This is a genomic window from Pseudomonas sp. NPDC087342 (assembly GCF_044744265.1).
GTDB lineage: Bacteria > Pseudomonadota > Gammaproteobacteria > Pseudomonadales > Pseudomonadaceae > Aquipseudomonas > Aquipseudomonas nunensis.
Window position 1 is genome coordinate 1 of record NZ_JBIUXZ010000004.1, and the last position, 189,236, is coordinate 189,236.

168 protein-coding genes, 1 tRNA gene and 3 pseudogenes are annotated in these 189,236 nt (G+C 58.8%); 94 read left to right on the forward strand and 78 right to left on the reverse strand.

Annotated elements, in window-relative coordinates; translation table 11 throughout:
- Positions 1-366, forward strand: a pseudogene (locus tag ACIOYV_RS12390) (cell division protein FtsZ); the annotation flags it as partial.
- A 112-nt stretch (positions 367-478) separates the two neighbouring features.
- Positions 479-1,390, forward strand: a complete 912-nt coding sequence (lpxC, locus tag ACIOYV_RS12395) for a UDP-3-O-acyl-N-acetylglucosamine deacetylase (protein ID WP_054045542.1) — start codon at positions 479-481, stop codon at positions 1,388-1,390.
- Positions 1,391-1,563: 173 nt separating this feature from the next.
- Here the strand turns inward: lpxC and ACIOYV_RS12400 are convergent, their stop codons facing one another.
- The 7 genes from ACIOYV_RS12400 to ACIOYV_RS12430 form a co-directional block, all read right to left on the reverse strand.
- A complete protein-coding gene (locus ACIOYV_RS12400) occupies positions 1,564-3,060 on the reverse strand; it encodes a sensor domain-containing diguanylate cyclase (RefSeq protein WP_401324032.1) in 1,497 nt (498 codons plus the stop codon).
- A gap of 147 nt (positions 3,061-3,207) precedes the next feature.
- Positions 3,208-4,476 carry an OprD family porin gene (locus ACIOYV_RS12405; RefSeq protein ID WP_401324396.1) on the reverse strand — a complete coding sequence of 423 codons (1,269 nt, stop codon included), beginning with the start codon at positions 4,474-4,476 and terminating at the stop codon, positions 3,208-3,210.
- A 244-nt stretch (positions 4,477-4,720) separates the two neighbouring features.
- A complete protein-coding gene (locus ACIOYV_RS12410) occupies positions 4,721-4,945 on the reverse strand; it encodes a hypothetical protein (protein ID WP_054045535.1) in 225 nt (74 codons plus the stop codon).
- A gap of 277 nt (positions 4,946-5,222) precedes the next feature.
- On the reverse strand, positions 5,223-6,587 hold the full coding sequence (locus ACIOYV_RS12415; protein WP_163912073.1) for a heavy metal sensor histidine kinase: 1,365 nt from the start codon (positions 6,585-6,587) through the stop codon (positions 5,223-5,225).
- Entirely contained in the window at positions 6,577-7,254 is a 678-nt protein-coding gene (locus ACIOYV_RS12420; protein ID WP_054045531.1) for a heavy metal response regulator transcription factor, read from the reverse strand. The genes ACIOYV_RS12415 and ACIOYV_RS12420 overlap by 11 nt, the downstream gene beginning before the upstream one ends.
- Positions 7,255-7,263: 9 nt before the next feature.
- A complete protein-coding gene (locus ACIOYV_RS12425) occupies positions 7,264-10,362 on the reverse strand; it encodes a multidrug efflux RND transporter permease subunit (RefSeq protein ID WP_054045529.1) in 3,099 nt (1,032 codons plus the stop codon).
- On the reverse strand, positions 10,359-11,519 hold the full coding sequence (locus ACIOYV_RS12430; RefSeq protein WP_054613563.1) for an efflux RND transporter periplasmic adaptor subunit: 1,161 nt from the start codon (positions 11,517-11,519) through the stop codon (positions 10,359-10,361). Before ACIOYV_RS12430 ends, ACIOYV_RS12425 begins: the two co-directional genes overlap by 4 nt.
- A 370-nt stretch (positions 11,520-11,889) precedes the next feature.
- Between ACIOYV_RS12430 and ACIOYV_RS12435 the strand changes: the two genes are divergently transcribed.
- Positions 11,890-12,147, forward strand: coding sequence for a hypothetical protein (locus ACIOYV_RS12435; RefSeq protein ID WP_007905458.1), 258 nt, complete (start codon positions 11,890-11,892; stop codon positions 12,145-12,147).
- A 225-nt stretch (positions 12,148-12,372) separates the two neighbouring features.
- A pseudogene (locus ACIOYV_RS12440) lies at positions 12,373-12,741 on the forward strand (RidA family protein); the annotation flags it as partial.
- A 124-nt stretch (positions 12,742-12,865) separates the two neighbouring features.
- Here ACIOYV_RS12440 and ACIOYV_RS12445 read toward each other — a convergent pair.
- The 5 genes from ACIOYV_RS12445 to norR all read right to left on the reverse strand — a co-directional run bounded on the left by ACIOYV_RS12445 (position 12,866) and on the right by norR (position 17,345).
- On the reverse strand, positions 12,866-13,615 hold the full coding sequence (locus ACIOYV_RS12445) for a YkgJ family cysteine cluster protein (protein WP_401324036.1): 750 nt from the start codon (positions 13,613-13,615) through the stop codon (positions 12,866-12,868).
- An 83-nt stretch (positions 13,616-13,698) separates the two neighbouring features.
- Entirely contained in the window at positions 13,699-14,025 is a 327-nt protein-coding gene (locus ACIOYV_RS12450; protein WP_401324038.1) for a hypothetical protein, read from the reverse strand.
- Between the two features lie 111 nt (positions 14,026-14,136).
- Positions 14,137-14,595, reverse strand: a complete 459-nt coding sequence (locus ACIOYV_RS12455) for a GNAT family N-acetyltransferase (protein ID WP_401324397.1) — start codon at positions 14,593-14,595, stop codon at positions 14,137-14,139.
- Between the two features lie 26 nt (positions 14,596-14,621).
- Positions 14,622-15,524: a chemotaxis protein CheV gene (locus ACIOYV_RS12460; protein ID WP_054045519.1), complete on the reverse strand. Its 903-nt coding sequence runs from the start codon at positions 15,522-15,524 to the stop codon at positions 14,622-14,624.
- 270 nt (positions 15,525-15,794) lie between these two features.
- On the reverse strand, positions 15,795-17,345 hold the full coding sequence (gene norR, locus ACIOYV_RS12465; protein WP_401324040.1) for a nitric oxide reductase transcriptional regulator NorR: 1,551 nt from the start codon (positions 17,343-17,345) through the stop codon (positions 15,795-15,797).
- Between the two features lie 148 nt (positions 17,346-17,493).
- On the opposite strand from norR, the gene hmpA reads away from it, so the two are divergent.
- From hmpA to cyoE, 7 genes are all read left to right on the forward strand, one after another.
- Positions 17,494-18,675 (forward strand): NO-inducible flavohemoprotein, encoded by a 1,182-nt coding sequence (gene hmpA / locus ACIOYV_RS12470; RefSeq protein WP_265040827.1) that lies wholly within the window; start codon positions 17,494-17,496, stop codon positions 18,673-18,675.
- Between the two features lie 275 nt (positions 18,676-18,950).
- Positions 18,951-19,460 (forward strand): disulfide bond formation protein B, encoded by a 510-nt coding sequence (locus ACIOYV_RS12475; RefSeq protein WP_401324042.1) that lies wholly within the window; start codon positions 18,951-18,953, stop codon positions 19,458-19,460.
- Positions 19,461-20,261: 801 nt separating this feature from the next.
- Complete coding sequence (gene cyoA, locus ACIOYV_RS12480) at positions 20,262-21,206, forward strand: ubiquinol oxidase subunit II (protein WP_054613569.1); 945 nt, start codon at positions 20,262-20,264, stop codon at positions 21,204-21,206.
- Positions 21,207-21,209: 3 nt separating this feature from the next.
- Complete coding sequence (gene cyoB, locus ACIOYV_RS12485; RefSeq protein WP_290023567.1) at positions 21,210-23,240, forward strand: cytochrome o ubiquinol oxidase subunit I; 2,031 nt, start codon at positions 21,210-21,212, stop codon at positions 23,238-23,240.
- 3 nt (positions 23,241-23,243) lie between these two features.
- The gene (locus ACIOYV_RS12490) at positions 23,244-23,870 is read left to right on the forward strand and encodes a cytochrome o ubiquinol oxidase subunit III (RefSeq protein ID WP_163912099.1); all 627 of its coding nucleotides are present in this window, start codon (positions 23,244-23,246) and stop codon (positions 23,868-23,870) included.
- Positions 23,870-24,205 (forward strand): cytochrome o ubiquinol oxidase subunit IV, encoded by a 336-nt coding sequence (cyoD, locus tag ACIOYV_RS12495; RefSeq protein WP_054045505.1) that lies wholly within the window; start codon positions 23,870-23,872, stop codon positions 24,203-24,205. The genes ACIOYV_RS12490 and cyoD overlap by 1 nt, the downstream gene beginning before the upstream one ends.
- 11 nt (positions 24,206-24,216) lie before the next feature.
- Positions 24,217-25,104, forward strand: coding sequence for a heme o synthase (gene cyoE / locus ACIOYV_RS12500; protein ID WP_401324045.1), 888 nt, complete (start codon positions 24,217-24,219; stop codon positions 25,102-25,104).
- A 206-nt stretch (positions 25,105-25,310) separates the two neighbouring features.
- On the opposite strand, the gene ACIOYV_RS12505 is transcribed toward cyoE, so the two are convergent.
- On the reverse strand, positions 25,311-26,720 hold the full coding sequence (locus tag ACIOYV_RS12505) for a PLP-dependent aminotransferase family protein (RefSeq protein WP_401324047.1): 1,410 nt from the start codon (positions 26,718-26,720) through the stop codon (positions 25,311-25,313).
- A gap of 122 nt (positions 26,721-26,842) precedes the next feature.
- On the opposite strand from ACIOYV_RS12505, the gene ACIOYV_RS12510 reads away from it, so the two are divergent.
- Entirely contained in the window at positions 26,843-27,328 is a 486-nt protein-coding gene (locus ACIOYV_RS12510) for a RidA family protein (RefSeq protein WP_401324048.1), read from the forward strand.
- A gap of 148 nt (positions 27,329-27,476) precedes the next feature.
- The gene (locus ACIOYV_RS12515; protein WP_401324050.1) at positions 27,477-27,971 is read left to right on the forward strand and encodes a RidA family protein; all 495 of its coding nucleotides are present in this window, start codon (positions 27,477-27,479) and stop codon (positions 27,969-27,971) included.
- Positions 27,972-28,049: 78 nt separating this feature from the next.
- Here ACIOYV_RS12515 and ACIOYV_RS12520 read toward each other — a convergent pair whose 3' ends face one another.
- The 4 genes from ACIOYV_RS12520 to ACIOYV_RS12535 form a co-directional block, all read right to left on the reverse strand.
- Entirely contained in the window at positions 28,050-28,754 is a 705-nt protein-coding gene (locus ACIOYV_RS12520; RefSeq protein ID WP_265040821.1) for a hypothetical protein, read from the reverse strand.
- Positions 28,755-28,870: 116 nt separating this feature from the next.
- Positions 28,871-29,410: a DUF6622 family protein gene (locus tag ACIOYV_RS12525; RefSeq protein WP_401324052.1), complete on the reverse strand. Its 540-nt coding sequence runs from the start codon at positions 29,408-29,410 to the stop codon at positions 28,871-28,873.
- A gap of 54 nt (positions 29,411-29,464) precedes the next feature.
- Complete coding sequence (locus tag ACIOYV_RS12530) at positions 29,465-30,979, reverse strand: ATP-binding protein (RefSeq protein WP_401324054.1); 1,515 nt, start codon at positions 30,977-30,979, stop codon at positions 29,465-29,467.
- On the reverse strand, positions 30,976-31,692 hold the full coding sequence (locus ACIOYV_RS12535) for a response regulator transcription factor (RefSeq protein WP_054045482.1): 717 nt from the start codon (positions 31,690-31,692) through the stop codon (positions 30,976-30,978). The genes ACIOYV_RS12530 and ACIOYV_RS12535 overlap by 4 nt, the downstream gene beginning before the upstream one ends.
- Before the next feature lie 151 nt (positions 31,693-31,843).
- Between ACIOYV_RS12535 and msrB the strand changes: the two genes are divergently transcribed.
- Genes msrB through msrA form a run of 3 tightly spaced genes read left to right on the forward strand, consistent with a single transcriptional unit; the run spans position 31,844 to position 34,908 of the window.
- Entirely contained in the window at positions 31,844-32,362 is a 519-nt protein-coding gene (gene msrB, locus ACIOYV_RS12540; protein ID WP_401324056.1) for a peptide-methionine (R)-S-oxide reductase MsrB, read from the forward strand.
- A gap of 43 nt (positions 32,363-32,405) precedes the next feature.
- Positions 32,406-34,169, forward strand: coding sequence for a cytochrome c biogenesis protein DipZ (locus tag ACIOYV_RS12545; protein WP_401324058.1), 1,764 nt, complete (start codon positions 32,406-32,408; stop codon positions 34,167-34,169).
- Positions 34,170-34,200: 31 nt separating this feature from the next.
- Positions 34,201-34,908: a peptide-methionine (S)-S-oxide reductase MsrA gene (msrA, locus tag ACIOYV_RS12550; RefSeq protein ID WP_401324060.1), complete on the forward strand. Its 708-nt coding sequence runs from the start codon at positions 34,201-34,203 to the stop codon at positions 34,906-34,908.
- 139 nt (positions 34,909-35,047) lie between these two features.
- On the opposite strand, the gene ACIOYV_RS12555 is transcribed toward msrA, so the two are convergent.
- The 3 genes from ACIOYV_RS12555 to ACIOYV_RS12565 form a co-directional block, all read right to left on the reverse strand.
- The gene (locus ACIOYV_RS12555) at positions 35,048-35,452 is read right to left on the reverse strand and encodes a GNAT family N-acetyltransferase (RefSeq protein ID WP_401324062.1); all 405 of its coding nucleotides are present in this window, start codon (positions 35,450-35,452) and stop codon (positions 35,048-35,050) included.
- A complete protein-coding gene (locus tag ACIOYV_RS12560; protein WP_401324064.1) occupies positions 35,449-36,462 on the reverse strand; it encodes a diguanylate cyclase domain-containing protein in 1,014 nt (337 codons plus the stop codon). The genes ACIOYV_RS12555 and ACIOYV_RS12560 overlap by 4 nt, the downstream gene beginning before the upstream one ends.
- Positions 36,463-36,537: 75 nt before the next feature.
- A complete protein-coding gene (locus ACIOYV_RS12565) occupies positions 36,538-37,443 on the reverse strand; it encodes a LysR family transcriptional regulator (RefSeq protein WP_401324066.1) in 906 nt (301 codons plus the stop codon).
- A gap of 102 nt (positions 37,444-37,545) precedes the next feature.
- Between ACIOYV_RS12565 and ACIOYV_RS12570 the strand changes: the two genes are divergently transcribed.
- Positions 37,546-38,721, forward strand: a complete 1,176-nt coding sequence (locus ACIOYV_RS12570; protein ID WP_401324068.1) for an aspartate aminotransferase family protein — start codon at positions 37,546-37,548, stop codon at positions 38,719-38,721.
- Positions 38,722-38,729: 8 nt separating this feature from the next.
- Here the strand turns inward: ACIOYV_RS12570 and ACIOYV_RS12575 are convergent, their stop codons facing one another.
- From ACIOYV_RS12575 to ACIOYV_RS12610, 8 genes are all read right to left on the reverse strand, one after another.
- A complete protein-coding gene (locus ACIOYV_RS12575) occupies positions 38,730-38,984 on the reverse strand; it encodes a Txe/YoeB family addiction module toxin (protein WP_401324070.1) in 255 nt (84 codons plus the stop codon).
- A complete protein-coding gene (locus tag ACIOYV_RS12580; RefSeq protein WP_054613586.1) occupies positions 38,981-39,235 on the reverse strand; it encodes a type II toxin-antitoxin system prevent-host-death family antitoxin in 255 nt (84 codons plus the stop codon). Before ACIOYV_RS12580 ends, ACIOYV_RS12575 begins: the two co-directional genes overlap by 4 nt.
- Before the next feature lie 198 nt (positions 39,236-39,433).
- Complete coding sequence (locus tag ACIOYV_RS12585; protein ID WP_265040806.1) at positions 39,434-40,018, reverse strand: DedA family protein; 585 nt, start codon at positions 40,016-40,018, stop codon at positions 39,434-39,436.
- Positions 40,003-40,434 (reverse strand): VOC family protein, encoded by a 432-nt coding sequence (locus ACIOYV_RS12590; protein ID WP_163912149.1) that lies wholly within the window; start codon positions 40,432-40,434, stop codon positions 40,003-40,005. Before ACIOYV_RS12590 ends, ACIOYV_RS12585 begins: the two co-directional genes overlap by 16 nt.
- A gap of 13 nt (positions 40,435-40,447) precedes the next feature.
- Entirely contained in the window at positions 40,448-40,963 is a 516-nt protein-coding gene (locus ACIOYV_RS12595; protein ID WP_401324073.1) for an adenylate kinase, read from the reverse strand.
- A 128-nt stretch (positions 40,964-41,091) separates the two neighbouring features.
- Positions 41,092-42,993, reverse strand: coding sequence for an alkaline phosphatase D family protein (locus tag ACIOYV_RS12600; RefSeq protein WP_401324075.1), 1,902 nt, complete (start codon positions 42,991-42,993; stop codon positions 41,092-41,094).
- 60 nt (positions 42,994-43,053) lie between these two features.
- Positions 43,054-43,305: a hypothetical protein gene (locus ACIOYV_RS12605; RefSeq protein WP_401324076.1), complete on the reverse strand. Its 252-nt coding sequence runs from the start codon at positions 43,303-43,305 to the stop codon at positions 43,054-43,056.
- On the reverse strand, positions 43,295-44,086 hold the full coding sequence (locus tag ACIOYV_RS12610; RefSeq protein ID WP_401324078.1) for a VacJ family lipoprotein: 792 nt from the start codon (positions 44,084-44,086) through the stop codon (positions 43,295-43,297). Before ACIOYV_RS12610 ends, ACIOYV_RS12605 begins: the two co-directional genes overlap by 11 nt.
- Before the next feature lie 166 nt (positions 44,087-44,252).
- On the opposite strand from ACIOYV_RS12610, the gene ACIOYV_RS12615 reads away from it, so the two are divergent.
- Positions 44,253-44,963 (forward strand): response regulator, encoded by a 711-nt coding sequence (locus ACIOYV_RS12615; RefSeq protein ID WP_163912163.1) that lies wholly within the window; start codon positions 44,253-44,255, stop codon positions 44,961-44,963.
- Entirely contained in the window at positions 44,960-46,303 is a 1,344-nt protein-coding gene (locus ACIOYV_RS12620) for an ATP-binding protein (RefSeq protein ID WP_401324080.1), read from the forward strand. The genes ACIOYV_RS12615 and ACIOYV_RS12620 overlap by 4 nt, the downstream gene beginning before the upstream one ends.
- Positions 46,304-46,325: 22 nt before the next feature.
- Here the strand turns inward: ACIOYV_RS12620 and ACIOYV_RS12625 are convergent, their stop codons facing one another.
- Positions 46,326-46,502, reverse strand: coding sequence for a hypothetical protein (locus ACIOYV_RS12625; protein ID WP_156339444.1), 177 nt, complete (start codon positions 46,500-46,502; stop codon positions 46,326-46,328).
- Between the two features lie 251 nt (positions 46,503-46,753).
- Between ACIOYV_RS12625 and ACIOYV_RS12630 the strand changes: the two genes are divergently transcribed.
- The 13 genes from ACIOYV_RS12630 to ACIOYV_RS12690 all read left to right on the forward strand — a co-directional run bounded on the left by ACIOYV_RS12630 (position 46,754) and on the right by ACIOYV_RS12690 (position 58,248).
- On the forward strand, positions 46,754-47,752 hold the full coding sequence (locus ACIOYV_RS12630; RefSeq protein WP_401324082.1) for an ATP-grasp domain-containing protein: 999 nt from the start codon (positions 46,754-46,756) through the stop codon (positions 47,750-47,752).
- A 79-nt stretch (positions 47,753-47,831) separates the two neighbouring features.
- Positions 47,832-48,971 (forward strand): trypsin-like peptidase domain-containing protein, encoded by a 1,140-nt coding sequence (locus tag ACIOYV_RS12635; protein WP_401324084.1) that lies wholly within the window; start codon positions 47,832-47,834, stop codon positions 48,969-48,971.
- 70 nt (positions 48,972-49,041) lie between these two features.
- Positions 49,042-50,178: a phosphoribosyltransferase domain-containing protein gene (locus ACIOYV_RS12640; RefSeq protein WP_401324086.1), complete on the forward strand. Its 1,137-nt coding sequence runs from the start codon at positions 49,042-49,044 to the stop codon at positions 50,176-50,178.
- A complete protein-coding gene (locus ACIOYV_RS12645; RefSeq protein WP_401324087.1) occupies positions 50,168-50,926 on the forward strand; it encodes a trehalose phosphatase in 759 nt (252 codons plus the stop codon). Before ACIOYV_RS12640 ends, ACIOYV_RS12645 begins: the two co-directional genes overlap by 11 nt.
- Positions 50,919-52,013, forward strand: a complete 1,095-nt coding sequence (locus ACIOYV_RS12650) for a cysteine protease StiP family protein (RefSeq protein ID WP_401324089.1) — start codon at positions 50,919-50,921, stop codon at positions 52,011-52,013. The genes ACIOYV_RS12645 and ACIOYV_RS12650 overlap by 8 nt, the downstream gene beginning before the upstream one ends.
- Positions 52,013-52,963 (forward strand): HpcH/HpaI aldolase/citrate lyase family protein, encoded by a 951-nt coding sequence (locus ACIOYV_RS12655; RefSeq protein WP_401324091.1) that lies wholly within the window; start codon positions 52,013-52,015, stop codon positions 52,961-52,963. Before ACIOYV_RS12650 ends, ACIOYV_RS12655 begins: the two co-directional genes overlap by 1 nt.
- Positions 52,960-53,739 (forward strand): HAD-IB family hydrolase, encoded by a 780-nt coding sequence (locus tag ACIOYV_RS12660; RefSeq protein ID WP_083471268.1) that lies wholly within the window; start codon positions 52,960-52,962, stop codon positions 53,737-53,739. Before ACIOYV_RS12655 ends, ACIOYV_RS12660 begins: the two co-directional genes overlap by 4 nt.
- On the forward strand, positions 53,720-54,307 hold the full coding sequence (locus ACIOYV_RS12665) for a TerD family protein (RefSeq protein ID WP_163912183.1): 588 nt from the start codon (positions 53,720-53,722) through the stop codon (positions 54,305-54,307). Before ACIOYV_RS12660 ends, ACIOYV_RS12665 begins: the two co-directional genes overlap by 20 nt.
- Positions 54,304-55,482 (forward strand): TerD family protein, encoded by a 1,179-nt coding sequence (locus tag ACIOYV_RS12670; RefSeq protein ID WP_290023543.1) that lies wholly within the window; start codon positions 54,304-54,306, stop codon positions 55,480-55,482. Before ACIOYV_RS12665 ends, ACIOYV_RS12670 begins: the two co-directional genes overlap by 4 nt.
- Before the next feature lie 48 nt (positions 55,483-55,530).
- Positions 55,531-55,980, forward strand: coding sequence for a tellurite resistance TerB family protein (locus ACIOYV_RS12675; protein ID WP_054045432.1), 450 nt, complete (start codon positions 55,531-55,533; stop codon positions 55,978-55,980).
- A gap of 12 nt (positions 55,981-55,992) precedes the next feature.
- Positions 55,993-57,027 (forward strand): TerC/Alx family metal homeostasis membrane protein, encoded by a 1,035-nt coding sequence (locus ACIOYV_RS12680; protein ID WP_163912187.1) that lies wholly within the window; start codon positions 55,993-55,995, stop codon positions 57,025-57,027.
- A gap of 33 nt (positions 57,028-57,060) precedes the next feature.
- Entirely contained in the window at positions 57,061-57,636 is a 576-nt protein-coding gene (locus tag ACIOYV_RS12685) for a TerD family protein (protein ID WP_054045429.1), read from the forward strand.
- Positions 57,637-57,669: 33 nt separating this feature from the next.
- Complete coding sequence (locus tag ACIOYV_RS12690; RefSeq protein ID WP_054045427.1) at positions 57,670-58,248, forward strand: TerD family protein; 579 nt, start codon at positions 57,670-57,672, stop codon at positions 58,246-58,248.
- A 69-nt stretch (positions 58,249-58,317) separates the two neighbouring features.
- On the opposite strand, the gene ACIOYV_RS12695 is transcribed toward ACIOYV_RS12690, so the two are convergent.
- A complete protein-coding gene (locus ACIOYV_RS12695) occupies positions 58,318-59,586 on the reverse strand; it encodes a VWA domain-containing protein (RefSeq protein WP_401324094.1) in 1,269 nt (422 codons plus the stop codon).
- Positions 59,587-59,775: 189 nt separating this feature from the next.
- Between ACIOYV_RS12695 and ACIOYV_RS12700 the strand changes: the two genes are divergently transcribed.
- Entirely contained in the window at positions 59,776-60,522 is a 747-nt protein-coding gene (locus ACIOYV_RS12700; RefSeq protein WP_401324096.1) for a type IV pilus biogenesis/stability protein PilW, read from the forward strand.
- A gap of 56 nt (positions 60,523-60,578) precedes the next feature.
- Here the strand turns inward: ACIOYV_RS12700 and ACIOYV_RS12705 are convergent, their stop codons facing one another.
- Genes ACIOYV_RS12705 through ACIOYV_RS12720 form a run of 4 tightly spaced genes read right to left on the reverse strand, consistent with a single transcriptional unit; the run spans position 60,579 to position 65,684 of the window.
- On the reverse strand, positions 60,579-60,800 hold the full coding sequence (locus tag ACIOYV_RS12705) for a formate dehydrogenase subunit delta (protein ID WP_054045421.1): 222 nt from the start codon (positions 60,798-60,800) through the stop codon (positions 60,579-60,581).
- Positions 60,797-63,679, reverse strand: coding sequence for a formate dehydrogenase subunit alpha (gene fdhF / locus ACIOYV_RS12710; RefSeq protein ID WP_401324098.1), 2,883 nt, complete (start codon positions 63,677-63,679; stop codon positions 60,797-60,799). The genes ACIOYV_RS12705 and fdhF overlap by 4 nt, the downstream gene beginning before the upstream one ends.
- On the reverse strand, positions 63,676-65,208 hold the full coding sequence (locus ACIOYV_RS12715; RefSeq protein WP_401324100.1) for a formate dehydrogenase beta subunit: 1,533 nt from the start codon (positions 65,206-65,208) through the stop codon (positions 63,676-63,678). Before ACIOYV_RS12715 ends, fdhF begins: the two co-directional genes overlap by 4 nt.
- Complete coding sequence (locus ACIOYV_RS12720) at positions 65,205-65,684, reverse strand: formate dehydrogenase subunit gamma (protein WP_401324102.1); 480 nt, start codon at positions 65,682-65,684, stop codon at positions 65,205-65,207. The genes ACIOYV_RS12715 and ACIOYV_RS12720 overlap by 4 nt, the downstream gene beginning before the upstream one ends.
- 377 nt (positions 65,685-66,061) lie before the next feature.
- Between ACIOYV_RS12720 and ACIOYV_RS12725 the strand changes: the two genes are divergently transcribed.
- From ACIOYV_RS12725 to ACIOYV_RS12735, 3 genes are all read left to right on the forward strand, one after another.
- Positions 66,062-66,514, forward strand: a complete 453-nt coding sequence (locus ACIOYV_RS12725; RefSeq protein WP_401324104.1) for a hypothetical protein — start codon at positions 66,062-66,064, stop codon at positions 66,512-66,514.
- 98 nt (positions 66,515-66,612) lie between these two features.
- Complete coding sequence (locus tag ACIOYV_RS12730) at positions 66,613-67,365, forward strand: hypothetical protein (protein WP_401324106.1); 753 nt, start codon at positions 66,613-66,615, stop codon at positions 67,363-67,365.
- A 35-nt stretch (positions 67,366-67,400) separates the two neighbouring features.
- Positions 67,401-67,769, forward strand: a complete 369-nt coding sequence (locus ACIOYV_RS12735; protein WP_163912214.1) for a PH domain-containing protein — start codon at positions 67,401-67,403, stop codon at positions 67,767-67,769.
- A gap of 150 nt (positions 67,770-67,919) precedes the next feature.
- Here ACIOYV_RS12735 and ACIOYV_RS12740 read toward each other — a convergent pair whose 3' ends face one another.
- Positions 67,920-68,231: a DUF3077 domain-containing protein gene (locus ACIOYV_RS12740; protein WP_401324108.1), complete on the reverse strand. Its 312-nt coding sequence runs from the start codon at positions 68,229-68,231 to the stop codon at positions 67,920-67,922.
- Between the two features lie 506 nt (positions 68,232-68,737).
- Between ACIOYV_RS12740 and ACIOYV_RS12745 the strand changes: the two genes are divergently transcribed.
- From ACIOYV_RS12745 to ACIOYV_RS12755, 3 genes are read left to right on the forward strand one after another with little or no spacing between them, the layout of a single operon-like run.
- Entirely contained in the window at positions 68,738-69,283 is a 546-nt protein-coding gene (locus tag ACIOYV_RS12745) for a PAAR domain-containing protein (protein WP_401324109.1), read from the forward strand.
- A gap of 10 nt (positions 69,284-69,293) precedes the next feature.
- Positions 69,294-70,076 carry a hypothetical protein gene (locus ACIOYV_RS12750; RefSeq protein ID WP_401324111.1) on the forward strand — a complete coding sequence of 261 codons (783 nt, stop codon included), beginning with the start codon at positions 69,294-69,296 and terminating at the stop codon, positions 70,074-70,076.
- Complete coding sequence (locus ACIOYV_RS12755) at positions 70,061-70,423, forward strand: hypothetical protein (RefSeq protein ID WP_401324113.1); 363 nt, start codon at positions 70,061-70,063, stop codon at positions 70,421-70,423. Before ACIOYV_RS12750 ends, ACIOYV_RS12755 begins: the two co-directional genes overlap by 16 nt.
- Before the next feature lie 92 nt (positions 70,424-70,515).
- Here ACIOYV_RS12755 and ACIOYV_RS12760 read toward each other — a convergent pair whose 3' ends face one another.
- The 4 genes from ACIOYV_RS12760 to ACIOYV_RS12775 all read right to left on the reverse strand — a co-directional run bounded on the left by ACIOYV_RS12760 (position 70,516) and on the right by ACIOYV_RS12775 (position 77,165).
- Positions 70,516-71,067, reverse strand: coding sequence for a hypothetical protein (locus tag ACIOYV_RS12760; RefSeq protein ID WP_401324115.1), 552 nt, complete (start codon positions 71,065-71,067; stop codon positions 70,516-70,518).
- A 6-nt stretch (positions 71,068-71,073) separates the two neighbouring features.
- On the reverse strand, positions 71,074-71,403 hold the full coding sequence (locus ACIOYV_RS12765; RefSeq protein WP_401324117.1) for a hypothetical protein: 330 nt from the start codon (positions 71,401-71,403) through the stop codon (positions 71,074-71,076).
- Positions 71,404-71,788: 385 nt separating this feature from the next.
- Positions 71,789-73,132 carry a protein kinase gene (locus tag ACIOYV_RS12770; protein ID WP_401324118.1) on the reverse strand — a complete coding sequence of 448 codons (1,344 nt, stop codon included), beginning with the start codon at positions 73,130-73,132 and terminating at the stop codon, positions 71,789-71,791.
- 910 nt (positions 73,133-74,042) lie between these two features.
- Positions 74,043-77,165 carry a hypothetical protein gene (locus ACIOYV_RS12775; RefSeq protein ID WP_401324120.1) on the reverse strand — a complete coding sequence of 1,041 codons (3,123 nt, stop codon included), beginning with the start codon at positions 77,163-77,165 and terminating at the stop codon, positions 74,043-74,045.
- Between the two features lie 173 nt (positions 77,166-77,338).
- Here ACIOYV_RS12775 and ACIOYV_RS12780 point away from each other — a divergent pair, with 173 nt between their 5' ends.
- Entirely contained in the window at positions 77,339-78,427 is a 1,089-nt protein-coding gene (locus tag ACIOYV_RS12780) for a DUF262 domain-containing protein (RefSeq protein ID WP_401324122.1), read from the forward strand.
- Positions 78,427-79,212 (forward strand): HEPN domain-containing protein, encoded by a 786-nt coding sequence (locus tag ACIOYV_RS12785; protein ID WP_401324124.1) that lies wholly within the window; start codon positions 78,427-78,429, stop codon positions 79,210-79,212. Before ACIOYV_RS12780 ends, ACIOYV_RS12785 begins: the two co-directional genes overlap by 1 nt.
- A 272-nt stretch (positions 79,213-79,484) precedes the next feature.
- Here the strand turns inward: ACIOYV_RS12785 and ACIOYV_RS12790 are convergent, their stop codons facing one another.
- The 11 genes from ACIOYV_RS12790 to ACIOYV_RS12840 all read right to left on the reverse strand — a co-directional run bounded on the left by ACIOYV_RS12790 (position 79,485) and on the right by ACIOYV_RS12840 (position 89,011).
- Positions 79,485-79,850, reverse strand: a complete 366-nt coding sequence (locus tag ACIOYV_RS12790) for a histone-like nucleoid-structuring protein, MvaT/MvaU family (protein ID WP_401324126.1) — start codon at positions 79,848-79,850, stop codon at positions 79,485-79,487.
- A 218-nt stretch (positions 79,851-80,068) separates the two neighbouring features.
- Entirely contained in the window at positions 80,069-81,013 is a 945-nt protein-coding gene (locus ACIOYV_RS12795; RefSeq protein WP_401324128.1) for a chromosome segregation protein SMC, read from the reverse strand.
- Between the two features lie 93 nt (positions 81,014-81,106).
- Positions 81,107-84,013 carry a DUF927 domain-containing protein gene (locus ACIOYV_RS12800; protein WP_401324129.1) on the reverse strand — a complete coding sequence of 969 codons (2,907 nt, stop codon included), beginning with the start codon at positions 84,011-84,013 and terminating at the stop codon, positions 81,107-81,109.
- Complete coding sequence (locus ACIOYV_RS12805) at positions 84,010-84,282, reverse strand: DUF3077 domain-containing protein (protein ID WP_401324131.1); 273 nt, start codon at positions 84,280-84,282, stop codon at positions 84,010-84,012. The genes ACIOYV_RS12800 and ACIOYV_RS12805 overlap by 4 nt, the downstream gene beginning before the upstream one ends.
- Positions 84,279-84,563 carry a hypothetical protein gene (locus tag ACIOYV_RS12810; RefSeq protein ID WP_401324133.1) on the reverse strand — a complete coding sequence of 95 codons (285 nt, stop codon included), beginning with the start codon at positions 84,561-84,563 and terminating at the stop codon, positions 84,279-84,281. Before ACIOYV_RS12810 ends, ACIOYV_RS12805 begins: the two co-directional genes overlap by 4 nt.
- A gap of 528 nt (positions 84,564-85,091) precedes the next feature.
- On the reverse strand, positions 85,092-85,397 hold the full coding sequence (locus ACIOYV_RS12815) for a hypothetical protein (RefSeq protein ID WP_401324135.1): 306 nt from the start codon (positions 85,395-85,397) through the stop codon (positions 85,092-85,094).
- Entirely contained in the window at positions 85,394-86,002 is a 609-nt protein-coding gene (locus tag ACIOYV_RS12820) for a hypothetical protein (RefSeq protein WP_401324137.1), read from the reverse strand. Before ACIOYV_RS12820 ends, ACIOYV_RS12815 begins: the two co-directional genes overlap by 4 nt.
- A complete protein-coding gene (locus tag ACIOYV_RS12825) occupies positions 85,999-86,253 on the reverse strand; it encodes a helix-turn-helix transcriptional regulator (RefSeq protein WP_401324139.1) in 255 nt (84 codons plus the stop codon). Before ACIOYV_RS12825 ends, ACIOYV_RS12820 begins: the two co-directional genes overlap by 4 nt.
- Before the next feature lie 82 nt (positions 86,254-86,335).
- Positions 86,336-87,274, reverse strand: a complete 939-nt coding sequence (locus tag ACIOYV_RS12830; protein WP_401324140.1) for a hypothetical protein — start codon at positions 87,272-87,274, stop codon at positions 86,336-86,338.
- A 246-nt stretch (positions 87,275-87,520) separates the two neighbouring features.
- Entirely contained in the window at positions 87,521-88,762 is a 1,242-nt protein-coding gene (locus tag ACIOYV_RS12835; protein ID WP_401324142.1) for a tyrosine-type recombinase/integrase, read from the reverse strand.
- 164 nt (positions 88,763-88,926) lie between these two features.
- A tRNA-Leu gene (locus tag ACIOYV_RS12840) sits at positions 88,927-89,011 on the reverse strand.
- A 107-nt stretch (positions 89,012-89,118) separates the two neighbouring features.
- On the opposite strand from ACIOYV_RS12840, the gene queA reads away from it, so the two are divergent.
- The 6 genes from queA to ACIOYV_RS12870 all read left to right on the forward strand — a co-directional run bounded on the left by queA (position 89,119) and on the right by ACIOYV_RS12870 (position 95,212).
- Entirely contained in the window at positions 89,119-90,183 is a 1,065-nt protein-coding gene (gene queA / locus ACIOYV_RS12845; RefSeq protein WP_054045401.1) for a tRNA preQ1(34) S-adenosylmethionine ribosyltransferase-isomerase QueA, read from the forward strand.
- 5 nt (positions 90,184-90,188) lie between these two features.
- Positions 90,189-91,304, forward strand: coding sequence for a tRNA guanosine(34) transglycosylase Tgt (gene tgt / locus ACIOYV_RS12850; RefSeq protein WP_161807656.1), 1,116 nt, complete (start codon positions 90,189-90,191; stop codon positions 91,302-91,304).
- A gap of 43 nt (positions 91,305-91,347) precedes the next feature.
- Complete coding sequence (yajC, locus tag ACIOYV_RS12855; RefSeq protein WP_003185175.1) at positions 91,348-91,686, forward strand: preprotein translocase subunit YajC; 339 nt, start codon at positions 91,348-91,350, stop codon at positions 91,684-91,686.
- A gap of 63 nt (positions 91,687-91,749) precedes the next feature.
- Positions 91,750-93,618 carry a protein translocase subunit SecD gene (secD, locus tag ACIOYV_RS12860; protein WP_054045397.1) on the forward strand — a complete coding sequence of 623 codons (1,869 nt, stop codon included), beginning with the start codon at positions 91,750-91,752 and terminating at the stop codon, positions 93,616-93,618.
- Between the two features lie 9 nt (positions 93,619-93,627).
- Positions 93,628-94,542 carry a protein translocase subunit SecF gene (gene secF, locus ACIOYV_RS12865; protein WP_054613613.1) on the forward strand — a complete coding sequence of 305 codons (915 nt, stop codon included), beginning with the start codon at positions 93,628-93,630 and terminating at the stop codon, positions 94,540-94,542.
- Between the two features lie 121 nt (positions 94,543-94,663).
- Entirely contained in the window at positions 94,664-95,212 is a 549-nt protein-coding gene (locus ACIOYV_RS12870) for a glycine zipper 2TM domain-containing protein (RefSeq protein ID WP_163912239.1), read from the forward strand.
- A gap of 251 nt (positions 95,213-95,463) precedes the next feature.
- Here ACIOYV_RS12870 and suhB read toward each other — a convergent pair.
- Positions 95,464-96,150 (reverse strand): annotated as a pseudogene (gene suhB / locus ACIOYV_RS12875) (inositol-phosphate phosphatase); the annotation flags it as partial.
- A gap of 170 nt (positions 96,151-96,320) precedes the next feature.
- Here suhB and trmJ point away from each other — a divergent pair.
- From trmJ to ACIOYV_RS12980, 21 genes are all read left to right on the forward strand, one after another.
- The gene (gene trmJ, locus ACIOYV_RS12880) at positions 96,321-97,091 is read left to right on the forward strand and encodes a tRNA (cytosine(32)/uridine(32)-2'-O)-methyltransferase TrmJ (protein WP_054613614.1); all 771 of its coding nucleotides are present in this window, start codon (positions 96,321-96,323) and stop codon (positions 97,089-97,091) included.
- A gap of 2 nt (positions 97,092-97,093) precedes the next feature.
- A complete protein-coding gene (gene cysE, locus ACIOYV_RS12885) occupies positions 97,094-97,870 on the forward strand; it encodes a serine O-acetyltransferase (protein WP_007903579.1) in 777 nt (258 codons plus the stop codon).
- Positions 97,871-98,109: 239 nt separating this feature from the next.
- The gene (gene iscR, locus ACIOYV_RS12890; protein WP_054045389.1) at positions 98,110-98,601 is read left to right on the forward strand and encodes a Fe-S cluster assembly transcriptional regulator IscR; all 492 of its coding nucleotides are present in this window, start codon (positions 98,110-98,112) and stop codon (positions 98,599-98,601) included.
- Between the two features lie 50 nt (positions 98,602-98,651).
- Positions 98,652-99,866: an IscS subfamily cysteine desulfurase gene (locus ACIOYV_RS12895; protein ID WP_054045387.1), complete on the forward strand. Its 1,215-nt coding sequence runs from the start codon at positions 98,652-98,654 to the stop codon at positions 99,864-99,866.
- An 84-nt stretch (positions 99,867-99,950) separates the two neighbouring features.
- Positions 99,951-100,337 carry a Fe-S cluster assembly scaffold IscU gene (gene iscU, locus ACIOYV_RS12900; protein ID WP_003443374.1) on the forward strand — a complete coding sequence of 129 codons (387 nt, stop codon included), beginning with the start codon at positions 99,951-99,953 and terminating at the stop codon, positions 100,335-100,337.
- A gap of 34 nt (positions 100,338-100,371) precedes the next feature.
- A complete protein-coding gene (gene iscA / locus ACIOYV_RS12905; RefSeq protein ID WP_054045385.1) occupies positions 100,372-100,695 on the forward strand; it encodes an iron-sulfur cluster assembly protein IscA in 324 nt (107 codons plus the stop codon).
- 8 nt (positions 100,696-100,703) lie between these two features.
- Positions 100,704-101,225 carry a co-chaperone HscB gene (gene hscB, locus ACIOYV_RS12910; protein WP_290023670.1) on the forward strand — a complete coding sequence of 174 codons (522 nt, stop codon included), beginning with the start codon at positions 100,704-100,706 and terminating at the stop codon, positions 101,223-101,225.
- 51 nt (positions 101,226-101,276) lie between these two features.
- A complete protein-coding gene (hscA, locus tag ACIOYV_RS12915; RefSeq protein WP_401324146.1) occupies positions 101,277-103,142 on the forward strand; it encodes a Fe-S protein assembly chaperone HscA in 1,866 nt (621 codons plus the stop codon).
- Positions 103,142-103,483 (forward strand): ISC system 2Fe-2S type ferredoxin, encoded by a 342-nt coding sequence (gene fdx, locus ACIOYV_RS12920; protein ID WP_054045379.1) that lies wholly within the window; start codon positions 103,142-103,144, stop codon positions 103,481-103,483. Before hscA ends, fdx begins: the two co-directional genes overlap by 1 nt.
- 16 nt (positions 103,484-103,499) lie before the next feature.
- Positions 103,500-103,700, forward strand: coding sequence for a Fe-S cluster assembly protein IscX (gene iscX / locus ACIOYV_RS12925; RefSeq protein ID WP_017340315.1), 201 nt, complete (start codon positions 103,500-103,502; stop codon positions 103,698-103,700).
- A gap of 92 nt (positions 103,701-103,792) precedes the next feature.
- Positions 103,793-104,218, forward strand: a complete 426-nt coding sequence (gene ndk, locus ACIOYV_RS12930) for a nucleoside-diphosphate kinase (protein WP_007916882.1) — start codon at positions 103,793-103,795, stop codon at positions 104,216-104,218.
- Positions 104,219-104,246: 28 nt separating this feature from the next.
- Entirely contained in the window at positions 104,247-105,389 is a 1,143-nt protein-coding gene (gene rlmN, locus ACIOYV_RS12935; protein WP_054045377.1) for a 23S rRNA (adenine(2503)-C(2))-methyltransferase RlmN, read from the forward strand.
- A 17-nt stretch (positions 105,390-105,406) separates the two neighbouring features.
- The gene (pilW, locus tag ACIOYV_RS12940) at positions 105,407-106,165 is read left to right on the forward strand and encodes a type IV pilus biogenesis/stability protein PilW (RefSeq protein ID WP_054045376.1); all 759 of its coding nucleotides are present in this window, start codon (positions 105,407-105,409) and stop codon (positions 106,163-106,165) included.
- A complete protein-coding gene (locus tag ACIOYV_RS12945; protein WP_401324148.1) occupies positions 106,165-107,196 on the forward strand; it encodes a RodZ domain-containing protein in 1,032 nt (343 codons plus the stop codon). The genes pilW and ACIOYV_RS12945 overlap by 1 nt, the downstream gene beginning before the upstream one ends.
- 3 nt (positions 107,197-107,199) lie before the next feature.
- Positions 107,200-108,309, forward strand: a complete 1,110-nt coding sequence (ispG, locus tag ACIOYV_RS12950; RefSeq protein WP_401324149.1) for a flavodoxin-dependent (E)-4-hydroxy-3-methylbut-2-enyl-diphosphate synthase — start codon at positions 107,200-107,202, stop codon at positions 108,307-108,309.
- Positions 108,310-108,332: 23 nt separating this feature from the next.
- A complete protein-coding gene (hisS, locus tag ACIOYV_RS12955) occupies positions 108,333-109,622 on the forward strand; it encodes a histidine--tRNA ligase (RefSeq protein ID WP_163912252.1) in 1,290 nt (429 codons plus the stop codon).
- Between the two features lie 40 nt (positions 109,623-109,662).
- Positions 109,663-110,304 carry a tetratricopeptide repeat protein gene (locus ACIOYV_RS12960; RefSeq protein ID WP_163912255.1) on the forward strand — a complete coding sequence of 214 codons (642 nt, stop codon included), beginning with the start codon at positions 109,663-109,665 and terminating at the stop codon, positions 110,302-110,304.
- Complete coding sequence (bamB, locus tag ACIOYV_RS12965; RefSeq protein ID WP_054045367.1) at positions 110,297-111,448, forward strand: outer membrane protein assembly factor BamB; 1,152 nt, start codon at positions 110,297-110,299, stop codon at positions 111,446-111,448. The genes ACIOYV_RS12960 and bamB overlap by 8 nt, the downstream gene beginning before the upstream one ends.
- A gap of 139 nt (positions 111,449-111,587) precedes the next feature.
- Positions 111,588-113,057, forward strand: coding sequence for a ribosome biogenesis GTPase Der (gene der / locus ACIOYV_RS12970; RefSeq protein WP_401324152.1), 1,470 nt, complete (start codon positions 111,588-111,590; stop codon positions 113,055-113,057).
- A gap of 231 nt (positions 113,058-113,288) precedes the next feature.
- Complete coding sequence (locus ACIOYV_RS12975; RefSeq protein ID WP_401324153.1) at positions 113,289-114,437, forward strand: pyridoxal phosphate-dependent aminotransferase; 1,149 nt, start codon at positions 113,289-113,291, stop codon at positions 114,435-114,437.
- Complete coding sequence (locus ACIOYV_RS12980) at positions 114,425-115,216, forward strand: amidohydrolase (RefSeq protein WP_401324155.1); 792 nt, start codon at positions 114,425-114,427, stop codon at positions 115,214-115,216. The genes ACIOYV_RS12975 and ACIOYV_RS12980 overlap by 13 nt, the downstream gene beginning before the upstream one ends.
- 204 nt (positions 115,217-115,420) lie before the next feature.
- On the opposite strand, the gene leuA is transcribed toward ACIOYV_RS12980, so the two are convergent.
- From leuA to ACIOYV_RS13000, 4 genes are all read right to left on the reverse strand, one after another.
- A complete protein-coding gene (leuA, locus tag ACIOYV_RS12985; protein WP_054045357.1) occupies positions 115,421-117,103 on the reverse strand; it encodes a 2-isopropylmalate synthase in 1,683 nt (560 codons plus the stop codon).
- Between the two features lie 473 nt (positions 117,104-117,576).
- Positions 117,577-118,398: a peptidoglycan DD-metalloendopeptidase family protein gene (locus ACIOYV_RS12990; protein WP_401324157.1), complete on the reverse strand. Its 822-nt coding sequence runs from the start codon at positions 118,396-118,398 to the stop codon at positions 117,577-117,579.
- A 3-nt stretch (positions 118,399-118,401) separates the two neighbouring features.
- A complete protein-coding gene (xseA, locus tag ACIOYV_RS12995; RefSeq protein ID WP_054613623.1) occupies positions 118,402-119,781 on the reverse strand; it encodes an exodeoxyribonuclease VII large subunit in 1,380 nt (459 codons plus the stop codon).
- A gap of 158 nt (positions 119,782-119,939) precedes the next feature.
- Positions 119,940-120,890 (reverse strand): LysR family transcriptional regulator, encoded by a 951-nt coding sequence (locus ACIOYV_RS13000; protein ID WP_401324159.1) that lies wholly within the window; start codon positions 120,888-120,890, stop codon positions 119,940-119,942.
- A 101-nt stretch (positions 120,891-120,991) separates the two neighbouring features.
- Between ACIOYV_RS13000 and ACIOYV_RS13005 the strand changes: the two genes are divergently transcribed.
- The 4 genes from ACIOYV_RS13005 (at position 120,992) to guaA (ending at position 125,847) form a co-directional block, all read left to right on the forward strand.
- Entirely contained in the window at positions 120,992-121,759 is a 768-nt protein-coding gene (locus ACIOYV_RS13005) for a sulfite exporter TauE/SafE family protein (RefSeq protein WP_401324161.1), read from the forward strand.
- Positions 121,760-121,945: 186 nt separating this feature from the next.
- Positions 121,946-122,494 (forward strand): hypothetical protein, encoded by a 549-nt coding sequence (locus tag ACIOYV_RS13010; RefSeq protein WP_054613626.1) that lies wholly within the window; start codon positions 121,946-121,948, stop codon positions 122,492-122,494.
- 222 nt (positions 122,495-122,716) lie between these two features.
- Positions 122,717-124,186: an IMP dehydrogenase gene (gene guaB / locus ACIOYV_RS13015; protein ID WP_054045343.1), complete on the forward strand. Its 1,470-nt coding sequence runs from the start codon at positions 122,717-122,719 to the stop codon at positions 124,184-124,186.
- A gap of 83 nt (positions 124,187-124,269) precedes the next feature.
- Positions 124,270-125,847: a glutamine-hydrolyzing GMP synthase gene (guaA, locus tag ACIOYV_RS13020; protein WP_054045341.1), complete on the forward strand. Its 1,578-nt coding sequence runs from the start codon at positions 124,270-124,272 to the stop codon at positions 125,845-125,847.
- A gap of 72 nt (positions 125,848-125,919) precedes the next feature.
- Here the strand turns inward: guaA and treR are convergent, their stop codons facing one another.
- Positions 125,920-126,624, reverse strand: coding sequence for a trehalose operon repressor (gene treR / locus ACIOYV_RS13025; RefSeq protein ID WP_163912275.1), 705 nt, complete (start codon positions 126,622-126,624; stop codon positions 125,920-125,922).
- Between the two features lie 237 nt (positions 126,625-126,861).
- Here treR and treP point away from each other — a divergent pair, with 237 nt between their 5' ends.
- The 7 genes from treP (at position 126,862) to tadA (ending at position 136,419) form a co-directional block, all read left to right on the forward strand.
- Positions 126,862-128,304: a PTS system trehalose-specific EIIBC component gene (gene treP, locus ACIOYV_RS13030; RefSeq protein WP_401324164.1), complete on the forward strand. Its 1,443-nt coding sequence runs from the start codon at positions 126,862-126,864 to the stop codon at positions 128,302-128,304.
- Positions 128,305-128,423: 119 nt separating this feature from the next.
- Entirely contained in the window at positions 128,424-130,073 is a 1,650-nt protein-coding gene (gene treC, locus ACIOYV_RS13035) for an alpha,alpha-phosphotrehalase (RefSeq protein WP_401324166.1), read from the forward strand.
- A 94-nt stretch (positions 130,074-130,167) separates the two neighbouring features.
- A complete protein-coding gene (locus ACIOYV_RS13040) occupies positions 130,168-131,391 on the forward strand; it encodes a maltoporin (protein ID WP_401324168.1) in 1,224 nt (407 codons plus the stop codon).
- Between the two features lie 62 nt (positions 131,392-131,453).
- The gene (gene ptsP, locus ACIOYV_RS13045) at positions 131,454-133,982 is read left to right on the forward strand and encodes a phosphoenolpyruvate--protein phosphotransferase (RefSeq protein WP_401324170.1); all 2,529 of its coding nucleotides are present in this window, start codon (positions 131,454-131,456) and stop codon (positions 133,980-133,982) included.
- 2 nt (positions 133,983-133,984) lie between these two features.
- Entirely contained in the window at positions 133,985-134,275 is a 291-nt protein-coding gene (locus ACIOYV_RS13050; protein WP_401324172.1) for a PTS glucose transporter subunit IIB, read from the forward strand.
- Positions 134,276-134,545: 270 nt separating this feature from the next.
- Entirely contained in the window at positions 134,546-135,922 is a 1,377-nt protein-coding gene (locus tag ACIOYV_RS13055) for a multicopper oxidase family protein (RefSeq protein ID WP_401324173.1), read from the forward strand.
- The gene (gene tadA / locus ACIOYV_RS13060) at positions 135,922-136,419 is read left to right on the forward strand and encodes a tRNA adenosine(34) deaminase TadA (RefSeq protein ID WP_401324175.1); all 498 of its coding nucleotides are present in this window, start codon (positions 135,922-135,924) and stop codon (positions 136,417-136,419) included. Before ACIOYV_RS13055 ends, tadA begins: the two co-directional genes overlap by 1 nt.
- A 147-nt stretch (positions 136,420-136,566) precedes the next feature.
- Here tadA and cmoB read toward each other — a convergent pair whose 3' ends face one another.
- The 8 genes from cmoB to ACIOYV_RS13100 form a co-directional block, all read right to left on the reverse strand.
- Positions 136,567-137,523, reverse strand: coding sequence for a tRNA 5-methoxyuridine(34)/uridine 5-oxyacetic acid(34) synthase CmoB (gene cmoB, locus ACIOYV_RS13065; RefSeq protein ID WP_401324177.1), 957 nt, complete (start codon positions 137,521-137,523; stop codon positions 136,567-136,569).
- Positions 137,520-138,299 carry a carboxy-S-adenosyl-L-methionine synthase CmoA gene (gene cmoA, locus ACIOYV_RS13070; RefSeq protein ID WP_401324179.1) on the reverse strand — a complete coding sequence of 260 codons (780 nt, stop codon included), beginning with the start codon at positions 138,297-138,299 and terminating at the stop codon, positions 137,520-137,522. The genes cmoB and cmoA overlap by 4 nt, the downstream gene beginning before the upstream one ends.
- 193 nt (positions 138,300-138,492) lie before the next feature.
- Complete coding sequence (locus tag ACIOYV_RS13075; RefSeq protein WP_401324181.1) at positions 138,493-139,128, reverse strand: lysoplasmalogenase; 636 nt, start codon at positions 139,126-139,128, stop codon at positions 138,493-138,495.
- A gap of 2 nt (positions 139,129-139,130) precedes the next feature.
- Entirely contained in the window at positions 139,131-139,523 is a 393-nt protein-coding gene (locus tag ACIOYV_RS13080; RefSeq protein ID WP_401324183.1) for a protease inhibitor I42 family protein, read from the reverse strand.
- A 221-nt stretch (positions 139,524-139,744) separates the two neighbouring features.
- Positions 139,745-142,162 carry an endopeptidase La gene (gene lon / locus ACIOYV_RS13085; protein WP_163912308.1) on the reverse strand — a complete coding sequence of 806 codons (2,418 nt, stop codon included), beginning with the start codon at positions 142,160-142,162 and terminating at the stop codon, positions 139,745-139,747.
- Between the two features lie 291 nt (positions 142,163-142,453).
- Entirely contained in the window at positions 142,454-144,865 is a 2,412-nt protein-coding gene (locus ACIOYV_RS13090) for a glucose/quinate/shikimate family membrane-bound PQQ-dependent dehydrogenase (protein WP_054045315.1), read from the reverse strand.
- A gap of 206 nt (positions 144,866-145,071) precedes the next feature.
- Positions 145,072-146,454 carry a carbohydrate porin gene (locus ACIOYV_RS13095; protein ID WP_401324185.1) on the reverse strand — a complete coding sequence of 461 codons (1,383 nt, stop codon included), beginning with the start codon at positions 146,452-146,454 and terminating at the stop codon, positions 145,072-145,074.
- A gap of 310 nt (positions 146,455-146,764) precedes the next feature.
- Positions 146,765-147,964: a benzoate/H(+) symporter BenE family transporter gene (locus tag ACIOYV_RS13100; protein ID WP_401324187.1), complete on the reverse strand. Its 1,200-nt coding sequence runs from the start codon at positions 147,962-147,964 to the stop codon at positions 146,765-146,767.
- A gap of 310 nt (positions 147,965-148,274) precedes the next feature.
- Here ACIOYV_RS13100 and ACIOYV_RS13105 point away from each other — a divergent pair, with 310 nt between their 5' ends.
- The 3 genes from ACIOYV_RS13105 (at position 148,275) to ACIOYV_RS13115 (ending at position 150,752) form a co-directional block, all read left to right on the forward strand.
- Positions 148,275-149,663, forward strand: coding sequence for a PLP-dependent aminotransferase family protein (locus ACIOYV_RS13105; protein WP_401324189.1), 1,389 nt, complete (start codon positions 148,275-148,277; stop codon positions 149,661-149,663).
- 211 nt (positions 149,664-149,874) lie between these two features.
- Entirely contained in the window at positions 149,875-150,105 is a 231-nt protein-coding gene (locus tag ACIOYV_RS13110) for a VF530 family DNA-binding protein (RefSeq protein ID WP_007944895.1), read from the forward strand.
- A 2-nt stretch (positions 150,106-150,107) separates the two neighbouring features.
- On the forward strand, positions 150,108-150,752 hold the full coding sequence (locus ACIOYV_RS13115) for a Pr6Pr family membrane protein (RefSeq protein WP_401324190.1): 645 nt from the start codon (positions 150,108-150,110) through the stop codon (positions 150,750-150,752).
- Between the two features lie 124 nt (positions 150,753-150,876).
- Here the strand turns inward: ACIOYV_RS13115 and ACIOYV_RS13120 are convergent, their stop codons facing one another.
- Both ACIOYV_RS13120 and ACIOYV_RS13125 read right to left on the reverse strand, forming a co-directional pair.
- Positions 150,877-151,665: a siderophore-interacting protein gene (locus ACIOYV_RS13120; protein ID WP_401324192.1), complete on the reverse strand. Its 789-nt coding sequence runs from the start codon at positions 151,663-151,665 to the stop codon at positions 150,877-150,879.
- Positions 151,662-152,234 carry a PadR family transcriptional regulator gene (locus tag ACIOYV_RS13125; protein ID WP_401324194.1) on the reverse strand — a complete coding sequence of 191 codons (573 nt, stop codon included), beginning with the start codon at positions 152,232-152,234 and terminating at the stop codon, positions 151,662-151,664. Before ACIOYV_RS13125 ends, ACIOYV_RS13120 begins: the two co-directional genes overlap by 4 nt.
- 511 nt (positions 152,235-152,745) lie before the next feature.
- Between ACIOYV_RS13125 and ACIOYV_RS13130 the strand changes: the two genes are divergently transcribed.
- From ACIOYV_RS13130 to ACIOYV_RS13150, 5 genes are all read left to right on the forward strand, one after another.
- A complete protein-coding gene (locus ACIOYV_RS13130; RefSeq protein WP_401324196.1) occupies positions 152,746-153,231 on the forward strand; it encodes a CS1 type fimbrial major subunit in 486 nt (161 codons plus the stop codon).
- Between the two features lie 84 nt (positions 153,232-153,315).
- A complete protein-coding gene (locus ACIOYV_RS13135; protein ID WP_401324198.1) occupies positions 153,316-155,838 on the forward strand; it encodes a CS1-pili formation C-terminal domain-containing protein in 2,523 nt (840 codons plus the stop codon).
- Between the two features lie 5 nt (positions 155,839-155,843).
- Entirely contained in the window at positions 155,844-157,055 is a 1,212-nt protein-coding gene (locus tag ACIOYV_RS13140) for a hypothetical protein (RefSeq protein ID WP_401324200.1), read from the forward strand.
- Positions 157,056-157,091: 36 nt separating this feature from the next.
- Positions 157,092-157,835, forward strand: a complete 744-nt coding sequence (locus ACIOYV_RS13145) for a molecular chaperone (RefSeq protein ID WP_401324202.1) — start codon at positions 157,092-157,094, stop codon at positions 157,833-157,835.
- 34 nt (positions 157,836-157,869) lie between these two features.
- On the forward strand, positions 157,870-158,370 hold the full coding sequence (locus tag ACIOYV_RS13150; protein WP_401324203.1) for a CS1 type fimbrial major subunit: 501 nt from the start codon (positions 157,870-157,872) through the stop codon (positions 158,368-158,370).
- 123 nt (positions 158,371-158,493) lie between these two features.
- Here ACIOYV_RS13150 and ACIOYV_RS13155 read toward each other — a convergent pair whose 3' ends face one another.
- The 3 genes from ACIOYV_RS13155 to ACIOYV_RS13165 form a co-directional block, all read right to left on the reverse strand.
- Entirely contained in the window at positions 158,494-163,161 is a 4,668-nt protein-coding gene (locus ACIOYV_RS13155) for an NEL-type E3 ubiquitin ligase domain-containing protein (RefSeq protein ID WP_401324205.1), read from the reverse strand.
- A gap of 196 nt (positions 163,162-163,357) precedes the next feature.
- Positions 163,358-166,468, reverse strand: a complete 3,111-nt coding sequence (locus ACIOYV_RS13160; RefSeq protein WP_401324207.1) for a transglycosylase domain-containing protein — start codon at positions 166,466-166,468, stop codon at positions 163,358-163,360.
- 340 nt (positions 166,469-166,808) lie between these two features.
- Positions 166,809-167,267, reverse strand: coding sequence for an REP-associated tyrosine transposase (locus ACIOYV_RS13165; RefSeq protein WP_401324209.1), 459 nt, complete (start codon positions 167,265-167,267; stop codon positions 166,809-166,811).
- A gap of 519 nt (positions 167,268-167,786) precedes the next feature.
- On the opposite strand from ACIOYV_RS13165, the gene ACIOYV_RS13170 reads away from it, so the two are divergent.
- Complete coding sequence (locus ACIOYV_RS13170; protein WP_401324211.1) at positions 167,787-169,208, forward strand: amino acid permease; 1,422 nt, start codon at positions 167,787-167,789, stop codon at positions 169,206-169,208.
- Positions 169,209-169,430: 222 nt separating this feature from the next.
- Here ACIOYV_RS13170 and ACIOYV_RS13175 read toward each other — a convergent pair whose 3' ends face one another.
- On the reverse strand, positions 169,431-170,555 hold the full coding sequence (locus ACIOYV_RS13175) for an OpgC family protein (protein WP_401324212.1): 1,125 nt from the start codon (positions 170,553-170,555) through the stop codon (positions 169,431-169,433).
- A 222-nt stretch (positions 170,556-170,777) separates the two neighbouring features.
- Here ACIOYV_RS13175 and ACIOYV_RS13180 point away from each other — a divergent pair, with 222 nt between their 5' ends.
- Positions 170,778-172,283 carry a glucosyltransferase domain-containing protein gene (locus tag ACIOYV_RS13180; protein WP_401324214.1) on the forward strand — a complete coding sequence of 502 codons (1,506 nt, stop codon included), beginning with the start codon at positions 170,778-170,780 and terminating at the stop codon, positions 172,281-172,283.
- A 107-nt stretch (positions 172,284-172,390) separates the two neighbouring features.
- Positions 172,391-172,765, forward strand: coding sequence for a GtrA family protein (locus tag ACIOYV_RS13185; RefSeq protein WP_163912350.1), 375 nt, complete (start codon positions 172,391-172,393; stop codon positions 172,763-172,765).
- Positions 172,766-172,817: 52 nt separating this feature from the next.
- Here the strand turns inward: ACIOYV_RS13185 and ACIOYV_RS13190 are convergent, their stop codons facing one another.
- Positions 172,818-174,437 (reverse strand): FMN-binding glutamate synthase family protein, encoded by a 1,620-nt coding sequence (locus ACIOYV_RS13190; RefSeq protein ID WP_401324216.1) that lies wholly within the window; start codon positions 174,435-174,437, stop codon positions 172,818-172,820.
- A gap of 152 nt (positions 174,438-174,589) precedes the next feature.
- Positions 174,590-175,390: a response regulator transcription factor gene (locus ACIOYV_RS13195; protein WP_401324218.1), complete on the reverse strand. Its 801-nt coding sequence runs from the start codon at positions 175,388-175,390 to the stop codon at positions 174,590-174,592.
- A gap of 127 nt (positions 175,391-175,517) precedes the next feature.
- On the opposite strand from ACIOYV_RS13195, the gene ACIOYV_RS13200 reads away from it, so the two are divergent.
- From ACIOYV_RS13200 to ACIOYV_RS13210, 3 genes are all read left to right on the forward strand, one after another.
- Positions 175,518-176,339 carry a carbon-nitrogen hydrolase family protein gene (locus tag ACIOYV_RS13200; RefSeq protein WP_401324220.1) on the forward strand — a complete coding sequence of 274 codons (822 nt, stop codon included), beginning with the start codon at positions 175,518-175,520 and terminating at the stop codon, positions 176,337-176,339.
- Between the two features lie 210 nt (positions 176,340-176,549).
- Positions 176,550-177,875, forward strand: a complete 1,326-nt coding sequence (locus ACIOYV_RS13205; RefSeq protein ID WP_401324222.1) for an APC family permease — start codon at positions 176,550-176,552, stop codon at positions 177,873-177,875.
- A gap of 197 nt (positions 177,876-178,072) precedes the next feature.
- Positions 178,073-178,345, forward strand: coding sequence for a type B 50S ribosomal protein L31 (locus ACIOYV_RS13210; RefSeq protein ID WP_401324224.1), 273 nt, complete (start codon positions 178,073-178,075; stop codon positions 178,343-178,345).
- Between the two features lie 106 nt (positions 178,346-178,451).
- Here ACIOYV_RS13210 and ACIOYV_RS13215 read toward each other — a convergent pair whose 3' ends face one another.
- The 6 genes from ACIOYV_RS13215 to ACIOYV_RS13240 all read right to left on the reverse strand — a co-directional run bounded on the left by ACIOYV_RS13215 (position 178,452) and on the right by ACIOYV_RS13240 (position 187,498).
- Positions 178,452-178,922 carry a DUF4234 domain-containing protein gene (locus ACIOYV_RS13215; RefSeq protein ID WP_401324226.1) on the reverse strand — a complete coding sequence of 157 codons (471 nt, stop codon included), beginning with the start codon at positions 178,920-178,922 and terminating at the stop codon, positions 178,452-178,454.
- 183 nt (positions 178,923-179,105) lie between these two features.
- On the reverse strand, positions 179,106-180,512 hold the full coding sequence (locus ACIOYV_RS13220; RefSeq protein WP_401324227.1) for an ATP-binding protein: 1,407 nt from the start codon (positions 180,510-180,512) through the stop codon (positions 179,106-179,108).
- The gene (locus ACIOYV_RS13225; RefSeq protein WP_401324229.1) at positions 180,509-182,320 is read right to left on the reverse strand and encodes a DAHL domain-containing protein; all 1,812 of its coding nucleotides are present in this window, start codon (positions 182,318-182,320) and stop codon (positions 180,509-180,511) included. The genes ACIOYV_RS13220 and ACIOYV_RS13225 overlap by 4 nt, the downstream gene beginning before the upstream one ends.
- Positions 182,317-183,276: a cytochrome-c peroxidase gene (locus ACIOYV_RS13230; protein ID WP_401324230.1), complete on the reverse strand. Its 960-nt coding sequence runs from the start codon at positions 183,274-183,276 to the stop codon at positions 182,317-182,319. Before ACIOYV_RS13230 ends, ACIOYV_RS13225 begins: the two co-directional genes overlap by 4 nt.
- Positions 183,277-183,320: 44 nt before the next feature.
- Positions 183,321-185,195 carry a bifunctional diguanylate cyclase/phosphodiesterase gene (locus tag ACIOYV_RS13235; protein WP_265040677.1) on the reverse strand — a complete coding sequence of 625 codons (1,875 nt, stop codon included), beginning with the start codon at positions 185,193-185,195 and terminating at the stop codon, positions 183,321-183,323.
- The gene (locus ACIOYV_RS13240) at positions 185,192-187,498 is read right to left on the reverse strand and encodes an EAL domain-containing protein (protein WP_401324232.1); all 2,307 of its coding nucleotides are present in this window, start codon (positions 187,496-187,498) and stop codon (positions 185,192-185,194) included. Before ACIOYV_RS13240 ends, ACIOYV_RS13235 begins: the two co-directional genes overlap by 4 nt.
- Before the next feature lie 258 nt (positions 187,499-187,756).
- On the opposite strand from ACIOYV_RS13240, the gene ACIOYV_RS13245 reads away from it, so the two are divergent.
- Complete coding sequence (locus ACIOYV_RS13245; RefSeq protein WP_401324234.1) at positions 187,757-189,118, forward strand: HD domain-containing phosphohydrolase; 1,362 nt, start codon at positions 187,757-187,759, stop codon at positions 189,116-189,118.
- Positions 189,119-189,236 lie beyond the last annotated feature (118 nt).

Genomic DNA, 189,236 nt, shown 5'->3' on the forward strand with positions numbered 1-189,236 from the left:
TCCGACGTGGGTAGCATCATCGAAGCCTTCGCTTCCGAGCACGCAATGGTCAAGGTCGGTACTGTTATCGATCCGGACATGCGCGACGAACTGCACGTGACCGTGGTTGCCACTGGTCTGGGCGCAAAAATCGAGAAGCCTGTGAAGGTTATCGACAACACCATGCACACGTCCGTGGCTTCGCAGCCGCAGCAACAAGCGCCTTCGCGTCAGGAAGCGCCTGCTGTGAACTACCGTGACCTGGACCGTCCGACCGTCATGCGCAACCAGGCTCAGGCCGGTGCTGCGACTGCCGCGAAGATGAATCCGCAAGACGATCTGGACTACCTGGACATCCCGGCATTCCTGCGTCGTCAGGCTGATTGATGGAATGTATCAGGGCTATGAAGGTGATTGGTGTTCAGCAAAGGTCTGGTCTGCTATTATCGCCAGCCTTTGTTGATACCAGTTCGCAATTTGCGCTGAAGCGGCCCAAGCCATGATTAAACAACGCACACTGAAAAATATTATCCGTGCCACAGGTGTAGGCCTGCACTCCGGGGAGAAGGTTTACCTGACCCTCAAGCCTGCACCTATCGACACCGGCATCGTGTTTGTTCGTGCCGATCTGGACCCTGTGGTGCAGATTCCTGCTCGCGCGGAAAACGTTGGCGAAACCACGATGTCGACCACGCTGGTCAACGGTGACGTCAAAGTGGATACGGTTGAGCACTTGCTCTCGGCCATGGCTGGCCTGGGCATCGATAACGCCTACGTCGAGCTCTCCGCGTCCGAAGTCCCGATCATGGATGGTAGCGCTGGACCTTTCGTATTCCTGATTCAATCGGCCGGCCTGGAAGAGCAGGACGCCGCCAAGAAGTTCATCCGGATCCTACGGGAAGTGACAGTGGAAGACGGCGACAAGCGCGCCACTTTCGTCCCTTTCGAAGGTTTCAAAGTGAGCTTCGAGATCGATTTCGATCACCCGGTTTTCCGTAACCGCACACAAAGTGCAAGCGTGGATTTTTCCAGTACTTCGTTCGTAAAAGAAGTCAGCCGCGCCCGTACCTTTGGTTTCATGAGTGATATCGAGTACCTGCGCAAGCACAACCTCGCACTCGGCGGCAGCGTTGAAAACGCTATTGTGGTCGACGCGGATGGTGTACTGAACGAAGACGGCCTTCGCTATGAAGACGAATTCGTGAAGCACAAGATCCTCGATGCAATTGGTGACCTCTACCTGCTGGGCAATAGCCTGATTGGTGAGTTCAAGGGCTTCAAGTCCGGACATGCATTGAACAACCAGCTGCTGCGCAAGTTGATTGAGCAGACAGATGCTTGGGAAGTCGTGACTTTCGAAGACGCCAGCACTGCACCGATCTCTTACATGCGTCCTGTTGCGGCCGTGTAAGCAAAAACCTCTCTAGTTTTTAAAGGCTGCCTTCGGGTGGCCTTTTTTTATGCCTCGGTTTCTTTGCCAGCCGTGGTGGCCCCTTCGCGGGCAAGCCTCGCTCCTACAGGGCAAACGCAAACCCGTAGGAGCGAGGCTTGCCCGCGAAGAGGCCAGTCGCCGCCACGCAAATCTCAACCAGCCGCAACCACCCGATTCCGCCCCCCTTCCTTGGCCTGATACAACGCCTTGTCCGCCACAAACAACAATTGCTCCAGGCTGATCTCGCTCGCAGTGGTCCAGGTACTGATCCCGATACTGACAGTCATCGGCAACGCTGCACCCGCCACCAACGGCAATTGCTCCACGGCCACACGGATGGTTTCGGCGATCTGCTGCGCCCCCGCGCCATCGGTTTCCGCCAGGATCACCGAAAACTCTTCTCCGCCGTAACGGGCAGCCAGGTCCGCCGGTCGTCGGACGTGGGCACTGATGACTTTGGCCAACGAGCGCAGCGCTTCGTCGCCGGCCTGATGGCCATGGCGATCGTTGAACGCTTTGAAATGGTCAGCATCGATCATCAACACCGATAACGGCATGCCGGAACGCTGTGCGCGAAACCATTCGTGGCGCAGGGCCTGATCCAGCATTCGGCGGTTGGCCAGCCCCGTCAACGCATCGGTAGCGGCCAGTTGTGTCAGCTCGTGCTCGGCGGTGTGACGCCGGCGCAATTCCCGGCGCAGCGACCACGTCAGCCACAGCAGGCTCACGCACAGGGCAAGCGTTGCCGAGCTGACCACCACCGCAGTGCGCTTCCAGGCTGCAAAGACTTCATCGCTGGACAGCGCAACGATGACGATCAACGGCAAATTTCCGACCTTGGAGAAGGTGTACAGGCGCTCGTCACGGTATCGATCGGAAATGCTGGTGAAGCTGCCGTTGCCTTCTTTGACGATGCGCTGGAAATTCGGGCGGTTACTGAAATCCTTGCCGATCAGTTCTTCGGCCAGGCGTGGTTGCTGGGCCAGGAGAATCCCGTTCTTGCTGATCAGATTGACCGTGCTGTCGCGGCCGATGCTCAAACCGTTGAACAACTGATCGAAGTAACTCAGACGCATGGCGGCTTCGGCGACCCCCAGAAACTCATCCTTGGAGCCGCTTACCCGTCGACTGAAGCTGATACGCCAATCCTGGTCGGGTGACCTGGCTCTGAAGGGAGGGCTGATGAACATGCCCGGGTCCGGGTTGTTTACGTGAGACTGGAAGTATTCGCGGTCGGCGTAGTTGCCTTGCCTGGGTTCCACCGAAGCCGAGTCGGCGATCACGTCGCCCTTGTTGTCGAGCAACAAAATGTTGCCCTTGTACGGCGCGGCAGTGGCGCGATCGAAATAGGCCAGATGGCGAATGGCTGGAGACACGCTTTTGAGATCGTCTCGCTGGTAGGCAGCGATCAAACCCAGCAGGGACAAATCATAGAGTTCGACATTGCGCAGCACGTCGGCGTCGATCAATTGCACGATGTTGCTGGCGGCGCGGGCGGCGGACAATTCAGCGTTGGCGCGCTCACGGATCAGCAGGAAGGTCACGATGCTGAGTATCGCAATCACCAACAACACACTGCCGAGAACAAGAAGTCGCTCCGATCGTGTCGAGCCGACCGGATCTAGAGATTTCATACTGCTCACACTCATGGTTCTGACTTCTGCAAATAAGGCGTTATGAAAGTTTTTTACAAGAGTTGGGCAGAGTCCCAGAAACCGGTCGCGTCCAGAGCGCTTGTATAAATGCCAGATAAAAAAAAGGCCAGCAAAACATGCTGGCCTATTGCTTAGTAAAGCTTAGAAGACATTCAGTGGGTAGTCGACGATCACGCGGTATTCATCGGTGTCCTGATCCAGCGCGCCGTAGCCATTGCCGCCACGGTTGGTCGCCCATTGCAGGCGCAGCGCCAAGTCCTTGGCCTTGCCGCCCTGGACCACATATTTCAAATCAATATCCCGTTCCCAGTGCTTGGCGTGTTTGCCGTCGGCGCTGTACCACGAGGCGTAGCCTTTGCTCTCTGGATCAACCTTGGTCAGGTCCGTTTCACCCCGGGAGTAGGAAACTGCCGATGTCAGGCCGGGCAGGCCGAGACCGACGAAATCGTAGGCGTACTTGAGTTTCCACGAGCGCTCGTTCGGGCCGTTGAAGTCCGAGTACTGCTGGGAGTTGTCGAGGTAAATGCTGTCGCCCTGGCTGATGTAGTCGAACGGCGTATTGCCGTTGACCCGTTGATACGCGGCGGTAACGCTGTGATTGCCCACGCCGACGGTGAAATGCAGGCTGTAGGTGTTGTTGTCGATGTTGCCCAGCAGCGCATCGCCGGTGTCTTGCGTGTGATAGAAGTGCAAGCCGGGGTTCAGGCTGACCAGATCATTCACTTGATAGGTGTAATCCAGGTCGTAGTAGTACTGGTTCCAGATGTCCTTGAGCTCAGACGCATACAGGCTGCTGGTCAGCCCCGGCAAACCGCTCCAGGCCACGCCGGCCCAGTTCAGGTGCTGGCTTTCGTCGCCGTCGGCGAGGCTGCCATAGGACGTGCCGATCCGGGTGTGGCCGCTCTGGTTGTAAGGCTTGGTGAAACTGGCCTGCCCACCTTCGATCAGGAAATCGTCGAAACTGTGGTTGGTCAGGCTGACGCCACGAAAGGTCTGGGGCAGCATGCGGCTCTCGCCACCGGCGATCACCGGGTTGGTGAGAAACAGGTCGCCGGCCTTCAGTTCAGTGTCAAAGGCGCGCATTTTCAGCGTGCCGCCGCCAGTGGAGAACGAGCCCGGCGCTTTGCCGTTGCCGTCGCTGATCGGCAGGATGCTCGAATTGTCGGTGCCGCCACCGCCGTCGAGTTTCAGCCCGAGCATGGCGTGGGCGTCAATGCCGAAACCGACGGTGCCTTGGGTGAAACCGGATTCGAATTTACCGAGAAAACCCTGGCCCCATTCGATGTTGTCATCGGTGTGCTGGTGCCGGTTGCGGTTCATGTAGTAGTTGCGGGCGTTGAGGTTGAGGCTCGACCCTTCGACAAAACCTTCGCGGCTGGTGTCGTCGGCGGCCTGTGCAGTGGCGGCCATCGTTGCAGCGATTGCAATGAATAACGGGCTGAGTTTCAGAGAAAAAGACACGTGCGGTACAGCTCCTTTTGGGTCATTAACGTCAGTTCATGGATCGACGTTTTTTACTTCTTGTTAAGGGAGACGAAGTCGGACGTGTTTTCTGCACAATAAAAAAAGCCGCTGATAGCAGCGGCTTTGAAGACAACTTTTCAAAGGGAAGAGCCGATGAAAAGTGTCGAGGGAAACGGAGCAATACGCGGGATCAGCTGTCTTTCTCAACCTGCTGGCGGGCTGCAGAAGTGGACGCTTGAGGGGTTTGCTCGGCATCGTGCGCTTTGGCAGTCATCTCTTCCTGGGCCTGTTCGAACGCTTTGGCCCGCGCAACATTGTGCGCGACAAAGGCTGGCGACTCTTCAGCCATGGCGACTGGGGACAGGAACAAGGCGGACAAAACGAAAGCGCTGGCAATACCCATAGTGTTGGACATCTTTAAAACCTTCTTGCTTGGCAAGTGCTGTTTGGTGCGCCAAGGTTAAGGTTCGAGGACGATGGGAAACAGAGCTGATTTCAGAAAGGACTATTGCGTGGGAGGCAATAGTAACCGGTGCGCCGCAAACCCGTAGCAGCTGGCGAAGCCTGCGTCCGGCTGCGCAGCAGTCGTTAAATCATGCGCCCGTTTCTTTCTGGTAGATCGCGTGTACAGGGTTTACGACTGCTGCGCAGCCGGACGCAGGCTTCGCCAGCTGCTACAGGGCCGCGTTGAGTCAGACGGGGAGGTGGATGCCGAACGTATTCATCCCATGATCACTGCGCACAAACACGTCGCCGCCATGCATCAGCGCAATCGCTTTCACAATTGCCAGCCCCAGCCCATGGTTATTCCCGCTGTTGCTGCGTGACGCATCCACCCTATAAAACCGTTCGAACAGCCGTGGCAAATGCTCGCTGGCAATCGGTGACCCAGGATTGGCCACACCAATACTCACTTGATGCTCCGCCACCTCGATCCGAACCTCGATCACCTGCCCAGGCTCGGTGTGTTGCACCGCATTGCTCAGCAGATTGATCAACGCCCGGCGCAGATGCGCGATTTCGATCCGCACCTGCGCATCACCGCTGACCTGCACCTGCACCTGCGCGTCTTCCAGAATGAAATCCAGATACTCCAACGTCGTGGCCACCTCATCGGCCAGCGACGTGGAGGTCAGTTTGGTCGCCTTGCTGCCCTGGTCGGCGCTGGCCAGGAACAACATGTCATTGATGATCGAGCGCAGCCGTTCCAGTTCTTCGAGGTTCGATTGCAGCACTTCGAAATAATGTTCCGCCGAACGGCCACGTGTGAGCGCCACTTGGGTCTGGCCAATCAGATTAGTCAGCGGCGAGCGCAGTTCATGGGCGACGTCGGCGTTGAACGATTCCAGCCGCGAATAAGCCTGTTCGACCCGCTCCAGTGTCGAGTTGAACGAGCTGACAAACTGATCAAGCTCCGGCGGCAACGGCGACAGGCGCAACCGCCCCGAACGCAACGGCGGCGCCAGGCGCTGGGCTTCCTGGGACAACTTGATCAACGGCTTGAGCCCGATCCGCGCCACCCAGTAACCGAGTGCCGAGGCCAGCAATACGCCGATGATCGCCAGGCTGATCAGGGCGATCAGCAAGTGATGCTGAGTCTGTAGAAACGTCTCGGTGTCGATGCCGATCATAAAGCGCAATGGCGGGCGCTGATCCTTGGCCGGGAACTGACTGACCAAGACTTTCAGCGGGTAGTCATGATCCGGCAGTTGCATATCCCGCCGGCCCAGCGGTCCTTCGGCGAAGGCGCGGATCTGCGGGGTGATGTTGCCGTATTCGTACTGCGGATCGCCGCTGATAATCCAGAAGCTGATGCGCTTGTCTTCTTCGCCGAGCAACTTGAGCTTGTTGTTGATCTTCACCCAATGCTCGGGTGTGCCGTAACGCCCGACCGTGGATTCGAGCACGCTGTAGCGCGCATCCAGCTCGGCTTCGGGCAACAGGCCCAGGCCTTTGTCGACCTGCTGGTACAAAGCCCAGCCGATCAACAGAAACACCAGCAGTGCCACCAGCGTGAACATCCCGCTTAGGCGCAGCGCAATCGAGTTACTGGACACCACGGCTCTCCAGCACATAACCCATGCCACGAATCGTGTGCAGCAGTTTCTCGTCGAACGGCCCGTCGAGCTTGGCCCGCAGACGTTTGATCGCGACTTCGACAACGTTGGCGTCGCTGTCGAAATTGATGTCCCAGACCATCTCGGCAATCGCGGTTTTGGAGAGGATTTCACCCTGGCGCCGGGCCAATACGCTGAGCAGCGAGAACTCCTTGGCGGTCAGGTCCAGGCGTGTGCCGGCGCGGGTGGCCTTGCGGCTGATCAAATCGATCCACAGGTCGGCGATGCTGACTTGCACCGGTTCATGGCCGCCGCTGCGTCGGGTCAACGCTTGCAGGCGTGCCACCAGTTCCAGGAAGGAAAAAGGTTTGCCGAGGTAATCGTCGGCGCCATCGCGCAGGCCCTTGATGCGGTCTTCGACACGCTCGCGGGCGGTGAGCATGATCACCGGGGTTTGTTTGCGTGCGCGCAAGGCTCGCAGCACGCCGAAGCCATCGAGGCCCGGCAACATGACGTCGAGGATGATCACCGCGTAGTCGCTTTCCAGCGCCAGGTGCAGGCCTTCGACGCCGTCCCGCGCCAGGTCCACGGTGTAACCCTGTTCCGTCAGGCCGCGGTGCAGATAGTCCGCGGTTTTTTCTTCATCTTCGATAATCAGAACGCGCATGACCCCGCCTCAGTCTGTGGTCGCCAGTGCCGGCAGTGGCTCTGGCGCTGGTTTGGGCCGATGGAAAAGCCGCTCAAGCCACAAGTATATGACCGGCGTAGTAAACAGCGTCAGCGCCTGACTCACCAGCAAGCCGCCGACTACCGCAATCCCCAATGGCTGGCGCAGTTCGGCGCCGGTGCCGTAGCCGAGCATCAGCGGCAAGGCGCCGAGCAGGGCGGCGAGGGTGGTCATGATGATCGGCCGGAACCGCGTGATACACGCCTGGAAAATCGCCTCTTCCGGTGGCAAGCCACCCTTGCGCTGGGCCTCGAGGGCGAAGTCGATCATCAGGATGCCGTTTTTCTTCACGATACCGATCAGCAGCACCAAACCGATCAACGCCATGATCGAAAAGTCCTGGCCCCAGATCCACAGCATGATCACCGCACCGAGACCGGCTGAGGGCAAGGTCGAAATAATGGTCAGCGGATGCACGAAGCTCTCATAGAGCACGCCGAGAATGATGTACACCGCCACCAGCGCCGCCAGAATCAGCCACGGTTGGCTGGCCAGCGAACTCTGGAACGCCTGGGCCGCGCCCTGGAAGTTGCCGCTGATCGCCGCTGGCATACCGATCTCGGCCTTGGCCTGGTTGAGCAGAATTACCGCATCACCCAACGCGACGCCGGGCGCCAGGTTGAACGACAGGTTGGCCGCCGGGAACATCCCGTCGTGGGCGATGGACAATGGGCCAATGGTCGGCGCATCGAACTTCGCCAGCGCCGACAACGGCACCATCTCCCCGCTCAACGGCGAGCGCAGGTAGAAATAATTCAGGCTTTCAGCCTTGCCGCGCTGCTTGGTGTCCAGTTCCAGAATCACGTTGTACTGGTTGATCTGGGTCTGGAATTCATTGATTTGCCGCTGGCCGAAGGCGTCGTACAGCGCCTCGTCGACATCACTGGCAGTCAGCCCAAAACGCGCCGCCGCGCTGCGGTCGATGCTGATGTGGGTGATGCTGCCGCCCAGTTGCAAGTCGTTGGAAATATCGCGGAACGCCGGGTTGGTGCGCAGTTTTTCCGTCAGACGCTGGGTCCAGGTGCTGAGTGTCGGGCCGTCGTTGCTCTTGAGTACGTATTGATACTGCGCACGGCTCGGGCCGGAGCTGAGGTTGATGTCCTGGCCGGCGCGCAGGTACAGCACGATGCCGGGGACTTTCATCAGTTGCGGGCGAATCCGGTCGATGAACTGGCTGGCCGAGACATCCCGGTCGCCGCGTTTTTTCAGGGCGATCCAGAACCGGCCGTTAGCGATGGTCTGGTTGCTGCCCGAGACGCCCACCGAGTGGGAAAACGCCTGTACCGCCGGATCCGCCGCGACGATTTCCGCCATCGCCAGGTGTTTTTTCACCATGTCACCGTAGGAAATATCTGCAGCCGCTTCGGTAGTGCCAAGGACGAAACCCGTGTCCTGGACCGGGAAGAAGCCTTTGGGGATGAAGATGTAACCGGCGATGGCCAGGCACAACGACAGGCAGAACACGCCAATCATGGTTTTCTGATGGGCGAGGGCGCGGCGCAGGTATTTTTCATAACCGGCCAGCAAGCGATCACCAAAGGTCTTTTTGCTGTGGGCGTGATGCACCGGCGCACGCATAAACAGCGCGGCCAGGGTCGGCGCGAGGGTCAGGGACACCACCACCGAAATCATGATGGTCGAGGTGGCGGTCAGGGCGAATTCTTTAAACAACCGCCCAACCACACCGCCCATGAACAGCAGCGGGATAAACGCGGCGACCAGCGAGAAACTGATCGAGACCACGGTGAAACCGATCTCGCCGGCGCCTTTGATCGCCGCCTCGCGCATGCCGTCGCCGGCCTCCAAATGGCGGTGAATGTTCTCCACCACCACGATCGCATCGTCCACCACAAACCCCACGGCCACCACGATCGCCACGAGGGTCAGGTTGTTCAGGCTGAAGCCCATGATGTACATCAGGGCGAAACTGGCGGTCAGCGACACGCCCAGTACGGCGGACACAATCATGGTCGCCGACCACTGGCGCAGGAACAGCGCCATCACCGCGACCACGAGCATGATCGCGATCAACAGGGTGATTTCCACTTCGTGCAAGGAGGCGCGAATGGTCTGGGTGCGGTCGATCAACACCTTGACCTGCACCGAGGCCGGCAGCATCGCTTCAAGGCCCGGCAGGGCGGCTTGAATACGATCCACCGTCTCGACGATGTTTGCTCCCGGTTGCCGGGAGATCACCAGGTTCACACCGGGTTGATCACCGGCCCACGCCTGGACGTAGGCATCTTCCGAACCGTTGACGACTTTGGCGACATCTTTCAGGTGAACCGGTGCACCGTCCTTGTAGGAAACGATGAGCTGGCTGTATTCGTCGGGATGGAACAATTGGTCGTTGGTGGACAGGGTCGAAATGCTCGACTCGCCGTACAACGCACCCTTGGCCAGGTTGAGGCTGGTCTGCTGGATCGCCAGGCGAATGTCGGCCAGGGTCAGGCCGATGGCGGCGAGTTTGTCGGCTGAGGCCTGAACGCGGATCGCCGGACGCTGCTGACCGGTGATGTTGATTTGGCCTACACCGTCGATCTGACTGATCTGACGCGAGAGCAGGGTTTCCACCAGGTCACTGAGTTCGGTGCCGGGCATTTGCGTCGAGCTGACACTCAGGATCAGCACCGGGCTGTCGGCCGGATTGACCTTCTTCCAGGTCGGCAGGGTCGGCATGTCCTTGGGCAGCTTGCCGGCGGCGGTGTTGATCGCGGCCTGGACTTCCTGCGCGGCGGTGTCGATGCTTTTATCGAGGGTGAATTGCAGGGTCAGCAGGCTCGAACCCAAGGCACTGCTCGAGGTCATTTGGGTCATGCCGGGGATGGCGCTGAATTGCACTTCCAGCGGCGTGGCCACCGACGACGCCATGGTGTCCGGGCTGGCGCCGGGCAGTTGCGCATTCACCTGAATGGTCGGGAATTCCGCTTCCGGCAACGGCGCGATCGGCAGGCGCGGGAAGGCGATTACACCCAGCAGCACCAGGGCAAAGGTCAGCAGGATGGTGGCGACCGGGTGGTCGATGCACCACGCGGAGGGGCCTCTCATTGTTTAGGCTCCGCTTGCACCACTTGCGGCGGCTCCGTCAGCACTTGCACGGTCGAGCCGGGTTTGAGTCGCGACTGGCCATCGCTGACCAGCACGTCGCCGGGTTTGACCCCGGTAATGATGTCCTGGCCGCTGCCTTGGTAAACCATCTGCACTTGCACGGTTTCCACTTTGTCGCCTTTCACCCGGTACACGAAATGTTGATCGAGGCCCCGTTGTACGACGGTCGGCGGCACCACCAGCGCATCTTTATCCAGTGCTGTCTGAATCTTTACCGTCACCAATAGGCCGGGCCAGAGCTTCTGGTTCGGGTTGTTGAATTCGGCTTTGGCGCGGATGGTCCCGGTGTTGGCGTTGATCTGGTTGTCGATCAGGGTCAGGTGACCTTCGCCCAGCAGGTTGCCGGTTTCGCCATCGGTGTCGGCGCCGATGTAGGCCTTCACCTGCGCGCGTTGCGGATCGCCGATCAAGCCTTGCAGGGTCGGCAGCATTTGCTGAGGCAGGGAAAATTCCACGGCGATCGGGTCGATCTGCGTCACGGTGAACAAGCCTTGGGCGTCAGTCATGCGCAGGAAGTTGCCTTCGTCCACCGTACGAATACCGACGCGTCCGGTGACCGGTGAGCGAATCTGCGTGTAGGAAAGCTGCACCTGGGCGGCGTCGATGGATGCCTGATTGCCTTGGGCGGTGGCCTTGAGCTGGTTGACCAGGGCTTGTTGCTGGTCGTAAGTCTGCTTGGACACGCCATCATCGACGCTCAGTAGTTTGTAGCGCTTGAGGTTGACCAGCGCCACTTGCAGTTGGGCCTGACTTTCGCCCAATTGCGCACGGGCCTGATCGAGGCTGGCGCGGATCGAGCGGTCATCGATGGTGGCGAGCAAGTCGCCGGTCTTGACCAGTTGACCTTCCTTGACCAGCAATTTGGTGAGGATGCCGTCGATTTGTGGACGCACCACCACGCTGTGCAGGGACAACACCGAACCGATGCCGCTGACAAAGCGCGGAACATCTTTTGCGGAAACCGCGACGACGCGCACCGGAATGGCCGTCGGGGCCGCCAGTTTCGCGGTGGCCGGCTTGGTGGCGTACCACACGCCCAGCGCTGCCAGGACAATCAGAGGGGCTGCGATCAACGCGGATTTTTTCTGAATTCGCATGCGAGTGGGGCGCCGGGCTAGAGGGACGGGAATAAGGTCAGATTTTATACCTCCCCTTATAGCCCTGTTACCCGGTCAGCAAGGTGACTGCTAACTGACGGGGCTGTCAGTTTGGGATCAGCGGTTATGCAGATACACCGCATTATCGTTCTTCGCGGGCAAGCCTCGCTCCTACACAGGTACAGCGTCGTCCTTGTGGGAGCGAGGCTTGCCCGCGAAGGCGTCAGTCCAGCCAGCACAAGACTGACAGACCGACTACTTGTCGCCTGAATCTCACCGCTTGCAGCTTGCCGCCCTCGACACGGGTATACTGCCGCCTTTCGCGGCCCATCCACCGGGCCCGACTCTTTGTGCATCACCCGGAGCTTTCATGACTTCCCCGACACAACCGCCGGTCGCCGACGCTTTGAGCGACGACCAGGCAGACCTGCCAGACAGCGTCGACTCCAGCGCAGACAGCGAAACCAAAGCCGCAATCCCGGCATTCAAGTTTCCGTTCAAACCGGGCGAACTGGCTGCCGCCAAGAATGCCAGCCAGCCTTGGTACAAAAACGGCGCCAAGAATGGCCACACCAAGACCCCTGGCGCAGCGCCACCGGGTACTCGTCGTTCGATGGGCAAACGCTGACCGTCAGCCAGTTTGAAAAAAGCCCTTCTGAAATCGAGACTGTTCCCACAAGGATGAGCGATTCGTCCTCTGGGAAAGTCAGTGGCCACTCGTCGAAGATTCATCTCCGTGAATTCCTCGACGAAGGCCATCGAAATGCCCCTGCTGAAAATCCTCTCTGTCCTGTCGCTGATGGTCCTGACCACCGGTTGTGTATCGTCTGCGGTCGAGCCACAAATCCGTCCTCCCAGCTATTTTCTCAATGACGAAGGCTTGCCATTTTCTGATGCCGTTCAGGTTGGCGAGACCATTTACCTGTCCGGCGTGCTCGGGCTGGGGGCGGATGGCGAGTTGGTGAAGGGCGGTATCGTCCCGCAAATGACGCAAACAATGGAGAACCTGCGCAGCGCATTGCAACGCAGCGGTTCGTCCCTGTCCCACGTGGCCAAATGCACGGTCATACTGGCTGATATCAAGGATTTCAGCGCAATGAATACGGTGTATCGGCGCTACTTTCCGGCGGATCGCTTGCCGGCGCGCACGACGTTTGTCGCCAAGGCGTTGGTGCTGGATGCACGGGTTGAAGTCGAATGCCAGGCGGTTGCTGCTCGCTGATTCGGAATCTGCGTTGTCTGTGCCGGCTTCTTCGCGAGCAAGCCCGCTCCCACAGGGGAATGCAATTTAATGCGGGAGCGAGCCTGCTCGCGAAGGGGCCATCACAGACAACGCATCCCTCGGATCAAGCCGCCCGTAACGAAATAAACGCATAGTTCAGCGCGGCTTCAGTCGCCACTTCAGCCCCGGCCGCCAGGACTTGCCCGGCAATGTCCTCGCCCGAGACATGAAACAGCCATTCACCGTCCGGTGCTTCCAATGGCTGCGCCACCACTTGATCGATCACCGAAGCAAAGGCGCCCATCTCCGGCAGATAAGCGGTAAAGCCGTCACCCTTCAGCGCGGTGGTTCGAATTCCCAAGAGCCCGCAAATCGCATCCTTGGCCTGAACCTCATCGCGATCCGCCTGGCGCGAGCGCTGGATCAGCGTGACCAGTTCCTGATCAACCAACTCGCCGCCCACAATCAGGTCCGGCCCTTGTTCCCACGACTCGGGCGGGCATTCTTTTACCGCCGGGTTGAGGGGGATGTGCGGATTGATTTCCATCGGGTAGATGCGGCACACCAGCGGCCGGCGTTCGTAGATGCGACAGAGGTTGTCTTCGTCAAGATTCCGGCAGGGGCCGACATTGTAGGCGGCGAAAGTGATCGCCACGTAGGCCTCGGTCGCGCCGCTACGAACCATCACCGACCGGCGTTCGGCGTGTTCCCGTTGCAACAGAGGCAAGCCCAGGCCATTGCCCAGGAAGCCTTCCACCAGCACGATCACCTGACCGCCATCGTTCGCCCACATGCGGGCTTCCGTCAGGGTCAGGGGTACGTGGTGGTCGTTGCAGCATTTGCCGCAACCTACGCAGGAAAACGTCGTGTTCATTGATTGACCGGTCGCATGTGAGGGCGTGAAAGGGCGACAGAAAGCCACCGCACAGGTCAGCGTCGAAGCAAGTTATGCGCCACTCACGGCTTTTTGGCGGTGGGGCGGATGGAGTCCCATTCAGTGACGTAGGCGGTTTTGCTCTTCTTGTTGTAGAGGCAAAGCTCGGTACCTTGCTGGCCCTTCATGTGTTTTTGCGGGTATTGGCCTTGCAGCAGGAGGGCGGTGTAGCCGACGCGGTCGTCGAATTGTGCGGCGTTGCCGACGGGCTTGGCGTCTTTCAAGCCGCTGGCTTTGGTGCAACTGGTGAGGACGGCTTTGTCGTAAGCGGCCCAGGCGTCGGGGCTGGAGGCGTGGGCCTGGGTGGCGAGGGCGGTGAGGCTGAGGAAGAGCAGGGTGGTGGCTTTCATGGAAATGGGCATCCTTGGTGTGTTGGCCAAGGTTGGAGTATGCCTGATGGTTGTGGGGTGTTTGTGTCGGCCTCTTCGCGGGCAAGCCTCGCTCCTACAGGGGACGCGCTGTCAGGCGGGAACCGGCTCCCGGCGTACCACCCGCATTCCGGCGCTTTCGTACAATCGCTGCGCCCGAAGGTTGTCTTCCAGCACCTTTAAATCGACGAACCCTTCGCGGCGCTGCTGAAACGCTTTGAAAGCATTCAGCAGTAAGGCGCGGCCGAGTCCGAGGCCTTGGGCGCGGGGATGCACCACCAGGTTCTTGATGTAGGCGCTGGTCCAGCACTGGCACACGCCGATAATTCCTTCGGCGTCGAGGGCGATGAAGCACAGGCTCGGATCATATTCAGGATCGGTTTCAAAGCGTCGCTGCCAGACGTCCAGCGCCGGCACGCGACCGCCGCCCTCGCGATAACCCAGTTCCATCAGCCGGTGAACGGTTTCGGCGAGTTCGGGGCGGTATTGGCGCAGTTCGATACCGGTTGGCCAGGTGATGGCCGGCACAGCCTCCGCGAGGTTGCGCCGCATCAGGAAGCAAAAGTCCTCGGCCAAACTCAGTGGCCCTGCTCGGCGACAGCCTTGGCGGCTTCGATCAGGCACTTGGTCAGTTCTGGCGAGGAGAACTTGGTCAGTACCCCGTTGGCGCCGGCCAAACGGGCTTTTTCGCTGTTCATCGCGCTGTCCAGCGAGGTATGCAGCAGCACGTAAAGGTGAGAAAAGTCCGGGGTTTCGCGCAGGGTGCGGGTGAAGGCGTAGCCGTCCATCTCCGACATTTCGATGTCCGAGACGATCAGGTTGATCTGCTGCGCGGTGCCTTGCAGGTCCAGCAGGCAGTCGATGGCTTCCTTGGCACTGCGCGCGGTGTGGCATTGCAGGCCGAGGTTGCGCAGGGTGTGCACCGATTGTTGCAGCGCGGTCTGACTGTCATCGACCACCAGGATTCGCGCGTTGCCCAGGACTTCGGCGTCTTCCATGCTCAATTCCGTCGGGGCCATTTCGATCTGCGCCGGGGCGATGCCGTGGATGACTTTTTCGATATCCAGCACTTGTACCAGCACACCGTCGACCGAGGTCACGCCGGTGATGTACGAACGCACACCGCCGGAGCCGAAGGGCGGCGGACGGATGTCGGTGGTCAGGCAGTGCACGATTTTGCTCACGGCCTGCACATGCAAGCCCTGTTTGGAGCGGCTGACGTCGGTCACGATCAGGCAGCCACCGTTGGGATCTTCCAGCGGTCGCTCGCCGATGGCGCGGCTCAGGTCGATCACCGACAACGACGTGCCGCGCAGGGTGGCGATGCCTTTGACGTGGGGATGCGACTCCGGCAGCTTGGTCAGCGGCGGGCAAGGGATGATTTCACTGACTTTCAGCAGGTTGATCGCCATCAGCTTGCCGCTGCGCAAGGTAAACAGAAGAAGCGAAAGTGAATCTGCGCGGGCTTTGGTGGAGGACATAAAAACCTTCTTTGGAGAAAGGTGATGGGCGAATAAAAAGTCGCCAAAAGCTATTGATGCCGGGTTATCGACTCGTTGGGGGCAGGCTTTAGGGATATTCCCGGTCCATTGGTCCAACACCGATTCTGTGGCGAGGGGGCTTGCCCCCGTTCGGCCGCGAAGCGGTCGTAAAACCAGCGATGACGTTCTCTCTGTAAAACGGGGAGCGCTTCGCACTCCAACGGGGGCAAGCCCCCTCGCCACAAGGTTTCACTCAACTCAAGAATGGGGTCACTTCATCCCCAATCGCTTGGCCATGCGCCCCAGATTCGCTCGATCCAAGCCTAGCTCACGGGCCGCGCTCGCCCAATTGTTGTGGTGGCGTTCCAGACAGGCGTTGATCAATTGCCGCTGATAATCCTCGGTCGCCGCCCGCAAGTCACCCGAGACTAAAGGCATAGGGCTGGCGGTCGGTTGCTCGGCAGGGAGTTCGACGCTGTCGTGGGGCAAATCCAGGTCCGCCGCGCTCAAGCTGAGAATCTTCGGCCGTTCCTTGCAGTTGCCCAGTGCCTTCAATGCGCTGCGGCCGATCAAGTGTTCCAGCTCTCGCACGTTCCCCGGCCATTGATAAGCCAATAGCGCCGCCTGGGCATCGCTGTTCAGGCGCAAGCTGTTGAGGCCCATGCGCGAGCGGTTCTGTTCGAGGAAGAAACCGCTGAGCAGCAACACATCCCGCCCGCGATCGCGCAGCGCAGACACCAGCAGCGGATACACGCTCAGCCGATGATAGAAGTCAGCGCGGTAACGACCGCTGCGCACTTCTTCAGCGAGGTCGCGGTTGGTGGCTGCGATCAGCCGCACGTCCACTTGATGTTCTTTATCCGAACCCAAGCGCTGCAACTGGCCGCTTTGCAGCACCCGCAGCAACTTGGCCTGCACGGTCAGGGACAGCTCACCGACTTCATCGAGAAACAGCGTGCCGCCATTCGCCAGTTCAAATTTGCCACGTCGGTCGCTCGTCGCCCCGGTGAACGCGCCGCGTACATGGCCGAACAACTCACTCTCGACCAGCGTGTCCGGCAGCGCGGCGCAGTTGAGGCTGATGATCGGCTTGTCGGCCCGGGGTGATGCGGCGTGAATTGCCTGCGCCACCAGTTCCTTGCCGACCCCGGTTTCCCCATTGATCAGCACGGTCAGGTCACTGCCGCCCACCAGGCTGATTTCTTCCACCAGGCGTTTGTGCGACTTGCTCTGGCCGATCATTTCGCGATTCTGCTGGCCGCTGGCCTGACGGTAAACCTCGGCGCGCTGGTGTTCGTCTTCGGCGCGATTGGCCAGCCGTTCGATGCGTTCGGCGGCGTTGACGGTCGCAGCGGCGAGGCTGGCGAAGGCTTGCAGGGCGTCGAGTTCGATCGGTTCGAAGCGCTCCGGGTCCAGCGCATCGAGGGTCAGCAGGCCCCACGGACGCTCATCAATAAACAGTGGGCAACCCATGCAGTCGTGGACTTCCAGATGCTCGTCGAGTCCATCAACCAAACCGTCGTAAGGGTCGGGCAACTCGCTGTCAGCGGCGAAACGGGTCGGGCCGGGGCTGCTGAGCAAGGCTTCGAAGCGCGGGTGTTCGCTGACCTTGAAGCGTCGGCCCAGGGTGTCGGTGCTCAAACCGTCCACCGCCAGCGGCACCAGCCATTCGCCATCGAGGCGCAGCAAGGCGGCGGCGTCGCAGGGCAGCAGGGCGCGCATGGCTTCGAGCAGGCGCCGATAGCGCTCGCCTTCGGGCAGTTCGCGGGACAGGTCCGAGACTAGGGGGAGCAAGGCAGTAAGCAGTGATTTTGCAGTCATAGTGACTCCATGTAGTCGGTGTGACTATAAAGCAGCCTGTGTCGATATGACTACGTTGAATTCAAGTCTTTGATTTTTAAGCTTTTAATTGTTGGCATGGAATCTGATAAGCCTTAGGTATTCAAATCGAAGCTCAGGAGTCGCCCTAATGCTTAGCGTTCAAGACCGTGCCATCGTCAAATCCACCGTGCCGTTGCTGGAAAGCGGTGGCGAAGCGCTGATCACCCACTTCTATCGCATGATGCTCTCCGAATACCCGGAAGTCCGCCCGCTGTTCAACCAGGCCCACCAGGCCAGCGGTGACCAACCCCGCGCCTTGGCCAACGGTGTATTGATGTATGCGCGGCACATCGATCAGCTCGACCAGTTGGGCGATCTGGTGGCCAAGATCATCAACAAACACGTGGCCCTGCAGATTCTGCCGGAGCACTACCCGATTGTCGGCACCTGCCTGTTGCGTGCGATTGCCGAAGTGCTGGGCGAAGAAATCGCTACCCCGGAAGTCATTGCAGCGTGGGGCGCGGCTTACGGTCAATTGGCTGACATCCTGATCGGTGCCGAAACCAGCATCTACGACCAGAAAGAACAGGCCCCGGGCGGCTGGCGCGGGGCGCGGGAGTTCATCGTCGCGGCCAAGGTCGAGGAAAGCGCGGAAATCACCTCGTTCTACTTCGAACCTGCCGACAAAGGCCCGATCCTCGCCGCCGAGCCTGGTCAGTACATCGGCATGAAACTGATCCTGGATGGCGAAGAAATCCGTCGCAACTATTCGTTGTCATCCCTCTCGGACAAAGGCCAATACCGTATCAGCGTGAAGCGCGAAATCGGTGGCCGCGCCTCCAACCACTTGCACGATCAACTGCATGTCGGCTCGAGCATCCAACTGTTCCCGCCATCGGGCGAGTTCACCCTGACCGCCAGCGACAAACCGTTGGTGCTGATCAGCGGCGGCGTCGGCATCACCCCGACCCTGGCGATGCTCGAAGCAGCGTTGGCAACCGAGCGCCCGGTGCACTTTATTCACTGTGCGCGTAACGGCAGCGTCCATGCGTTCCGTGACTGGATCGATGGTTTGGCTGAGCGTCATCCGCAGCTCAAGCGTTTCTATTGCTACGCCGAAGATGACGGCGTGAGCCCGGCGGCGGACAAGGTCGGGTTGTTGAGTCAGGAGCAGTTGGGTGAATGGTTGCCGCAGCAGCGCGATCTGGATGCTTATTTCCTGGGACCTAAAGGCTTTATGGCGGCGATCAAGCGGCATTTGAAAGCGCTGGGTGTGCCGGAGAAACAGAGTCGTTATGAGTTCTTTGGGCCGGCTTCGGCGCTTGAATAAACCTTAGAGACCGAGTCGCCTCTATCGCGAGCAAGCTCGCTCCCACAGGGGGCCAATGTGAACACTAATTCTGTGTTCAACCGAAATCCAATGTGGGAGCGAGCTTGCTCGCGATGGCCGCACCACGCTCCCAATTCTTGCAAATCACTTGAAAATTAATCCCTTCTTAACCGGCCTGTCGTCTATTCCCCGACATCTACCGGCGCGCGCCAGGCTCTCCAAGGCCCGGGCCAGCGTGTAGACTTCCGGCAATCGATATTTAGAAGGGAAACGCGATGAGTGACGAAACGATGCGGTTGGGCCGTGAGCGGCGTTATCTGGTGCTGCTGGGCATCATCTGTCTGGCACTGATCGGCGGCGCGCTGTACATGCAAGTGGTGCTGGAAGAGGCGCCGTGCCCGCTGTGCATCCTGCAGCGTTATGCGTTGTTGCTGATCGCCATCTTCGCCTTCATCGGTGCGGCCATGCGTACCCGTTGCAGCCTTACCGTGTTCGAGGTGCTGGTGGTGATCTGTGCACTGGGTGGCGTCGCAGTAGCCGGGCATCACGTCTATACGCAGTTCTATCCGGCGGTCAGCTGTGGCGTCGATGTGCTGCAACCGATAGTCGACGGCCTGCCGCTGGCGAAGATCTTCCCGCTGGGCTTCCAGGTCGATGGCTTCTGTGACACGCCGTATCCGCCGATCCTCGGCCTGTCGCTGGCACAGTGGGCGCTGGTGTCGTTTGTGCTGGTGGTGATCCTCGTGCCGCTGCTGGTTTCGCGTAACCGCAAGGCGCTGCGCTAACCCGCTGTACGTAACAAAAAACGCCCTGGTCCTCGTTTAGAGGGCCGGGGCGTTTTGCATTTCAGAGCTCAGGTAAACAGACCGTGATGTGCGACAGCCAAGGGTGCGCAACGTGTGCGACATGTTGTCACAGTCAGAGTGTCGCAGGGCATTTCAAAGAGCTGAATTGGTGCATAGCTATGCAACGAAATCACCTCGTTTGAGCCGCCACCCATTTGTTCATCTTCATGGTGTATCAGGCAGTTTTAACAGGCTCCGGCGAATCGCCAGACCCCTTGCTTATCGGGGCTTTGAAGGGGGTAGGGGAAGGCAAGGTGCCATGAAGGCTGTCTGAACTGCGGGTCTTAGCCCCACAAATTTTGGTGTTTTTGTTGAGAATTAATTTCGATACCATGCCGAACTTTTGCAAAATCCGTTAATGATTGTTGCCGGATCGGATAAAAATTATTTCGGGATGAGACATGGTTTATGGGCGGCGACGTATCTACAATCGCCCGCACTGAATTCCCGGCGCTGCTCTCGTCTGAGCAAAATAGGGTGTCGAGAGGCTTAGCGGCTTTATGCGACTCCCAGGTGTCGGTGCCTTTCCGACTATCCGCACCAAATGGAATTGGTCTGTAACAAGGCCTTTGACCACGAATTCGAATAAGAACTCACCGCTAGCCCAGGATTTGTCGAACAGCGTCTGACGCGCGACGGGCAGCCCTTATTCAATCCAAGAAAAATGCCAACCCTTGGCAGGGTGAAGTGTTGGCGATCAAAACCCAACTGCATTGCGCAAGCTGCTTTAGAGGTCGTGAGATGAGTAAAAACAGGTACCCCAGACTACTAGGCTTATTGCCGCTGCTCGGCACGTTGCTGCTGTCAGGCTGCAACATGACCTTGCTCGACCCCAAGGGCCAGGTCGGCCTGGATGAGCGAAACCTGATCATCACCGCAACGCTGCTGATGCTGTTGGTCGTTGTGCCGGTCATCGTCATGACGTTCCTGTTCGCCTGGAAATATCGCGCTACCAACCCGGACGCGGTGTACGCGCCTAAATGGTCGCACTCCACCAAGATTGAAATCGCGGTATGGGCTGTTCCGGTCCTGATCATCATTGCGCTGGGTTACGTGACCTACATTTCGACCCACGCACTGGACCCGTACAAGCCGCTGGAATCCGACGTCAAGCCGATCACCGTTGAAGTGGTCTCGATGGACTGGAAGTGGCTGTTCATCTACCCGGAACAAGGCATCGCCACCGTTAACAAACTGGTGTTCCCGGCCAACACGCCAATCAATTTCAAAATCACCTCCGACACCGTGATGAACTCGTTCTTCATCCCGGGCCTGGGTGGCCAGATCTACGCGATGGCGGGCATGGAAACCAAGCTGCACCTGATTGCCAACCAGAACGCTGAATTCGACGGTATCTCCGCCAACTACAGCGGCGCGGGTTTCACCGGCATGAAGTTCAAAGCTATCGCCACTTCCCAGGCGGATTTCGATGCCTGGGTCAGTGATGTCAAGAAGGCACCTAAACAGCTGGAAAAAGCTGAATACGAAGCCCTTTCCAAACCAAGCCAGAACAACCCAGTCGAGCTCTATTCCTCGTTCACGCCAAACCTGTTCCAGATCATCGTCGACAAGTACGAAGGCATGAAACCGGGCGCGCCAATGCATCACGAGAAAAAAGAGCACGAAATGGCCGCCATGGAAGGGATGGACATGAGTTCGCATTCAGCTGCCGGGGCAGAGGAGTAAACGATGTTTGGTAAATTAAGTTGGGAAGCGGTCCCGTTCCACGAACCGATCGTGATGATTACCATCGCCATGATCGCGCTCGGCGGTCTGGCGGTGTTCGCTGCAATCACCTACTTCAAGAAGTGGACCTACTTGTGGACCGAGTGGCTGACGTCGGTCGACCACAAGAAAATCGGCGTGATGTACATCATCGTCGCCATGGTCATGCTGCTGCGCGGCTTTGCCGATGCCATCATGATGCGTTCCCAGCTGGCCCTGGCCACCGAGGGTTCGCCTGGCTACCTGCCACCTGAACACTATGACCAGATCTTCACCGCCCACGGTGTGATCATGATCATCTTCATGGCGATGCCATTCTTCACCGGCCTGATGAACCTTGCAGTGCCGCTGCAGATCGGCGCGCGTGACGTTGCCTACCCGTTCCTGAACTCCCTGAGCTTCTGGCTGCTGGTGTCCGGCGTTGTGCTGGTAAACGTGTCCCTGGGTGTCGGCGAATTCGCCCGTACCGGTTGGGTTGCGTATCCACCGCTGTCGGAACTGGGCTACAGCCCGGGCGTTGGTGTGGACTACTACATCTGGGCCCTGCAGCTATCGGGTCTGGGGACAACGCTAACCGGGGTTAACTTCCTGGCGACCGTGCTGAAGATGCGTACTCCAGGCATGAAGATGATGGACATGCCGATCTTCACCTGGACCTGCACCTGGGCCAACGTCCTGATCGTGGCTTCGTTCCCGATCCTGACCGCTACCCTGGCACTGCTGACCCTTGACCGTTACATGGATTTCCACATTTTCACCAATGAACTTGGTGGCAATCCAATGATGTACGTCAACTTGTTCTGGGCCTGGGGTCACCCCGAGGTTTACATCCTGATTCTGCCGGCGTTCGGGGTCTTCTCCGAAGTCATCTCGACCTTCTCCGGCAAGCGTCTGTTCGGCCACCACTCGATGATCTACGCTTCCGGCGCGATCTCGATCCTGGGCTTCATGGTCTGGCTGCACCACTTCTTCACCATGGGTTCGGGTGCCAGCGTCAACGCCTTCTTCGGCCTGGCGACGATGCTGATCTCGATTCCGACGGGGGTGAAGCTATTCAACTGGCTGTTCACCATCTATCGCGGTCGTCTGCAGTTCACCAGCCAGGTTCTCTGGACCCTGGGCTTCATGGTGACCTTCGCCATCGGCGGCATGACCGGCGTACTGCTGGCCATCCCGGGTGCTGACTTCGTACTGCACAACAGCCTGTTCGTGATCGCTCACTTCCACAACGTGATCATCGGCGGCGCAGTATTTGGCTACATCGCTGGTTTCGCTTTCTTCTTCCCTAAAGCGTTCGGCTTCAAGCTGCACGAAGGTTGGGGCAAGGCAGCGTTCTGGTTCTGGATCTCGGGCTTCTTCGTCGCGTTCATGCCGCTCTATGCACTGGGCTTCATGGGCATGACCCGTCGTCTGAACGCCACCACCAACCCTGAGTGGGTGCCTTACCTGCACGTTGCAATGTTCGGCGCGATCATGATCGCCGTCGGTATTGCCTGCCAGTTGATCCAGCTGTACGTCAGTGTGCGTGACCGCAAGAAGCCAGAGAACATGTGCGAGCACGGCGATCCGTGGAATGCCCATACCCTGGAATGGTCGACCTCGTCGCCACCGCCGTTCTACAACTTCGCGGTACTGCCGAAAGCACCAGGCATCGACCCGTTCACTGAAGCCAAGGAAAACGGTACTGCGTACCAGACTCCGGCCAAGTACGAGCCGATCCACATGCCAAACAACACCGCGACCGGTCTGGTCATGGGTGCTCTGTTGACCGTGTTCGGTTTCGCGATGATCTGGCACATCTGGTGGATGGCCATCTTCGGCCTCGCCGGTACCGTGATCTACTTCGTTATCCATGCTGCCCGTGATGACCAGGGCTATATGGTGCCGGTCGACGTGATCGAGCGCATCGAAGCCGAGCAGCACAAGCGTCTGGTAGCGGCAGGGAAAATCCCGGCTGGCGCCACCCGTGTTGAAACCTCGTTGGAACAGGCTTAAACCATGTCGAACTTAGTGACCAATGCTGGACACACCCATGTCGATGAACATGGGCACGATGACCATCACCACGACTCGGGCGAGATGACCGTATTCGGTTTCTGGCTCTACCTGATGACCGACTGCATCTTGTTTGCGTCGATCTTCGCGGTGTACGCGGTACTGGTTAACAACGTAGCGGGTGGCCCGTCGGGCCACGACATCTTCGAGCTGCCATACGTGCTGGGCGAAACCGCCTGCCTGTTGCTCAGCTCGATCACCTACGGCTTCGCCATGCTGGCGTTGTTCAAGGGCAACAAGAAAGCAGTGTTGGGCTGGTTGGCCATCACCTTCCTGTTCGGCCTGGGCTTCATCGGCATGGAGATCAACGAGTTCCACATGCTGATCTCCGAAGGCTACGGTCCTAGCCGCAGCGGCTTCCTGTCCGGGTTCTTCACCCTGGTCGGCACCCACGGTCTGCACGTGACCAGCGGTCTGATCTGGATGGCGATCATGATGTATCAGGTCAACAAACATGGCCTGACGTCGACCAACAAGACCCGCCTGAGCTGCCTGAGCCTGTTCTGGCACTTCCTGGACGTGGTCTGGATCTGCGTATTCACCGTTGTTTACCTGATGGGGACTCTGTAATGGCTAACGCTCATTCCCACGACAGCCACGACGCCGGTCACGGCAGCGTAAAGTCCTACGCCATCGGCTTCATCCTGTCGGTGATCCTGACGATCATTCCGTTCGGCCTGGTGATGTACCCATCGCTGCCGAAAGTCTGGACGCTGTGGATCGTACTGGCCTTCGCAGTGATCCAGGTGCTCGTTCACCTGGTGTACTTCCTCCACCTGGACCGCTCCGCCGCCCAGCGTAACAACGTGATTGCGTTTGTGTTCGCTGCGATGGTGATCGTCCTGCTGGTTGGCTTGTCGCTGTGGATCATGTTCAGCATCCACACCGTCATGATGGCGCACTGAGGAAAGTCCGGATGTCCTTTAAGCACTTTATCCAAATCACCAAACCGGGGATCATTTTCGGTAACGTGCTTTCTGTGGCAGGCGGATTTTTCCTGGCCTCGAAAGGGCATGTCGATCTGGCCATCTTCCTGGCCGCCATGATCGGCACGTCCCTGGTGGTGGCTTCCGGTTGCGTGTTCAACAACTGCATCGACCGCGACATCGACCTGAAGATGGAACGCACCAAGAACCGGGTGCTGGTCCAGGGCTTGATCTCCCTGAAACTGGCCCTGGTCTACGCGACCGTCCTCGGTATCGCAGGCGTTGCACTGTTGTACAAGGTGGCGAATCCACTGGCTGCGCTGTTTGCGGTCATCGGTTTTGTGATCTACGTCGGCTTCTACAGCCTGTACCTCAAGCGCAAGTCGGTTCACGGCACGCTGGTGGGCAGTCTGTCGGGCGCCATGCCGCCGGTGATTGGTTACGTCGCCGTGACCAGCAGCTTCGACATGGCCGCGCTGACCCTGCTGGTGATGTTCAGCCTGTGGCAGATGCCGCATTCCTATGCCATCGCGATCTTCCGCTTCAACGATTACCTGGCCGCATCGATACCGGTGTTGCCAGTGAAGCGCGGGATCCAGGTCGCCAAGAAGCACATCCTGCTCTACATCCTGGCCTTCCTGGTCGCGACCCTGATGCTGACCTTCAGCGGCTACGCCGGCATGAGCTACCTCGCCGTCGCCGCGGCCATGGGCATGTACTGGTTGTACATGGCCTGGACCGGCTACAAGGCAGTGGATGACACGGTCTGGGCACGCAAGTTGTTCGTGTTCTCGATCTTCACCATTACCGCGTTGAGCGTGATGATGTCGCTGGACTTCAAAGTGCCGAGTGAGCTGTTGCTGACTTACGCGCCTTGAGGGCTAGATGTTGAATTGAAAAACCCCGCCTTCGAAAGAAGAGCGGGGTTTTTTATTGGTTTTTTTTAGTAGACCGAGTCAGCCCTTTCGCGAGCAGGCTCACTCCCACATTGGATCGGTGTTGCCACCAGTTTCATGCCCGACGCTGATCCCATGTGGGAGCGAGCCTGCTCGCGAAGGCCGCGACACGGTGTATCAGGAAAAACTCAGCGATCAAGCAACCGAAAAAACCGCTCACGAACCTGGGCGTTATCGCTGTGCGCCACGTTGAATCGCATGAACTGGCTGGCCTCAGGGGATTTGCTGAGCAGGGTTCCAGGCGCCAGCACGAGGTCGTTTTCCAGACCTTTGCGCGCCAGGGTTTCGGCGTGCAGGCCTTCGGGCAAACGCGTCCAGATAAACAGTCCTTCACCGGGCAGCGAGGATACGGAACAACCGGCCTCCACCAACCAACGCGCCACCCGGCTACTCGACTCATACAACCGATCCACCGTGCGCCGCGCATGTTTGGCGTAGCTGCCATTGCTGAGCATCGTGCAGGTAATCTGCTCGGCGAATTCCGAGGTTACGCCGCCGCAGGCCATTTTCAGAGTGATCAGGCGTGCCGCCAGTTGTGGCGACAGCACGGCATAGCTGACCCGGCTGTTGGCCGTCAGGGTCTTGGAGAACCCGGACAAGTAACTCACATTCTCCACGCCGCTTGCCGCCAGACGCGGTGTGCGGCGTTGCTGGAGGTCGCCATATAAATCGTCTTCGACGATGTGGAAACCGTAGCGCTGGCTCAGTTCCAACAGCCGATATACCTGCGCCGGGGAGAACGAGTGCCCGGTCGGGTTATGCAGCGTGCTGTTGGTCATGTACAGCACGGGTTTGTGGGCGATCAGCGCTTGCTCGAAGGCCTCCAGGTCCAGGCCTTCGCAGGAGCGGGGAACGGTGATGACCTTGGCGCCATGCAGCGCGAGGTTGGTGTGCATGTTGAAGTAGCACGGATCGTCGAGCAGCACCGTGTCGCCAGGCTTGATCAGCAGACGCATCAGCAGGTCGACGGCCTGCATGGTGTTCGCGGTGGTGATGATCTGCTCCACCGGCACGTCGATGCCGAACGTCGACAGTTTGACCCGCAACGCCTGACGCAATGGCAAGTAACCGCCCGTGACGCCGTATTCGCCCATGCGCAGAGCGGTGGCGCGCAGGGTGCCGCGCACGGCTTTGAGCAGTTCTTCGGCGGGCAGCCAGGAGGAGGGCAGGAATCCGCAGCCGGGGCGCAGGGCGCCGTTATCCAGCAATACGGCACGACGAACGATGCTGAGGGTGTCCTGCGGTTGCAGGTCCGGGCCGGGTTCCACCGGGATCGTGGTGCTGGAACGATGCACGTAATGCCCCGAACCCTGGCGCGAAACCACCAGGCCCTTGGCCCGCAAGTGGTCGAGGGCATCGACCAGCGTGGACTTGCCCACATTCAACAGCTCGGCGAGTTCGCGAATCGGCGGCAGTTTGGCACCGTGGGGCAGCCCACCCTGGCTGATGGCGATCGACAGTTGCTCGACGATCTGTTGCACCAGCGGCACGCCTGACTGGAACTCGATGGCGGCGATGACCGCACGTTGAGCCTGCATTTTACTGGTCTCCCTGGCAGTAAAGTTCGCTGGATTCTATACGAACTTGCTCTGCTCAAGGCAAGCGTCTATGCCTACCCTCGAGGGCGTGTTTCGCATGATTGATCTAGAAGGTGCAGTCAATGAACAAGCCAACCACCCGTGACGAACGCTTTATCGAGCTGGCCAAGGAGCACGGTTTCGACATCTACGACGAGAACACCGCCGGCGGGCATTACTCCCTGCTGGTCTGGCATGGCAATGAACTGTATGTCAGCGGCCTGGTGCCGCGCATGAACGGCAAAATCCAGTACCCCGGCCGCGTGGGCCTGGAACTCAACCTGGCGGATGCTCAAGCCGCCGCCAGCATCAGTGCCATTCGCGCACTGGCGTTGATCATGGACGCCGTGGGTTCACTGGATAAAATCAAATCGCTGATTCGTATCACCGTGTATGTCAAATCCACCTTTGATTTCGTTGATCTCAGCGAAGTGGCCAACGGCGCATCGGATGTCTTTACCCATGTGCTGGGCGACGCCGGTAAACACACCCGCACCACCGTCGGTGTTTATCAGTTGCCGAAAAATGCCCCGGTAGAAGTGGATATGATCGTGGCCCTGGAACCCTAGGTGTCGTAGTCATCACGTATTAAATGGCCCCGCCTTCGAAAGAAGCGCGGGGCTTTTTCATTCAAGGTCGTGGCGAAAGGCTACCTTGGGCTAATCTGTCAAAAATCAGGGTTGTTAATGGAACGTTACAGAGGTGGGGTGGGAGGAAATGACGGGCCACATGACTTGCGATGAACGCTTCATCGCCTTGGCAGCAGAACTGGATTACGACATCTACGGCGAGAGCACCATCGGTTGGCATTTCGAGCCGCTGGTCCGGCACGACAATGAACTGTATGTCAGTGGTCTGGTGCCGCGTAAGCACGGCAAAGTCCAGTATCCGGGCAGGGTTGGCCTTGAACTGACCCTGGCGGATGCTCAAGTCGCCGCCAGCATCAGTGCGATGCGTGGCCTGGCATTGATTGTCGACACCATTGGTTCGCTGGATAAAATCAAGACGCTGTTACGTATCACGGTGTATGTAAAGTCCACGGCGGACTTTGCTGACCTGAGCGAAGTGGCCAATGGTGCCTCCGATGTCTTCAGGCATGTATTGGGTGATGCCGGGAAACATGCGCGAACGACAATCGGCGTTTATCAACTACCGAAGAATGCGGCCGTCGAGATGGACATGATCGTGGCGTTACGTCCTCCGGCGCCGTAACGTTTTGTGGCCGGCAGCAAAAAGCCCCGCGCTGACTCTCAGAGCGGGGCTTTTGGTTTGCAGTACCGCTAGGTCATGTTACTGCGCGGCGATGCTGTAACCGTCAAATGCGGTTTGCTGTTGCAGCGCAGTGATGATGTTCTTGCGGTTGACCGCTTGTTCCGTCCCGGCATTGTCCAGGAAGGTTTCGCTTTCCAGTTCCGCTTCTTCACCTTCGCCGACAAAAGTGAAACCGAGGAATTCCAGGGCTTCACGGTCAACGTTCAGGCGCGAGCGAGGCGTGCGCAGCGGCAGGGTGACGTTCACGCCATCCTTGCTGATGGTGAACACTTCGACTTCTTTCTTCGCGCGAGCAACCTTGCTCTTGCCGCTGCTCGGGTTGCTGATGGCTTGATGCGTCTGGTTCAGCACCTTCAGCGCCAGGCCGTAGACGATTTCCTGAAACGCCGGGTCGTCCTTGAAGCTGGACAGGATGCGGCTGATCGGGAATTTGCTGCTCAGGTCTTCCAGGGCGGCAATGTCGGAGGCTTCGGCGTCCTTGAGTTGCTTGAGTTCACCCATCAGTTCATAGGCTTTATCGTCGTCGAAGCTGTCGTGAGCCTGGCGAATCGCGGCGCGCAGCTCGCGAATCTGATCGCTTTCCCGGGTGGACTGGAAAGCGTCCAGGACCATCTCGCTGATGGTCTTGGCCTGGGGCACGTGCTGTGAAAGATTGATGGAGTTTTCGTATTCCGCTTTGGACGACAAGGTGACTACGGATTCAGCGGTGTTGGAATCGGACATTGAAATTTCACTACTTCTTTTAACTTGAGTTGAGGCGAGAAAGCGCTTGGCCTTTTCAGGCCGCCTAATCTATTGGACCCGCGCAGAGTTGTCACGAATGAACAGGCAACGGGCGATCATTTTAGACCGAGGGCGTTCCGTTGGGGACCACCCTTGGAGGGTTGCGCCTGGAGGGCCAGCAGGGTGCGGTAATATTTAAATCCCCGGCCGCTGAAAAGCCCACTGAAAAACCCCAATGTTGACGCTTTTATCAATAGCATCTCCAGCGTTGCGGCGCGTTCCGGGTGAGCGTCGTTCTGATAGCCAAAGTAATAGTCCACGGCAAAAAGTATCAGATAGATGATCAGGGGCTTGATTGAACCCGGCAGGATCAAGCCGGTTTCCGGATCATCCAGCACCACGCCGTTTCGTGAAAAAACCACCTGCGCCATGAGAGCGCCCAGGATGGCAGCGACCAACCAGCATGCAATCAACAGGGCTGGCTCAAGCGTCAGTGTCGTCAGCGAATACAGCGACAAACAGATGAAAGCCAGAGTGGTAAGAAGGAATGAAAACTTGCCCTCGCGGGTTGGCGAAAGCGCTTTTATGCCGCTGTAACACAGCAGCACAAGGATTAAATAAGCCCACCACGGGGTGTTAAGCAGGATGTTTAACATTGCGCAGCGTCCTTGCCGAAATAGGTGACGGATAATACCGCCAGGGTTCGACAATTACCCTGGAGTATTGAGATTCATCGAGCGAAACACTCCTTTTTCTGCCGTTTGTTCGTCCACCGGCAACATGAAGCGAAAGGTTGCCCCGCGTCCCGGAACATCGATCAACTGGATGTCACGGCCATGCAATTGCAGAATCCGATGCACGATCCGCAGTCCCAGCCCGCCATCACGCCGTGCGCCGCCAATGTTGAATGGCCGCAGGAACAGCCCTTCGCGCAGTTCGGCGGCGATGCCGGGGCCGGTGTCGCTGATGGTGACTTCGACGAACGATCCTTGAGGTCGCAGGCTGAGTTCGATTTCTCCACCCTGAGGGGTATGGCGCAGGGCGTTGTCGAACAGGTTGGTCAGCACCCGTTCGATCAGCCCCAGGTCGGCGCAGGCTGCTGAAACGTTGGGCGCGAAGGTCGCCTTGAGCTCCACCTGGCGCGCTTCGGCGGTGAGTTCGAATTTCTGGAAGATGTCCTGCACCAGATCGGTCATGGAGAAGCGTTCCAGTATCGGCTGCACAAAACCATGCTCCAGTCGCACCAGTTCCAGCAGCGATTGCGCCAGGCCACCGACTTTGCGGCTTTGGTCCAGGGCGATGCCCAGGTAGCGGCGGCGGTCGGCGGGGGAGAGTGTGGCGTCCTTGAGCGACAGGGTCTCCAGGTAACCGTGCAGCGAGGCCAGGGGCGTGCGCAGGTCGTGGGAGATGTTCGCCACCAGTTCGCGGCGCTCCTGATCCTGGCGGGTCAGCGAGCGCCATTGTTCACTGAGGCGGGTCTGCATCTGCCGGAACGCGGCGTCGAGCACGGCAATCTCATCGTGGCTGGCGGCTTTTTCGACCGGTGCCGAGGTCGGCGGCGTGACCGGCACACCGTCGATGTCGAACTGGCTAACGGTTTCGGTCAGGCGTCGCAACGGCCGGGTGATCAAGGCAAAGGCTGTGAGGCCGGCGATCAGGCACAGCAGCGCCACCAGACCGATGGACAGCAGGGCCGTATTGAGCGCGGCGCTGGTGGCGCCGCGTTCGGCGTAGCGGTCATGTTCTTCGCTGAGCAGCACCACGTACAGATAGCCGGCCGGTTTGCCGTCGACCTGCAACGGCGCGGCACTGAACACCTTGCGGCCATCGACGCTGCGCGGGTCGTCCCCGAGAATCGGCAGGGCATCGCCCTTGAGCAGATGCTGGATCGGCAACAGATCGACTTGGTTGCGACGTATCCGTCCTTCCGGTGCGGCGCTGCCGACAATGCGGCCCTGGCTGTCGAGCAGATAGACCTCGACACTCGGGTTGACCAGCATCAGTTGGCTGAACAGATCGCGCACGGCATTCGGCATCAGACCCTTGGCGTCCATCAGCACAGTGTCGTGGGCGATGTGCTGGGCCAGATCCCGGGACAACCCTTGCACCACTTCCAGCTCATGCATCTGGTTGGCGCGCACCTGCATCCATGCCGAGGTGCCGCAGCACACCAGCAGCAACACGGCGAACACCAGGGACAGGCGCTGAGTCAGGGTCATTCTCATGGCTGGTCCTCGGATGCCGCGAATTTGTAACCGCGTCCCCACACGGTGAGGATGCGCACCGGTTGTGCCGGATCGGTTTCGATCTTGGCCCGCAGGCGATTGATGTGGGTGTTGACCGTGTGCTCGTAGCCTTCGTGGCTGTAGCCCCACACGGCGTTGAGCAGGTCCATGCGCGAAAAAACCTTGCCGGGTTGGCGGGCGAAGAAATACAGCAGGTCGAATTCCCGTGGCGTCAGGTCGAGGCGTCGGCCGTCGAGGGACACTTCGCGGGTGATCGGGTCGATGGACAGGCCGTCGAGGATCAGGCTGCCTGCGTCCATCTTCAGGTTGCGGGCCATGGCATCGACCCGTCGCAGCAATGCCTTGACCCGCGCCACCAGCTCCAGCATGGAAAACGGCTTGGCCAGGTAATCGTCGGCACCCAGCTCCAGACCCAGGATGCGGTGCAGTTCGCTGGAGCGTGCGCTGGTGATAATGATCGGGGTGTAGCGGGCCATGGCGCGGGCGCGCTTGCAGATTTCCAGTCCATCGACACCGGGCAACATCAGGTCGAGGATCAGCGCGTCCCAGCTTCCTTGCTGCAACAGGCGCATGCCTTCGTCCCCGTCGGCGCAATGCACGACCTCGAACTGCTCATCGCGTAGATGCAGGCAGATAAGGTCGGCGATATGCAGATCGTCCTCGACCACCAGGACGCGTTTGGTCTGTTCCATAAAGCTCAATCCTTTGCTGCGAATGGGCACATTGTGCGGGTTTTCCTCGGGTGGAGTTATCACGAATTGTTTAACTCCCCGTGAGGATTTGGCGATCAACCCAAGCCTAGGCTGTGTTCCATGACAGGCACCTGGAATTTTGGAGACGGCCATGTTTTCACGCAGACAATTTCTTCTAACGAGCGGCGGGCTGGGGGCTGCAGCCCTGGTGATCGGTGTATTGCCAAAATTTGCGGCGAGTTCTGCACTGATCAGCGAGGCCAGCGCGGCGGAGGTTTTCGAAGTGACCCACACCGACAGCGAATGGCACACCCTGCTCAGCGCCGAGCAGTACGAAATCCTGCGTGAGGAAGGCACCGAACGGGCCTACAGCAGCCCATTGAACAACGAACATCGGGCGGGCACGTTCGCCTGCGCCGGGTGTGATCTGGCGTTGTTTTCATCGGACACCAAGTTCGACAGTCGCACCGGTTGGCCGAGTTTCTGGGCGCCGCTGGACAAGGCGGTGGCCACACGTCAGGACCGCTCATTTGGCGTGTTGCGCGAAGAGGTTCACTGCCGACGTTGCGGCGGGCACCTGGGCCATGTCTTCGATGACGGACCGAAACCAACCGGCCTGCGCTACTGCATGAATGGCCTGGCGATGACTTTCAAACTCCAGACAGCTTGATCCGAAGGCACTTACTTTCTCTCACTTGTTGCAGGTCGACGCTATGTGGCTTCTGGTTCTCTCTTACCTCGGTGGTGTGCTGACGATTGTCAGCCCGTGCATCCTGCCGGTATTGCCGTTCGTCTTCGCGCGCACCGGGCAACCCTTCGTGAAAAGTGGCTTGCCGCTGTTGGTGGGGATGGCGATGACCTTCGCGCTCGTCGCCACGTTAGCGGCGGTGGGCGGCGGCTGGGTGGTGCAGCTCAACCAGTACGGTCGCTGGCTTGCATTGGTGTTCGTCGCACTGTTTGGCCTGACACTGTTGCTGCCAAAACTGGCTGACCGTTTGACCCGTCCGCTGGTCGCGGCGGGCAGTCGGTTGTCGGAAGTCGCGGGTGCCGATTCCCGGCCGCGTCCCGGTGCTTCGTTCCTGATCGGTGTTGCCACGGGCCTGCTCTGGGCGCCGTGCGCCGGGCCGATTCTGGGGCTGGTGCTGACCGGTGCGGCGCTGCAAGGGGCAAGTATCGGCACCACGTTGTTGCTGCTGGCGTACGCCGCCGGTGCCGCGACGTCTCTGGCCGTCGCGCTGTTGCTGGGCGGTAAGGTGTTCGCGGCGATGAAGCGCTCGATTGGTGCTGGCGAGTGGGTGCGCAAGGGGCTTGGCGCGATGATGCTGGCCGGTGTGGCAGCGATTGCGCTCGGGCTGGACACCGGGATTCTGGCACGGGTTTCGACGGCTTCCACCGGTGGTATCGAACAAGCGCTGGTAGGGCGACTGGCCGGTAAATCACCGAACAACAGCGAGCCGATTCCGGCTGCTGGCGGTGCAATCCAAGTCGCTGATAAAACCCCAGGCACATTGCCGGTTGAAGGCAATCTCCCACCGCTGGACGGCGCCGTGCAATGGCTCAACTCGCCGCCGCTGACCGCCGAGGCGTTGAAGGGCAAAGTCGTGTTGGTGGATTTCTGGACCTACTCCTGCATCAACTGCCTGCGCACCCTGCCGTATGTCAAAGCCTGGGCTGAAAAGTACCGCGATCAGGGACTGGTGGTGATCGGCGTGCATGCGCCGGAGTTTGCCTTCGAGCGCAATGTTGGCAACGTCACCAAAGCCATGAAAGACCTGGGCATCAACTACCCGGTAGCCATCGATAACGACTACAAAATCTGGCGCGCCTTCAATAACGAGTACTGGCCGGCGCACTACTTTGCCGACGCCCAGGGTCGCATTCGTTATCACCACTTTGGCGAAGGCGAATATGCCGAGTCGGAGCGGGTGATTCAACAATTGCTGAAGGAAGCCGGGGCCACCAAGGTCGCGGACGGCCTGATCAATGCCAGCGCCGAGGGTGTGCAACTCGCCCCGGATATGAGCGAAGTCCAGTCCCCGGAAACCTACGTTGGCTATCAGCGTGCGGAGAATTTCGTCCCTGAAAAAAGTTTAGTGACGGACAAAGTAGCGAGTTACACCCCACCGACCCAGCTGGCCCTGAATAACTGGAGCCTGGGCGGCCAATGGAATGTAGGGGCGGAGCGAGCCACGGCCAGCGCGCCGGCCAGCCGCATCGTCTACCGCTTCCATGCGCGTGATCTGCATCTGGTGCTGGGGCCTGGCGCTGACGGTAAACCGGTGCGTTTCAAAGTGCTGCTCGACGGCAAGGCACCGGCTGACGCCCACGGCACTGACGTCGCCCCCGATGGCAGCGGCAGCGTGACCGAACAACGTTTGTACCAGTTGGTGCGCCAGTCCGGCGATGTCACGGACCGCACCTTCAGCATCGAATTTCTCGACCCGGGCGTCTCGGCGTATGCCTTCACGTTTGGTTGATAGTGATCTCATTTTCCAAGGAGTCAGCCCCATGAAAAACCTATTCACCTGGCGCCGTACCTTTCTGGGCCTGGCGGCGGCCAGCGTTATCGGCCAATGCTCGGCATTCTCTTTGGGTGGCTCTGAAGACGCCGTGATCATCCCGCCACCGACCGTTGACGAAACCACCCAGGCCCACAGCGAAACCGCAGTCTTCGCGGGCGGTTGTTTCTGGGGCGTCCAGGGTGTGTTCCAGCATGTCAAAGGCGTGAAGAAAGCCGTGTCCGGTTATGCCGGTGGTGCGGCCAATACGGCTGAATACGAGAAGGTCAGCGAAGGCGATACCGGGCATGCCGAGTCCGTCGAAGTCACCTTCGACCCGACTCAAGTCACCTACGGCACTCTGCTGCAAATCTACTTCTCGGTGGCGCATAACCCTACAGAGCTGAATCGTCAGGGCCCGGACAGCGGCACCCAATATCGCTCGGCGATCTTCCCAGGAAATCAGGAACAGCAACGCGTCGCCCAGGCCTACATCGCCCAACTCGACGCCGCGCATTTGTTCAACAAACCCATCGTCACCAAACTGGAAAGCTACAACGGTTTCTACCCGGCCGAGGATTACCACCAGGACTTCCTCACCGAGCACCCGACGTACCCGTACATCGTGATCAACGACATGCCGAAATTGGCGCAGTTGAAGCAGTTGTACCCGGATCGGTATCAGGAGAAAGCGGTGTTGGTGAAGGCGGGGTTATAAGCCTCGGGCCAGTCACAAACCACTGTGGGAGCGGGCTTGCTCGCGAAGAGGCCGTGTCAGTCAACATCTATATCGACTGACACGCCGCCTTCGCGAGCAAGCCCGCTCCCACATTTGATCGGTGTTGTCTCGGTTTTGGTTACCTGCTCCGGCGACGCTCCATGGCAATGCTCGATACCTCAAAACCCAGGTCGGCGAAAAACTCCGTAGCGCCTTCCCGACCCGCGCGCAGCACCCAGGTGATGTCGGAATTTTCCCCCATCACATGCCCAACCAGTGCACGGCCTACACCTTCACGTCGATGTTGCCCACACACGACCACCATCGACAGATACCCATTGGACAGTCCGTCGGTAATGCCTCGGGCAAATCCGACGATCTGCGAGTCCTTCACTGCAATCGCGGTGCGCTGGGAGTTGGCGATCAACTGCGCAAAGTGCTCGGCTGAACCGGTCCGATGGCCCCAGCCGTTCTGCCCTAGAAACAGCCTCACGGATTCAACGTCCAAAGGCTGCACATCTCGGATATCCAGGACCGTGCTCATCCAGAAATCACATTCTTGCCCATCACTTTCGAGCGATACAGTGCCTGGTCAGCCCGCGCCAGCAGGCCGGTTTGCTGTTCCTCTTCAAAACGCTGCACCACGCCAAAACTCATGGTCACCTGAAAGTCTCCCACCGGCAGCAGGTTCGTCAGGTTGTGGCGGATTGTTTGCGCGATGCCCCGGGCATCGGTCAGCGGGGTATTGGGCAGGATCAGGATGAATTCGTCACCGCCCCAGCGCGACAGCAAGTCACCGTCGCGCGCACAGCTTTTCAGGCATTCGACCACCTGCACCAACGCGGCATCGCCCAATGCATGGCCGTAGTGATCGTTAATAATCTTGAAGTCGTCGATGTCCATCGCAATCAGCGACAGCGGTTGGCGGAAGCGCTGGGCGCGGTCGCATTCCTGGGGCAGGGTTTTTTCCAGGCGATAGCGATTGGCGACCGAGGTCAGGGCATCGGTTTCCGCGAGTTTGCGGTTTTCTTCTAGTTGGATTTGCAGTTGCTGATTGACCCGGGACAGCTCCCGGGTGCGTTCTTCGACAAGGGCTTCGAGGGAGTGATTACGCCGCTCCAGTTGTTCGAGCAGGCGTTTTTTGTCTTCGATGCTGCGGTGCGCCCCGACCATCCGCGCCACCGAACCATCGGTATTGCGCGCCAGGATGTAACCGCGATCTTCGATCCAGATGTAGGTGCCATCCTGTCGGCGGCAGCGATATTCGGCCTGATAGCCGGGTGCACGCTGATTCAGATAGTCATCGAACAACGCCATGACCCGCGAATAATCGTCGGGGTGCATCACGGTTTCCCAGGTCAGCACGTTGTTGTGCAGCGAGTGCGGCGTGTAGCCGAGCATCTCGTACCAGCCGGGGTTGCGGTAGACGAACCCGGTGTTGGCGTTCCAGTCCCAGATGCCGTCGCTGACCAGTTCCATAATGGTGTGCAGCATGTCTTCGTTGAAGTCCGACAGATTGAACTTCAACGGCTCGATATCCGTTGCGTCGCCCATCACCGCTCTCCTTGCCGCCCCTATATCGATGTGACTCGCCCGTCGAGCAGATTAGTCCATGGGGCATTGGCGCGGCTAGTGCTTGCCCCACATCTGCATGGCGAAGTCGACGAAGCTACGCAGTTTCGGCAAACGGTAGCGATCCTGGGTGTACACCAGGTTCATCGGCCGGCTCGGCAATTGGTAATCCTGCATCAACGCCACCAGTTTTCCGTCCTTGAGGTCTTGTTCGACCAGCGCGTCGGGCACCATGACGATGCCCATGCCGGTGCGCGCCGCTTGGTGCAGGCCGGCCGAGCTGTTGATCAGCATCGGACCGCTGACCGCGACCATCACTTCGCCTTCCGGACCGGTCAGGCGCCATTGTTTTTCCACCGAACGCCAGTCATCGCCTTCCGGGTAGGCGAAGGCCAGGCAGTCGTGGTGTTGCAGATCTTCAGGTTTTTGTGGGATGCCCCGGCGCGCCAGGTACGCTTTCGAGGCGCACATGGTCAGAGTGTAATCGATCAGTGGACGGGCAATCAGGTTGGACGGCTCGATAGCGCCCAGGCGAATCGCCGCATCGAAACCGTTTTCCAACAGGTCCGGACGCCCGTTGGTGAGCACGACGTCCAATTTCACCTGTGGACAACGCAAAGAGAACTCACTGAGTGCCGGCGCCAGCCGTTCTGTGCCGAAGGTCAACGGCGCGGTGATGCGCAGCGTGCCACTCGGTTCATCGAGGGCTTGTTCCGCCAGCCGTTCGGAATCGGCCACCAGCCCCAGAACTTCAAGGCAGCGCTGGTAATACGCGGTGCCAAATTCTGTCAGACGCTGGCGCCGGGTCGTACGGTTGAGCAAGCGTACGCCGAGCCTTTGCTCCAGCGCGCGCAAGTGATTGCCGACCATGGTCGTGGACATTTCGCACTGCAACGCGGCGGCGGTCATGCTGCCGGTTTCTACAACGCGGACGTAAACGGTCATTGCCTGAAACAAATCCATTATCAAGCCCAGCTTTTAAATGATTGAAGTATTGCGGCGTTTATCCAGCTCAGGTGGCTAACCATACTGCAAAAACACCGACAATTGATGGAGCTTGATGTCATGACCGCCGCCTGCCTGATGAGCACTTACCAACCCTTGGCCCTGAGTTTCAGCAAAGGCCTGGGCACGCGCCTGTGGGATCAGGCCGGTCGAGAATATCTGGATGCAGTGGCGGGCGTGGCGGTGACCAATGTCGGCCACTCTCACCCCAGGATTGTCGCCGCCATCAGCGAACAGGCCGGTTTGCTGCTGCACACATCGAACCTCTACAGCATCGACTGGCAACAACAACTGGCGCAGAAACTGACCCGGCTCTCAGGCATGGACCGGGCGTTTTTCAATAACTCCGGTGCCGAGGCCAACGAGACGGCATTGAAACTCGCACGGCTTTACGGCTGGCACAAAGGCATCGAGCAACCGCTGGTGGTGGTCATGGAGAACGCCTTTCACGGCCGCACCCTCGGCACCCTGTCCGCCAGCGACGGCCCGGCGGTACGCCTGGGTTTCAATGAGCTGCCGGGGGATTTCGTCAAAGTGCCGTTTGGCGACCTCAAGGCACTGGACAAAATCCAGCAGGCCCACGGTCCGCGTATCGTGGCGATCCTGATAGAACCGATCCAGGGCGAAAGTGGCGTGCAACTGGCGCCACCCGGTTACCTCAAGGCCCTGCGCGAACTGTGCAACCGGCGTTCGTGGCTGCTGATGCTCGACGAAATCCAGACCGGCATCGGCCGCACCGGCCAGTGGTTCGCGTTCCAGCACGAAGGCATCGTCCCGGACGTCATGACCCTGGCCAAAGGCCTGGGCAACGGCGTCCCCATCGGCGCCTGCCTGGCCCGGGGCCGCGCCGCCGAACTGTTCACCCCCGGCAGTCACGGCAGCACCTTCGGCGGCAATCCACTGGCCTGCCGGGTCGGCTGCACCGTGCTGGACATCATCGAAGAACAAGGCCTGCTGGAAAATGCCCGACTGCAAGGCGAACGCTTACTCGCCAGATTACGTGTCGAACTGGCCGACGATCCAAACGTCCTGGCAATTCGTGGCCAAGGCTTGATGATCGGCATCGAACTCGCCCAACCGATCCGCGACCTGACCCTGATCGCCGCCCGGGATCACGGCCTGCTGATCAACGTGACACGCGGCAAAACCATACGCCTGCTGCCACCGTTGACGATTGATGAGCGGGAAGTGGAGATGATTGTCAGAGGGGTTTGCCGGGCAGTTAGACCGATCTGAGAATATGTTCAGTAATGATATCTGCACATAACGATCTGTATCGCGCCATCTTCGATCGCATAGACCAAGCGATGCTCCGCTGTAATCCGGCGAGACCAGAAGCCGCTCAGATTGTATTTGAGCGGCTCAGGTTTTCCGGGGCCGCTGAAAGGCTCACGCTGGATCGCTTTGATCAAAAGGTTGATTCGTTTGAGCCCGGCTTTATCGTTTTGCTGGAACCATAAGTAGTCGTCCCAACCTTCAGCAGTGAACTCGATATTCATTCTTCGATAAGGCGCCTGGCCTTGGTTTTCCCTGCTCGCAGGTTGCCAATTGATTTGATCAAGCGTTCAGCATTGGCTGGGGATCGGAGCAAATATGCGGTCTCTTCGAGCGCGTTGTACTCTGCTAGTGACATCATCACCACCGGTTCGCCCTTCTGGCGAGTTACCAGCAAGGGCGCACGATCTTCATTGACCCGATCCATGGTTTCAGCCAAGTGTGCACGCGCAGTGGTGTAGTTGATGGTTTGCATGGTGTAGTCCTCGCTTAATGCAAAGAACGTACAGAAATGAGTACAGGATGACAAGGCGCTACCTACGAGTGGTCGTTGCGCAGATGAAGTATCTGCGCCTGCATTGAGTATCGCCGAAGGTTCGTCGAGACGTTTCCGTGACTCTTGTAATCCTGTTCCGATAATCATGTGGTGTATTTGTAGGCAATCTGAAGCGAATCACCCAACATGACGCGCCTTCTGTTTCCTCCGCCAATGCCGAACCAACGCAACCACCACCGCCAACACCAAGACCCCCAGCGCAATCGGCAGTCGATAAGGTTTCAAATTGCCCAACATTGTTTCCAGCGCCTCGCCAGCCCAATACCCGGCGCTGGCGAATACTGTGGCCCAAACCACCGCGCCCAAGGCATTCAGAAGCGAGAACCGCAGCGGCGACAATCCGCTGGCCCCGATCACCACCGGCCCCACCAGACGCATGCCGTACAGAAAACGCACGGCAAATACCGAGGTCGATGGATAACGCGCGATGAGTCCCGTCACTCGATCGATCGCCGCTTGTTGTCGATGCAGGCGTGGCAGTAGCCGTCCACCAAAATAACGGCCGCTCCAGAACAGCAACTGATCGCCCAACATCCCGCCGAGGCTGGCCCAGCCAATCACTGGCCACAGGTGCAACAAGTGTTGATGAGCCGCCATCCCGCCCAGAATCAGAATGGTTTCGCCCTCCAGCAAACAGCCGAAGAACACCGCCCAATAGCCGTATGTGCCGAGCAGGTAGTTGAGATCTATGTGTTCAAACACGGTCGCTCCCCAAGACTTTCCACCAACCGGACCAGATAGCCGTCCGGATCCTGTACCAGAAATTCCCGTTGACCGACTTCAACCGCGTCCGCGCGATACCAGACATCGGCGCAGGGGCGAAACAACGGCCACTGAACTTCGGCCAGCCGCAGGAGGAGGGGTTCAACTGAATCGACGGTAATCTGAAAGTTGATGCCACGACCCAGCGGTGCTTCCAACGGCCCAGTCAACCATTGGCCTTCGTCTGGATCGTATTGCTCTAGCATCAGTTGAACGCCATTTTGATCGAGGTAGGCAAAACCAACTTCGGGACGTTCATAGGCGATGTTGAAACCGATCAGCGACGTCCAGAAGTGCAGGCTTTTTTGAATGTCGGTGACCATTAATTCAGGGACTAACTTGCTCCGTGCAAACATGACGCTTCCTTGTTTAGCGGGGTGGTAACGCATTTATAAATGCCGTGATTTCAGCCCGGCTCGTCAGTTGCAATTTCGAACCGCTGTAAACTTGGAACAAACGCTGATGAGCCTTGAATCCGCTGGATCCTTCGCGACGTCGATAGCTGCCGGCCCATTCCAGTAACGCTATCAGCAATTCGTCGTTGGCATCGCGCCCGGCTTCTCGCTGATGAATTTGGGCGACGCAATCGTCGTCGCCCAGACTCAACCAGATCAATGTTGTCGCTTGCGGCAAGAGTTCGCTGATGATCCAGCCGTAAACCCCTTCGATCACCCAATGTTCTTCACTGGCGGCCACCCGCGCTATTTCCAGGGCTTCATTTCGAGGTCGGGCGATGCTGTGTTCATCCGAAATCCAGTGAATCCGGTCAAGATCAATCCACGGCACATGCCGCCGTTTGGCCAAGTGCCTGGCCAGCCAACTCTTGCCCGAACCGGAATTGCCGATGATCAGGGTTCGGGTGAGGTTCAAGGGCGTTGTGTTCATTGGTCATTACATTCGGTGAAGAGCAAATGTGGGAGCCCCCCACCACTGTAGGAGCGAGGCTTGCCCGCGAAGAGGCCCGCCCATTCAGTATGGATGTCGACTGACAAACCACTTTCGCAAATCAATGATTACTCCGGCGCAACCATTCGAGTACGCGGCGAGCCGTCAGCATTGTGCTGATAAATCTCGCGCGGCTGACCCTTGTCATTAAACAGCACCTGCCCGATCCCCGCCGAGTTCCACAACCGCTCGCCCGCTTCAGCATGTTCGGGAATGTGCGGGACGATGCGCATGCGGCGGCGTTTGGTCAGCCAGTTCAGCGGCGAACGCGGTGAGTAGAGCCAGCGGTTGAGGCGGTCAAACCATTCGAGCAAGGCCCGGGGGAATTCATTCTTGATGCCGCTGCTGGTGATCTGCCAGATGCGCGGGCCAGCCTTGCGATGTCGGATCAATACTTCGTAGACGAAGGAATAATGCACATCACCTGACAGCACCACGTAGTTACCGGGTGTGCGTGAGTGTCGGAAAATGTTCAGGATGACTTGCGCCGCGCCGCGATGGGCCATCCAGTTTTCGGCGTCCACCAGCAGTGGAAAACCGCACCAACTGAAGACCCGCTGCACCGTTTCGATCAACTTGACGCCGAAGATCGGCGCCGGTGAAACGATGATCGCCGACGGGTGATCCAGCAGTTCCTGTTGCAACTCGCTGAGGGCTTCCCAGTCCAGCAGGCCCGAGGGTTGCTTGAGGTTCATCTCGCTGCGCCAGCGTCGGGTGCGCGTATCGAGCACCACCAGGGCCGGGGTGGTCGGCAACACGTAATGCCAGTTCTGAAAGCTCAGCAGGTCATTGATCAAGTCGTCCTGGAGCGTGCTGTCGAGGTAGCGCTCGGTGGTACTCAATGTGCGGGTTTTCTCCAGCACACCGCCGAACGCATCCGGGTTATTGCCCCAGCCCTGGCACAACAGATAAGCGATCAGCGCATTGCCGATGATGCGCTTGGAGAACGGATGCCCGTAGGCCGTTTCCTCCCATTGCGCGGAAAGATTCCAGTCATCGGTAATATCGTGGTCGTCGAAAATCATCAGGCACGGCAAGTGCGCCATCGCCCGGCCCACACCGCCGAGGCCGGCCTTGAAGGCATCGATGCGGGTCTGTTCGAGGGCATAGCGCTCGCGTCTTTCGGGCGTCAGCGCCGGTGGCTTCGGATCGATCAGCGTCCAGGCAGTGGGCGACCAGACCAGTAGGTACATGGCCACGACTTCGGCGAAAGTCACCAGATGATTGTCGGCGCTGCTGCTGGTGAAAATCGGCTTACGGGCACCGCCGAAAAATCGCTCGCGCAGGGTTTCATTGCTCTCAAGCGCCGGTAACAAATCCGCACGATGGTAGTAACTGGCCGGGTGTTCGTAGAGCTTGGCACTGTCGCTGACCACCGCGCCTTCGAGGTGCTCCTCGAACAAACCGAGGCGCTGGATCAACGCATGGATTGCCCGCAGCATCGGTCCGGCGACATCGTCGGCGTAGACCTGATCGCCGCTCATCATCAACAGGGCCGGGCGCTCGATCGCTGCATGTTCCGCCGCCAACAAGCGATCGACACACAACAAACCGTCCGCCGCCGGGTGATGCGGTTTACGGCAGGAGCCGTGCAGCACTTGATCAATTTTTGAGCGCAGGACGAAGTTTGGAGTTTGGGCTTCTCCATAGAGCAGATGCGGCGCCCAGTCGGCAATGCCCGCGTCGTCGATCAGCAAGTCGTACTCGATCAACGTGTCCCAGGGCAGGGCAGTCTCCAGCGGCACGTCGATCAAGTGAATAAAGGCATGAGTGCCGACAGGGATGACCGTGCACTGGCCGTCATCCAGACGAATATCGCCGATACCTTGCAGACGAATCGTCAGCGACAACGCCCGGGATCCTACAAGCCACATCACCAGCCGCGTAGGCTCCAGACGCCGCAACAACGGCCCGACCAGCACGGGGGGCAGGGATTGGTGATCGTCAGGCAGTGGCAAAGGCATGGACATCCGGATTCAGGCTACAAAGATGCGCGGGATAATAGCGCAGCGGATGTCAATGAATTGCAATTAGGCATCCGACCTGATGACCCCTCGCTCACCATTCGCCACCAACCACCGAAACAAATCACTCACCGACACCGTATGACTGCGCTCCATCCAGCGCACCAGTGCCGGGCCGTAATGTTCGGTGTAGCGACTCAGCACCAACTCGCGACAGTCCGCCGACAAGCGCAGGGTAATCTCCCGGCAGTGCAGATTGGTCGAGTCGTTCTGCGTCACCCGCTGCTGCAGAATCAGACTTTTGCTTTCAGAATCCATCAGCTGGAGCTCCTGTGCATTGGGATTGGGTGGTCTGCGGCGAGCCTTGTTTGCCATCGGCCACGTAAGCCGCACGGTGCTCGGCCACCACGTTGCGCAACGCGCTGTAATAGTCCGGCAGTCGTTTCAGGCTGTCGGTCAGCGGCAACACTTCTGCGCGGCCATCGACGATGCCGCCGACAGTGTTGATGGTTTTCAGCGTGTCCACGGTGTCGCTGTTGCTGCCAAACGGGTCGACCACAAAACTCAGCACGCGCCCGGCGGCGTCGCGGCTGTTGGATGTGCCGAACAGCGGCAGTTCGACGATCGGGCCGTTGCCGATTCCCCACACGCCGAAGGTCTGGCCGAAGTCAGCGTCGTGACGCGGGATGCCGACCTTGCCGGAGACATCGATCAAACCCACCACGCCGACCGTGGTGTTGAGCACGAAGCGTCCCACGGTATTGACCGAACGTCGCGGGTTGCCTTGCAGCAGGTCATTGATAAACACCTTGGGCTCGCCGAAGTTGGCCACGAAGTTATGCACACCCGCCTGGAAAAAGTCCGGCAGGTAGCGATAGCCGCGCGCGACCGGCGCCAGGGCGTAGTCGTCGAGCACCCGGTTGAAGGCGAACACTCCGCGATTGAGCGGTTCCGCCGGGTCATACACCGAGTAGTTGATTTCGGCGCAGGTCACGCTGGCGGTGGACGGCGGCTGGCTGCTGCAACCCGCCAACCCGGCGGCCAGCACGGCAATCGAAGTATTGCGGGCCAGCCAGGGAGCACATTTGAAAGGCAACATGGATGCAAGTCTCGGGAGGAATTCGCCGAGATGCTGAGCCCCAAGCCTTGCGCAAAGATGTCTGGTTTATTGCCGCGGCGACGCTTTATTGCACGATTGAAATATATGACGGGCCGGCGTGAATGGTTTTAGATGGCGGTTCCATTCGGCCCTTAAGTGACCTGCGGTGAACAGCCTGTTAATTGTGGACGACGACCTTGAGGTCCTCGATCTGCTGAAAAAATTCTTCGTGCAACACGGTTACAGCGTCGAGGTCGCCACCGACGGCGCGTCGCTGTGGGCGGCCATCGAGCGCCAGGCGCCGGACCTGATCATTCTCGACGTGATGTTGCCGGGCGACAGCGGATTGATCCTGTGCCAGCAACTGCGGATTCGCTACGCCACGCCGGTGATCATGCTGACCGCCATGGGTGAACTCAGCGACCGAGTGGTCGGGCTCGAACTGGGCGCCGATGATTATTTGACCAAACCGTTCGACGCCCGCGAACTGCTGGCGAGAGTGCGCGCCGTGCTGCGTCGTGTGGACGAGCGCCGCCCGGTTTCCCAGGAACGGCCACGGCCGCTGATCGACTTCGCCGACTGGCACCTGGACGTCACACGCCGGGAACTGCGCTCGCCGGACAACGTGATGATCCCGCTGTCGGCCGGCGAGTTTGATTTGCTGCTGGTCTTCGTCGAACACCCGCAGCGCATTCTGACTCGCGAGCAATTGCTGGACTTGGCGCGAGGGCATAGCCATGAGGCGTTCGATCGCAGCATCGACGTTCAGGTCAGCCGCCTGCGACGCAAACTCGAATCCGATACCAAGCGCCCGGCGATGATTCGCACCGTGCGCAATGGCGGTTACCTGTTCACCCCCAGCGTGACGCGGCGATGAACTGGCTGAAGCGGATTCGCCGGGATACGGTGGCGCGCTGGATCGCTTTGACCATCATCCTCGCCATGCTGATTTCATTGGCGCTCAACGGATTGTTTATCCAGTTGGCCGGGGTGTGGGCGCGGCCGCCGCTGACTGAAATCGGCTTGCTGGAAAAAGCCGCGGCCGTCACCCGCGTGATTGAGGCCGCGCCAGCCCCACTGCGCAGCCAATTGGCTAAGGCCGTCAGCGATGAAGGTTTAACCATCAGCTGGCATCTTAAGCGGCAGGAAATGAATTTGCCGGCTGTGGAAGATCCCATTTCCGACACCGGCATGAGCATCCTGCAACCGCTGTTCAAATCCGTGGAACGGCGCATCGAAGCCTATGAGCCGTCCGACTGGACGGAGAATCCGGCGCAGGCGCATTACGCGCTGGTGATCGAGTTGCCGGACGCGTCGTGGCTGATGTTCTCCGCGCCCTCGCGCAGTTGGGGCCTCGACGAAATGCCGCGTTATTTGATTGTCGTGCTGCTGGCGCTGATCTCGACGGCCCTGGTCGCACTGATTGCCACTCGCCGCCTCGCCACCCCTTTGCAACGTTTCGCCGAGGGCGCCCGACGCTTTGGCACGGACTTCCGCGCACCGCCCATCGAACCGATCGGCCCGCAGGAAATTCGCCAGGCGATCCTCGCGTTCAATGCGATGCAGGCCCAGTTGCAACACTTCATCCGCGATCGCACACAAATGCTCGCCGCCATCTCCCACGACCTGCGTGCGCCCCTGACGCGGATGCGCTTGCGCGGTGAATTCATCGAAGACACCGAGCAACAGCAACGATTGTTTCGGGATGTGGATGAGATGCAGGCGATGATCAATTCAGCGCTGGAGTTCTTTCGCGACGATGCACGACTTGAGCCGGCGACTCAGTTTGACCTCGCGGAATTGCTGCAAACATTGCTGGATGATTATCGCGATCAGCAGATCGATATTGCGTTCAACGGACCGCTGCGGCTGGTGTATTTCGGACGGCCGCTGGGGCTTAAACGGGTGATGACCAACTTGCTGGACAACGCGATCAAGTACGCGAGTGAGCCGGCGATTGAGTTGATCGCCGATGATGGACAGGTGCGGATCAAGGTGTTGGATCGTGGGCCGGGTATTCCAGAGGCCAGTCTTGAGCAAGTGTTTGTGCCGTTCTATCGCATGGAAGGTTCGCGCAATAAAAGCACCGGCGGCGTTGGCCTGGGGTTATCGGCGGCGCGGGCGATTGTGTTGGAACATGGCGGGGAGTTGAAGCTGCGCAATAGAACCAAGGGTGGGTTGGCGGCGTTGGTGGTATTGCCGGTGCAGGTGGGGTAGGGCCTACACCGGCCCGGTGCATCTACTGCATCGGGACGACAGACAGCGTAATGGACAACACCACAAGTCCGACAATGAACCCGGAGACGGCCCCGGCAATGTTGCCGAAAATCATCCCCCACGTGCCACGATTGATCACCACCCAGCGCCACATGAATCCCCAGGCTGCCGCAAATATCACAAACCGTAGAAACTCCATCCGATCCCTTCCTTGCCCGCCGTTAACTTGAAACCGCGCCCGCCTGTTGGATGAGCGCTGAAGATGGACGGCACGATATCAAAATAGTCAGGCTGCGCCACTGTCCGGGCCGGCACAGACAAAACCAATCAGGGAATTAGGTAGCCTTTTGTTTCATGTCCGTTATCGTGACGGGAAATTTAACGGGCGTCGGGATCTCGTGACTCAACGTGAGTTTCAATCCCAGTCGATATTCATTCAGGAGCGTAAACGTGATCTGGTTTCTCGAAGGTCAATCCAGCCAGCGCGATATTCTTATCGGCGCGCGCGAAGCACTGCCGGCGAACGTCAGGATTTTTGCGTCCCATCGTCAGGACCGACCTGAAATCACCGCTCAGGCCGATGTCAGCTTTCAGGAACCCCTGGATAACGAGACGCGAATCGATTGGGTGATCGCCACCGCGCTTGAGCACGGGATCAAGGTGATTCTTGCCGGCCGTATCGGCAGTTATTACGAGGCAGCCCGTGAGCGCTTCGACGCCGCCGGTTTGCAGCTTGTGACGGGCGGGATGTCCATGGAGACCTTCGACAACGTGGACGACAAGAGTCGGTTCACCGCAGAGGCCGAGCGAGCGGGGCTGGCCTGCATTCCCGCCGTGACGGTCAGCAATGCCCGGGAACTGGCCGCCGCCTACGAGACTCTATCCAGCCAGGGTGAGGTTTGCATCAAGCCTGTCGTTGGCATCTACGGGCAAGGCTTCTGGCGGTTCAAGGCGGATGTCGACCCATTCCGCTGTTTTGAAAATCCGGACGCGCGGGAAGTCGATTTTGAAACCTACCTGAACATCTATAAGTCGGGCATGGAGCGGGCGCCGATGCTCGTCATGCCTTATTTGCCGGGTAGCGAGTGCTCCGTCGACATGGTTTGCGAAGCGGGTAAGCCAGTGGCGTTCGTCGGCAGGAGAAAGCAGGGGGTTCACCAGACATTCGAGCGCGAGTCCGCAGCCGTAGAACTTGCCCTCAAGGCCGCTGCACACTTCAAGTGCGACGGGCTGGTCAATGTCCAGACGCGAGACGACCAGGACGGTGTTCCCCATCTGTTGGAGATCAATCCGCGCTATTCCGGCGGAATCGGATACACGCGGGCGACCGGGGTGAACCTGGCCGGAATATTCGCCGCTCGTCGGCTGGGCCTGCCTGAACCTGCGGTTCAATGGGTGAACGACGTCCGAGTGAAGCCAATCACTGTTGCCGTTATAGCGCCTTCCTGATATTACAAAGCCACATAGACAGTGAATGATTGTAGCTGTCTTGGCATAATTGCCAGCATACCGATCAAGGAACGACAGGATGAAGGCGCTTACGCCTGGAGCGAACGCCGCTATATCGGGCGTAAAATGTGCTTGGACGCTGAATTGCAGCCACTCTTCCGCATTTGGGGAATACGCAGCCGTCGCGCTGCTGCCCGTCACTGAAAAGCGTCTACCGACAGGTGACCCGGCTCTGTTTCAAGTCACTCAACAGTGGATGGAATGGAGCGGCACGCCGTCGTCTATTGGCTGTTCCCTGGACTTGTCCCGTCTTCCTGGCGGCAGCGAACGTCTGCTGCTGGTCGTTTATACCTTCTCGGCGGCTGGCCCCGTCAGCGAACTCAAAGATTTGCGCCTGCAAGTCGACAATCAAGTCGAACTGTTCCTTGATCTGAACGGTAATGGCGAATCAGCGATTGTCATTGGCGAGTTCTACAGCCGCAATGACCAATGGAAATTCCGCGCGCTGGCTGAAGGATCAGCTTATGGACTGGCCGCGATGGGCCGTCGCATGGGCATCACGATTGATGATGCGCACCCTACGCGCCGTCCGTACTCGGGTGATTCACCGAGCAGTCGTACCTCGGCAACGGGAACCGGATTCGCCGTTTCACCCGGTCAAGTCATGACCTGCGCGCATGTGATCGAGGGCATGCAGGAGCTGCACATTTCCTCCTTTGCCGGACGCTACCGCGCCGAAGTGGTGGTGGTCGACGAACGCAACGATATGGCCTTGCTGCGCATTCAGGATTGCCCGCCGCTGTCGCCCGTCGTGTTCAAGGACGGCGCCGGTTGTGCACTGGGCGAGTCGGTGATTGCCCTGGGCTTTCCGATGGCAGGCCTGGCGGGTGGCGGCGTTCATGTGACACAGGGCGGGGTGTCCGGTCTGTTCGGGCTGCACAACGATTCAAGTTTGCTCCAATTCACCGCGGCCATTCAGCCAGGCTCCAGCGGTAGTCCATTGTTTGATAGCAGTGGGGCGGTCATCGGGATGGTGACGTCGTCGCTGCCGGACGCGCAAAACATGAACTTCGCGGTCAAGGCCGGGTTGTTGCTGGGCTTTCTGGATGCCTGTCATGTCTCGCCGCCCAAATCTCCAACCGGTCGAATTTTCTCGACCGCCGAAATGGCTCGTGAAGCCCAGTCGTCACTCTGGCGGATCGAAGCCCGAAATCCGTAGAGGCACCCTGCTTTAAAAAATAGTGAAGGGTTGTCAGTTCACTACCTCGCCTCTTTTAGGAATGTTGCAAATGGAATTCGCAGTAGAAAAAACCTCGACCACTCGACTCAGCGCGCAGCTCAAACGCGGGCTGATGGAAGTCGACGTCGATGAATCCTCCATCGAACCCAACTCATTGTTCGGGTTCGCCGAGCGCCGTAATCCTAAACGTGCGTTCCTTTTTGTGTCCCGCGTTCTGGGCCGACATATTCCTGTTCGCCCATCGATCATGCAGGTCAGCTACGAACACCTCGCGGCAAAGATTCCCGATGACCTGCCAGGCCCCGTACTCGTCATCGGTATGGCAGAGACCGCCGTAGGCCTGGGTGCCGGCGTGCACCGCGCTTACAGCAAGACCCGCCCGGACACCGTCTATATGGTCAGCACTCGCCATCCGGTCGGCACTGAGTTGTTCACTCGTTTTGAAGAAGAGCACAGTCACGCCAGCGCGCACCTGATTCACCAGCCCATCGATCCCGATGTCCGGGAAATGATGCTGAACGCACGTTCCCTGGTGCTGGTTGACGATGAAGCCTCCACCGGCAAAACGTTCATCAATTTGCATCGCGCCCTCGTGGATGCCGGGCTGAGCAAGGTAGAACGGGTCGTGACCTGTGTGCTCACTGACTGGTCCCGCGGCGCAGTGCGCAACGTTCTGGGCGAGACCGCCACTCAGGTGTCCCTGCTGCAGGGCGCTTATCGCTTCTCTGAAGATCAAGACGCGCCCTTGCCTGAAATGCCGGATGTAGGCGCGGTCGCCGTAGGTGAATGGCCGATTGATCCGCGTAATGACTGGGGACGTTTGGGCGTGCGTCATGTCGAAGACACATTGGCCCCGGATATTCAGGTCAAGCCGGGTGAGCGCGTGATGGTCGTGGGCACCAGTGAATTTGTATGGCGTCCATTCCTGCTGGCTGAACGTCTTGAGCGGGCCGGGGCTGACGTGCATTTCAGCTCGACCAGTCGCTCGCCGATTGCCTTGGGCCATGAGATCGGACACGCCTTGTCGTTCTCCGACAATTACGGTCTCGGTATCCCGAATTTTCTCTACAACGTGCGTCCGGGTCAGTTTGACCGGGTGTTGATCTGCACCGAAACGCCAGCGCAAGCGGTTCCCCGGTCGCTGATTGATGCATTGAACGCAGAGGTGATTGTCGATGAGCAATAAGCGTCCCCTGATACTCATCGATCTCGATGACACCCTGTTTCAGACCGCCCGCAAGATGCCGCAAGGCGCTGAACGGCACACTGCGACGCTGGACGTCGATGGTCAGCCCAATGGCTACATGAGCGCCGTGCAGAAAAGTTTTGTGGAATGGTTGCTGGCATCGGCAGACGTCGTGCCGGTCACGGCGCGTAGTGTCGAAGCCTACAGCCGCGTGCAATTGCCCTTCGTTGCGGGCGCCGTGTGTTCTCACGGTGGTGTGATCCTCCAGCCCGATGGCTCGCTGGATCGCGATTGGCATGGGCAGATGACCGACGCGCTGGCGGCGTATCAGAACCGCCTTCCGGCACTGAGTGCTGAAACCTTGGCCATCGGTGAGGAAATGGGTATTTCCCTGCGCGGATGGGTGGTGGAAGAGCAGGGCCTGTTGAATTACGTCGTGACCAAGCACAACGAGTCCGACGATTCGGTGCTGCAAAAGGTTCTGGCCGAGGTCCAGGCCCGTGGTCTGCTGGACGACATGCATATCCACGGTAACGGCAACAATCTGGCCTTCCTGCCGAACGGCTTGTCCAAGCGTCTGGCAGTTCAAGAATTGCTTCGTCGTGATCGCGCCGTCAATGGCGAACGTCCGGTGCTGGGGTTTGGTGACAGCGTTACCGACCTGGGCTTCATGAACGAATGCAACTTCTGGGCGACGCCTTCCAATAGCCAATTGGCCAAGGTTGTGGAGGCGATGATCAATGGTTAATGCCTTTGCCCACCTGAGCACTGTTGGCAGTGGCAGTTACGCGCCGGATGACGTGCACTTCCTTTTGCAGCCGGTCGACATCGAAGTGACGGATGTAGAAGAGAAAGAGCGCCTGATCCAGACGCGGCAGAAGCATTACTCCGAAATGATCAGCCTGGAATCGGCCCCGACCGAAGTCCACAAAGGGCTGTACCAGCGCGCCATGCTGCAGAATTCGGCCCGGATGGCCCGGGATGTCCAATCCCTGGCACTGGCGTTGGATAAGGCCTGTGACGGCCCTTCGATCGCGCTGGTTTCGTTTGTGCGCGCAGGGCTGCCCTTGGGCGTTTTGCTGCGCCGGGCGCTCCTGGATCTGGGGCGAGACGCTCATCATTACGGGATCAGCATCGTGCGTGACCGGGGCATCGACATGATTGCCCTGGAAGCGGTGATCGCCGCTCACGGCGCTGAAAACATTGTTTTCGTGGATGGCTGGACCGGCAAGGGCGCCATCTCTGGAGAGATCCAGCGCAGCCTCAAGGGCGACACGCGCTTTCCAGAACAGCCTCGCCTTGTGGTGCTCGCCGATCCTTGCGGCCGCGCCTGGCTGGCGGCCTCTGCCGAAGACTGGGTGATCCCGTCGGGCATCCTCGGGGCCACGGTTTCCGGCCTGGTCTCGCGTTCCATCTGGCCCGCCAACGGTGGCCTGCATGGCTGCGTGGTGTACGACCATTTGCATGAACATGACGTGACCCGAGATTTCATCGATCAGATCGAAGCCGTGCGTCAGGCACAGTCTGCGGTCGAGGCCGCTACCCCATGGACCGAGGCGCAACGCAGTGAACTGCAGGCTTCGGCGCTGGGTGTGATTGACGCGATTGCCGCGCAATTTGGCATTACCAATCTGAACCGAGTGAAACCCGGCATTGCCGAGGCAACGCGGGCCGTCCTGCGCCGTGTCCCGGATCACGTTCTGGTCCGCGATCGCAGCGATCCGGACGTGCAACTGCTGATGCACCTGACCGAACGAGCGAACGTGACGGTTGAAGAGGTGGGGGCAGCCCTGGGTCCTTATCGTGCCGTGACCGTCATCCGGAGTTTGAGCTGATGAAAACACTATCGCCCTACGCCCTCGGTGCAACGCTCTACATGCCGGCAACCCGCGAGGACATCCTCGACGTGGTCCTGCACAAAAAGTTGCCTGAACTGCGCTCGATGGTGGTGTGCCTTGAAGACGCGGTCGCGGACATTGATGTCGAGACAGCGTTGGCCAATCTGCACAAGTTACTGCTCTCGATTGAGCAACAGGGCGGCCGCTCGGTCGATGGCCCCATGCTGTTCGTGCGACCGCGTGACTCGCAGATGGCCGCCGTGCTCAACGAATGGCCGTTGATGGTGCACGTGGATGGTTTTGTGTTGCCGAAACTGAGCCTGTCCAATCTGCGCTCATGGGAGCTGGCGGTCACCAATCCCGACATCTTTCTGATGCCGACCCTGGAAACCCGGGAAGTCTTCAACCCTGTGGCGATGGTCGAGCTGGGTGAGGCGCTCAAGCAGACGCTGAACCATCGCATCATTGCGCTGCGGATCGGCGGGAATGACCTGCTGGGTTGCCTGGGCCTTCGCCGCAATCCGGCGACAACGCTTTACAGCACACCTATGGGGTACGTGATCCAGATGTTGGCCGGGGTCATGGGCTCGCAGGGGTTTGCCTTGACCGCCCCGGTGTTCGAGCGTTTGGCGACGCCGCATCTATTGCTGGAAGAACTGAGCCTCGACATTGCCCACGGTTTGGTGGGCAAAACGGCGATTCACCCAAGCCAGATCAGCAGTATTCAGGACAGTCTGCGCGTCAGCCTTGAAGATCTAAATTGTGCCAAATTGATGCTGAACGAGGTCGCGCCGGCCGTCTTCAATCACAATGACACGATGTGTGAACCAGCAACTCACTTCAAATGGGCCACCAACATTCTTGAACGTGCCAAATGGCATGGCGTCAGGCATGCGGAGCCGAGCCAAACCGATCAATCGATTCGTCTTGCGGAGGCGGGCCGATGACTCAGGAAATGCTCGAAATGGGCCCGGCCGGGGCCAAGGTACTGTCGGTTTTTGACTTCGACGGCACGTTGACCCGGCACGACAGCTTCGTCCCCTTTCTGAAATATGCGTTTGGCAAACTTGAGTTCGCCAAGCGCTTGCGCCTGCTCGCCGGGCCGGGAGTGCGTTACCTGACACGCCGCTTGTCTCGAGACGAACTCAAGGCACGGCTGATCGCCGCTTTCCTGACCGACGCCAAGGAAGAGTGGGTCCGGCACAAGGCCGCAGAATTCTGCGGCTTGCATTGGACTCGCCTGATGCGTCCTGCCGGGCTGGCCTCTGTGGCCGCCGAAAGACAGGCAGGCAGTGAGGTCACGCTGTGCTCGGCTTCGCCGGCGCTGGTCCTGAAACCGTTTGCCGATCGGCTCAACATCAAGCTGATCGCCACAGAACTGGAAGTCGTCGATGGGCGCCTCACGGGGCGCATATCGGGCGACAACTGCCGCTGTGAAGCAAAGGTGCGACGACTAGAAGCGGTCTATGGAGATTTGACGCAATACCGATTGCGCGCCTGGGGCGACACCCGCGGCGACCACGAACTTTTGGCCGCTGCGCAAGACGCGCACTGGCGACATTTCCACCCCGCATGGCGTCGAGGACGCCTTCGGGTCACCAAGACCTTGGCTCGAGACGCAGGCGTTGTGCCGACGGCGACTCATCCGGTTGAGGGCAGCAGCGAAAACCACGAGCAACCGACGATCAACAAGGAGCGTACCGATGGCCCTAACTCTGACTAAAAACCAAACAATTTCCCTGGAAAAAACTGCTGGCGGTGGTCTCACCGCTATCACGCTTGGCCTGGGCTGGGATCCGGAAAAAGCCGGGTTCATGGGGCGGTTGATGGGTAACGGTGGTGATGTCGACCTGGATGCTTCCTGCATTCTTTTCGATGCAGATCTAAAACCAGTGGACCTGGTGTGGTTCCGTCAACTGACTTCCCGCGATGGTTCGATCCAGCATTCGGGCGACAACCGCACTGGCGAAGGCGATGGCGACGACGAAACGATCCGGGTTGATCTGCAGCGTCTGCCGGCCACCGTCAAATCCCTGGTGTTTACCGTGAACAGCTTCACCGGCCAGACCTTCGAAAAGATTGCCAACGCCTATTGCCGCATCGTTAACGCGAGCAACAAGACTGAACTGGCGCGCTTCAATCTTTCCGAGAAGGGTCGTCACACCGGTGTCGTCATGGCCAGTCTGGTACGTGAAAACGGCGGCTGGGAATTCAAGGCGATCGGTCAGGTGACCAATGGCCGTACCGCTGATGACCTGGTCAATCTGGCTGTGCAGGCGGTGCGTGCATGACAACCCTGGTACCTGGCGGAAACGCGCCGGTAGCCACCGGCCAGGTACGGATCGATATCAGTTACTCGGCTATCCCGGGTGCAGATATCGACGTGTCTGCATTCGTCCTGGGGGCCGCGGGGAAAGTCCGCGGCGACACCGATATGTGCTTCTACGGCCAGACCAACGTGCTGGGCGGAACGGTGCAGATGACCGAGTCCTCGGCCGGTCGCGCGGTCTTCACCCTTGATTTGTCGCGCCTGGATGCGGCGGTCGAGAAGGTGGCGCTGACGGCGACGATTTACGAGAACAAAGCCAGTTTTGACCGCGTGTCTCAGCTTTCGCTGGCCGTCACTGGCGGCATCGAAGCGCAGATTCCCACAGGCGGAATGAAGGAAACAGCCCTGATCCTCGGCGAGTTTTATCGCCGCCAGGGTGAGTGGAAGTTCCGTTGTGTCGCTCAGGGTTTCGCCGGGGGCCTGGAACCGTTGGCCAAGTACTTCGGCGTTGAAATTGCCGCGCCGGCTCCGGCTCCGGTTGCTGCTCCTGCTCCTGTTGCGGCGCCTGCCGCGCCAGCACCGGCGGCTGTGAAGTCTTCGGTCAGCCTCAGCAAAATCACCCTCGACAAGACCCGCTCCTCCATCAGCCTGGAGAAAACGGCGGGAGGCTTCGGCGAGATCAAGGTCAACCTCAACTGGAACAAAGGCAAGTCCGGTGGCTTCTTCTCGCGAAACAACGCCATCGACCTCGACGTCGGTTGCCTGTTTGAGTTGCAGGACGGGTCCAAGGGCGTTGTTCAGGCGCTGGGCAATTGCTTCGGCGAGCTCAATCACGATCCCTACATTCAGTTGATGGGCGATGACCGTACCGGTGCCGTCAGCGATGGCGAATGGCTCCACATCAACGGTAAGCATTGGGGAGAAATCCGCCGTGTTCTGGTGTTTGCCTTCATCTATGAAGGTGCACCGAACTGGCGTGAGACCGATGGCGTCGTGACCATTTATGTCCCGGGCCAGCCACCTATCGAAGTTCGCCTGAATGAAGAGGGCGGTCGCCTTGGCATGTGTGCAATCGCTCTGCTGGAAAATGAGGGCGGCGGCGTCAAGGTGAGTCGACGCGTCGACTTCCACAAGGGGCATTCGTTCATGGACAAGGCTTACGGCTGGGGCATGCGCTGGGCGGCTGGCTCCAAGTAATTATTTGAATACGGCGGGCCGGTCCGGCCCGCCCTTGAGGTGAACAACATGTTGTCATGGTTGAAAACGAACGCGGCACTTGCTCGCGAAAAACTGACCACCGAAGTGGCCAAGTTCAAGAACAAAGAGTTCATGGAAGCGGTCGCCAATAGCTGTGCCATGGTCGCGGCGGCCGACGGTGAAGTCACCTCGGCAGAAAAAATGAAGATGACCGGGTTCATCAACAACTCGCCTGAGTTGAAGGTGTTCAACCTGACCGACGTCATCAAAGTCTTCAACGACGCGTGTGGCAAGTTCGAGTTTGACTTCCAGATCGGTCAAGCCGAAGCCCTGAAGAACATCAGCAAGATCAAGGGCAAGGACGGCGCAGGTCGCCTGCTCGTGCGCGTTGCGTGCGCCATCGGCGCGTCGGACGGAAATTTCGACGACAAGGAAAAAGCCGTTTGCCGCCTGATTTGCCTCGAGCTGGGTCTACCCCCAGCTGACTTTGAACTGTAAGGAAACAAAACTGTGGAAGTTACTCACCTGGGTTTCCCCCCGCTGACCATCGCTGTGTTTGTGGCGCTGGCGCTCGGCGCGATGATCCTCGACATGTTCACCCATCGCGGTGACCAGCCGATCAGCCTCGCCAAAGCGTCGGCCTGGTCGGTGTTCTGGATTCTCATCTCGTTCGGCTTTGCAGGGTTTCTGTACGTCGAACACGGTCCGGATGTCGCGACCCTGTTCATCACCGGCTATGCGCTGGAAAAAGTCCTGAGCGTGGACAACCTGTTCGTGTTCATGGCGATCTTCGCCTGGTTCAAAGTGCCGAATGGCTTGCGCCACCGTGTCCTGTACTGGGGCATCATCGGCGCGATCGTTTTCCGCCTGATCTTCGTGGCCATCGGTACCGGCTTGCTGGCGCTGGGGCCGTGGGTCGAAGTGGTCTTTGCCCTGATCGTGGCCTGGACGGCAGTCATGATGCTCAGAGGCGGCGGTGACGACGAAGAAGAAGAGGATTACTCCACGCACATGGCTTACCGCTTCGCGAAGAAGCTGTTCCCGGTGTGGCCGAAACTGCATGGTCATGACTTCTTCGTGCGCCGCAAGACGCTGGAAGCCGAACTGACCAAGCCGGAAAACAAGGGCATGTCGCTGGCGGCCAAGGGCGGTCTGTTCGCCACGCCGCTGTTCCTGTGCCTGGTGGTCATGGAAGTGTCCGATGTGTTGTTTGCCTTCGACTCCGTCCCGGCGGTCATCGCGGTCAGCCGCGAACCGCTGATCGTGTTCTCGGCGATGCTCTTCGCGATCCTCGGCCTGCGGACCATGTACTTCGTACTGGAAGCCCTCAAGCGCTACCTGGTTCACCTGGAAAAAGCCGTCATCGCGCTGCTGTTTTTCATCGCGGTGAAGCTTGGCCTGAATGCGACTGACCACCTGTTCCATCACGGTTACAACATCGACCCGAACACCAGTCTGCTCATCGTTGTTGTGGTGCTGGCCATCGGCATCTTCGCCAGTGTGATCTTCCCGGAAAAGGAAGTTGCCCCGGCTGATAACCAGTAATTCAAAACGCATTAACCACAAGGAGCTGTACTCATGGCATTGACTCTTCAAAAAGGCGGCAATCTGTCCCTATCGAAGACCGATCCTTCGCTGACCAAGATTCTGGTCGGTCTGGGTTGGGATCCTCGCGCAACTGACGGCACGGAGTTTGACCTGGACGCGAGCGCGTTCCTGCTGGGTGCCAACGGCAAAGTGCGTGGTGACGCCGACTTTATTTTCTACAACCAGCTCAAAAGCGCTGACGGTTCCATCGAGCACACTGGTGACAACCGCACCGGTGCTGGCGATGGCGACGACGAAGTGCTGAAAATCGATTTGAGCCGCGTTCCGGCCGATATCGACAAGATCGCGTTCACCGTCACCATCCACGACGCTGATGCACGCAAGCAAAACTTCGGTCAGGTCGGTGGTTCGTTCATTCGTGTAGTCAACGAAATCACCGGTGCCGAGATCGTTCGTTACGACCTGGCAGAAGACGCTTCAACTGAAACCGCGATGATCTTCGCCGAGCTGTATCGCAACAACGGCGAATGGAAATTCCGTGCCGTTGGTTCGGGTTATGCCGGCGGCCTGAAGGCACTGGCTAACTCGTACGGCATGAACTTCTAAAACCCCTCGGTCTACTGAATAAGGAATTTATCCATGGCTGTAAGTCTTTCCAAAGGCGGCAACGTATCCCTCTCCAAAGAAGCGCCAGGCCTGAGCGAAGTGCTCGTGGGTCTGGGCTGGGATCCTCGTGTTACCGACGGCACCGAGTTCGACCTCGATGCGTCGATTTTCATCGTTGGTGAAAACGGCAAAGTGCTCGACGACAACAGCTTCATTTTCTACAACAACAAAAAGTCCACTGACGGCTCCGTTGAACACATGGGCGACAACCGCTCCGGTGCCGGCGAAGGCGACGATGAACAAGTGACCGTCAAACTGACTTCCCTGGCTCCGCTGGTGAAGAAGTTGGTATTCGCCGTCACCATCCACGACTCCGATGCACGCAAACAAAACTTCGGCCAGGTTTCCAACGGCTACATCCGCGTTGTGAACAAGGCTGACGGCAAAGAACTGGCACGTTTCGACCTGAGCGAAGACGCTTCGACCGAAACCGCCATGATCTTTGGCGAGCTGTATCGCAGCGGTGAAGAGTTCAAGTTCAAGGCGATCGGCCAGGGTTTTGCTGGCGGCCTGAAGCCTCTGGCTGAATCCCACGGTGTCAGCATCGGCTAACCCTTACGGGTTAAAAAAGCCCCGCTTTCGAGCGGGGTTTTTTTTGCGTGTCGATTCATGACTCGACGATTAAAAGACAATCCCTTTAGCCTTCGCGTCCTTCAGCCATTGTGGGAATTCTTCCATCAGCTTGTCGTAAAGCTGCTCTTCACTGATGTCGTGCAAGTCATCCAGAGCGAAGAAACCACAGTTGTCGACGACTCGGCCGGTCATGGTGTCGAGTTTTTCCAGGATGCCGTAGTTGTGCCCGCCAATCCCGACGAACTGCCAGAAGATCGGCAGCTTGGCCGCTTCTATCATCAGTTTTTTGATCGCACCACTGGCTGACACACCTCCATCACTGATGAACAGGATGTAGATCGGGCTGGTGTCCCGGGACTGCTTGTAAAAGTCGATCACCTTCTTGATGGCTTTGGGTTCGTCGTTGTAACGAGCGCCGATCTTCCAGTCTTTCCAGCCATGGCTGTCGGTGTTGATGAAGTCTTTGTGGTTGGCCAGTGTCACGGCAGACAGTTGCAGTGTTTCGGCGCCAAAGGCCCAGCAATCGAGAGTGCCATCGTCGTCAAAGTGCAACGCCAGCGGCAGCAGCCGATTGACCACTTCCTGAACGCGACCGGTTTGGTATTGGTTGTTCATGGAACCGGACGCGTCCAGCACCAGGCCCACCCGCGCTTTAACGTCCGTCAGCTTGGCTTTTTCGAGGCTGACCTGGGCTTTCTTCGCCAGGCTGATCAGGTGAGGCGCAGCTTCGCCAATCTTCTTCTCAAGGGAAATTTTGCTTGTGACGGGGGCCGTTACCGGGGCAGGAGCGGGTGCCGGCGCCGGCTCATCAGCCACATCGCCGCCGAAATGTTTCACCAGCGCTTCCAGACCGGCGTTGAACCCTTGCAGATTGGACGCCAGGCGCCATTCGCCCGACTTGCGATATAGCTCGACGATCATGATTGCCTTTTCGTCGGCGAAGGTCGCTCCCGAAAACGCGCATTTCGCCAACACATCGCCAGACAGGCTCTTAATGCTGAAACTGCTGGCCTGGATATCGCGCATCGCACCGGTGCCGTCGATCGAGGTGGTGAAGACCAGGCGATCAATCGTGGTGGGGAGTTTTGAAAGGTCGAGGGTGAAATCACCGCCGTTCGACATGCTCACGCCATTGCACGGCGTCGTCGGCTGATTGAAAAACACCATGTAGCGATCATCGGACAGTTTGCCCTGGGCATCGATGCCGAAGCATACAAAGTCGAGCACATGGGGCGACTGGACGTTGATCGAGAGCGTAAGTTGCGAGCCCGGCATGAGGCTGGACAAGGGTAACCGTTGTCCTTGGCTGATTTGCATATTGCGTCCTTGTAATGGTTGCACCGTGGAACTGGCATTCATTGGAAGTGCAGGTGCGCGATTATGCGGGAGTAAGGGATCGATGGGGCGAAGTTTATGAGCTGGGCTTTGCCCTGATTGTCTGCCCTACGCGACCACGCTACCCTTCGCAACGCTCGGTATGTCGACTTATCAACAGGGAAAAATAATATGGACGTTAAGCACTCTCCTTCAGTGCGTCGCGTGATACAGCTTCAAGCGATCCTCTTGCTTCTCATCACACCGCTATTTGCTCATGCCGATGTTACGGAAGAAGAGGCGACTGCCAATTGCCTGAAGATCAGTGAGTATTCCGCCGAAGGCGGGAAGTATTACAAGCTCAAGCAATATGCCAAGGCCCGGGAACAGTACGAGCGGCAGGCAGGCTGGTCGGAGAGTTGTCAGCTGGACGAAGATAAAGTCGCGATGGCCTACAACAACGTTGCGCTCACCTACATACACGAAGGCAATTACCTCAAGGCCCGTGCGTGGCTGAGCATTTTACCGAACGATAAAAAGTCGATCTTCAACCTTGGCAAGATCAGTGGCGATATAAAGAACTCACTGGAGAAACTGTCGAGTAAGCCGGACGGGCAGTATTGGCAATATGCCGGGGCTGCGTTATGGAATTCCATGACGATCAAGCCGCAAGGTTCGCAGTTCCAAGTTGTTTTTCAGGGTTATTACGCTGGCCTGATGGCGATGTATAACGGTCCCAATATCGGGGAGTTTTCCACGGTACTAGCGATTAACAACGGCAAGGCTCATTACGCCATGACCGGCGATGATGTTGGCGACTGTGCCTACGACTTCGACATCAAAAAAGACCTGCTCACGGTAAAGCGTACGGCCGGTGAGTGGTGTGGTTTTGGCCACAATGTCGGCGCTGAAGGGAGTTATAACCGCGTCGAGCTGTAGTTTGAAACTGGGGAAAGCCCCGAAAAATTCGGGGCTGACTCCAAGGGATCGTTAACCTAGGCCTCCCATCCCGCCCCACTGACAGCCGCCTGCGCCAGCGGGTGCATGTCCGCCCCTTGATGCTCCGTCTGCCACGCCAGCAATTCCTTGCGCATGCCCGGCGTCCAGTACATCTGCAAGTGATTGCGCACACCGAGCACGGCCAATTGCTGATCCGGTTCGGTGGCGAAGTACTGGGCGATCTGGTTGGCCATCTTGATCAGGTTGTCCGTGCTCATCGGCGCACCTCGGCTTTGGCACCACGAGCATGCCGACGGTCTTTCAACAGACGATCCTGTTCATCGCTGAAAGCCTGATAGCGTTTTTGCCATTCCGAAGGGTGGTAGACGCGGCTGACTTCCACGGCGGTGACTTTGTACTCCGGACAGTTGGTGGCCCAGTCGGAGTTGTCGGTGGTGATCACGTTGGCCCCGGATTCCGGGAAGTGGAAGGTGGTGTACACCACGCCCGGCGCGACCCGTTCGGTGACCCGCGCACGCAGCACAGTCTGGCCGGCGCGGCTGCCGATGCCGACCCAATCGCCTTCGTTGATACCACGGCTCTCGGCGTCGGTTGGATGGATTTCCAGACGATCTTCATCGTGCCAGGCGACGTTCTCGGTTCTCCGGGTCTGAGCGCCGACGTTGTATTGGCTGAGGATGCGCCCGGTGGTCAGCAGCAGCGGATAACGATTGTTGACCTTCTCCTCGGTGGGCACGTAGCCGGTGAGCATAAAGCGCCCCTTGCCGCGCACGAATTGCTCGATGTGCATGGTCGGCGTGCCGTCCGGTGCAGCGGCGTTGCACGGCCATTGCAGGCTGCCGTGGCTGTCCAGCGCGGCGTAGCTGACGTTGGTGAAGGTCGGCGTCAGGCTGGCGATTTCATCCATGATCTCTGACGGATGCTGGTAGTTCATTGGATAGCCCAATGCGTTGGCCAACGCCACCGTGCCTTCCCAATCGGCTTTGCCGCCCAGCGGTTCCATGACCTTGCGCACGCGAGAGATGCGGCGCTCGGCGTTGGTGAAGGTGCCGTCCTTTTCCAGGAACGAACTGCCCGGCAGGAACACATGGGCAAACTTCGCGGTTTCGTTGAGGAAAATGTCCTGCACCACCACGCATTCCATGGCCGAAAGGGCGGCGGTGACGTGCTGGGTATTCGGGTCGCTCTGAGCGATGTCTTCGCCCTGGCAGTACAAGCCTTTGAAACTGCCGGCCAGCGCCGCTTCAAACATGTTCGGAATGCGCAGGCCCGGATCGGGTTGCAAGGTGACATTCCACGCCTGCTCGAACTGCGTGCGCACCACTTCGTTGGAGATGTGGCGGTAGCCGGGCAACTCGTGAGGGAAGGAACCCATGTCGCAGGAACCCTGGACGTTGTTCTGTCCTCGCAGCGGGTTCACGCCGACGCCTTCGCGACCGATATTGCCGGTGGCCATGGCCAGGTTGGCGATGCCCATGACGGCGGTGCTGCCCTGGCTGTGTTCGGTGATGCCTAAGCCGTAGTAAATCGCAGCATTGCCGGCGTTCGCATACAAACGGGCGGCGGCACGGATGTCGCCAGCGTCCACGCCGCAAATGGCGCCAAGCACTTCCGGCGAGTTTTCCGGACGGCTGACAAATTCGCTCCAGCGCGCAAAATCGCTGCCCTCGCAACGTTCATCGATAAAGGCTTGGTTGAGCAGACCTTCGGTGACGATGGTGTGAGCCAGCGCGTTGAGCATGGCGACGTTGGTGCCCGGACGCAGGGCCAGGTGCAGTTCAGCGCGGGCGTGCACCGAGTCCACCAGATCAATGCGCCGTGGGTCGATGACAATCAGTCGCGCACCTTCCCGCAAACGACGTTTGAGCTGGGAAGCGAACACCGGGTGGGCGTCGCTCGGGTTGGCGCCCATCACCAGGATCACGTCTGCCTTCATGACCGAATCGAAACTCTGGGTGCCGGCAGATTCGCCCAAGGTTTGTTTCAAGCCATAACCGGTCGGCGAGTGGCAGACCCGCGCACAGGTATCGACGTTGTTGTTGCCGAACGCGGCGCGCACCAGTTTTTGGACGAGGTAGGTTTCTTCGTTGGTGCAGCGGCTGGAAGTGATGCCGCCAATGGAGTCGCGACCGTATTTTTGCTGCAACCGGCGGAACTCGCTGGCGGCGTAGGTCACCGCTTCATCCCAGCTGACTTCCTGCCACGGATCGTTGATGTGATTGCGGATCATCGGTTTGGTGATGCGATCCGGGTGAGTGGCGTAGCCCCAGGCAAAGCGTCCTTTGACGCAAGAGTGGCCGTGGTTGGCCTGGCCGTTTTTGTCCGGAACCATGCGCACCAGTTTGTCGCCTTTCATCTCGGCGCGGAACGAGCAACCGACGCCGCAATAGGCGCACGTGGTGATCACGCTGCGCTCCGGCTGACCCAGTTCGACCACGCTTTTTTCCATCAGCGTCGCGGTGGGGCAGGCCTGCACACAGGCGCCGCAGGACACGCATTCCGAATCAAGGAAGTTATCGCCACCAGCCGCCGCGACCCGGGATTCGAAACCGCGTCCGGTAATGGTCAGGGCAAACGTGCCCTGGGTTTCTTCGCAGGCGCGCACGCAGCGGTTGCAGACGATGCACTTGCTCGGGTCGTAGTCGAAGTAGGGGTTGGACGTGTCCTTCACATCGGCCAGATGGTTGTCGCCTTCATAGCCATAACGCACTTCCCGCAAGCCAACCTGGCCGGCCACGGTTTGCAGTTCGCAATTGCCGTTGGCCGAACAAGTCAGGCAGTCCAGCGGGTGATCGGAGATGTACAACTCCATGACGTTGCGGCGCAGGGTCGCGAGCTTCGGCGTCTGGGTGTGCACGCTCATGCCTTCGGTGACTGGCGTGGTGCAGGACGCCGGGTAGCCGCGCATCCCGTCGATTTCCACCAGGCACATGCGGCAAGAGCCGAAGGCTTCGAGGCTGTCGGTGGCGCACAGTTTCGGAATGGTGGTGCCCAGCAGCGCAGCGGCGCGCATCACCGACGTGCCTTCGGGCACGCTGATGCTGCGGCCGTCGATGTTCAGGGTGACTTGCACCTGGCTTTCGCGGGCCGGGGTGCCCAGATCGATATCGGTTTTCGGGTCGAAGAGGGTGATCATTGGTCGGCCTCCGAGGGCTGCAGACCGAAGTCGGCGGGGAAGTACTTGAGGGCGCTGACCACAGGGAAGGGGGCCATGCCGCCCAACGCGCACAGCGAACCGTATTGCATCGTGTCGCACAGGTCCTTGAGGATGATCGCCTGCTCATCGCGACCGCTTTGGTCCGGCGCGGCGAGCAGGCGATCGATCACCTCCACGCCGCGAGTCGAGCCGATGCGGCAAGGCGTGCATTTGCCACACGATTCCTCGGCGCAGAACTGCATCGCGAAACGTGCCATGTGCGCCATGTCCAGCGTGTCGTCCGCCACCACTACACCACCGTGCCCGAGCATCGCGCCCATGGCGGCAAAGGCTTCGTAATCCAGCGGCGTGTCGAATTGCGACGGCGGCACCCAGGTGCCGAGCGGGCCGCCGACTTGCGCGGCTTTCAGCGGCCGGCCAGTCGCGGTGCCGCCGCCGTAATCTTCCACCAGTTCGCGCAGGGTCAGGCCAAACGCTCGTTCTACCAAGCCGCCGCGAAGAATATTGCCGGCCAACTGGAAAGGCATGGTGCCCAGGGAACGGCCCATGCCGAAATCGCGATAGAACTGCGCCCCCTTGGCCAAAATCAGCGGCACCGAGGCCAACGTCAGCACGTTGTGCACCAGGGTCGGCAGACCGAACAAGCCCTGCAACGCCGGGATTGGCGGCTTGGCGCGGACGATCCCGCGTTTGCCTTCGAGGGAATCCAGCAACGCGGTTTCTTCACCGCAAATGTAGGCGCCGGCACCGACCCGCACTTCCATGTCGAACGCCTGACCGCTGCCGCCGACATTGGCGCCGAGGTAGCCGTTCGACCGGGCAATCTCCAGCGCTTCGCGCAAGGTCGCCACCGCTTGTGGATATTCCGAACGCACATAGATGTAGCCGTAACTGGCGCCGACGGTGATGCCGGCAATCGCCATGCCTTCGATCAGCAGGAACGGGTCGCCCTCCATCAACATGCGGTCGGCGAACGTGCCGGAGTCGCCTTCGTCGGCGTTGCACACAATGTATTTCTGCGCGGCTTGGGTGGCGCGCACCGTGCGCCATTTGATCCCGGCCGGGAACGCTGCGCCGCCACGGCCACGCAGGCCAGAGTCGAACACTTCCGTCGCAGCTTGCTCGCCGCCAATGCTGACGGCCCTATTCAAACCCTCAAAACCACCGTGCGCCCGATAATCGTCCAGCGACAGCGGCCGGGTAATGCCGGCGCGGGCGAACAGCAGGCGTTGTTGGGTTTTCAGATACGGTAATTCTTCCACCAGTCCCAAGGCCAGTGGATGCGCGGACGGCTCGCCGTGCAGCGCATCCAGCACGGACGGCACATCGGCAGCAGTCAGCGGGCCAAAGCCGATTCGGCCTTGCGGCGTGTCGACTTCCAGCAGCGGTTCCAGCCAGTAGAGGCCACGAGAACTGGTGCGTTGCAGGTCCTGGCCGGCAAGGGCCGACGCCACCTCATCGGCACCCACGGCGCGGGCCAGGGAATCACTCGGCAAATAGAGGCTCATACGTCCTCCCGGCAAGCGTCGAGCAAGGCATCCAGACGCTCGGCACTCAGCCGCGCGTGCACCTTGCCATCCAGCTCCAGGGCCGGCGAACAGGCGCAGGCGCCGAGGCAATACACCGGGCGCAAACTGATGCTGCCATCGGCGCTGCTGCCGTTGTCGTCCAGTTGCAGACGGTCGCGCAACTGCGCCGCAAGCTGCTCGGCGCCGCGACTCTTGCACGACTCGGCGCGGCACAGCCGCAAGATATGCCGGGCGGGCGGCGCGGTGCGGAAGTCATGGTAAAAGCTGATCACCCCACGAATCTCGGCCTGACTCTGGTTGAGGGCGTGGGCAATCTCGGGAATGGCAACATCGGGGATGTAACCGATGCCCTCCTGAATCTCATGGAGGATCGGCAACAGGGCGCCAGGGGAGCGTTTATGGCGCTCCAGCAAGCTGTTGACCATCGGCAGGTGCAACAACATCTCATCAGGCATACAGCATTCCTCACGGTCACGGACAAACCAGAAGGTCGTCGGTTGTCCGAAAGTGTCGGCTGCGGCGTTCACACCACGTCACGGTATCGTGGCATTTTTGGCCGTTGGCCAGGCACCCTGAGCGGGCATCTTGTTGGGCCCGGTACGGTCTTCGCCGCACCTCTTCAGGGCATAAATTGCAGCTTGCCACGCCGGCATTGATTCAACGGTACAAAAGCGACGTGCTCGGTTCTTTCCACGACCACCCGTTAAGTCTAGAAGAGCACTGACGAAGGCGCGCACTGTCTGAAATGTTTTGTGGCACAAGCACTGCGCACCCATCCACTACAGTGAACGTACGATGCCGTTCGGCGCGAACTGATCGCCAAGGAGTCAACATGAAGAAAGCCATCCTGCCGGCGCTGGCCATCTTGATCGCCGCCCAATCCCCGGCCTACGCCATCAACGACAAATACCGCAAACAACTCGAGCAATCCGGCTGCACCCAAGTCAGCGAAACCCAAGGCTGCGACATCCACAAAACCAAAGCCGAAAACGCCAAGGCCGGCTTCACCAACCCCGCCGCCGACAACCCTGGCACCCAGACCCCTTACGCCGGGCAGTGGGTGGCCAAGAGTGAAGCGGGCGCGACCGTCGCCACCATTCGCATCGATGCCAAAGAACAGGTGTGGGTCAACGGAAAACGGGTCAACGCCAAACGTACCGACGGCACGCTGCAGTTTCGCGACGGTAAGATCGTCTTCACCATTCAGGGCGACCGGCGATTGCAAAATCAGGACTACTGGACCGACAGCGATGCAGGGACCAAAGGACCGATCCAAATTGAATAGTGCAGCAAATGGGTGCTGGCCCCTTGGCTGCAAGTGGACGGCAGGATGGCAAAATAGTAGCGTCGCACCACTTTCTTCATCTACGTAACGGACTACGCATGCTCACTGTCGCTCAAGCCTCACGCCTGTTCTGCGCAATCACTTTCACCGTCGTGATGACCCCGGCGCTTGCCGACTGGGACTGGGATGAAACCCCGGAATACGCCTGGAAGACCTACCTCTCCGATTGCCAGCGATTACAGCAAGCACTAACCAATGTGCAGAACGGGAGCCATACGGCCAAGGATGTCACGCCCTCTATTGAGAGTTCTCTGCGAACCCTTACCGTACACCGCAAGAACCTCGCCCAGACAAGCCACAGCTCCCCCGATTACGCCCGCTGTGAAAGCATTATCCCCCAAGCGAAAGAAATAGCGGCCAAGGGCAACGCTGAAAACGACGAGGCGTTGGATCAGCATTTTCGGCAAGCCCAGACCGAGCACCTGAACTCCCCGGAATACAAGCGCGCTCGCTCGATGGGCTTCAGCGACGTCGGCGAAATCGGAGCTCTCGACCAGCACGCTGAGCTGGATGGCGAAGCGAATCTGAAGACCTTGATGATCAAAGTCGATGCGGGCTGCGGCAGCCATTTCCGCGCCGCGCAATACGTCAAACCCTATGTGATCTACACCGTCCGTCCCTGGGATGGCAACTGCGCCGTCTATAAGCGCGTCGCAGTGCTGGGCGGTGAAACGGTGGAGCGAGGCGACGATATTGATGAGAACGGGATCTTTCAGTACGTGGGGTGGAAGACATTGACCGGAGCGGATGGATTTCCCTTCGACATTCGAGTCGTAAAGGCGCGGAAGTAACCCGCAGGATTTTTCTTCAACGGAAGGATGGACAGATGATCGACTTCAACAACAAAGGCTTCTTCAAACTCAAGCAGAACGAAGAATACGCCGAACGCGTTGCCGACCTTTTGCTCAACGGCGAACAGGTCATCGACTCGTACAAATCCATGCGCGACGGCGTGGTCTTCACCAACAAACGCATCATCGCCGTCAACGTCCAGGGCATCACCGGCAGCAAGAAGGACTTCACCTCACTGCCGTACAAAAACATTGTGGCGTACTCGGTGGAAACGTCCGGGACGTTTGATCTGGATTCCGAACTGGAGATCTACTTCTCGTCGCTTGGGAAGGTGAAATTCGAATTCACCGGCAGGACATCAATGGTAGAAATCTCAAAACTCATCTCCCAACACGTCCTCTGACCCCAACACGAAAAAGCCCCGAAAACTCGGGGCTAAAACTGGCTAAACACATGCCCTTGTAGGAGCGAAGCTTGCTCGCGAAAGCGCCAGCCCAGCCAACACCAATGCTGAACCTACTACGACCCTCCCAAACAACGCGCTCCCCCGTTTCTACTTCTCAGCCTTCTCCGCCGCCCGCTTAGGCGGCACCGTAGAATCCCGCCCCCGCGTCAACACCTTCACCGCATCATCCACCAACGCCTTACTCATCGACGTCAAATAATGCGCAGCCCAAGCATGACGGTCAGTGTCCCTGTCAAAGGCAGCCTCTTCGGTAAGCGACTTGGCCAAACGCAAAAAATCAGAAGCCATGGACAACGCATCACCCAGCGGCACATCGCGAGTGACGTGGAACAGCGGTTGGTCTGCACAGTAAATGGCCGGGGTCAGGCCGATGGTTTTGAGATCGGTTGGATCAATCATTGGGCTTCTCCGGTGATGGAGAGGCGGCGGGGTAGAGCGGGTGAGGCGTTACGCGAATGGGGATTGCGTAAAGGGGAAAGGCAAAATTTGTACGGATTGCTGGTGGTAGTCATGGTTAACGTCCTTGATATGAGGAGCTGCCACGTTCGTTTCCACACGAATGGGTGACAGCTGTGCGCGGGGTGGAAAACCGGTAATCAAGGAAACCGGCACGCCCGAAGACGTCCCACGCACAGCCGCCATAACTCACGCCGCAGGCATAAAAAAAGCGCCGGCAAACGTGATGGGGGCGCTGTTGCGCCTTGATTTACGCGGGTTTCCACACCCGGTCGCTGAATTGGCAGCGACGGTGGGGAGGGTATCGTGCAGTCGTCATCGCTGCAACCTTCGAAATGTCAGCAGAAGTTGATCGCCGAGTCGGCATGCGTATTCTCGCCCACGGTCCTAATCGGCGCGCTGTTCTGTTAGGTTGTGACGCTCATAAGGAAATTTGACAGGAGGTCATAGTGGCTAAGCCCGCAGCGCGCAAGAGCGATCCTTATAGTTGTCCTTTGCCGGGACACGGTACCAACCCTATCGCATCAGGCTCCCCTGACGTGTTTTTCGATGGGCTTTCCGCAGCGCGTCGGGATGACACCTGCACTTGCGGCAGTGCACTTGCTTCAGGATTGTCGTCGACGGTTTTCATAAACGGGATGAATGCGGCGACCATCGACACTGGAGGTACCCACGGCGGCATCGTGATTGGTGGTTCCGGGACCGTGATAATTGGCGATACGCCTACATCATACGAATTTGTTTCTCCCGCTCCGTTAACGGGTTATGCAAGCTGGATCGGCTTCAGAATTTCGGCTGACGAGAGCTACGAGGGCTTATCGTGCACGGCGCACTTTGAGGATGGTTCGTCCCTGCCCGGCGTATTCAACAAGGAAAACGCCGTTAAGTTTTCAAATCCTTCGGGCAAGACATGTGTAACGCTTAAATTCGAAGACGAAACGTCTTCCGATACTTCATCGCTCACCGAAAGCTTTCTAAATAGAATTTTGGGATAAGGAACATCCTATGACGGAGCCGTACCTCGTAACCGGCAGCTATGTCATTCAGCGTGAGCACGCCTTACAAGATTCTCCGCTCGATAGGGCGTTGGAGTTGATGGAAGGCACTGCGCTCAGGTTCTCTCTGGACGCCATCCATGATGAAAAAATCAGAGCGAGCTATCTAAAAAACATAAAGCGCATAGCTCAGCAAACGCTGGCTGACGTGAAGGCCGGGGAGATTACGGCGCGAGAGGGCGTAGAGTTCAGCAATAAATTACGGAACAAGATCATGATGGAGCACCGGGCGTTTACCTCGGCGCAGGGGGTGGCTGTCGTGCAACAGAAGAAGACGGATGGAAGGACGCTTCAATCACTCTTCGATCGTTACTCTAAAAACCTCTTCCAAAAAAGTTATGAAAGCCTTACACCCGCGGAACAGAGCAAGGTCCATTACACAATTTTAGAGGCCGCGGGGCGGGACGATGCCAAGTTCACCAATGGCACCAAAAAAATGAGGATGATGGGCAAACTCGGGATCCTGGTGACCGCTGCCCTTGCTTCTTATCAAATTTTCAATGCTGAAAACAAAACGAAAGAGACGGCGCGTCAGGGCATCATAATTGGAAGTGGTGCGATAGGTGGTCTACTCGCAGGGCTTGGAGTTAGTGCTCTCTGTGGCCCAGGTGCACCAATCTGCGCTTTTGCCGTTGTAATCGTGGGAACGATTGCTGGAGGCGTAGCAGGCGAAGCGGTAACGGACACGCTCGATGAAGAGTTAGAGGAGTTTTCACATTGGGATATTCGTTGAGTCAGCCTGAGCTGACAAACATCAGAGTCGCACTATCTGACCCATTTAATGATTTTCCGGTGGATTACGATTTCATCGCCAAGCAAGTAAAAGGAGTGGACCATGAAACGCTCTACGAAATACTTTATTCGGAAGTAGCGCCGGTCTGCTTCACTAATATTGCGGCTGCAGTACCTACAGTGTGGACGGGCTTCGATCCAGATTCCCTCAATGCCATGATTGAAGAGCGGCGTGCGGCCAGGGAGAGCAATTGGTTTCGCAGGCAATTTGATAAGTTACTTGTGCGTTGGCTGGAATATAACTATGGGTATATCTGGAAGGAAATTGTTAGTAGGTTGGAAAAATAGGTCTTTTCTCGTTTTAAAGGATGCTGTGAGAAAAAGGGGGCAGTCTTGGGGCGCAAGGTGGGAGCTGAAGTTGGCTATCACCACATCGAGTACTAGCTGCTTTTAGAAAACTCGCGAAACTTGGCAAACACGCGAAACCCGACGTAGTCGGCTGGGTGTTTGTACAGACGTCGGTAGTAGCAATCCCAATAACTGATCATGCGTGCATGCGTCGTTTGAAAGTACACCTGATTGTCTCGAATGAAACGACCGTAAAGCGCCGGGTCGAGTGTCTGCAGATGCGCTTCAACAGTTTCAAGAATCTGGATGACGTACTCGCCCGTCAGTTGAACCACGAACGGCACAACCCACGGTTCACGTACTGAGAGAATTCGTTCCAGATGCCGTTGGCGCACGTTACCATCGTGATGCCGTGTCAGAAGACACGAGTACAAAATGCTCTGGGTTTCAGTCAGGTGGTCAAAGACGACCTCATAACCTTGGTCATAAATCCGATAGGGAATGGCCAATTCCTCCCCACCGACTCTGACCTCTATGAATCGATGCATTGCCATGCGCGCCTGGCTGAGCTGGCCCATAACCTGGTCGAGAGCCTTCGCTTCTTGTTCAAGACAAGACGGAAACGCCTGGTTTGCACGCGGCATGACCATTCACTGAATGTCTTTCAAATAATCCCTAAGCGTAATGACCGGCACTTCAAGCTGCTCCATCGTCCGCGCATCACCGAAATCAGCAGCCAACCGATGCAGCTCACGCCCAAGCGGCGTATCAACACCACCGATAGCCTCCAGCGCCAACCCCACACAATGCCCCACCCGAAACTGAATCCCCTCAACATCCCCCCGTCGCACCAACAACCCAAAAACCTCCCGCTCATAATCACTCATGATCGGATCATCGCGCAGAATCGGGCTTTCCCCCTCCCGCTCATAAGCCAGCTTGAGGGCGAAAAGGGCAACGGTTTCCAGTGGCAATTCCATTGTGTGAATCCTTGATTCGTTAGCCGAGCGGTTTGGTTTTTGGCGCCTCAAGGGCAAGATCAAAAGATCGCAGCCTTCGGCAGCCCCTACGGGGTGGTGGGGTGACAGGCACTTTATCGCAGACGAAAAAAAAGGCCTTGCAATGCAGGACCTTTCTTGATTTTGGTGCCCGAGGGAGACCGGAGGCTTCCATATATTCTGTGGCTTGCAGCTGAATTATACATTTAGGGATACATGCAGGGATACACGGTGTTAATTGCTAGCTTCGTTTTCTTCCTCAGGGCGCATCCTGCGGAGGTGCTTGCCATCAGCTTGGCTAGCATCCATCGGTATGAACCTCAGGAGTACGCCCCCACTCCCAGCATGCCAACCAAGCTTTGGTCATTTAAGCGCTCAGAACCTTCCTCGTGGCAAGCTCCAGAAAACGCTTCAAAACTAGCGGCGTATATATACCCTCGGCTGCGAGGTCCTCTAAATTTTGTATTTCAAACGTTGTGCCTTGCCTTGAGCTTGTTGCGCACAGCATCGGGGTTTGGGCGGGGCTACCTTCGTTTGAGAGCGAGGCACGAAATATGGCCGGGCTCGCTTCTGTTGCAGGGTGGAACCTAGTAATTAAAAACCGGCGCCTGAAAAGGACGTTCACAACCGAGGCATCTGACTCGTGTTCCGCGACCTGCACCACAAGAGCGTCTGCGGTCTGATGTGTTCGTTGGGCTTCGCCAAGCCATTCGCGCCATAGTTGTAACTCTGGATTACTGAGGTGCAATTCACTGATTGCCTGGTGCAGATCTGTGTGGAGAGCACGTACAAATGCGGCTGTGGAAGCTCTGCGTTGTTGGTACTCCACCTCGATCAAGGCTTCAGCACGAAGTAGCTCAACAGTATTGATATCGCCAGCCTCTGAAGGTTTATCTGTTGCCATTGCGCGTAGTCCATCCGCAAATTGTGCCATTGTAGGTCTGTTTTCGGCGTTTATTGCGGCAGCCTTAGATATGAGGAGCATGGCGTGATGGATCTGCGGGCAATCTGGAAACAACAAACCCAGATCAAACTCTCTTTCGAACCACACTGGCCCAGGAAATACTATCCCACGCTCACCGTAGATCATTGCCCAGAAAACTTTTCCAAGGCTGAAAACGTCTCCTTTTTCGTTAACTTCTGTAACCCTACCGACGGAGTACTCGGGAGGGCGGAACGCCCATGCTCCCATCGCCCGTTTCTTGGGGGTGAGGCGTTCGTCTTCCGCAAGGTAGGCGCAACCGAAATCAGCTAAAAGAAGTGCTTCGTCAGACTCTCGGAACAACAAATTCGAGGGTTTGATATCGCGATGATGAATTGGTCGGCCTCGGGCTGCTAAGGCTGCGAGGGTTTCTGCTATTGGGGCGAGCGCGAGGGCTGCCTTACGTGGGTCGCCAACGAATTTAACAATCACATCGTCAAGGGAACCATCCAAGACATCCATTACGATTTCTAAACCGTCAGCACGAGTTCGCACTTCTATAATCGGGACGAGGCTCAGCCCAGCAGTCTCTCGCAACGACAAAACAATTTCGGCTTCTCGGCGAAATCTTGCGACTGCCTCTCTTCCACATTCGGGTTTCAAGCGCTTAATCGCATGAAGTCCGTCAAACCAAACGTAAGCATTGCCACCGGCGCCCAGTTGCTTCCAAGCTTCAGGAATTCCCGGATGCTTCGTTTTCCAGGTGCCCAGATCATCCGTAGCGCTCATTTCATGTTCCTTCAATGGGCTTTTCTCAAGCGTATCAGGGTTCACGAGCCCTTTTGAATTGATACGACCGTGTTTTGTTCGAGACCTCTTAGTCGAACGTTGATCAAGTCGGATGCGAGCATCGATCTGCACTGGTACAAGCTGATAGGGAATGCGACAGGTACTCAACGCGGGGTAGCGTCTTGAATATCATTTAGCAACCCTGGATACCCGAAGAATGACGGGGCCCCTGAGGCATACCGTGTGACACGGGGTCGGAAACCCGCGGGATCTTGTTAGCGGTAGGCCCCCCACCTTACTGAAATTTCAGCCATTGAAATCGACAGAATTTGGTAGAAAAAAGGCCATCGTTACCGCATTGGTAACGATGGCCTTTTGTGTCGCTCATTCCGCACATCTTGGGGCGTCAACCGAGTCAACCTGTCAACCAACGTAGAAAAATCAGACACTATCAAGATCACGCGGGTTTTATGCCCCGTGTCTTTCAGATCTGCTCAGGGGCCCCGGCGCCTTTTCGAGACCTTGGGCATTTGCACTGGTGAACGGTGTGTTCACCCGGTTCGCCTGTTCACTAAGCTGGGCACCCTTTCGCTAACGAAGTCCCGCGGGTTTCCGACCCCGTATGCAGGCAAATACCTCAGGGGCCCCTATAGTTTTTGCGCCCTGATAGCGGCCTGCATTGCGACGGCGTCTTCCAATCGCTGGCGGTGGTATTCCCTCGGGGAGTAGGGGCTTCAGATTAGGCATGTTACAGGTGATACGGATGTTACAAACGCCATCAAGTATTTGAATTTATTGATTTTTTATATCCGTAACACAGTTTTTCCTGCTGCTCGGCCGAGTGTTACGGGCTCTAGTCGTGTTACAAAACATAATTTGTTAGCTGACTCAGCAATAAATGCCCATCAATTCATTCGATAGGGGTCGTAAGGTCTATTTGCTGAAGGGTTTTGATTGCCGGAATCGATTGACGAGGAAAATCCTGCCTCAAACGTCGGGCAAGAGCGCCGACGGCGTCGTTCCTATTGAGTGCGTGGTGGATGAGTAAAGATGCCACCTGGCGCGCTTCTGCCTTCGCTCCACGCTCACGATTGTTTTCGACTCCTCGTAACGCGTTCTGCCAGCCGCGTTCTGCCTTGTCAATATCGATTCGGTCCAACACCGGTGTCAGGCCAGCGGGTCCTACTTGGGCGATTAAACACAGCAATAGAAGGCCATCGTTATAAAAAGTGGGGCTGGGCTGCGATAGGGCTGTTGCGAGTCCATCATAATTTGGCTCTAGTAATGCCCCCACCAATGTTGGCTCCGTTTGTATCAGCTGAGCTATCACCAATGTCCCCATATTCCAATCGACATGGCCCCAAGGGGAGAGCGCGATAAGTTTGCCTGCCGATAAATGACGAGCGGCGCTGGATGGAGCGATTGCAGCTAGATGTGGGGACATGGTGACAATGTTTGACTCGTTCCGCTGAACCATCGCTTCTATCGCAGGACGAGCTTCCCGTACGGAGTACGCGATGCCCAAAAGCATGCGTGCTTCTCCTATGTCATATGCCCAATTTGCACCAATATTTTGGTCGATAAGTTGCCAATCTAAGGCGAGCACGGTTTGTTCGAATCGCTTCGGCGCGGCCTCTTTCATAAAGCTGAGCAATCCTGCAGCGGACTGAAAGTGTCGCTCGGTACTGCGTGATAACTTGGCTGCTAGTTCATCCGGCTGCCAGCAGGCGCAAATTTTTCTCCCAACCTGTCGCATTCGCCCAGTTGGTGCAAGTTTGCCGACATATATGCCTAGGGGATCGTAGAGCCTTAACGAATTCCACACGATGTCATTAATCTCATGAAATTCTTGTTGAGGATTAGCGCGAAGTCGATCCGATATAGCGGGAATCAGCGATTCGATCAGTGTAAAACCAAATTCTGGAGCAAAAAAACAAAAGTGCTCACAAAGATCGGCTGCTACAGCTAAATAAGCATTTTTAGGCCAAGTAGAGACTTTACGCTGGCATGCATCCCGGTCAATCCCTTCGAGATAATGGATTTTCCATTTGTGATTGTTTCCAGCACGTATCATAGAAATTAGATTGGCTATTTCGCCAGTATGCAATGGATTTGCTTTATTTATCGATAGAGCCATACCACGTGGATTAACAAGGTTGACGATTTCCTCACCTAATTTTGGATGAGTGTTCCAAATATCATTAATCACCCAGCCAATCGCATAGCAGGTGTCTTCGGGGGCTGCCTCGATCCAACTTGCCAAAATCTCTATATGGCCAGGAATATCAAACTCTTCCTCCGTTAAATAGCCGTGCAAGCTATTAAGCACCCAACAGGCATTACGTATTTCAATCGGTGTGAATGCGTTCCAGCAACGCTTGAGAATGGGCAGAAGCCACTCTGTTTGAACGAGCTTTGTCCACTGACGGAATTGGCCAGCGTTCGCCAACTCTCTAAGTAACACGCTGATTCCGCCCATCGGAGTTCTTTCGTCAAGAAGTACTCTTTCAAGAATGTTCGCTATGATTTTACGTCCTTCGTCCGACTGGCCGTCGAGAATACGCTGGAGGAGAACGCTTGCGAGACGCTGATGTGGGCAACGGAGGTCATTGTAAGCAAGCAACACACGCTGGGAGACTAACCATTTAATTGCAGCGTCGGTATCGTCGTTGGAGTTCTCGTCGCCGACCAATGTTGTCAACATATCGTGTGAGCAACGGGTATCACGAGAAGCTAGCTGGTGAATAGCTGCTGCTGCAAGGATTAGATCCGCTCCTGCTGCACGAGCCGAACTTGCCATTGAACTAGCACGCCTCCAGCCTCCACCCAAAATGAAGCAGAACTGCCAAGGGAAAAGTGACTGTTCCGCAGCATGCTCGAGACGTTGGTTTAGCGGCTCTTGTCCCGGACGATCACCCACTCGATCATCGGCCCGGCGTACAGCTGCAAGTGTCGCTTTTGGATCAGACTTAAGTCCTTCCGCGATTACTCGTACAGCGCGTTTGGTGTCAAGTTGAATAGCACCAGGATATCCTCCTTTATCTTCGGAGACGGTGTGCGCGCTGAGTATCCACTGTGATTCCGTTGCTCGCTCCTCAAGATCGCGTAATAGTGCCGGGCGGGTTAAATGGGCGTCGTCAATTAAATATAACGTTGGTAATGGATTATTATCAAAAGGAGTTGCTCTATCCGTCGGGTCAGCCAGTCGCAGAACCCGCCATCCGCGCCCTCGTAATTTGCAGGCAGTTTGAAGGATGCAGATCGACTTTCCCGCTCCCGGCACACCGGCGAGTCGAGCAGAACCAGCCCGTTCAAGATCTGCGATTAGAATCTCAACCTCTGGTAACTCTGGGCAAGCGACAACATCCGCAGGGCCGAGTGAACGGCCCATCAAAGCCGGACCTAGATCTCGTGCGGTTTCAAATTGAACCTCGGACCAATTGGAGGCACTCGCGGCAGGTACTATTTCTCCAGGGAGTAAACCGGTGACATTCCGTCGAAACTGATCGAGCTCGTCAACGCCAAGCATTGCACGCAACATGGCGATGATTTGTAATAAATGACCTGCATGCTCTGGGTAAAACTCTTCAATTACATTTGGGTGACTGGAAAATAACGCTTGGATTGTCTCCCAGCCGATCGCATTGACTGGAAATCGCCCTTCTTTGTGGCGTCGCTCAGAAGCGATTCGTGCGTATTCTTGAAGGGGGCCATCGTTGGCCGCAGTGGTAGCAAACGTCCAGTGTGAAAGCGGAGGCTTGAAGTTTTCTGCCTTGGCAAGTTCTGATTCAAATTCCTCAATCGATGCCTTCGATCCATATGACCCGTTTTTACCTTTGCACTGCACGCCAAAGACTTCACCAGGCTTGGTGCTTGGTGTCCCGAAGACATCAACCCCTTGCTGCTTCTGACCAGTTCGTCCATTTTTTTGGGTTAGAGGATCTTCCCAGACAGCGGCAAACAGCGCGCGTGTCAGGTCTTCGAACTTTTCCCATGATTTCGGCGGGGCTATCTGCTTGTCGATGAAATCCATCAGTGCCGCCACTTCCATTCTGCTCGTCTTACGTCGAACACTACCTCCTTTGATGAGCTCGTACAATCTTCGCTCAAACGGTGGGTGTGCTACGATCTGGGGACTCAGCTGGCGGTGCATTCCCTGCTAAAGGGGACAGGAACGCCAACTATAATTAATGTTATGGAAGTTATATGTCACTACTCAAAACCAGTCTCGATGCTATTCAGCAAAAAGCAAAAGAGCGAACAGTTAAAACTCAAACAATTGAATACGATTTAGAGACGCTGGTAAAAAAAATAAAAAAAGGGATAATAAAATTAAACCCAGACTATCAGCGAAATCATCGATGGTCGGATGAGTACTCTTCGCGTTTAATTGAAAGCTTGGTTTTGAATATTCCAATTCCGATAATATATATATCTCAAGACGTCGATGTTGATGATGAGGTTGAAGAAGAAGCGGCAAGATATTCTGTGATTGATGGCCAGCAGCGCCTTACTGCAATTTATAATTATTTTGAAGGTAAATACAGTCTCAAGAGTCTCGAGGTGCTTTCTGAACTAAATGGTGCCTCTTATAAGGATTTGCCTCCGTTTTTAACAAGGCGTTTAGAGGAGCGTACAATTCGTTGCCTTCGCATCGATTCAACAGTAGATACTCAGGTCAAGTTCGACATATTTGAGCGTTTGAACAGTGGTTCAGTAAAGTTGGAAGCTCAAGAATTACGCAACGCTACCTGCAGGGGGCCGTTTAAAGATTTGATTAAAGAACTGGCCAAAAACGAACATTTTGTAAAGGCCGCGAATTTAACAGAAAAATCTAAGCGTTTGGAAAAGATGGAAGATGAAGAGCTTGTATTGCGATATTTTGCTATTACTTATCAAGAAGGGTATAAAAACTATAAAGGGCAGTTCAAGCGGTTCTTGACACTAAAGATGGGGGAGTTTAATAAGTTAGCGCCTGCAGAATTGAAAAAAATGAAGGCGAATTTTATTTCGTCGATGAAAAATATCAATGAGCACTTTGGGGGGAAGCCCTTTGCAAAGTACAGACTGCAAGTGGGGCAGGCAATTCCACAAGAAATGTCATCCTTTAACTCGGCGGTTTTTGATGCCGTTAGCTATTATTTTTCTAATGCTAAAGATATAAAACCTGGCGCGCACAAGAAGTTCGTAAAGTTGTTCTCTGATGCCAATTTTTTTGATTCGGTGGCAGGGAGTGTGAATGATGTTTCAAAAATACACTTCCGAATTCAAAAGACGTTGAGCGCGCTGTCGTAATGTCGACATTTTTACAGGACTTCACTCTAAGTCTCGACTCAAAATGGGCCGAGATTGATACGTTAATAAGCCGCGCAAAAGAGCTGAAAGACGAAGATGCTGCGTTCTATAATGCAATTTGCAGGTCTACTACAGTTCTGATTGTGGCGCACTTGGAGGGATTTACGAAGGACTTGATCAAGAACGTAGTTGCAGACCTTAATAGAAGTGATAGTTTTGTGGGTCTTCCCAAGGCAGTTAAGAGGACGTATTGCGTTAAGTATATAGGATCCCAGTTGGAGGGGGATTCAAAGTCTTATAATAAAAAAATAGAGAATCTTATTGGGAAGTTTGATGATTTAAATAGCAAGATTTCGCACGAGCCATTTTTTTATTCAAGAAATAAGAATCCGTCATCTTCCGCTCTGATAACGGCTTTCGAAAATTTTGGCATCGTTAAAGTATTTGACTATTTGCATGAGTCCGAATTAGATGTCATATTTTCCTCGTCAGTTCCTGAGGCTCGGGAGAAGTCCTCTCTGCTGAAAAGTCTCGTCGTAAATGGGTCTGAAGATTATCCTTACAAGATAGTTGACTTGGGGTTGGGGATAGTAAAAAAGAAAGCATCAAAAAAAACATTGTGGGAGGAGTTTGTTGATCAAATAAACGCAAAAAGGCATTTGGTAGCGCATGGCAATGAATTTGATAATAACGATGATGTATCTGAGCTTGAAAGGCGTAGGGTCATTGTGGAGCTTCTCCAGTATGCCTTGATTGCAATAATGATTGAGAACTTGAATGTGTAGCTTTCGTGATGATTGGAATATCGCTAATTAAATGTGAGCTAGATGTGCTTGGTTGGGTAGTCAAATTCTGGTGAGTTTGTTGTTCGGTCTAGTTGGTTAGTGTTTTTGTGGGGGTGCTCATTTTGGACTTTCCAATGTCGCATTTAATCGTTACTAAGCGATAGCGCTAATTGGGAGTTGTCTCCGTCCACTTCAAAAAGCTTTGTGACTTGCTTTCGACTAAAAAGGTAGTAAAAAGAGCCCGTCAGGGCCCTTTTTCAGGTGAAGCTGTCTTACTTCTTCAGCCATCCCTCGACAACGTCGGTGCCGTGCTCTGCTTTCCACTCTTTCAAAGCTTTGTGATTTCCACCTTTGGTTTCGATGACTTCACCGGTATTCGGGTTTTTGTAGACCTTGAGTTCGCGTGGTTTGCGTGTTCTGGCGGCCGGAGCCGCAGATTGGCGTCGGGCCGAGGTCTGAGGGTCGAGCAGGTTAATGATGTGCCTTAGGCTGAAACCATACTGATCGAGCAGCTTGCGCAGCTTGGTTTCGAACTCGATTTCTTTCTTCAGTCCATCATCACCTTTCAATGCTTCCAGTGCTTGAAGCTGCTCGGCGAGATGTTTCTCCAGCTGGCGATATTCTGCGAGTTTGGACATTTTAATTCCCTTGTTCTGTGGGGCTTGCGTGACTATTAAGATAGTAATGCTGGTTGCAAGTTCAGCATTTTTACCGGCGATTCAGTTGGCTATCAATGTGTGCTATTTCCGCTTTAATCGCGTTGATGGTCGGTGTTTGCATTTGACTGGTTTTTCCCGCTCCCGAGCTTAAGATTTTCAGCAGGTCGTTCAGATAAGCCTTCCGTGTTTTGAGGGTGTCAGACCTGCTCGCGCTGTTCTGTAGTGGCTTGTTCATTTCGTTCATCCTTGCGTTGTTCCTGATTGCTCTGATCTTCAAGCTGTTGCAGTGCTGGCAGACTGTTGAGCTGGATTAAGTCCCGCGCGGTGTATTGGCGCGAGCGGTCGGAAAGTTCATGCCACGTCCAATTCCCGAAGTTTTCGCCTTCCTCTGGAACGGCCAGCTTCATAAGTCCCACCTGATCAAGCCCCAGCAGCCTGTAATTTGCCCACAGCTTTCCACCCACCTCGAATAAAGCTTTTGCGGCCTCGTTCCATTGCTCCTCCAGTACCGTCTGCGAGAGCCAGAGGGCGGTGCGTTCTATCCCCTTATGCTTTTCCTGTGCTTCGGCGATGTATTTATCTACCGTGACCAGCTCCTGCTCCAGAGCGGCCATGATCAGAGTCTGCCGACGATTATGCTCGGCGGCCGCCGTGAGGTTCTTCGCGGCCTTTTGCGCATCGGCGTTGGCGGTCTTCTCGCCTTCGGTGTCGCCCCACGCGACCGCCTGCGCATACGCAGTGGCAGCTTCCGTTTCGGCTTGGCGAGCGCTGGCCATGTCCTGTGCTGCCTGTTGTTGGATCTGTTCCAGGCGGGTACTGAGGCTTTGGCGCTTTTCGTTTAGCTCCTGCTCATCGGCAGTCCAGTTATCCATCGCCTCGATGTAACCCGCCATCAGGGAATCGCAGTTGGCGAGGTTCTCACGGCGACTGATCTTCCGATTTAGAAGGTCGGCATTGTTGTTGCGCGAATCGAAATTCCTTTTCAGCTCGTTGTACTTGTCCCGTAGTTCGCGTTTCCGATCAGGTTCGATGGGTTCTTCACCTTCCAGCACGGCCTCAAGGGGTAGCAGTTCGGCGTGCAGTCGTTCTGCCTCGCTGCGCAGTTGGTCGCGGCGGTCTTTCAGATCTTGAATATCGTTCATCTGGTTAGTCTCTGTTCAATTCGATTGTGGGTTGGTTGAGTGGCTGGCGAGGCCGGGAATAAGCCGGCGTTACCTCGATCAGCAGAGATGCCCTCAGGCAGCCCGAGCCTCGCTCTCATCCGTTCCCGGAATCGTCCTCACGATGTAACAGCGTTGCGGGCCAAGGCCCGGCAACCGCACCAGACTCGACGCCTTACCATCGCCTCCCGGCTCCAGCACGCCGCGTTGAAGCAGTTCCTTGTTCACCGCATTGATGTTCATGCCCCGGAAGATCTCCGAGCGCCATGCCTCGGGCAGCACGTAATAGGTGTTCGTGGTGTGTAGGGCGTCGCCCAGGCCGTGCTCCAGCGTCTTGCGAAAGCCGAGGCGGTCGATGGTGCGCGGGCCGTGTTCGTCGATCTTCGCCGCCGCCGATTCCCAGCGGGTGAAGCGACTTTCGCCAAAGCGCTCGATGACCTGGCGCAGCCTCGCCAAAATCGCATCGCCCTCGAAGTTACCCGCGCCGCCACGCTCGTTCATCCATGCGTTGAGGCACACGCGAGCAGCGATGGTGGCTGTTCCATCAGGCCAGCCGGTGATACCCATCGCGGTGGCCAGCTCACCCGCTGCGGCCGCAAGACCAAAGCGAGCGGCCGCACGGTGTGCTTGTCCGCTGGCCGAGGCCGGCAGCGACTGGGCGATAAACCCTTCCAGTGTGCGGCGCAGGATGGCGGACCAACCGTGGCGTTTGGCGGGTTCACACAGCGCCGTCAGGAAGGCGGTGAGCGGTGTGCCGTAATACTTCGCCACCCGTGCCTTGAGCGCGTCAGCCAGTGCCGCCGCATCCTCGAAGCCGTTGAGCGCGTCGAACATGCCGAGGCCTTTGCTCGCATCGGCCGGGACCGCGAGCATGCGTACTTCCATGCCCGCTTTCAGTTCCTTGTTGGCTTCGGCCATGTGCTGAGCCAGCGTCTTCTCTCCGGTGGAGAGAAACAGCAGACGCCACTCCTGTACCTGTCGGCCTGCTTGGCCTCGGTCATTGGCGCGAGCCTTGCCGGTGCCGTTGCCGAGCATGTACACCGTCTCGCCGATGATGCGTGGATCGCACATGCCGATTTCATCGAGCACCAGAAGGCCGTCGGAATGCGCGGCGGCGATGGATTCGAGCGCGTTATCCGTGGAGCGCCACGAGCGCACCAGACGCGGCCCGCCGTAGATCGAGGCAGCCACTTGCAGGTGCGTTGTCTTGCCGCCTGAACTGTCGCCGTAGAGGTGAAAGCCGCCCGACTCATGGCCGAGCATGTGCAGCAGTGGGCCAGCAAAGGCCACGCCGACGACAAACGCCAGACGATGGTTGCCGACGCACAGTGCGCCGATCTGCTCCTGCCATTGCTCAAGTGTGCCCGCTTCGCTGATCGGCGGAAGCTGAGAACCGGCTTCGTAGAAGTGCAGGTGTTCGCTGTGTGCGCCGACCTGTTGCTCGGGCAGCAGAAAGGCGCTGTCGTGCCAGCCCAGGCGGGTGACCAATCGTGCCCGCTGCGCGCTGTCGAAGCCGCCGAGGTAACTCTGCAGGTCGTTGCGTGCGTTGCGTCCTGAGCGGCTGCCCGCGAGGCGCAGTCCCATATCCACCAACGGGCCAAGCACATCCTTGCCGAAGTCGCCGGTCATGGTGCGCGCCGGGATGTTCCAGCGTTTTTTGGCGCCGTCGGGATCGTCGAACTCCACCAGCAGGCCCCAGTTTTGGCCTTTGTCGTCGCGGGTACGAGCCAGGATTTCCAGAGGTGAACACACTGGGCGCGCTTCGCCGTCTTCGCCGGAATAAAACACACCTTCGGACGTGAGGCGAAAGCCGCCGGGCATCAGATCATTTTTCGATTTAGTGGGTCGCTTCGCTGTTGCTTTCGCCTTCGGTTCCGGCTTGATTTCAGCTTGCGCAGGAACCGGTTTTTCCATGGCCAACCCGAACAGTTCACCGCTGCTTTCCAGCTCGGCGAAGTGCGTCGCTGCCCAGCCTTTGGCGAGCGCATCAGCGGCATCGTCGCCGTCGTCCCATTGACCACCTTTGGCGAAGGCGGCGCGTTCATTCTTCAGCGTGGGCTTGCGTTTGAACACGTCCAACGCGATGACTCGAACCGAGGCGGCGCCGATCTCATGCAGCTTATCGGCGACGGTTTCCATGCAGGCTTTACCGCTGACATCGTTGTCCGGCCACAACAGCACGTCACGACCCTTGAGCGGCTTCAGGTCGGCCTTGTGCCAGGAGTTGGAACCGTTCGGCCAGCAGGTGGCCACGTAGCCCGGCAGCAATTCGGCGGCCGCGTCGGCAGCTTTCTCGCCCTCGCACAGGGCAACCGGTGCGTCAGCGCGTTGGGCCAGTTCATCCAGACGCAGCAGAGGTCGTGGGTCGGGCAGCCCCTGCCAACGCCATTGCGTGGTCTGGCCATCGGCGCGCTGGCACCACGTCAGTGGCGCAAAGACCTTCTTCGGCTTGCCTTCTTCATCGGGGCCGAGGTCGAAGCGGTAGAGCGCCATGAGTGGCTGGCCCTGTGCATCACGATAGATCCACACCTTGGACGGCGCGCCGTGTTGCCGGTGCTTGGCCGGGCACTTGTTCATGGCCTCGGCCGGGATCGGCTGAATGGCACTCCACTCAGGTGCTTTTGTCTTGGCGGGCGCTGGCTTCGCCTGGGCGGCGCCGGGCGAAACGTTGAGCAGATCTGCCAGTTTGTTACAGGCCTCGACGTCGGTGCCGCCGTCCAGATAGCGCACCAGATCGATCAGGTCGCCGCCTTTGTCGCCAGTGGCGAAGTCGGACCACGTGCCCTTGCTCAGACTGATCTTGAGCGAACCGGCGCGTTTATCGCTTCGGGTCGGATTCGGGGCGGTGTATTCCTTGCCGCCGTCCACGCGCTTACCGTTGGGCAGCCAGTGCGTCAGAACCCGATTAATGTCTTTCAGTGCAGCGGCTTTCACGTCGGCGAAGCTGGGACGTTTCGCGGAATTACTTGGGCGTTGGCTCATGCGTCAGCCCTCGGCAAAAACAGCGCGTCGTTGATGTCGTCGATCAGGGCTTTGGCCATCTCGCCCAGGTACAGAGCTGGCCAACTGAAGCGCTCGCCGCTGTCGCTCATGGCGGCGTCGAAGTTGAGCTGGTTGGCGTGATGCTGCAGCAGGGAAACCATCTCCAGTGCGTCTTCGACCGGTACTCCGGCATTGACCCGGAATAATTTCAAATCGGTGGCATTCACGCGAGTAAATGTGGCGCGACCCAGCGTTGTGGAAGTGGTCATAGCGCACCGCCTTTCTGCGCCGCAGGAATCGAGGTGGTGTCACCGTGCAAGGCGAGGGTTTTGATCAGGCCGAGAGTGCCGCGTACGTCCCAAAGGACGGCTGCGATCACATGATTGGCGAGGCGCGAGGTTTCACTTTCGAAGTGATCTTCAAGCAGCATCAGCACCGATTCGGCACGATCAATGGCACAGGTGATAGCGTCGATCGGCACGCCGGCTTCTACGGCTGGATTAACGCACAGCAAATCTTCGGGGAGTGAAAAGCTCAGGGCGTTGTTCATTGGGCACCGCCTGCGGTTTCGAGTGCGCGGGCTTTGGCCATGTGGTCGTTGTAGCGGGCAAGACGTGTAGCGAGGCTGGAGTTGGCGTGTAAAGCGGCGAGAGCCATTGCCCGATGGGCTGCGGCGCGAAATTTGGACGGATTGAGAGCAGGCATAGGTGACACTCCAAGTTTGAAGATGGAGCTGCCACTGATCGTCGCCAAACGATTTAAGGTGGCAACTGTGCGCAGGTTGGCGAACCGGGAACTTGGAACCCGGCAGACCCGAAGGTCTCCCACGCACAGCTGCCATAACACGAAACGGCGGGCACAAAAAAAGCGCCTGCTGTCGGTTTGGGCGCCTGTGCGCCAAGTAACTCGGGTCGCCAAACCCGGTCGCTGAATTTGCAGCGACGACCAGAGAGTAACGTCCGATTTTTGAAAGTGCAACTGTGTTGATGACTTGCGGAATTTTCAGGTGCGGCATAAATTGTTCGTGCATGTAGATTTACCTCAACGCCTCCGGATCGCTCCCGGAGGCGTTTTCGTTTCAGGCATGGGCTTCCCAGCGCAGGGACAGGAGGGGCAGGAAGCCACCGTTGAGCATGGATCGTGCGTCTTCGTAGGCTTGAGTTTGCTGGCCTTCATCGACGATCACGGTTCCGGTCTTTTCGCAGTGGAGGGAGAGGGCGCACCAGGTGCCGTCGGCCCAGCTGAGTACGCTAACGACACGGCCCTGCTTGTCCTGCTGGCTGCGATAGCGCTCAAGGCGCTGCATGAGGAGGGGCGAAAAGCCAATTCGGCGCAGCACTGAAAACGGGTGCATCAGAGTGTTGTCGGCGATCTTTCGGCTCATGCTGCCTCCTGCGCGGAGGCAAACAGCGGCGGCGGTGTCTCGCCTTTGAGCCAAGCCAAGATCTTGCTGTCTTCGGCGCAACGTCGGCGGTATTCGACGGCCATCACATCGCGATGCTGTGCGAGGCACTCATCCACGTACTCGGCCAGATCCGAGGTCAAGCGCATGCTTTGGTGAAGGCGCTCGGTGGCGGTCTTTTCCACGGCGAGATCCTCATCCGTGATGCGTTGCCAGACTGCCGGATCGTTCGCATACCCAGCCGATTGATCCACCAGCCAGTAGGTGACCCAGTCGGTCAGGCCGCGCGTTTTCAGCGAGGCGAGGCGGCTTTCGCTCATGGCGAAATGGCCGGCGCCATGGACGCTCGAAAACTCTCTGCGCACCGCGTTTTTACGGATCAGTTCGGGCAGTTCCCAAGGATTGGCTTTGAGTGGGAGAACGAGGCCGTCAGGGTTGAAAAAGAACGCTTCCTGCTCCTCGCCGTTCCAGCTGACGCCCGCGATGGTGCGATGACGCCAGTTGATTGCACCGGGTTGATAGAGACGGAATCCAATGCTGTAGGAGTCGAGAAACGACCCCTTGAACGTGCTGTGGTTGCGCTTCATGCGACCACCTGATCACGGGCAGCGATACGCGCTCGTGTCCATGCCTGTACCTCTCCCAATACCCATGCAACCGGAGCACTTCGGGCGTTGCTGGTACTCAACTTAACTGGCAGCGGGAATCCGCTCTCAGATTGGCGCATAAGCTTGTAGATGGTCGGGCGTGCGAGCCCTACGATTGAGATGACCTCCGGCATACGAATGAGCGTCGTAGCGGGGTCGTGCGAGGCGATGGTTTTTAATTGGGTAGTCATAGCGATCCAAACCTGTGTGAATAGAGACAACAGGCCATACGCTACGGAGGGGAGAGGGAACGGACTGTGTCTGTTCCCTTTTTTATTTCAGGGGTCTAAGGCCTAGGGCGGTCAAATGCTCTCGAATGGTTTTTTTTGTGCCATGTATTGTTTGACTGAAAAGGAGGTTGGTTAGCTCCGCATCGCTGAGGCTTCGCTTCTCAATCTTGCGTCCAACAATAATCGTTTCTGCGGCAGCCATGATCTTTGACCGTCGATCCATGGTTTCCGTTTGTATTTTTGAGCTGGGGTCCAAGTTGCCTTTACCTGCTTCTTGGCCACGCTTCGTTGCTTTCGCTGAGAAAGCTTCGTCGAGTATTTGGTGCATTAGACTTGATGTGTTGAAGCCATTTTTGGATACATCAATATGCTCCAATTGTTGATAAATATTTGCCATCAACAGCGTCTGGTTAGCCTCTCCCATAAAAACAGCGAATTGCTCTCGTGCTTTAATTTCAACTCCGCTACGTCGGTATCGTTCTTTTTCGATAAGGGCGAGGTACTGGCGCGGAGAATCATTTCTCAGTTGCTCTATCAGATCGGCATCGATGTCGTAGGTCGCAAGCTCAAGCTCGAATAGCCAATTCGCGAGGACCTCCAATGCTTGGGTACCGAGCACTAGGGTGTAGGCTGCGACCAGTTGCGAATCCGTCGCTTGATGATTGAAGCCTGGGAGGTGTCGAATTACATTCGGCAATGAGCCAGCTTCCGTTGCACTGGCTTGTTCATTGATGACGTCACGGAGTCTAAACAAGGCTCCTGTCGCGGACTCGGCACACAGTGCGTAGGAGCCATCTTCAAGCCAGAATGACGTGGCAGCATTGATAAGATCGAACGCTTCTCGGAAATAGGCGTTGAATTGGGGATACAGCGCTAACTCAAGTACTGCTGTTTCGACATCGTCCATGTCCCTAATTAGGCACTCAACGTCGACCCCTGCAATTTCCAGCTCTGCCGTTTCAGTGCCCAGTTCAATATCCATTCTAGCTCCCCCGTGGCCCCGAAAATGGTGTGTTATCGCAGCGACGCACGTCATATGGAGCCGCCGCCAGCGGGGCTGAAAGGGGCAGATCCCTGTTACACGACTTAACGATGTTACACATAGAAAGGGTTTGCGTTGAGCTGTGTGTAACTTGAGAATAATGCATTAAAATCAAAGGTTTAAGGTTTGTTGTTACACCTGTAACACGCGTTACACTGGTTTTGCAGTGGGTGCTAGGATGGGAAGTCATATTGCTTTTCCAAACTGGCCTTGCGTTACATTGCCATCTGCAAGTCCATCAAGATGATCGGCATACCACTGCATCATCGTTATGCGCTGCTCAAAGTATTGAGCTTTGTTGTAGACCCCTGAAATACCTTCTTCTTTGTGAGCTAGCTGCGCTTCAACATGCTCCTTCGGCCAGCCATGTTCTCGAAGCAACGTGCTCGCGGTGTGTCGAGTACCGTGCCCAACGAGGCGACCTTTGTAGCCGATGGTCGCGAAGACTTTGTTTATTGTGTTTTCGCTGATGGTTGGGTTCTTGGCTCCTACGCCGGGGAAAAGCCAGCGACTCCGTCCTGTTAGGCAATGCAGATCCTTCAGGGCGGTAACAGCTTGGCGGGGAAGGGGGCACACAAAATCCCGACGCATCTTCATCTTGGCAGCAGGCGTCGTCCAAATGGCTTTCTCAAGGTCGAACTCTTTCCATTCTGCCAAACGGACCATGCCCGGGCGCGATGCTGTCCATAGACAAAGCCACGCAGCTGTGCGGGCTGTCAGTCTGCTCGGAGTGTTTTTGAGTGCGTGAAGGAATTCAGCCAGCTCGGGTTCCAGTAAGTGTGGATGTTGCTGAGTCTTAGGGGCCTGAGCTGCAATGTCACGAAGGCGACTGCCCGGATCGTTTTCGGTAAGTCCTAAGCCGATAGCGCGGCCGAAGATCTGGTTGACCCAGGTGCGGCACTTTTCCGCCACGTTGTGTGCGTTTCGGGCTTCGAGGGATGCCTGAAGATCCGCGCAGTCGGTACGGGTGATTTCGTCGAGGGGCTTGTCTCCCAATGCTGGGAGTATGTCTTTATCGAGGTAGGTGCGGATTTTGTTAAGGGTGGAAGCAGCGAGGCCCTTTTCTTCTTTGGCCTTCAGCCAAGCTTCAGCAGCCGCTCGAAAGGTCCGAGTCTTGGCAGCGTTAATGGCTGCTTTGGCAGATCGCTTCTGTTCGAGAGGGTCGGCACCGCTGCTGACGACTTTGCGTAGGTCGGCCGCCTTGTCCCGTGCCAATGCACCGCTTATTTCCGGATAACCCCCGAGCCCCATCCAAGCCCAATTGCCTGCCGGGCGTTTGTAGCGCAATTGCCAGGACTTGCCGCCATCAGGTTTGACCCTGAAGTAGAGGCCGTTTCCGTCCAGCTCTCGGTATTCCTTTGATTCCGGCTCCAGCCCTGCAAGTGTCGTGTCTGCGAGAGGGCGGCGCTTGATGTCTGCGCGCTTCATCCTTGTATCCCAAAGTTCGGTACTTTTCTCAGGATACAAGCAGGGATACAGGGATACAACGGATAAGGGGAGATAGAGGTAGATAGCCAGGCACAAAAAAACCGGCCAGGTGGCCGGTTTCTCTGGGTCTGAAAGCCTGGTAGAGACTTTCAGATACTGCTATATGGTGCCCCGAGGGAGACTCGAACTCCCACTCCTTTCGAAAACGGATTTTGAATCCGCCGCGTCTACCAATTCCGCCATCAGGGCTCAATGGCGGCGAAGTATAGAGATGAGATTACCGTCGGTCAATCAGGTACATAGAGAATTTTCACTATTTCGGCTAGACTTCCGGCCCCTGCTAGACGAACCCCATCATGCGCGTTGCTGACTTTACTTTCGAACTCCCTGATTCGCTGATTGCTCGCCACCCTTTGGCCGAGCGTCGCAACAGTCGCCTGTTGACCCTGGATGGGGTCAGCGGCGCCCTGGCGCACCGTCAATTCACTGATTTGCTCGAGCATTTGCGCCCGGGCGATTTGATGGTGTTCAACAATACCCGGGTGATTCCGGCGCGGCTGTTTGGCCAGAAGGCTTCCGGTGGCAAGCTGGAAATTCTGGTGGAGCGGGTGCTCGACAGTCATCGCGTGCTGGCGCATGTGCGTTCCAGCAAGTCGCCCAAGCCCGGTTCGAAGATCCTGATCGACGGCGGCGGCGAGGCAGAAATGCTGGCGCGGCACGACACGTTGTTCGAGTTGGGCTTCACCGAAGAGGTGTTGCCGCTGCTGGATCGCGTCGGGCACATGCCGCTGCCTCCTTATATAGATCGCCCGGATGAAGGTTCGGACCGCGAGCGTTATCAGACCGTGTATGCCGAGCGCCTGGGCGCGGTGGCGGCGCCGACGGCCGGGCTGCATTTCGATCAGCCGCTGATGGAGGCAATTGCCGCCAAGGGCGTCGAGACCGCTTTCGTGACCTTGCACGTCGGTGCGGGCACGTTCCAGCCGGTGCGCGTCGAGAAGATCGAAGACCACCACATGCACACCGAATGGCTGGAAGTCGGCCAGGACGTGGTGGATGCGGTGGCCGCGTGCCGTGCGCGCGGCGGTCGGGTGGTGGCGGTGGGGACCACCAGCGTGCGTTCCCTGGAAAGCGCCGCCCGCGATGGCGTGCTCAAGCCGTTCAGTGGCGACACGGACATCTTTATCTACCCGGGCCGGCCGTTCCATGTGGTCGATGCCCTGGTCACCAATTTCCATTTGCCCGAATCCACGCTGTTGATGCTGGTTTCGGCGTTCGCCGGTTATCCCGAAGCCATGGCTGCCTACAAAGCAGCGGTGGAGCATGGTTACCGCTTTTTCAGCTACGGTGATGCGATGTTTATCACCCGTAATCCTGCGCCGACTGCCCCTAAAGAATCGGGCCCTGAGGAAACTGTATGAGTCGTATGTCGTTTGAACTGCTGGCCACTGACGGCAAGGCGCGTCGCGGTCGTTTGACCTTCCCGCGCGGCACCGTCGAGACCCCGGCCTTCATGCCGGTGGGCACGTACGGTACGGTCAAGGGCATGTTGCCGCGGGATATCACCGCCACCGGCGCGGAAATCATTCTGGGCAACACCTTCCACTTGTGGCTGCGTCCTGGCACCGAAGTGATCAAGAAGCACGGCGACCTGCACGATTTCATGCAGTGGAAAGGCCCGATTCTTACAGACTCCGGCGGTTTTCAGGTGTTCAGCCTGGGCGCGATGCGCAAGATCAAGGAGGAGGGCGTGACCTTCGCCTCCCCGGTCGATGGCGCCAAAGTGTTCATGGGCCCGGAAGAGTCGATGCAGGTCCAGCGTGATCTGGGCTCCGACATCGTGATGATTTTCGACGAATGCACCCCGTACCCGGCCGACGAAGACGTCGCTCGCGTGTCCATGGAGCTGTCGTTGCGTTGGGCCCAGCGTTCGAAAAACGCCCATGGCGACAACACGGCGGCGCTGTTCGGCATCGTGCAGGGCGGCATGCACCAGGACCTGCGCATGCGCTCCCTGGAAGGCCTCGACAAGATCGGCTTCGATGGCCTGGCCATTGGCGGTCTGTCGGTGGGCGAGCCCAAGCACGAGATGATCAAGGTGCTGGATTATCTGCCAGGCCTGATGCCGGCTGACAAACCTCGTTACCTTATGGGCGTTGGCAAACCGGAAGATCTGGTTGAGGGTGTGCGCCGCGGTGTGGACATGTTCGATTGCGTGATGCCAACCCGTAATGCCCGCAATGGGCATCTGTTCATTGATACAGGCGTGCTGAAGATCCGTAACGCGTTCCATCGCCATGATGATTCGCCGCTGGATCCGACCTGCGATTGCTACACCTGCCAGAACTTCTCCCGTGCTTATCTGCACCATCTGGACAAGTGCGGCGAAATGCTGGGTAGCATGTTGAATACCATCCACAATTTGCGCCATTACCAGGTGCTTATGGCTGGTTTGCGCGAGGCTATTCAACAGGGTACATTGGCCGCCTTTGTCGATGCCTTCTACGCCAAACGCGGGCTACCTGTTCCGCCTTTGGACTGAGTTTTCTGACCCCAAGATTCAACATTTGCAACTGGAGTGCTAAATGAGCTTTTTTATCTCTAATGCCATGGCCGACGCTGCTGCACCGGCAGCTGCAGGCCCAATGGGTGGCGGTTTTGAGTGGATTTTCCTGGTCGGTTTCCTGGTCATCTTCTACCTGATGATCTGGCGTCCACAGGCCAAGCGCGCCAAAGAACAGAAGAACCTGCTCGGCAGCCTGCAAAAAGGCGACGAAGTTGTGACCACCGGTGGTATCGCCGGCAAGATCACTAAAGTGGCAGACGATTTCGTGGTTCTGGAAGTTTCCGACACCGTGGAAATGAAGTTCCAGAAAGGCGCCATCGCCGCCACGCTGCCAAAAGGCACGCTAAAAGCGATCTAAGTTTCAACTTCTACTCAATCGACGGGGCGCGCAAGGCGCCCCGCGTCATAAGCGGGCGGCGTGATGCTGAACAAATACCCTCTGTGGAAATACATTCTGATCCTGGCGGTGCTGGCGGTCGGTCTGATTTATTCCGCTCCCAATCTTTACCCTGATGACCCGGCCATTCAGGTCAGCGGTGCAAGTACTGCACTGTTGGTCAATCAGGCTGATCTGGATCGTGTGAGCACTGCGCTCAAGGAATCCGGGATCAACGTCAAGGCAGCCACGCTGTCGGCCAACGGCAAGGGCGGCCTGATTCGCCTGACCAAGGCTGAAGACCAATTGCCTGCCAAGGATGTTGTGCGCAAGGCATTGGGTGATGACTACGTCGTTGCACTGAACCTGGCACAAACCACCCCGCAATGGCTGCGCAGCCTCGGCGCGCACCCGATGAAGCTGGGTCTGGACTTGTCCGGTGGTGTGCACTTCCTGCTGGAAGTGGACATGGACAAAGCCCTCGACGCACGCCTGAAAGTCTACGAAGGCGACGTCAAGAGCCTGTTGCGTAAAGAGAAACTGCGCTATCGCAGCCTGCCGCAACTCAATGGCGCCATTCAGCTGGGCTTTACTGATGAAGCAACCCGCGAACAAGCCCGCGCGCTGGTCCGCAAGAACTTCAACGATTTCGACATTGTTCCGGCCGACCTGAATGGTCAACCGGTGCTGCGTCTGGCGATGACCCCGGCCAAGCTGGCGGAAATCCGTGAATACTCCATCAAGCAGAACTTGACCACGGTACGTAACCGCGTCAACGAACTGGGTGTTGCTGAGCCGATCGTCCAGCGTCAGGGTGCCAACCGCATCGTGGTTGAGCTGCCGGGCGTGCAGGACACCGCAGAAGCCAAGCGTATCCTCGGCAAGACGGCCAACCTCGAGTTCCGTCTGGCTGCAGAGCCAGGCGCTTCGAAAGCCACTTCCGAAAGCTTCGAGTTCCGTGAAGGCAAGCGTCCGCCGGCACAGATCGAGCGTGGCCTGATCATCACCGGTGACCAGGTCACTGACGCCAAGGCTGGCTTCGGCGAGCACGGCACGCCAGAAGTGAACATCCGTCTGGATGGTCACGGTGGCGAGCTGATGAGTCGTGCGACTCGCAGCAACGTCGGTCGCAGCATGGCGGTAATCTTCATCGAGCAGCGTCCTGTCACCACTTACACCAAGCAAGTGGTTGATGGCGTCGAAAAAGACGTAGCCGTTCAAACGTTTAAAGAAGAGAAGAAGATCATCAGCCTGGCGACCATCCAGTCGCCGCTGGGTGCTCAGTTCCGCATCACTGGCCTGAACGGTCAGGGCGAGTCGTCCGAACTGGCGCTGCTGCTGCGTGCCGGTGGTCTGGCTGCACCAATGTACTTCGCTGAAGAGCGCACCATTGGCCCGAGCCTGGGTGCCGACAACATCACCAAAGGTATCGATGCATCGCTGTGGGGCATGCTGTTTGTCTCGCTGTTCATCATCGCCATCTACCGCTTCTTCGGCATCATCGCCACTGTCGCTCTGGCCGTGAACATGGTGTTGCTGCTGGCCTTGATGTCGCTGCTGGGTGCAACGCTGACCCTGCCGGGTATCGCCGGTATCGTATTGACCATGGGTATGGCGGTCGACGCCAACGTTCTGATCTTCTCGCGGATTCGTGAAGAGATTGCGGCGGGCATGACCGTACAACGGGCAATCAACGAAGGCTTCGGCCGGGCATTCACCGCGATTCTCGACGCCAACCTGACAACATTGCTGGTCGGCGGGATTCTCTTTGCGATGGGCACCGGCCCGGTCAAAGGCTTCGCAGTGACCATGTCCCTCGGGATCTTTACCTCGATGTTCACGGCCATCATGGTGACCCGCGCGATGGTCAACCTGATCTTCGGCGGTCGGGACTTCAAGAAGTTGTGGATTTAAGGGGCTGCCATGTTACGTACAATCAACTTCATGGGCGTTCGCAACTTCGCGTTCGGCGTCACATTGTTCCTTACCGCACTGGCGTTGTTCAGCTGCTGGCACAAGGGCATGAACTGGGGCCTGGACTTCACCGGCGGTACGCTCATCGAGCTGACCTACGAGCGTCCGGCCGATGTATCCAAGGTGCGTACCCAACTCACTGAGTCGGGTTACCACGAAGCCATCGTGCAGAGCTTCGGTGCAACTACCGACCTGCTGGTGCGTATGCCTGGCGAAGACCCGCAACTGGGTCACCAGGTCGCTGAAGCATTGCTGAAGGTCGGCGGCGATAACCCGGCGACGGTCAAGCGCGTCGAGTTCGTCGGCCCGCAGGTCGGTGAAGAGCTGCGCGACCAGGGCGGCCTCGGCATGCTGATGGCGCTGGGCGGCATCCTGATCTACCTGGCTTTCCGCTTTCAGTGGAAGTTCGCAGTCGGCGCCATTGTTTCGCTGATCCACGACGTGATCGTGACCATCGGTATCCTGTCGTTCTTCCAGATCACTTTCGATCTGACGGTGCTGGCGGCGGTGCTTGCGATCATCGGTTACTCGCTCAACGACACCATCGTGGTATTCGACCGGGTTCGTGAGAACTTCCGTGTACTGCGCAAGGCGACCCTGATCGAGAACATCAACATCTCGACCACGCAAACCCTGCTGCGGACCATGGCGACGTCGATCTCCACCTTGCTGGCGATCGCGGCACTGTTGTTCTTCGGTGGCGACAACCTGTTCGGCTTCTCCATCGCCCTGTTCATCGGTGTTCTGGCGGGTACCTACTCGTCGATCTACATCGCGAACGTGGTGCTGATCTGGCTGAACCTGAGCAGCGAGGATCTGATTCCTCCTGCGGCGACCGAGAAGGAAATCGACGACCGTCCATAACGGCCATCGTTTTCCCAGCTGTCTGCCAAAAAAGGCGCGAGTTGAACTCGCGCCTTTTTTTGTGCTCCAAGGCTGGGAGAAGCGCGGACAACGATCCGCATGTGATGGTCAGGAGGTTCATGTGAACAAGTCGTTGCTGGTTGGTGCGGTACTGGGTGCTGTCGGTGTGACTGCCGGGGGCGCTGTTGCCACCTACAGCCTGGTTAAAAGCGGCCCTGAGTATGCGCAAGTATTGGCCGTTGAACCGGTTAAGACACAGATCAAGACTCCACGTGAAGTATGCAAGGATGTTGCAGTAACCCGTCAGGCGCCGGTCAAGGATCAACACCAGATCCTCGGTACGGTCCTGGGTGCGGTAGGCGGTGGTTTGCTCGGCAACCAGATCGGCGGCGGTAACGGCAAGAAGCTTGCTACCGTGGCGGGTGCTGTTGGCGGTGGCTACGCGGGGAACAAGGTCCAGGAAGGTATGCAGAATCGCGATACCTACACCACGACCCAGACTCGCTGTAACACCGTGAATGACATCAGCGACAAGGTTGTCGGCTACGACGTCCGTTATTCGCTGGATGGCAAGGAAGGCAAAGTGCGGATGGACCGCGATCCGGGCAACCAGATTCCGGTCGACAAGGAAGGTAAATTGATCCTGTCGCAGAACGAACCGGCTCAGTAATGAGCTGATTGCCAGGCACAAAAAGAAGCACCCGAAAGGGTGCTTTTTTATGCCCTCAATTCCTCCGTTACCCCGAATCCCCTGTGGGAGCGAGCTTGCTCGCGATGAGGGCCTGGCAGTCAAAAATGATGTGGCTGAAAGATCGCTATCGCGAGCAAGCTCGCTCCCACATTTGGTCGGTGGTGTTGCTGGGGTCAATCTATGGGCATAAAAAAAGCACCCCGAAGGGTGCTTTTTTTGTGGGCGTTCGCTTAGCGTTTCAGCGAAGCCGGCAGGTGCGGCTGGATGGCCGTCAGGACTGCTTTGAAGCATTTGGTGTTGCCAGCAACGACGTGGCCTTTTTCAAGGAAGTCGTGACCGCCGGTGAAGTCGCTCACCAAGCCGCCGGCTTCCTGGATCAGCAGGGCGCCTGCAGCCATGTCCCACTCGGACAGGCCCGACTCCCAGAACGCGTCGAAACGGCCGGCAGCCACGTAGGCCAGGTCCAGGCTCGCCGAACCTGCGCGGCGGATGCCGGCGGTCTGGCCAACCAGGGCGCGGAACATACCCAGGTAGTTGTCGAGGTTGTCCATTTGGTCGTCACGGAACGGGAAGCCGGTACCCAGCAGGGCGCCGTCCAGGCTGGTGCGACCGCTGACGCGCAGACGACGACCGTTCAGTTGAGCGCCGCGACCACGGCTGGCGGTGAATTCTTCCTGGCGAACCGGGTCCAGAACAACAGCGTGTTCCAGGCGACCGCGGTATTTGCAGGCGATGCTGACAGCGAAGTGTGGAATGCCGCGCAGGAAGTTGGTGGTGCCGTCCAGCGGATCGATGATCCACAGGTATTCTTCGCCTTCGCCGCTGCCCGGGTGCATGCCGGTTTCTTCACCGAGAATGCCGTGGGTAGGGTAGGCCTTGCGCAGCGCGTCTATGATTTTCTGTTCGGCGGCGCGCAGCGCGATATTCAGCATGGGCTGCATGGATGTGTCACCTAAGGTTGTTAAAGAAAGCCGGGCATTCTATCAGAACTTTTCTACAGGTGAAGGTCGGTGTTCGCTTTCATAGCTTAACGGTAGCGTGAGCTGTAAGATTCGGCTCCCCAATTCTGTGTTCGAGATCGCCTCCCGTGTTGCATAACATTCGTGTCGTCCTGGTCAATACCAGCCATCCCGGCAACATCGGCGGGGCTGCGCGTGCCATGAAGAACATGGGCCTGTCGCGGCTGGTGCTGGTCGAACCGCGGTTGTTCCCGCATCACGAGGCCGATGCCCGTGCCTCTGGCGCCGGGGACATCCTTGAAAACGCGCAAGTCGTCGCCACTTTGGAAGATGCCTTGGTCGGCTGCAATCTGGTCCTCGGCACCAGTGCCCGTGACCGTCGTATCCCTTGGCCGCTGCTCGATCCCCGCGAATGCGGTACAAAAGTCGTCGAGGAAGCCGCGCAAGGTGCCGAGATCGCCTTGGTATTCGGTCGTGAAGATTCCGGCCTGACCAATGAAGAGCTGCAGCGATGTCATTATCACGTGCACATCCCATCAGACCCTGAGTTCAGCTCGCTGAACCTTGGGGCAGCGGTGCAGGTGTTGAGTTATGAAGTGCGCATGTCCTGGCTCGCGGCCCAAGGCCAGCCGAGCAAGGTCGAGAAGGATGAAGTGGCGTCCACCAAGAGCGGTGAACTGGCGACCATGGATGAGCTTGAGCGATTCTATGAACACCTGGAACAAACCCTGGTGGCCATCGAATTCCTCGACCCGGAAAAGCCAAGGCACTTGATGGCGCGCCTGCGTCGGTTGTACGGACGAAGCTCGGTCAGCCGGGCGGAAATGAATATATTGCGTGGCATCCTCACGGAAACCCAGAAAGCGGCCCGTGGCGAGCTTCTTAAGCGGAAGGATTAAAAATGTTCGAGCGTTTGCGTGAAGATATCCAGAGTGTTTTCCACCGTGATCCGGCTGCGCGTAACGCTTTTGAAGTCCTGACCTGCTACCCCGGCATGCACGCGATCTGGATCCATCGCCTGTCGTCGGCCCTGTGGGGCATGGGCTGGAAGTGGCTGGCGCGGTTGGTGTCGAACTTCGGGCGCTGGTTGACCGGGATCGAGATTCACCCGGGCGCCAAAGTCGGTCGTCGCTTCTTTATTGACCACGGCATGGGCATTGTCATCGGCGAAACCGCTGAAATCGGCAATGACGTCACCCTTTATCAAGGCGTGACCCTGGGCGGCACCAGTTGGAACAAGGGCAAGCGTCACCCGACCCTGGAAGACGGCGTTGTGGTGGGGGCGGGCGCCAAGGTGCTCGGTCCGTTCACAGTCGGCGCCGGGGCCAAGGTTGGTTCCAATGCGGTGGTGACCAAGGCTGTTCCGCCGGGTGCGACGGTGGTCGGGATTCCAGGGCGGATCATCGTCAAGTCCGATGAAGAGCAGGACGCCAAGCGCAAGGCCATGGCTGAGAAGATCGGTTTCGATGCCTACGGTGTTGGCGAAGATATGCCGGATCCGGTCGCGCGTGCCATTAATCAGTTGCTCGATCATTTGCAGGCGGTTGATGGCCGTCTGGAGGGGATGTGCGGGGCGCTGAAGGATCTGGGCAGCAATTACTGTGCGAAAGATCTGCCTGAGCTGCGCGAAGAAGACTTCGCCTGCGTGAAAGACAAAGACCAGAGTCAGGCCAGCTAAACCGTTTCAAATGCTTCGCGGGCAAGCCTCGCTCCTACGGGGTGGCGTAATCCATGTAGGAGCGAGGCTTGCCCGCGAAGAACGATAACGCGCATTTGCTGGTGGTACGCAGCCAGCATTTGCTATGATGCGCGCGCTCTTTTGCGGGTAAACCTGACTAAAGTACTAGGTCTTATAGTTGACTTAAATACTCGGGAATAGCATACTCGCCCCCATTCCGAACTCCGTGGTAATTGTCCATGAGACTGACTACAAAAGGCCGATACGCCGTGACCGCCATGCTTGACTTGGCGTTGCATGCGCAGCACGGGCCGGTGTCCCTGGCCGATATCTCCGAGCGCCAAGGCATCTCCCTGTCCTACCTCGAACAGCTTTTCGCCAAATTGCGTCGTAGCAATCTGGTTTCCAGCGTTCGCGGCCCGGGCGGCGGCTACCAACTGTCCCGCGACATGCAGGGCATTCAGGTCGCCCAGGTGATCGATGCGGTAAACGAATCGGTCGATGCAACCAAATGCCAGGGCCAGGGCGATTGCCATCAAGGTGACACCTGTCTGACCCACCACTTGTGGTGCGATCTGAGCCTGCAGATTCACGAATTTTTGAGTGGTATCAGCTTGGCTGACCTTGTGACTCGCCGTGAGGTGCAAGAAGTAGCCCAGCGTCAGGACCAGCGCCGTTGCAATGGCAAGGCGCCACGCCTGGACAAGATTGAAGCGTCCGCCGTCGAATGACAGCCAAAGAGCTAGCGGCACGCCAGCCAGCCTGATTTAGGAGATAGTTCATGAAATTGCCGATTTACCTTGATTACTCTGCGACCACCCCGGTTGATCCGCGTGTCGCGCAAAAGATGAGTGAATGCCTGCTGGTCGACGGAAACTTCGGTAACCCGGCGTCCCGTTCCCACGTGTTCGGCTGGAAAGCTGAAGAGTCCGTCGAAAACGCTCGTCGTCAGGTCGCAGACCTGGTCAACGCCGACCCGCGTGAAATCGTCTGGACCTCCGGTGCCACCGAGTCCGACAACCTGGCAATCAAGGGTGCGGCGCATTTCTATGCGACCAAGGGCAAACACCTGATCACCACCAAGATTGAGCACAAGGCTGTCCTCGACACCATGCGCCAACTGGAGCGTGAAGGCTTCGAAGTGACTTACATCGAGCCGCGCACCGATGGTCTGGTGACGCCTGAAATGGTTGAAGCTGCCCTGCGTGACGACACCATCCTGGTTTCGATCATGCACGTGAACAACGAAATCGGCACCGTCAACGACATCGCAGCCATCGGCGAACTGACCCGTTCCAAGGGCATTCTGTTCCACGTTGACGCGGCTCAGTCCACCGGCAAGGTCGACATCGACCTGTCGAAGCTGAAAGTCGACATGATGTCGTTCTCTGCCCACAAGACCTACGGTCCTAAAGGCATCGGCGCACTGTACGTCAGCCGCAAGCCGCGTGTTCGCATCGAAGCGACCATGCACGGCGGCGGTCACGAGCGTGGCATGCGTTCCGGCACCCTGGCGACCCACCAGATCGTCGGCATGGGTGAAGCCTTCCGCGTAGCCAAGGAAGATATGGCTGCCGAGAACGTGCGCATCAAAGCCTTGAGCGACCGCTTCTTCAAGCAGGTCGAAGGCCTGGAAGAGCTGTACATCAACGGCAGCATGACCGCCCGCGTACCGCACAACCTGAATCTGAGCTTCAACTATGTTGAAGGCGAGTCGCTGATCATGGCCCTTAAAGACTTGGCGGTTTCGTCCGGTTCGGCCTGCACCTCGGCTTCCCTTGAGCCTTCGTACGTACTGCGCGCCCTGGGCCGCAACGACGAACTGGCACACAGCTCGATTCGCTTCACCTTCGGCCGTTTCACTACCGAAGAAGAAATCGACTACGCCGCGCAGAAAGTCTGCGAGGCCGTTACCAAGCTGCGCACTCTGTCGCCGCTGTGGGACATGTACAAAGACGGTGTCGACATTTCGAAAATCGAGTGGGCGGCACACTGATTTCAAGTCGCCGCAAATCGGCCCTGTAAACCTCGGTTTGCGGGGCTTCAAGAGCGACTCTCTGATGAGTGAGGATTAAGAATCATGGCTTACAGCGAAAAGGTCATCGACCACTACGAGAACCCGCGCAACGTCGGCAAGATGGACGCGGAAGACCCGGATGTCGGCACTGGCATGGTCGGCGCTCCGGCGTGCGGCGACGTGATGCGTCTGCAGATCAAGGTTAACGAGCAAGGCATCATCGAAGACGCCAAGTTCAAGACCTATGGTTGCGGTTCGGCTATCGCCTCCAGCTCCCTGGCGACCGAGTGGATGAAAGGCAAGACTCTGGATGAAGCAGAGACCATCAAAAACACTCAGCTGGCCGAAGAACTGGCCCTGCCGCCAGTAAAAATTCACTGCTCCGTACTCGCTGAAGACGCTATCAAAGCGGCCGTTCGCGATTACAAGCAGAAGAAAGGCTTGATCTGACTTTCAAGATTTGGCGACGAGTAAGGAGTCACCGATGGCTATCAGCATGACAGAAGCGGCAGCTCAACACGTGCGACGCTCCCTCAACGGGCGCGGCAAAGGTGAAGGGATTCGTCTGGGTGTTCGCACCACAGGCTGTTCCGGCCTTGCCTACGTGCTGGAGTTCGTCGACGAGGTGGTTGCAGAGGATCAGGTGTTCGAAAGTCACGGCGAGAAAGTGATTATCGACCCGAAAAGCCTGTCTTACCTGGACGGCACCGAGCTCGATTTCGTCAAGGAAGGGTTGAACGAAGGCTTCAAGTTCAACAATCCCAACGTACGCGGTGAATGTGGCTGCGGCGAAAGCTTCAACATCTGAGGCTGCGCGTGGGTACTCCTTGTCATTTCGCTTTATTTGAACTGCAGCCGAGTTTCCGTCTGGATCTCGAGCAGTTGGCCACGCGCTATCGTGAGTTGGCGCGCGGTGTTCATCCAGACCGCTTTGCCGACGCTCCCGAGCGCGAGCAGCGGCTGGCGCTCGAGCAATCCGCGAACCTCAACGAGGCTTACCAGACGCTCAAAACCCCCCCGAAACGCGCGCGTTATTTGCTCGCCATGGGTGGTCGCGAGTTGCCACTGGAAGTCACGGTGCATGATCCGGAGTTTCTTCTGCAGCAGATGCAATGGCGCGAAGAGCTCGAAGACCTGCAAGACAGCGCCGACCTGGCCGGCATTGCCGTGTTCAAGCGTCGCTTGAAAGTTGCGCAGGATGAACTGAACGAAAGCTTCGCAGCCTGTTGGGATGATGCAGCGCAACGTGAGCAGGCCGAACGCCTGATGCGGCGCATGCAGTTCCTCGACAAGCTCACCTACGAAGTGCGCCAGTTAGAAGAGCGCCTCGACGATTAACCCAGTGCCGCTCCGGTCGCACGCCTGATAGACAGATAAGTCCTGATTACGATGGCCCTACTGCAGATCGCCGAACCCGGCCAAAGTCCTCAACCGCACCAGCGTCGTCTGGCTGTGGGGATCGACTTGGGCACTACCAATTCGCTGGTCGCTGCATTGCGCAGTGGTCTTTCCGAGCCTCTGGCTGACGACAACGGCCAGGTCATCCTGCCGTCTGCCGTGCGCTATCACGCCGATCGCGTGGAAGTGGGCGAGTCCGCCAAGCTTTCAGCCGCTACCGATCCTTTGAACACTGTGCTGTCGGTCAAGCGCTTGATGGGTCGTGGTCTGTCCGACGTCAAGCAATTGGGCGATCAACTGCCATACCGCTTTGTCGGTGGCGAGTCGCACATGCCGTTCATCGACACTGTGCAAGGCCCGAAAAGCCCGGTCGAAGTCTCCGCCGAAATCCTCAAGGTGCTGCGTCAGCGCGCCGAGGCGACGTTGGGTGGTGAATTGGTCGGCGCGGTGATCACCGTTCCCGCCTATTTCGACGACGCTCAGCGTCAAGCCACCAAGGATGCGGCCAAACTGGCCGGTCTGAACGTGCTGCGTCTGCTCAATGAGCCGACCGCCGCTGCGGTGGCTTACGGTCTGGATCAGCATGCTGAAGGCCTGGTCGCTATTTATGACCTGGGCGGCGGTACTTTCGATATTTCGATTCTGCGCCTGACCGGCGGTGTGTTTGAAGTGTTGGCTACCGGTGGCGACAGCGCCCTGGGCGGCGATGACTTCGATCACGCGATCGCTGGCTGGATCATCGAGAGCGCCGGTTTGTCCGCCGACCTCGATCCGGGTGCTCAACGTAATCTGCTGCAAACCGCGTGTGCGGCCAAAGAAGCGCTGACTACTGTGGCGAGCGTTGAAGTCGCTTACGGTGACTGGAAAGCTCAGCTGACCCGCGAAGCCTTTGATGCGCTGATCGAGCCGATGGTCGCTCGCAGCCTGAAAGCCTGCCGTCGCGCCGTGCGTGATTCCGGCATCGAACTGGAAGAAGTGCACGCCGTGGTCATGGTCGGTGGTTCGACGCGTGTTCCTCGGGTTCGCGACGCTGTCGCCGAAGCTTTTGGTCGCCAACCGCTGACCGAAATCGATCCGGATCAAGTGGTGGCCATCGGTGCCGCGATCCAGGCCGATACCTTGGCTGGCAACAAGCGCGATGGCGGCGAATTGCTGCTGCTCGACGTGATTCCGTTGTCCCTGGGGCTGGAAACCATGGGCGGCCTGATGGAGAAGGTGATTCCGCGCAACACCACCATCCCTGTCGCCCGCGCCCAGGATTTCACCACTTATAAAGATGGCCAGTCGGCCATGGCGATCCACGTCTTGCAGGGTGAGCGCGAGCTGATCAGCGACTGCCGCTCCCTGGCCCGTTTCGAACTGCGCGGCATTCCAGCGATGGTGGCCGGCGCGGCGAAGATTCGCGTGACCTTCCAGGTCGATGCCGACGGTCTGCTCAGTGTCGCGGCCCGCGAATTGGGTTCAGGCGTGGAAGCCAGCATTCAGGTCAAGCCGTCCTACGGCCTGACCGACGGCGAAATCGCCAAGATGCTCAAAGATTCGTTCCAGCACGCCAACGACGACAAAGTCGCCCGTGTGTTGCGTGAGCAACAAGTCGATGCCCAGCGCCTGATCGAAGCGGTGCAGGGCGCCCTCGAAGTCGATGGCGAGCGCCTGCTCGACGCCGAAGAGCGCATGGTCATCGAGATGCAAGTGCAGGAACTGACCGAATTGATGAAAGGCACCGATGGTTATGCCATCGAGCAACAGACCAAGCGTCTGTCGCAAGTGACCGATGCCTTTGCTGCCCGCCGCCTGGACTCGACGGTGAAAGCCGCGCTGGCGGGGCGCAACCTGAATGAAATCGAGGATAACTGATGCCGCAGGTCATTTTTCTGCCACACGATAAGTTTTGCCCGGAAGGCATGGTTGTCGAGGCTGAGCCGGGGACTTCCATCCTTGAACTCGCCCATGAGCACCATATCGAGATGGAAAGCGCCTGTGGCGGCGTCTGTGCGTGCACCACGTGTCATTGCATCATTCGTGAAGGCTTTGACTCGCTGGAAGAAGCGGACGAACTGGAAGAAGATTTTCTTGATCGGGCCTGGGGTCTGGAAGCGCAATCGCGTCTAGCCTGTCAGGCACTCGTCGGAAATGAAGACCTGACCGTCGAGATTCCGAAATACTCGCTCAACCATGCAGCTGAAGCGCCGCACTGATTCAAGGAAGTGTTTTATGAGTCTGAAATGGGTTGATGTGCTGGAAATCGCGATCCAACTGGCTGAATCCAAGCCAGAAGTGGACCCGCGCTACGTGAACTTCGTCGATCTGCACAAATGGGTGCTGGCATTGCCGGAGTTCAGTGATGATCCGACCCGCGGTGGCGAGAAGGTGCTTGAAGCCATTCAGGCCGCCTGGATCGAAGAAGCAGACTGAGTCTGCGCCGTACGCAGTTAGGCAATACCAAAGAACCCGCGTATAATTCGCGGGTTTAATTTTTCACAAATTACCGTTTCTGGAGTTACACCATGGCTGTTCAACGTACTTTCTCCATCATCAAGCCTGACGCTGTTGCAAAAAACGTTATCGGCGAGATCACCACTCGTTTCGAAAAAGCTGGCCTGCGCGTTGTAGCTTCGAAACTGAAGCAACTGTCCAAAGCCGAAGCTGAAGGCTTCTACGCTGAGCACAGCGCTCGCGGTTTCTTCGGCGACCTGGTTGCTTTCATGATCTCCGGCCCGGTTGTTGTTCAGGTTCTGGAAGGCGAAAACGCTATCGCTCTGAACCGTGAGCTGATGGGCGCTACCAACCCTAAAGAAGCTGCTGCCGGCACCATCCGCGCTGACTTCGCTGATTCCATCGACGCCAACGCTGTGCACGGTTCGGACTCCGAAGCCGCTGCTGCTCGCGAAATCTCGTACTTCTTCGCAGCTACTGAAGTAACCACTCGCTAAGCATTGGCTTATGAGTGAAGGTGAATCCATGACTACATCGACTGTAAAAACTAACCTGCTGGGTCTGACTCAGCTGGAAATGGAAAAATTCTTCGACTCAATCGGGGAGAAGCGTTTCCGTGCCGGTCAGGTAATGAAATGGATTCACCACCTTGGCGTCGATGATTTCGACGCCATGACGAACGTCAGCAAAGCCTTGCGCGACAAGCTCAAGGTAATTGCTGAAGTTCGCGGTCCAGAAGTGGTCAGCGAGGACATTTCCACCGACGGCACCCGTAAGTGGGTGGTGCGCGTGGCGTCCGGCAGCTGCGTCGAGACCGTCTACATTCCCCAGGGCAAACGCGGCACTCTGTGCGTTTCGTCCCAGGCAGGCTGTGCCCTGGATTGCAGTTTCTGCTCCACCGGCAAGCAAGGTTTCAACAGCAACCTCACCGCCGCCGAAGTCATCGGCCAGGTGTGGATTGCCAATAAATCGTTCGGCAGCATCCCGGCAACCGCCGACCGTGCCATCACCAACGTGGTGATGATGGGCATGGGTGAGCCGCTGCTGAACTTCGACAACGTCGTGGCCGCCATGCATCTGATGATGGATGACCTGGGCTACGGGATCTCCAAGCGCCGCGTGACCCTGTCCACTTCGGGCGTGGTGCCGATGATCGATGAGCTGTCCAAGCACATCGACGTGTCCCTGGCGTTGTCGCTGCACGCACCAAATGACGCATTGCGTAACCAATTGGTGCCGATCAACAAAAAATATCCACTTAAGATGCTGCTCGAGTCGTGCCAGCGCTACATGTCGTCCCTGGGCGAAAAACGCGTGCTGACCATCGAGTACACCTTGCTCAAGGACATCAACGACAAGGTTGAACACGCGGTCGAGATGATCGAGTTGCTCAAGAACATCCCGTGCAAGATCAACCTGATCCCGTTTAACCCGTTCCCGCATTCCGGGTACGAGCGTCCGAGCAACAACGCGATTCGTCGTTTCCAGGATCAGCTTCACCATGCCGGCTTCAATGTCACTGTACGCACCACCCGTGGTGAAGACATCGATGCCGCGTGTGGCCAATTGGTAGGGCAGGTGCTGGATCGCACCCGTCGCAGCGAACGTTATATCGCCGTGCGCGAGTTGAGCGCCGAGAACGATATGGCGCAGAACGCCGCGAAATAAATTAAGAGAGGATCTCTATGTCCCTGCGCTTTGCGCTGCTTGTGCTGTTGGCCAGCCTTTGTGCTGGTTGTGTCCTGTCGGGCGATTTCAACCCGATGAAGACCAGCAAGGGCCGCGATGAAGCGCGTGTTGCCTACGTGCAATTGGGGCTGGGGTACTTGCAGCAAGGGATGACCGAGCGGGCGAAAGTGCCGTTGAAAAAGGCGCTGGACCTGGACGATTCCGACCCTGACGCCAACGCGGCGCTGGGGCTGGTATTCCAGGCCGAGATGGAGCCGGAGCTGGCCGACCAGCATTTTCGCAAGGCGCTGTCCTCCCGTCCCGGCGATGCTCGCATCCTGAACAACTACGGCAGTTTTCTGTACGAAGAGAAACGTTACAAGGAAGCCTACGAACGCTTTGAGCAGGCCGCCGCCGATACCCTGTATCCTGAGCGTTCGCGGGTGTTCGAGAACCTCGGCATGACCGCCTCGAAGCTTGGCCAGCGTGATCTGGCCCAGCAGCAACTGGAAAAATCCCTGCGTTTGAACCGCCAACAACCGCGTGCATTGCTGGAAATGGCTGAGTTGTCTTACGAAGACAGGCATTATGTGCCCGCGCGTGACTATTACGACCGTTTTAGCCTGCTCACCGAACAAAATGCACGTAGTCTATTGCTCGGCGTTCGGCTGGCGAAAGTGTTTGAAGATCGCGACAAGGCCGCCAGTTTTGGCCTGCAATTAAAACGACTCTATCCCGGTACGCCGGAATATCAGCAATACCTGTCGGAGCAATGATGAAAGCGGCGCATCCCGAAGTTGTAGCAGCGAATCGCGTTAACCCCGGTGACACTTTGCGCCAGGCCCGCGAAAGCAATGGCTGGTCGCTGGCCGAAGTGGCCCTCAAGCTCAACCTCACCGTCAATTCTTTGGGCAATCTGGAAGCCGGCGCGTTCGACAAGCTGCCAGGGCACACCTTCGCTCGCGGTTATATTCGCGCGTACGCCAAATTGCTCGGCATGGACCAGACCGTTCTGGTCCAGCAATTCGACCAGTCCACCGGCACCGACTCCCAAGGCAGCAACGTGCATAGCCTGGGTCGTATCGAAGAGCCGGTTCGGGTTTCTCATACTATTTTGCGCATTGTCAGCCTGTTGTTGCTGATCGCGGTGATTGGCGGCGGTTTTGTCTGGTGGCAGGATCAAACCTCACTGCGCACCAAGGACCTGGCGACTTTGGCCCCGGAACACGTTGAAGTCGAAGGTGCCGACGGTACCACCCAGATCCATCCGCTGGACGAGCCGGAAGACCAGGCTGTCGCGGAAGGTCAGACTGAAGGTGGCACTGCTCTCCCGTTGACACAATCCGAGACATCGACTGAAGCACCGGCCGAAGCCGAAGCGGCCGTACCCGCTCCGGCGGCCCCGGTAGCCCCGGCGGTAACGCCAGCAGCACCTGTTCATAACGCTGCGCCTGTGGTCGCAGCGCCAGCCGCGCCAGCCGCACCTGCACCGGCCGTTCCGGCGCCGACTACGACGGCTCCGGTTGCCCCGGCCGTTACTGCTCCAGCCGCCGCTCCAGTGGCCGGCCAAGGCTCGGTGCAACTGTTGTTTACTGCTGATTGCTGGACGCAAGTGACTGATGCCAGCGGCAAAGTGCTGTTGAGCGGTCTCAAGCGCAAAGGCGAAAACGTTTCCGTGAGCGGCAAGCCACCGTTTGCCGTGCGTCTGGGCTTCGCCCGTGGCGCACAGGTCAGCTACAACGGTCAGGTGGTTGATGTCGCTCCGTTCACCAGTGGCGAGACTGCTCGCCTGAAGTTGGGTCAATAAGTCATGCACGGCGAATCTCCAATCAAACGTCGCGAATCCCGCAAGATTTGGGTCGGTAACGTGCCTGTTGGCGGCGATGCGCCTATCGCTGTGCAGAGCATGACCAACAGCGACACCAATGACGTGGCCGCCACCGTGGCCCAGATCAATCGCCTGGAAGCCGCTGGCGTCGATATCGTGCGCATTTCGGTGCCGGACATGGACGCCGCCGAGGCTTTCGGCAAGATCAAGCAACTGGTCAAGGTGCCATTGGTTGCCGACATCCACTTCGACTACAAGATCGCGTTGCGTGTAGCCGAACTGGGCGTTGACTGCCTGCGCATCAACCCGGGCAACATCGGTCGTGAAGATCGCGTGCGTGCGGTGGTCGATGCCGCCCGTGACCGCGGGATCCCGATCCGTATCGGCGTGAACGCCGGTTCCCTGGAAAAAGACCTGCAAAAGAAATACGGCGAGCCGACCCCGGCTGCGCTGGTCGAGTCGGCTTTGCGTCACGTCGAGCACCTGGAACGCCTGAATTTCAAGGACTTCAAGGTCAGCGTGAAGGCTTCCGACGTGTTCATGGCCGTCGCCGCCTACCGCTTGCTGGCCAAGGAAATCGTCCAGCCGCTGCACTTGGGCATCACCGAAGCCGGTGGTTTGCGTTCAGGCACGGTGAAATCCGCCGTGGGCCTCGGTATGCTGCTCGCCGAAGGGATTGGCGATACTATTCGCATCTCGTTGGCGGCTGACCCGGTCGAGGAAGTGAAAGTCGGCTACGACATTCTCAAATCCCTGCACTTGCGTTCCCGTGGCATCTACTTCAACGCCTGCCCGAGCTGCTCGCGGCAGAACTTCGATGTGGTCAAGACCATGAACGAGCTGGAAGGGCGCCTTGAAGATCTGCTGGTGCCGCTGGATGTCGCGGTCATCGGTTGCGTGGTCAACGGGCCGGGCGAAGCCAAGGAAGCCCATATCGGCTTGACCGGCGGCACGCCAAACCTGATTTACATCGACGGCAAGCCGTCGCAGAAACTGACGAATGAAAATCTGGTGGATGAGCTTGAACGCTTGATCCGCCAGAAAGCGGCCGAAAAGGTCGAAGCCGACGCAGCGGTTATCGCGCGCGGCTGATCGAACAAATTTAAGGATTGATAGTGAGCAAGTCTCTGCAAGCCATACGTGGCATGAACGACATCCTGCCCGAGCAGACGCCCCTGTGGCGTCATTTCGAGGGCACCGTCTCGCGTTTGCTGGATAACTACGGTTACAAGCAGATCCGCATGCCGATCGTCGAGTTCACCGAGCTGTTCAAGCGCTCCATCGGTGAAGTGACCGACATCGTCGAAAAAGAGATGTACACCTTCGACGACCGCAACGGCGACTCCCTGACCCTGCGCCCTGAAGGCACCGCGGCCTGCGTGCGTGCGGTGCTCGAGCACGGCATCACCGGCGGCGGCCAGGTGCAGAAACTCTGGTACATCGGCCCGATGTTCCGTCACGAGCGTCCACAGAAAGGTCGTTATCGCCAGTTCCACCAGATCGGCGTGGAAGTGTTCAACCTCGACGGTCCGGACATCGACGCCGAGCTGATCGTGCTGACCTGGCGCCTGTGGGGCGAGCTGGGCATCCGCGATGCGGTCAAGCTTGAACTCAACAGCCTGGGCACCAGCGAGTCTCGCGGTCGTTATCGCGAAGCCCTGGTCGAGTTCCTCTCGGCACACCTGGACAAGCTCGACGAGGACAGCCAGCGCCGTCTGAAGACTAACCCTTTGCGGGTTCTGGACACCAAGAACGCCGAGACTCAAGCGGTATTGGTCAACGCGCCGAAAATGGCCGATTACCTCGACGAAGAATCCCGCGTGCACTTCGAGGGCCTCAAGGCTCGCCTCGACGCTGCCGGCATTCCTTATGTGATCAACCCGAAGCTGGTTCGCGGGCTGGATTACTACAGCAAGACCGTTTTCGAATGGGTCACCGACAAGTTGGGCGCCCAGGGCACCGTGTGTGCCGGTGGTCGTTACGACGGTCTGGTGGAGCAGATGGGCGGCAAGCCGACCTCGGGCGTTGGTTTCGCCATGGGTATCGAGCGTCTGGTGCTGCTGCTGGAAACCCTGGAGCAGATCCCGCAAGAGATCTCCCGTCAGGTCGACGTCTACCTCTGCGCCTTCGGTGAAGCTGCCGAGCTGGCCGGTCTGACCCTGAGTGAACGTGTGCGTGACCAGTTGCCCAACCTGCGCCTGCAAGTCAATGCCGGCGCCGGCAGTTTCAAAAGTCAGTTCAAGAAAGCCGACAAGAGCGGTGCGTTGTATGCGCTGATCCTCGGTGACGACGAGATGGCCCAGCAAGTGGTAGGTTTCAAACCCCTGCGTGGCCAGGGCGAACAACAAAGCATTGCCTGGGATGCGCTCGCTGCACACCTGGCCACCTGCGTCGTGCAGGGTTGAAGCTGTCAAACAGCCGATTTAGCGATTAAGGAGTATTGGGGTGTCGAGTACCGAAGACGAACAACTGGCGGATTTGAAGGACTGGTGGACACGTAACGGCAAGCCCCTGGTCACTGGCGGCCTGTTGGCGCTGGTCATCGTGTTCGGCTGGCAGGCCTTTCACAAGTATCAGAGCAATCAGTCGCAAGGCGCCTCGATTCTCTATCAGCAACTGCTGGAAACCACGCTGACGCCTGACGGCAAGCCTGACGCAGCCCGGGTTTCGGACCTGGCCGGCAAGCTCAACAGCGAGTTCGGCGGTTCTGCTTACGCGCAATACGGCAGCCTGTTCGTGGCGAAAGTCGCGGTCGACAGCGGCAAGCTGGACGACGCAGCCACCGAGCTGAAAGCCATCGCCGATAAACCGGCCAACCCGGCGCTGGGCGAAATCGCCCGTCAGCGTCTGGCGCAGGTCCTGGCGGCGCAGAACAAGGTCGAAGAAGCCCTGAAACTGCTTGAAGGCGATGCCGACAAGTCGTTCCTGGCCACTCGCGAAGAACTCAAGGGCGACCTGCTGGTGCAGTTGGGTCGTACTGACGAAGCGAACACAGCGTATCAAAAAGCCAAGGCAGCACTGTCGGATGAAGCGGCAGTCGGCGGCCTCCAAATCAAGCTGGACGACCTGGCCAAAGGGGATGCGTGACGTGATCCGTTGGAAACATGCAGCATTGCTGGCTCTGGCCATTTTGGCCGCGGGTTGCAGCAGCAACAGCAAAAAAGAATTGCCGCCGGCCGAGCTGGTCGACTTCAAAGAAGAAGTCGTCCTGCAGAAGCAATGGAGTCGTTCGATCGGTGACGGTCAGGGCGAAACCTACAACATGCTGGTACCGGCGATCGATGGCAGCACCATCTTTGCGGCCGACGTCACTGGCGTGATCGTGGCGATGGACCGCAACAATGGCGACGTCAAATGGAAGAAAGATCTTGAACTGCCTGTCTCCGGCGCCGTTGGCGTAGGTTACGGTCTGGTCACGATCGGTACGCTCAAGGGCGAAATCGTTGCCCTGGACGCCACCAACGGTGAAGAGAAATGGCGCGCTCGCGTGTCCAGCGAAGTCCTCGCACCGCCAGCCAACAACGGCGACGTTGTGGTGGTTCAGACCCAGGACGATCGTCTGATCGGCCTGGACGCTGCTACCGGTACCCAGCGCTGGTTGTATGACAGCACTCCGGCCGTCCTGACCCTGCGTGGCACCAGTGCGCCAGTCGTCACCAACCGCCTCGCGGTGGCTGGCCTGTCGACCGGTAAAGTGGTCGCTCTCGATATTTCCAACGGCGTGCCGGTGTGGGAACAACGGGTTGCGATTCCACAGGGCCGTTCGGAACTGGAGCGCGTGGTCGATATCGACGGCGGTCTGCTGTTGTCCGGCGAAACCCTATACGTCGCCAGCTACCAGGGTCGCGTCGCGGCACTGGACCTGCAAAGCGGTCGTCAGCTCTGGCAGCGTGATGCTTCCAGCTATGCCGGTGTCGCCCAGGGTTTTGGCAGCGTTTACGTGAGCCTGTCTTCGGGCACCGTTGAAGGCGTCGACGAGCGTTCCACCACAGCCTTGTGGAGCAACGATTCGCTGGCTCGCCGTCAACTGTCGGCTCCGGAAGTGTTCTCCAGCTACGTTGCAGTCGGCGACATGGAAGGCTACCTGCACCTGCTGAGCCAGGTGGACGGTCGCTTCGTCGGCCGCGAACGCATCGACAGCGATGGCCTGCGTGCCCGTCCGCTGGTGGTGGGTGACACGATTTATGTTTATGGCAACAGCGGCAAACTGGAAGCCCTGACCATTAAGTAAAGGTTTGACTATGCTTGGGGTTAAACCCCAGGCAGCCCCGTTCGACGGGGTTCGCAGCGCCCTCAAGCGCTGCCCCGAGCACCAGCCGCTGCCTCGCAGCGGCTTTTGTATTTTCTGAAATAACGAAGTGGAGAGCCGCATGGTTCCCGTAATCGCCCTGGTGGGCCGACCGAACGTCGGCAAGTCCACCTTGTTCAACCGCCTGACCAGGACTCGCGACGCCATCGTCGGCGTCTTGTCCGGTCTGACCCGTGATCGCCAATACGGTGAGGCCAAGTGGCAAGGGCGTTCCTACATTCTGGTCGACACCGGCGGTATCTCCGGTGACGAGCACGGTATGGACGAAAAAATGGCCGAGCAGTCGCTGCTGGCCATTGAAGAAGCAGATGTCGTTCTGTTCCTGGTAGATGCCAAGGCCGGTTTCACCGCCGCCGACCAGATGATCGCCGAGCATTTGCGCAAACGTAACAAGCGTTCCTACGTGGTTGCCAACAAGGTCGACAACATCGACCCTGAAATGGCCCGCGCCGAGTTCGCCCCGTTGGGCATGGGCCACGCGATTCCGATCGCCGGCGCCCACGGTCGTGGCATCACCCAGATGCTCGAAATCGCTCTGAGCACCTTCCCGAAAGACGAAGAAGAGCCAGAAGAAGGCGATGAAGAGATCGTTGCCGAAGGCGAGGAAGCCAAGCGCATTCCTGGCCCAAGCGAAAAAGACGGGATCAAGATCGCGATCATCGGTCGCCCGAACGTCGGCAAGTCGACCTTGGTAAACCGCATGCTCGGTGAAGACCGGGTCATCGTGTACGACGAACCTGGCACCACTCGCGACAGTATCTACATCCCGTTCGAGCGTAACGACGAGAAGTACACGCTGATCGACACCGCTGGTGTGCGCAAGCGCGGCAAGATCCACGAAGAAGTTGAAAAGTTCTCCGTGGTCAAAACCCTGCAAGCGATCAAAGACGCCAACGTAGTGATCTTCGTGATGGACGCCCGCGAAGGCGTTGTGGACCACGACCTCAACCTGCTGGGCTTTGCCCTGGAAGCGGGTCGTGCACTGGTTATCGCGATCAACAAGTGGGACGGCATGACGCCGAGCGAGCGCGACTTCGTAAAAGTCGAGCTGCAACGCCGCCTGTTCTTCGTCGACTTCGCCGACATCCACTTCATCTCGGCCCTGCACGGCACTGGCGTGGGTAACCTCTACGCTTCCGTACAGAACTCGTTCAAGTCCGCGGTCACCCGCTGGCCGACCAACCGCCTCACCCAGATTCTGGAAGATGCGGTCGGCGAGCACGCGCCACCGATGGTCAACAACCGCCGGATCAAGCTGCGTTATGCCCACTTGGGTGGCGCGAACCCGCCGATCATCGTGATTCACGGTAACCAGATCGAGAAGGTGCCGAAGTCTTACGTGCGGTATCTGGAAAACACTTACCGTCGTGTCTTGAAGCTGGTCGGTACGCCGATCCGCATCGAGTTCAAGGGCGGCGAGAACCCGTACGAAGGCAAAAAGACCACGCTCACCGACCGTCAGGTCAACAAGAAGCGCCGCATGATGTCGCACCACAAAAAAGCCGACAAAAAGCGCCGCGATAAGAAATAGAAGTAGTTTTTGATCGTTCCCACGCTCCTGCGTGGGAATGTATCCCGTGACGCTCTGCGTCACATTCGTGGTGGACGCAGAGCGTCCATGGCGGCATTCCCACGCAGAGCGTGGGAACGATCAATATAGAGAGGGCGCCAGCAGGCGCCCTTTTTTTATGGGCGCCGTTTGGGCTATCCTCGGGCTCTCCCGCGCCGCCGTTAGAGCCGGGTGTAGAGCAGGGAACCACCGATGATCACCAGTAAGCTGCCGAATGTCGGCATCACTATCTTCACTCAGATGTCTCAGCTCGCGGCGCAAACCGGGGCGATCAACCTGTCCCAGGGGTTTCCCGATTTCGATGCCCCGAAGGCGTTGTGCGATGCCGTCGGCCGGCACATTGCCAGTGGCCATAACCAGTATTCGCCAATGACCGGCCTGCCGGCGTTGCGTCAGCAGATTGTGGCGAAGATCGCGCGCAGCTACGGCGTCAACGTTGATGCCGATCAAGAGGTGACCGTCACCCCCGGCGCCACTCAGGCAATCTTCTGTGCGATTCAGGCGGTGATCCACAGCGGCGACGAAGTGATCGTCTTCGACCCGTGCTATGACAGTTACGAGCCGTCGGTGGAACTGGCCGGTGGCCGCTGCGTCCATGTGCAGCTCGGGCTGGATGATTTCTCCATCGACTTCCAGAAGCTGTCCGAGGCAATCACGCCGCGCACGCGGATGATCGTGCTGAATTCGCCGCACAACCCAAGCGGTGCACTGATCAGCCGTGCCGAACTGGATCAGTTGGCGGATTTGATTCGTGATCGCGACATCTACATCGTCAGCGATGAAGTCTACGAACACTTGGTGTTCGATGGCGTCCCCCACGTCAGCGTACTGAATCACGAAGAGTTGTATCAGCGCGCCTTCGTGGTCAGCTCCTTCGGCAAGACCTATCACGTCACCGGTTGGAAAACCGGCTACGTCGTCGCGCCGCCAGCCCTCACCGCGGAATTGCGCAAGGTTCACCAGTACGTCAGTTTCTGCGGCGTGACCCCGTTGCAATTTGCCTTGGCCGACTTCATGGCCGAGCACCCGGAACATGTCGAAGAGCTGCCGGGTTTCTATCAGGCCAAGCGCGATCTGTTCTGCGATCTGCTGGCGCCGTCGCGCTTCAGCTTGACCCGTGTCACGGGCACCTATTTCCAATTGGTCGATTATTCGCAGATTCGCCCGGACCTCAACGACGTCGAGATGGCGCTGTGGATGACCCGCGAACACGGCGTGGCGAGCATCCCGATCTCGGTGTTCTACCAGAACCCGCCCGAAGGCCAGCGCCTGGTGCGCTTGTGCTTCGCCAAACGCGAGGAGACCCTGCGTGAAGCAGCGGCAAAACTATGCGTGATCTGAGTGCGCTGCCCAACCTGAACATCGCGCTGATCCAGACCACCCTGGCCTGGCATGACCGCCAGGCTAACCTGGAGCATTTCGAGCAATTGCTGGAACAGGCACGCGGCGCGGACCTGATTATCCTGCCGGAGATGTTCACCACAGGTTTCTCCATGCAGTCCGAAACCCTGGCCGAAGCGGAAAACGGCCCCACCAGTAAGTGGCTGCGGATCCAGGCTGCGAAGCTGGATGCGGTGATCACCGGCAGCGTGATCGTCCAGGCCGCCGATGGCAGCCACCGCAATCGCCTGCTCTGGGCGCGACCGGACGGTGAGGTGCTGCATTACGACAAGCGCCACCTGTTCCGCATGGCCGGCGAACACAACCACTACACGCCCGGCGAACGTCAGGTGCAGTTCGAACTCAAGGGCTGGCGTATCCGGCCGCTAATTTGCTACGACCTGCGTTTCCCGGTCTGGAGCCGTGACGCCCAGGACACTGACCTGCTGCTGTACACCGCCAACTGGCCGGGTGCACGGCGTCAGCACTGGAACCGCTTACTGCCGGCCCGGGCGATCGAGAACCTGTGCTATGTGGCAGCGGTAAACAGGATCGGTACTGACGGCAAAGGCTTTGCGTATACCGGTGACAGTCAGGTGCTGGATTTCCAGGGCGAGACATTGCTCAGCGCAGGCGAGGCGGATGGGGTGTTTCAGGTGGTGCTGGACGCGGCGGAACTGGCGGCTTATCGCACACGGTTTCCGGCGAATCTGGATGCTGATACTTTTGAGTTCACCTGAGATTTTCGTTGCCTGACAGGGCCTCATCGCGAGCAAGCTCGCTCCCACAGTTGATCGGGGTGAACACAGATTTTGTGTACACCCAAACACCCTGTGGGAGCGAGCTTGCTCGCGATAGCGGATCGACTGCCAACGCATAAACATCAGGTAAACAAAAAGGCCCCAAGGTTCTCACCTTGGGGCCTTTTGCATTTCAGCGAACGCTTACGCCGCTTCTTTCGCTTCCGGCTGGCTCAGCGAGCGGTTCAGCGCGCTGAACAGAGCCTTGAAGCTCGCCGTGGTGATGTTTTCATCGATGCCCACGCCGTGCACCGCACGCTGGCCTTCAACCCGCAGCTCGATGTAGGCCGCCGCCTTGGCATTGGTGCCCGCGCCGATGGCGTGTTCGTTGTAGTCCATGATTTCCACCGGGATCGGCAGGCCGGCCACCAGTGCTTCGAGGGCACCGTTGCCCTTGCCGCGCCAGTGCAGGTTGGTTTCGCCCTGGCCTTTGCCGGAGACTTCCACTTCCACCGAGCTGTTGCCGTTCTCTTCCTGCAAGCGGTGGCTGACCAGCGCGTAAGGCGTGTTGGCCTGCAAGTACTCGCTGTGCAGCAACGCGTGGATTTGCTGGGCAGTCATCTCCAGGCCGAGGCGATCGGTTTCACGCTGCACGACTTGGCTGAACTCGATCTGCATGCGACGCGGCAAGCTAATGCCGTATTCCTGTTCCAGCAGGTAGGCGATACCGCCCTTGCCCGACTGGCTGTTGACGCGGATCACCGCCTCGTAGCTGCGGCCGATGTCGGCTGGGTCGATCGGCAAGTACGGCACTTCCCACAAGGTGTCCGGTTTCTGTTGGGCGAAGCCCTTGCGGATCGCGTCCTGGTGGGAGCCGGAGAACGCGGTGTGAACCAGGTCGCCGACGTACGGGTGACGTGGGTGCACCTGGATCTGGTTGCACTCTTCGACGACTTTGCGCACGCCGTCGATGTCGGAGAAGTCCAGCTCAGGATGAATGCCCTGGGTGTAGAGGTTCAACGCTACGGTGACCAGATCGACGTTACCGGTGCGCTCGCCGTTGCCGAACAGGCAGCCTTCGACACGGTCAGCGCCGGCCATCAGGCCCAATTCGGTGGCGGCCACGCCGGTGCCACGGTCGTTGTGGGTGTGCAGGCTGATGATCACGCTGTCACGACGGTTGATGTGACGGCCGAACCATTCGATCTGGTCGGCATAGATGTTCGGGGTCGCGCATTCGACGGTGGCTGGCAGGTTGAGGATCACCTTGTGCTCAGGCGTCGGGTTCCAGACTTCGATCACCGCATCGCACACTTCTTTGGCGAACTCGAGTTCGGTGGCGCTGAAGGTTTCCGGCGAGTATTCGAAGGTCCACTCGGTGTCCGGCTGCTGGGCTGCGTATTTGACGAACAGCTTGGCGGCGTTCACGGCGATGGCCTTGATCCCGTCCTTGTCCTGGTTGAAGACAATGCGGCGGAAAGAAGGGGAGGTCGCGTTGTACAAGTGAACGATGGCTTTTTTCGCGCCGCGCAGGGATTCGAAAGTGCGCTCGATCAAGTCTTCACGGCCCTGGGTCAGCACCTGAATGGTGGTGTCGTCCGGGATGTGGCCGTCTTCGATCAAGGTGCGCACGAAGTCAAAGTCAGTTTGCGAAGCCGCCGGGAACGACGCTTCGATTTCTTTCACACCGACCTGCACCAGGGTTTTCCAGAAACGCAGCTTTTTCACCGCGTCCATCGGCTCGATCAGCGACTGGTTGCCGTCACGCAAGTCCGAGCTGCACCAGATCGGCGCGGCGGTGATGGTCTTCGACGGCCAGGTACGGTCCGGGATGTCGATAGTCGGGAACGCGCGGTATTTCGAAGACGGGTCTTTGAGCATGCTCATCGGGAAATCCTTATTGTGTGGGCCGAAAAGAGGCGGCCTGCCGGTGGATCAAAAGTTATGGGGAAAACGTGTCAGGCGAGGCACCGCAATTCAGCCCGGCAGTCGTGCGCTGACGAGGCACAGGCTGCGGTGCTGGCGAAGCTGGATGAGGGTGTGAGAGGTTTTCATGGCTTTAACCCTAACCGCCGGGGTTGAGGATGGCAAGCAGTCGAAAAAAATTGAGAGGAATACTCGAAAAGGCGGGATTGGCGAGATTTTATTGCTGCGATGTAGGGTGATCGTTTGGATGTTTGCGTGGGGTTTGATCGATGCGCAATTGGAGGCTGGTGATGTGTTGCCTGTGAGGCCGCCTTCGCGGGCAAGCCTCGCTCCTACAGGTTTCGTCTGATCTCGAGGCCACCACGAACCCGTAGGAGCGAGCGATGCGGCGACCCGACTTGCCCGCGAAGAGGCCATCAGCCCCGACAACTTATCTAAGGCTGAAACGCCCCAATAAATATCGCCGGATCCACCCGCGCATCATTCAGGCTGATATTCCAGTGCATATGCGGCCCGGTCGCACGGCCAGTCGAACCCACCTTGCCGACCACACCACCCCGCGCCAATTGCTGCCCAACCTTCACATCAATCTTCGACATGTGGCAGAACATGCTGATAAAACCCTGGCCATGGTCGACAAACACGGTATTGCCGTTGAAGAAGTAGTTGCCGATCAAAATCACCTTGCCCGCCGCCGGTGTCTTGATCGGCGTGCCCGCCGGTACCGCGAAGTCCAGGCCAGCGTGAGGATTGCGTTCTTCACCGTTAAAGAACCGACGTACACCGAACTTGCTCGACAGCGGCCCATTGACCGGTTTGTCCAGCAGCAGATTGCTCGGGGTGCCGGGGCTGAAGCTGCGATACGCCTGGATCTGCTCGGCCAGTTCGCCTTCGATGCGCTTGAGGTTTTCCGGGTTCGGATTGACCTGCTGAGTGTTCTTCAACGTGATGTGCTGTTCCGGGTATTTCTTGTTGCCGACCGTGAAGTTCAGATTGCGGCCACCGCTGCTGACTTGCTGGGTGCCCGGTTTAACGCTGAGCGGCACGCCGACAATCGCCAGCCAATTGCTCTGTTCCTTGACCACCAGCACCGGTTTGCCCTGATACGTGGCTTTCGGCGCCTGGGCTGCGGCGCCCAGATCAACCACGGCCACACCGCCCGGCACCGGTTTGTTCAGCAGACGGGTGATGTAACTGTCGGCGTGGGCGTTGAAGGTCAGGCATAGCAACAGCAGCGGAGCGAGGAAACGCGGCATGGGTCAATCCAGTAGAGAAAGGGTGACAGGCGTCAGGTGATTGTCTTCGACGCGCACTTGCAACTCGCCTTCGCCGAGCCGGGCATTCAGGCGTTGGCCGGGATGAGTCTGGGCGGCATTGCGAATCGCGTTGCCGCGCTCGTCCAGCAAAATGCTGTAGCCACGGGCAAGGGTCGCCAACGGACTGACCACTTGCAGCGTCTGAACTTGGCTTTGCAGTTGCAGGCGACGGCTTTTGAGGCTTTCGCGCATTGCTCGGGGCAGGCGTTCAGCGAAACTGTCGAGGCGCTGGCGCAACATCGCCAATTGCCGACCCGGATGTTGCCCGGCGAGGCGGGTTTCCAAGCGGATCAAGCGTTCGCGGCGAGTATTGAGGCTGCGCTCGAAGGCACGGCGCATACGCATATCCAGATCGTCCAGACGTTGCGCTTGCTGGCGCAGGCGTTCGCCGGGATGCCGCAGACGCCGGGACATGCCTTCCAGACGCAGGCGATCGCGCATCAAACGGTCGCGGATGCGCATCACCAGACGACGGTGCAGACTTTCGACCCGGCGCACCAGGTCACTGGAGTCCGGAGCCAGCAATTCAGCGGCGGCAGAAGGCGTCGGCGCACGAACGTCGGCCACGAAGTCACTGATCGAGACGTCGGTTTCATGGCCGACCGCGCTGACAATCGGCGTCACGCAGGCATCCACGGCACGGGCCACGGCTTCTTCGTTGAAACACCAGAGGTCTTCCAGCGAGCCGCCGCCACGGGCCAGGATCAACGCATCGAAGCCACGGGCGTCCGCCAGTTTCAATGCACGGACAATCTGCGCGGTGGCTTCGCGACCTTGTACGGCGGTGGGGATCAGCGTCAGTTGCACCTGCGGCGCGCGGCGGCGGAACACGCTGATGATGTCGCGGATCACCGCGCCGGTCGGCGAACTGATAATGCCAATGCGTTGCGGATGCGCCGGCAGCGGCACTTTGCGTTCGGCACTGAACAGGCCTTCGGCGCTGAGTTTTTCTTTCAGCGCATCGAAGGCCAGTCGCAGGGCGCCGTCGCCAGCCGGTTCCACAGTGTCGAGGATCAACTGATAGTCGCCACGGCCCTCGAACAGCGAGACCTTGCCGCGCACCTTGACCGCCAGGCCATCCTTCAGCGCCTGGCGCACCCGCGCGGCGTTCTGCCGGAACAGCGCGCAACGCACCTGCGCGCCGCTGTCCTTGAGGGTGAAATACACATGGCCGGACGCCGGGCGGGCGAGGTTGGAGATTTCGCCTTCGACCCAGATATTGCTGAACACGTCTTCCAGCAACACCCGCGCGCGGCCGTTGAGCTGGCTGACAGTCAGGACTTCACGGTCCAGGCCGAGTCTTGCAAAGGGATCTTTAATCATGGGGCGCAGTTTAAAGGCATTCGTCCATCAATCTCCATGACTCAACACAAATCCCCTGTGGGAGCGGGCTATGTGGCGAGGGGATTTATCCCCGTTGGGCTGCGAAGCGGCCACGAATTGAAAACCGCGATGTATCAGATGTACCGCAAGCAATGGTTTTACGACTGCTTCGCAGCCGGACGGGGATAAATCCCCTCGCCACATAGCCCGCTCCCACAGGGATTTGTGAAGGTGTTGATGAAGTGTTGGACCAGCGCAGTAGGATGTTGCCGATAGGCGAGGGCGACGGTGCTGTGGCAGTCCGGATCGGCCAGCGGCAGGAAATGGATATCCTGCGGGGCGATGTCCTGCATCGACTCCGGCAGCAAGGCGATGCCAAACCCGGCCTGGATCAATTGCAATTGCGTGGTTTTGCGCGACACCACCCGCGCGGCTTTCGGAAAGAACCCCTGGCGCATGCACAACTCCGCAGACAAATAACTCAGCCCGCCGCGTTGCGGATGAGGAATGGAGATAAACGCTTCATCCTTCAATTGCGCCAGATCGATGCCTTGCCCTGAGTTATCCACAGCCAGTCGATGATTCGGCGGAACGGCCAGCAGCAAGCGTTCGCTATATAAAGGAATAATCTGCACTCCTTCACGCTGACGCAGCACCGGCAAGCGCAACAGACCGACATCGAGGCGACCTTCCGCCAACTCCTCCAACTGCGCTTCCGAGGACAGCTTGACGATGTCCATGGACACACCGGCATGTTGATCCAGATAAGCGCTGATGCCCCGTAACAACCGGTCACTCATCGGCACCGTGCTGGAATGGCTCAGGCGCAACGTGCCGAGTTGGCCAGTGCCGACCTGAGTGGCCATCTCGCTGGCCTTGGTCAGTTCGTGCAGAAGATTTCTGGCTCGGGGCAAAAAGGCTTCGCCTGCGGCGGTCAGTCGCGGTTGGCGCGCGGTGCGTTCGAACAACGGCGTTTGCAGGCGGGTTTCCATGTCCTTGATCTGCCGGCTCAGGGCCGACTGTGCGATAAACAGGCGTTCAGCCGCAGCGCTGAAACTGCCGCACTCGGCGATTTCCACGAAGTAACGCAATTGACGGGTTGAAAGCACGAGGCATGCCTTTTCGAGATGGGTGGGCGACTTGGAAGATATTAGTCGCAACCCTCGGCGCTGGCTAAAGTCATCTCAGGTATTCAAGGAAAGCCCTGCAAATGAATGTGCTTGAGTTGTTGAGCCAATGGCCGTTCGGTGCGACGGATTGGCTGGTGATCGGGTTGGGCATCGCGCTGGCCTACATCGTGTTTGGCATCGCCGGGTTTGGCACTGCGCTGGTGGCGGGGCCGATCCTGATTCTGTTTATGCCGCTGTCGAAGATCGTGCCGTTGCTGGTGTTGCTGGATTTCGTCGCGGCGTTTGGCAATCTGCTGCCGTCGCGGCGAGATGTAGCCAAGCCGGAATTGCTGCGACTGCTGCCGTGCATGGCGGTGGGTTGCACGTTGGGAGTGATCTTCCTGCTGAACCTCAAGTCTGATGTGTTGCTGCTGATGATGGGGCTGTTTATCAGCGCCTATGCGGTTTACAGCCTGTGGGTCAAAACCCGTCCGACACAACTGTCCGCCGCTTGGGCGCTGCCGATGGGCACGGTGGGCGGGATGTTCGGCGCGTTGTTTGGCAGTGGCGGCTTTTTATATGCGATCTATTTGAACAGTCGCCTGCCCAAGGAGGCGGCCCGGGCGACGCAAAGTGCGCTGATCAGTTGCAGCACCGTGGTGCGTTTGAGCCTGTTTGCCGTCGCGGGTGTGTATGCCGAGCTACCCTTGTTGGTATTGGCCGTGTGTTTGTTGCCGGCCATGGCGCTCGGGTTATGGATTGGCCGGCGGTTGACCATGAGATTGTCCCGAGAGGCGTTCGTACGGCTGGTAACGTGGTTGGTGCTGGCCAGCGGGATTGCCTTGATCGGGCGGTATTTGAGTACTTGACCTGCGTGTGTCAGGGATTAAGCTGCCGGCCGTCCTGACGCCTTCGCGGGCAAGCCTCGCCCCTACAAGTTGGGTGTCGTTCGATAAATTTGCGACGACACATATCCTGTAGGAGCGAGGCTTGCCCGCGAAGGCGTTACCCGGCACGCCGCAGAATTCCCCATTTGACGCAGTAGGCTTGGCACCATGAATTCCCAAAGCATCATCGTCCCGAAAATTTCCACGCTGCCGGTGCACGAACCCCGGGCCCGGGCGGTCGTGCGTTGGCTGGTGCGCAAGAACATCATCAAGGAAGAGCTGACCACCTGCGGCCGCACCGGCAACCGCATGGCCCACGCCCTTGCCGATGGCGCTCGCGCTGTGGTCCTGCACCCGCAAGCGCTGCCGTTTGGCGAAGCGGTAAATGGCCTGGAGATCATCACCAAGCGCTGCATCTACACCCCGGCCAAGGGCTTTCTGGGCGAGGCGGGCTGTGCCGAATGCCGCAAGGAAGTCGGCGAAGCGCTGTTCGAAAGCCTGGAAGAGTGGATGCCGGGGCGCACCGACAACTTCACCTGCCCCGAGTGCGGGCATGAAGACGACATCAACGGGTTTCTGTTTTTGCAGGAATGCGGCTTTTCCAACCTGGGCTTCATCTTCAACAACTGGGGCGAGGCAGGGTTCAAGCAGAGCTTTATCGATGAGTTCGCCGATTGGCTGGATCAGCCCGTCAGTTGGGTCAAGGTCGAGCTGTAACCGAAACCGCAACCGAAACCGAAACCGTAGGAGCGAGGCTTGCCCGCGAAGCTTTTAGCGCCAGTGATGACGCCTTCGCGGGCAAGCCTCGCTCCTACACGGTTTGTGTGCCAAAACCCCCGTCGATCACTGCATCGATAATAGACAGAGTTTTACATTGAACCCGAGGGGGTGTCTGACTATAATGGCGCGCTTCCATTTTCCCGCTCGGGAGCCCCCGCGATGCTGCGTATCAGCCAAGAAGCTCTGACATTCGACGACATTCTCCTAGTGCCCGGTTATTCCGAGGTGCTTCCTAACGAAGTCAGTCTCAAGACCCGCCTAACCCGTGGCATCGAGCTGAATATTCCTCTGGTTTCTGCCGCTATGGACACCGTCACTGAAGCCCGTCTGGCAATCGCCATGGCTCAGGAAGGTGGCATCGGTATCATCCACAAGAACATGACCATCGAGCAGCAAGCTGCCGAAGTGCGCAAGGTCAAGCGTTACGAAGCCGGCGTGGTCAAAGACCCGATCACCATCGAGGCTGACGCCACGGTTCGTGAACTGTTCGAACTGACCCGCATGCACAACATCTCCGGCGTTCCGGTACTGCACGATGGCGACCTGGTCGGCATCGTCACTTCCCGCGACGTACGTTTCGAAAACCGTCTGGACGCCACCGTCCGTGAAGTGATGACGCCTAAAGAGCGTCTGGTCACGGTCAAGGAAGGCGCCGACAAGAACGACGTTCGCGAGTTGTTGCACAAAAACCGCATCGAACGCGTACTGATCGTCGACGACAAATTTGCCCTCAAAGGCATGATGACCGTCAACGACATCGAAAAAGCCAAGGCTTACCCGCTGGCCAGCAAGGACGATCAAGGTCGTCTGCGTGTTGGCGCTGCAGTCGGTACCGGTAAAGACACCGGCGACCGCGTTGCAGCCCTGGTCAATGCCGGCGTGGACGTGGTGGTGGTCGACACCGCACACGGTCACTCCAAAGGCGTGATCGACCGCGTTCGCTGGGTCAAACAGAATTTCCCTGACGTGCAGGTCATCGGCGGCAACATCGCCACCGGCGCTGCCGCCAAGGCCCTGGTTGAAGCAGGCGCCGACGCAGTCAAGGTCGGTATCGGCCCTGGCTCGATCTGCACCACCCGTATCGTCGCCGGTGTCGGCGTCCCGCAAATCAGTGCCATCGCCAACGTCGCCGCTGCCCTTGAAGGCTCCGGCGTGCCGTTGATCGCCGACGGCGGCATCCGTTTCTCCGGTGACCTGTCCAAGGCCATCGTAGCCGGTGCCTCCTGCGTGATGATGGGCTCGATGTTCGCCGGTACTGAAGAAGCGCCAGGCGAGATCGAACTGTTCCAGGGTCGTTCGTACAAGGCTTACCGCGGCATGGGTTCGCTGGGCGCCATGTCCCAGGCTCAAGGCTCCTCCGATCGTTACTTCCAGGATTCCTCGGCAGGCGCCGAGAAGCTCGTACCGGAAGGCATCGAAGGGCGTGTTCCTTACAAAGGCACCCTGAGCGCCATCATCCATCAACTGATGGGCGGCCTGCGTTCCTCGATGGGCTACACCGGCAGTGCCGACATCGAAGAAATGCGCACCAAGCCTGAGTTCGTGCGGATCACCGGCGCTGGCATGGCCGAGTCCCACGTGCACGACGTACAAATCACCAAAGAAGCGCCAAACTACCGCGTAGGTTGAGGCTTCCAGCAAAAAGTTAAGTAACCGGGGCTGTTTTATTCAGCCCCGAGTTGTTTCTGAATTCCATAGACGAGACTGACTCCATGGCCCTCGACATTCACGCCCACCGTATCCTGATCCTCGATTTCGGTTCCCAGTACACCCAGCTGATTGCCCGCCGCGTGCGTGAAATCGGCGTGTACTGCGAACTGCATCCGTTCGACATGGATGACGAAGCGATTCGCGAATTCGCTCCGAAAGGCGTCATTCTTGCCGGCGGCCCCGAGTCCGTGCACGTAGCTGACAGCCCACGCTGCCCGCAAGCAGTGTTCGACCTGGGCGTACCGGTCTTCGGTATCTGCTACGGCATGCAAACCATGGCTGAACAGCTGGGTGGCAAGGTCGAAGGTTCCGAGCTGCGCGAATTCGGTTATGCCCGCGTAGACGTGGTCGGCAAGAGCCGCCTGCTCGACGGCATCGAAGATCACATCGACGCCGACGGCCTGTTCGGCCTCGACGTGTGGATGAGCCACGGTGACAAAGTCACCAAGATGCCACAGGAATTCCACATCCTGGCCAGCACCCCGAGCTGCCCGATTGCCGGCATGTTCGACGATGCTCGCGGCTACTACGGCGTGCAGTTCCACCCGGAAGTGACCCACACCAAGCAGGGCGGTCGCATTCTTTCGCGCTTCATCCTCGACATCTGTGGCTGCGAAGCCCTGTGGACGCCTTCGAAAATTGCCGAAGACGCCATCGCCAACATTCGCGCTCAGGTCGGCACCGACAACGTACTGCTCGGCCTGTCGGGCGGTGTGGACTCCTCGGTAGTTGCCGCGCTGCTGCACAAAGCCATTGGCGACCAGTTGACCTGCGTCTTCGTCGACAACGGCCTGCTGCGTCTGCACGAAGGCGAGCAAGTGATGGCCATGTTTGCCGAGAACATGGGCGTCAAAGTGATCCGCGCCAACGCTGAAGATCAGTTCCTGAACAACCTGGCCGGCGAGTCCGACCCAGAGAAGAAACGCAAAATCATCGGTCGCACCTTCATCGACGTCTTCGATGCCCAGTCCAACAAACTGGACAACATCAAGTACCTCGCCCAGGGCACCATCTACCCGGACGTGATCGAGTCGGCTGGCGCCAAAAGCGGCAAGGCACACGTGATCAAGTCGCACCACAACGTGGGTGGCCTGCCGGAAGAGATGAACCTGAAGCTGGTCGAGCCGCTGCGTGAGCTGTTCAAGGACGAAGTCCGTCGTCTGGGCCTGGAACTCGGCCTGCCGTACGACATGGTCTACCGTCACCCGTTCCCGGGCCCGGGCCTGGGCGTGCGGATCCTTGGTGAAGTGAAGAAGGAATACGCCGACCTGCTGCGTCGCGCCGACCACATCTTCATCGAAGAACTGCGCAAGGCCGACTGGTACCACAAAGTCAGCCAAGCGTTCGTGGTGTTCCAACCGGTGAAATCGGTTGGCGTGGTTGGCGATGGCCGTCGTTACGCGTGGGTCGTGGCCCTGCGTGCCGTAGAAACCATCGACTTCATGACCGCGCGTTGGGCTCACCTGCCTTACGAACTGCTGGAAACCGTCAGCGGCCGCATCATCAATGAAATCGAAGGCATCTCCCGCGTAACTTACGACGTGTCGAGCAAGCCGCCAGCGACGATTGAGTGGGAGTGATCCCGGCGTTAGCTGATCGTCCGTAACACCCGAAAGGCCCCGTGAACGCGAGTTCACGGGGCCTTTTGCGTTTCAGCGCCGCGCCACGTCTGAAAAATAAAACTTATCCAGCGTATGTCGCGACTCGGTGTACTCGAACTGGCGGCCATCCTGCAGGAACGTCTGGTTACTCACCACGATTACGTGGCTTTGGCCGTCGAGGTCCAGCAGCAATTGATCGTCCTTGCTGCGGGGCACCGCTTCGATGGTGCGCTGGGCGTAGGCGATTTGCAGTTGCAGGGTTTGTTCGATGAAGGCGTAGATCGATTGCTCGGCGATGTCGCGGGACAGGCCGGGAATCACATCGCTGACGAAATGGTTGATGTCGAGGATCACCCGTTTGCCATCGATGCGCCGCACCCGTTTGATCCGCGTGATCAGGCTGCCGGCTTCGGCCTGGATGTGTTCCAGCAGCGCGCCTTCAAGCGGTATCTGATCGAACTCGACCACTTCGGTGCTGACGTCGTTGCCCAGCCGTGGATAGGTTTCCTGGAAGCTGACGATGCCGCCGAGCTGGAATTCGATCGGGTTGGTCGACAGCACGAAGGTGCCTTTGCCGTGGACTTTCTGGGCGAAACCGCGCTCCTGTAACTGCTCGATGGCCTTGCGCACGGTGCCGCGGCTGGCCTGGTAGCTGTCCATCAACTCGGTTTCAGAAGGCAAGCGGGCGCCGCGTTCCAGACGTTCGGTGGTGATGCTGGCAAGCAGATCGGTGTAGATCTGGTTGTATTTACTCATGGGGATGGCTCTATGCCGCGCTGTACTCAAGGTTTCGAACCTTAAGGGCAGGGTAGGGCTTTGTCCATGCGGCAATGGGTTTCTTCGATTTTGGAGGTAGGAAATGTCGCCGCCGGTCGGCGCCGAGACAAACAAAATCAAACTCGTCTGTACGAGTTGTTGCTTTAACTCGTACAGACGAGTACTTTTCGTTTCGGCGTGCTGCCAATAACAAAAAACTACAGCGGAAGAACAAGCATGAGCCACGACTACCCGAATATCGCCAGCGAGCTGCTTGTCAGCCTCGGTGGCAGCGACAATCTTGAGCAGGCCGCGCACTGCGTCACACGCTTGCGCCTGGCCCTCAAGGACCCAAGCCTGGTCAACAGCGCCACGCTGAACCAGATCGATCTGGTCAAGGGCTCGTTCTTCACCGGCGGCCTGTTCCAGGTGGTCATAGGCCCCGGCGAAGTGGAAAAGGTCTACGCCGAACTGCGTCGGCAAACCGGTCTGGCGGCGGCGACCATCGCCGACGTCAAACAAAAGAGCGCGGACAAGATCAACGCCATGCAACGGCTGGTGCGGGTGTTCTCCGATGTGTTCATGCCGATCCTTCCGGCGCTGGTGGTTGCCGGCCTGCTGATGGGCGTCAACAACCTGATCGGCGCCAAGGGCATGTTCATCGAGGGCAAGACCCTGCTGGATGCGTACCCGGGCCTGGATGGCATCTGGAGCCTGATCAACTTGATGGCCAACACCGCGTTCGTGTTCCTACCGGCCCTGGTGGGCTGGTCAGCGGCCAAGCGGTTTGGTGGAAGCGAAATACTCGGCATCGTGCTCGGCCTGATGCTGGTGCATCCGGACCTGCTCAACGCCTGGAACTACGGCAAAGCGGTGGCCGGGCTCGACGGTCAAAGCCTGCCGTACTTCGATATTTTCGGCTGGTTCAAGATCGAGAAGGTGGGTTATCAGGGGCAGATTTTGCCGATCCTACTGGCGGCCTACGTGATGAGTGTCATCGAGAAATGGCTGCGGGCGCGGGTGCCGAACGCCGTGCAATTGTTGGTGGTGCCGATCACCACCATCGTCGTCACCGGCGTGCTGGCGCTGGCGGTGATTGGTCCGGTGACCCGGCATCTGGGGATTCTGATCACCGAAGGCGTGGTCACCTTGTTCGATCTGGCGCCGATGGTCGGCGGGGCGATTTTTGGCATGCTCTACGCACCGCTGGTGATCACCGGCATGCACCACATGTTCCTCGCCGTGGACCTGCAACTGATCTCCACTCAGGGCGGCACTTTTATCTGGCCGATGATCGTCATGTCCAACCTCGCCCAAGGCAGTGCGGCGCTGGCGGTGTTCTACATGACCCGCAACGCGCGGGACAAAAGCATGGCCTCGACCTCGGCGATTTCCGCGTACTTCGGCATCACCGAGCCGGCGATGTTCGGCGTTAACCTGCGCTACAAATTCCCGTTTTATTCGGCGCTGATCGGCTCGGCGCTGGGCTGCATCTTCCTGTCGCTGAACAAGGTCCAGGCCTCGGCGATCGGCGTCGGCGGCCTGCCCGGTTTTATCTCGGTCATCCCGCAGTTCATCCCGATGTTTGTGATCGGAATGATCATCGCCATGGTCGTGCCGTTTGTTTTGACCTGTGGGTTGAGCATGAAGATTGTTCGGCCTGGTTTTCGGGTCGCCTGATAGATCGCCTTCGCGAGCAGGCTCGCTCCCACATTGGAACGCGTACCCACTGTAGGAGCGAGGCTTGCCCGCGAAGAGGCCCTAAAGGCCAGTACAAAACTTACTGAAGGAACCCCGCCATGCAAGACTGGCAACGCTCGGTGATCTACCAGATCTACCCGAAAAGCTTCCACAGCCACGCCGGCAACCCCACGGGTGATTTGCTCGGTGTCGTGGCCAAGCTCGATTACCTGCACTGGCTGGGCGTCGATTGCCTGTGGATCACGCCGTTCCTGCGTTCGCCGCAACGCGATAATGGGTACGACATCAGCGATTACTACGCCATCGACCCGAGCTACGGGACCATGGCCGACTGCGAATTGCTGATCGCCGAGGCCGGCAAGCGCGGGATCAAGTTGATGCTCGACATCGTGGTCAACCACACCTCCATCGAGCACACCTGGTTCCAGCAGGCTCGCAGCAGCCTCGACAACCCGTACCGCGATTTCTACATCTGGCGCGACCAGCCGAACAACTGGGAATCCAAGTTCGGCGGTTCGGCCTGGGAGTACGAAGCCCAGACCGGCCAATACTTCCTGCACCTGTTCGACCACACCCAGGCCGACCTGAACTGGGATAACCCGCAAGTGCGCGCCGAAGTCTTCAAGATGATGCGCTTCTGGCGCGACAAAGGCGTCGGTGGTTTCCGTCTGGACGTGATCAACCTGATCTCCAAACCGGCGGATTTTCCCGAGGACAACAGTGACGGTCGGCGCTTCTACACCGACGGCCCGAACGTCCACGACTACTTGCAGCAGATGCACCGCGAAGTGTTTGAAGGCCATGACCTGATCAACGTCGGCGAGATGTCCTCCACCAGTCTTGAACACTGCATTCGCTACTCGCGGCCAGAGTCAAAAGAGTTGTCGATGACCTTCAACTTTCATCACTTGAAAGTGGATTACCCGAACCTGCAAAAGTGGATTCGCGCCGACTTCGACTTCCTGCAACTCAAGCGCATTCTCTCGGATTGGCAGACCGGTATGCAGGCCGGCGGGGGCTGGAATGCGTTGTTCTGGTGTAACCACGATCAGCCGCGAGTGGTGTCGCGTTTTGGTCACGACGGCGAGTATCGGGTGGTGTCGGCGAAGATGCTCGGCACGGCGTTGCACTTCCTCCAGGGCACACCGTTTGTGTACCAGGGCGAAGAACTGGGGATGACCAATCCGGGCTTCGATCACATCGACCAGTACCGCGATGTCGAGACGCTGAACATCCATCGCCTCAAGCGCGATGCCGGTGTCAGCGATACCGACAACATGGCGGCAATCATGCAGAAGTCCCGGGACAACGGCCGCACGCCGATGCACTGGAATGCCGAGCCGAACGCCGGTTTCAGCGTGGCCGAACCGTGGATCAGCGTGCCGGCCAACGCCGCGCAGATCAACGTCGCCAGCCAGCTCGACGACCCGGATTCAGTGCTGCATCACTATCGCCGGTTGATCGCGTTGCGCCGCGACGAGGACTTGGTGTCCGACGGCGTGTACCGGCAAATTCTGCCGGAGCATGCGCAAATCTGGGCGTACACAAGGGAAGGTCAGGGTGAACGATTGCTGGTGCTGAACAACTTCTACGGCACAGCCTGCGAAGTTGAATTGCCGGTTGAGGTGATCAGCGAAGCGATGTCGCAACGCTTGGTGATCAGCAACTACCCGGACTGTCCACCGCGCAATCGGCAAGTGTTTCTGCGGCCCTTTGAGTCATTCGTGCTGCACCTGACTAACTACTAAAAAACAACGTTTTCAAAAACACGCAGAACGCTGCGCGGGGGAGTTTTGCGCGCCGTTTTTGCTGCAACACACAATAAAAATAATGGGGTGGCTCTTGAAAACAACAATAAATCGCAGCCTTGTCGCAGCGGGCGTGTGCCTTGCATTACCACTGTCGGCCCAGGCGCTGGAGTTCGCCGGTTACTTGCGCAGCGGCGTCGGGACTTCGGTTAACAGTGGCAAACAACAATGTTTTCAGTTGCCGGGCGCGCAGACCAAATACCGTTTGGGCAACGAATGCGAACAGTACGCCGAACTGGAATTACGCCAGGATCTTTACACCCTGGACGATGGCTCGGTGCTGAGTGTCGACGGTATGGCTTCGCTGTATAACCAGTACGACAAGGACCTGACCTTCAACGGTGACAACGGCTCGGTTCGGATGCCGCAGATGTATGCGCAGTGGTCGAATATGCCGAGTCTGAATGGCGGTTCGTTGTGGGCCGGTCGGCGTTACTACAAGCGGAACGACATCCACATTTCCGACTTCTACTATTGGAACCAGAGCGCCACCGGCGGTGGTATCGAAGACGTGTTGATCGGCGATCTGAAATACAGCTACGCCTACTCGCGCAAGGACAACCTGTACCAGAAGGACTACATCAACCGGCATGACTTCAACGTCGCCGGGTTCGACACCAACCCCGGCGGTGAGCTGGAACTGGGACTGAGCTACATCGACAAACCCGACAGCCGCGATGCGCACCGTGGCTGGGCCGTTACTGCCCAGCATGTGCAGAAAGGCTTTCTCGGCGGCAAGAACAAACTGGCCTTCCAGTACGGCGAAGGCCCCGGTACCGGATTGGGTTATACCGGTAACGTGAAGCTCGACGACAGCAACAAAAGCTATCGGGTGGTGGAGTTTTTTGACTGGCAGGTGACGCCGCGCTTTGGCGGGCAGATCGAGGCGGTGTATCAGAAAGACATTCGCCCGGACGGTGCCGACCAGAACTGGATGTCCATCGGCGTGCGTCCGGCTTATGCGATCACCGAGCAGTTCAAACTGGTGACCGAACTGGGCCACGATCAGGTGGATGCGCCGGGCGGGACGCGCAAGTTGAGCAAGTTCACCTTCGCCCCGACCTGGTCGCCCAAGGGCCCGGAATTCTGGGCGCGCCCCGAGGTGCGCCTGTATTACACCTATGCGAGCTGGAACGAGGCGGCCAAACGGGCGGCCAATGAACTGGCGGCGGGCTCGGCGTTGTCCGACACCGGCGCCTTCGGCACGGCGCGCCACGGTGCGAATGTCGGATTGCAGGTCGAGTACTGGTGGAAATAAGCGATGCTGTCGGGGCCTCGCGCTCCATCGGCACTTCAAAGAACAAAACAGCAGGTGACGTCATGGCCACATCCCAACAATTGCAGCTGCATGCGCCACTGTCCGGCGTATTGATGCCACTGGACCTTGTCCCCGACCCGGTGTTTTCCAGCCGCGTGATCGGCGATGGCCTGTGCATCGATCCGACTTCGAGCACCTTGTGCGCGCCGCTGGCCGGGGTGGTCAGCAACGTGCAGGCCAGTGGGCATGCGATCAGCATCACCGGGGAGAATGGCGTGCAAGTGCTGATGCACATCGGCCTCGACACGGTGAACCTGGCCGGCAAGGGTTTCACCCGGTTGGTGGAGGAGGGCGAGCAAGTTGACGTCGGCCAGTCGCTGATCGAGTTCGATGCCGATTTTGTCGCGCTGAATGCCCGTAGCCTGCTGACGTTGATGCTGGTGGTCAGCGGTGAGCCGTTCACCTGGCTGGTGCCCGAATCTGGCGTGGTGGACAGCGGCCAGCCGTTGTTGGATGTGAACACTACAGGGCAATCGGCGGATGACGTGAGCGCGGAGGAAGGCGAGGCGCTGTTTTCAAAACCGGTGACCCTGGCCAACCCGAACGGCTTGCATGCGCGCCCGGCCGCCGTGTTTGCCCAGGCCGCCAAAAGATTTTCAGCGAGTATTTACCTGCATAAAAAGCAGGACAGCGTGAACGCGAAATCCCTGGTGGCGATCATGACGCTGCAGACCGCTCACGGTGACGTGGTGCAAGTCAGCGCGGCGGGGCCGGATGCTGAAGAAGCGATTAAGACCCTGGCCGAGTTGCTGGCGTCGGGCTGCGGAGAAGCGGTGACGCCGCCGGTGGAGGTGAACGAGATCGAGGCTTCATCGCTGAAGGTGCTGCGTGGGGTGTGCGCATCGGCCGGATCGGCGTTTGGCCAAGTGGTGCAGATCACCGAACAGAAACTGGACGTCGTTGAACTCGGCACCACACCGCACGCTGAGCGTGATCATCTGGCCCGGGGCTTGGCCGAGGCGTTGGCGGCCTTGCAGCAGTTGCGCGACAACGCGGTTGGCGACGCGCAGGCGGACATCTTCAAGGCGCATCAGGAACTGCTCGAAGATCCGAGTCTGCTGGAAGTGGCTCAGGTGCTGATCAACGAGGGCAAAAGCGCGGCGTTCGCCTGGCGCGCGGCCACCGAGTCGACGGCCACCCTGTTCAAAAGCATGGGCAATGCCTTGCTGGCCGAGCGCGCGGCAGACTTGGCGGATGTCGGTCAGCGGGTGCTTAAACAGGTTCTTGGTGTGCAGGATCATGCAATCGATTTGCCGGAAGGGGCTATCCTGATCGCCGAACAACTGACACCGTCCCAGACCGCCGGGCTCGATACCCGCAAGGTGCTGGGTTTCGCCACGGTCGGCGGTGGTGCCACCAGCCACGTCGCGATTCTGGCCCGGGCCGCAGGCCTGCCGGCGATCTGCGGTTTGCCGGTTCGGGTGCTGGCGCTGGCCGATGGCACGCAAGTGTTGCTCGATGCCGACAAGGGCGAATTGCAGCTTGATCCGGATCTGGCGGCCATCGAACAACTGCAAGCCAATCGTCAGCAACAACAGAAACGCCATCAACATGAACTGGCCCACGCCACGCTCGCCGCATGCACCCGCGACGGTCATCACATTGAGGTCACGGCCAACGTCGCATCGTTGGCTGAAACCGAGCAGGCGATGAGCCTGGGCGGCGAGGGCGTCGGACTGTTGCGTTCGGAGTTTCTGTATCTGGATCGCAACCACGCGCCGAGCCATGACGAGCAGGCGTTCACCTACAGCGCCATCGCCCGTGCATTGGGGCCGACGCGCAATCTGGTGGTGCGAACCCTGGATGTTGGCGGCGACAAACCGCTGGCCTACGTGCCGATGGACAGCGAAACCAACCCGTTCCTCGGCATGCGCGGGATTCGCTTGTGCCTGGAGCGCCCGCAGCTGTTGCGCGATCAGTTCAAGGCGATCCTCAGCAGCGCCGGTCTCGCTCGTTTGCACATCATGTTGCCGATGGTCGCGCAGCTTTCGGAACTGCGTCTGGCGCGGCAACTGCTGGAAGAAGAGGCGCTGGCGCTGGGCCTTACGGAACTGCCGAAACTGGGGATCATGATCGAAGTACCGGCCGCCGCGTTGATGGCGGATCTGTTTGCGCCCGAGGTGGATTTTTTCTCCATCGGCACCAACGACCTGACCCAATACACCCTGGCCATGGACCGCGATCATCCAAGGTTGGCCAGTCAGGCCGACAGTTTTCACCCGTCGGTGCTGCGCTTGATCGCCAGCACGGTCAAAGCGGCGCATGCCCACGGCAAATGGGTTGGCGTGTGCGGTGCGCTGGCCTCGGAAACCCTGGCGACGCCATTGTTGCTGGGGTTGGGGGTGGATGAGTTGTCGGTGAGCGTGCCGCTGATTCCGGCGGTTAAAGCGGCGGTGCGTGAAGTGGACCTGGTGGACTGTCAGGCCATCGCCCAGCAAGTGCTGGGGCTGGAAAGCGCCGAACAGGTGCGCGAGGCATTGCGGCTGTACCACGAGGCGACGGTCGATACTTCACTGGTTCTGGAGAACTGAACATGTTCGAGAAAATGCAGCGGGCGTTCTGGAAAGCGTTGACGCCGGATCTGGTGGTGGATGAGCCCAAGCAGGCTGTTCAACCGGTTGCAGGTTTGGCCGGGGATATCGTGGCGGCGTTGGGCGGGGTGGATAACCTCAAGTCGCAGAAGCCGGTGGCGTTGACGCGGGTGCGGGTGGAGTTGCGGGATGTGGGGCAGATGGATCGGCAGGCATTAAATCGGGCGGGTGTGCCGGGGGTTATGCTGCTGGATGATGGGGTTGTGCATTTGATCATCGGCCTCGCGCGCTGATCGTTCCCTTGTGACGAGGGGGCTTGCCCCCGTTGGGTAGCGAAGCGGCCTAAATCCTGCAATCGCATTGTATCTGGCACACCGCGTTGAATGGATTTACGACTGCTTCGCAGCCGAACGGGGGCAAGCCCCCTCGCCACAGGGAAACGATCGGTCATCAATCCTGCGGCCATCCGCCGCCCCGCCCTTACTGTTTCTCAACCGCAGGTGTATCGTATTCGCCTTTTGCGGGCCTCAGGCCTGTCGCTGATACGTGAGGTAGTTGAGTTCATGTCCTTTACCCGTCGACAAATACTCGGTGGTCTGGCCGGTCTTGTGGTGGTTGGCGTGGGGGCTGGTGGCGCGTCGCGTTACTGGCTGGGCAAGATGGCCGATGCGGATGCGGGCCACGACTACGAACTGATCGCCGCACCGTTGGACGTCGAGCTGGTCGCCGGGCACAAGACTGAAGCCTGGGCGTTCGGCCCATCGGCGCCGGGCACCGAGTTGCGGGTGCGGCAGGGTGAATGGCTACGGGTGCGTTTCATCAACCACCTGCCGGTCGCGACCACCATCCACTGGCACGGCATCCGCCTGCCGCTGGAAATGGACGGTGTACCCTACGTCTCGCAGCTTCCGGTTTTGCCGGGCGAATACTTCGACTACAAATTTCGCGTGCCCGACGCCGGCAGCTACTGGTATCACCCCCACGTGAACAGCAGCGAAGAACTCGGCCGAGGCCTGGTCGGTCCGCTGATCATCGAAGAGCGCGAGCCCACCGGTTTCAAGTACGAAAAAACCCTTAGCCTGAAGAGCTGGCACGTCGATGAAGAAGGCGCGTTCGTTGCCTTCAGCATTCCGCGTGAAGCGGCGCGCGGTGGCACGGCGGGGCGCCTGTCGACCATCAACGGCGTGCCGCAAGCAGTGATCGAATTGCCTGCCGGGCAGATCACCCGCGTGCGTTTACTCAACCTCGACAACACCCTGACCTATCGCCTCAACATTCCCGGCGTCGAAGCGCAGATCTACGCGCTGGACGGCAATCCCATCGAACCACGCCCGCTGGGCAAGGAATACTGGCTCGGCCCGGGCATGCGCATCTGCCTGGCGATCAAGGCACCGCCGGCCGGTGAAGAGCTATCCTTGCGCAACGGCCCGGTGCGCGTGGGCACGCTGCGTTCAGTGGCGAACACTGACGCACCGACCCAATGGCCGCCCGCGCTGCCCGCCAACCCGGTGGCCGAGCCGGACCTGGCCAATGCCGAGAAACTCAACTTCAATTTCGAATGGGTGGGCTCGGTGTCGGTCAACGTCGACAACGGCAAGCCGCCGAGTCTGTGGCAGATCAACGGCAAGGCCTGGGACATCACCGACAAGACCTGCGCCGACCGCCCGATTGCCAGGCTTGAGAAGGGCAAGAGCTACATTTTCGAATTGAAGAACATGACTCAGTATCAGCACCCGATTCACCTGCACGGCATGAGCTTCAAGGTGATTGCCTCGAACCGGCACAAGGTCATCCCGTACTTCACCGACACCTATTTGTTGGGCAAGAACGAGCGCGCGCAAGTGGCGCTGGTGGCGGATAACCCGGGAGTGTGGATGTTCCACTGCCATGTGATCGATCACATGGAAACCGGCCTGATGGCCGCTATCGAGGTGGCGTGATGCGTCAGATTCGTCCCGCCGCGATCATCGACCGCAGCCGCGACCGCGACTTCATGCGCGAAGCCCTGGCCCTTGCCGCTCAAGGCGCGGCCCTCGGCGAAGTGCCGGTGGGCGCGGTGCTGGTGCAGGACGGGGAAATCATCGGTCGCGGCTTCAATTGCCCGATCAGCGGCAACGACCCCAGCGCCCATGCCGAAATGGTCGCGATCCGCGCCGCCGCCCTGGCCGCCAGCAACTATCGCCTGCCCGGCAGCACCCTCTACGTGACGCTGGAACCGTGCAGCATGTGCGCCGGCCTGATCGTGCATTCGCGGATTGCGCGGGTGGTGTACGGCGCGCTGGAGCCCAAGGCCGGGATTGTGCAGAGCCAGGGGGAGTTTTTTACCCAGGGCTTCTTGAATCACCGGGTTTTGTTTGAAGGCGGGGTGTTGGCAGAAGAGTGTGGCGCGGTGCTAAGCGAGTTCTTCAAGGCCCGAAGAGCCAAGCCTGCAGACTAAAACACGCCAAAATCTGTAGGAGCAAAGCTTGCTCGCGATAGCGGTGGTTCAGTCAGCATTTTGTTGAATGTTAATCCGTCTTCGCGGGCAAGCCTCGCTCCTACAGGTACCGGTGATCTGTAGGAGCGAGGCTTGCCCGCGAAGCTTTTATTTGCGAGCGACGATAACGGCCCGCATCGGCGCCGGCAGCCCTTCAATCGTTTTGCTGTGATCTTCCGGATCGAGGAAGTCGCTCAACGACTGGTACTTCATCCACTCCGTCCCGCGCTGTTCCTCGACGGTCGTCACGCTGACATCCACACAACGAACATCCGTGAACCCGGCGCGCCGTAGCCATAGTTCCAGCGCCGGCACCGACGGCAGGAACCACACGTTACGCATCTGCGCATAACGGTCTTCCGGCACCAGCACTTGTTGCTGATCACCTTCGATCACCAGCGTCTCCAGCACCAGTTCGCCGCCCTTGACCAGGCAATCCTTCAGCGCCAGCAAATGCTCGATCGGCGAGCGACGGTGATAAAACACGCCCATGGAAAACACAGTGTCGAAGCCTTCCATGTTCGGCGGCAGGTCTTCGAACGGGAACGGCAGGTGCCAGGCATTCGGCTCGGACAGGTAACGCTGCACCGCCTGGAACTGGCAGAAGAACAGCCAGTTCGGGTCGACGCCAATCACACTGTCGGCCCCGGCGCCGAGCATGCGCCACATGTAGTAGCCGTTGCCGCAACCGACATCGAGGATGCGCTTACCCTTCAAGTCCAGATGCGGCGCGACCCGCGACCATTTCCAGTCCGAGCGCCATTCGGTGTCGACGTGCACTCCGAACAAATCGAACGGCCCCTTGCGCCACGGCGACAGGCCCATCAGCGCGGTGCGCATCTGCGCACGGGTTGCATCGTCGCAATCGGTGTCCAGCGTCAGGCCGTTGAGCAAGTCGACTTCACTCGGCTGGATCTTCGGCAAGGCGTCCAGCGCGCTTTGCCAGCGCTCCAGGTCGCCGTGACCTTTCTCCATTTTCTTGTCGAGTTGCGCTTGCAAGGTGTTGGCCCATTCGGCCAGCGGGGTGCCAGCCAGACGGCGGGCGAGGGTGGACAGATCAATCATGGCAAGGCAATCAACGAGGCAAAGTTAAGACACTGGAACCACGGCACGACTTTCGAGAACCCGGCGGCCAACAGGCGTTCGCGATGTTCTTCGAGGCTGTCGGGCTTCATGACATTTTCGATGGCGCTGCGCTTCTGGGCGATTTCCAGTTCGCTGTAGCCGTTGGCGCGTTTGAACGCGACGTGCAGGTCGGTGAGCAACGCGTGTTCTTCCAGATCGTTGAAGCGCAGCTTCTCAGACAGGATCAGCGCACCGCCCGGCAACAACGACTGGCGGATGCGCGAGAGCAACGCCGTGCGCTGCTCCGGAGCGATGAATTGCAGGGTGAAGTTCAGCGCCACCACTGAGGCGGGCTGGAATTCGAGGGCGAGGATGTCGCCTTCGATCACTTCAACCGGCAGCAGCTCCTGGAACATAGAGTCCTGACCGTTGAGGTATTCGCGGCAGCGCTCGACCATCGCCGCCGAGTTATCCACAGCGATAACCCGGCACCCGTCGGTGCGCACGTGACGGCGCAGGGCCTGGGTCACGGCGCCGAGGGACGAACCGAGGTCGTAGAGCACGCTGTTGGGCTGGGCGAACTGCGCAGCGAGCACGCCGAGGTTTTCGACGATGGTCGGATAACCCGGCACCGAGCGCTTGATCATGTCCGGGAACACCCGCACCACGTCCTCGTTAAAGGCGAAGTCAGGCACCTGGGCCAAAGGCTGGGCGAAAAGGCGATCGGGTTCTTTGCTCACGGCGGTTCCAGCGGCATTGGTGGAAAAGGCCGGCATTTTAGCCAAATTGACGGGGGGATGCGCGGGTTGTCTGATAAACCGCTGCGAACGATGAGAATCCACTGTGGCGAGGGGGCTTGCCCCCGTTCGGCGGCGCAGCCGTCGTAAAATCGGTGGATGCGATAGACCTGAAAGAATGCAGGGGAGCGCGTCGCACTCCAACGGGGGCAAGCCCCCTCGCCACAGGGGGTCAGCGTTGTTCTTGAGTAAACGCCGACGCCGTAATCCCCCATTGTCCCACCCAGTAACTCAGGATGATCACGTAAGGCGCCGCCTCGAACGGCATCACAAACCGACTGATCCCAATCACGCTATCGGAAAACACAAACGCCACCGCGCCCGCCGCCGCCAGCAGCGCGGAGCGCTGGGGCACATCGCTGCCCAGTCTGGCCAATGCGCGCCAGAGCATCGCGCTGATCGCCACGCCGTACACAATCACTGGCACCAGCAACGGCCCGAGCCCGTGGGAAATCAGAATCCCCAACAGCACCGCGCCAACCCCGACGGCCAAGACCAACGGCAACAACGCCAGGCGCCGGCAATCACTCAAGTACGCTTTCAGATACGCCAGATGCGCGACCAAAAACGCCCCCAGCCCAAACACAAACAAATCCCCCGGCCACGCCAGCAGCACATCGCCGAGCAGGGAAAAAATCAAACCCAGGCTGATCCAGCGCCGATATTCGGTGGGCGGTGCGTCGTGCAGCCAGCCGAGCAGGGCCAGTACCGGCAGTGGTTTGACCAACAGGCAGAGCAGTGCGGCATGCACGCTCAACCCGTAAAGAAAGGTCACCGCGCCCATCAACGCCAGAATCAGCCAGCCCACGATCAGTTAACCGAGATTGCGCAATCGAAGGTTTTCACTGCCGGGACTTCCGGCGCCCACGGTTGCGAGTAGGTCAGGCGCAAACGGCCAGTACCGGTAGCAAACGACTGGAAGCGCCAGGTCGAAATCCCGGCGCTGCCCACCAGCCCGGCGTCTTCCGGGTTGCTGTAGACCTCGGGGCTGAGGGCGCGCAACACGCCACCGGCGGAATCCTGGATCGCCCAGCGATAACCCGTGGTCGGGTTGCTCGGCAGGATCAGGATCAGGTTTTGCCCGTTGTTCAGCCTGGCCGGGCATTCGCTTTGTTTTTCCACGGTCACGTTCTGTTTCGTCTGCGTGGCGCAGGCGGCCAGCAGGGCGAGGGCGAGGGGGACTAACAGGCGGGTGGGGGACATAAGGTCAGTGGCTCCGGCATTCACGACGAACGGCGAGCATAACTGAAGATGAGACAAAGTGTGACAGCGCTGGGAATTGGCGTGGTCAGTGCTGACGCCTTCGCGGGCAAGCCTCGCTCCTACAGGGGGTTGTGTGTCGGTCGCGAAAAATATGAACGACACACAACTCTGTAGGAGCGAGGCTTGCCCGCGAAAGCGGTGGTGCAGGCACTACATGACTATCAGAACAATATCTTCGCCACATCTGCAAAACGCTTGGCGAAGTGCACGGTTATCCCTTCTTTCAGGTACTCCGGCAATTCCTCAAAGCTGCCACGGTTAGGCTCCGGCAGGATCAATTCAAAGATTTTCTGACGCCGTGCCGCGATCACTTTCTCGCGCACCCCGCCAATCGGCAGAACATGCCCGGTCAGCGTCAGTTCGCCGGTCATGGCGATGCCTTTTTTCGGCGCCTGGTTGCGGGCCAGGGACAGCAGGGCGCTGGCCATGGTCACGCCGGCGCTCGGGCCGTCTTTCGGGGTGGCGCCTTCCGGGACGTGGAGGTGGACGAAGGCTTCGTCGAAGAACTTCGGATCACCGCCAAACGACTTCAGGTTGGAACTGACGTAGCTGTAGGCGATTTCCGCCGACTCTTTCATCACGTCGCCCAATTGCCCGGTGAGTTTGAAGCCACGGTTAAGCGTATGGATCCGCGTCGCTTCAATCGGCAGGGTCGCGCCGCCCATGCTGGTCCAGGCCAGCCCGGTAATCACGCCGGTGCCGGACAGCACTTGCTCGTTACGGAACACCGGATGGCCGAGCGAGGCTTCGAGGTCTTTCGGGCCGATCTTGATCACCGCTTTCGGCTCGTCGATCAACTTGACCACGGCTTTGCGCACCAGTTTGCCCAGTTCTTTTTCCAAGTGGCGCACCCCGGCTTCACGGGCATATCCGTCGATCAATGCTTTCAACGCGCTGTCGCTGATGCTTAGGCTGCCTTTGGACACGCCGGCCTTTTCCAGTTGTTTCGGCCACAGGTGACGCTTGGCGATGGCGATTTTTTCTTCGGTGATGTAACCCGACAGGCGAATCACTTCCATCCGGTCGAGCAACGGGCCGGGGATCGAGTCCAGGGTGTTGGCGGTGCAGACGAACAGCACTTTCGACAAGTCCAGACGCAGGTCCAGATAGTGGTCGAGGAATTCGACGTTCTGTTCCGGGTCGAGGGTTTCCAGCAGCGCCGAGGCCGGGTCGCCCTGGTAGCTCTGGCCCATCTTGTCGATCTCGTCGAGCATGATCACCGGGTTCATCACTTCGACGTCTTTCAACGCCTGGACGAGTTTGCCCGGTTGCGCACCGATGTAGGTGCGGCGATGGCCCTTGATCTCGGCCTCGTCGCGCATGCCACCGAGGCTGAAACGGTAGAACGGCCGACCGAGGGATTCGGCGATGGATTTGCCGACGCTGGTCTTGCCCACGCCCGGCGGACCCACCAGCAGCACGATAGAGCCGCTGATCTCGCCCTTATAGGCACCGACCGCGAGGAATTCGAGGATGCGGTCCTTGATGTCATCGAGGCCGGCGTGGTGTTTGTCCAGCACCTTGCGCGCGTGCTTGAGGTCGAGTTTGTCCTCGCCATACACGCCCCACGGCACCGAAGTCGCCCAGTCGAGGTAGTTGCGGGTGACCGCGTACTCCGGCGAACCGGTCTCGAGGATCGACAGCTTGTTCATTTCCTCTTCGACGCGTTTCTGCGCCTGCGGCGGCAGCACTTTGCCTTCCAGGCGTTGCTCAAACTGCTCGATGTCGGCGCTGCGATCATCCTTGGTCAGCCCCAGTTCCTGCTGGATGACCTTGAGCTGTTCCTTGAGGAAGAACTCGCGCTGATGCTCGCCGATCTTGCGGTTCACTTCGGCGGAGATTTCTTTCTGCAGGCGCGCGACTTCGACTTCCTTGCGCAGCATCGGCAGGACTTTCTCCATGCGCTTGAGCATCGGCACGCAGTCGAGCACTTCTTGCAGCTCGCCACCGGTGGCGGACGTGAGCGCAGCGGCGAAGTCGGTCAGCGGCGACGGATCGTTGGGGCTGAAGCGGTTGAGGTAATTCTTCAACTCTTCGCTGTACAGCGGGTTGAGCGGCAACAGTTCTTTGATCGCATTGATCAGCGCCATGCCGTAGGCCTTGACCTCGTCGGTCGGCTCGGTCGGCTGGTGCGGGTACTCGACTTCCACCAGGTACGGCGGGCGATGGTGCTTGAGCCAGGTCTTGATCCGCACGCGGGTCAGACCCTGGGCGACGAACTGCAACTTGCCGTTTTCACGACTGGCGTGGTGCACCTTGACCAGCGTGCCGTACTCCGGCAACGCGCCCGTATCGAAATGGCGCGGATCTTCCTGGGGCGTGTCCATGTAGAACAGGGCCAGGGAGTGATGATCGGATTTGCTGACCAGGTCCAGTGTTTCCGCCCACGGTTCTTCATTAACGATTACCGGCAGCACTTGGGCCGGGAAGAACGGGCGATTGTGGATCGGGATGATGTAAACCTTGTCCGGCAGGTTCTGGCCAGGCAGGGCGAGGCCTTTACCGGTGGAATGGTGTTCAATGTGGTCTGTTTCGGCGTAATCGCTCGGGTCTTCAGGGAATTCTTGCTGGTCGCTCATGGGGCACCTGCGCAATGGGGTATGGGTCTTAGATGGGGCAGGTGGGGGGTGGTTTCAATGGGCAGCGATATTTCAGGGTGTGTGTTCAGGGTTTTGACAGGTCATTGTCCCTGTAAACACTGATTAACCACTGTGGGAGCGGGCTTGCTCGCGAAAGCGGTGTGTCATTCAGCAATGATGTTGACTGATACACCGCTTTCGCGAGCAAGCCCGCTCCCACATGGGTTCCGAGCAGCCACAAAAAAGGCGACCCCCTCACAGGAGTCGCCTTTCGTTAACCGCCGCTAAAACTTACTCGGACAGTTTGTACGCCATCACATAGTCACCTTGCTTGGTGCCCAGCGAGCCGTGGCCGCCGGCAACGACGAGCACGTATTGCTTGCCGTCCTTGCCGGTGTAGGTCATCGGCGTGGTTTGGGCGCCGGCTGGCAGGCGGCCTTCCCACAGTTGCTTGCCGTTTTTCACGTCATAGGCACGCAGGTACTGGTCGAGGGTGCCGCTCAGGAAGGCAACGCCACCGGCCGTGGTGAACGTGCCGCCCAGGCTAGGTACGCCCATGCTCAGCGGAATTGGAACCGGCGAGCTGTCGCGCACGGTGCCGTTTTTGTGTTTCCAGATGACTTTGCTGGTGGTCAGGTCGACCGCAGTCACGTAACCCCAGGCCGGTGCCTGGCACGGCAGGCCCATTGGCGACAGCAGCGGTTCCAGGATCACGCCGTATGGCGCGCCTTTGTTCGGCTGCACGCCTTCGGTTTCGCTTTTACGCGGGCCTTGGGCAGCGATTTCGGCGGCCGGGATCAGTTTCGATTTGAACGCCATGTAATCCGGGTTCATGAAAGCGATCTGGCGTACCGGGTCAACCGAGATACCGCCCCAGTCGAACACGCCGAAGTTGCCTGGATAAACGATCGAACCTTGCAACGATGGCGGAGTGAACGGGCCTTCGTAGCGCATGGACTTGAAGTCGATCCGGCAGATCAGTTGGTCGAACGGGGTGACGCCCCACATGTCGCGTTCTTTCAACGGCGGCGGCATGAGGTTGAGGTCGGATTTCGGTTGGGTTGGCGAAGTGTGATCACCGGCGACAGCACCTTGCGGGACTGGCACTTCGTTGATCGGCACAATCGCTTTGCCGGTGCTGCGATCCAGTACGTAGATGCTGCCTTGCTTGGTGGACGCGAGGACCGCTGGCTTAACACCGTCAGCAGTTTTCAGGTCCATCAGGGTTGGCTGGCCGCCGACGTCCATGTCCCACAGGTCATGGTGAGTGAACTGGAAGTGCCACTTCACATGCCCGGTGTTGATGTCCAGGGCAGTCAGGCCGGCTGCGTGCAGTTCCGACTCAGGGGTACGCGCGCCACCGAACTGGTCCGGGGTCTGGTTGCCCATTGGCAGGTAGAGCATGCCGAGTTTTTCGTCGACCGCGAACATGGACCACATGTTCGGCGAGTTGCGGGTGTAGGTCTTGCCTTCAGCAATCGGCGTGGTGTCGTCCGGGTTGCCGCTGTCCCAGTTCCACACCAGTTTGCCGGTGTGCACGTCGAACGCGCGGATTACGCCGCTTGGTTCGTCGGTGGAAACGTTGTCGGTCACGTGGCCGCCAATCACCACCAGGTCTTTAGTGACCGCTGGAGGCGAGGTGGAGTAGTAACCGCCGGCCGCGAAGCCGCCGATGTTGGCGCTGAGGTCGATCTGGCCTTTGTTGCCGAAGTCTTCGCACATCTTGCCAGTGTCGGCGTTCAGGGCGATCAGACGGGTGTCGGCGGTCGGCAGGAAGATCCGGCGCGGGCAAGCGTTGCTGGCGGCAGCCGGGCTGGCGCTGCCGGTCGGGCTCTGCTCGGACGCGTACACGGCGTCATCGTGATACGACACGCCACGGCAGGTCATGTGTGCCCAACCCTTGAAGTTCGCCGCGTTTTGCGTGGAGAGCTTCGGATCGAAACGCCAGATTTCCTTGCCGGTGTCCGGGTCCAGCGCGATCACCTGGCTGTGAGGCGTGCAGACATAGAGCATGCCGTTGACTTTCAGCGGGGTGTTTTCGGCAGTGGTTTCGCCCGGATCGTTAGGACCAGGGATGTCGCCAGTGCGGAAAGTCCAGGCCGGAACCAGCTTGTGCGCGTTTTCCGGGGTGATCTGCGCCAGTGGCGAGTAACGATCACCGTGGGCGCTGCGGCCGTAGGAGTTCCAGTCACCGTCCGGCATGGCCGGGGCAGTGTTGGTCATGCCCGGCACGCTGTCGCGGTCCAGTTGACCTTTGGTTTCACCCGGGCTGGTGAACTGGCTGGCCAGTGCAGCGGCGCCAGCGAGTACAACTGCGACGCTCAGTGCGCCAGTGCCCATCGGCGCAGGGCCGGTGCGCAACAGCGGACGGCGGAACCACGGCAGCAACATGACGATGCCCAGCGCAAACAGCATCGCCAGACGCGGCACCAGTTGCCACCAGTCGAGGCCGACTTCCCACAATGCCCAAACGGTACTGGCGAACAACACCAGTGCGTACAAGCCCAGTGCGGCGCGGCGAGCGGCAATCAGCAGCACGCCGGTCAGCGCCAGGCCGATACCGGCCAGCAGGTAATACAGCGAGCCGCCGAGCATGCTCAGCTTGATACCGCCGGCCAGCATGGCCAGGCCCATTAGCAGAAGCAGGATACCGAGCAGGCTCGGTAGCAGACGGCTTCGACTCAAAGCACCATCAGTGCTCATAGTGTGGTTCTCCGTGACGTTTTAAGTAGTCCCGCGCAAGTTCACTGTAGATGACGATCTGGCGTGGGCATGGTTCAGTTATAAAAGTGAAACTGTTCCTGTAGGAGCGAGGCTTGCCCGCGAAGGCGGTGTGTCAGCCAACATCAGTGTTGAATGTGACGGCCTCTTCGCGGGCAAGCCTCGCTCCTACAGGGGGGGCAGCAGTTTTAGAAGGATGAGGTGATCTTGATCCCGCCGATCAGTGCGTCATCGACCTTGTCCACGCCACCGGGGTGGCGGATGTATTGCAGGTTCGGGCGCACGGTCAGCCAATTGGTCACGTGCACGCCGTAATAGAGCTCTGCGCTGTATTCGGTGTCTTGCGGCGGCAGGAATGACGGGTCGTCATAGTCGTAGACGGCGCGGGCCTGATTGGTCGCTTCGGCGTTCTTGCGGTAGGCCGGGTTGACGTGGACACGGGCCAGGGCAAAACCGATGTCGTCCTTGGCGCGAGCATCGAACAAGCCTTTGTAAACCACGCCCGCCTGGACATAGTTGTCGATAGCGTTGGTCTTCTTGTCGTGCATCGTGCCGTTGGCGAACACGCTCAAGCCACGCGAGTTATCGCTGGCGCGGCTGGTGATCTGCTGCTGCACACCGAGCCACACGCCGTGCTTGCTCGACGCGCTGCGATAGGCCTCGCCACTCAGGGCGGCGGGCTGGCCATTGCTGTCCTTGTAGGCGTCGGTGGCCTTGGCGTTGCTGTAGTAATAACCAACGCGGTACTCGCCCGGCAGGCCATTGAGTTTCGGCGTCCACACCAGCTCAATCGGCAGGATCGCGCCCTGGGTGCCGCTGCCGCTGAGCTTGAAGCCATTGCCGCGATCGAGGTTCGACGGGTTCTGCTCATAAGCGCCAACCTGCGCGTACAACTCCGGCGTCAGGTGATATTTGACCCGCATTGCCCACTGGCTGACCGGCCAGTTGTACCAGATGCCACCGACCCAGTTGCCGACTTGCGAGCCGCAAAACGCCAGGTTCTGGAAGTCGCAGGGGAAGCTGTTGAAGTCTTCACCTTCGCCAAAGCGGCCGACCTTGATGTCGAGCTTCTGGTCGAAGAATTTCTGCTGATACCACATCTGCGTCAGGCGCCAGGTCTGGCCACGGCCCCAGACTTCCTGGGCCGACGTGAAGCCGCCGACCCGTGGATCATTGATCCGGTCGTTGCTGATGTTGTTGCCGCTGCGTTCGGTGATGGTCAGCTGAAAATCGGCGTCGTCCCAGCCAAGGATCTTCTGCAAATCCAGATGCGTGCCGAGGGCGAACTGATCGCTGTAGCGCGCGGTGCGGTCATGGTCATAGCCGCCGTGCAGGTTGCTGCCCATTTCGCCGGTGTAATCGACTTTGAAGTCGTAGCCCTTTTCCGAAAGTTCGGTGCGCGTGCCGTTCCAGTCGCCGAGCATCCACTTTGAATCGCTATCGAAAGCCGGGGCCGCGTGAACGCAAGTGGCAAGGCCGAAGGCGCTGAGGCCGCCGATCAGGTTCAAGGCTTTTCGGTGGGACACAGGGGTGGAGACAGCGCTGTCTCGCGGAGTTGGAAAGTCGGGCATAAAGTAGAAATTCTTGATCTTTTTCTGGGGGTGAACTGAACGCAACGGGGTGGAACGGGCAGTGAAGCGTTTCAGCTGAAGGGCGGCAGGATAATGATCTGTTACAAAGAGAGAAAGCGCTTTTACTGACATGCAGCGTTTCGGATTTGGTAACAGTCGTCTGCGACAGGGCGCCGCAGGCAGAAAATACCCCTTGTAGGAGCGAAGCTTGCTCGCGAAAGCGCCGGTTCAGCCAACATCAATGTTGAATGCCAGGACGCCTTCGCGAGCAAGCTTCGCTCCTACAGGGGGTTGTGGGGCTGAATATCGGTCAGTTGCCCTCGACGATGCCGGCGACTTTGCGCTCCCGAGTCCAGGTCAGCACAAAGTGCGCCACCAGGCCAAAGATCAGCCCCCAGAACGCCGCAGCCAACCCGAGGAAACTCATGCCCGAAGCCGTCACCAGGAAGGTGATCAGCGCGGCTTCCCGTTGTTTCTCATCGGCCATGGCGCCAGTCAGCCCGGCGCTGATTGCACCGAACAGGGCCAGCCCGGCGAGGGAGGCAATCAGCTCTTTGGGCAGGGCGGAAAACACCGAGGCCAGGGTCGCACCGAAGGTGCCCATCAGGATGTAGAACACCCCGCAGGCGATCCCGGCGATGTAGCGTTTGTCACGGTCTTCGTGGGCTTCGCGGCCAGTGCAGATTGCAGCGGTAATCGCTGCCAGGTTAAAGCCGTGGGAGCCGAACGGCGCCATCAGGATCGAGCCAATCGCGGTGACCGAAATGATCGAGCGCGCCGGGGTGTTGTAGCCCGAGGTGCGCAACACCGCCATACCGGGCACGTACTGGCCGGTCAGGGTTACCAGGGCCAGCGGCAGGCCAATGTTGATGATCGCGTGCCAGTTCCACTCGGGGGCGATGAAGACCGGGTGGGCCACCGCGATGGTGATCGAACCGCTGTTGAGTTCACCGAAGAAAGCTGCCACGGCGCAACCGACAATCAGTACCGACAAAATCGTGTAGCGCGGCGAAAGGCGTTTGCAGATCAGGTACGCCGCGATCATCGATAGCACCAATGCCGGTTGCAGCTTGATCGAGGTGAACAGCTCGGCGCCGAAGCGGAACAGAATCCCCGCGAGCATGGCGGCGGCGATGGCTTTGGGCAGACGACTCATCAGTTTGTCGAACGCGCCGGACAACCCGACGATGGCGATGATCACTGACGCCACCACATAAGCGCCGATGGCCTGGGGCAGGGTGACGCCGGGTAGCATCGACACCAGCAACGCCGCACCCGGGGTCGACCACGCGGTGATCACCGGAACCCGCAATCGCCAGCTCAGAAACAGCCCGGTAATGCCGCTGCCGATGGAAATTGCCCAGATCCACGAAGACACCACGTCGTTGGGCAGGTGCGCTTCCTTGGCTGCCTGAAATACGATGATCAACGGGCCGGCGTAGGAAATGATCACGGCGATAAAACCTGCAATCACCGCTGACAGGGATAGATCTTTTCTGAGTGTGTCCATGGCGTCTCGACTTGGCGCGGCACAGGCGCGCAGTGATCAGGAAAGGATTGAGTCGATTGATTCGATTCGTGGTGAGTGTATTTGAATGGATTGAGTTGATTCAATGTCGAAAGTGCGGGTTCAGGTTAATTAACGCGTAGCTGCGTTTATCTTATTGATTTATAAGTTTTATTATTTTTGTTGTAGTTATTGGTTGTTTTTTGATCGTAGCAATCGACTCAATTTGACAAATCAGGCAGCCTGCAAAGGGTCAGACATCGATGTGATATGCTCCGATTTTTCTCATTTCTACGATGGGCAGCAATTATTCATGTGGGTTCCCCAGCTAAGCGAGTTCAGCCAGCCGATGTATTTGTCGATAGCCGATGCATTGGCGCGCGACATCAACAACGGCGTGTTGAACCAGGGCGATCGCCTGCCGACCCTGAGAGAGTTGGCCACCACGCTGAACGTCACGCCGGGCACCATCAGCCGCGCCTATAGCGAGGCCCATCGGCGCGGGTTGGTGCAGGGGGAGGTGGGGCGCGGCACTTATGTGCAAGGCCAGCCGCTGCTCGAATTGCCGACAAGTCCGGCTCCGACGGCGCTGAACCTGGGGCAGTCCGAACTGCTCGATCTTTCGATCATCAAGCCCTACAGCGAAACCCTGGAATACTGGCTGCGCGATGCGCTGATCGGCATGGCCAAGAGCACCGATTTCGCGCGTGCCCTGGATTACGCGCCAGACGGTGGTCACCCGGCGCACCGCGAGGCGGGCGCGCAGTTTTTGCGGCAGTGGTTGCCCGATGCGCAATGGCAGCAAGTGGTGATTACCGCCGGTGCCCAGCATGGCTTGATGGTGGCGATGAGTGCCCTGACCAACGCCGGCGATCTGGTGCTCTGCGAGGAACTTTGTTACCCCGGCATCATTTCCCTGGCGCATGGGCTGGAGCGACGCCTGGGTGGCGTGGCGATGGACGATGAAGGAATCATTCCCGAAGCGTTGCGCGAACTCTGTCTGCGCGAGAAACCGGCGATGCTGGTGTGCGTGGCGACGTGCCAGAACCCGACGACGGCGATCATGTCGCAAAAACGCCGGGCGCAAATCGCGGCATTGGCCGAAGAGTTCGACTTCCTCATCCTCGACGATGACATCTATGGTTTTCTCGCGACCGATCCGTCGATCAAGCCGCTGTCGGCGTTTGCACCGGAGCGTTCGGTGTACCTGACCAGTCTGTCGAAGTCGATCATGCCGGCGCTGCGGATCGGTTACCTGTACAGCCCGCCCAAACTGCTGTCGCGCCTGACCTCGATGGTGCGCAGCAGCGTCTGGATGCCGTCGCCGCTGACCGCGCAACTGGCCAGCAATGTGATCACCGAAGGCCTGGACAAAAAACTCATCCGCATCCAGCGCGATGAAGCGGCCGCACGGCAAGCCATTGCCCGGGAAATCTTTGCCGGTTTCGAACTCAAGACCCAGCCGTACTCCTATCACGTCTGGCTGACCTTGCCCGAGCCGTGGACCAGCGACGAGTTCACCATGCTGGCCCGGGCCAACGGTGTGCTGGTGCTCAGTGGCACTCAGTTCCAGGCCGAACGCAGTGGCTCGACCCGTTGCGTACGGTTGGTGTTGATGTCGCCCACCAGCCACGACGAACTGCGCTTTGCGTTGACTAAACTGGCCAGCCTGATCGACTCCGACCCGCGTCGGTATTACTGAGTCCACGATCACAGTCTTTGTAGGAGCCAAGCTTGCTGGCGAAGGCGGCGTGTCAGGCAACCTCAATCTCGACTGACACGCCGCCTTCGCCAGCAAGCCTGGCTTCTACACAAAGCGGTTGTTGGCCTACAGTTAACTGAGCGCTTCCACCCATCGAAACCGTCGGCTAAGGTGCGCGCCTTCTCATTCTTTCTTCGCGCAAAGGCCCGGCATGACCGAACAGAACAACAACCCGCTGCACGGCGTGACTCTGGAACAGATCCTCAACGCCTTGGTTGAACACTACGAGTGGTCGGGGCTGGCCGAGCGTATCGACATCCGCTGCTTCAAGAGTGACCCGAGCATCAAGTCGAGCCTGACATTCCTGCGCAAAACCCCGTGGGCGCGGGAGAAGGTCGAACGCCTGTACGTGAAGTTGATGCGCACCAAGCGTCCGGTCTGAACATGCTGATCCCCACTGTCGCGAGGCGCCGCTGTATTGCCGTGGCGGCGGTGCTGGGCTGGGCAGGTTTGACTGTTCAGATGTACTTGATCCTCGGCACCCGCTGGGAGATCGGCGCCAGCCTGCTGGGCGGGCTGATGAGTTTCTTCAGCTTCTTCACCGTACTGACCAACACCTTGGTGGCCGTGGTGCTGACCTGCGAGCTGACGGCGCGGGAGTCGGCGGCGAAACGCTGGTTTCTGCAACCGGCGGTCAGCAGTGGGATTGCCGTGAGCATCGCCGTGGTCGCGCTCGCCTACAGCCTGTTGTTGCGCCATCTGTGGCACCCCGAAGGCTGGCAGTTGCTCGCCGATGAATTGCTGCACGACATCCTGCCGCTGCTGTTTCTGGTTTATTGGTGGTGCTGCGTGCCCAAGGGGACGTTGCGCGTGCGGCACATCGCCTTGTGGGTGATTTACCCGCTGGTGTATTTCGCCTATGCGCTGCTGCGCGGGCATCTGCTGGGGGCTTATCCGTATCCGTTCATTGATGTGAGCACGCTGGGTTATCCACAGGTGTTTCTCAATGCCGGGGGGATATTGGTGGGGTTTGTCGCGATTGCGTTGGTGATCGTTGGATTGGATCGGTGGCGAAAGCCGAATGTGTGAATACTGAAGATCAAATGTGGGAGCGAGCCTGCTCGCGAAAGCGGTGGGTCAGTCAACTTGGTGTCTCGGCTGACGGCCTCTTCGCGAGCAGGCTCGCTCCCACAGGGGAGATTTTCGTTGAAGCTTATTCCTCGTCAGAGTCACCCAGCCGCCAGTACCCCACCGCTTTAACGAACTGATCATCCAGCCCATGCTCATCGAGCAGCACCCGGCGGATCTGCCGTGACACTTTGCTCTCGGTCGCGATCCACGCGTACAGGTTGCCGCTTGGCACTTGCAGTTGTTTCACGGCGTTCAGCAGGTTGTTCTTGCCGCCGTCGCGCAGCACCCAGATCACATTCACCTGCGCGGCGCTTTCCAGGCGTTGCTGTTCGGCGCCGTTCTCGACTTCGATGATCACCAGCGCGCGGCGATTGGCCGCCAGGCCTTCCAGGCGTCGGGCGATGGCGGGCAGGGCGGTTTCGTCGCCGATCAGCAGGTAGCTGTCGAAGATGTCCGGCACGATCATCGAGCCCCGTGGGCCGCCGATGTGCAGGAACTGCCCCGGCTTGGCCTGCTCGGCCCAGGTCGAGGCAGGGCCGTCGCCGTGCAGGACGAAATCGATGTCCAGCTCCAGCGTGTCCAGATCATAACGGCGCGGCGTGTAGTCGCGCATTTCCGGCATCGGCTGATCGGTTTTACCGGCACCGAGCACCAGGGTTTCCAGCGCCGCCGTTTGCGCCGCGTTCTGCGGGAACAGCAATTTGACGTGATCGTCGGTGCCGAGGCTGACAAAGCCTGCCAACTCTGGCCCACCGAGGGTAATCCGGCGCATGCGCGGGGTCAGGTCGACCACCCGCAAGACTTCCAGCCGACGGCGTTTGATTTCGTGCATGACGCGGTGAATGGTCTGGTTTTCAAAAACGACATTCATTCGGCGTTCTCCTGGGCGGCTTGAACGGCGGGGCCGTCGACGATGGCTTTGGCGGTGTTGTTGAGCAGGGCGGCGACACGCAGGATTTCTTCCGCGCTCCAGCGCCCGTGATGCAATTGCAGCGCATGACGCAGGTTGTGCACCGCTTCATGGATTTCAGCCGGGCGGTCATGCCCGCGCAACGAGCGTTTGCTGACGTCGATGCGCATCCGCACGCCTTCCAGGGCAATCGCCTGTTCACTCAGGGACAGACGTCCGGCGTCAGTCACGCTGTAGCGTTTTTTCCCGCCCTCGGCATCGCCGGTGATCATTTCGCTTTCTTCCAGGAACGTCAGGGTCGGGTAGATCACACCGGGGCTGGGGCTGTAGGCGCCATCGAACATGCCTTCGATCTGGCGGATCAGGTCGTAGCCGTGGCACGGCTGTTCGGCGATCAATGCCAGCAGCAGCAGCTTCAAATCTCCGGGTGCGAACACCCGAGGGCCACGGCCGCCGCGTTCGCGGCCAGGGCGTTTCTCGAAGCCGTCGCGGCCGTCACCGTGTTCGCGGTGGGAATGATGGTCTCTCATTTTTTGCCTTCTCTCGTCGTGTTTAGATACAACTTAAGATATATCTTTAGGCGAAGGCAAGGCGTTTTTCCTAGGACGTTTCTCTCGACCGACGAGCGGTGGGGTCCACGTAGGGGCGCGGTTCATCACATTGGGACCGGTATTGAGTGTGGGGACGGAAATAACTTTAAAGTTAAAGTTATAACTCTATTAGTTGCTGGAACTATAGGATAGGTGCCTCTTCGCCCTGCAATTTGAAGTTGAAAAGGCTGTATGGTTTTTTCGATAAAACTGTATGTAGTCCGGTGCTGACAGTTGCCCGTCAATAATTCGCAATTTCGTTCTTTTTTCTGGCTTGTCACAGAGGCGTTTAACTACGCGATCATCGGAAGTTACTTGCTTACTTTCCAGAGACATTGGCCGATCATTTGCCGACATTGAAAGTTCAGCCGACATCGCCGCGACGTGTTTCGCCACGGCGTCGTTTGAACTTTCAATGAGCCCTTTATATTGAAAAGACAGGTACTGACCGATGTTCAAGAAAATGACTATTGCTGCTCCCCTGGCAGTTCTGGCGCTGACCTCCTCCGTTGTGTTCGCCGCCGGTGAAGCCAAGCACACCATCAACCTCGTGGCCCACGTGCCTACCAACGGCTTCTATGTGGTGCCTGTCGACCCGGACCTGATCAACAAGGATCAGCGCATGGACTTCCAACCGACCACTGGCCAAATGGCCGAGGTCAATGGCTTCTTTGATATGCGCAACAACAATGGTTCGGTACACGCCAGTGTCGTGTCGGCGCCACGCCTGCTCTCAGGTGCCTCCGCCATTAACTTGAAAGTCGAAATCAATGGCCGGGAACTGACCACGACACCGCAAATGGTTGTGGGTGAAACCGAGTCCAACGTGAACTACCGCGCACCGCTGCGTATTAGCGCTACCGGCACCACGTTCGCACCGGGCGACTACACCGGTGAAGTGGCGATGATCTTTGATGCCGTGCCACCGGTTATCTAACTTGCGCCGTTAGCGTTAACCGACGGCCCAGCAACTTTGTTGGCCCGTCGGACTTCCATTTGTTTGCAACCAGAGTACGTGTTCATGTTCCCGATGACTCCCATCGCGGCTGCGCTTGCGCTGTTGTTTTGTGCCAGCGCGGTGGCGGCTCCGGTTTCCGCCGGTTCTACACCGCGAAGTCTGTTGGCCCAGGCCAAAGGCCTGCCGGCGGAATTCGAGGAGCACTTTTTTGATGTGCCGCTGGCGGTTCGCGTGGAACTCGATCAGCAGCCGTTGGGAGAGGCGATGATCGTGCTGTCCCGCGATGACCGCGTCACCCTGCTCGAATTTACCGACACCAGCGACAGTCGGTTCAGCGCCGCCGAGCGCGACACCTGGGCCGGTTACCTCAAGACCGGCGTGGCCTTGGGCGCCTGCACGGGAAAATGCCCGGAACAGATGCTGGCGCTGCACTACAACCTGGAAAACTCGCTGGTGTCGATCGTCACCGAACATGCCGAGCGCGACACCGAGGTCAAACGCTACTACGACCAGCCCGAAGGTGGCAGCAGTGGCCTGATGCTGCGCAATCAGCTCAACCTCAATGGCGGTCAGGACCAGGATCTGGGCGGTCGCTATGGCCTGGAAGCGAGTGGCAGCCTCGGTAACTGGAGCCAGACCTTCAACATGCAACTGGCCCGTCTCGGCGGACCGGATGACCAGCTCTATCACGCAGTACACGAGCTCTACACCCAGCGCGAATTGCAGGGCCGTTTTTTTCGCCTGGGTTACTTCACCCCCAATTCCGAAGGGCTGACCCGCCAACCGCGCACGTTTGGCACCAGCCCCGACACCGCCGTCGGCGTCATGCTCGGCAGTTCCGACAGCCTGGCGATCAACACGCCGACGCCCAGCGTTTATCCGATCTACGTCACGGCCAACCGCCAGGCCTCGGTGGAAATCCTGCGCGACGGTTTGCTGATCAATACCCAATCGGTGCCTGCCGGGTTGCAGACCCTCGATACCCGGCCATTGCCCGGTGGTATCTACGAAGTCGAAGTGCGGCTGATCGAAGACGGCCAGATCACCAGCACCACCCAGGAGCTGGTCTACAAGCCCAATAACTGGCGCAACCTCGATGAGCGCTGGCGCTACAACCTGTTTGCCGGGCAGGAACAGAAACTGCTCAGCAACTGGGACCAACAGGCCAGCGGCAGCGCGACCGCCGGGGCATCGCTCAACTACCTGATGCACCCCCGGGCGATCCTCGGGCTGTCGGCGCGGCAGATTCGCGAAAAGCTGCAATACGGCACGTCCATCGACTGGACCCTGGCCAATCACATCAGCCTGTATGCCAACGTCTACCAGACCCAGGACCACGGCACCGGCCTCGATCTGCAAAGTCTTTACAACTACGGCTCCGGCAGTGTGGTCATCAGCCACAACCGCAGTTGGCTGGACACCACCAACACCTACGACACCCTGCCCGATGGCACGCGGGTGCGGCAGCGTAATGTGTTTGTCGGCGAGACCAGCAATTCCTCCCTGGCGCTCAATCATCGCCTCAACAGCAAAAACTCAGTGAATGCCCGGGTGTCCCACAGCGAGGGCAACACCGAAGGTTTGGGCGTGGATTTGGGCTGGACCCAGCGTACTGTGCTGTTCGGCAGTGATGCCAACTGGCGGCTGGCGCTGTTCGACCGGCCCGGCAGTTTCAGCAGCGGCGACGAGCGCAATCGCGGGGTCGACCTGAGCCTCAACCTGGCACTGGGCGCACGGGGCCAACAGTTCACCGGCAGCATCGGTTCGCGGACCGCTCGTGATGGCGGTCGCGACAACAACGCATCCCTCGGCTGGCGCAAGGATTTGAAGGATCACGCGCTGCAAAGCGTCTCTGTCACCGCGCTTTCCGACACCTATGGCCTCGGTCTGTCGAGCCTGGCCAGTTTTCGCACCGAGGCGCTCAGTGGCGACGGCTTTGTCCAGCGCTCTTCTTACAACGACAACTTCACCGGTGGCCTGAACGTCGACAGCACGCTGGTCATCGGCGGCCAGCAAATGGTCCTGACCAGTGAACATCAGGTGCGGGGTGCGGGGCTGATTGTCGATGTGGAATCCGATATCGACGGTATCGCGTTGCGCGCCGACGATTTCAGCGGCGGCAGCGCAGCGCTGAAACCAGGGCGCAATTTCATCCCGATTACCGCCTACCAGAACAGCTCCGTGAGTTTCGATTTCGAGGGCAATCACGTGCCCGCTGCCAGCATCGAACCGTCGCGCACCCGTTATCACTTGAACAAGGGCGGCGTGGAGTATCGCAAGGTGCGGGTGATGAAAACCCTGACCGTACTCGGTCGGCTGGTCGATTCCCAGGGGCAGCCGCTCAAGGGCCATCACGTAATCAACCACGCCAGTCGCGGGGTGACGGAAGTCGATGGCTTCTTCTCCATGGAAATGAATGCCGGTGCGCCGACGCTGGAAGTGCGCCAGGGCAATCAATTGCTCTGCCAGTTCCGCCTCGATGCCAGTCAGCATCGCAGCGAAAACAACGTGTTGATGATCGGTGACCTGCGGTGCACGCCGGACACCCTGGCCGACGTCAGCTCCACTGATCAGAAGGCAGGTTGAAACCTATGAAAATGTTCACGGGGTGGTTGGGGTTGGTGATGGCGGTGATGGTGCCGACCGCCGAAGCATTTAACCAGGAGATCCGGGCGTTGTTCACGCCGGACCCGGCGCAGCCGCAAAAAAATGTATTTATCAACAAGACGCCGGACAGTGGGTATTGCCGGGACTATCCCGACGAGTGCAAGCAACAAAACATGTTCAGCATTCGGATACCGGTGCGTTTTGGGCCCAGTTCAGCAATTGCGCCCGGCACTGGCGTCTCAGTCAAGGTACCGGCCAATTGGCGACAACTGACGGTTACCAACAGGGAAACCGGAGAATCGGAAACCGTCGAAGTGCGGATCACGGGGATCGGGTCGAATTACATCCTGAGCGATACCGCCGCCAATCTGACTGGCGTAACCGATCTGCGCGAAGGCCACTCCAGGCTATGGGGCGGTCAAAGCTGGGTTTATGCGGCGCCTCCCTGTGTGTACAGCGGTGTAGGACTCTTTACTGGCCCCACTTACCGTTTTTTCTGGAAGACTCCGGTAGAAGCGCTTTGCACCAAAGTGGCGGCATTCCGCATTCCGTACATGTCCTGGGACACCCTGGATTTTGCTTATGAGCTCCGAACGCCCAACCCACTTGGAATGTCGAGTGGGCTGTACACCGGATCCATGAACTATTTCCTCGGGCCGGGCCTGGATTTTGACATCGGCGGGCTGAACCCCGATGACGGCAACCTGACCCTGGACTTCGTCCTCGATGTGCAGCACACCCTGAAAGTGGACATTCCACCGGGTGGCAATCAAATCGTGCTGGAGCCGATTGGCGGCTGGCAGAGCTGGCTGGAGCAGGGCCGAAAACCGGTTCGTCTGGTGCGTGACCAGACTTTCCTGATCTCGGCCTCATCGCGGTTCACGATGAGGCTGGAGTGTGAGTGGGGTTTACCAGATGGTTGCGCCATTGTTGATCGTGTCACGGGTATAGCCGGCATCGTGGATGTCAGCGTCAGCCTGCCGAATGGGCTAATGGACAGTACCGGGCAAACGGTTAAGCGAATGCAGCTGAGTCGAGAGGCCTCAGTCGTGTTTCATCCCGCTTTCTATGCAGACCGCAAGCCGGGGAAGTTGCATTTCGAGATGCCCGAAAGCAGCACCAATCACGTGATATTGAATGCTCAGGGCAGGCCCTACTACGGCAACATCACGGTGATCTGGGATTCGGAAGTCTGACGGTACAAACACTCGCCATTTTTGAGGTTCAAGACCATGAAACGCCTGTTGTTGATGTGGGTTAGCAGTTTGTTTTGCCTGACGGCGCAGGCCGGGCCGCAGATTAATGTGGGCACGGTATACGACTACCTGGACGCTGATAAAAGTACGTACCTGAAACGGGTATTCAACAGTGGCGACAGCACTGCGTTCGTCAAGATCAATGTGTTGGAAATCCTCTATGACGCCGACGGCACGATTCGCGAAGTACCGATCGAGAGCGCGCCGGACGGCGCCTCGCGCCAGGGCATCATGGCCAGCCCGGCGCGCTTGATCGTGCCGGCCAAAGGCATGCAGGGTACGCGTTTGCTGTTCATGGGCGAGCGCGATAAAGAGCGCTACTTCCGCGTGCGTTTTGTGCCGGTTGTGCCGGAGAAAGAAGATGAGTTCGTGATCTCCAGCGAAGAGCGCGAAGACTATAAAAAGAGCCTGTCCGCCGGGGTCAACGTGATGACCGGTTTCGGCACAATCTTCTTCGTCCGTCCGAAGCACGCCCGCTTCGATACGGTCGTAAATGACAGCGCCGAGCGTTATGAACTGCGTAACAACGGCAACACCGTGGTGGTGGTCGATGAGTTCAAGAGTTGCTCGATCACCGACGAAAACGATTGTCGGCCGACCACCAAGCATCACGTGATGGCCGGCAAGACGTTCAGCTTCGACAAGGAAAAGGGACGCGAGCACCGCTTTATCGTGATCGAGGGCGACAGCAAAAAAGTGCTGACAATAGCCAGTCGATAGTGGCGGCTTCCAATTGACGCTGTGGGTAACAGACATGATCAAGCAATGCACGGTGACCGCACTGCTGACGGCAACGGCGCTGACGAGTCTTTCGGCAATGGCCGCCCGCGAGGAACACACTTTCGAAGTGTCCGTGACAGTGCCGACCCGGTCTTTTTACATCGTGCCGGCCGAAACGGGCTGGATTCATCGCGAGCAGATCCTGCCGTGGAACGTCGCGACTTCCCGATTGGGCAACCTGCGCAAATACTTCGACGTGCGGCACGACACCAGCGCCATTGAAGCGCGCCTGGAGGAGCAACCCTACCTCTCCAACGGGCGTCCGGCAGAAGACATCGCCTTGCGCGTGCGCTTCAACGGCGTGGAGTTGAGCCACGCCATCGAGCCCCGGCTGGTCGTGACTGCCGCCGATGCGGCGGTGGGTTCGCGGGTACTGCTGGAGATCGAGCCGCAGCAGCCTGCCGGGGGGTATCGGGCGGGGGATTACTACGGCAATGTGCTGTTGTTGTTCAATGCGCGGGCGCCGGGGGCGTAATGGTTGGCGAAAGCCCCTGTGGGAGCGGGCTTGCTCGCGAATGCGGTGTGTCATTCAGCATTGATTTCGACTGACACGGCCTCTTCGCGAGCAAGCCCGCTCCCACAGGGGAGTGTGATGTGCTTAGAGCGTTGCGCGTTCCAGCGCCGCACGGGTTTTTTGCCGGGCCAGTTCCTGCTGTCGGTAACCCAGGTCACTGTACAGCGCGTTGTAGGCCTGTTCGCTCATGGCTTCCCCGGTGAAGATCTGCTGTTCGGGAATGGACAACTGCCGCGCCAGGTCCCGCAGCCATTCCCGCAACCGGGTCTTTTGTGCCTCGGGCAACAAGTCCTGGGCCTTGGCCCATTCCGCTTGCGCCTCGCGCAGGCTTTCAATCAGATGTTGCAGGCGTTCATAGCGCTGCGCGTTGGACTGGAACTCGGCGGGCCAGGTTTCCTTGAGGTACTGGTCCCAGAACGGTTGTTCAAGCATGGCATTGACCAGTCCGTCGCCGTTTTCCATGGACAGCACCGTGTCGAAAGCCTGGTCGAGGGCACGATCACTCACGCCGGCAACCCGCCGGTAGAGCATGCTTTCCGATTGCCAAGGCAACTCCAGGCGATCCGCCAGCGCGGTTTCATACGCGAGGTAGACCTCGACTTCGTCCGGGTTTCCACGGCGCGCGACAATATCGGCCCGGGCGATGTCGTCGACCCGCTCCAGGCGCGCGGCACCTTTGGCCAGCGTCACCAGCGCCTTCTCCAGGGGCGCGCGGTAGGTCGAGTAAGAGTAGGCCCGCGAGGCGAGTACCTTGACCCCCATGTTGTTGAACAACTGCGCCCCCGCGTCGGCACAATTGGTGGGCGCTGTGGCCATGGTGAACAGCTCCTCGCGCAGGCGGCTGTCAAGGTCGATGGCATCAATCATGTTCCAGACTCGACTCGACAGCTGTTTGCGCCATTCACCACCCGCCCGGTAGTCGGACGAAAGGGTGAGATGGTCGATCACGCTGAAAAAGCCTGCGGCGTTCGGCTCGGTGATCAACTTGTCCCACGCCTCCGCCCGGTAGGCGCCCAGCCCCGGTGCGCTGCCCCACAAGTCCGAATCGTCTGCCAGGGGCCATTTTCGCCGCGCGCGTTCGGCAGCGGGGGCGTACACGGTCCGGCGCGGCAACCCCACCGATTGCCGATATTCGCTGATCTCGAATTGGGCGGTGTGCGGCAAGTCCGGCCCAGACACCCGTGAACGCGCGATGATCTTGGCGCTCTCCGAACCCGGGACAACTTTGGGAACGTGGGTAATCGGGTTGTCTTGCAGGTCCAGGAAAAAGCCTCGCGGACGATGTTTGCTGAACAGCCCCAGCGGCCAGGTGTCGAGCCCGGTGTTGCTCAGGTTCAGCACGATCAGACGCGGCATGCGATCGACAATCGGCAAGCGACCCAGCGGGTTGTTGTCGAGCCGCAGGGTTTCGATTCGGGTCAGGTTGCGCAACTGCTCCACGGCCTCGGGTGTCAGCTCGATGCGGTTGTCGGTCAGGCGCAGGGTTTCCAGCAAATGCATCTTGCCCACGCCGTCTGGCAGGCGCCGCAGTTCGCAGCGTCGGGCGCTGAGGTGGCGCACGTGGCGGAAGTCTTTCAACAAGCCCTCGGGCCCTTCCATAAAACGGGAGTTATCCAGCGCCAGTGTGGTGACTTGATCGAAGTAGTGTTTGAGGTCGGGCAGCTCTTTCCACCAGCGCTCAAGGTTGTGGCGGTGAAACTCCGTCGACAGGTCCAGCGTATAACCGCCTTCCAGGCTGCTGCTCTCGTCAAATACCCGGGATTTTCTCTCGAAGCATTCCAAAAGCCGTTCAGCGATATGCTTGAGGGCGCCTCGGTAAATCACCGGTTCGTCGGGCAAGGTCGGGAATTTGTTTTCCAGCCACCACTGAACTGTATTGCGCAACAGCGTCAATTCGTCCTTGAGTGATTCGAATACCTCGATGGGGTCGGGCCTGGCGTTCAGCGAGCGGACGAAAGCGTCCACTTCCCGCTCTCTCATGGTCGGGTACAAATCCGAGACGCGCTCATGCAGCGTGGCGCCCCCGGTGGACAGCTTGGGGCCACGTAACAGCAACAGTATTTGCGGCTCGGCCACCGGGCGGATCGACGGTTCCAGCAATAGCGTGCGGCGCTCGGCGGGAGGTTCTGTCTTAGCGATCAGCCATTCCCTGAACCAGTCACCCTGGCCAGGCCAGTAGCCCAATTGCCGGCGCTGTTGCTTGGGCAGGGCGCGCAGGATCGACTCATACCAGTCAGCCGGCCCGTGCAGCAGGTGATTATCGGCATCGCGTACTTCGTAGCGTCCCTGTTGGTCGCGCAACAGGTACCTGACGATGGCAGCGTCTTCGGGCCCGACAGTGCAGCGCAACTCCCCGCCGAATGAGCCCTCCCGCACCTCGATGCGCAGGTCGTTGTAAGTATCGGTGTTCAAGCGGAGCACGTTCAAGGTCAGCCGCTCGGTATCAACGGTCAGCCGATTAGCCCGGTAGAAACCTTCGACGGCGCGCGTGGTGCGGATTTCAAATGCACATTCGCGAGCCAGGGCTTTCAAGTGCTGGGGGATGCGCTGTTGTTCGGAAAGCACGTGCAACTGGTGTTTATTCGCCCCGGCCACCAGGGCTTCGGCGATGTCGGCGGACAGGGTCGGGGATTGGCGCTGCAACTGCCGGACGTTCGGGTTGCTGCTGACCATGACTGCGGAGTCGTCGAAGGTCTTGAAGTGTTGGAGGGTGTCCTGCAGCAAGAGCGGTGGCGGCGCATTTTCGACGTGCATGCGGCGCAATGAACTTTCGTCGACGCCGCTGATGCGCAGGATGTTCTCCAGTTGTTCGGCGCTGAAACCGTCGGTGCTGTGGCCGAGGCGTTTCATCAGCGTTACAGCGTCCCAGGTGCGCGGGTTCTCGCCTTCATGCAGCCACGCACCGCGACCGTTGTGGGCCAGTTTCGGTGCGTATGCGTTCGGGCGCTCAGGATGCGGCACACGATGTTCGCCAGTGACGGGGTGTTTTTCCACGGCGTAGAGCTGGTCGTTGATCGGCAGAATGTGCCGGTTTTCCAGGCGATGCAGGCCCAGTTCATCCGGTTTCGAGTCCTCGGCGAGTGTCAGTTTCTTTTGCGCGTAGGGGGTGAGGTCAGGGGTCCACAGGCGCGTTTCACCGTTGGCCAGTTGAACCGCTCGGGTGCCCTCGATAAACGGCGAGAGTTTGAGCCGGAACGCGCTGCCGATGGCACCACCCGCCGCGAACACTGCCAGTTGCACGACGTCTGTCGCCACCGAGATCACATGCTCGGCGGCTTCGACCCAAAGACCCTCGGCCAGGTCCACCACGCCCTCGATGACGTCACTGGTCAATTGGTAAACGGTGTAGGCGAGCATCAGTTCGCCCAGGCCCGGCACGAACGGCGCGGCCACCATCAGCACGATATTGAAAATGTCCGAGGTGATTTTCTTGAAGTTGTCCCACCAGGCCCAGCGTGTGCGACTGTCGGTGTCGGCGGTGGATACCGCGATTTCCCGGCCGTCATTGAGGATCTTGTTCAGTGTCTGCTGATATAGGTGTTCCCACAGCGGGCGGTCGATGGGAGACACGGAAAATTGCAGGTTGGGATTTCTCACCGGTGTGTCGCGCCAGCTCGGACGCGGGTCCAGCGCCTGTTTTTCATGCCATTTGACGCGGCTGAGGCGTTGCCCCAGGTCCGCGAAAAAATGCCCGCGCTGTTGCTGGTCGACGAACTGGCTGAAGAACTGCTGGTAGGTGATGGCGCTGGCGGGCAGGACCTTGTTGTCGCGTAATTGGCGCGTCAATTCCTGCATGAAATCGCTGATCGAGGGGTATTCCTTCAACGGATGCTCGGGGTCATGGGGGACGTAGACAATGACCTTGTCGGTGCCGCGACTTTGCTGCTCGACCGGGGCAAACACCACGATGCCGGTCAGGGTCGTGTCCATCATCGCCAGGTCCAGCACCCGCATGACTTTGCCATCCAGCGTCAGGTTTTGCCGCCCCTCGATCAGGCCCAACACCACGCTGCGGGCATTGCGGCTGATGTGCTTTTTGGCCACGGCCAGATGCACGGCGGCCTTGAGCGCGGCCTTCTGGCTGCGAGTGACCTTGAGCTGCAAGAACGTGGATGCCAGGGGATCTGCCGGCAACAAAACGCTTTCGAGATGACGTTGGTAGCGGGCACCGATATCCAGTTCACGGCACAGGGCCTGGAACTGTTGGATGCTGATTTTTTGCTTGATCGGCAGGACATCGAAATGACCTCGCTGATCGGGCCGGGATATGAAATCGGATCCGGCTTCGAAGGTTTCAGAGCGGGCGAAGTTATGCACCGCCGCGTCCAGCAACGATACGGTGCGCGTGGTCACGGCTGACGAGGTATCAATCACATACCAGGGCGTTCCCTTGGGGATGTAGAGCCTCAGGTAGGTGGTCGTCACATCGAGGTCGAGGCGGTATTTTTCTTTCAGTGCGGCGCAGAGCAGAGGGGTGGCAAATGTGCGGATGTCCTGCAGATTTTCGAGCATCCGGTCGACGTCGTTTTGCGCGTTCCAGGCTTCTGTATTGGCGGTCTCAAGCCTGCTATCGACTCGCGAATGCCAATCTTCCCGTTGCAGGCTGGCACTGCCAAGCGCTTGCACGCGGGCTAACGAAGCGTCGGTGAAACGGGTTCCGATCCTGTCCCGGATCAGGTCGTAATGCTGACCCTTGTTGTCCGGCAGGTCATCGGGATGGAGCAAGGTTATGACTGACTGTAACTGAGACATGTTGACTGTTCTTAGTGTGAACTGGGAACGCCTCAGGCTATCCACTGCCATCAATAAAAAAAGTCGAAACGATCGCGCCCGAAGTGCCGTTCGGGCGGGTTAACCATTGAAAATTGGAATGCCGAAAATACTTATGTACCACCACTGTCACTAACGTCGTTTCCTGCGTAGGAAATCGTGACAGCGATGGTCGGCATCATCGCTGCACGACCGCCGGTGCCTGGCATTCGGTGTTGCGACCCGGCTGCAAATAAGGCGTCAGGATCGGCGCCATGCCCTTGAGCACCTGTACCGGCAACGCTGAAGTGAATTTGAATGTTTCGGCAGTACGGCCAGGTACGAACGCAGTCAAGGTGCCGAAGTGGTGATCGCCGATGTAGAACACAAAAGTCGCGGTGCGGTTGATCGATTTCGAACTGAGGATCCGCCCACCGGCGCCAATGGCTTCGATGCGGTTGTCCCCGGTGCCGGTCTTGCCACCCATCGCCAGTGGTGTGCCGTCCGGTGTCTTGAAACTGCCGGACACGCGTTTGGCCGTACCGGCGTCCACCACATGCGACAAGGCTTCGCGCATGGCGGCGGCGACTTCGGAAGGCATCACTCGTTTGCCGACGTTGGGATCATTGACCACTTGGGTTTCATACGGCGTGTTGGCGGCGAAGTGCAGGCTGTCGATGCGCAGCGTTGGCATGCGCACGCCATCGTTGAGGATGGTGCCGATCAGCTCGGCCAAGGCCGCCGGCCGGTCGCCGGAACTGCCGATGGCGGTGGCCAGCGAGGGCACCAGGTGATCGAACGGGTAGCCGACTTTCTGCCAGCGCTGGTGAATATCGAGGAAGGCTTCGATCTCCAGCATGGTGCGAATGCGACTGTCGCGGGCGCCCTTGTGTTTGCTCTTGAACAGCCAGCTGTAGACCTCCTGGCGTTCGAACTGGCTGGCTTTGACGATCTCGCTCCACTTGGCGTCCGGGTGGTGCAGCAGGTAGCCGATCAACCACAGGTCCAGCGGGTGGACCTTGGCGATAAAGCCCTGGTCCGGCAAGTCATAGGAGCCAGGGCCGTAGCTCAGGTACAGGCGCTCCAGGCGTTCGTCGGTGAGTTTTTCGTTGATCTTGGCGCCTTTGAGATGGGCGCGCACAAAGGTATTGAACGCGGCCTGTTCGGCGTCCGGGTAGAGATAACGGTGCACGGCGGCCATGCGAATCGGGGTCGGGCGCATGCTGTCGAGGAAGGTGTCGAGTCGCGCGTCGGTGTCCTTGTTTCTGTACTTTTTCCAGAACTTGAGCAGGAACGACGTGCCTTCCTTGTCGGCAAAAGAAGCCAGGTATTCCTGACGCCGTGGGTCGCGGTCGTCCTTGAGCAATTCGGCGCTGCTGTTGGGGCCGGAGTAGGTGGTGTAGCGCACGATGTCGCGCATCAGGCGAATGAACGGCAGGTTGATCGACTCGCGGATGGCATCGCGCAGGGTCGGCAGGCGGCCGTTGTCTTCGTTGCGAAAGTTGTGGAACGTGTGCAGCCCGCCACCGGTGAAAAACGCTTCGCCGGGGCTGGCCGAGTATTTGCGGTCGAGCGCGGCGCCGAGCATTTTCGACAGGTCGCGGTCGCTGTTCTGAATCAGGTAATCGACGACCCAGCGGCTCAGGCGATCCTGATCGGGGACCTCGGTTTTTTTCAGCTCGGCCACGGTCTTGTCGGCGTACTTGTCGTGCAGCTCGGAAATGATCTGCAAGTACGTGGTCAGCACGCGCATCTTGGCGGTGGAGCCCAGTTCCAGTTTGCTGCCTTCGTTGATGTCGAAGGGCTGGTCGGTGCTGTCGGTCTGCACCCTTACGCGAGAGCCATCCGGGGTCAGTTCGAACAGGGTGAAGCTGTAGCGCACCGCCGTGGTGCTGGTGGGCGTGAGCAGGCGCTCGCCGATCAGGCCGATCTGCCCGGCAAACACCGGGTCGGCCAGGTGCTTGAGGTACTCGGTGGCCTGGGCCTGCAAGTCACTTTGCAAGGTGCTGGTGGCCGACAGGTCGAGGCGATCGAGGTCGTACAGCGGCCGGTTGAGCATCGACGCAAGGCGACTGCGCGCAGTGCTGATGCCTTTATTGGTTTCAATCGGCTGGATAGTCGGTTGGGTCTGCCAGTCGCGGTAGGTGACTTTACTGGCGAGTGCGGCGGCGGCGAACTGCTCATCAATGACATTGTTCTGGGCCAGCAGGCGGATATGGCTGTCGGTGAGGTCGGCCAGTTCGTCATGGCCTTTGGTCAGGTAGTGAGAAGGGCGGCGCTGGGCGATCATCAAGGACAGCATTTCACGCAAGGCCAGACCTTTTGCGGCCATGGTTTTTGGATCCGTGGCGGTGCTGGCCAGGGTTTCATTGGCCTTGTTGAAATCGGCGCCGTACCAGACGCGCAAGCCTTCGGCCATGCCATGCACTTCACCGTGACCGGGAACGGCGGACAGCGGCACGCTATTGAGGTAGTCGCGCACCACATTTTGCCGCGCCTGCAAGGTCTGCGGCCCGCTCTGATAGGCGCGCACGCTGGCGGAAATCATCTGGCGGATTTTCTCCGCGCCCGAGACGGTCAAGCCATCGGGAGAGTGGCGGTATTTCTCAAGCTGCGTCGCCAAAGTGCTGCCGCCCGCCGATTGTCCCGGCAAGTGCATCATCTTCGCCACCTGGGACCACGCGGCCATGCCGAAACGCGGCCAGTCTACGGCCGGGTTGGCCAAGGGTTGCCTAGGGTCGAGCAGGAAACGGTTTTCGATGAATAGCAAACTACTGACCACCACCGGCGGGATCGAATCGAAGCTGGAATACAGTTGTTGCGGGTAATTGAACTGGTACAGCGGAGCTGCGCGGCAATCGGTGATCGACAGCCCGGCCTGGATTTTCTCCGCATAGGGCACGAAAAAGCCCCGGTCGCTGTACTTCATCAGCTCCGGGGAAAAGCGGGTTTGTGAGGAGATGACGTAATTGCGCTTGAGCAACCGGGCAAGAAAATCTCCCATGGAGCTGTAGCCCAAACGCAGATCGAACGGCCCCGCACCCGGGTAGCGAATCGCGTCGCTGGGACCGGGTTGAACCTCATAACTCAAGGACGCGGCAAATTTGCTGACTTCCCTGGCTTGAAATTTAGAGGTGCGCATTTCCTTGGCGGCGGCCAGTCCCAGCACGACCAGGATAATCAGCAGCAACAACCAGAATGCCTTCCAGCCGTGTTTGGCACGACGGGGTTTTTCAGGTAAAGGCGCATCATCCACACGTTCAGTCGGAACCACGGTTTTACTCGAATCGGATTGCCATAACGCGCCCATAGTCGACTGATCCATTCACGCAGATTGATCGGACTTGTCTGAAGCTTAGACGGTGGTTAGCGATGATGAAAAAATTGTGAATAGAGAAATTTCGAAATCGTATGAGTGGTTGTCTTCGCGGAACCTTAGTTGAAATGCCTTATGTGGGTAGGGGGCTTGCCTGTGGTGAAGTGGGCTTGCCTGTGGCGAGGGGGCTTGCCTGTGGCGAGGGGGCTTGCCCCCGTCGGAGTGCGAAGCACTCCCAACATTCTTTCAGGCAAACCGCATCCACAGGTTTACGACTGCTGCGCAGCCGGACGGGGGCGAGCCCCCTCGCCACAATGAATGCTTGGATCCGTGTTCAAAGCCAGCAAGCATCCCAAAGCGGGTGGTCACCGTATTTATCGACTAACCCGGCACGCAGCGGGTTGGCAACGATGTAACGAGCAAACGGCAAAAGCTCTTCACCATCTCGGATTGCTCGATCGTGAAAACCCGATTGCCACAGCGGACCGCGCCGGCCGGTCGAATTGTTAACTGCCGGAGTACAACGCGACTTGGTTGCGCCAATGACATTTGCCAGATTGTTGTCGTGTAACTGCATTAGCCAATGGAAGTGATCGGGCATTACGACCCAAGCAATTGAGTCCACTTGACCCGATTCGTGGGCTCGACTCAGCTCCTGAACAAGCAGGCGTCCCAGTCGCCAATCAGAAAAAATGGGCTGGCGATTATGAATAACTGCAGTAATAAGATAAGCGCGACCGGCCTCGGAGTATCGGCCTCGACGCAAGCGATGCGAGTTTGGTTGAGTAGGCAATCCATTGCCTCCTTGTCTGGTAATTGACTCTTTCAGACTAGCGGCCGACAGCCATCCTCGGCGCTGCAATGGTTGAGTGAAAAGTCTGATCTGTGTGAAGGACAAATGTGCTGAGGGGACTTGCATTTGGTGAGGCGGGCTCGCCACAGATATATGGGTCTGAAAGGGTTGAGTTAGAGCGTTTAAACAAGCCAACCCAACTTACGTCGATACATGACGACGCACCATTACCGTGCAATACTCCCCGCCGTTTCAGCAGCGAATAATCCTGCAAAACCCAGGTAATGCCCCTCCGTAAACCGGGCTTTTGGCGAGAGTTGTGCCTGAATGTTGTGGTTTATAGAGTGAAAAGCCCTGTCGGAAGCTTTTTATACTGCACGCCCCGCTGATCTTGCAGGTTTTGTCCTACAAGACGGGTTTGCCCACAAGGCAGGCCCGGTATCGGGAAGCGCTGGCTTACCGGTCTGCGCTTCGTTTACTCGGTGGTCACATCCAATAACAAGACGAGGTTGTACCCCTATGCCAGCAGGCAATCATCTGCCCCAAGGCGAGACCGCTCAGGGCGGCCCGCTTAAACGCGAACTGGGCGAACGGCATATTCGCTTGATGGCACTCGGTGCCTGTATCGGCGTCGGCCTGTTCCTCGGGTCGGCCAAGGCCATTGAAATGGCCGGCCCCGCGATCATGCTGTCCTACATCATCGGCGGTCTGGCGATCCTGGTGATCATGCGCGCCCTCGGCGAGATGGCCGTGCACAACCCGGTCGCCGGTTCCTTCAGCCGTTACGCCCAGGATTATCTCGGCCCGTTGGCCGGTTTCCTGACCGGCTGGAACTACTGGTTCCTGTGGCTGGTGACCTGCGTTGCGGAAATCACTGCGGTGGCGGTGTATATGGGCGTGTGGTTCCCCGACGTGCCGCGCTGGATCTGGGCGCTGTCGGCGTTGATCAGCATGGGCACCATCAACCTGATCGCAGTAAAAGCCTTCGGTGAGTTCGAGTTCTGGTTCGCCCTGATCAAGATCGTCACGATCATTGCGATGGTGATCGGCGGTATCGGCGTGATCGCGTTCGGCTTCGGCAACGACGGCGTGGCTTTGGGGATTTCCAACCTGTGGGCCCACGGCGGCTTCATGCCCAACGGCGTGCAAGGCGTGTTGATGTCCTTGCAAATGGTGATGTTCGCCTACCTAGGCGTCGAGATGATCGGCCTGACCGCCGGTGAAGCGAAGAACCCGCAGAAGACTATTCCCAATGCGATCGGCTCGGTGTTCTGGCGGATCCTGCTGTTCTACGTCGGCGCGTTGTTCGTGATCCTGTCGATTTACCCGTGGAACGAAATCGGCACCCAGGGCAGTCCGTTTGTGATGACCTTCGAACGTCTGGGGATCAAGACTGCCGCCGGCATCATCAACTTCGTGGTGATCACGGCAGCGCTGTCGTCCTGCAACGGCGGCATCTTCAGCACCGGTCGCATGCTCTACAGCCTCGCGCAGAACGGCCAGGCCCCGGCCGGTTTCGCCACGACCTCGAGCAACGGCGTGCCCCGTCGCGCACTGCTGCTGTCGATCTTCGTGCTGTTGCTGGGTGTGCTGCTCAACTACATGGTCCCGGAAAAAGTCTTCGTCTGGGTGACGGCGATTGCTACCTTCGGCGCGATCTGGACCTGGGTGATGATCCTGCTGGCCCAGCTCAAATTCCGCAAAGGTTTGAGCGCCAGCGAACGGGCCGGGCTGAAATACAAAATGTGGATGTACCCGGTCAGTTCCTACCTGGCGCTGGCATTCCTGGTGCTGGTAGTCGGCCTGATGGCGTACTTCCCGGACACCCGCGTGGCGCTGTATGTCGGCCCGGCGTTCCTGGTGTTGCTGACGGTGTTGTTCTACGTGTTCAAGTTGCAACCGACCAACGTGACCCAAGGTGCGGTGCGTTCGGCGTCTTGAAGTTGTAACGCCTGAAATGCAAAAGCCCCGGTCAAATGGCCGGGGCTTTTTGTTGAGGCACGCTTAACTGTGGCGAGCGAGCTTTTGTGGCGAGGGGGCTTGCCCCCGTTTGAGTGCGAAGCGCTCCCGGCATTCCTTCATTCAAACCGGATCCACAGGTTTGCGACTGCTGCGCAGCCGAACGGGGCAAGCCCCCTCGCCACAAAGGGGGTCTTGCCGAAATCAAACGGTCACTGCTTGCACCGGCCGGTTCAAGCGCTTGTTGAAATCCAGCCAAACCCCCAGCAACGCCATCAACCCGGCGCCCACCAGCGCGGTGAAGATCTGCATGGCAAACGCATCGTCGGTCATGGCATTGACCATGTCCGCTAACGGCGCCAACAGCACGCCCAGGCAGAAAACCTCCAACGAATAACGCCCCATGCGACAGCTTTGCTGCGCCAGCCAGTTTTGCGTCCAGCCGCTGTCGGGCAACAATTTGGCGGTGACGTAAGCCAGCGCCAGGAAGTGCAGCAGGCGCACCGGCGACAGGTCGGTCTTGCTGATCGGGTACAGCAGGTTACTCAGCCACGCCGGCATTATCGCGTCGTGTATTTCCGGCCAGCGCCAGGAGATCGTAATCACCCCGGCGAGGACCGCGTACACCAGCGCACTGACAAACAACGGTTGGCGCATCAGCGCTCGAGTGTCGGGCAGTCGCGGCCGCTGCCCGTGAATCGCGGTAGCGCCACCGAGTACGAACAGCAGTTGCCAGACCACCGGGTTGAAGTACCACACGCCATCCTTGATGGCCGCCAGATTCCAGCCAAACCACGGCGCCAGCAGGTACACGGTCAACGACACGGCCACCACCGCCCACGGCGCGCGCACCAGCATCGGCAACACCAACGGCAAACCGGCCAGCAGCACGATGTACAGCGGCAGCGGGTCCATGAGGTTGGGTTTGAAGCGCAACAGCAACTCATCCGTCAGCGCTTGCTGGGGATTGGTGATGAAGTGGTGCATGCCCATTTCTTCCACCAGGTCGCGGGTTTCCACGTGGCTGTTGGCGAAGAACACGATGCCCATCAGCATCGCCAGCAAAAAGATGTGCACCACGTAGAGCACCCAGGCGCGGCGCAGGATTTTCACGCAGGCGATCAAATAACCGTCGCGCTTGAGGATCTTGCCGTAGGCCAGGACCGCCGCGTACCCGGCGAGGAACACGAAAATTTCCGCCGCATCACTGAAGCCGAAATTACGCGGCGTGATTTGCCCGAGTGGGTTGTGCGGCACGTGATCCCAGAAAATGAAGATCAGGGCCAGGCCGCGAAAAAAGTCGATGCGGTGATCGCGTTCAGACGTCATGGCTGAGGGCTCTTGAACGGGTGTTGAGTAAGGAGCGTCAGGCGGCGCAAAAGTGCCACGCATCGGCGGCGCGCAGGGTGGCGCGATTGGCCGGTAATTGCAAAGGCCGGGTATTACGGGATATTGCCCGGCATCGCCGTCTGTCGCAAAGCCAGTGATTTAGAGCCGGCGGCGGGTTCAATACGCTATGGGCTTAATGCAGTAACCCCAAGGGGCTCCGACATGCGCATGGGCGATTGGCTCGACAGAGAACTCGGCAGCCGGCGGGTCTGGCTGTGTTTCCTGTTGGCGACCCTTGCCTACGTTCTGCCGCTGATCCTCGCGGATTATCCGTACATCGATGACAACTGGCGTTCACTGGCTGCTGGCATGGGTTGGGCCGGGGAGGGGCGTTTATTCACCCAGCTGTTTTACAACTGGCTGACCTTCACCGATGCTGCGCCGAACATCTTCCCGCTGCCCTTGCTGCTGGCCACAGTGGCAATGGCCTGGGCGCTGACCCGCCTGACCTTCCACTACTTTATCGAACCGACATTCACCCATTGTCTGGTGGTGCTCGCGTTCTGGTACAACCCGTTCTTCCTGCAAAACCTGTCGTATCAATATGACGGGCCGGCCATGACCTTGAGTCTGGTGGCGGTGATCTTCGCGATCACCTTTCGCAGTGTTTCCCGGGTGCAACAACTGGTGGTCCCCGCGCTGCTGATTGCCCTGGGCCTGGGCTTGTATCAGGTCAGCATCAACGTGTTTATCGGGCTGTGTTACATGGAGCTGTTGCGGTCTGCGAATGACCGTCTGCCCTGGCCCGAAGGGTGCCGGATGATCGGCTGGAAAGTCGCGCAAACGGGGCTGGCCTGGTTGATCTACGCCGCCACGGCGTACGCCTACATGAACCCGAATCGCACCCTGTTATTGAATGGGCAGGCGAGCCCGCTGCAGCAAGTCGAAATCAATGCAGGCCGGGTGCTGGAGAAGGTCACGCTGCTGTTTCACGGTGGCTTCGGTTGGATGTTTGGCGCGTTATTGCTGTGTGCGATTGCCGGCAGTGTGTTGGTGGGGCGACGCATCATTGAACGCAGGGATGACGGGCGCAGGAATGCGCTAATCGGGCTTCTGTGCTTACTGACATTACCGATCTCGGTGCTGCTGGTACCCGGTGCCGCGCTGTTCTTCCGCGACTTCAATGAAGGCGCCCGAACCTTGATGGGTTTTTCAGTGGTGTTGTTGCTGCTGTTCTACCTGAGCCACTTGGCGCTGGCGGCCGTGCATCGACGATTGCCGCTGCTGTTGCTGATCCCGCTGCTGGCCATGCTCTCGCTGTCCTACGCCTACGGTCGGGTGTTGATGCTGCAAAAAACCTTCGCCAACACCGCGCTGAATGCCTTGAGCTACGACATCGCTTCGCGCCCGGCACTGCGCGATGCCAAGCGCATTTATATGTCGGTGACTTACTCCGATCACTGGCTGGTCGGGGCTGCCGGTTCATTCAAACACTTGCCGGTGCTGCGCTATTTGCTGAACACCGATTACTACATGCTGGCCGAGAATCTGCCAAAAGCAGGCATCACCAACGTGGTGGCCGAGCGCGAGCGGCGCAATGCAACCCGGGTCGGGTATCAAGGGTTTGTGCCATTGGTGGACAGTCAGTACTACCGCATTTATCTGCTGGGCGATTACGGTTTTATCGTTATGAAAGAGCCGAAGCCGATCACTGAATTGCAGTGGTGACCGTTCATCCAGAACAGCAGCAACCTGTAATTTCTGACAGTAGACGCCGCCGGGTGGTGCTTTTAGTTTGAGAAGCACCTCAAGTGGTAATGCGGGACAGAGCCGGCATGAAAGCCTTATGGAAAGGTTTCTCCAGTTACTCGGCGGTCGGGTTGGCCAACGCGATTATTCATTGGCAGATATTTTTCGTCCTCACCGCCGCTGCGGAACTCAGTCAGGCCACCAGCAACTTTGCGGCGTTTTGCGTGGCCGCGTCGTTTTCCTTCTATGTGAATGCGCTTTACACCTTTGATGCCGAAGTCTCAGTAGCCGGGTATCTGCTGTTCATCGCTGTCATGGGCATCCTGAGCTACGGCATTGGGCGCATAGGCGATACGTGGTTGCTTCATGGCCTGCTGACGGTGACAACGTTTTCATTGTTGAGCCTGGTGTGCGGGTTTTTCTTTTCGAAGTTTGTGCTGTTTCGTGAGCGCCAGGCATGAGTCGGTTCCAGCCAATTGGCGGGTGTCCATGCGGCTGGCGCCCGAACTTTCTTTATGCTGCCGCTATCTCACCCGGCTCAAAACTGTCCGCCCGCGCCATCTGCCACATCCGCGAGTAAAACTCGCCATTCACTTCACCGGTCAACAATTCTCCCGGCTTCAAGAACACATGCAACTGCGAGAACAACTTGATCTCGGTCGCTGACATGCGCCGCACCAGGTGCTTGGCCGACAACTGCGAAGGATGATCCAGACCCGCCGCTGCCAGCATTTCCGCGAGGGCTTTGAGCGTGTTGCGATGGAAGTTGAACACGCGCTGGGCTTTATCCGGCACTACCAGCGCCCGCTGGCGCAAGACGTCCTGGGTCGCAACGCCGGTCGGGCATTTGTTGGTGTGGCAGCTTTGCGACTGGATGCAGCCGATCGCGAACATGAAGCCGCGCGCCGAGTTGGCCCAGTCGGCGCCGATGGCCAGAACGCTGGCGATGTCGAAGGCGCTGACGATTTTGCCGCTGGCGCCGAGTTTGATCTTGTCGCGCAGGTTCAGGCCGACCAGGGTGTTGTGCACGAACAGCAAACCTTCGCGCATCGGTACGCCGATGTGGTCGGTGAATTCCACGGGCGCCGCGCCGGTCCCGCCTTCCTTGCCGTCGACGACGATGAAGTCCGGGAGGATGCCGGTTTCCAGCATGGCCTTGGCGATGCCCATGAATTCCCATGGGTGACCGAGGCAGAATTTGAAGCCCACCGGTTTGCCGCCGGACAGTTCGCGCAGTTGCTGGATGAACTGCATCAGTTCGATCGGTGTGGAAAACGCGCTGTGGCGTGACGGCGAGATGCAGTCTTCGCCCATCATGATGCCGCGGGTTTCGGCGATTTCCTTGGTGACCTTGTGCTTGGGCAAAATCCCGCCGTGGCCCGGTTTGGCGCCCTGGCTCATCTTGATTTCGATCATCCGCACTTGCGGCGTCTGCGCCTGGGCGGCGAAGCGTTCCGGGTCGAAACGGCCGTCGGCGGTGCGGCAACCGAAGTAACCGCTGCCGAGTTCCCAGGTCAGGTCGCCGCCGTTTTCCCGGTGATAGGCGCTGATGCTGCCTTCGCCGGTATCGTGAGCAAAGTTGCCAAGCTTGGCGCCCTGGTTCAACGCGCGAATCGCGTTGGCGCTGAGCGAGCCGAAGCTCATGGCCGAGATGTTGAACACCGACGCCGAGTACGGCTGAGTGCACTGCGGGCCGCCGACCATGACGCGAAAACCGCTCGGGTCGCTCAACGGCGCCGGGCGCATGGAGTGGCCGATGAATTCGAAGCCCGACTGATACACATCGATCAGCGTACCGAACGGTTTGTCGGCGCTTTCATTCTTGGCCCGCGAATACACCAGCGAACGTTGGGACCGGGAGAAGGGCAGGGCGTCGCTGTCGGATTCGAGCAGGTACTGGCGGATTTCCGGGCGAATGCCTTCGACCAGATAACGAATGTTGCCGAGGATCGGGTAGTTGCGCCGCACCGCGTGAGGGCTTTGCAGCAGATCGAATACGCCGATCAGGCTGAGAATGCCGGTGACGGCGGTGATCGGCCAGAGCCAGTCATGTTGCAGGAAGGGCAGGCTGGCGAGGGTGAATATCACGCAAGCGGCAAAGAAGGCGTAGCGGCTCAAGAGTGACAGGCTCATACGGTTTCCTTGGGTTCGGACTCGGTTATGTGCAACACGCTATCCCCTGTAGGAGCGAAGCTTGCTCGCGAAAGCGGTGTGTCGGCCAACATCCATGTTGAATGTGATGGCCTCTTCGCGAGCAAGCATCGCTCCTACAGGATCGTGTTGCGTCAGGCATTTTGTGCCTGGAGAAAAATTGAAAACAGCTCCTGCTGGGACTTGATCCCCAGTTTGCTGTACATGTGTTTCTTATGGACTTTCACGGTTTCTACGGAGATTTCCAGCTTACGGGCGATTTCTTTACTGGAGCAACCGCTGAGCATCAAGCGTCCGACATCCAGTTCCCGGGCGGTCAATTGCGCGCCTTTGAGTTGCTGCACTGACGCTTCCAGCTGGACCCGCCAATCAGGCTGCGGTGGCGCGGGGGCCAGGGCCACCACTTCGTTGATTTCATACGGCAGACGCTGGCGCAACAGGCCCAGGACCCACGGCTGGATCAGCGACAGCAAGGCGATCTGCTGGCCACTGAAACGCTGCTTGCTGCCCAGCGACAGGCACAGCGTGCGGTCGCCTTCGAGCTGGCAATTGAACTGGATTTCATCGGCCACCACATTCAGACGAAAGTAGCGCTGGTAATACTCGGTCAGCTCGAAGTGCTCAGGCGCGACTTCCGACAGGCGATAGAGCCCGGTGCGCGATTGTTCGCGGCAGGCGATGTAGAACGGGTCGAGCAGGTACAGGCCGCGCAGGTAATCCTGGAACAACTGGTCAGGGCTGCCGTCCTCGCCGGGGCATTCGGCGAACACCTGCGGGTGCTGTTCGGCGCTGAACAGCAGCACCACCCAGCTATCGAAATCCACGTATTGATCGAGCAACCGCACGAGCTGCGTCCAGAAATTCGGCTTGTCGAGGGCGTCGATCAGTTGCCCCACCGAGCGGTGCCAGGCGATGTCATCCAGCGAGAGTGTCATGCGTCTACCCCTATCGGGTTACCCCGGCCGCGTAATTCCCTGGCCGGTTGCTTGCTGCGCATACTGGCGCACAGACACCGACCGGGCAATCTTTCTGCAACCCCGGCGCACATAACAAGGAATACCCATGAAGGTCGAACTCGCCCAATTGGCGGGCCGTGACAACGACACGGCTTACAACCTCGAACGCGCCCTGGCCGCGATTGCCGCCAGCGCCGCCGATACGCAGCTAATCATGTTCCCGGAAGGCCACTTGATGGGCTTCCCCTCGGAAGACTCCGTGGCCCAGGTCGCCGAGCGGCTGGACGGCCCGACCGTCAGCGCGGTGATTGATGCCGCCCGTGCCCGCAATATCGCCGTGGTGGTCGGCATGGCCGAGAACGACGACGGTCGTTTCTACAACACCACGTTGCTGATTACCCCTGAAGGCATTGCCCTGCGCTATCGCAAGACGCATTTGTGGGCGTCGGATCGCGGGGTCTACGAGCCCGGCGACCGTTATGCCACGTGTTTGTGGAACGGGGTGCGGGTCGGTCTGTTGATTTGCTATGACATCGAGTTTCCCGAAACCGCTCGCGCCCTGGCGCAACTGGGCGCCGAAGTGCTGATCGTCACCAACGGCAACATGGACCCGTACGGCCCGACCCACCGCACCGCCATCATGGCCCGCGCCCAGGAAAACCAGGCGTTCGCGCTGATGGTCAACCGGGTGGAAGCGGGCGATGGCGGCTTGTTGTTTGCCGGTGGCAGTGCGCTGGTGGATCCGTTGGGCACCTTGCTGTTCGAAGCCGGGCGCGAGGAGGGGCAGTTTGCGGTTGAGCTGGACCTGAATCAGCTGGCGGCGGCGCGGCAGGATTATCGGTATCTGGATGACCAGCGCCTGAAGTTGCCGGGGGAGATTGTCGAGCATGCCAGTGGACTGCGGGAGTTACTGATTCCCAGGAACTGATCCGGTTTTTGTGTCGATCGGGCTGGCGCCTTCGCGAGCAAGTTTGCTCCCACATTTGGAATGCATTCCCCTGTGGGAGCGGGCTTGCTCGCGAAGAGGCCCTCCCAGACGACACACCTGTTTCGATCGACCAAGAACAACAACGCAACACCCGTAATTTGCGCCGAACTCGGCTCTGCCATAAATCTAATAAATTCGGAGTAGTCGCTCATGGCTCGTTTACAACGCACCCTGTCATTGGGTTCGGTGGTGCTGTTCGGCATCGCCTACATGACGCCGATCATTGTGCTCGGCACCTTTGGCATCCTCGCTCAATCCACCGCCGGCATGGTCCCGGCCGCTTACCTGGCGGCGCTGGTGGCGATGTTCTTCACCGCCATGAGCTACGGGCGCATGGCCGCCGCGTTCCCGGTCGCCGGTTCGGCCTATAGCTATGTGCGCAAAGCCATCAGCCCGAAACTCGGGTTCATCGCCGGTTGGGCGGTGTTGCTCGACTACCTGTTCCTGCCGATGGCGATCTGGCTGATCGGCGCGGCCTACCTCAACTCCGCGTTCCCGGCGGTGCCGCAGTGGATCTGGGTATTGGCCTTCATCGGCATCACCAGCGCAATCAACATCGTCGGCCTGAAACTGGCCAACGGCATCAACGCCTTGCTGATGCTCGTGCAGTTCCTGGTGCTGATCGCCTTCGTCGCGCTGTGCATCCACTACATCGGTGGCGACGCGAGCACACCGCTGTGGACGGTCAAACCGTTCTTTAACGGCGACATGCAAATGCCGCTGATCATGAGCGGTGCGGCCATCGCCTGTTACTCGTTCCTCGGCTTCGACGCGGTCAGCACCCTGACCGAAGAAACCCGCGACCCGCGCCGCACCATTCCACGGGCGATCATGTTGATCACCCTGATCGGCGGTTTGATTTTCGTCGGTGTGTCGTACTTCGTGCAGATCGCGCATCCGTCGTTCCAGTTCGATAGCGTCGACTCGGCGGCCTACGAAATTGCGCGCAACATCGGCGGTGATCTATTCGTGTCGATCTTCCTCATCGGTCTGATCGTCGGCCAGTTCGCATCGGGTCTGTCGGCCCAGGCCAGCGGTTCGCGTTTGCTGTTCGCCATGGGCCGCGACGGCGTGTTGCCGAAGTCGTTCTTCGGCACCTTGCATGAGAAATTCGGCACGCCGGTCAACAGCATCCTGCTGTGCGCAGTGGTGGCCTTGCTCGCCCTGAAACTCGACGTGACCACCTCGACCTCGTTCATCAACTTCGGTGCCTTCCTGGCCTTCAGCCTGGTGAACCTGTCGGTGATCTTCCATTACTGGATCGCCGGCGAGAAGAAAGGCCCGCGTGAACTGGTGCTGTTCCTGGTGTTCCCGTTCATTGGCCTGGCGGCGGATCTGTGGCTGATGGTCAGCCTCGATCACCTGGCGATTTACCTGGGCCTGAGCTGGCTGGCGATTGGCGTGGTGTACCTGGCGGTACTGACAGGCGGATTCCGTCGCCAGCCGCCGGAGATGGATTTCCAGGAAGCCACCTAACCTCGCATAACCCTGTAGGAGCGAAGGCGGACCCACATTCAACATTGATGTCGACTGACACACCGCTTTCGCGAGCAAGCATCGCTCCTACAGATAGACGATCTACTTCTGTTCTTATTGCAATTGGTTCTCGTTTGGGTGTCAACTTAGTGTTACTGTATAACGCATAAGTTCTCACCCAAAGCCCCGGAGGCAACATGAAACCGAACATCCATCCCGCCTACCGCACCGTGCTGTTCCATGACACGGCGGCCGATACGTTTTTCCTGATCGGTTCCACGGTGGACTCTGATCGCGAGCAAAAGCACAGCGACGGCAACACCTACCCGTACGTAGCCTTGGACGTTTCCAGTGCTTCCCACCCGGTGTACACCGGCCAGCAGCGCAAGACGCAATCCGAAGGCCGGATCGCCGGTTTCAACAAGCGCTTCGCCTCGTTTGGTTCAGCCCCAAAACAACCGGATGCATGATAGTCCTCTGTAGGAGCGATGCTTGCTCGCGAAGGCGGTGTGTCAGCCAACATTAATAGTGACTGAGACGCCGCCTTCGCGAGCAAGCTTCGCTCCTACAGGTGTTTCAGGCTTGAATGGTTTTTTCGACCGACTGCATTTTTTCGTGGCTTTTTTGTTTGGCATTGGGCAAGTCGTTGATGCAGTAATTGACGTAATAAATCGTAAAAAGCAGGGTGTATACCCCCTTCATTCGCAACTCGAACTTATGTTCCGTCAACGTGTAGGCACGCAACGCGTTGCGTGCGCGAAATGCCCATACAATCCCAAGGATGGTCGAAGTGAGCAGCATCATCCCACCTAATGCCACTACGTACAGATTTGCCGTGTTCAGGAAAAGGCCGCCCAGTCCCATCAATGACAGGTAGCAGATGAAATACCGGGAACTCATGGTTTTGATCTTTGTGACCTCCTCCAGAAAAGCGTTGGTTTTATACATCCAGACAATGAAGTAAAGGCTGGACGTAATCAGGCCCAACAGGAAAAGGTGAAGGGTTTTAAGGTTGTTTCTGTCTTTAAGTGCTGAGATGTCGGACATGCCGGTTTTCCAATAGAGGTTGAGTTATATGGCGACCGCAGATTGCGGTGCCACGCAAACTATCAAACCCCTGCGTAGGACATTTCCGTAACTGTAAGCGGTTATTTCTTCTTGTTACTCTTCACCGTTCCTCGGGGCTGGAGTTCCAAGGCTCCACACATTGATGCCCTTACCAATGGAGGTTCAACTCGCTAACTTGGTCTGATGCACCGGCAGCTCAACCCTGAACGTAGTGCCCGTCCCGACGACGCTGCGCACCGAAATATCCCCGTGATGCTTTTTCACGATCCCATACGACAGTGACAACCCCAACCCCGTGCCTTGGCCAATCGGTTTGGTGGTGAAGAACGGGTCGAAGATTTTCTGCAACGTCTGCGGCTCAATGCCCGAGCCCGTATCCGCCACCTCGATCCATACCGTCTCGCCCTCAAGCCCAGTGCTCAACGTGATGGTGCCGCGCTCCGTGCCGATGGCCTGGGAGGCATTGACGATCAGGTTCATGATCACCTGGTTGATTTGCGAGGGCAGGCATTCGATTTCCGGCAGCACCTGATATTGCTTCACCACATCGGCCTTGTACTTGAGTTCGTTGGCGACGATGTTCAGGGTCGATTCGATGCCCTGTTGCAGGTTGGCCCACTGCCATTCCTGGTTGGAATCCACCCGGGAAAAGTCTTTCAAATCCTTGACGATCTGCCCGACGCGGCTGATGCCGTCCTTGGATTCCTTGATCAGCAGCGGAATGTCCTCGCGCAGGAATTCCAGCTCGACCCGTTCGCGCAGCACATTTAGCCGCTCGATCACCTCAGGTGAGGTAATCGACTCTTCGGCGCCCCGATAGGCGTCGAGCATTTCCTGCAACTGCTTGAAGTAGCCGTCCAGGCAACCGAGGTTGGAGGAAATGAAGCCGATGGGGTTGTTGATTTCATGGGCGACACCCGCCGCCAGTTGCCCCAGCGACGCGAGTTTTTCCGATTGCACCAATTGCGATTCAAGCTGTTTGCGCTCGTCGATTTCCCGTTGCAGCTCGACGCTGGCTTCCTTGAACTGCCGGGTCCGGCGTTCGACCATTTGCCCCAGATGATCCACCTGCACGCTGGCCCGTTCGGTCATGTCCCATTTGGTCAGCAGGGTGTTGGCCATCTGCTGGACTTCGATGTTGTCGAACGGTTTTTTCAGGATCAGCAACCGGTCATGGGCCTGCAAACGGTCCAGCAGTTCATCCCACGAATAATCGGAGTAAGCGGTACACACCACCACTTGCAGGCGCGGGTCTTCCTGCCACAGGTGTTCGATGGTCTGTGCGCCGTCCCAACCGTCGGGCATGCGCATGTCGACGAAGGCCATGGCGTAGGGGCGCTGTTCTTTCATGGCGAATTTGAGTTTGCCCAGGCCTTCCTGACCGCCGAACGCCGAGTCAAGCTCGAACAGTGCGCTGGCAGATTTCGCTTCGGCGCCGAACAGCGCGGCTTCCATTTCGTCCAGTTCCACGTGTTGCGGCGGTGCCGGGGTGAGGATCTTGCGGAAATCCACGTGAATGGAGGGTGTGTCATCGATCAACAAAATGCGTCGATTCGAAGGGTTGCTCATGCGTCACCTGCTACGGTTTTCAGGGGGATCTGCAACGTGAATAGTGCACCTTTGCCCGGGCCGTCGCTGTGGGCGGTAAGGTGGCCGTTCATCTCGATGGCGGCCAGGGCGCAGCTGTGCAGGCCGAAACCGTGGCCTTCCTTGCGGGTGGTAAAACCGTGGGCAAAGATTCGCGTCATGTTTTCCGCGGGGATGCCTTCACCGTCATCCTTGACGCTGACTTGCAGAATGCTGTCGTCGACGATTTTCACCCCGAGGGTCATCTGGCGTGGACGGTCGCTGAGATCGGACATGGCGTATTTGGCGTTGCTGATCAGGTTGATCAGGATCAGCAGCAAGCGGTGCTTGTCGCCCATGACCCGAGGTACTTCGGTGTACTCCTTGACCACCGTGACATGGTGCCGGGTCAGGGCGCCGGAGTTCATGCGCAGGGCGTCTTCCAGCAGTTCGCTGATCTGCACCGGTTCCATCAGGCTGTTGGCGCCCGCGTAGGATTGCTGGGTCGCGACGATGTCCTTGATGTGGTCCACGCTTTTGGTCAATTGCGCCAGTTCGTCGGTCATGCCTTGTTGTTCGAGTGCGATGGCGTCCACCAGTTGATTGAGGTAGCCGGGCAGCAATTTGCCTTTGGGGTCGTCGCTCAGAAAACTGCCCAGGTCCGCAGGATGTTCGTTGATCAACTGCATCGCCTTGCCCAGCCCCAGGGCTTTGCTGCCGCGCAGTTTGCGGGTCACCAGGTCGGCGGAGATGTTCACGCTGTTGAGCACATTGCCGACGTTGTGCAACACGTTGGTGGCGATCTCGGCCATGCCGGCCTGGCGCGCGGTGTCGAGCAGTTCGCTCTGGGTGTCCTTGAGTTCCCGGGTACGTTCTTCGACCCGCAGCTCCAGGTCATCATTGGCCGTTTGCAGCGCTTTGTTGACGCGGCTGATCTCGGTGAAGCTGCGCATCAACCGGATCGCCAGGTACACCAGCACCAGGACCAGCAGCACGGAAAACACCAGCATGTAGAAGTGGTAGCGCTGATAAATCGCGTCGGACTGCTGCTGATCCTGGTTCAGCAGGCTGGTGATGTCGTCCAGGCGCTGGGCCACCGGGACGGCTTCAATGCTTTCCAGCAGACGGTTGACGATCGGTTGCTCGCGCAGGATCAGCGCAATGTGGTTGCTCAGGATATCGATGGGGCTATGGAAGGCATCCGGCAGCCGGGTTTTATTGACCCCCATTTTGTTCAGGCCCACCAGGATATCGGCAGCCTTGTCATCCGAGGTGACCTGGGCGAATTCCAGGGCGCTGAGGAGCAAGTCGTAGGTGTCGGTGGCGATGTTCTGCAGTTGTTGCTTGTCGCCACCTTCCACTTCGGTCAGGGGTTGCTGGATGTCGTCCTCGGCGGTGGGCAAGAACGCCAGCGAGTTACGCAGCACCGCGTTGTGGGACTTGAACTGTTCCACCAGGCGGGTCTTTTCCTGGATAGCGGCCAGGTACGCGTCATGACTGGTGTTCCAGGCGGGCGAGTCGTTGCGGCCGTGGTTCGATTCCATGCTGTCGAACCGCTGCCACAGCTCGGTCATTTCGGTGAGGGGCGAGACCAGCGGATCGTAGTTGTGGCTGATCGCGACCCTGGCCTTGAGAATCTCGGTTTCCCACTGCGCGTTGAGTTGTTTCATCCGCGCGATCACGTCCCGGGACTCGGTGTAGGTCGCGGTCTGGTCGGAGCTGGATTTGAGGTACAGGAACAGCAGGGTCGAGGCCAGGGCGAGGGCCACCAGGCTGAGCAGCGCCAGGCTGCGACGGCGGGACATTTTCATAAGGGCTTGCCCTCCCATTCACCGGTCAGGGTCTTGAGAAACAAGATGATCAGGTGCTGGTCATCGTCCGAGGGCACACGGCCAAGCTGAAACTTGAACATCACGTCCACGGCCTCCTCGAGGGTTTTCGCCGAGGCGTCGTGGAAGTACGGCGCGGTCACGGCGACGTTACGCAGGCTCGGGACCTTGAACACGTTGCGGTCCTCTTCATCCTTGGTCACCAGGTAGCGTCCCAGGTCGGTTTCGGTGGGGTTGCCCCGGACCTTGAAATAATCCCCCATGACCCCGAATTTCTGGAACATGTTGCCGCCGATGTTCACCCCTTGATGGCAGGTGATGCAGCCGTAGTCCTTGAAGCGTTGATAACCGTACTTTTCATCGAGAGTGAGAATGTCGGTATTACCCAGCAGGTACTGATCGAAGCGCGAGTTGCCGCTGATCAGCGTGCGTTCGTAGCTGGCCAGGGCATTTTGCACATTGTTCATGCTGACGCCGTCCGCGTAGGCCTTGGCGAATGCGGCTTTATAGGTCGCGTCGGCGCTCAGCGTCTGCACCACGTGTTCCCAGTTGCTGCCCATTTCACTGGGGCTCTGCACCACATCGTGGACCTGGGTTTCCAGGGTGTCGGCTCGTCCATTCCAGAACTGTCGGAAGTTCAAGGAGGCGTTGAACACGCTGGGGGTGTTGATGGCCACCGGTTGGCCGTTGAAGCCGATCGAGAACGGTTTGTTGTCGGCGCCGCCGCTTGCCAGTCGATGGCAATCGGCGCACGACAGGCTGTTGTTGACCGACAAACGTGGCTCATTGAATAACTGGCGACCCAGTTCAACCCGCAGAGGATTCTGCTGCGGCACGGCGGGTAACGGTTTGAGCGGTTCGTCCAGCGGTGCGCCAACGGCGGTCAGGCAGATCGCCAACGCAAACACCGCAAGGGCAAAGGCAGGTTTAGGCGACATCGAGTGATTCCTTGGCAGTTGGCCTGCGTGTCGTTGCGTGCTGCTCATGCCTGGGCTGAAGGCAGGGGTTTTACCGACATCAGATAATGTGCAAACGCGTCCGGCGCCACGGCTTTGCTGAAGTAATAACCCTGGCCTTCCTCGCAGTGGTGGGCCTTGAGGAAATCCAGTTGTTCCAGGGTTTCGATGCCTTCGGCGATGACGGTCAGCTTGAGGCTCTTGCCTAGGCTGATAATCGCACTGACCAGCGCAGCGTCGCTGCTGTCCCGGCTCAAGCCGCGAATGAATGACTGGTCGATTTTCAGCACATCGATGGGGAACCGGCGCAGGTAACTCAGGCTGGAATAACCCGTGCCGAAGTCATCGATCGCCAGGCGCACGCCCAACGCCTTGATCCGGTTCAGGGCGGTCACGGTGGCATCGACGTTCTGCATCAATACGCCTTCGGTGATCTCCAGTTCCAGCAGCGTCGGTTCCATGCCGGTCTGCTTGAGAATCAACTCGATGCTCTCGACAAAGTCGCGCTGGCGAAAGTCGATGGCCGAGACGTTGACCGAGATGCAGATGTTCGGCAGCCCGGCGGTTTTCCATATGCACGCCTGACGGCAGGCCTGCGCCATCACCCATTTGGTCAACGGCACAATCAAGCCGCTGTCTTCGGCGACTGCGATGAAATCTGATGGATAGACCCAGCCTTGTCCGGGTTTTTTCCAGCGGATCAACGCCTCGGCGCCGACCACCTGGCCGTTGCTCAAGTCCAGTTTCGGTTGGTAGTGCAGGACAAATTCGTTGCGCTCCAGGGCCAGGCGAATGCCCGACTCAATGCTTTGCTGCTCCCGGGCGCGCTGGTTCATCTCATCGATGAAAAAGCTGAAATCGTTGGGGCCGTTTTCCTTGACGTTGCGCATCGCGGTTTCGGCTTTCTTGATCAGCACGATGGCGTCGAGACCGTCCTCGGGGTAGATGCTGATCCCCAGGCTGGCGGTCACGCTCAGGTCGTGGCCGGCAATGTGCTGCGGCGCGCGGATGGCATTCAAGAGTTTTTCGGCGATGCCCTTGGTCTGCTGCGGGTGGCGGATATCGGCGAGGATCACCACGAATTCGTCGGAGCCATAACGAAACACCGAGTCGGATTCGCGCACCGTGGCCACCAGGCTTTGCCCGACGCGTTTGAGCATTTCGTCGCCGGCCGGATGTCCCAGCGCATTGTTGATGCGCTTGAAGCGGTCCAGCCCGAGAAACATCACCGCCAGTTGTTTGTCGTGGCGCCGGGACAAGGCCAGCGACTGGTTCAGGCGATCGCCGAGCAAGGTGCTATTGGGCAACTCGGTGAGAATGTCGTATTGCAGCAAGTGCGAGACCTTGAGCAACTCATGCACCCGCGCCTCGATGGTCTGCTCCAGGCTCAGCACTTTCATCGCCGCGTCCTGGGCCATCTGCCATTTCCAGGTCAGGGCGCTGGCCATCTGGCGGATTTCCAGGCTGTCGAAGGGCTTTTTCAGCACCAGCAACTGGTCGCCGAATTCGAGCCGTTCGGCCATCGCTTCCCAGCTGTAATCCGAATACGCGGTGCACAGGGCGATTTGCAGGCTGGGATCGGCCTTCCACAGCTCTTCAATGGTTTCCAGCCCGTCCCAGCCCGGCGGCATGCGCATGTCGGTGAACGCCAGGGCATACGGGCGACCTTCGGCCCGGGCACGCTTGACCAGTTCCAGGGCTTCCCGGCCCTGATACGCGGAGTCGAGCTCAAAGGTCAGCCGGTCCGGTTGCTGGGTGCCGAACAACGCTTCTTCGGTGCCTGCCAGGGACTGTTCCGCTTCCGCGTCGGGGTCGAGGATCTTGCGGAAGTCCAGATGGATCGACGGCGTGTCGTCAATGATCAGGATGCGCCGGTTGGTCCGCACGAAGGGGGTCTTCATCCGTTTTGCTCCGTGGAACGCGGCGGGTTACCCAGGCTTGGGTCATTTTCGCCTGCCGGGGGCACGATACTCCCGGCTTTCAGCAGTTCGGCGGCTTGTTGGCTGCTCACCGCTTTGCTGAAGAAATACCCTTGGGCATTCATCGGCGAACCCGTGGCCATCAACGAACTGCGTTGCTCCTGGGTTTCGACACCTTCGGCAATGATTCCGATCCCTACGTCACGCGCGAAATTAATAATGGCGCGCAAGGTGTTCGCGCTCGCCGGATCCTGGGCGGCGGTATCGATGAAGGCCTGGGCGAGTTTCAGGTGATTGACCTGATAGGTCTTGAGGTAATCGAACGAAGAATATTCAGTGCCGAAATCATCGATGGCGATCTTCACCCCCAGCTCTCGCAGGCGCGGCAGCACATCGTTGTGGGTCCATTTGGTCTGGGCCAGGGTCGCCTCGGTGACGTCGAATCGCAGGTCCCAGGGGCACAATTCCCAGCGCGCGGTGGTGCGCAGCACGTCATAGATCAGTTCGGGGCCGCTCTTGAGCTGAGCCAGGGACAACTTGATCGCAATCACCGGCGGCGCCATGCCTTCGTCGCGCCACTGGCGCATCTGCCGACAGGCCTGGTCCAGCACCCAGTGGCCAAGGGCGACAATGGTCCCGGTTTTTTCCGCCGCCGGCAGGAACGCCGGGCCTTCCAGCACGCCACGGGTAGGGTGGTTCCAGGTGACCTGGGCTTCCATGCCGAGGATCTTGCCAGTGCTCAGGTCCACTTCCGGCCAGTAATGCAGTTCGAGTTCTTCGTGTTCGATGGCGGATTTCAGGTCGCTGGCGATGGTCATGCGCTCGACCACTTCCTGATTGATCTCCTCGGAATGGAAGTGGTACTGGTTGCGGCCCTGCTCCTTGGAGCGATACAGCGCCATGTCCGCCTGAGTCAGCAGGGCGTCGGCGCTGAGGATGTCCGGGGTGCAACTGCTGATGCCGATACTCACCGAGGCCCGTACATCGTTGCCGCCCAGGGAGTAGGGCAGCACCAGCGAATCGCGAACCTTGGCCGCCAGTGCCGCAGATTGGGTCGGGTCGCTGACATCCAGCTGCAAAATGGCAAACTCATCGCCACCGAGGCGCGCGACCACGTCGTTTTCACGCACGCAGGCCTTGATCCGCCGGGCGACTTCTTGCAGCAACTGGTCGCCCACCGGGTGGCCGAGGGTGTCGTTGATACGTTTGAAGTGATCCAGGTCCAGGTAAAAAATCGCGAACGCGTTGGCGCCACGCCGATTGGCTGCGAACGCCTGGTGCAGCCGCTCGATCAGGGTCGCGCGGTTGGCCAGCCCGGTCAGCCCGTCGGTGCGGGCCAGCAGGGCGATTTTCTCTTCAGCCAGCTTGCGTTCGGTGATGTCGAGGATGATGCCTTCGACTTCCAGCAACCGGCCCTCGGCGTCTCGCACCGGGATGTAGCGGTTTTCGACCCAGCGCCAGGCCCCATCGCCGGTGCGCATGCGGAACTCGATGGACGCGCCCTCGGCATGCCGGTCCAGCACGCGCTCCATGGCGTCGTCGACTTTGGACAGATCGTCCGGGTGAATCAGCTCTTTGGACCAATTGGCCGACGCCACCAGTTTGGCCGCGGTGTGCCCGTATTTGGTGATGTTGTGGGAGATGTACATCAGCGGGAACGACGGTTCGCCGCGCAAGCGATACAAAATCGTCGGGCTGTTCTGCACGATGATGTTGGCGTCGGACAGTTCCCGGGTGCGTTCTTCCACGGCTTGTTCGAGCAAGGACATCTTCAGCGCCGCGTCTTCGGTCATCTGCCATTTAGCGGTGAGCGCGCTGGCCATCTGGCGAATTTCGATGGCATCGAAGGGTTTTTTCAGGATCAGCAGGCGATCACCCAGCTCCAGGCGTTCGTCGATGTCTTCCCACGAATAGTCGGAATACGCCGTGCACAGCGCGACTTGCAGCTTGGGATCGACCTGCCACAGCCGTTCGATGGTTTCCAGGCCGTCCCAGCCCGGCGGCATGCGCATGTCGATGAAGGCCATGGCGTAGGGCATGTCGTTGGCCAGCGCCGTTTCGACCTTGTTCAAGGCTTCAAGGCCCTGATAAGCCGATTCGAGAGTAAAGCTTTGCAACGTAATAGCTGCCGTCGATCCGAAAAGGGCTCGTTCGGTGCTGTCCAGATCGTCGTCCTCGATGGTCTGAGGGCTGAGGATCTTCGCGAAATCCTGATGGATCGAGGCAGTATCGTCGACGATGAGGATGCGCCGGTTCGTCCGTGCAAGCAGCGCATTCATAGGCATCCGCCCGGGGCGACGGCGATTCGAAACGGTCTGTTCATAGGGGCATCCTTTCCCTGATCACCTGGCCGAACGGTCACAGAATGTGGATCCGAGTCACCTGAGCATAGCCCCCTTGTCTGGAGTTCGCTCGGGTGTATGGAATGAATCAGTTGCCGGCAATGTCTGAAAATCATCTAGCCTGTAGATCAGGCTCCGGCAAGAGTGGACGTTTGTCGTCGCCTGCCACAACGTTGGACACGTTTCACTCGAGGTGACGCCATGGAAGAGCAACTCCCTACGACTTTGACCGATAAACCCAAGGTGTTGCTGGTCGACGACGAGGAATCAATCCTCAGCAGCCTGCGTCGTCTGTTGCGCGGCCAGCCCTACGACGTACTGTTGGCCACCAGCGGTGCCCAAGCCCTGGAAATCATGGCGCAACAACCCATCGATCTGGTGATGAGCGACGCGCGCATGCCCAATATGGATGGCGCCACGTTGCTGGCACACATCCATCAGCTCTACCCGACGACCACGCGCATCCTGCTGACGGGGTACGCAGACCTGCCGACGATCATCAAGGCGATCAACGACGGGCAGATTCACCGTTACATCAGCAAACCCTGGAATGACGAAGAACTGCAGCTGACCTTGCGCCAGGCCCTGGAGCATCATCATTCCGAGCTTGAACGCCGGCGTCTGGTGCAGTTGACCCGGCAGCAGAATGACCAGTTGAAAACCCTCAATTCGACCCTGGAAAAACACGTCGCGGCGCGCACGTCCGAGCTGCAACAGACCGCCGACATGCTCGACCTGGCGTATGAAGAGCTCAAACACAGTTACGTCACCGGCACCGAGGTGTTCTCGTTGCTGGCCAACCTGCGCCTGCCACCGGCCAAGCAAACCAATCGCCAGATCATCGAGCTGGTGCGGGTGTACTGCAAACTCCACGGCCTGGACGAGGGCACCAGCCGCGATCTGACCATGGCCGCGGCGCTGTACAACATAGGCAAGTTGAGCTGGACCGACAGCATGATGAGCACGCCGTCGGACATGCTCCATCACATCGACCGCGACCGTTATCGCGAGTATCCGAAGCAGAGCGAGTCGCTGCTGATGACCCTCGACCCGATGAAAGACGCCGCGCGCCTGATCCTGCACCACCAGGAACGCTGGGACGGCAGTGGTTTCCCGGACCGGCTCAAGGGCGAGGCGATTCCGTTTGGTTCGCGGTTGCTGAAGCTGGCGGTGGATTTCATCGAATTGCAGCGCGGGCTGATCCTCGAACGGCAGATGAACAGCGACGAAGCGCTGGTGTACATCCGCAACTACACCGGGCGGCTCTACGATCCCGAACTGGTGGAGGATTTCATTCAGGTGTGCGCCGCGTACCTCAGTGACGTGACCCTGGCCGACCCGTCGGTCAAAGTGCTGACCACCCGTGACCTGGCGCCGGGCATGATCCTGGCGCGCAACCTCAATGCCGACAACGGCATGCTGCTGCTCAATGCCGGCAAGGTGTTGAATGCACCGTTGGTAGACAAGCTGATTGCGTTTGAAACCATGGAAGGGGCGAAATACAGCATCTTTGTGAAAGTCCCCGAGGAAGTGGAAGCCTTGCTGGAACGCGCAACCTCCTAGCCGCTACGGCGAACACTTGTAGGAGCGAGGCTTGCCCGCGAAGGCGATTTCAAAGACGCCTTCGCGGGCAAGCCTCGCTCCTACAGAACGGCCACACAGCTGGCCCCATTTTTTTGTG

Excerpts from the sequence above, each read along its gene's own strand:
- ACIOYV_RS12675 (WP_054045432.1), top strand. The coding sequence starts at position 55,531 with ATGTTGTCATGGTTGAAAACGAACGCGGCACTTGCTCGCGAAAAACTG.
- ACIOYV_RS13215 (WP_401324226.1), bottom strand. The coding sequence starts at position 178,922 with ATGTCCGACATCTCAGCACTTAAAGACAGAAACAACCTTAAAACCCTT.
- secF (WP_054613613.1), top strand. The coding sequence starts at position 93,628 with ATGTTACGTACAATCAACTTCATGGGCGTTCGCAACTTCGCGTTCGGC.
- ACIOYV_RS13080 (WP_401324183.1), bottom strand. The coding sequence starts at position 139,523 with ATGTCCCCCACCCGCCTGTTAGTCCCCCTCGCCCTCGCCCTGCTGGCC.
- ACIOYV_RS12735 (WP_163912214.1), top strand. The coding sequence starts at position 67,401 with ATGATCGACTTCAACAACAAAGGCTTCTTCAAACTCAAGCAGAACGAA.
- ACIOYV_RS13175 (WP_401324212.1), bottom strand. The coding sequence starts at position 170,555 with ATGACGTCTGAACGCGATCACCGCATCGACTTTTTTCGCGGCCTGGCC.
- ACIOYV_RS13155 (WP_401324205.1), bottom strand. The coding sequence starts at position 163,161 with ATGTCTCAGTTACAGTCAGTCATAACCTTGCTCCATCCCGATGACCTG.
- xseA (WP_054613623.1), bottom strand. The coding sequence starts at position 119,781 with ATGATTAAAGATCCCTTTGCAAGACTCGGCCTGGACCGTGAAGTCCTG.
- ACIOYV_RS13210 (WP_401324224.1), top strand. The coding sequence starts at position 178,073 with ATGAAACCGAACATCCATCCCGCCTACCGCACCGTGCTGTTCCATGAC.
- ACIOYV_RS12725 (WP_401324104.1), top strand. The coding sequence starts at position 66,062 with ATGAAGAAAGCCATCCTGCCGGCGCTGGCCATCTTGATCGCCGCCCAA.
- ACIOYV_RS12975 (WP_401324153.1), top strand. The coding sequence starts at position 113,289 with ATGATCACCAGTAAGCTGCCGAATGTCGGCATCACTATCTTCACTCAG.
- ACIOYV_RS12530 (WP_401324054.1), bottom strand. The coding sequence starts at position 30,979 with ATGAGAATGACCCTGACTCAGCGCCTGTCCCTGGTGTTCGCCGTGTTG.
- ACIOYV_RS13230 (WP_401324230.1), bottom strand. The coding sequence starts at position 183,276 with ATGTCGCCTAAACCTGCCTTTGCCCTTGCGGTGTTTGCGTTGGCGATC.
- ACIOYV_RS12400 (WP_401324032.1), bottom strand. The coding sequence starts at position 3,060 with ATGAGTGTGAGCAGTATGAAATCTCTAGATCCGGTCGGCTCGACACGA.
- ACIOYV_RS12990 (WP_401324157.1), bottom strand. The coding sequence starts at position 118,398 with ATGCCGCGTTTCCTCGCTCCGCTGCTGTTGCTATGCCTGACCTTCAAC.
- fdhF (WP_401324098.1), bottom strand. The coding sequence starts at position 63,679 with ATGATCACCCTCTTCGACCCGAAAACCGATATCGATCTGGGCACCCCG.
- ACIOYV_RS12715 (WP_401324100.1), bottom strand. The coding sequence starts at position 65,208 with ATGAGCCTCTATTTGCCGAGTGATTCCCTGGCCCGCGCCGTGGGTGCC.
- ACIOYV_RS13195 (WP_401324218.1), bottom strand. The coding sequence starts at position 175,390 with ATGACACTCTCGCTGGATGACATCGCCTGGCACCGCTCGGTGGGGCAA.
- ACIOYV_RS12445 (WP_401324036.1), bottom strand. The coding sequence starts at position 13,615 with ATGAACACGACGTTTTCCTGCGTAGGTTGCGGCAAATGCTGCAACGAC.
- ACIOYV_RS12565 (WP_401324066.1), bottom strand. The coding sequence starts at position 37,443 with ATGGATTTGTTTCAGGCAATGACCGTTTACGTCCGCGTTGTAGAAACC.
- ACIOYV_RS12410 (WP_054045535.1), bottom strand. The coding sequence starts at position 4,945 with ATGTCCAACACTATGGGTATTGCCAGCGCTTTCGTTTTGTCCGCCTTG.
- ACIOYV_RS13135 (WP_401324198.1), top strand. The coding sequence starts at position 153,316 with ATGTTCCCGATGACTCCCATCGCGGCTGCGCTTGCGCTGTTGTTTTGT.
- ACIOYV_RS12635 (WP_401324084.1), top strand. The coding sequence starts at position 47,832 with ATGAAGGCGCTTACGCCTGGAGCGAACGCCGCTATATCGGGCGTAAAA.
- ACIOYV_RS12510 (WP_401324048.1), top strand. The coding sequence starts at position 26,843 with ATGAACAAGCCAACCACCCGTGACGAACGCTTTATCGAGCTGGCCAAG.
- ACIOYV_RS12655 (WP_401324091.1), top strand. The coding sequence starts at position 52,013 with ATGAAAACACTATCGCCCTACGCCCTCGGTGCAACGCTCTACATGCCG.
- guaB (WP_054045343.1), top strand. The coding sequence starts at position 122,717 with ATGCTGCGTATCAGCCAAGAAGCTCTGACATTCGACGACATTCTCCTA.
- ACIOYV_RS12570 (WP_401324068.1), top strand. The coding sequence starts at position 37,546 with ATGACCGCCGCCTGCCTGATGAGCACTTACCAACCCTTGGCCCTGAGT.
- ACIOYV_RS12760 (WP_401324115.1), bottom strand. The coding sequence starts at position 71,067 with ATGCCGCGTGCAAACCAGGCGTTTCCGTCTTGTCTTGAACAAGAAGCG.
- ACIOYV_RS12520 (WP_265040821.1), bottom strand. The coding sequence starts at position 28,754 with ATGTCCGATTCCAACACCGCTGAATCCGTAGTCACCTTGTCGTCCAAA.
- iscX (WP_017340315.1), top strand. The coding sequence starts at position 103,500 with ATGAGTCTGAAATGGGTTGATGTGCTGGAAATCGCGATCCAACTGGCT.
- tgt (WP_161807656.1), top strand. The coding sequence starts at position 90,189 with ATGTCGTTTGAACTGCTGGCCACTGACGGCAAGGCGCGTCGCGGTCGT.
- pilW (WP_054045376.1), top strand. The coding sequence starts at position 105,407 with ATGTCCCTGCGCTTTGCGCTGCTTGTGCTGTTGGCCAGCCTTTGTGCT.
- ACIOYV_RS12525 (WP_401324052.1), bottom strand. The coding sequence starts at position 29,410 with ATGTTAAACATCCTGCTTAACACCCCGTGGTGGGCTTATTTAATCCTT.
- ACIOYV_RS12610 (WP_401324078.1), bottom strand. The coding sequence starts at position 44,086 with ATGTTGCCTTTCAAATGTGCTCCCTGGCTGGCCCGCAATACTTCGATT.
- ACIOYV_RS12475 (WP_401324042.1), top strand. The coding sequence starts at position 18,951 with ATGAGTGACGAAACGATGCGGTTGGGCCGTGAGCGGCGTTATCTGGTG.
- ACIOYV_RS13180 (WP_401324214.1), top strand. The coding sequence starts at position 170,778 with ATGCGCATGGGCGATTGGCTCGACAGAGAACTCGGCAGCCGGCGGGTC.
- der (WP_401324152.1), top strand. The coding sequence starts at position 111,588 with ATGGTTCCCGTAATCGCCCTGGTGGGCCGACCGAACGTCGGCAAGTCC.
- ACIOYV_RS13235 (WP_265040677.1), bottom strand. The coding sequence starts at position 185,195 with ATGAAGACCCCCTTCGTGCGGACCAACCGGCGCATCCTGATCATTGAC.
- norR (WP_401324040.1), bottom strand. The coding sequence starts at position 17,345 with ATGACTGCAAAATCACTGCTTACTGCCTTGCTCCCCCTAGTCTCGGAC.
- ACIOYV_RS13205 (WP_401324222.1), top strand. The coding sequence starts at position 176,550 with ATGGCTCGTTTACAACGCACCCTGTCATTGGGTTCGGTGGTGCTGTTC.
- secD (WP_054045397.1), top strand. The coding sequence starts at position 91,750 with ATGCTGAACAAATACCCTCTGTGGAAATACATTCTGATCCTGGCGGTG.
- ACIOYV_RS13115 (WP_401324190.1), top strand. The coding sequence starts at position 150,108 with ATGCTGATCCCCACTGTCGCGAGGCGCCGCTGTATTGCCGTGGCGGCG.
- ACIOYV_RS12430 (WP_054613563.1), bottom strand. The coding sequence starts at position 11,519 with ATGCGAATTCAGAAAAAATCCGCGTTGATCGCAGCCCCTCTGATTGTC.
- ACIOYV_RS12720 (WP_401324102.1), bottom strand. The coding sequence starts at position 65,684 with ATGCCTGATGAGATGTTGTTGCACCTGCCGATGGTCAACAGCTTGCTG.
- ispG (WP_401324149.1), top strand. The coding sequence starts at position 107,200 with ATGCACGGCGAATCTCCAATCAAACGTCGCGAATCCCGCAAGATTTGG.
- ACIOYV_RS12980 (WP_401324155.1), top strand. The coding sequence starts at position 114,425 with ATGCGTGATCTGAGTGCGCTGCCCAACCTGAACATCGCGCTGATCCAG.
- fdx (WP_054045379.1), top strand. The coding sequence starts at position 103,142 with ATGCCGCAGGTCATTTTTCTGCCACACGATAAGTTTTGCCCGGAAGGC.
- ACIOYV_RS13200 (WP_401324220.1), top strand. The coding sequence starts at position 175,518 with ATGAAGGTCGAACTCGCCCAATTGGCGGGCCGTGACAACGACACGGCT.
- ACIOYV_RS13160 (WP_401324207.1), bottom strand. The coding sequence starts at position 166,468 with ATGGGCGCGTTATGGCAATCCGATTCGAGTAAAACCGTGGTTCCGACT.
- ACIOYV_RS12535 (WP_054045482.1), bottom strand. The coding sequence starts at position 31,692 with ATGGAACAGACCAAACGCGTCCTGGTGGTCGAGGACGATCTGCATATC.
- ACIOYV_RS12830 (WP_401324140.1), bottom strand. The coding sequence starts at position 87,274 with ATGGATATTGAACTGGGCACTGAAACGGCAGAGCTGGAAATTGCAGGG.
- ACIOYV_RS12460 (WP_054045519.1), bottom strand. The coding sequence starts at position 15,524 with ATGTCCTCCACCAAAGCCCGCGCAGATTCACTTTCGCTTCTTCTGTTT.
- ndk (WP_007916882.1), top strand. The coding sequence starts at position 103,793 with ATGGCTGTTCAACGTACTTTCTCCATCATCAAGCCTGACGCTGTTGCA.
- ACIOYV_RS12640 (WP_401324086.1), top strand. The coding sequence starts at position 49,042 with ATGGAATTCGCAGTAGAAAAAACCTCGACCACTCGACTCAGCGCGCAG.
- ACIOYV_RS12770 (WP_401324118.1), bottom strand. The coding sequence starts at position 73,132 with ATGAGCGCTACGGATGATCTGGGCACCTGGAAAACGAAGCATCCGGGA.
- ACIOYV_RS12805 (WP_401324131.1), bottom strand. The coding sequence starts at position 84,282 with ATGACCACTTCCACAACGCTGGGTCGCGCCACATTTACTCGCGTGAAT.
- ACIOYV_RS13130 (WP_401324196.1), top strand. The coding sequence starts at position 152,746 with ATGTTCAAGAAAATGACTATTGCTGCTCCCCTGGCAGTTCTGGCGCTG.
- ACIOYV_RS12575 (WP_401324070.1), bottom strand. The coding sequence starts at position 38,984 with ATGAATATCGAGTTCACTGCTGAAGGTTGGGACGACTACTTATGGTTC.
- ACIOYV_RS12895 (WP_054045387.1), top strand. The coding sequence starts at position 98,652 with ATGAAATTGCCGATTTACCTTGATTACTCTGCGACCACCCCGGTTGAT.
- ACIOYV_RS12785 (WP_401324124.1), top strand. The coding sequence starts at position 78,427 with ATGTCGACATTTTTACAGGACTTCACTCTAAGTCTCGACTCAAAATGG.
- ACIOYV_RS13170 (WP_401324211.1), top strand. The coding sequence starts at position 167,787 with ATGCCAGCAGGCAATCATCTGCCCCAAGGCGAGACCGCTCAGGGCGGC.
- ACIOYV_RS12645 (WP_401324087.1), top strand. The coding sequence starts at position 50,168 with ATGAGCAATAAGCGTCCCCTGATACTCATCGATCTCGATGACACCCTG.
- ACIOYV_RS12685 (WP_054045429.1), top strand. The coding sequence starts at position 57,061 with ATGGCATTGACTCTTCAAAAAGGCGGCAATCTGTCCCTATCGAAGACC.
- ACIOYV_RS12795 (WP_401324128.1), bottom strand. The coding sequence starts at position 81,013 with ATGAACGATATTCAAGATCTGAAAGACCGCCGCGACCAACTGCGCAGC.
- ACIOYV_RS13240 (WP_401324232.1), bottom strand. The coding sequence starts at position 187,498 with ATGCCTATGAATGCGCTGCTTGCACGGACGAACCGGCGCATCCTCATC.
- ACIOYV_RS12835 (WP_401324142.1), bottom strand. The coding sequence starts at position 88,762 with ATGAAGCGCGCAGACATCAAGCGCCGCCCTCTCGCAGACACGACACTT.
- ACIOYV_RS13225 (WP_401324229.1), bottom strand. The coding sequence starts at position 182,320 with ATGAAAATGTCCCGCCGTCGCAGCCTGGCGCTGCTCAGCCTGGTGGCC.
- ACIOYV_RS13245 (WP_401324234.1), top strand. The coding sequence starts at position 187,757 with ATGGAAGAGCAACTCCCTACGACTTTGACCGATAAACCCAAGGTGTTG.
- treR (WP_163912275.1), bottom strand. The coding sequence starts at position 126,624 with ATGAGTAAATACAACCAGATCTACACCGATCTGCTTGCCAGCATCACC.
- cyoA (WP_054613569.1), top strand. The coding sequence starts at position 20,262 with ATGAGTAAAAACAGGTACCCCAGACTACTAGGCTTATTGCCGCTGCTC.
- ACIOYV_RS12620 (WP_401324080.1), top strand. The coding sequence starts at position 44,960 with ATGAACTGGCTGAAGCGGATTCGCCGGGATACGGTGGCGCGCTGGATC.
- ACIOYV_RS12490 (WP_163912099.1), top strand. The coding sequence starts at position 23,244 with ATGTCGAACTTAGTGACCAATGCTGGACACACCCATGTCGATGAACAT.
- ACIOYV_RS13090 (WP_054045315.1), bottom strand. The coding sequence starts at position 144,865 with ATGAGCACTGATGGTGCTTTGAGTCGAAGCCGTCTGCTACCGAGCCTG.
- ACIOYV_RS12730 (WP_401324106.1), top strand. The coding sequence starts at position 66,613 with ATGCTCACTGTCGCTCAAGCCTCACGCCTGTTCTGCGCAATCACTTTC.
- ACIOYV_RS12665 (WP_163912183.1), top strand. The coding sequence starts at position 53,720 with ATGGCCCTAACTCTGACTAAAAACCAAACAATTTCCCTGGAAAAAACT.
- msrA (WP_401324060.1), top strand. The coding sequence starts at position 34,201 with ATGAAAAACCTATTCACCTGGCGCCGTACCTTTCTGGGCCTGGCGGCG.
- rlmN (WP_054045377.1), top strand. The coding sequence starts at position 104,247 with ATGACTACATCGACTGTAAAAACTAACCTGCTGGGTCTGACTCAGCTG.
- hmpA (WP_265040827.1), top strand. The coding sequence starts at position 17,494 with ATGCTTAGCGTTCAAGACCGTGCCATCGTCAAATCCACCGTGCCGTTG.
- cysE (WP_007903579.1), top strand. The coding sequence starts at position 97,094 with ATGTTCGAGCGTTTGCGTGAAGATATCCAGAGTGTTTTCCACCGTGAT.
- cmoB (WP_401324177.1), bottom strand. The coding sequence starts at position 137,523 with ATGATTGATCTGTCCACCCTCGCCCGCCGTCTGGCTGGCACCCCGCTG.
- ptsP (WP_401324170.1), top strand. The coding sequence starts at position 131,454 with ATGGCCACATCCCAACAATTGCAGCTGCATGCGCCACTGTCCGGCGTA.
- ACIOYV_RS12820 (WP_401324137.1), bottom strand. The coding sequence starts at position 86,002 with ATGAAGCGCAACCACAGCACGTTCAAGGGGTCGTTTCTCGACTCCTAC.
- ACIOYV_RS12545 (WP_401324058.1), top strand. The coding sequence starts at position 32,406 with ATGTGGCTTCTGGTTCTCTCTTACCTCGGTGGTGTGCTGACGATTGTC.
- ACIOYV_RS13055 (WP_401324173.1), top strand. The coding sequence starts at position 134,546 with ATGTCCTTTACCCGTCGACAAATACTCGGTGGTCTGGCCGGTCTTGTG.
- ACIOYV_RS12590 (WP_163912149.1), bottom strand. The coding sequence starts at position 40,434 with ATGTTTGCACGGAGCAAGTTAGTCCCTGAATTAATGGTCACCGACATT.
- ACIOYV_RS13100 (WP_401324187.1), bottom strand. The coding sequence starts at position 147,964 with ATGGACACACTCAGAAAAGATCTATCCCTGTCAGCGGTGATTGCAGGT.
- ACIOYV_RS12815 (WP_401324135.1), bottom strand. The coding sequence starts at position 85,397 with ATGAGCCGAAAGATCGCCGACAACACTCTGATGCACCCGTTTTCAGTG.
- ACIOYV_RS13150 (WP_401324203.1), top strand. The coding sequence starts at position 157,870 with ATGATCAAGCAATGCACGGTGACCGCACTGCTGACGGCAACGGCGCTG.
- ACIOYV_RS12700 (WP_401324096.1), top strand. The coding sequence starts at position 59,776 with ATGGACGTTAAGCACTCTCCTTCAGTGCGTCGCGTGATACAGCTTCAA.
- ACIOYV_RS13220 (WP_401324227.1), bottom strand. The coding sequence starts at position 180,512 with ATGAGCAACCCTTCGAATCGACGCATTTTGTTGATCGATGACACACCC.
- ACIOYV_RS12825 (WP_401324139.1), bottom strand. The coding sequence starts at position 86,253 with ATGACTACCCAATTAAAAACCATCGCCTCGCACGACCCCGCTACGACG.
- ACIOYV_RS12505 (WP_401324047.1), bottom strand. The coding sequence starts at position 26,720 with ATGCAGGCTCAACGTGCGGTCATCGCCGCCATCGAGTTCCAGTCAGGC.
- ACIOYV_RS12775 (WP_401324120.1), bottom strand. The coding sequence starts at position 77,165 with ATGGATTTCATCGACAAGCAGATAGCCCCGCCGAAATCATGGGAAAAG.
- treC (WP_401324166.1), top strand. The coding sequence starts at position 128,424 with ATGCAAGACTGGCAACGCTCGGTGATCTACCAGATCTACCCGAAAAGC.
- ACIOYV_RS12780 (WP_401324122.1), top strand. The coding sequence starts at position 77,339 with ATGTCACTACTCAAAACCAGTCTCGATGCTATTCAGCAAAAAGCAAAA.
- cyoD (WP_054045505.1), top strand. The coding sequence starts at position 23,870 with ATGGCTAACGCTCATTCCCACGACAGCCACGACGCCGGTCACGGCAGC.
- iscU (WP_003443374.1), top strand. The coding sequence starts at position 99,951 with ATGGCTTACAGCGAAAAGGTCATCGACCACTACGAGAACCCGCGCAAC.
- ACIOYV_RS12690 (WP_054045427.1), top strand. The coding sequence starts at position 57,670 with ATGGCTGTAAGTCTTTCCAAAGGCGGCAACGTATCCCTCTCCAAAGAA.
- ACIOYV_RS13050 (WP_401324172.1), top strand. The coding sequence starts at position 133,985 with ATGTTCGAGAAAATGCAGCGGGCGTTCTGGAAAGCGTTGACGCCGGAT.
- iscR (WP_054045389.1), top strand. The coding sequence starts at position 98,110 with ATGAGACTGACTACAAAAGGCCGATACGCCGTGACCGCCATGCTTGAC.
- cyoB (WP_290023567.1), top strand. The coding sequence starts at position 21,210 with ATGTTTGGTAAATTAAGTTGGGAAGCGGTCCCGTTCCACGAACCGATC.
- cmoA (WP_401324179.1), bottom strand. The coding sequence starts at position 138,299 with ATGCCGGCCTTTTCCACCAATGCCGCTGGAACCGCCGTGAGCAAAGAA.
- ACIOYV_RS12435 (WP_007905458.1), top strand. The coding sequence starts at position 11,890 with ATGACTTCCCCGACACAACCGCCGGTCGCCGACGCTTTGAGCGACGAC.
- ACIOYV_RS12945 (WP_401324148.1), top strand. The coding sequence starts at position 106,165 with ATGAAAGCGGCGCATCCCGAAGTTGTAGCAGCGAATCGCGTTAACCCC.
- ACIOYV_RS12605 (WP_401324076.1), bottom strand. The coding sequence starts at position 43,305 with ATGGATTCTGAAAGCAAAAGTCTGATTCTGCAGCAGCGGGTGACGCAG.
- ACIOYV_RS13120 (WP_401324192.1), bottom strand. The coding sequence starts at position 151,665 with ATGAATGTCGTTTTTGAAAACCAGACCATTCACCGCGTCATGCACGAA.
- ACIOYV_RS12740 (WP_401324108.1), bottom strand. The coding sequence starts at position 68,231 with ATGATTGATCCAACCGATCTCAAAACCATCGGCCTGACCCCGGCCATT.
- msrB (WP_401324056.1), top strand. The coding sequence starts at position 31,844 with ATGTTTTCACGCAGACAATTTCTTCTAACGAGCGGCGGGCTGGGGGCT.
- leuA (WP_054045357.1), bottom strand. The coding sequence starts at position 117,103 with ATGAGCATGCTCAAAGACCCGTCTTCGAAATACCGCGCGTTCCCGACT.
- ACIOYV_RS12800 (WP_401324129.1), bottom strand. The coding sequence starts at position 84,013 with ATGAGCCAACGCCCAAGTAATTCCGCGAAACGTCCCAGCTTCGCCGAC.
- ACIOYV_RS12560 (WP_401324064.1), bottom strand. The coding sequence starts at position 36,462 with ATGGGCGACGCAACGGATATCGAGCCGTTGAAGTTCAATCTGTCGGAC.
- ACIOYV_RS12790 (WP_401324126.1), bottom strand. The coding sequence starts at position 79,850 with ATGTCCAAACTCGCAGAATATCGCCAGCTGGAGAAACATCTCGCCGAG.
- ACIOYV_RS12670 (WP_290023543.1), top strand. The coding sequence starts at position 54,304 with ATGACAACCCTGGTACCTGGCGGAAACGCGCCGGTAGCCACCGGCCAG.
- tadA (WP_401324175.1), top strand. The coding sequence starts at position 135,922 with ATGCGTCAGATTCGTCCCGCCGCGATCATCGACCGCAGCCGCGACCGC.
- ACIOYV_RS12515 (WP_401324050.1), top strand. The coding sequence starts at position 27,477 with ATGACGGGCCACATGACTTGCGATGAACGCTTCATCGCCTTGGCAGCA.
- iscA (WP_054045385.1), top strand. The coding sequence starts at position 100,372 with ATGGCTATCAGCATGACAGAAGCGGCAGCTCAACACGTGCGACGCTCC.
- ACIOYV_RS12750 (WP_401324111.1), top strand. The coding sequence starts at position 69,294 with ATGACGGAGCCGTACCTCGTAACCGGCAGCTATGTCATTCAGCGTGAG.
- ACIOYV_RS12705 (WP_054045421.1), bottom strand. The coding sequence starts at position 60,800 with ATGAGCACGGACAACCTGATCAAGATGGCCAACCAGATCGCCCAGTAC.
- ACIOYV_RS13125 (WP_401324194.1), bottom strand. The coding sequence starts at position 152,234 with ATGAGAGACCATCATTCCCACCGCGAACACGGTGACGGCCGCGACGGC.
- treP (WP_401324164.1), top strand. The coding sequence starts at position 126,862 with ATGAGCCACGACTACCCGAATATCGCCAGCGAGCTGCTTGTCAGCCTC.
- queA (WP_054045401.1), top strand. The coding sequence starts at position 89,119 with ATGCGCGTTGCTGACTTTACTTTCGAACTCCCTGATTCGCTGATTGCT.
- ACIOYV_RS12810 (WP_401324133.1), bottom strand. The coding sequence starts at position 84,563 with ATGAACAACGCCCTGAGCTTTTCACTCCCCGAAGATTTGCTGTGCGTT.
- ACIOYV_RS13110 (WP_007944895.1), top strand. The coding sequence starts at position 149,875 with ATGACCGAACAGAACAACAACCCGCTGCACGGCGTGACTCTGGAACAG.
- ACIOYV_RS13145 (WP_401324202.1), top strand. The coding sequence starts at position 157,092 with ATGAAACGCCTGTTGTTGATGTGGGTTAGCAGTTTGTTTTGCCTGACG.
- ACIOYV_RS12580 (WP_054613586.1), bottom strand. The coding sequence starts at position 39,235 with ATGCAAACCATCAACTACACCACTGCGCGTGCACACTTGGCTGAAACC.
- lon (WP_163912308.1), bottom strand. The coding sequence starts at position 142,162 with ATGAGCGACCAGCAAGAATTCCCTGAAGACCCGAGCGATTACGCCGAA.
- cyoE (WP_401324045.1), top strand. The coding sequence starts at position 24,217 with ATGTCCTTTAAGCACTTTATCCAAATCACCAAACCGGGGATCATTTTC.
- ACIOYV_RS13140 (WP_401324200.1), top strand. The coding sequence starts at position 155,844 with ATGAAAATGTTCACGGGGTGGTTGGGGTTGGTGATGGCGGTGATGGTG.
- ACIOYV_RS12650 (WP_401324089.1), top strand. The coding sequence starts at position 50,919 with ATGGTTAATGCCTTTGCCCACCTGAGCACTGTTGGCAGTGGCAGTTAC.
- ACIOYV_RS13190 (WP_401324216.1), bottom strand. The coding sequence starts at position 174,437 with ATGAGCCTGTCACTCTTGAGCCGCTACGCCTTCTTTGCCGCTTGCGTG.
- ACIOYV_RS12425 (WP_054045529.1), bottom strand. The coding sequence starts at position 10,362 with ATGAGAGGCCCCTCCGCGTGGTGCATCGACCACCCGGTCGCCACCATC.
- ACIOYV_RS13105 (WP_401324189.1), top strand. The coding sequence starts at position 148,275 with ATGTGGGTTCCCCAGCTAAGCGAGTTCAGCCAGCCGATGTATTTGTCG.
- ACIOYV_RS12765 (WP_401324117.1), bottom strand. The coding sequence starts at position 71,403 with ATGGAATTGCCACTGGAAACCGTTGCCCTTTTCGCCCTCAAGCTGGCT.
- ACIOYV_RS13010 (WP_054613626.1), top strand. The coding sequence starts at position 121,946 with ATGAATTCCCAAAGCATCATCGTCCCGAAAATTTCCACGCTGCCGGTG.
- ACIOYV_RS13095 (WP_401324185.1), bottom strand. The coding sequence starts at position 146,454 with ATGCCCGACTTTCCAACTCCGCGAGACAGCGCTGTCTCCACCCCTGTG.
- lpxC (WP_054045542.1), top strand. The coding sequence starts at position 479 with ATGATTAAACAACGCACACTGAAAAATATTATCCGTGCCACAGGTGTA.
- ACIOYV_RS12600 (WP_401324075.1), bottom strand. The coding sequence starts at position 42,993 with ATGTCCATGCCTTTGCCACTGCCTGACGATCACCAATCCCTGCCCCCC.
- yajC (WP_003185175.1), top strand. The coding sequence starts at position 91,348 with ATGAGCTTTTTTATCTCTAATGCCATGGCCGACGCTGCTGCACCGGCA.
- ACIOYV_RS12625 (WP_156339444.1), bottom strand. The coding sequence starts at position 46,502 with ATGGAGTTTCTACGGTTTGTGATATTTGCGGCAGCCTGGGGATTCATG.
- ACIOYV_RS12420 (WP_054045531.1), bottom strand. The coding sequence starts at position 7,254 with ATGCGCGTTCTGATTATCGAAGATGAAGAAAAAACCGCGGACTATCTG.
- ACIOYV_RS13185 (WP_163912350.1), top strand. The coding sequence starts at position 172,391 with ATGAAAGCCTTATGGAAAGGTTTCTCCAGTTACTCGGCGGTCGGGTTG.
- ACIOYV_RS13005 (WP_401324161.1), top strand. The coding sequence starts at position 120,992 with ATGAATGTGCTTGAGTTGTTGAGCCAATGGCCGTTCGGTGCGACGGAT.
- hscA (WP_401324146.1), top strand. The coding sequence starts at position 101,277 with ATGGCCCTACTGCAGATCGCCGAACCCGGCCAAAGTCCTCAACCGCAC.
- guaA (WP_054045341.1), top strand. The coding sequence starts at position 124,270 with ATGGCCCTCGACATTCACGCCCACCGTATCCTGATCCTCGATTTCGGT.
- ACIOYV_RS12450 (WP_401324038.1), bottom strand. The coding sequence starts at position 14,025 with ATGAAAGCCACCACCCTGCTCTTCCTCAGCCTCACCGCCCTCGCCACC.
- ACIOYV_RS12405 (WP_401324396.1), bottom strand. The coding sequence starts at position 4,476 with ATGGCCGCCACTGCACAGGCCGCCGACGACACCAGCCGCGAAGGTTTT.
- bamB (WP_054045367.1), top strand. The coding sequence starts at position 110,297 with ATGCGTGACGTGATCCGTTGGAAACATGCAGCATTGCTGGCTCTGGCC.
- ACIOYV_RS12595 (WP_401324073.1), bottom strand. The coding sequence starts at position 40,963 with ATGAACACAACGCCCTTGAACCTCACCCGAACCCTGATCATCGGCAAT.
- ACIOYV_RS12695 (WP_401324094.1), bottom strand. The coding sequence starts at position 59,586 with ATGCAAATCAGCCAAGGACAACGGTTACCCTTGTCCAGCCTCATGCCG.
- ACIOYV_RS12455 (WP_401324397.1), bottom strand. The coding sequence starts at position 14,595 with ATGCGGCGCAACCTCGCGGAGGCTGTGCCGGCCATCACCTGGCCAACC.
- ACIOYV_RS12555 (WP_401324062.1), bottom strand. The coding sequence starts at position 35,452 with ATGAGCACGGTCCTGGATATCCGAGATGTGCAGCCTTTGGACGTTGAA.
- ACIOYV_RS12660 (WP_083471268.1), top strand. The coding sequence starts at position 52,960 with ATGACTCAGGAAATGCTCGAAATGGGCCCGGCCGGGGCCAAGGTACTG.